At 62.1% G+C, this 226,650-nt stretch carries 212 protein-coding genes, 5 tRNA genes, 3 pseudogenes and 1 other annotated feature (1 of these 221 running past the window's edge); of the genes and pseudogenes, 115 read left to right on the plus strand and 105 right to left on the minus strand.

Annotated features, from left to right (window positions below; genetic code table 11):
- A protein-coding gene (locus AC07OD_RS13880; RefSeq protein WP_494597186.1) for a hypothetical protein crosses the window boundary here: on the minus strand, positions 1-220 show its beginning. It extends 782 nt beyond the left edge of the window; 220 of the gene's 1,002 nt are visible here — the first part of the coding sequence; the start codon lies at positions 218-220; the stop codon falls past the left edge of the window.
- A gap of 449 nt (positions 221-669) precedes the next feature.
- Here AC07OD_RS13880 and AC07OD_RS13885 point away from each other — a divergent pair, with 449 nt between their 5' ends.
- The 9 genes from AC07OD_RS13885 to AC07OD_RS13925 all read left to right on the plus strand — a co-directional run bounded on the left by AC07OD_RS13885 (position 670) and on the right by AC07OD_RS13925 (position 7,441).
- On the plus strand, positions 670-1,632 hold the full coding sequence (locus AC07OD_RS13885) for an IS5 family transposase (RefSeq protein ID WP_494597188.1): 963 nt from the start codon (positions 670-672) through the stop codon (positions 1,630-1,632).
- 659 nt (positions 1,633-2,291) lie between these two features.
- Entirely contained in the window at positions 2,292-2,573 is a 282-nt protein-coding gene (locus AC07OD_RS13890; protein WP_494597190.1) for a hypothetical protein, read from the plus strand.
- Position 2,574: 1 nt separating this feature from the next.
- Positions 2,575-2,895: a hypothetical protein gene (locus AC07OD_RS13895; RefSeq protein WP_494597191.1), complete on the plus strand. Its 321-nt coding sequence runs from the start codon at positions 2,575-2,577 to the stop codon at positions 2,893-2,895.
- Between the two features lie 409 nt (positions 2,896-3,304).
- Positions 3,305-4,006: a hypothetical protein gene (locus tag AC07OD_RS13900; protein ID WP_494597193.1), complete on the plus strand. Its 702-nt coding sequence runs from the start codon at positions 3,305-3,307 to the stop codon at positions 4,004-4,006.
- On the plus strand, positions 4,003-4,542 hold the full coding sequence (locus tag AC07OD_RS13905) for a hypothetical protein (RefSeq protein WP_494597195.1): 540 nt from the start codon (positions 4,003-4,005) through the stop codon (positions 4,540-4,542). The genes AC07OD_RS13900 and AC07OD_RS13905 overlap by 4 nt, the downstream gene beginning before the upstream one ends.
- Before the next feature lie 501 nt (positions 4,543-5,043).
- On the plus strand, positions 5,044-5,349 hold the full coding sequence (locus AC07OD_RS13910; RefSeq protein ID WP_494597196.1) for a DUF5983 family protein: 306 nt from the start codon (positions 5,044-5,046) through the stop codon (positions 5,347-5,349).
- Positions 5,346-5,675: a hypothetical protein gene (locus AC07OD_RS13915; protein ID WP_494597198.1), complete on the plus strand. Its 330-nt coding sequence runs from the start codon at positions 5,346-5,348 to the stop codon at positions 5,673-5,675. The genes AC07OD_RS13910 and AC07OD_RS13915 overlap by 4 nt, the downstream gene beginning before the upstream one ends.
- Before the next feature lie 542 nt (positions 5,676-6,217).
- Positions 6,218-6,583, plus strand: a complete 366-nt coding sequence (locus tag AC07OD_RS13920; protein WP_494597200.1) for a bleomycin resistance protein — start codon at positions 6,218-6,220, stop codon at positions 6,581-6,583.
- A 423-nt stretch (positions 6,584-7,006) separates the two neighbouring features.
- Positions 7,007-7,441: a hypothetical protein gene (locus AC07OD_RS13925; protein WP_494597201.1), complete on the plus strand. Its 435-nt coding sequence runs from the start codon at positions 7,007-7,009 to the stop codon at positions 7,439-7,441.
- A 47-nt stretch (positions 7,442-7,488) separates the two neighbouring features.
- Here the strand turns inward: AC07OD_RS13925 and AC07OD_RS13930 are convergent.
- The 3 genes and pseudogenes from AC07OD_RS13930 to AC07OD_RS13940 form a co-directional block, all read right to left on the minus strand.
- A pseudogene (locus tag AC07OD_RS13930) lies at positions 7,489-7,665 on the minus strand (transposase); the annotation flags it as partial.
- Between the two features lie 257 nt (positions 7,666-7,922).
- Positions 7,923-8,642, minus strand: coding sequence for a LuxR family transcriptional regulator (locus AC07OD_RS13935; protein ID WP_494597203.1), 720 nt, complete (start codon positions 8,640-8,642; stop codon positions 7,923-7,925).
- A gap of 385 nt (positions 8,643-9,027) precedes the next feature.
- Positions 9,028-9,300 carry a helix-turn-helix domain-containing protein gene (locus AC07OD_RS13940; RefSeq protein ID WP_494597205.1) on the minus strand — a complete coding sequence of 91 codons (273 nt, stop codon included), beginning with the start codon at positions 9,298-9,300 and terminating at the stop codon, positions 9,028-9,030.
- 138 nt (positions 9,301-9,438) lie between these two features.
- On the opposite strand from AC07OD_RS13940, the gene AC07OD_RS13945 reads away from it, so the two are divergent.
- Positions 9,439-9,786 carry a hypothetical protein gene (locus AC07OD_RS13945; RefSeq protein ID WP_494597207.1) on the plus strand — a complete coding sequence of 116 codons (348 nt, stop codon included), beginning with the start codon at positions 9,439-9,441 and terminating at the stop codon, positions 9,784-9,786.
- 17 nt (positions 9,787-9,803) lie between these two features.
- On the opposite strand, the gene AC07OD_RS13950 is transcribed toward AC07OD_RS13945, so the two are convergent.
- Positions 9,804-10,412: a hypothetical protein gene (locus AC07OD_RS13950; protein WP_494597209.1), complete on the minus strand. Its 609-nt coding sequence runs from the start codon at positions 10,410-10,412 to the stop codon at positions 9,804-9,806.
- A 141-nt stretch (positions 10,413-10,553) separates the two neighbouring features.
- On the opposite strand from AC07OD_RS13950, the pseudogene AC07OD_RS13955 reads away from it, so the two are divergent.
- The 5 genes and pseudogenes from AC07OD_RS13955 to AC07OD_RS13975 all read left to right on the plus strand — a co-directional run.
- A pseudogene (locus tag AC07OD_RS13955) lies at positions 10,554-10,999 on the plus strand (IS3 family transposase); the annotation flags it as partial.
- Positions 10,781-10,897 (plus strand) — a sequence feature (AL1L pseudoknot). It overlaps the preceding pseudogene by 117 nt.
- On the plus strand, positions 10,976-11,113 hold the full coding sequence (locus tag AC07OD_RS13960; RefSeq protein WP_494597377.1) for a hypothetical protein: 138 nt from the start codon (positions 10,976-10,978) through the stop codon (positions 11,111-11,113). The pseudogene AC07OD_RS13955 and the gene AC07OD_RS13960, both read left to right, overlap by 24 nt.
- A 164-nt stretch (positions 11,114-11,277) precedes the next feature.
- Entirely contained in the window at positions 11,278-11,613 is a 336-nt protein-coding gene (locus tag AC07OD_RS13965) for a hypothetical protein (RefSeq protein WP_494597211.1), read from the plus strand.
- 148 nt (positions 11,614-11,761) lie between these two features.
- Positions 11,762-11,944, plus strand: a pseudogene (locus AC07OD_RS13970) (hypothetical protein); the annotation flags it as partial.
- Between the two features lie 650 nt (positions 11,945-12,594).
- The gene (locus AC07OD_RS13975) at positions 12,595-12,795 is read left to right on the plus strand and encodes a hypothetical protein (RefSeq protein ID WP_494597213.1); all 201 of its coding nucleotides are present in this window, start codon (positions 12,595-12,597) and stop codon (positions 12,793-12,795) included.
- Here the strand turns inward: AC07OD_RS13975 and AC07OD_RS13980 are convergent.
- Positions 12,752-13,009 (minus strand): hypothetical protein, encoded by a 258-nt coding sequence (locus AC07OD_RS13980; RefSeq protein ID WP_494597215.1) that lies wholly within the window; start codon positions 13,007-13,009, stop codon positions 12,752-12,754. The genes AC07OD_RS13975 and AC07OD_RS13980 overlap by 44 nt on opposite strands.
- A 124-nt stretch (positions 13,010-13,133) precedes the next feature.
- Here AC07OD_RS13980 and AC07OD_RS13985 point away from each other — a divergent pair, with 124 nt between their 5' ends.
- From AC07OD_RS13985 to AC07OD_RS14015, 7 genes are all read left to right on the plus strand, one after another.
- Positions 13,134-13,646, plus strand: a complete 513-nt coding sequence (locus AC07OD_RS13985; protein ID WP_494597217.1) for a hypothetical protein — start codon at positions 13,134-13,136, stop codon at positions 13,644-13,646.
- 178 nt (positions 13,647-13,824) lie between these two features.
- A complete protein-coding gene (locus AC07OD_RS13990; RefSeq protein WP_494597219.1) occupies positions 13,825-14,415 on the plus strand; it encodes a hypothetical protein in 591 nt (196 codons plus the stop codon).
- A gap of 433 nt (positions 14,416-14,848) precedes the next feature.
- On the plus strand, positions 14,849-15,307 hold the full coding sequence (locus AC07OD_RS13995; protein WP_494597221.1) for a DUF6878 family protein: 459 nt from the start codon (positions 14,849-14,851) through the stop codon (positions 15,305-15,307).
- Between the two features lie 233 nt (positions 15,308-15,540).
- Positions 15,541-16,059, plus strand: coding sequence for a hypothetical protein (locus AC07OD_RS14000; protein ID WP_494597222.1), 519 nt, complete (start codon positions 15,541-15,543; stop codon positions 16,057-16,059).
- On the plus strand, positions 16,056-16,562 hold the full coding sequence (locus AC07OD_RS14005) for a hypothetical protein (protein ID WP_494597223.1): 507 nt from the start codon (positions 16,056-16,058) through the stop codon (positions 16,560-16,562). Before AC07OD_RS14000 ends, AC07OD_RS14005 begins: the two co-directional genes overlap by 4 nt.
- 194 nt (positions 16,563-16,756) lie before the next feature.
- Positions 16,757-18,094, plus strand: a complete 1,338-nt coding sequence (locus AC07OD_RS14010; RefSeq protein WP_494597224.1) for an esterase/lipase family protein — start codon at positions 16,757-16,759, stop codon at positions 18,092-18,094.
- Positions 18,095-18,757: 663 nt separating this feature from the next.
- Complete coding sequence (locus AC07OD_RS14015; RefSeq protein WP_494597225.1) at positions 18,758-19,483, plus strand: JAB domain-containing protein; 726 nt, start codon at positions 18,758-18,760, stop codon at positions 19,481-19,483.
- Between the two features lie 159 nt (positions 19,484-19,642).
- Here AC07OD_RS14015 and AC07OD_RS14020 read toward each other — a convergent pair whose 3' ends face one another.
- Genes AC07OD_RS14020 through tnpA form a run of 3 tightly spaced genes read right to left on the minus strand, consistent with a single transcriptional unit; the run spans position 19,643 to position 22,868 of the window.
- Positions 19,643-22,165, minus strand: a complete 2,523-nt coding sequence (locus AC07OD_RS14020) for a DNA repair protein (protein ID WP_494597226.1) — start codon at positions 22,163-22,165, stop codon at positions 19,643-19,645.
- Positions 22,147-22,509 carry an IS66 family insertion sequence element accessory protein TnpB gene (tnpB, locus tag AC07OD_RS14025; protein WP_494597370.1) on the minus strand — a complete coding sequence of 121 codons (363 nt, stop codon included), beginning with the start codon at positions 22,507-22,509 and terminating at the stop codon, positions 22,147-22,149. The genes AC07OD_RS14020 and tnpB overlap by 19 nt, the downstream gene beginning before the upstream one ends.
- Before the next feature lie 20 nt (positions 22,510-22,529).
- A complete protein-coding gene (tnpA, locus tag AC07OD_RS14030; RefSeq protein WP_494597227.1) occupies positions 22,530-22,868 on the minus strand; it encodes an IS66-like element accessory protein TnpA in 339 nt (112 codons plus the stop codon).
- 114 nt (positions 22,869-22,982) lie between these two features.
- Between tnpA and AC07OD_RS14035 the strand changes: the two genes are divergently transcribed.
- Positions 22,983-23,495 carry a hypothetical protein gene (locus tag AC07OD_RS14035; protein WP_494597228.1) on the plus strand — a complete coding sequence of 171 codons (513 nt, stop codon included), beginning with the start codon at positions 22,983-22,985 and terminating at the stop codon, positions 23,493-23,495.
- 107 nt (positions 23,496-23,602) lie between these two features.
- Here the strand turns inward: AC07OD_RS14035 and AC07OD_RS14040 are convergent, their stop codons facing one another.
- From AC07OD_RS14040 to AC07OD_RS14050, 3 genes are all read right to left on the minus strand, one after another.
- Positions 23,603-24,835, minus strand: coding sequence for a metallophosphoesterase family protein (locus AC07OD_RS14040; RefSeq protein ID WP_494597229.1), 1,233 nt, complete (start codon positions 24,833-24,835; stop codon positions 23,603-23,605).
- 3 nt (positions 24,836-24,838) lie between these two features.
- Positions 24,839-26,164, minus strand: coding sequence for a recombination directionality factor (locus AC07OD_RS14045; protein WP_494597230.1), 1,326 nt, complete (start codon positions 26,162-26,164; stop codon positions 24,839-24,841).
- A gap of 282 nt (positions 26,165-26,446) precedes the next feature.
- Entirely contained in the window at positions 26,447-26,719 is a 273-nt protein-coding gene (locus tag AC07OD_RS14050; protein WP_494597231.1) for a hypothetical protein, read from the minus strand.
- Here AC07OD_RS14050 and AC07OD_RS14055 point away from each other — a divergent pair.
- Complete coding sequence (locus AC07OD_RS14055) at positions 26,712-27,395, plus strand: hypothetical protein (protein WP_494597232.1); 684 nt, start codon at positions 26,712-26,714, stop codon at positions 27,393-27,395. The two genes, AC07OD_RS14050 and AC07OD_RS14055, sit on opposite strands and share 8 nt — an antisense overlap.
- 390 nt (positions 27,396-27,785) lie before the next feature.
- Here AC07OD_RS14055 and AC07OD_RS14060 read toward each other — a convergent pair whose 3' ends face one another.
- Positions 27,786-29,039, minus strand: a complete 1,254-nt coding sequence (locus AC07OD_RS14060) for a cation:proton antiporter (RefSeq protein WP_494597233.1) — start codon at positions 29,037-29,039, stop codon at positions 27,786-27,788.
- Between the two features lie 341 nt (positions 29,040-29,380).
- Between AC07OD_RS14060 and AC07OD_RS14065 the strand changes: the two genes are divergently transcribed.
- Positions 29,381-30,079, plus strand: coding sequence for a HEPN domain-containing protein (locus AC07OD_RS14065; protein ID WP_494597234.1), 699 nt, complete (start codon positions 29,381-29,383; stop codon positions 30,077-30,079).
- 251 nt (positions 30,080-30,330) lie between these two features.
- Complete coding sequence (locus AC07OD_RS14070; RefSeq protein WP_494597235.1) at positions 30,331-31,185, plus strand: hypothetical protein; 855 nt, start codon at positions 30,331-30,333, stop codon at positions 31,183-31,185.
- A 189-nt stretch (positions 31,186-31,374) separates the two neighbouring features.
- Here the strand turns inward: AC07OD_RS14070 and AC07OD_RS14075 are convergent, their stop codons facing one another.
- Positions 31,375-32,625: a DUF1173 family protein gene (locus AC07OD_RS14075; protein WP_494597236.1), complete on the minus strand. Its 1,251-nt coding sequence runs from the start codon at positions 32,623-32,625 to the stop codon at positions 31,375-31,377.
- Positions 32,626-32,667: 42 nt separating this feature from the next.
- Positions 32,668-33,129 (minus strand): hypothetical protein, encoded by a 462-nt coding sequence (locus AC07OD_RS14080; protein ID WP_494597237.1) that lies wholly within the window; start codon positions 33,127-33,129, stop codon positions 32,668-32,670.
- Between the two features lie 275 nt (positions 33,130-33,404).
- Here AC07OD_RS14080 and AC07OD_RS14085 point away from each other — a divergent pair, with 275 nt between their 5' ends.
- Positions 33,405-33,887: a hypothetical protein gene (locus AC07OD_RS14085; protein WP_494597238.1), complete on the plus strand. Its 483-nt coding sequence runs from the start codon at positions 33,405-33,407 to the stop codon at positions 33,885-33,887.
- Positions 33,888-34,705: 818 nt separating this feature from the next.
- Here the strand turns inward: AC07OD_RS14085 and AC07OD_RS14090 are convergent.
- Together AC07OD_RS14090 and AC07OD_RS14095 are read right to left on the minus strand one after the other, a co-directional pair.
- Positions 34,706-35,275 (minus strand): sigma-70 family RNA polymerase sigma factor, encoded by a 570-nt coding sequence (locus AC07OD_RS14090; protein WP_494597239.1) that lies wholly within the window; start codon positions 35,273-35,275, stop codon positions 34,706-34,708.
- 963 nt (positions 35,276-36,238) lie between these two features.
- On the minus strand, positions 36,239-37,240 hold the full coding sequence (locus tag AC07OD_RS14095; RefSeq protein ID WP_494597240.1) for a tyrosine-type recombinase/integrase: 1,002 nt from the start codon (positions 37,238-37,240) through the stop codon (positions 36,239-36,241).
- 1,026 nt (positions 37,241-38,266) lie between these two features.
- Between AC07OD_RS14095 and AC07OD_RS14100 the strand changes: the two genes are divergently transcribed.
- The gene (locus AC07OD_RS14100; RefSeq protein WP_494597241.1) at positions 38,267-42,769 is read left to right on the plus strand and encodes a helicase-like domain-containing protein; all 4,503 of its coding nucleotides are present in this window, start codon (positions 38,267-38,269) and stop codon (positions 42,767-42,769) included.
- 56 nt (positions 42,770-42,825) lie between these two features.
- Here AC07OD_RS14100 and AC07OD_RS14105 read toward each other — a convergent pair whose 3' ends face one another.
- Positions 42,826-43,722, minus strand: coding sequence for a LysR family transcriptional regulator (locus AC07OD_RS14105; protein ID WP_494597242.1), 897 nt, complete (start codon positions 43,720-43,722; stop codon positions 42,826-42,828).
- 91 nt (positions 43,723-43,813) lie between these two features.
- Here AC07OD_RS14105 and AC07OD_RS14110 point away from each other — a divergent pair, with 91 nt between their 5' ends.
- Positions 43,814-44,608: an NAD(P)H-dependent oxidoreductase gene (locus tag AC07OD_RS14110; RefSeq protein WP_494597243.1), complete on the plus strand. Its 795-nt coding sequence runs from the start codon at positions 43,814-43,816 to the stop codon at positions 44,606-44,608.
- A 65-nt stretch (positions 44,609-44,673) separates the two neighbouring features.
- On the opposite strand, the gene AC07OD_RS14115 is transcribed toward AC07OD_RS14110, so the two are convergent.
- The 4 genes from AC07OD_RS14115 to AC07OD_RS14130 form a co-directional block, all read right to left on the minus strand.
- A complete protein-coding gene (locus AC07OD_RS14115) occupies positions 44,674-45,372 on the minus strand; it encodes a substrate binding domain-containing protein (RefSeq protein WP_494597244.1) in 699 nt (232 codons plus the stop codon).
- Positions 45,369-46,129 (minus strand): IS5 family transposase gene (locus AC07OD_RS14120; protein ID WP_494597245.1). Its coding sequence is split into 2 segments (ribosomal slippage): positions 45,369-45,784 and positions 45,784-46,129, totalling 762 coding nucleotides; the frame shifts between segments, so codons are not numbered across the junction. The genes AC07OD_RS14115 and AC07OD_RS14120 overlap by 4 nt, the downstream gene beginning before the upstream one ends.
- A gap of 30 nt (positions 46,130-46,159) precedes the next feature.
- Entirely contained in the window at positions 46,160-46,630 is a 471-nt protein-coding gene (locus AC07OD_RS14125; protein ID WP_494597246.1) for a helix-turn-helix transcriptional regulator, read from the minus strand.
- 216 nt (positions 46,631-46,846) lie between these two features.
- Positions 46,847-47,677 (minus strand): DUF1845 domain-containing protein, encoded by an 831-nt coding sequence (locus AC07OD_RS14130; RefSeq protein WP_494597247.1) that lies wholly within the window; start codon positions 47,675-47,677, stop codon positions 46,847-46,849.
- A gap of 470 nt (positions 47,678-48,147) precedes the next feature.
- Here AC07OD_RS14130 and AC07OD_RS14135 point away from each other — a divergent pair, with 470 nt between their 5' ends.
- The 11 genes from AC07OD_RS14135 (at position 48,148) to AC07OD_RS14185 (ending at position 59,397) form a co-directional block, all read left to right on the plus strand.
- Positions 48,148-48,708, plus strand: a complete 561-nt coding sequence (locus tag AC07OD_RS14135) for a hypothetical protein (RefSeq protein ID WP_494597248.1) — start codon at positions 48,148-48,150, stop codon at positions 48,706-48,708.
- Positions 48,709-48,719: 11 nt separating this feature from the next.
- Positions 48,720-49,034 carry a hypothetical protein gene (locus tag AC07OD_RS14140; RefSeq protein WP_494597249.1) on the plus strand — a complete coding sequence of 105 codons (315 nt, stop codon included), beginning with the start codon at positions 48,720-48,722 and terminating at the stop codon, positions 49,032-49,034.
- A complete protein-coding gene (locus tag AC07OD_RS14145) occupies positions 49,025-49,351 on the plus strand; it encodes a hypothetical protein (RefSeq protein ID WP_494597250.1) in 327 nt (108 codons plus the stop codon). The genes AC07OD_RS14140 and AC07OD_RS14145 overlap by 10 nt, the downstream gene beginning before the upstream one ends.
- A gap of 78 nt (positions 49,352-49,429) precedes the next feature.
- Positions 49,430-51,037 (plus strand): ATP-binding protein, encoded by a 1,608-nt coding sequence (locus tag AC07OD_RS14150; RefSeq protein WP_494597251.1) that lies wholly within the window; start codon positions 49,430-49,432, stop codon positions 51,035-51,037.
- A gap of 185 nt (positions 51,038-51,222) precedes the next feature.
- A complete protein-coding gene (locus AC07OD_RS14155) occupies positions 51,223-52,236 on the plus strand; it encodes a DUF7146 domain-containing protein (protein ID WP_494597252.1) in 1,014 nt (337 codons plus the stop codon).
- Between the two features lie 294 nt (positions 52,237-52,530).
- Positions 52,531-53,589 (plus strand): DUF932 domain-containing protein, encoded by a 1,059-nt coding sequence (locus AC07OD_RS14160; protein WP_494597253.1) that lies wholly within the window; start codon positions 52,531-52,533, stop codon positions 53,587-53,589.
- A gap of 423 nt (positions 53,590-54,012) precedes the next feature.
- A complete protein-coding gene (locus tag AC07OD_RS14165; RefSeq protein ID WP_494597254.1) occupies positions 54,013-54,366 on the plus strand; it encodes a flagellar transcriptional regulator FlhD in 354 nt (117 codons plus the stop codon).
- Complete coding sequence (locus AC07OD_RS14170; RefSeq protein WP_494597255.1) at positions 54,363-55,010, plus strand: FlhC family transcriptional regulator; 648 nt, start codon at positions 54,363-54,365, stop codon at positions 55,008-55,010. The genes AC07OD_RS14165 and AC07OD_RS14170 overlap by 4 nt, the downstream gene beginning before the upstream one ends.
- Before the next feature lie 79 nt (positions 55,011-55,089).
- On the plus strand, positions 55,090-56,868 hold the full coding sequence (mobH, locus tag AC07OD_RS14175; protein ID WP_494597256.1) for a MobH family relaxase: 1,779 nt from the start codon (positions 55,090-55,092) through the stop codon (positions 56,866-56,868).
- A gap of 1 nt (position 56,869) precedes the next feature.
- Positions 56,870-58,777 carry a conjugative transfer system coupling protein TraD gene (gene traD, locus AC07OD_RS14180; protein WP_494597257.1) on the plus strand — a complete coding sequence of 636 codons (1,908 nt, stop codon included), beginning with the start codon at positions 56,870-56,872 and terminating at the stop codon, positions 58,775-58,777.
- Positions 58,774-59,397, plus strand: a complete 624-nt coding sequence (locus tag AC07OD_RS14185) for an IncC plasmid conjugative DNA transfer DtrJ family protein (protein ID WP_494597258.1) — start codon at positions 58,774-58,776, stop codon at positions 59,395-59,397. The genes traD and AC07OD_RS14185 overlap by 4 nt, the downstream gene beginning before the upstream one ends.
- 142 nt (positions 59,398-59,539) lie before the next feature.
- Here the strand turns inward: AC07OD_RS14185 and AC07OD_RS14190 are convergent, their stop codons facing one another.
- The 6 genes from AC07OD_RS14190 to AC07OD_RS14215 form a co-directional block, all read right to left on the minus strand.
- Positions 59,540-60,253, minus strand: a complete 714-nt coding sequence (locus tag AC07OD_RS14190) for an autoinducer binding domain-containing protein (protein WP_494597259.1) — start codon at positions 60,251-60,253, stop codon at positions 59,540-59,542.
- Between the two features lie 510 nt (positions 60,254-60,763).
- Positions 60,764-61,375: a hypothetical protein gene (locus AC07OD_RS14195; protein WP_494597260.1), complete on the minus strand. Its 612-nt coding sequence runs from the start codon at positions 61,373-61,375 to the stop codon at positions 60,764-60,766.
- 6 nt (positions 61,376-61,381) lie between these two features.
- Positions 61,382-61,864: a hypothetical protein gene (locus AC07OD_RS14200; RefSeq protein WP_494597261.1), complete on the minus strand. Its 483-nt coding sequence runs from the start codon at positions 61,862-61,864 to the stop codon at positions 61,382-61,384.
- Positions 61,851-63,470, minus strand: coding sequence for a hypothetical protein (locus AC07OD_RS14205; protein WP_494597262.1), 1,620 nt, complete (start codon positions 63,468-63,470; stop codon positions 61,851-61,853). The genes AC07OD_RS14200 and AC07OD_RS14205 overlap by 14 nt, the downstream gene beginning before the upstream one ends.
- Positions 63,471-63,514: 44 nt before the next feature.
- Entirely contained in the window at positions 63,515-64,564 is a 1,050-nt protein-coding gene (locus AC07OD_RS14210; RefSeq protein ID WP_494597263.1) for an ankyrin repeat domain-containing protein, read from the minus strand.
- On the minus strand, positions 64,549-64,911 hold the full coding sequence (locus AC07OD_RS14215; protein ID WP_494597264.1) for a BP74-related protein: 363 nt from the start codon (positions 64,909-64,911) through the stop codon (positions 64,549-64,551). The genes AC07OD_RS14210 and AC07OD_RS14215 overlap by 16 nt, the downstream gene beginning before the upstream one ends.
- Before the next feature lie 404 nt (positions 64,912-65,315).
- Here AC07OD_RS14215 and AC07OD_RS14220 point away from each other — a divergent pair, with 404 nt between their 5' ends.
- From AC07OD_RS14220 to AC07OD_RS14325, 22 genes are all read left to right on the plus strand, one after another.
- A complete protein-coding gene (locus AC07OD_RS14220) occupies positions 65,316-65,798 on the plus strand; it encodes a hypothetical protein (RefSeq protein ID WP_494597265.1) in 483 nt (160 codons plus the stop codon).
- 147 nt (positions 65,799-65,945) lie between these two features.
- Positions 65,946-66,482, plus strand: a complete 537-nt coding sequence (locus AC07OD_RS14225) for a lytic transglycosylase domain-containing protein (RefSeq protein WP_494597266.1) — start codon at positions 65,946-65,948, stop codon at positions 66,480-66,482.
- Positions 66,479-66,946 carry a hypothetical protein gene (locus AC07OD_RS14230; protein WP_494597267.1) on the plus strand — a complete coding sequence of 156 codons (468 nt, stop codon included), beginning with the start codon at positions 66,479-66,481 and terminating at the stop codon, positions 66,944-66,946. Before AC07OD_RS14225 ends, AC07OD_RS14230 begins: the two co-directional genes overlap by 4 nt.
- A 96-nt stretch (positions 66,947-67,042) precedes the next feature.
- Positions 67,043-67,408 carry a hypothetical protein gene (locus AC07OD_RS14235; RefSeq protein WP_494597268.1) on the plus strand — a complete coding sequence of 122 codons (366 nt, stop codon included), beginning with the start codon at positions 67,043-67,045 and terminating at the stop codon, positions 67,406-67,408.
- A 31-nt stretch (positions 67,409-67,439) separates the two neighbouring features.
- Positions 67,440-67,739: a type IV conjugative transfer system protein TraL gene (traL, locus tag AC07OD_RS14240; protein ID WP_494597269.1), complete on the plus strand. Its 300-nt coding sequence runs from the start codon at positions 67,440-67,442 to the stop codon at positions 67,737-67,739.
- A 14-nt stretch (positions 67,740-67,753) separates the two neighbouring features.
- Entirely contained in the window at positions 67,754-68,320 is a 567-nt protein-coding gene (gene traE / locus AC07OD_RS14245) for a type IV conjugative transfer system protein TraE (protein ID WP_494597270.1), read from the plus strand.
- Between the two features lie 91 nt (positions 68,321-68,411).
- A complete protein-coding gene (locus AC07OD_RS14250) occupies positions 68,412-69,314 on the plus strand; it encodes a type-F conjugative transfer system secretin TraK (RefSeq protein WP_494597271.1) in 903 nt (300 codons plus the stop codon).
- Positions 69,311-70,732 (plus strand): TraB/TrbI/VirB10 family type IV secretion system protein, encoded by a 1,422-nt coding sequence (locus AC07OD_RS14255; protein WP_494597272.1) that lies wholly within the window; start codon positions 69,311-69,313, stop codon positions 70,730-70,732. Before AC07OD_RS14250 ends, AC07OD_RS14255 begins: the two co-directional genes overlap by 4 nt.
- Positions 70,719-71,570 carry a DsbC family protein gene (locus AC07OD_RS14260; protein ID WP_494597273.1) on the plus strand — a complete coding sequence of 284 codons (852 nt, stop codon included), beginning with the start codon at positions 70,719-70,721 and terminating at the stop codon, positions 71,568-71,570. Before AC07OD_RS14255 ends, AC07OD_RS14260 begins: the two co-directional genes overlap by 14 nt.
- A complete protein-coding gene (locus AC07OD_RS14265; protein WP_494597274.1) occupies positions 71,567-72,208 on the plus strand; it encodes a TraV family lipoprotein in 642 nt (213 codons plus the stop codon). Before AC07OD_RS14260 ends, AC07OD_RS14265 begins: the two co-directional genes overlap by 4 nt.
- Positions 72,209-72,215: 7 nt before the next feature.
- Positions 72,216-74,798, plus strand: coding sequence for a type IV secretion system protein TraC (gene traC / locus AC07OD_RS14270; protein WP_494597275.1), 2,583 nt, complete (start codon positions 72,216-72,218; stop codon positions 74,796-74,798).
- Entirely contained in the window at positions 74,795-75,151 is a 357-nt protein-coding gene (locus AC07OD_RS14275; RefSeq protein ID WP_494597276.1) for a hypothetical protein, read from the plus strand. The genes traC and AC07OD_RS14275 overlap by 4 nt, the downstream gene beginning before the upstream one ends.
- Positions 75,148-75,729, plus strand: coding sequence for a conjugative transfer signal peptidase TraF (gene traF / locus AC07OD_RS14280; RefSeq protein ID WP_494597277.1), 582 nt, complete (start codon positions 75,148-75,150; stop codon positions 75,727-75,729). The genes AC07OD_RS14275 and traF (AC07OD_RS14280) overlap by 4 nt, the downstream gene beginning before the upstream one ends.
- An 11-nt stretch (positions 75,730-75,740) precedes the next feature.
- Positions 75,741-76,127 carry a hypothetical protein gene (locus AC07OD_RS14285; RefSeq protein WP_494597278.1) on the plus strand — a complete coding sequence of 129 codons (387 nt, stop codon included), beginning with the start codon at positions 75,741-75,743 and terminating at the stop codon, positions 76,125-76,127.
- Positions 76,124-76,750 carry a type-F conjugative transfer system protein TraW gene (traW, locus tag AC07OD_RS14290; protein WP_494597279.1) on the plus strand — a complete coding sequence of 209 codons (627 nt, stop codon included), beginning with the start codon at positions 76,124-76,126 and terminating at the stop codon, positions 76,748-76,750. The genes AC07OD_RS14285 and traW overlap by 4 nt, the downstream gene beginning before the upstream one ends.
- Positions 76,747-77,772: a TraU family protein gene (locus tag AC07OD_RS14295; RefSeq protein ID WP_494597280.1), complete on the plus strand. Its 1,026-nt coding sequence runs from the start codon at positions 76,747-76,749 to the stop codon at positions 77,770-77,772. Before traW ends, AC07OD_RS14295 begins: the two co-directional genes overlap by 4 nt.
- Positions 77,759-78,523, plus strand: coding sequence for a type-F conjugative transfer system pilin assembly protein TrbC (gene trbC / locus AC07OD_RS14300; RefSeq protein WP_494597281.1), 765 nt, complete (start codon positions 77,759-77,761; stop codon positions 78,521-78,523). Before AC07OD_RS14295 ends, trbC begins: the two co-directional genes overlap by 14 nt.
- A gap of 9 nt (positions 78,524-78,532) precedes the next feature.
- A complete protein-coding gene (gene traN, locus AC07OD_RS14305; RefSeq protein ID WP_494597282.1) occupies positions 78,533-80,950 on the plus strand; it encodes a type-F conjugative transfer system mating-pair stabilization protein TraN in 2,418 nt (805 codons plus the stop codon).
- Positions 80,951-81,027: 77 nt separating this feature from the next.
- Positions 81,028-81,336 (plus strand): hypothetical protein, encoded by a 309-nt coding sequence (locus tag AC07OD_RS14310; protein WP_494597283.1) that lies wholly within the window; start codon positions 81,028-81,030, stop codon positions 81,334-81,336.
- Between the two features lie 10 nt (positions 81,337-81,346).
- On the plus strand, positions 81,347-82,222 hold the full coding sequence (gene traF, locus AC07OD_RS14315; protein WP_494597284.1) for a conjugal transfer protein TraF: 876 nt from the start codon (positions 81,347-81,349) through the stop codon (positions 82,220-82,222).
- Between the two features lie 9 nt (positions 82,223-82,231).
- Positions 82,232-83,689 carry a conjugal transfer protein TraH gene (locus AC07OD_RS14320; protein WP_494597285.1) on the plus strand — a complete coding sequence of 486 codons (1,458 nt, stop codon included), beginning with the start codon at positions 82,232-82,234 and terminating at the stop codon, positions 83,687-83,689.
- A gap of 30 nt (positions 83,690-83,719) precedes the next feature.
- Entirely contained in the window at positions 83,720-86,491 is a 2,772-nt protein-coding gene (locus tag AC07OD_RS14325) for a conjugal transfer protein TraG N-terminal domain-containing protein (RefSeq protein ID WP_494597286.1), read from the plus strand.
- Between the two features lie 5 nt (positions 86,492-86,496).
- Here AC07OD_RS14325 and AC07OD_RS14330 read toward each other — a convergent pair whose 3' ends face one another.
- From AC07OD_RS14330 to AC07OD_RS14360, 7 genes are all read right to left on the minus strand, one after another.
- Positions 86,497-86,832 (minus strand): hypothetical protein, encoded by a 336-nt coding sequence (locus AC07OD_RS14330; protein ID WP_494597287.1) that lies wholly within the window; start codon positions 86,830-86,832, stop codon positions 86,497-86,499.
- A 79-nt stretch (positions 86,833-86,911) separates the two neighbouring features.
- On the minus strand, positions 86,912-88,153 hold the full coding sequence (locus AC07OD_RS14335) for a hypothetical protein (protein WP_494597288.1): 1,242 nt from the start codon (positions 88,151-88,153) through the stop codon (positions 86,912-86,914).
- Between the two features lie 87 nt (positions 88,154-88,240).
- Positions 88,241-89,506 (minus strand): type II toxin-antitoxin system HipA family toxin, encoded by a 1,266-nt coding sequence (locus AC07OD_RS14340; protein WP_494597289.1) that lies wholly within the window; start codon positions 89,504-89,506, stop codon positions 88,241-88,243.
- Positions 89,507-89,508: 2 nt separating this feature from the next.
- On the minus strand, positions 89,509-90,027 hold the full coding sequence (locus tag AC07OD_RS14345; RefSeq protein ID WP_494597290.1) for a helix-turn-helix domain-containing protein: 519 nt from the start codon (positions 90,025-90,027) through the stop codon (positions 89,509-89,511).
- A 759-nt stretch (positions 90,028-90,786) separates the two neighbouring features.
- Positions 90,787-91,080: a hypothetical protein gene (locus tag AC07OD_RS14350; RefSeq protein ID WP_494597291.1), complete on the minus strand. Its 294-nt coding sequence runs from the start codon at positions 91,078-91,080 to the stop codon at positions 90,787-90,789.
- A 9-nt stretch (positions 91,081-91,089) separates the two neighbouring features.
- Positions 91,090-93,897 carry an RHS repeat-associated core domain-containing protein gene (locus AC07OD_RS14355; protein ID WP_494597292.1) on the minus strand — a complete coding sequence of 936 codons (2,808 nt, stop codon included), beginning with the start codon at positions 93,895-93,897 and terminating at the stop codon, positions 91,090-91,092.
- Between the two features lie 15 nt (positions 93,898-93,912).
- On the minus strand, positions 93,913-95,544 hold the full coding sequence (locus AC07OD_RS14360) for a DUF6531 domain-containing protein (RefSeq protein ID WP_494597293.1): 1,632 nt from the start codon (positions 95,542-95,544) through the stop codon (positions 93,913-93,915).
- Between the two features lie 596 nt (positions 95,545-96,140).
- On the opposite strand from AC07OD_RS14360, the gene AC07OD_RS14365 reads away from it, so the two are divergent.
- From AC07OD_RS14365 to AC07OD_RS14375, 3 genes are all read left to right on the plus strand, one after another.
- Positions 96,141-99,311, plus strand: coding sequence for a 3-keto-5-aminohexanoate cleavage protein (locus tag AC07OD_RS14365; RefSeq protein WP_494597294.1), 3,171 nt, complete (start codon positions 96,141-96,143; stop codon positions 99,309-99,311).
- A gap of 25 nt (positions 99,312-99,336) precedes the next feature.
- The gene (locus AC07OD_RS14370) at positions 99,337-100,782 is read left to right on the plus strand and encodes an FAD/NAD(P)-binding protein (RefSeq protein WP_494597295.1); all 1,446 of its coding nucleotides are present in this window, start codon (positions 99,337-99,339) and stop codon (positions 100,780-100,782) included.
- Positions 100,783-101,059: 277 nt separating this feature from the next.
- Positions 101,060-101,806 (plus strand): sulfite exporter TauE/SafE family protein, encoded by a 747-nt coding sequence (locus tag AC07OD_RS14375; protein WP_494597296.1) that lies wholly within the window; start codon positions 101,060-101,062, stop codon positions 101,804-101,806.
- 144 nt (positions 101,807-101,950) lie between these two features.
- Here AC07OD_RS14375 and AC07OD_RS14380 read toward each other — a convergent pair whose 3' ends face one another.
- Complete coding sequence (locus AC07OD_RS14380; RefSeq protein WP_494597371.1) at positions 101,951-102,883, minus strand: LysR substrate-binding domain-containing protein; 933 nt, start codon at positions 102,881-102,883, stop codon at positions 101,951-101,953.
- 354 nt (positions 102,884-103,237) lie between these two features.
- Positions 103,238-104,089: a LysR family transcriptional regulator gene (locus AC07OD_RS14385; protein ID WP_494597297.1), complete on the minus strand. Its 852-nt coding sequence runs from the start codon at positions 104,087-104,089 to the stop codon at positions 103,238-103,240.
- A 157-nt stretch (positions 104,090-104,246) separates the two neighbouring features.
- Here AC07OD_RS14385 and AC07OD_RS14390 point away from each other — a divergent pair, with 157 nt between their 5' ends.
- Genes AC07OD_RS14390 through AC07OD_RS14400 form a run of 3 tightly spaced genes read left to right on the plus strand, consistent with a single transcriptional unit; the run spans position 104,247 to position 109,195 of the window.
- Positions 104,247-105,629: a KamA family radical SAM protein gene (locus AC07OD_RS14390; protein ID WP_494597298.1), complete on the plus strand. Its 1,383-nt coding sequence runs from the start codon at positions 104,247-104,249 to the stop codon at positions 105,627-105,629.
- 59 nt (positions 105,630-105,688) lie between these two features.
- Complete coding sequence (locus tag AC07OD_RS14395) at positions 105,689-107,626, plus strand: FAD/NAD(P)-binding protein (RefSeq protein ID WP_494597299.1); 1,938 nt, start codon at positions 105,689-105,691, stop codon at positions 107,624-107,626.
- Between the two features lie 42 nt (positions 107,627-107,668).
- Entirely contained in the window at positions 107,669-109,195 is a 1,527-nt protein-coding gene (locus AC07OD_RS14400; protein ID WP_494597300.1) for an MFS transporter, read from the plus strand.
- A gap of 65 nt (positions 109,196-109,260) precedes the next feature.
- Here AC07OD_RS14400 and AC07OD_RS14405 read toward each other — a convergent pair whose 3' ends face one another.
- The 14 genes from AC07OD_RS14405 to AC07OD_RS14470 form a co-directional block, all read right to left on the minus strand.
- On the minus strand, positions 109,261-110,607 hold the full coding sequence (locus tag AC07OD_RS14405; RefSeq protein WP_494597301.1) for a type II toxin-antitoxin system HipA family toxin: 1,347 nt from the start codon (positions 110,605-110,607) through the stop codon (positions 109,261-109,263).
- Complete coding sequence (locus tag AC07OD_RS14410; RefSeq protein ID WP_494597302.1) at positions 110,604-110,867, minus strand: helix-turn-helix domain-containing protein; 264 nt, start codon at positions 110,865-110,867, stop codon at positions 110,604-110,606. Before AC07OD_RS14410 ends, AC07OD_RS14405 begins: the two co-directional genes overlap by 4 nt.
- A 463-nt stretch (positions 110,868-111,330) precedes the next feature.
- The gene (locus AC07OD_RS14415; RefSeq protein WP_494597303.1) at positions 111,331-111,693 is read right to left on the minus strand and encodes a hypothetical protein; all 363 of its coding nucleotides are present in this window, start codon (positions 111,691-111,693) and stop codon (positions 111,331-111,333) included.
- 811 nt (positions 111,694-112,504) lie between these two features.
- A complete protein-coding gene (locus tag AC07OD_RS14420) occupies positions 112,505-114,454 on the minus strand; it encodes a hypothetical protein (protein WP_494597304.1) in 1,950 nt (649 codons plus the stop codon).
- An 85-nt stretch (positions 114,455-114,539) separates the two neighbouring features.
- Positions 114,540-115,211, minus strand: a complete 672-nt coding sequence (locus AC07OD_RS14425) for a carboxypeptidase-like regulatory domain-containing protein (protein ID WP_494597305.1) — start codon at positions 115,209-115,211, stop codon at positions 114,540-114,542.
- A gap of 671 nt (positions 115,212-115,882) precedes the next feature.
- Positions 115,883-116,593, minus strand: a complete 711-nt coding sequence (locus tag AC07OD_RS14430) for an alpha/beta hydrolase (RefSeq protein ID WP_494597306.1) — start codon at positions 116,591-116,593, stop codon at positions 115,883-115,885.
- Positions 116,594-116,610: 17 nt separating this feature from the next.
- Complete coding sequence (locus AC07OD_RS14435) at positions 116,611-117,600, minus strand: Bug family tripartite tricarboxylate transporter substrate binding protein (RefSeq protein WP_494597307.1); 990 nt, start codon at positions 117,598-117,600, stop codon at positions 116,611-116,613.
- A 75-nt stretch (positions 117,601-117,675) separates the two neighbouring features.
- Positions 117,676-118,716: an SMP-30/gluconolactonase/LRE family protein gene (locus tag AC07OD_RS14440; protein WP_494597308.1), complete on the minus strand. Its 1,041-nt coding sequence runs from the start codon at positions 118,714-118,716 to the stop codon at positions 117,676-117,678.
- A gap of 11 nt (positions 118,717-118,727) precedes the next feature.
- On the minus strand, positions 118,728-119,708 hold the full coding sequence (locus AC07OD_RS14445; RefSeq protein WP_494597309.1) for a Bug family tripartite tricarboxylate transporter substrate binding protein: 981 nt from the start codon (positions 119,706-119,708) through the stop codon (positions 118,728-118,730).
- 39 nt (positions 119,709-119,747) lie between these two features.
- The gene (locus AC07OD_RS14450; RefSeq protein WP_494597310.1) at positions 119,748-120,278 is read right to left on the minus strand and encodes a cupin domain-containing protein; all 531 of its coding nucleotides are present in this window, start codon (positions 120,276-120,278) and stop codon (positions 119,748-119,750) included.
- Positions 120,275-121,585 carry an aspartate aminotransferase type Ic gene (locus AC07OD_RS14455; RefSeq protein ID WP_494597311.1) on the minus strand — a complete coding sequence of 437 codons (1,311 nt, stop codon included), beginning with the start codon at positions 121,583-121,585 and terminating at the stop codon, positions 120,275-120,277. Before AC07OD_RS14455 ends, AC07OD_RS14450 begins: the two co-directional genes overlap by 4 nt.
- Complete coding sequence (locus AC07OD_RS14460; RefSeq protein ID WP_494597312.1) at positions 121,569-122,093, minus strand: RidA family protein; 525 nt, start codon at positions 122,091-122,093, stop codon at positions 121,569-121,571. The genes AC07OD_RS14455 and AC07OD_RS14460 overlap by 17 nt, the downstream gene beginning before the upstream one ends.
- The gene (locus AC07OD_RS14465; protein ID WP_494597313.1) at positions 122,090-123,115 is read right to left on the minus strand and encodes a threonine ammonia-lyase; all 1,026 of its coding nucleotides are present in this window, start codon (positions 123,113-123,115) and stop codon (positions 122,090-122,092) included. The genes AC07OD_RS14460 and AC07OD_RS14465 overlap by 4 nt, the downstream gene beginning before the upstream one ends.
- A complete protein-coding gene (locus AC07OD_RS14470) occupies positions 123,115-124,116 on the minus strand; it encodes a 3-hydroxyacyl-CoA dehydrogenase family protein (RefSeq protein WP_494597314.1) in 1,002 nt (333 codons plus the stop codon). Before AC07OD_RS14470 ends, AC07OD_RS14465 begins: the two co-directional genes overlap by 1 nt.
- A gap of 87 nt (positions 124,117-124,203) precedes the next feature.
- Between AC07OD_RS14470 and AC07OD_RS14475 the strand changes: the two genes are divergently transcribed.
- The gene (locus tag AC07OD_RS14475) at positions 124,204-125,640 is read left to right on the plus strand and encodes an aminotransferase-like domain-containing protein (protein WP_494597315.1); all 1,437 of its coding nucleotides are present in this window, start codon (positions 124,204-124,206) and stop codon (positions 125,638-125,640) included.
- A gap of 84 nt (positions 125,641-125,724) precedes the next feature.
- On the opposite strand, the gene AC07OD_RS14480 is transcribed toward AC07OD_RS14475, so the two are convergent.
- From AC07OD_RS14480 to AC07OD_RS14535, 12 genes are all read right to left on the minus strand, one after another.
- On the minus strand, positions 125,725-125,967 hold the full coding sequence (locus AC07OD_RS14480; protein ID WP_494597316.1) for a helix-turn-helix domain-containing protein: 243 nt from the start codon (positions 125,965-125,967) through the stop codon (positions 125,725-125,727).
- A gap of 182 nt (positions 125,968-126,149) precedes the next feature.
- A complete protein-coding gene (locus AC07OD_RS14485) occupies positions 126,150-127,082 on the minus strand; it encodes a tyrosine-type recombinase/integrase (RefSeq protein ID WP_494597317.1) in 933 nt (310 codons plus the stop codon).
- A 646-nt stretch (positions 127,083-127,728) separates the two neighbouring features.
- Positions 127,729-128,472, minus strand: coding sequence for an FMN-binding negative transcriptional regulator (locus AC07OD_RS14490; RefSeq protein WP_494597318.1), 744 nt, complete (start codon positions 128,470-128,472; stop codon positions 127,729-127,731).
- Between the two features lie 316 nt (positions 128,473-128,788).
- The gene (locus AC07OD_RS14495) at positions 128,789-130,162 is read right to left on the minus strand and encodes a cation:proton antiporter (RefSeq protein ID WP_494597372.1); all 1,374 of its coding nucleotides are present in this window, start codon (positions 130,160-130,162) and stop codon (positions 128,789-128,791) included.
- Positions 130,163-130,218: 56 nt separating this feature from the next.
- Complete coding sequence (locus AC07OD_RS14500; protein WP_494597319.1) at positions 130,219-131,925, minus strand: NAD(P)/FAD-dependent oxidoreductase; 1,707 nt, start codon at positions 131,923-131,925, stop codon at positions 130,219-130,221.
- A 45-nt stretch (positions 131,926-131,970) separates the two neighbouring features.
- On the minus strand, positions 131,971-133,161 hold the full coding sequence (locus tag AC07OD_RS14505; RefSeq protein WP_494597320.1) for an MFS transporter: 1,191 nt from the start codon (positions 133,159-133,161) through the stop codon (positions 131,971-131,973).
- On the minus strand, positions 133,161-133,550 hold the full coding sequence (speD, locus tag AC07OD_RS14510) for an adenosylmethionine decarboxylase (protein WP_494597321.1): 390 nt from the start codon (positions 133,548-133,550) through the stop codon (positions 133,161-133,163). Before speD ends, AC07OD_RS14505 begins: the two co-directional genes overlap by 1 nt.
- A 13-nt stretch (positions 133,551-133,563) precedes the next feature.
- Positions 133,564-134,640 carry a DUF3419 family protein gene (locus AC07OD_RS14515; RefSeq protein WP_494597322.1) on the minus strand — a complete coding sequence of 359 codons (1,077 nt, stop codon included), beginning with the start codon at positions 134,638-134,640 and terminating at the stop codon, positions 133,564-133,566.
- Positions 134,641-134,642: 2 nt separating this feature from the next.
- On the minus strand, positions 134,643-135,386 hold the full coding sequence (locus AC07OD_RS14520; RefSeq protein ID WP_494597323.1) for an iron-containing redox enzyme family protein: 744 nt from the start codon (positions 135,384-135,386) through the stop codon (positions 134,643-134,645).
- Positions 135,387-135,395: 9 nt separating this feature from the next.
- Complete coding sequence (locus AC07OD_RS14525) at positions 135,396-136,061, minus strand: hypothetical protein (RefSeq protein ID WP_494597324.1); 666 nt, start codon at positions 136,059-136,061, stop codon at positions 135,396-135,398.
- Positions 136,062-136,191: 130 nt separating this feature from the next.
- Entirely contained in the window at positions 136,192-137,367 is a 1,176-nt protein-coding gene (locus AC07OD_RS14530; RefSeq protein ID WP_494597325.1) for a serine hydrolase domain-containing protein, read from the minus strand.
- A gap of 19 nt (positions 137,368-137,386) precedes the next feature.
- A complete protein-coding gene (locus tag AC07OD_RS14535; RefSeq protein ID WP_494597373.1) occupies positions 137,387-138,337 on the minus strand; it encodes a fatty acid desaturase in 951 nt (316 codons plus the stop codon).
- Between the two features lie 459 nt (positions 138,338-138,796).
- Between AC07OD_RS14535 and AC07OD_RS14540 the strand changes: the two genes are divergently transcribed.
- The 4 genes from AC07OD_RS14540 (at position 138,797) to AC07OD_RS14555 (ending at position 146,297) form a co-directional block, all read left to right on the plus strand.
- Positions 138,797-139,507: an autoinducer binding domain-containing protein gene (locus AC07OD_RS14540; RefSeq protein ID WP_494597326.1), complete on the plus strand. Its 711-nt coding sequence runs from the start codon at positions 138,797-138,799 to the stop codon at positions 139,505-139,507.
- 1,580 nt (positions 139,508-141,087) lie between these two features.
- Positions 141,088-141,876, plus strand: a complete 789-nt coding sequence (gene imuA / locus AC07OD_RS14545; protein ID WP_494597327.1) for a translesion DNA synthesis-associated protein ImuA — start codon at positions 141,088-141,090, stop codon at positions 141,874-141,876.
- A complete protein-coding gene (locus AC07OD_RS14550) occupies positions 141,818-143,131 on the plus strand; it encodes a Y-family DNA polymerase (RefSeq protein WP_494597328.1) in 1,314 nt (437 codons plus the stop codon). Before imuA ends, AC07OD_RS14550 begins: the two co-directional genes overlap by 59 nt.
- Positions 143,132-143,138: 7 nt before the next feature.
- On the plus strand, positions 143,139-146,297 hold the full coding sequence (locus tag AC07OD_RS14555) for an error-prone DNA polymerase (RefSeq protein ID WP_494597329.1): 3,159 nt from the start codon (positions 143,139-143,141) through the stop codon (positions 146,295-146,297).
- Positions 146,298-146,316: 19 nt separating this feature from the next.
- On the opposite strand, the gene AC07OD_RS14560 is transcribed toward AC07OD_RS14555, so the two are convergent.
- From AC07OD_RS14560 to folC, 12 genes are all read right to left on the minus strand, one after another.
- Positions 146,317-146,664 carry a hypothetical protein gene (locus AC07OD_RS14560; RefSeq protein ID WP_494597330.1) on the minus strand — a complete coding sequence of 116 codons (348 nt, stop codon included), beginning with the start codon at positions 146,662-146,664 and terminating at the stop codon, positions 146,317-146,319.
- 289 nt (positions 146,665-146,953) lie between these two features.
- A complete protein-coding gene (locus tag AC07OD_RS14565) occupies positions 146,954-147,526 on the minus strand; it encodes an acyl-homoserine-lactone synthase (protein WP_494597331.1) in 573 nt (190 codons plus the stop codon).
- A gap of 68 nt (positions 147,527-147,594) precedes the next feature.
- A complete protein-coding gene (locus AC07OD_RS14570) occupies positions 147,595-147,975 on the minus strand; it encodes a DUF4902 domain-containing protein (protein ID WP_494597332.1) in 381 nt (126 codons plus the stop codon).
- Positions 147,976-148,411: 436 nt separating this feature from the next.
- Positions 148,412-149,128, minus strand: a complete 717-nt coding sequence (locus AC07OD_RS14575; RefSeq protein ID WP_494597333.1) for a LuxR family transcriptional regulator — start codon at positions 149,126-149,128, stop codon at positions 148,412-148,414.
- Between the two features lie 867 nt (positions 149,129-149,995).
- A tRNA-Asp gene (locus tag AC07OD_RS14580) sits at positions 149,996-150,072 on the minus strand.
- Between the two features lie 52 nt (positions 150,073-150,124).
- Positions 150,125-150,200: transfer RNA gene (locus AC07OD_RS14585), tRNA-Glu, on the minus strand.
- Between the two features lie 30 nt (positions 150,201-150,230).
- Positions 150,231-150,306 (minus strand) — tRNA-Ala (locus AC07OD_RS14590).
- A gap of 65 nt (positions 150,307-150,371) precedes the next feature.
- Positions 150,372-151,799: a glutamate--tRNA ligase gene (gltX, locus tag AC07OD_RS14595; RefSeq protein ID WP_494597334.1), complete on the minus strand. Its 1,428-nt coding sequence runs from the start codon at positions 151,797-151,799 to the stop codon at positions 150,372-150,374.
- 128 nt (positions 151,800-151,927) lie between these two features.
- On the minus strand, positions 151,928-153,433 hold the full coding sequence (gene purF / locus AC07OD_RS14600) for an amidophosphoribosyltransferase (RefSeq protein WP_218338764.1): 1,506 nt from the start codon (positions 153,431-153,433) through the stop codon (positions 151,928-151,930).
- Positions 153,434-153,511: 78 nt separating this feature from the next.
- Positions 153,512-154,000, minus strand: a complete 489-nt coding sequence (locus AC07OD_RS14605; RefSeq protein ID WP_494597335.1) for a CvpA family protein — start codon at positions 153,998-154,000, stop codon at positions 153,512-153,514.
- A 24-nt stretch (positions 154,001-154,024) separates the two neighbouring features.
- On the minus strand, positions 154,025-154,852 hold the full coding sequence (locus AC07OD_RS14610; protein ID WP_494597374.1) for an SPOR domain-containing protein: 828 nt from the start codon (positions 154,850-154,852) through the stop codon (positions 154,025-154,027).
- 22 nt (positions 154,853-154,874) lie between these two features.
- On the minus strand, positions 154,875-156,200 hold the full coding sequence (gene folC / locus AC07OD_RS14615) for a bifunctional tetrahydrofolate synthase/dihydrofolate synthase (RefSeq protein ID WP_494597336.1): 1,326 nt from the start codon (positions 156,198-156,200) through the stop codon (positions 154,875-154,877).
- Between the two features lie 48 nt (positions 156,201-156,248).
- Here folC and AC07OD_RS14620 point away from each other — a divergent pair, with 48 nt between their 5' ends.
- From AC07OD_RS14620 to argG, 4 genes are all read left to right on the plus strand, one after another.
- Positions 156,249-156,635, plus strand: a complete 387-nt coding sequence (locus AC07OD_RS14620) for an arsenate reductase (RefSeq protein ID WP_218338767.1) — start codon at positions 156,249-156,251, stop codon at positions 156,633-156,635.
- 134 nt (positions 156,636-156,769) lie between these two features.
- Positions 156,770-157,423 carry a glycine zipper 2TM domain-containing protein gene (locus AC07OD_RS14625; protein ID WP_218297514.1) on the plus strand — a complete coding sequence of 218 codons (654 nt, stop codon included), beginning with the start codon at positions 156,770-156,772 and terminating at the stop codon, positions 157,421-157,423.
- A 151-nt stretch (positions 157,424-157,574) separates the two neighbouring features.
- Positions 157,575-157,892, plus strand: coding sequence for a pyrimidine/purine nucleoside phosphorylase (ppnP, locus tag AC07OD_RS14630; RefSeq protein WP_218297515.1), 318 nt, complete (start codon positions 157,575-157,577; stop codon positions 157,890-157,892).
- A gap of 39 nt (positions 157,893-157,931) precedes the next feature.
- The gene (argG, locus tag AC07OD_RS14635; RefSeq protein ID WP_218297516.1) at positions 157,932-159,269 is read left to right on the plus strand and encodes an argininosuccinate synthase; all 1,338 of its coding nucleotides are present in this window, start codon (positions 157,932-157,934) and stop codon (positions 159,267-159,269) included.
- Between the two features lie 196 nt (positions 159,270-159,465).
- On the opposite strand, the gene murB is transcribed toward argG, so the two are convergent.
- Positions 159,466-160,539 carry a UDP-N-acetylmuramate dehydrogenase gene (gene murB / locus AC07OD_RS14640; protein WP_494597337.1) on the minus strand — a complete coding sequence of 358 codons (1,074 nt, stop codon included), beginning with the start codon at positions 160,537-160,539 and terminating at the stop codon, positions 159,466-159,468.
- Positions 160,540-160,612: 73 nt separating this feature from the next.
- On the opposite strand from murB, the gene AC07OD_RS14645 reads away from it, so the two are divergent.
- The 3 genes from AC07OD_RS14645 (at position 160,613) to AC07OD_RS14655 (ending at position 162,930) form a co-directional block, all read left to right on the plus strand.
- Positions 160,613-161,098 (plus strand): YajQ family cyclic di-GMP-binding protein, encoded by a 486-nt coding sequence (locus AC07OD_RS14645; protein WP_218297518.1) that lies wholly within the window; start codon positions 160,613-160,615, stop codon positions 161,096-161,098.
- Positions 161,099-161,240: 142 nt separating this feature from the next.
- Positions 161,241-161,888, plus strand: coding sequence for a retropepsin-like aspartic protease family protein (locus tag AC07OD_RS14650; protein WP_218297519.1), 648 nt, complete (start codon positions 161,241-161,243; stop codon positions 161,886-161,888).
- 19 nt (positions 161,889-161,907) lie between these two features.
- Complete coding sequence (locus tag AC07OD_RS14655; RefSeq protein WP_218338769.1) at positions 161,908-162,930, plus strand: HD-GYP domain-containing protein; 1,023 nt, start codon at positions 161,908-161,910, stop codon at positions 162,928-162,930.
- An 87-nt stretch (positions 162,931-163,017) separates the two neighbouring features.
- Here AC07OD_RS14655 and plsY read toward each other — a convergent pair whose 3' ends face one another.
- From plsY to AC07OD_RS14670, 3 genes are all read right to left on the minus strand, one after another.
- Positions 163,018-163,680: a glycerol-3-phosphate 1-O-acyltransferase PlsY gene (gene plsY / locus AC07OD_RS14660; protein ID WP_218297521.1), complete on the minus strand. Its 663-nt coding sequence runs from the start codon at positions 163,678-163,680 to the stop codon at positions 163,018-163,020.
- Between the two features lie 78 nt (positions 163,681-163,758).
- Positions 163,759-164,250, minus strand: a complete 492-nt coding sequence (locus AC07OD_RS14665) for an aminoacyl-tRNA deacylase (RefSeq protein ID WP_218338770.1) — start codon at positions 164,248-164,250, stop codon at positions 163,759-163,761.
- 54 nt (positions 164,251-164,304) lie between these two features.
- Positions 164,305-165,264, minus strand: coding sequence for a LysR family transcriptional regulator (locus AC07OD_RS14670; protein ID WP_218338771.1), 960 nt, complete (start codon positions 165,262-165,264; stop codon positions 164,305-164,307).
- A 178-nt stretch (positions 165,265-165,442) separates the two neighbouring features.
- Between AC07OD_RS14670 and AC07OD_RS14675 the strand changes: the two genes are divergently transcribed.
- Both AC07OD_RS14675 and AC07OD_RS14680 read left to right on the plus strand, forming a co-directional pair.
- Entirely contained in the window at positions 165,443-166,432 is a 990-nt protein-coding gene (locus tag AC07OD_RS14675) for a Bug family tripartite tricarboxylate transporter substrate binding protein (protein ID WP_218338772.1), read from the plus strand.
- Positions 166,433-166,453: 21 nt separating this feature from the next.
- Entirely contained in the window at positions 166,454-167,884 is a 1,431-nt protein-coding gene (locus tag AC07OD_RS14680; protein WP_492255219.1) for a M20 family metallopeptidase, read from the plus strand.
- Between the two features lie 141 nt (positions 167,885-168,025).
- Here AC07OD_RS14680 and AC07OD_RS14685 read toward each other — a convergent pair whose 3' ends face one another.
- Positions 168,026-169,087, minus strand: coding sequence for an aldo/keto reductase (locus AC07OD_RS14685; RefSeq protein WP_494597338.1), 1,062 nt, complete (start codon positions 169,085-169,087; stop codon positions 168,026-168,028).
- Between the two features lie 340 nt (positions 169,088-169,427).
- Here AC07OD_RS14685 and AC07OD_RS14690 point away from each other — a divergent pair, with 340 nt between their 5' ends.
- The 6 genes from AC07OD_RS14690 (at position 169,428) to AC07OD_RS14715 (ending at position 176,160) form a co-directional block, all read left to right on the plus strand.
- Positions 169,428-170,336 (plus strand): alpha/beta fold hydrolase, encoded by a 909-nt coding sequence (locus AC07OD_RS14690; protein ID WP_494597339.1) that lies wholly within the window; start codon positions 169,428-169,430, stop codon positions 170,334-170,336.
- 201 nt (positions 170,337-170,537) lie between these two features.
- Positions 170,538-171,642 (plus strand): peptide chain release factor 2 gene (prfB, locus tag AC07OD_RS14695; RefSeq protein WP_218297528.1). Its coding sequence is split into 2 segments (ribosomal slippage): positions 170,538-170,618 and positions 170,620-171,642, totalling 1,104 coding nucleotides; the frame shifts between segments, so codons are not numbered across the junction.
- A complete protein-coding gene (locus tag AC07OD_RS14700) occupies positions 171,642-172,316 on the plus strand; it encodes an HAD family hydrolase (RefSeq protein WP_218297529.1) in 675 nt (224 codons plus the stop codon). The genes prfB and AC07OD_RS14700 overlap by 1 nt, the downstream gene beginning before the upstream one ends.
- Entirely contained in the window at positions 172,300-175,041 is a 2,742-nt protein-coding gene (gene pepN, locus AC07OD_RS14705; RefSeq protein WP_494597340.1) for an aminopeptidase N, read from the plus strand. The genes AC07OD_RS14700 and pepN overlap by 17 nt, the downstream gene beginning before the upstream one ends.
- Positions 175,042-175,064: 23 nt before the next feature.
- Entirely contained in the window at positions 175,065-176,072 is a 1,008-nt protein-coding gene (locus AC07OD_RS14710; RefSeq protein ID WP_218297531.1) for a class 1 fructose-bisphosphatase, read from the plus strand.
- Positions 176,073-176,084: 12 nt separating this feature from the next.
- Positions 176,085-176,160 (plus strand) — tRNA-Thr (locus AC07OD_RS14715).
- Between the two features lie 101 nt (positions 176,161-176,261).
- On the opposite strand, the gene AC07OD_RS14720 is transcribed toward AC07OD_RS14715, so the two are convergent.
- The 5 genes from AC07OD_RS14720 to nirB form a co-directional block, all read right to left on the minus strand.
- Positions 176,262-178,016, minus strand: a complete 1,755-nt coding sequence (locus AC07OD_RS14720) for a bifunctional protein-serine/threonine kinase/phosphatase (protein ID WP_494597341.1) — start codon at positions 178,014-178,016, stop codon at positions 176,262-176,264.
- Positions 178,017-178,160: 144 nt separating this feature from the next.
- Positions 178,161-178,973 carry a formate/nitrite transporter family protein gene (locus tag AC07OD_RS14725; protein WP_218297533.1) on the minus strand — a complete coding sequence of 271 codons (813 nt, stop codon included), beginning with the start codon at positions 178,971-178,973 and terminating at the stop codon, positions 178,161-178,163.
- A gap of 390 nt (positions 178,974-179,363) precedes the next feature.
- Positions 179,364-180,674 carry a nitrate- and nitrite sensing domain-containing protein gene (locus tag AC07OD_RS14730; RefSeq protein ID WP_492255215.1) on the minus strand — a complete coding sequence of 437 codons (1,311 nt, stop codon included), beginning with the start codon at positions 180,672-180,674 and terminating at the stop codon, positions 179,364-179,366.
- A 165-nt stretch (positions 180,675-180,839) separates the two neighbouring features.
- Positions 180,840-181,196 carry a nitrite reductase small subunit NirD gene (gene nirD / locus AC07OD_RS14735; protein ID WP_255590835.1) on the minus strand — a complete coding sequence of 119 codons (357 nt, stop codon included), beginning with the start codon at positions 181,194-181,196 and terminating at the stop codon, positions 180,840-180,842.
- A 206-nt stretch (positions 181,197-181,402) separates the two neighbouring features.
- A complete protein-coding gene (nirB, locus tag AC07OD_RS14740; RefSeq protein WP_492255214.1) occupies positions 181,403-183,937 on the minus strand; it encodes a nitrite reductase large subunit NirB in 2,535 nt (844 codons plus the stop codon).
- 620 nt (positions 183,938-184,557) lie between these two features.
- Here nirB and AC07OD_RS14745 point away from each other — a divergent pair.
- Positions 184,558-184,761 (plus strand): hypothetical protein, encoded by a 204-nt coding sequence (locus AC07OD_RS14745; protein ID WP_494597342.1) that lies wholly within the window; start codon positions 184,558-184,560, stop codon positions 184,759-184,761.
- 180 nt (positions 184,762-184,941) lie between these two features.
- Here the strand turns inward: AC07OD_RS14745 and AC07OD_RS14750 are convergent, their stop codons facing one another.
- From AC07OD_RS14750 to thrS, 10 genes are all read right to left on the minus strand, one after another.
- A complete protein-coding gene (locus tag AC07OD_RS14750; RefSeq protein WP_218297538.1) occupies positions 184,942-185,241 on the minus strand; it encodes a single-stranded DNA-binding protein in 300 nt (99 codons plus the stop codon).
- A gap of 245 nt (positions 185,242-185,486) precedes the next feature.
- Positions 185,487-185,563 (minus strand) — tRNA-Pro (locus tag AC07OD_RS14755).
- 30 nt (positions 185,564-185,593) lie between these two features.
- Entirely contained in the window at positions 185,594-186,028 is a 435-nt protein-coding gene (locus tag AC07OD_RS14760) for a MerR family transcriptional regulator (protein WP_218297539.1), read from the minus strand.
- A 97-nt stretch (positions 186,029-186,125) separates the two neighbouring features.
- On the minus strand, positions 186,126-186,452 hold the full coding sequence (locus AC07OD_RS14765; RefSeq protein ID WP_218297540.1) for an integration host factor subunit alpha: 327 nt from the start codon (positions 186,450-186,452) through the stop codon (positions 186,126-186,128).
- A 23-nt stretch (positions 186,453-186,475) separates the two neighbouring features.
- Complete coding sequence (pheT, locus tag AC07OD_RS14770) at positions 186,476-188,923, minus strand: phenylalanine--tRNA ligase subunit beta (RefSeq protein WP_494597343.1); 2,448 nt, start codon at positions 188,921-188,923, stop codon at positions 186,476-186,478.
- A gap of 128 nt (positions 188,924-189,051) precedes the next feature.
- Positions 189,052-190,104: a phenylalanine--tRNA ligase subunit alpha gene (gene pheS, locus AC07OD_RS14775; RefSeq protein WP_494597344.1), complete on the minus strand. Its 1,053-nt coding sequence runs from the start codon at positions 190,102-190,104 to the stop codon at positions 189,052-189,054.
- Positions 190,105-190,205: 101 nt separating this feature from the next.
- Positions 190,206-190,565 (minus strand): 50S ribosomal protein L20, encoded by a 360-nt coding sequence (gene rplT / locus AC07OD_RS14780; protein ID WP_005795139.1) that lies wholly within the window; start codon positions 190,563-190,565, stop codon positions 190,206-190,208.
- Between the two features lie 24 nt (positions 190,566-190,589).
- Complete coding sequence (gene rpmI, locus AC07OD_RS14785) at positions 190,590-190,793, minus strand: 50S ribosomal protein L35 (protein ID WP_056645539.1); 204 nt, start codon at positions 190,791-190,793, stop codon at positions 190,590-190,592.
- A gap of 184 nt (positions 190,794-190,977) precedes the next feature.
- On the minus strand, positions 190,978-191,586 hold the full coding sequence (infC, locus tag AC07OD_RS14790) for a translation initiation factor IF-3 (protein ID WP_370627732.1): 609 nt from the start codon (positions 191,584-191,586) through the stop codon (positions 190,978-190,980).
- Positions 191,587-191,666: 80 nt separating this feature from the next.
- The gene (gene thrS, locus AC07OD_RS14795) at positions 191,667-193,586 is read right to left on the minus strand and encodes a threonine--tRNA ligase (RefSeq protein WP_494597345.1); all 1,920 of its coding nucleotides are present in this window, start codon (positions 193,584-193,586) and stop codon (positions 191,667-191,669) included.
- A 588-nt stretch (positions 193,587-194,174) separates the two neighbouring features.
- On the opposite strand from thrS, the gene AC07OD_RS14800 reads away from it, so the two are divergent.
- From AC07OD_RS14800 to AC07OD_RS14810, 3 genes are all read left to right on the plus strand, one after another.
- On the plus strand, positions 194,175-195,110 hold the full coding sequence (locus tag AC07OD_RS14800; protein WP_492807632.1) for a glycosyltransferase family 2 protein: 936 nt from the start codon (positions 194,175-194,177) through the stop codon (positions 195,108-195,110).
- Positions 195,111-195,277: 167 nt separating this feature from the next.
- Positions 195,278-195,670: a GtrA family protein gene (locus AC07OD_RS14805; RefSeq protein ID WP_218297545.1), complete on the plus strand. Its 393-nt coding sequence runs from the start codon at positions 195,278-195,280 to the stop codon at positions 195,668-195,670.
- A gap of 38 nt (positions 195,671-195,708) precedes the next feature.
- Positions 195,709-195,981 (plus strand): hypothetical protein, encoded by a 273-nt coding sequence (locus AC07OD_RS14810; protein WP_494597346.1) that lies wholly within the window; start codon positions 195,709-195,711, stop codon positions 195,979-195,981.
- Positions 195,982-196,316: 335 nt separating this feature from the next.
- Here the strand turns inward: AC07OD_RS14810 and aceA are convergent, their stop codons facing one another.
- The gene (gene aceA, locus AC07OD_RS14815; RefSeq protein WP_055402695.1) at positions 196,317-197,648 is read right to left on the minus strand and encodes an isocitrate lyase; all 1,332 of its coding nucleotides are present in this window, start codon (positions 197,646-197,648) and stop codon (positions 196,317-196,319) included.
- On the opposite strand from aceA, the gene AC07OD_RS14820 reads away from it, so the two are divergent.
- Complete coding sequence (locus AC07OD_RS14820) at positions 197,647-197,904, plus strand: hypothetical protein (protein ID WP_494597347.1); 258 nt, start codon at positions 197,647-197,649, stop codon at positions 197,902-197,904. The genes aceA and AC07OD_RS14820 overlap by 2 nt on opposite strands.
- Here the strand turns inward: AC07OD_RS14820 and AC07OD_RS14825 are convergent, their stop codons facing one another.
- On the minus strand, positions 197,905-198,327 hold the full coding sequence (locus tag AC07OD_RS14825; protein ID WP_492246488.1) for a gamma-glutamylcyclotransferase family protein: 423 nt from the start codon (positions 198,325-198,327) through the stop codon (positions 197,905-197,907). It lies immediately after the preceding gene.
- 88 nt (positions 198,328-198,415) lie between these two features.
- Between AC07OD_RS14825 and AC07OD_RS14830 the strand changes: the two genes are divergently transcribed.
- Positions 198,416-199,318, plus strand: a complete 903-nt coding sequence (locus AC07OD_RS14830; protein WP_494597375.1) for a DMT family transporter — start codon at positions 198,416-198,418, stop codon at positions 199,316-199,318.
- Positions 199,319-199,350: 32 nt separating this feature from the next.
- Here AC07OD_RS14830 and rraA read toward each other — a convergent pair whose 3' ends face one another.
- A complete protein-coding gene (gene rraA, locus AC07OD_RS14835) occupies positions 199,351-199,866 on the minus strand; it encodes a ribonuclease E activity regulator RraA (RefSeq protein WP_494597348.1) in 516 nt (171 codons plus the stop codon).
- A gap of 366 nt (positions 199,867-200,232) precedes the next feature.
- Between rraA and AC07OD_RS14840 the strand changes: the two genes are divergently transcribed.
- From AC07OD_RS14840 to AC07OD_RS14880, 9 genes are all read left to right on the plus strand, one after another.
- A complete protein-coding gene (locus tag AC07OD_RS14840; RefSeq protein WP_055402700.1) occupies positions 200,233-200,553 on the plus strand; it encodes an SWIB/MDM2 domain-containing protein in 321 nt (106 codons plus the stop codon).
- A gap of 322 nt (positions 200,554-200,875) precedes the next feature.
- Positions 200,876-203,026, plus strand: coding sequence for a TonB-dependent receptor (locus AC07OD_RS14845; protein ID WP_494597376.1), 2,151 nt, complete (start codon positions 200,876-200,878; stop codon positions 203,024-203,026).
- Between the two features lie 72 nt (positions 203,027-203,098).
- Complete coding sequence (locus AC07OD_RS14850; protein WP_494597349.1) at positions 203,099-203,791, plus strand: Fe2+-dependent dioxygenase; 693 nt, start codon at positions 203,099-203,101, stop codon at positions 203,789-203,791.
- Positions 203,792-203,866: 75 nt separating this feature from the next.
- A complete protein-coding gene (locus tag AC07OD_RS14855) occupies positions 203,867-204,994 on the plus strand; it encodes an alpha-hydroxy acid oxidase (protein WP_494597350.1) in 1,128 nt (375 codons plus the stop codon).
- 114 nt (positions 204,995-205,108) lie between these two features.
- On the plus strand, positions 205,109-205,381 hold the full coding sequence (locus AC07OD_RS14860) for a (2Fe-2S)-binding protein (protein WP_218297553.1): 273 nt from the start codon (positions 205,109-205,111) through the stop codon (positions 205,379-205,381).
- A gap of 98 nt (positions 205,382-205,479) precedes the next feature.
- Positions 205,480-206,169, plus strand: coding sequence for an energy transducer TonB (locus AC07OD_RS14865; RefSeq protein ID WP_218297554.1), 690 nt, complete (start codon positions 205,480-205,482; stop codon positions 206,167-206,169).
- 29 nt (positions 206,170-206,198) lie between these two features.
- Positions 206,199-206,918 carry a MotA/TolQ/ExbB proton channel family protein gene (locus tag AC07OD_RS14870; RefSeq protein ID WP_218297555.1) on the plus strand — a complete coding sequence of 240 codons (720 nt, stop codon included), beginning with the start codon at positions 206,199-206,201 and terminating at the stop codon, positions 206,916-206,918.
- Positions 206,919-206,921: 3 nt separating this feature from the next.
- Positions 206,922-207,332, plus strand: coding sequence for an ExbD/TolR family protein (locus AC07OD_RS14875; protein ID WP_218297556.1), 411 nt, complete (start codon positions 206,922-206,924; stop codon positions 207,330-207,332).
- Between the two features lie 547 nt (positions 207,333-207,879).
- Positions 207,880-208,107 carry a hemin uptake protein HemP gene (locus AC07OD_RS14880; protein WP_492255206.1) on the plus strand — a complete coding sequence of 76 codons (228 nt, stop codon included), beginning with the start codon at positions 207,880-207,882 and terminating at the stop codon, positions 208,105-208,107.
- A gap of 251 nt (positions 208,108-208,358) precedes the next feature.
- Here the strand turns inward: AC07OD_RS14880 and AC07OD_RS14885 are convergent, their stop codons facing one another.
- Complete coding sequence (locus tag AC07OD_RS14885; RefSeq protein WP_218297558.1) at positions 208,359-208,766, minus strand: GlcG/HbpS family heme-binding protein; 408 nt, start codon at positions 208,764-208,766, stop codon at positions 208,359-208,361.
- 223 nt (positions 208,767-208,989) lie between these two features.
- Between AC07OD_RS14885 and AC07OD_RS14890 the strand changes: the two genes are divergently transcribed.
- Together AC07OD_RS14890 and AC07OD_RS14895 are read left to right on the plus strand one after the other, a co-directional pair.
- Positions 208,990-209,685, plus strand: coding sequence for a Bax inhibitor-1/YccA family protein (locus AC07OD_RS14890; protein ID WP_010458089.1), 696 nt, complete (start codon positions 208,990-208,992; stop codon positions 209,683-209,685).
- 120 nt (positions 209,686-209,805) lie between these two features.
- The gene (locus tag AC07OD_RS14895; protein ID WP_218297559.1) at positions 209,806-210,183 is read left to right on the plus strand and encodes a hypothetical protein; all 378 of its coding nucleotides are present in this window, start codon (positions 209,806-209,808) and stop codon (positions 210,181-210,183) included.
- 71 nt (positions 210,184-210,254) lie between these two features.
- On the opposite strand, the gene rlmD is transcribed toward AC07OD_RS14895, so the two are convergent.
- The 3 genes from rlmD to AC07OD_RS14910 all read right to left on the minus strand — a co-directional run bounded on the left by rlmD (position 210,255) and on the right by AC07OD_RS14910 (position 212,697).
- Positions 210,255-211,718, minus strand: coding sequence for a 23S rRNA (uracil(1939)-C(5))-methyltransferase RlmD (gene rlmD, locus AC07OD_RS14900; protein WP_494597351.1), 1,464 nt, complete (start codon positions 211,716-211,718; stop codon positions 210,255-210,257).
- Between the two features lie 68 nt (positions 211,719-211,786).
- A complete protein-coding gene (locus AC07OD_RS14905; protein WP_218297561.1) occupies positions 211,787-212,107 on the minus strand; it encodes a hypothetical protein in 321 nt (106 codons plus the stop codon).
- Between the two features lie 116 nt (positions 212,108-212,223).
- The gene (locus AC07OD_RS14910) at positions 212,224-212,697 is read right to left on the minus strand and encodes an Lrp/AsnC ligand binding domain-containing protein (protein WP_492255203.1); all 474 of its coding nucleotides are present in this window, start codon (positions 212,695-212,697) and stop codon (positions 212,224-212,226) included.
- 143 nt (positions 212,698-212,840) lie between these two features.
- On the opposite strand from AC07OD_RS14910, the gene putA reads away from it, so the two are divergent.
- Entirely contained in the window at positions 212,841-216,605 is a 3,765-nt protein-coding gene (putA, locus tag AC07OD_RS14915) for a trifunctional transcriptional regulator/proline dehydrogenase/L-glutamate gamma-semialdehyde dehydrogenase (RefSeq protein ID WP_494597352.1), read from the plus strand.
- 74 nt (positions 216,606-216,679) lie between these two features.
- Here the strand turns inward: putA and AC07OD_RS14920 are convergent, their stop codons facing one another.
- The gene (locus AC07OD_RS14920; RefSeq protein ID WP_494597353.1) at positions 216,680-217,378 is read right to left on the minus strand and encodes a 2'-5' RNA ligase family protein; all 699 of its coding nucleotides are present in this window, start codon (positions 217,376-217,378) and stop codon (positions 216,680-216,682) included.
- Between the two features lie 235 nt (positions 217,379-217,613).
- Between AC07OD_RS14920 and AC07OD_RS14925 the strand changes: the two genes are divergently transcribed.
- The 7 genes from AC07OD_RS14925 to AC07OD_RS14955 all read left to right on the plus strand — a co-directional run bounded on the left by AC07OD_RS14925 (position 217,614) and on the right by AC07OD_RS14955 (position 222,569).
- Positions 217,614-218,501 carry a hypothetical protein gene (locus AC07OD_RS14925; protein WP_494597354.1) on the plus strand — a complete coding sequence of 296 codons (888 nt, stop codon included), beginning with the start codon at positions 217,614-217,616 and terminating at the stop codon, positions 218,499-218,501.
- Positions 218,502-219,002: 501 nt separating this feature from the next.
- Positions 219,003-219,281, plus strand: coding sequence for a hypothetical protein (locus AC07OD_RS14930; protein WP_218297565.1), 279 nt, complete (start codon positions 219,003-219,005; stop codon positions 219,279-219,281).
- A gap of 119 nt (positions 219,282-219,400) precedes the next feature.
- On the plus strand, positions 219,401-219,574 hold the full coding sequence (locus AC07OD_RS14935; protein WP_494597355.1) for a hypothetical protein: 174 nt from the start codon (positions 219,401-219,403) through the stop codon (positions 219,572-219,574).
- A 174-nt stretch (positions 219,575-219,748) separates the two neighbouring features.
- Entirely contained in the window at positions 219,749-219,925 is a 177-nt protein-coding gene (locus AC07OD_RS14940) for a hypothetical protein (RefSeq protein WP_218297566.1), read from the plus strand.
- A gap of 103 nt (positions 219,926-220,028) precedes the next feature.
- Positions 220,029-220,784: a metal ABC transporter ATP-binding protein gene (locus AC07OD_RS14945; RefSeq protein WP_494597356.1), complete on the plus strand. Its 756-nt coding sequence runs from the start codon at positions 220,029-220,031 to the stop codon at positions 220,782-220,784.
- The gene (locus AC07OD_RS14950) at positions 220,781-221,653 is read left to right on the plus strand and encodes a metal ABC transporter permease (RefSeq protein WP_218338812.1); all 873 of its coding nucleotides are present in this window, start codon (positions 220,781-220,783) and stop codon (positions 221,651-221,653) included. The genes AC07OD_RS14945 and AC07OD_RS14950 overlap by 4 nt, the downstream gene beginning before the upstream one ends.
- A gap of 1 nt (position 221,654) precedes the next feature.
- On the plus strand, positions 221,655-222,569 hold the full coding sequence (locus AC07OD_RS14955) for a metal ABC transporter solute-binding protein, Zn/Mn family (RefSeq protein WP_494597357.1): 915 nt from the start codon (positions 221,655-221,657) through the stop codon (positions 222,567-222,569).
- A gap of 174 nt (positions 222,570-222,743) precedes the next feature.
- Here the strand turns inward: AC07OD_RS14955 and AC07OD_RS14960 are convergent, their stop codons facing one another.
- The gene (locus tag AC07OD_RS14960; protein WP_492255196.1) at positions 222,744-223,646 is read right to left on the minus strand and encodes a LysR family transcriptional regulator; all 903 of its coding nucleotides are present in this window, start codon (positions 223,644-223,646) and stop codon (positions 222,744-222,746) included.
- Positions 223,647-223,776: 130 nt separating this feature from the next.
- Here AC07OD_RS14960 and AC07OD_RS14965 point away from each other — a divergent pair, with 130 nt between their 5' ends.
- Together AC07OD_RS14965 and AC07OD_RS14970 are read left to right on the plus strand one after the other, a co-directional pair.
- Positions 223,777-224,643 (plus strand): pirin family protein, encoded by an 867-nt coding sequence (locus AC07OD_RS14965; RefSeq protein WP_218338815.1) that lies wholly within the window; start codon positions 223,777-223,779, stop codon positions 224,641-224,643.
- Positions 224,644-224,782: 139 nt separating this feature from the next.
- Complete coding sequence (locus AC07OD_RS14970; RefSeq protein ID WP_494597358.1) at positions 224,783-225,472, plus strand: hydrolase; 690 nt, start codon at positions 224,783-224,785, stop codon at positions 225,470-225,472.
- A 116-nt stretch (positions 225,473-225,588) separates the two neighbouring features.
- Here the strand turns inward: AC07OD_RS14970 and AC07OD_RS14975 are convergent, their stop codons facing one another.
- Positions 225,589-226,353 (minus strand): SDR family oxidoreductase, encoded by a 765-nt coding sequence (locus tag AC07OD_RS14975; RefSeq protein ID WP_369643894.1) that lies wholly within the window; start codon positions 226,351-226,353, stop codon positions 225,589-225,591.
- Positions 226,354-226,650 lie beyond the last annotated feature (297 nt).

Raw genomic sequence — 226,650 nt, forward strand, 5'->3', positions numbered from 1 at the left:
GCAAAAATACATACGGCTCTTCAAATAGATCGGCTTCCCTCTTGAATTCACAAAACTCAACAAACGAAGACGGCACGAGATTGTTTCTCATCAACTCATCGATCCTCACCTCAAATTCCGCGTAATTTTTGTAGGGATTGACTTTAATATTGAGCAATTTATCGCGCAATGCGTCACGGTCGACCGAGGAAAACTGATAGTCGATGGGCAATTCAATCATTTTGGCGCCTGGTTGTGAAAAAAATTAGCTTGCCAATCTAAAGATCATTAATGAAGACAATTCATCCTTCATCGAATACGATTCAATCGCGCAGCTACTGGTTCTGAATCTATCAAAGCAGCTAGGTTTTGTGACCTACCCTAACTAGTAGTTCTTCACCAGTGAATATCTGCAATACCCCAAGCCTCAAGGGCGTGCGGCCAAGGCAAGTACGCGATGAATCAAATCGTGCCGGGCTGCTCCCACTTGCCCAAGAAGACCTGCAAGGAGATCCTCCTCGGAGAGGTGAACCAGGTCGTGTGGCCTGGGCTGCGCCAGTGGCCCTGATTAAGAGCAAAGAGGGCGAGCGTGCCCCCAAAATGCACTAGATCACGAAGGGCAACCAGGGGCACTTCCTAAGGCGACGCTGAACAAGTCCACCACTGGCGGCTCGATTGCGTTGTGAACCGATGAAGCAACAGAGCCTCGCTGCGGCAGCCGATCAGGGCGCTGGATTCGAGCAATACCGCCGCCCCACCCGGCGCGATGTGTTCCTGGCGACGATGGAAGAGATCGTGCCGTGGGAGCAACTGTGCGCGGTGATCGAGCCACACTACCCGAAGCCGGGCAACGGGCGCCCGCCGGTGGGGCTGCAGCGCATGTTGCGCATGTACTTCGTGCAGCACTGGTTCAACCTGGCCGACGAGGCCTGCGAGGAAGCGCTGCTGGACAGCACGGCGCTGCGGCGCTTCGTGGGCATCGACCTCGGGCGAGAGCGTGTGCCGGACGGCACGACACTTCTGAAGTTCCGGCGCCTGCTGGAGACGCACAAGCTGGGCGAGCAACTGTTCGCCGCGGTAGGCCAGGCACTGCAGGCCCGAGGTCTGAAGGTGGGCACGGGCACGATCGTGGACGCCACCATCATCGGCGCGCCGAGTTCGACCAAGAACGCGGACAAGGCGCGCGACCCCGAGATGCATCAGACCCGCAAGGGCCAGCAGTGGTACTTTGGCATGAAGATGCACATTGGTGTGGACAGCCGCACCGGGCTGGCGCACAGCGCCGTGGTCACCGCAGCCAACGTGCACGACAAGCATCCGCTGCCCGATCTGCTGCACGGCAACGAGCAGCGCGTGTATGGAGACAGCGCTTACGCCAGCCAGAAGGCGCTGATCCAGGCCAAGGCGCCGCGGGCGCGCGACTTCACGAACCAGCGCGTGCGCAAAGGCGGCGAGATCGACGAAACCGAGCGCTCGAAGAACCGCAACAAGTCCAGGGTGCGCGCCCGCGTGGAGCACGTCTTCGCGGTGGTCAAACGGCTATGGGGCTTCACCAAGGTACGCTACCGCGGGCTGACCAAGAACGCCACGCGCTCGTTCGTCGCCCTGAGCCTGGCCAACATCTACCTGGCGCGCCGGCGCCTCATGGCATGAGTGCGCCCGCAACAACCGCTATGCGCGGGCGTGGGCCAGAAATGGTCGCAATCGGGCTCGCCATCGAGCCGCTGCGGCCTTCCCATCTCGGAGTGCTCGATCAACCAGACAGCGCGTCGCTGAAATCGACCACTTGTTCAGCGTTGCCCTAATGAAGGTGCATATCGGCGTGGATGTCCGGTGCCTAGTCTGGGCATCGGGAGCGATGATGGCCTGATGCTTGAGCCTCGTTTCATGGCTCGGCTAGTGGGCTGCAAACGCTCGAGGAGCTGCTCGCAGTGTACGGCTGGTCGCGGCGCAAAGGGGGCCAGAGGAGGCTGATCGCGCACGGCTTGGGAGAGCTCGCGCGTCTGCTCAGAGTGCTGGCGACGACGTCGCAGAATGTTGATTGAAGAACGGAAGCACGCCATACCGCATCACCGCCACGCCAAACCGCCGCCTATTTGCAGAATTGCGCTTGGAGTCTTTGCGCTCCCTTCCACATGACAGTCGCGTGCACTGACACTTGAAACTCCCCCGCTTCCGTCCTGGAAGCATCCCGGCTAGAGCTGGGCGCCGCAGACGTCACCTGCCTCAACTCGAGCGCAATCCGCGCTTGCCTATCCCCAGGGAACACCGCGTCCTAGGGAGAAGGGTGTTCCCTTTTTCCGGAGAACACCATGTTAAAACCCAGCCGTGCCTGCGCAGATGAGGCGCTGGACCGAGCCCCTTCCGAGCTCGAGGAGATCCTCGGCGAAGATGCCGCACAGATCGTCATCGATGCCCTCTACCGCCTGCGCCACGACAAGGTCGAAGCGCTGTGCATCGTCCGGGCCGAAGGCCTCAGTCCGGGCGGCCGCCCTTTCGAACCAAGCGACTTTGGCATCCCACAAATCGACGACCTGTTGAAACGCCTTGGAGCCGACCCGGTCGAGGAGCCCCTACCGTCGGCGGAGTGCTGACATGGGACCGACACCCTACCAGTACCTGCCGCTGTGGGCGAAAGTCGCGATCGAGCGCCTAAACGCCGATGCCGAACTGCGCACTGAATCCATGCTCGACGAACTGCTGGACAGCTACGCGAAGACGTATGGCGAGGCGGTCGATGACCAGACCCGCGAATCGGCCCGGCACATCTGCCGCAGCCGCTTCCTGGGCACGTACAGCGAGCCGCCCCAGCGCGAACCCGTACCGCCGGGCACGCTGCGGCTGGTTCGGCTCGCCCGCGAGGGCGCGCTGAACACCGGCGACCTCGTTGCAACGCAACGTCTCGGCGATTGCTAGGTCGCCCGCATCCACACGCCCCACTCCATTGAGGTGCGTGCGCTGGCCACCGGCCGGCACTACCTGATCAGCGGTCTGGCCTTCGGGCCAGGCGCGCGCGTCGTGGACGCCGAGAAGTCCCGGGACACACCCGGCGTACCGCTGAAACCGACGGCACAGCAACGTGCACGTCGGCCGCGTGCTGGCGACTATCGCCCGCAAAGGCGGCACCGGGTTCAACGTCCCCGCAGGACACACCCGGTTCGATTGCGTGGCATCCGCAGGCACCGCCCGTGCCACCGAAGACTTCTGTGCCGAGCTGGTGGCGCTCCAGCGTCCCTGAGCCGGCCGGAACCCAAGCCACCACTGGTGGCCCGCATCCCGTGGACGCGCCGCCTCGCGGCGGGCGTCCCTTCTTTGGAGCATTTCCATGCCAACAGAAACGATATCGGCGGCTATCCAGCCGCTCAACGAGTTCGCCCGCGCGGTCGTCGCGCTGCCGAAGGACGCCACACTCTATAGCGACACCCACTTCATGGCCATCGCCTGGGACCAGCCCGACGATGCGAGTGCGCCCCGACCGACGATCCTTGGCGCGGGCCGCGGCGTACTGCCCTACCTTCCCGCCTACCGGCTCATCAATCTGTTGTGCGGCGACCGCGCGATGCGTACGGTGGACGGCACGCTCCGGGTGTGCCGGCGCACGGTCACACCCGAGGCCTATCTGGGCCTGTGGCGAGCCGCCTTGCAGGCGGCGCTCTCGCCGGAGGAACTGGCTGATCAGCTCGGACTGAAGATCCTGGTCACGCTCGGCGCTGCCCTGGCTTCCGCTCGGCAGGCCAGCAGTTGTTGGACCACGTCGCCCTTCAAGAGCTTCAGCGAGTTCGAGGAGGCATACAGCTCACGATTCACGCTGGGGCCAACAGCTCGCGGAGCTTCAGGATTCCGGATCACACTGGATCTGCGCGAAGCGACCGCCGCGCGCGATGCGTTCTACGGCCGTGACCTCGTGACCAACCGTGACGACGCCGAGGGCTGCGTCGAGGTGGCTCTCGTCCCCATGGATGCTGGGGAGCGCGTCTGGCCCTCCACTGAGGCCCAACCCAGCCTGTTCGGAGAGGTCACACCATGAGCTACCGCATCGAGTACCAATGGGCCGCGTTCCTGGTCACCGGCGCCTCGCTCGGTCTGGACGAGGACCGCTATATCGTGGCCATCGAGTGCGGCGACAACAATGTCTACGACACCATCACCAACAAGCGCTCGCGCAGTTGGGAGGCGTGCATGGTCGGCACGCGCACCCAGGTGCTGCGGCAGGCGGTTTACTTCGCGGGTGCCTGCGAAGGCGGTGGCCTCCAGCCGCGCGGGCGCTACTGCACGCCCGAGAGCTACATCCGGCGCATCCGCCGTCTGCTCGATGACGCTAGCGGACCTGAGGCACATGGGCACTGGCAACCCAGGCTGCGGGTCGGCCCAGACCATCCCGCCGTGGCAGAGCTGCAGCAGTGGGGCCTGGAGCCGCGCGAGGAGAAGCGCTACGGCGCAATCTACGCAGTAGTCGATGTTCCGCCCGAGCATCTGGGCGCGTACTTCGCATTGATCGGACGCCAAGGAGACCCCCTGTCCGTCTGGAGCTGGATAGCGGTCAGCGGAATGCCACGTTCCTGAGCACCTTGCCACGCGCAAATTCCCTGCCCCATGGGGCATTTGCGTAGGCAGTTGCCGAGGCGCACGCCAGCGACCTTCCGAAGCTTCCACAATCGCCTCGTCTCCCGCTTTCGCGTCCTTCGCGGAAGTATTCCCGGTCAACGACCGGCGTCGCAGGCGTTATCTGCATTACAGACCTCGGGCGCGCGTTGCGCACCCCTTTTTCCCCCGGGAACCACGCTTCCCGCCGGGAAGCTGCGTTCTCTTCATTCACTGAAAGGAGAACCCCATGAACCACCATGCCTGCAGCCGCGAACCGGCGGTATTTTCGTGATCGGAGGCGAGCATGTCGCATGCCACCGCCCCGACCTGCCCTGTCTGCCCGGGTGAAAGCCATCTCCTCGGAACACTAGGAGTCAGCATCTGCTTTCGTTGCCGCCAATGCGGCATGGACTTCCTGCGCGCCGCCCGCCGCGCGTATAAACGCCGCGCCCCGGCGCGCAAGACAATGGGAGACGCACCATGATCGGCGCGCTCACCCGATCCCTGCTGCGCTTGACGGAGCCCTTGGTGGCGATCTCGACCGCCCACCTGAGCGGCCCGACGAGCCAGCGGCTCGCCGAAGGCAGCCTCTCCGTAGCGGCCTACCCCAACGACTACGGCGGGTTCGTGTATATCGGCGCCGAAGATTCAGTGCCCGAGGAAGCCGACCTGGCCGCCATCTTCCGCATCGCGCGGCCATGCGGCATCGTCTGGATCAAGTTCGACGCCGACGCGCCTACCGTCGATGGCATGCCAACCTTCGGCGATGGGGAGACCGCACTGTGAGCCGCCACTTTATCCATCTGGAATACTGCCAGCGCAAGATCACCGTGGTTGCCGGCTACGACCGGCCCCTACGGCAGCTCTTCCTGCATGTCCTCTACGCCGACCTTGCGCCGTGGGAAGACGAGCAGTTCGTCTATGACAGCCTGCTCGAACCCAAGCTGGACTGGACGGATATCAACACTGTCGCTGACAAGCTCGCCACGCTCGGCATCGAGGTGCCCACCGGCATGATCGAACAGATCTACCTCGACCAGTGCGCCAACGCCGGCAACCGAGAGGTCGAACACCACACGGACCGGCCACCCACACCGGTTCACACCGGATGACAGCCCACCAACAAGTGGCGCCCTTTCCGCGCGAGGCAACGCCACATGGCCGCGCTTCGCTTTTACAAGAATCAATCCACGGGGTAGACACAGTTCCGCTACTTCACAGCGGGGCCGTGCCCATTTCCAGCACACTCCGAGGCCTGATGAGGCTGCCGGCGTAGCGATCAGGCAGCCGCACGCGGTTTCGCCCTTGAGGTATCCGTTGCCGCCGATGGCGATCCGCGACCTGCAATCGGCGCAAACCGCTATTGCTTCATGTCGCGATAGTTTCTGCCCTCTTCCGCCTCGTACCAATGGGCGGCAGACTGCACCGGTCACCCTGCCTGAGGCCGATTCCTGTCGAATGACAGAGAAAGTGAAAACACGGGCGTTGATTTCAAACGCCTTTTGCATTTTCTCTGTCACTGGCATGGGCGCTGCTGCCAGAACGCCCGAAGCCGAAGTTCAGAAAGCTCCAAAGCGGCTGTTCATCCTCGGAGCAGTAGATGCAAATGGCCCGCGACTGCAAAATGGCTTCCCCAAGCAAACCGGAATGAGCAATGAATCAAGCAGCATCCTTCGGCAAGGCAATCCCCGTCCTGGCTTCACTCGATATGACGCGCACTCTCGATTTCTACAGGAACGTGCTCGGCTTCCGAACGGAGCACTTTGAGGGCTTTTCCTATGGCATGGCGGTGCGTGGGGACACGGAACTGCACTTCTGGGCCTGCAACGAAAAGCACATCGCCGAAAACACCTCATGCTATATCCGCGTGGAGGACATCGGGGCCGTGCATCGAGAACTCAGTCCGAAGCTACCCTCGCTGAAGGCCGTGGTCCGCACGGCATGGGGCATGGATGAACTCTATGTCATCGACCCGGACGGCAACCTCATCAAGTTCGGGCAGGAGTCGTCGGCGCAGTAGTGTGTAGCACGGCCGAATCGCTCAAGTTGGGTGCCCGCCGAGAACGACTGGTCTTGGCAGTTCGGAGACATCCGGGCCGCGCTAACTGTAGCCCGGCCGTCGGAACTTTGGCTTGCGCACGCCCGCTGGGCGTGGCATCTGGTGCATTGCCCGAGCAAGTGCGCTGAACAACTCCCGGAGCGCCTTTTTTGCACTATCTGTGTCAGCAGTTTTGCACTTACTTGGCAGAGTTTGCACTTTCTCTGTCATCTGACAATTCCGTCCCTCCGGGCCTCCCGAGTCTCTCGGGCGTTGCGGTCGTTACCCGCCCAGCGCAGCCCCGCTGCTCCACCCTATGCCGCCGCCTGGCCGCATGTCTATCAACCCATTGGGGGAATCTTCTCCCTCGGGGGGATGGTTCCCCATTTTCTTTGGAGAACCACCATGGCTTTCATCGATCAGGCCAAGAAAGAGGTCATTGCCGCCGAACTCAAGAAGTGCATGCCCAAGGACTGGAAATACTCGCTGGCGATTCGCCACAATGTGGAAATTGTCATGACCATCATGGCAGCGCCCGCGGACATCATTGGCGAACTGAACACGGTAGCGAGAGCTACCGCCGAGCGACGAGGTCAGCCGTTCTATCCCATCCAGGATGGGCACGTGCAGCTTAGTCACGTAGCGAGCCACATCCAGGACCAGCTTCCTGCCAACAGCCATATCTTCCCCGTTCTCGAGAGCGCGCTGAAGGCGCTGAAGTCCGCCGACTGGTACGACAACAGCGACAGCCAGGTGGACTATTTCGACACGGCCTATCACTACCGCATCGACATCGGCCGTTGGAACAAGCCGTTTCTCAACACCACGGCCACATCGTAGGTCGGGCCTGAACCCCAGATAGCCGTGAGCCGGTTGTTCTAGGCTGCGAGGTCGCGCAGCCGTTTGGCGTCGCTGGCTTCCATGCCGCCGAACTTGGCTCGCCACTTGTAGAACATGGCCAAGCTGAAACCCTCTCGGCGGTACAGGTCCGCCACGCTCACGCCAGCGTCGGCCGGCTTGATGAATCCAATGATCTGCTCGTCCGTGTACCTGCTCTTGCGCATCGCGCTTCCTCTCGATTGCGCGGATTCTCTATTACCTTGGTACGGGTGGCGGGTGGCGGGTTGCAGGTCAAAGGTACGTGCGCGTCGCGCCTGACGTTCCCGCTAAAACCGCCATGAAGGAGGATCATGTGACCGCTGGCGGTTTGATGGTACCGCGGCAAGTGGAAGCGATTGCCCAGCACAAACCCGCCGCCCGGGACGAACCGCCCCTGCCACAGGCGCTCGCGCCTGGGAGGTATCCCGCTATTCAACTGGTGTCAAGAGGTATTCAGCAGGCCCATGGATAAAGCCCGGGCGACGGCAGCCATGCGATTGGATGTTCCCAGCTTGTTGACTACGTTCTCAACGTGAAACTTGACGGTGCGCGCCTTGATCGCAAGGATCACCGCGATGTCTTCATTCGTTTTGCCTTCGGCTACCCATCGGAGCACTTCGATCTCTCGCGGCGTCAACGCCACACGGACATTGGGAACATCGGCGTGCCCGATCACTCGCGTAAATGCTTCATGGGCCAGCAACACCAGCCAGTTCAACTGAAGGGACTTGGATGCTAGTTCAGGCTCCTGGAGGGGCCTTCGGGAGCGCACAAGACTGACCATGCTAGCCACTCCCGCTCCGTCAAAACGCGATTGCGCCCACCCGTACCGCAATCCGGCGGCCTGCGCTTCGCGCCACAACTCCGGGCTTTCGGCAAAAAGTGCATCGTTCCACACGAAAGCCAACTGCGAGCGCAGCCCATGCCGGACAGTCGGATCCGTTTCTAGATATCCGGCTTGCCTGTAGCGCTGCTGCCACTCGGTAGGATAGTCGCTCACAAGTACAAACGAGGGGCGCACCACGCTATTGGGAAAACGAAGGCCGTATGCACACCACTCAAAGCCAAGCCATCGTCCAGCCTTTTGCAGCACTACGAAAGCGCTTTGGACACTGTGCGCCTGATCCAGCTCGTCACGAAGATCTCGTGCCCATCGCTGCATTTCAGCCCCTTCGCTTCAACGAACCTGCTACCACAGAGCGCGTCAGGTGAACAACATAGGCGAATAGATGCCCTTGTCCTCCAAGGTTGTTTCCTTGACGTGCATGAGCACCTCCAGACGGACATCGGCATTTTGAGCCTAACAACCACCCGAAATCTTTCTCACCACTTGTCAAGCTGCGTCACCCCCAAGCTTTTACCCGGGGGCACCGGCGTGGTGTGACCAATCACGGCGGCTGGTAACGATTGTATTATTCACCAAGGCAAATCGCCGAATCAAGATCACCACAGACTGCGGTCATGCCGATGGCTCTTTGCGCCTGGCCCGAGATCTGGGCGAACATTGCTTCTGGCACGGGCACCAGACGAGTCCGATCGCCAAGTGATCAGGAGCGCTCGTCCTGATCAGGCTCGCACGACGTCGAAAACTCCATCAAGCGCGCCGGCGAGCACTTGAGTGCCTCGGCCAGTACACAGATGTTCACCAGCGAAAGATTGCGCACACCGCGCTCTACTCCACTGACATAGCTGCGCGCCAGGCCACTTTCCAGTGCCAAGCCCTCTTGCGAAAAGCCTTTGCTGCGCCTCACTTCGGCCAAATGCCGTCCGAAGCGTTTGAGGGGATCGTAGTTCAGTTCCGTTGCACTCATATCTTGCATGGAACACTACCGGAGCACGCATCATGAATCCACTCTCGATAAGTTCACGTCCTATGAGTTACATTTCAAACAACCTACTTGTCGACCTATACACTCTCGCCCCACATGCCCGGTTCCGACGGCCTCCATAACGTGCTCATGGCCTCCATCAGCGATTCTTCTTTGTCCGCCTTACCACCCAGTTCTACACGCGGGATCCTTGCGCGCGTGCGCAAGACACCGCTAGGTTCGCCCGACAACCAGTTGTGCATTGGAGATTTCGTCTTGGCACTTCATGACAATGTCCTGGTCATTGAAGGCGGTGGGATCACTTGTATGTCGGAGTTGCAGCCAAGCACCCTTCGCGTGCTTCTGGGCGCGCAGGATGTGCTGATCGACATGTGGCGGCACTCGACCTGCAGCGTATCGATTGCCGCATCGCCCAAGGAACTTGAACTAGCGCACACCTTTTTTTTGGATCATGGTATCGCCGTGCACCAGAAATAGATGCTCGATTCAAGTCTTCACATTGAGCAGTTGGTACTGGCAGCTTGAGAGTAAGTGACCTCTGGGTTCACAGCGCGCCTCGTTCGAGGGCCTCCCCCAAAAAGATCAATCTCCCCATCCTCCAGACGAACGGGTATTAGCAGATCTCGCAGTGTTCGTGCCGCTGCCCTTGCGTAAGGAGTAAGCGGATCACAGTCATTCCAGCGCCGTAAATCCTGCTCCCGTATCCAGAACTCGTGTTCCGCGCCCGAATATGCCGACACCTTGGCCTGAATGTAGCTCTCTGCGGCCCGCTGTACGGCGGAGGGAGCTACAAAAGTAAATACTTGCGAAGTCATTCCCAACAAGGTGGGCTCAACAATCAGGTACATATCCGGCCGCGGCGTGCTCAGAACATACCGAGCCAATCGATCAGCCCCCTGTTCGGCATTGGGATAGCCCAGGCGTCGCCATAAGTAGGCAAGCACTGATCCGTATTCAACCGCACGCCCGACAAGTGCATCACGCACCGGATCAACTTGCTGAACAATTCGTCCCTGTCCATTGTGGCGCAGAGACTGGAACTGTAGCTCTTCATATTGCGTCACGCTGGCGGGAAGCGACGTGAGTTTCAGATGAAAGGACATAGCCGGAACCTCCAAGACAATGATGGGCCCCATGCCAACGCCTTCAACCTGTGATCTGTCAGCCCCGCAGATTCATACGAAAAAATTTCCCGGTCGACCGGGACAGTGGAGTGACGACATGAGGCTGAGCGCGAGGTGAGGATGGTGCAGGGGCACCGTGGGGAGTACCCGTCGTTGTGGGCAGCCATCGAACCCATCGCGCCCAAGATTGGCTGCGTGTCGCAAACCTTGAACGAATGCGTCAAGCGTGCCCAGGTCGATGCTGGCGTGCGCGAAGGCATCACGACCAGCGAGGCCCCGCGGATGACGGAGCTCGAACGCGAGGTCAAGGAACTGCGGCGGGCCAACGAGATATTGAAGCTGGCCAGCGCGTTTTTCGCCCAGGTGGAGCTCGACCGTCGGCTCAAGTCCTGAAAGACTTCATCGACAAGCACCGCGATGCCTTCGGGGTCGAGCCGCTCTGCAAGGTCCTGCAGGTCGCCCCGTCGGCATATCGAAGACATGCGGCGCAACTGCGTGAGCCCCACAAGCGCTGCACCCGCGTTCATCGCGACGAGGTGCTGATGCCACAGATTGAACATGTCTGGAGCGAGGCCACGCGACTGCGCGAGATCAAGGGCGAGAATGCCAAGCTCAAGAAGCTGCTGGCCGAGGCCCATCTGCGCCTTGAAACGCTGAAGGTGGGCTTTAGAGCGTGTTAAGAACTTGCGCGCAAGTCATTGAGTTTATTAAAGAATTTCATAATTTCCACTTTCGCAAAAGCACCTGTAAGTGCTTGTCATATAAGGGAATTCCCCCAAGTTCATAGCACGCTATAGACTGCTGGTATGCGCGTGCATGTTACCGTTACCGAAGGGAGGAGCCTATGGCGGATTTGAAACTGACCTATTGGACGAAGCGCTGGGGTGCAAAGACAACCATCACGCTGGAACCCATAGATGAAGGCTGGCTCATCCGCGCCGCTGCACACTCGGGTAAAACGAACTTCGAAGGCCATCCACACTTATATGGCAACTTCAACCAGGACTATGTGTGCTACCCAATGGGCTTTGATACATTTCTTGCCTTTGTCCGGCAGGAGCTTTGTGATGAACACATAGATATGGTGCGCGCCCAGCAGATGCTGGATGAACTGGGCGACTGGGTTACGTCATGCGAGCAATCTCAGCCCAGATGGAAAGGCTGGAATGACGCTGGCTAAGCGTGGCTTATATGGAAGCCTCCCGGATTACAAGTAACCTTTGTGCGTGAAGAATCAGGAGACCAATGGTGGGGAACCGGGCACTCCGACTGTTCCAATGCCGCCCGCCGCCAATGGCTCAGACGTTACACAGGGGGGCGACTCATGAGTGCCTTCAGCCCCGATTTACGCACCAGGTACCGTTCGCGCCTGCCAGTGGCAAGGCAATGGGGGTGTACGCGGCTACCGCCCGCCTGCCGGCTGGACAGCTCGTGCCGACCTGGCCGAAATCCACCCAATTTCCGGCCGCATCATGCGACGTACCGTATGGTGGATCATTGAGATAAAGGACTGTCCAGCACTACCTCACCCTGGTCGAGTGGGTTCGGGGCAGGTGCATAACACCAGTCGCAAAAATAGGGGCAACCCGGGTTTGTGAATCGCATCGATTGAGCGCACATGACGAGCGCTTGCCGGCGTGGACCCGAGCGCCCATACTGACATCGCTTCTTGCGGACATCGTGTCTGCACAGCCTTCAATCTCGCTCATCGCGAGCGCCTTGAAGTCCAGCTTTGCTGGCGTCGCGATCGTTACTCGCCCTCTGGTGGTCAGTTTTTCTGGCCTGTCTGTCGCCTCGTCGATGGACCTTCGATCAGGCTTTGTGCCTGGCGTCCGGTTTGCCGGATGTGAGTCTTCGGCACGCTGCAAGGCGTCGCCACCGAGCCGCTTCGCCCCTCTACCGGACGAAGCACCCCGAACGGGAACACTGTTTCCCGTCCGGGAGTGGGTGTTCCCTTTTCCCGAAGGAGAACACCTTGTTCGCATCGATCGCAACCCGATCCGCCGCACGCACATGTGTTTGTGTGCTGCTGGGAGGCTCCGGCAAAAGCCGCCCTTCCACCGTGCCATCGCGACCTCTGGCCGCATTGTTGCGTCCCTTGCCGTCTCCTTCGGGAGCGTCATCGGACGCTGCCCCCCTGCCCTTGCTAGTGAGCTGACCCATGGCTGGCCACTACCGAAAGCGCATTGCTGCCATGGCGATTCAACTCGCTATGGATGACCCTCAACTGGTCAAGGAAGTCATCGCCCGCCTTCGAAAAGCCGGCGAAATAGAAGTCGACGATCTCATCTACCTGGAAAAGATCGCCGACCGCTGGATCAAGATTGCTCTGGACAACCAGGCGAAGTACCGACAACGGTAAGCCTCGGGGGTGGCAACACTCCTTTGGACTTCGCCATTTCCAGGACAATTTTTTCCAGCAGATCAGGCCTTTCATCACCGAGCACGCCAGCCCACTGGGCAAGCGCCGCCTCGATATCGGCCTGGGTTCGCACACCGTCGAAATCGAGTCCGAGCGATCGGAACTCCTCGATCTCGGCGGGTGTGAGCCGGAGTGTTTTACCTGCGCGCAGCATGTTGGTCTCTCTCCTATTGCCGGATTGAGAATCAGCATAGCCACGCCGTGCAGCCATGCAAGCCCCGGGAGATTCATTCGTCTCCCTGCCGGGGATGGTGCTCCCATTTTTCTCTGGAGTCACCGTGTCCCCTGAAAAACGTCCCCGCCCGAAGCGTACGGGTATCGAAACCGAGGAAGAACGCACCTGGGTGGAGTTCTACAGACGCGTTCGCGGCGACCCTGCCCTAGCCGCCGAAGTGCTCACCCAGCTCGAGCGCGACGCCGAGATGAAGCGCACGCACCTGGCGTTGTACCTGACCTGCAAGGAAACCTTGCGCCGCGAGAAATCGCGCCAGGCACGTCACAAGCGCATTGGCTTCTTCGTTCGCTGGCTGACCAACTCCTTGCTGGTCAGGCCGTGGTTGGTCCTGGGCAAGTTCGGTAGCGAAAGCCGCGACATCGCGGTCGAAATGCTACCCGAGGCCAGGCACCTCGGCTCGGCTGCACAGCGAGCCAATGAGCCGCCCGCATCGCTGCTGCCACCTTCCTCACCCGGCGCCGTCCCCACGGCTCCTCGCCGAAGCCGCAAGGCTCGGCCCGATGCCCCTGCTGCTGCAGAGGCTGGCGCGGAGCAAGCCGACAAGGCTTCCTCCTGAGCCGCGATGTGCCCACGTGACCTGGCGTCTTCGGACGCCGGTCCGTGCGGCCGCGCATCGCCGCCACGCCCCATCCCCCCCATTTCCGACGTCCCGGCCCTTGCCGTAGGCGCTTCTCTCTCGCCGCGCCTTGTCGTTGCGCCCTTCCTCACTTTTCACCCACTCGAAAGGAGTCCCCATGAGAACTGTTTCCGAGCTACTGCAGTCGATTGAACAACATGCCGAGCGCGCCATCGCGCAAGAGCTGCATCTGATGATCGACCAGATTCTGAAGATGCGCACCAGCCTGCTCCTCGAAGAAAGGAGCCACGCCGACGCCTTGCTTCTGAAGTTGGACCGGCTGCGCGATGACCAACTCGTGCGTCCCATCGATGCAACCGATACGCCGATAGAGCCGCCAGATCCTCCCCTGCCACCCCTCGACGAGCTGTTGCCGCTATCGGCTAGCCACTACGAGGTGCGCTTCTTCAGCCGTGACTACGGCGACCTGGAAGACGTGGCCGTGGTGGAGAACTTTCTGCTGGCTGTCCAACTCGCGGTGGACCGGCACCAGGCCAAGCCCGATGACGTGACTGCAATCCGCCAGAACAAGCGCTGCTGCACCCTCACCGTGACATCTCCGCACGGAACTCTCCTGCTGCAGATCGAACCGGTCGAGCTGCAGGTTCCCAACGTGCAGTTGCATGTCGCGCGCGCATGCATGGCGCTGGAGCAGGGAGAGCACGGCCCGGCGCTGCAACTGTTCACAGCCTTGCGGCAAGCCGCTTGACCAGCGATTGACCACGTGCCAAGGCTGATGGTCCTCTGATCCGTGGCCCCCTCCGGGGGCCACTCTTTCTTGTGAGGCCACACGGCTTCCTTCATTCACCCGGCGGGTAAGCCCTACCCCGTTCGGCAGTGGGCTTGCCTCGCCTCCTCGGAGAAGTGCATGTCCACTACCTCCTGAGCCACCGCACCCTCGCCAGCCTTGTCGGCCGATCTCTTTCCACGCATCCTCGGAAACCCGACGCGGGTGGCTGCGGGCGATCGGCATGCATTGGACGGCTTCACAGGAGCCCTCCAGCCGCCCTCTTGAAGGCGCCCGACAGAGGGCTTGAGCCCTGTCTTCCCCGCCTGCCTCAGCTGGCACATAGCAACCCAGAGGGGCACGCGGCCTCTCTGGCTCGCTGTGCCCCTCGTTTCTTCACTCAAAGAAGAAAGCGATGATTTCCATTTCAACTCCTCCGGACGCGGACCGACCTCAGAATGCGGCCGAATGCCTGGAGCGAAACAAGCCCATCCTGCTCGAAGCATTACGCCGCATTGGCGCAGTTCGAGCCTCCATCGCCTACCACGGTGGTGGAGATGAAGGATTCGAAGAGCAGGCGACAGCCGAAAGGTGCACAGGAACAGCTATCGACCTCCAGGGCGAGGTCCGCCTGTTCGAGCAGCAGAATATCTTCGACAACGGGCAGTGGCAATCCCGCGTCGAATTGCTTGAGCGGCCACTCGGCGCAGCACTTTCCGACTATGCGAGCCAAGTATTGAATCAGCACTATGGCTCCTGGGAGGATGGTGACGGCGGCTACGGCGAGGTCATATTCGACGTAGTGTCGGACGCCGTGCGCATCGAGCACCACGCGTACTTCACCGATTCCGACTATTCGGAAACCGTTCTATGAAAGCGCATGTCTCCCTCGCCGGCTGGCCCGGCCTGAGGCATGAGGATGCCGCAGGGTACCTTACAGCACCGCCAACGGAGCCGTGCTTTGGCCTCCTATCCAGCGAACACGTCCAGCTCGTACCCCAAAGCCGGGGACAGCTGGATGATCGGCTCGTAGATGCCTTACGCACAGCCCATCCGGGTACACGCTTTCGCTTGCACGCCAATGTGCACGTCCTGCCTCGGCATGTGATGGCTGATCTGTCGAGTTTCGACACGCACTCCGCGTGGTTCGAGCAGGCCGCCCGTCTCAGCCGACGCCTAAGCGCTCCCGCCTACACGGCACATGCGGGGCGACGAGATCAGGCCACATTGACACAGGTGCTGGACAACGTACGACGTTGCGCGGAGCTGTTTGGCTGCCCCGTCGGCGTCGAGGGGCACTACCCCACACGCGGTCAGACCTGGCTCATCGCCAACTGGGAGGAGTACCGGTTGCTCTTCGAGTCAGGTGCCCCCTACGCGCTTGATCTTTCGCATCTGCACATTGTTGCCACCCAGAGCGGACGGACCGAAGATACGCTGGTAGCCGAAATGCTGTCCTGCGAACGCTGCCTGGAAATCCATGTGAGCGCCAACGACGGCCTAGGTGACCGACATGACCTGTGCGCGGAGCCGCCCTGGTGGCATCCCCTTCTGGCACACGCGCATCCCGACGTCGTGCTGTTCTCGGAAGGAAACCACCTTCGCCACGAAAGGAGACTGGCATGAGCGCACTCCAACACGCTGCTCCGCCCGCGTATCAGGTCGATGAAAATGGCCGTATCCGGCCCAATGAAGCCGGCCAGGCGCTGCTTGTGCAGCATCGAGCCGTCAAGGCCCAGATCGAGGTGCTGAATCGAAGCTGGTGCAATGCCACCTTGGCCGTGCTGTTTATTCATCACCCCTGGGTGGAAGCACTGACCCTCCGTATTTCTTCCAGTTGGGAGTACGACGACTCGGGTGGGTGCTATCGCAGTGGCTCCTGCCGAGTTCAAGCCTTGGATATCGCCCCCGGCATGAAGTTGCCCGAGGAAATCCTGCAGGACGGCTATGTGGACCAGGCGCTCGCCGCCGAGATGCTCACCGACATGCTGAACGACGACTCCTGCGATTTGGCACTGCTTCTCCTGGAGGAAGACGAATCCGAAGATCGGACGCTCTCCTTCAAGCGGGCCGAGGTCCTGGAGAGCGTCGTCATCCAGGTGACGCCTCTTGGCATGCAGAGTTCCTAGAACCCATCCTTAGGGCCCCGAACCATCCTGACGGATGGTCGGGGCCATGTTTGTGCGCGGCCGGCTCCCACCTCCATATACGGGCATGTGGCGAAATGCGCATCGGCGTGCATTGCTGCTAGGGAATACCTGGATGGAGCTTTGCCGTACAAAAAATACGATTCATTACAACCATGTGTTGTGTGGAGGAACCTATGAACCCGCTGGTCATCATTCATGGCTGGAGCGATCAATCGCAATCGTTCGATCCTCTAGCAAGGCAACTGGCACAGAAATTAGGCGCAGCCCCAACAGAGATCCGGCTTGGAGACTGGATCTCCATGAACGACGAAGTAACGCTTCTGGACGTAGCAGCAGCACTTAGCATGGCCTGGCAGCACTACGGTCTGCCTTCCTCTCCGCGCAGCGTGGACGTGGTCGTACACAGCACAGGCTCGCTCGTTGTCCGGGAGTGGATGACCCGCTACTACACACCCAAGTCCATCCCCATTCACCGCCTGCTGATGCTGGCACCAGCGAATTTCGGCTCACCGCTCGCACACAAGGGACACAGCTTTATTGGACGGGCTATCAAAGGCTGGGGGGAGCCGGGGTTCCAGACCGGAGAGCAAATTCTGAAGGCGCTGGAATTGGGCTCACCCTATACCTATGAACTGGCGCACCGCGATCTGTTCGACATCGAGACGCCATGGTATGGCGCGGGCGGCATCCTGTGCACCGTCCTCGTCGGTGATGCCGGTTACAAAGGCATCGCATCAATCGCCAATGAAGCTGGCTCTGACGGCACTGTACGCATCAGTACCGCCAACCTCAATGCGGCCAAGATCACGCTAGAGCTGAACGAGAAACACGAGCCCATACGCTTTGACGTGCAGTCGTCATTGGGATCCATTGCGTTCGGCGTAGTGACTGGTCAAAACCACAGCACGATCGCACTCAAGGAAAAAGGGCCGAATAATGACCTGACGGCCGAGCTCATGGTCAGCGCATTGAAGGTGGTCGATGACGGATGGGACAAATGGATCTCATCCCTGGCCAAGAAGACCCAAGGTGGCGGTGAGAGCGACCGCTTTCAAAACACTGTCGTCCGGCTACGTGATCAGTTGGGGCATGACGTGACGGATTACTTCGTTGAGTTGTACCGCAGCGCTGGTTCGGACCAAGGGTTCGAAGAGCGGCTATACCAGAAATTCATCGAATCGGTACACGCCTATGCTGACGATCAAAGCTACCGGTCCCTGTACCTGAACATTGGGATACTGGACAAGCTACGGCCCAAGATCGAAGAGCGAGGCGGACTGTATTTCAGCTTCCTGGCTTCACCCACGTATATCCCGAGTGATAGTGATGGCAAGCCCAGCCTTCATCCGGCGGGTTATCTGCCTGTGCCAGAACACGATACTGGAGGCGTGCAAATCTTATCGAAGCAGCTTGACGAGGTATTCGCGGCACACCGCACCGTGCTCATCGATGCCCAGATATATCGGGTTGTCGACCCTGCCGTGTTTCGCATACGAAACCTAGGCGCCTGAGGCGGACATTCATCCGTGGGCACATCTACGCTATTGGGTCAGACCGTACCGCAAAACAAGGACGACCGCACGGACAGCAACCTCAGGAAGCCTGCTCTCGCCCAGGTTTTCCATCACATGCTCCAGGCAATATCTCATCGTCGAGAGCAAAATATTTAGGATTTCGCGGGTATCCCGCCCCACCATTCCATCTGCAGCCCGGCGCAGCACCTGGAATTCGCACTACGACAAGGCTCTCACAGATTGCTTGCCATCGAACCACGCGTGAGATGCGTCTCATGGACGCAACGCACACTGGGGATATCCCCTCTGGTAGCGGATGCGACGCAGGACGCAACTGATATCCAAACGACATTCAGTCGATACCGCGAAAGGTTTAGCAAACAGGAGAACCGGCTATGGCGAGGGGCAAGATCGCAATACCATCCGCAACTGTCTAGCCGTGTCAATCCATGCGGATGGCTTGACCGACAGGCGCGTCGCGCGCATGTGCCCGCCGACGAAAATGGATGCGCTTTCAGCTCCATCGCGGAGCCTTTCCGGCCAAGTCCGGCGCTGCAGTCGTTACCTGCCTTTTCTGATCCTGCTGCTGGTGCGGCAGGCCTTTCCCTTCGGGACATTGGTCCCACGCAGGGGTCGGTGTTCCGCGTGCTGGAGAACACCATGAGTTTTGACGTCATCGGCCTTTGGCCGTTCCTGGTTGCGGAGTCAATACGGCGATTCATCGACAGTATGGCCCGCATGATGACTCGCTGCAAATCGGCCTCCGTTGCCACTTTTTCAACGCCGCGTCACCCAGAGGTCAGGGTGGATGGCGATCCGCTCCAGCTCAGCCGCTCACAGTTGCTGTCCGAGCTACTCGCCCCAGCCGTCGAGCCCTTTGAGTTATTCCGAGTTTGCGACATCGGCGCGGCGCAACCTCTTCCACCGGAAATAGCGGCATCGGTTTCCCGACGGCTGCTCGTCGCAAGAGAGCTGATGCGTCGTGACATGCTGGCTGCATTGCAGGGCACACTCGTCTTGAACTCGCCCAAGAAACTTGCAGAGTGGCTCCACATGCACTGTGGAGGATTGGACTACGAGGTCTTCTTGGTTCTGTACCTGGACGCGCAACATCGCCTGATCACTGCAGAGCAGCTCTTTCGAGGAACGCTCACTCAAACCAGCGTTTATCCCCGAGAGGTCTTGAAACAGGCACTCAGGCACAAGGCAGCAGCCTTGGCGCTGGCACACAACCACCCCAGCGGCGGCGTAGAGCCCAGCTCAGCAGACAAAAGGCTGACAGCAGATCTAAAGAACGCCTTATCGCTCATTGACGTTCGAGTGCTTGACCACATTATTGTGGGAGGCGAGAACCACTATTCCTTCGCCGAGAATGGGTTGATATAAGCCGCCGATGCACTGCAAGTGGCACGAAAACCATTATTGAAGGCTGCTTGCATAAGAGTCTATGCAAGCAGTCCTCACCCCCGCTTCGTGCAAACGAGATCCGTGAGCAACAACGTTGCCTTGCTCTTTCTCCTATCCAGATCCTCGGCCATGAATGTCTCACGCATGGGCATGATCAGCGGCGCAGCAAAGTGATTGAGGTTCGCTGTTACCTTCTTCAACTTCCATCGGCACGTCCTGTCTCTGAAAAGCATCCAAATCGATAACCACATCAGCCATCGCCGTTAGCTCCGGCGTCTGTGAAACAAAAAACTCCCGTTTATATCCACCCAGCCTGAGTACCTCCCGCTTCATAGCCATAAACATGCGCTTGCGATCCGGGTCCAGGGCCCCGTCGGTCTCGTCCGAAAACAGAGACTCATAGCGACGCTCGCTGGAGTGCGCCAGATACAAGGCCACAGCCCGGACCAAGGATTCGTTGATCCACACCCGCTCTCCTCCGCTCATCTGTTCCACCCGCTTGCTTTGCCCTGTCTCGCCGTCGTGCACCTCAATGACGAAGCCTTCGCGCTGCTCACCCTTTCGGTTCTCGACCTGGGTCAGGATCGATACGGTGAAGCGGGGGCCATAGCAGGCCAGCAGCAGATCGTTGGCTAGCCCCGCCAATGTCGGCCCGGCATCGTCAATTTCCAAGGCAATCAATCCATCGTTGCCCAGGCATTTAACCAGCAGCCCCCAGTTGCCAATTTGCGCCTCCACCTTCGCCACATGAGCGGATAGCAGTCTATGCTCGTCGCTCCGCTCTTGGATTTGCCTCGCCAGAGCAGCCTGGAGTTCAACATCCCGCAGGGCCTGAATGTGCTCATGGTCAGCCTCCGCTACCGCCTTCTGAGCAGCAGTTGCCCCCTGCTGCGCAGCGTCCAAGGCCCGACCATCCCAAACCGGTTGCAACTCCGCCAAGTCGCTATCCAGGCGGTCGAGCATCTGGCGATAGTGCCTGGCCTGCTGCTCCCGCTGCGCAGCGAGCGACTCAAGCGCTTCCAAAGTCTCGCTCCGCTCCAGTTCTTCTTCCGGTGTGTCGCCGTCGCCAAATTGCGCCGCATCGGCCATCAGACCCGCCAATTCAGGCTCAAGGTCGCGCATGCGATTCTTGGCTTGCTGAGCCTCATCTCGCCTTTCCGCTAGCCTGCCATAGCTTGCAGCCCGCCGGCGCGAGGCAGCTTCGCGCCGCTCTGCCCTTTCCAACTGCTGCGCTGCGCCAGCCAGCATGCCGTGCTGCGTTTGTAAGGCCCTCAGTTGCTGTTGTACCGCCTGTTTTTCGCTGGATAGCCGCCGGATGGTGCCCTGAGCGCTTGGCATCAAAGCATGCGCTTCCCGTGCATCACCCAGGAGCTTGCAGTGCCCTTGCAACTCGGTTCCGACACAAGGGACCTCTACCGTCAACCCGAAACGACGAGCAAGGTCATCGGCCCTCAGCGCGGCCTGGCCAGCCTCCCGTTCGATAACCTGCAGGCGTTGCTTCGCCGATTCCACGCCGGCGCCGCATCGCTGCAATTCCTGTATCTGCCCGCGAGCGTGGCACACCAGTTGGGAACGTCCCACAACAACCGATTCTGCCAACGCCAACCGGCGCTCGGCACGCGAAATGCAGGCCTCCCGCAGCAGCACAGCCTCACATTGATGGCGCTCTCGCATCACCATCTGAAGTCGCGCTTGTTGATGTGCCCGGCGCGTGGCCACGCGCTGGTCAAGGCGCGCTAGCTGGGCTCGCAGGCTCTGCTGCTGGCTGACAATGCTTTCGATAGCACGCTTACCCGCCTGAATGAGTTCCTTGCGATCGTCATATAACCGGGTGCGTCGGCCTTCCACGTTCCCCGCCTGTGCAGCTGCTGTTTGCTGTTCAGCCAGCCGGGCTCGAGCGATGTGCTGGACACTCTGTGCCGCATCGCGTGCACCTGCGCAAACCTCCACTCGGGCATGGACGTCGCCCAGTTGCCGGCTCTCCACATGGAGGCGATCAACCGCATCTTCCAGCCCCGCCTGCTGCTGCCGCAGCGTGACCAGCCCAGCCTTGAGCAGATCGACCACTTGAGAGGCCTTCTTTCCCTGATTGCGGCACTCTTCCTGGCCCAGTAGGTCGGCCAGCAAGGTCTTGATTTCGCCATTCTGGTAGCTGCTGAGCTGCCGTTTTCCCTGGGCGCTGAATACTGAAGTGCAGAAAGTTTCCTGGCCGCCCAACAGATGCTCGACACAGCGGTTATAGGTTCCAGTCTTGCCATCGGAAACCGTGCCATCAGGCAAGCAGAACGGATGCCACCGCCCCTCGGCGTCGGTCTCGAACAAAAACGCCTCAGTCGAGCGCCTGCCGTTGGAGCGAATCACGATTTGTGAGCGAAAACGCCGACCATCGTGCTGCCATATCAAGTCCTTTTCGCTCTCAGGCAGCACCACATGATCGTAGTAGGAGAACCCGCCTGGGCCCGCCAAAGCAGCCCTGGAAGGAAGCGTCAGGAAGGGCTGCAGATTTTCTATTAGCGTAGTCTTGCCTCGGCCGTTGGAACCTGCCAGCGCCACCAGCGCAGCATCCCCGGCCAGGCGCTCCAGGTCTAGAGTCAATACGTCGAGACCAAGACCATCGCGGATGCCCCGAAAGCCTTTGAGAGTTAAAGAAAGAGGATACATGGCACAAGGCTCCAGAACAGAGCCTTCAGCATCCCACCGCAGTTGTTGGTTTCAAGGGGGACGTCCACACCGCCGCGGGGTAGGCCCAGCACCAGCGCATCGAATTGCACGCGCGTGAGCGACGGCAACACGCGGCCATCACGGGGCCGGAGGAAGCGGCCCTGGTTCAGCCGCCTCGTCGCGCACCACACGCCGAAGCCGTCGTGCACCACCAGCTTCATGCGCGTGCCGCGCGCGTTGGCAAACAGGTAGCCGTGGTGGGCCTGCGCACTGCCGAAGACTTGCACCACGCGCGCCAGCAGCCGATCAGCGCCGGCGCGCATGTCGGTGGGCTCAGCGGCCAGTTACATCGCGTCGATGCGGATCACCGCAGCAGCTCGCGCATCCAGCGCGTCATCTCGGCGGCGGCCGAGGGCGGCCAGGCAATCGTCATCGTCAGCGTGCCGCGCCGAAGCTCGACGTGGATGCGCTCGTCGGCGCCCGGCGCCGCTTCGATCGCCAGCGGCATGAAGGCCGGTGCTACGATTGGTGTGGCGCCTTGCTCGCGGGCCTGCTTGCGCCAGCCGTGCACGATGTTGGCGTTGATGCCGTGGGCCATCGCCACCTGTGCCACCGAGGCGCCAGGGGCCGCGCACTCCGCCAGGATCTGCGCCTTCAGCGCCGGGGTGTGGTTGCGGCGAATCCGCTTCTTGTCCGTAGTCATCGTGTCCAGCATCAGTTGATCGTGGACACGATCGTTGGCCAGTCAGCTCGCCGGTTCAAGATGGGACGGCTGGCCCCTTGCACGCAACCGTAAGTCAAACTTGATTTTTCAACTATGCGCGCCTTTCCCTCCAGTTTGCTTCATGGATCGCCAAACAAGGCGATTGCCCAACTCAGTGCGACCTATGGCGACGAGAGAGCACCTTTCGGCCCGGCGATATATCTGACGGAAGATCCTGATGTTGCAAATTGCTATGTCAAAGAAACAGGCGCCATCTATGCTGTACAACTAGCAGGCAATAGCCAGCTCACCATTCCAATGAATGCCTCTTGGAAGGACCTCTCCGTCGATGCACGGCTTGCCGTCACCAAGCTTTTCAAGGCCGCCAACCTTCCCTTCCCCATCAACACCAACAACGCAAGAGCAATCATCGACACCGCAGTCCCCACTCTAGGTCTACGCCGACGCAATGAATTCCTGGCGGCGGAAGGGATCTGGATGCTCTACGGACACGTCGACGCCATGGAGTTCAGTGGCTTGTGCGACCGGGGAATTCAGTACGCCGTGCTTTCCGAATCAGCCATTGCATTTCAGCACCTCTGGGAAGCTCCGCGGAACGCTGCCTAGATAAGCCCATGTCCCCTACGGAGTTAGCACTCTACAGTGCCACTGCATCCACAACATCCCGCACTTCGCCGTGCGCATTTCGAACGAGCCCTTGATCCGCTGCCTCGTCAATCGGGAGCGGACACAGACAGCAAACGAGCGGCAATCCCCGTAGGTGCGAGCTCGTCCAGGGTTCCAAGGCACTCCAATACACAGGCTGGCGCAACTCCCGTCAGTTCCGCCCAGCGGCCTACCTTTTCGGCCAAGGTAGGCAATTGGCTGATGCCTGCCGCGCGCACCCGAAATACGGGCACGATTCGTCCTTCTAGCTTGGTCTGCGCCGCTGTGGCAAGCAGCCGCGCGATAGCTGCACGATCCACTGTATGGCGGTCTTCGTCTGCCACCGTCCAGCGAACGCGCACGTGCGCTCCCTCCAGATCCTGATCGGCTACCGCCTTCCTCAATGCATCCAGGTCAGGACGCCCCTCGAACACGATATCGATAGTGCGCCGCGCTGGAGTGGGGAGCAAACGGCATATCGCCGCATCGGACTCAACCTCCCAGAGCAGAAATCCTTTCTCACCCTCCTCCCCAAAGTGAAATCGCCCGATTGAGCCCGCATAAGCAATGCACTGCCGACCTGCCACGCCAATCTGCTCCCAGGATTGATGCCGATGGATGTGCCCCAGCATCACAGCCTGAGCCTCGGCGCTGAACAGCGCTCCGGTAGTGAACTCGTGGTCGAACCCCGCCATGGGCACGTCATGCTCTGATAGGCTCCCATACACAGTTCCGTGTGACACACCAATGGTCGGAATGCCCTGCGCCCTGGCCAGGCGATTCAGGGGAGCAAAGCCCGCCAGTAGAAGCGCAAGATTCTCCCCGATAGCTTGGGCAGCTTCAGCCGCCCCCACGGCTGCCGCAACCACTGCCTTGTTGACCGTCGGCACACAAGAGACAAGCCCCACGGCACCTGCAGGCAAGGCCTGAAAACGCCAACCACTCGATGCGAGCCAACGGCCATCTGACATCAGCACAACCTGCTCGATTCGATCCGATACATGCACCGAATGACGGGCGCCCAGCAGGCGTAACGCCGAGAGCGTGCCCGGTGGCTCATGCGAGAAGGTACCTTGCAGTACCAGCACCGGACAATGCTCGGCCAGCCGGCGCACCTGAGCCAGCAGCCGCACAGTAGCGGGTTCGTGAAGATCCAGACCATGGTCCGTGGCATCACCGGAGAGGACTGCGGCCTCGACCTGCTCGGCAATCGCCCGGTCGATGGCGGCGCCAAAACATCGATCCGCCTCCTCCAGCGTGGCCGCGCCATAGTGCAAATCGGAAAAGTGTGCGATGCGCATGGCTCAACCCCTCCCTGCCAGCAAGCCTAGCGCACAGTCGATCTTGTCGGCATAGCCTTCAGGGTGGTTCGCATAGCGCTCCATTTCGTCCCACGCCCGCCCGCGCCCATGGGGATTGATCTTCCAGCCACGCCCCCACCGCTGGTCTGCATACTTCTGATACCGTTCGACATCAACTCCCATGGCCTGCGCCCGCCGCAGCAGTTGCACCATGGTGGGGTGCCCTGGGGCCATAGCCATCTCGGTTTCCACAGTCTCTGTCGGCTGGCGTTCCGAGACACCCTTCTCAACGCTTGCAATTGATTCACCTTCCAATACCCGCTCCGCCAAGGCAGCTTGCATGATGGCGGTGTCCTCGTTGTCTCCGTCTCGTAAAAGCGCGGTCACATCGATGGGAGCTTCCAGTTCGATGATCCACTGAGGCACCCGCACGGCTCGCCCGTTCTCGTCAATGTGCGGCACGTCACGCAGCACCTTGGTGAGAAAGAACGTCTCACGCGAGCGGCCCAAAAAACCGGAAATCCGCCCGCCTCGCATGTGGCCGATAGCCTGAAAGCGCTGGATGGCATTGCTCATGGCGTAAAAGCTCGTCGTGGGCAACTCGAGCGCACAGATGGTGCGGATCCCTGGAATGAAGAACAGAAATCGCCCCGTCAAGTTGCACTGGCGAGCTTGGTATTCGGCACAGGACTCCGGATTGCAGATACCTCCGTTGTCCTCGCGCAGCATGGTCTTGCGCCCGCCAAAGATGCGGACCGTACGCCGCCCGGTGTGATCCACAGGGATTGGAGCGTGGCACATGCACTGGCGCGTCTGGCCGTCGGCCGAGTACTGCGACCAGAAGCGCTTTTCGTGAGCCCCCCAGGCTGCAAGTTCATGAGGCATAACGCTCTGCCAATGGTCCGCAGGAAACACCACGGGGAATCGGTACAGGCGATGGCCCTGGCCACGGTCTTCGCCGTAGGTATCGAGAATCTGCTGCGCTACCTCGGGATTGGGAAAATCCTGCGCCCGAACGGTAAACCAGGGCAGATTGCGCGGCACCAGTGGCGACTTCAATTGCGGCAGCGCTTCCTTCAAGGTCCGCTCGATTTGCTCGAACGAGCGTCCTTCGGCCACGCCCTGCCGGTAGATATCCTTGGCTTGCGGCACCTCGGCGGCACGCTTGGTAAGTACCATGATGCCCGGGCGAATCTTGCCGCCGGTGGGAATCCGTGCAGGTGCCTGACCCAACAGGGTCGGCAACGCAACCGGGCCGCCCTGGACAGTGATGATTGCATTCGACACGCTTTGCTCCTTGATGATGGCCGGCCCAAGCCGGTAACTCATGCTCTCAAGGAGCGGGTCTCTTTCAAGGGCGGAGCAGTCGGTCTTTCACGTTCGCAACTGCGTGCTGCGTCATAACGCGCCCCCCAGCGAATCGAGCAGTGTCAAGGGGCGAATCACCGTCGCAAGGTGAGGTCTCCCTCCCAATACCTGACGATTCGAAGTGTGCAGCGTGCAACTACGTCAGCAGGGCCTACCGCCCCTGGGGCTCAGATCATGCTGACGCAAGAGTGGGTCAATCTTCGTTGGCGACTCAGCGACTGCTATCGGGATTGGGCCAGCAGCTCAACGGTTGTCGAGCACCGTGCCAGCAGCAGCTACCCTGCACAGGGCCACGCTTACATCCCGCGCGACCAGCACCACCACGCTGGCGGCCAGGCCCATACAAAGGCTGGACAGGTCGCACGACAACAGATCGATCACCTCTAGGCCAATCAGGCCCAACCGAGTCAGGTTGCCATCGCTCGTGTCATTGAAGCGGCGTGGATCGAGGAGCGCGAGGTCTACCAGCAACTCATCGCTCGCCAGGGCATCCCTCAAAATCACGCGCATGGACATGTACATCCTCAACCCGGCCGCTGTGCGGGACATCTCGGACATCTTGCTTGACGCCCACGGCGTGCTGCGCGTGGTGCCCGCCGCTGCGCTTGAGAAGACGACACCACAGGAGCGCTTGGCTTTCGGCGTACGGCGTGGCCTGTACAGCTTTCCAACCGAAGAGCTCTGTGCCTTCCTTCGCGGGCGCATCGGCGGCAGAACTGCCATCGAGATCGGTGCCGGGCCAGGCGTACTGGCAAAGGCACTCAACATCCCCGCCACGGACAATCGGCAACAAGAGGAACCGGCGATGCAGGCGTACTATCAATCGTTGCGCCAGTCCACTGTGCCCTACGGCGAGCACGTCGAGAAGCTGGACGCCGCGGCAGCTGTCAAGAAATATCGACCGCAGGTGGTGGTCGCGTGCTGGGTTACACACCGATTCGATCCTCAGCGCCCGCATGCCGGCGGCAGCACCAGCGGCGTGACCGAAGCATCGATCATTGCCTCCTGCGAGGAGTACATCTTCGTGGGCAACGAGCACCTTCATGCGCACAAGCCGATCTGGACGCTGCCGCATGCAAAATACACCCCGCCGTGGCTTTTCTCGCGAGCCATCAATAGAACCCGCGATTTCATTGCCATTTGGCGCAACGGCAATCGAGTGCAGGACGTCCTCGAGCACGGTACCAAGTGACAGCGACTGCGAATTGGAGCGCTCGAGCCGAAACCCCAGAATGTGAAGACGGTCGATTCTCTCCAGAATCCCGACGTTCCGAAGAAGTCCTGCGGCCGCTGGGGGACACCATTCTCGGCAGCCAAGCCACGTCGTTCAAGATGGGTTCCCGGACGCCTACGGCCTAAAGGCTATTTACATTGCCTTATTTAGATCTAGTGCGACTATGCGCCGTGCCTAGTTGACATCTGCAAAACAAAGAAGCCCAATTCGACAGAATCGGTACTGAAAGCAAAGGGAAGACGGCTGCTCCTCGAAAAATCGAAGCGACTGTTGCGCCCACGAGGAACATACAAGTGGTGATTGCGGCTTGATCGTCTTGAGCTTCGCTGCCCTCCCCCTCATTCCTTTTCAGCCGCGCGGCAACGCACATCGCCGCACCAACTGCCCTAGCGTTGTGGCCTGCACCAGCAGGCTGAAGACCACGACGAGGTAGGTCACGCCGATGAGCATGTCGCGCCCCTCGAACTCGGGCAGCGACAGCGCCAGCGCAATGGAGATGCCGCCGCGCAGGCCGCCCCAGGTCATGATCTTGACGGCATGCGGGCTCACCTGCCGAAAGCGCCGCAGCGCCGCCATGGGCAGGGCCACGCTCACGCCCCGCGCAACCAGCACCACCGCGATGGCCGCCAGGCCCACCCAGAGGATGGACAGATCGAACGACAGCGCGATCACCTCCAGCCCGATCAGCCCGAACAGCACCAGGTTGAGCAACTCGTCCAGCAGCCCCCAGAAGCTGAACAGGTGCTCTCGGGTCTTTTCCGACATGTGGTTGGTCGCGCCATGGTTGCCGACCACCAGGCCCATGACCACTACCGCCAGCGGGGCCGAGACGTGCAGGCCCTCGGCCAGGCTGTAGCCGCCGGTGGCCAGTGCCAGCGTGATGAGGATTTCCACCGGATAGCTGTCGATGTCGGAGAGCAGCCAGCAGGCCGCATAGCCCGCTGTGAGGCCGAACACCAGCGCGCCGGCGACTTCGCGCAGCAGCAGCGTGCCGACGTGGGAGAGCGAGAAATCGGATGCACCGCTTGCCAGGCCCACCAGGGTGAGGAAGGTGACCATGGCCGTGCCGTCGTTGAGCAGCGCCTCGCTGGCGATCTTGGATTCGAGCGACTGCGGCGCGCCCGCGCTCTTGAGCACGGCCAGCACGGCGATGGGGTCGGTGGGCGAGATCAGCGCGCCAAATACCAGGCACCACAGCAGCGGCACCGGATGGCCCAGCGCCGCCGTGACGTAGTACATACCTGCGCCGACCACGGCCGTGGAGATCAGCACCCCGAAGGTGGACAGCGAGATGATGGCCGCCTTGTGCTCGCGCAGGCGCGAGAAATCCACATGCAACGCGCTGGCGAACAGCAGAAAACTCAGCAAGCCATGGAAGACCACCTCGCTGAAATTGATCTGTGTGACCAGCGTTTTCGCGTACTCGGCCATCTCGGGGTGGGTCAGACCCATCAGCGAGACGATGATGCAGGCCATCAGCCCCGTCAGCGTGATGCCCAGGGTGTCAGGCAGGCCAAGCCGCTTGAGGTATTTGAGGTTGATGACGCCGAAGAAGGCCACGATGGCGAACAGGACGCCGGCTCCCTGAAAAATGCTGGGCATGTTTTGAATTTTTCGTGAGGGGGCCTGAAGAAATTGATACGCCTACAGCAGGTGTCAGTACAGGCCTGCATCCGCGATGCATCACAGAATACTGGAAACACTCCCCTGGTTGCAGATGCTGGTCTTCCTTGACCCGCATTCCGCGATGAGATCACCGGCCTGCTTGATCAGACCATCGGCAGTAAACGACCCTGAACGGACAGTCACCTCGGGCTAGCTGGGCTTGTAAACTTTGCCAGACATGTGGGAAAACGCAAAGGCGTGGGAGGAGGCTGAGACTTCTATTGCATAAGATGCCCCGAGACCCAATGAGTATTTGATAAGCAAAGAGAGGGACGAAGATGGTCAGAAAAATTATGCCTACCGATGTACGAGACGACTATCTTGCACAGCTTGCGGCTATTGATGCTTTTCATCAGAAAGGGCTAATTGCTTTTACAAGCGACGCCGATGAGTCAACTCTCACAGAGCACTCCCTGCTAGCAACAGCTGTTGCATGGGAAGGCTTTGTAAGCGATATGTTTATCGCTTACATAAACCGAGACTCAGCGCGGTTTTTGACTCATATGGAGCAGTCGTTTAGGCAACACCTGCAGGGAAGTGGGACACCTCTAAGAGTTTTTAATAATTTTGGCAAATTAGAAATGCCTAGCCATCTCAAGAAAAAAGAGGTAATGGGGCTGGCGAACAGCATCGGCAACAACATCACTTTTCCTAATTACAGTGAGCTTGAGAGCAAGGCAAAAACTTGGCTTACAGCTCCTCACTTCGCAGTATTTAAAGACCTTCTTGGTCCACAAAAGGCCGTTATTAACCTTCTAATTTCGTTGAGAAATCACATTGCTCACCGCAGCCAGAGGTCCTTTGATGCAATGAATGAAAGCATGCTGACGCAAGCGCTTTACCCAACCGGCTTGCAAAGGCAAGCCAATAAAATTCAAAATGTCGGCGCGTGGCTGAAGTCAAAGCCGGTAGGGAGGCAAGAAATCCGTCTTGCTATTATTTTGAGAGAGCTTAATGTTATCGGTGCTCGGTTTTAGACTAGCCCATTTTATCGCGCATAGCGAGATGGTGCATCAAACTATCACCCAAGAATGTTTCGCATATTGGAAGCGTCATTCACAGACAGCAGTCAACCGACGTCTCCCCATATTTGAGTAGCGGTGGTACTTGAAGTCAAATCCCGACGACTGCTTCTGGCAAACCTCGGAGGCAGGCCGCGACCCGTTGCAGTCGTTCGAGCTCGCCACTTTCACGCTGTACAATGAAAACATTTCCACCGAAAGTATCCATGACGAAAGAGGAGCGATTCGACGATATTTCTCGAGACTTAAAGGCCTATGAGAAAAACGGTGCGACCCATTGCGAGCCTATTTATTTGATGCGAAATCGTAAGGGCGATGTACACAGCGAAAATACTGATAGTGCTACAGTTACCTACGTCAAGTTCAAAACGCAATACTACGCTCTAACTTGTGCCCATGTGGCTAATGCACGCGAGGGCGGGGTTATAAATGGACCATTGCTGATACCAACCGTTTGGGGTCCTCGTGGAAAAGGGTTTGCTTTTCGAGCTGGTTCTGAAAATTTTTTGGCGGGTGAATTTCACTGTGTAAAGCGGCCTCTGCATCATGACCGAGAATTGGATATTGCAATTGCACCGCTAAATCCAGACTTCATTCGCCTTCACATGCATGAGAAAAAAAAGGAACCTATCGACTTGGATAAATGGAAAGAGCCAAATTGGGAATTGATTAGAACATGTGCAAATTTCGGATTTCCCAATCGAAAGAAAACGTCTTCCGGATTGACTGTCAGCGCAAAGCTGTTGACGGTCATTCTTGAGCTTCAGTCCAAATCGATGTCATTTGAGCGAGATGAGTTCTTGCTCGCTTCCCACATTCCTAGCGCAGAGGATGGTTCTTCTCTAAGCGGCCACAGTGGCTCTTTAGTCTATTGCCTTATTAAAGGGGGAGGTTTGATTCCAATCGGAGTCCTATACGAAGGCAGCCCTGGCGATCCTTCGTGCAAGAAAGCGGATGGCAGCTTCTACGGCCCATTTGATTTTCAAATCCATGCACTCGTGCTTAGTCCAGCTAAATTTGAATACTGGCTAGATAATCTCACTTCAACTCCTGCTGCATAAAATTCTCCGGCCTGTTTCAGATCAGTTCCCAACTCCCACTTACGCCAGTGAATCATGAGTGAAGCAGCCTGCTACGACAATACGCCTAGCGACTGGTTGTGGCCGAACACGGCCAGTCACCACCAGCGGACTGGTCAGTGATGGCCGGCACAAGGAGGCAGTTCAATCAGAATACGCTGCCGATCAGCACTACTGGCCTCGCGGTGCCCCAACCTTCCTGCATGAATCCCCCGCCCCCATCATCAAGAGACTCGGAAGTTTCGGCATGGGCTGCTCCGTCCACCAGGCCCATACCGGCTGCAATTCCTGTTCAATCTCCTTGAGCTTGGCCGCCTTCTCACTTTCATCCGCAAATGCACTCACCACATGCAATGGCACCGGATCGGCCCCTGCATCGGTCAACAGCACATTAGGAAAGACAGCCGCTCGATTTGCGTCATAGCGCAAGGGCTTGATGAAACGCCGCCCCTGCTCTACCAACGCATGGATCAATCCAATCTCGTGGGTGCCCTCAACCGGAATCCAGTGCTCAGTGGTCAGCATCATGCTGAGTGCATCCACCTCATATACATGCTCGTGCTTGGCCCGGATCAGAGCCGTCATCACCAATCGGGGCCGATAAGCTGCATCTGCCTCCTGCAACTCGAAGTACGGCGCATAGACTCGGCACACTCGCTCCCAAGTTTTGGTTGCAATCAGCAACGGCGCGTCAGGCATATGCTTTATCCACACCCGGCGCCCAGTGGCAGTGGCCTCGCAAGTTTTGAACTCGCCCAGCACGATTGCCAAGGGTGATCTGCCATCCGACGGACGCAGTATCGCGAGCTTATCCCGGCGGCGTTGCGCGTTAGCTGCCTTCGCGGCTTCGCTGAACGGTTCTGGGACATAGATACGGTGGGACAAGGGCTCGCCCTTGACTACCATTTCCGAAGCCGCCTCGAGCAGATACCTGCATAAAACGCCTTGGCCACGCTTGCCTGTCATGGCAGGCGTCCATCGATTGAATCCGCCTCTCTCAAAAAGGTAGTGCGTCAACGCATGCAAGCTCATCCGCCGGCGCGGCACGCACACCTCGCGGGGTTCCCTCGGTTCCCCTCTGACACCGGCCCGCCTCAGCACCCGCTCCCATGGAAAATCAACGCGGAGTTCTATGCTACCCAGATCTGTTTCAATGACCGCCTCTCCCATCAACTCACCCAGCCCTGACTGTTGAGCATCCAGTTCATAGGAGGGACATTGAGGGTGATGCTGTACTCCCGTGCCAGGCATGCGCTTCACGACGTATTGGCGGTGACGCGCCACATACATCTCGACACCATCAGGAACGCATAGGCAGCGTGGACGTTCAGAACTACCATGTGCGCGCGCGAGCGCCTCCTGCAGCCGGGGATCCAGTGCATCGAACGACGCACCGCACAGGGAGAAAGTTTGACTGTCCATGACGAGTTCCCAAAAGCCCATGATGGTCAGACGGCCCTGAGCTCACCACTCGAAAATGGCACAAAAATACCCTGAATTCGATGACGAGAATGATCCATCGTGCCTCGTCGCGAGGGAGCATACGATGCGCATCAACGGTTGACAGCATGGTCCATGATGGTTTGGGCTGGGTGACACCACGGAGTGCAGACAGCCGCCGCGCGCGCATTGTGCTGCGAAGCACCACAGCAAGCGAGCGAAACTTTGGTAGACGTGCGGCAGAGCACCGAAGCCCGCTTCGCAGACCTGCGCACAGATAGGACCTAGCTGGATCAGTTCGTGCGCCCAACGTTGCGTACCAAAACGTGCCTCCATCCTAACCAAGCAGTGCGCCCAATTAGCAAACTGCTCCAGAAATGCGCTGCCCTTGACCAGCTGGCCGAGAATCCCGCCCATCTCCAGGTCTATCGTGCACAATTGAAAAACACGCTTGGCCACATCCACACCGGATACGCTATGCTTCATGGGAGGTTCGCCGTTGACCCTGAGAATGTCTATGCTCTCTCTTTGGACACAAGAAGCCGTGGGAGCTTGAGGTGCCCCCTCACTGCGACGCCCTCACTTCATCCATGGCGACAGCCCTTCGCAGAGAGGCGACCATTCCACTTTCTTACACAGGCAATGAAAACTCAGCCCCTCGCTGTGTGATTTTTGTTGCCGAAAAGGTATACAGGTAGTTCGGAGGTTCTTGGATGGAAGCGGAAGCACCGCAATTGAGCCGGTCTCAAAGGCGAGCCCTCGTGAAAGAGGAGAAGAAGAAACAGCGGCCGGTGCGTAGGAAAGGCTCCTCGGTCATCAATGCCGTAAGACACGCTGTCTTCCGCAAGCATTTTGAGGGGCTTTTCGTCACTGCCGACGGGCTTTGCGCGGCCAGCAACGATGTCACTGACATAGCTGGAGTGGTAGGCCGATTGTTGTTTGTAACAGCCAAGGCCGTATCTCTTGATGAATTGGAGATCGAGGATCCGGAAGTTAATCGCGCCCTCGCGTGTGCGGAAGGCACCTTGACCCAGATTGTCAAAATTGGCGATATTGATTCGCAACAACGAGCAGAATTGCTGGTAGGACTGGACTATCTTGAAGCTCTGTCGCGAGTGGTCTCCATAGAAGCTTTAGACATGTCATCATGGCTACTAGACCAGTTGATCGCGAAAGGATCGGACTTTGGCGATGACGAAATACCGCTGCTACTGGAGCGGATCGCGAAAAAGCACGTGGCGTGAAGCTTGAATGCCTCCAGCACATCAGAATGATACAAAGCACATGGAGTGACCAGCTCGGTTGCGTCCAGAACCGGACTCTCGGGTTCTCACGACCGAGCGCTGACCGCCCACAATAGCTCTGCCATGGATATTCAAGCACTGCCTGACGATGAGTTGGTTGCCAAGGCTACGGCGTGGAGGCAACGAGCTCTGCGTGGGGAGATTGACGCACGTGGGTACGCTCACGAGCTGGAGCGCGAGGCGCGCCGACGCTTTGGCGTCCCCAGGAGCGACACATCCTTGACATTGCCTACGGTGAGCCCGCTGGGCGTGCTACCTGCCTCCACACAGCGGCGACGCCGCCTATGGTAGCTCACACCGGCAGCCGCGCAATCCTGGCAGATGGCTAGGGAACATTTGAATCTAACAACCTACCGCGGCGTGCTGCCTGATTCGTTGGCCCTCGCCCTCTCCTCCGAAGTCTGTTCCAAAGCTGGTATGAAACCGGTCAGCAGCCAGATTCTGGCCGCTTGGTCATATGCAGCCCGATTGGCTGGATCCGCCTGCAACCACGCGTTCAACTCGGCGTTAAACGCCTCGTCCTCAAAGCCGATTTCATGTTGTCGTTGAATCCAGCACCAAGCAGCATCCCTGCAAGGATCGCAACTGGGCAAAGGTTTGAATGTCATCGATGGCACGTTATTCCTCCGACCGCCATCTATCAACAGCAGCAGGTCTGAACTATATCCATATCGCTACGATATGAACCACCGCGTTGCCTCATTCTGATCATCGCTAAGCCTGACATGCTCACCGTAACCGCACGTACACCGTCGGGCTCAATTGTCCAGCGCATCTTTGCAAGCGGACAATGCCCTAGTCGCGTCCTTGAGCATGAAGTTCACAAGAGTGGCCGAAACGCCAAGCTGGCTGGCGATCTCCCGCTGGCTTCGCCCTTCCAGGCGATAGAGCTCAAAGGCTCGGCGAGTACGGGGCGGCAACCTCTCAAGCACGTTCGCAATCTGCGCAATCAGCCTGCGGTGATCAATTCTAGACTCTATCGCAGCATCGCTCCTGACCTCCGGGAGCTGGCCATTGGGACTACTAACGATGTGAGTGGACTCCACCACCCTGCGCCTGCAATAGTCGAATGCCAGATGCCTCACAACCTGACAGCAGTAGGCAAAGGGATCCCTGATCTCCCCGGCCCACACCCCTTCAGCCAGCTTCAGATAAGCATCCTGCACGACATCGTCAACCAGACCGTAGCGCCCGACAATCTTGGCAGCCACGACCTTAAGCTCACTGCGTCGTGTCATAAAGACCTCAAGCAATGCTTGCTTGGGCGTATCAGCGGGTACCACGAAACGTTCTCCCCATCGAACCGGCATATGGATGCGGGTCGTCAATCGTTGTTCTGCAACGGCATCTCACACCTACAAGCCAAGTAATAGAACCGAGCGGTGACCAACTGCAATACCAAGCAACAGTCCTAAAGACCTGCTTTTTACTGCTTTTGCTCGATGAAGGGCAATGCATAGCGGTAACCCCGCACAACACCTGGAACTTCCGTCTTGAGCACTTCCTGTCGACACGTCCACCTCGACGTAGAAAATATTGGTCACATAAATCCACCAACCTAGACCGTCTCAAGATCTAGCGCTGCAAAATTCGATAGTCTCCCGATCATCCAGACATAAAGAATCGCAACCTTGTCCATCAGCCGACAGTGATACCTCCGTGTTGAGATATGGCTACTGGCTGGCAATACGAAGGCTGTATCGATTCACAGCCCCTTCATTCAGCCGTTCGCACTACACATAAGCAAACTGATCTGCTGTCATGCCATCGCGGAGCGAAAAAGCCAGTTCAGCACTTCGATAATGCGGCCGCAGGAGGTGTCTGCAGCCTCCAGCAATTCCACCGTTCGCCCAAGTCAACCATCTATATGCACCGATTTGCATGGATTCAGTGTTTAGTGAAATTTATTGACATTTCACTAGGGCTTTCGCTAAAGCAACACTGGACTTTTGGACAGGTTGCAAACTCTGGATTTCGTGCTTAAGGACAAGAAGATGAGAGCTTAGATCACCCTACCACGCCTTCCAATGTGGACATCTGGAGTAGCCATTACTTAGGGATGCTCTGCACGAATCATTGCGCCGTGGGCATCTGCGTCCTCGAGCGGTCTGCCGCATTGCCAATAGCCACGGCCACATAGCGACTGGAGGCAAGGCGGATCCAATCGCACGCACTTAACAACCTGATGACAGACTCTCCAGGTATCCAGATGGCATACGAAGCAGAAATTTGCAGACCTTCGCTGTCTCTTTTAAAAACTCCATGATGCAAATAATCGATACCAAGGCGTTTCAAGTTGCCAACTCGCGCCCATCCAGGCCCTGAATTATGAGCCCACCTAAAAATCCGTCATTAGTACCTACCAGATCCTCGTGAGAATATAGATCGGTCATCAATTGAAGCATCTCCGGACGCTTCGGAAGCATAGACCTCACCTTATGCCTTTCCGCGATTCCCAGAATTAATCCAATCTGCTCCTCAGTCGCGCCACGCGCATGGAGACGAACCGCGACGTTATGACGTAACACTCTGGCCGATAAGCCATGAATATCGACACGATCGAAAATCTTGCGATAGGTATCCAATATCTGACGGCACAAATTACGCCTGCGCCCCATCTGTCGATCAGCGTCAATCCAATAAGGCTCCCCGTCCTCGTTGAGAAACAGGCGATCATTCGGGTCGAAGCCTCGATACGGCGCGTCAACACCACCGCCCTGGCCCTTCGATGCCCGCCGTGTTCCCAAGTACGCATCAATAGCTTTGACTGCAGCTGAATTCTGAAAGAAAAGTGGCCTCTCCCGCCTATTGACAGAAGCCGCTGCACGCATCTCCGATTGAGAGCGAACCATCCCATCAGGGTAAAGATAGTCGGCAATCTCCAGCCGAGCGACTTCGAGCGGACGCGCAGCGGTTGCCAGCACGATGTGAATCAAGGCCCTATCGCGCAGCGGCGTGGGGCTGTGCAAACCCGCGCGATGAATCATGACGCTCACTTCTTTATCCGTCAGGATTTTCGGCGGATCATCGGGTTTGACATCCCCGGCTTCAAACCGTGCGAGTGCCGCCTCAACACCCTCTACTGCTTCACGCAGCTTGGTCACATAGCCAGTGGCTTCGAGCTTAAGCCCTTCGATACCGACTTTGCGCTGTAGTGTCTTGGCCATGGATTTGACGCGATGTTCTACCGCCGTACGGGTTAGGCCATGGGCGGCAGCCACCGCGTCGTAGGTTCCTCCGGCCAACACCTCTCTCAGCATGGCAATGGACAAACGGGTTGATTCACTGTGCATGGTCAAACGTAGTGCAGATGAATTAATCGTTGTCTGATGCTCTCCCTGCTCGGCCCTCCAAGACAGCAAAAGAACCGCCTGAAAAAGCCCGAAATCGACATACAACTCAGCACGACAGCATCGACATGGAAACTCCTAGCCAACCGGGACATCGGTGGCATTGGCACTCCAAAGACTCGGCAATGCTGCAGGTTTGAACGTGGCGCCTTCGAATACGCCCACCCCATTTCGATCAACTGCGGGGACACTGCAACGGCTTGCAGGTCATCGTGACCTAACGCTCGTCCTGACGGACGTACCGACCTTGATCGGCGTAGCGGTCGTTACCCGCACTGCCCCACAGTGAGCACCGCTCACTACACGAACGTCACAGAGATCGCGTCCTTTCATCCGATGGATGGCCGTGATCTCCATTCGTGGGCCGGCACATAGCCGGCCTGCACTTTCAACCTCATCGAGGAGTTCCACTCCTCATGACGGTTGTGGGTACTCCTTTGTTTAACAGGAGTACTCCAGATGGCCAGAAAAGCCAGCATTGATCAATGCTCCCAATGGCTTCCAGGCTTCGAGCCCGATTCGGGGCACACCCCACCTGTGCGGAGCGCCACAGACCTTGTGTCAAGGCAGCTCCAGGCCGTAGAGTGGGCCTCGGCGCAGATTGCTGCAAAGGTAGTCACACGAGCCACGGAAGCCCCAACTCCAACGCGACGCTTATCCATAGTCGCAGCAATTCCGGCTGCACCACGCCTACGGTCTCCACGGCTTCGCCGCGCAGACCTCGAAGGCCTTGGCGGAGCGGTCACCAAATTCGAGGCGAATGTCAAAGCGATTGAATGCCTCGACCGCATCGAGACCGAGCATCGACACGCAACCGCCGCCGAGCGACTGGTGCTGGCTCGATACACAGGCTGGGGAAGCTTGCCAGGCGCGTTCAACTTAGATGGCACTGATCCCGCCTGGGTTGACCGAGCCCGCCACCTTCAGGGGTTGCTGCGGGAAGGCGATTACACGTCGGCCCGCGCCTCCGTGAACAACAGCCATTACACACCGTTGCATGTAATCGAAGCCCTATGGAGCGCAGTGCAACGACTGGGCTTCACTGGAGGCCGGGTACTGGAGCCAGCTGCCGGCATTGGCCACTTCATCGGAGCCATGCCTGAGGAGCTCGCTGCACACAGCCAAGTTACGGCAGTTGAGATCGATCAACTGTCTGGCCGCATGCTGCAATCTTTGTACGCTCCTGGCGGAGCAAACGTGCACATCGCTCCTTTTGAAAAGAGCGAGTTTCCAAGTGACTGGTTCGACCTCGTGATCGGCAACGTTCCGTTCGGTGCATACAAGGTACCGGACACGACAAATCGACCTTACGCGGCCTTCAGCATTCACAACTACTTCATCGCGCGATCTCTGGACCTCCTGCGTCCCGGCGGCCTCATCGCCCTGATCACCAGCAGCCACACGCTGGAAGCTGCCAAGCCAGCTGCACGCCGCTACATCGCTTCGCAGGCTCACCTGCTCGGCGCCATCCGCCTGCCGCAAGGCGCTTTCGCTGAAATGGCAGACACGGGAGTCCAGACCGACATCCTGATCCTGCGCAAACGCGAGGGCTCGGAAAGCATCAACGGTGAATGGGCCGAGCGGCTTCAGGCCCCCGAAGAGCTGATCGATGCCAGCAATCGAAGGCCCTACATGCAGATCAATGCCTGGTACGCCAAACACCCCGAGTGGATGATCGGCCGCTTGCGCATGGAGAGCAATGGCTACGAGGAGGTTCCCACCGCGGTTTTCGATGGAGACCTGGAAGAGACCTTGCGCGAAAAGATCTCTTTGCTACCGGAAAGCATCTACCGTGCTGCTGAACGAGTCTCTCTCAGGGTGCATCCATTGCTCCCTGCCGAGCAAGGTGCGCGGCCAGGAGCATTTCGGATGCGCCAAGGTCGGCTGCATCGGGTCGAAGGTAAGTCGATGGTGGACATTGATGACCAGCTCAACACCACCCAACGAGCACGGATCATAGGCATGTGCGCAATCCGGGACCATGCGCGCGCACTGCTCGACGCGCAACTGGCAGAGGAAACCGACGACAAGCTGCCGCCTTTGCGCAGCATGCTCAACGTCGCCTACGACCGCTATGTCGCGAAATACGGCTACCTGTCCACACGCGCGAATGCACTGGCGTTTCGGCGTGACCCGGACTACCCGCTGCTACTTTCGCTGGAGCACTACGACGAAGAAACGGATTCCGCATGCAAGGCAGCGCTATTTACCCAGCGCACGCTCAGGCGGGTATCAGCGCCAACCTCAGCGGAGGAGCCGGCTGCAGCCCTCGCGGCCTCCATGCAATGGCGGGGCGTTGTGGATCTACCTTATATTGCGCAACTGCTGTCCGCGCCGGAAGATTCCACCACGACAGTGCTCGCAGACGCTGGTCATATCTTCCTCGACCCAGTGGAGGGTAGCTGGAAAACCGCCGACGAATATCTGTCCGGCAACGTGCGGGTGAAGTTGCGCCAGGCTCGCCTGGCAGGCCCTGACTATCAGCGCAATGTGGACGCGCTGGAGAAAGTACAGCCAGAGGATCTGCCTCCAGCATCAATCGAAGTTCGGTTGGGCGCAGTCTGGATTCCTGCAGCCGACGTCGAGGCTTTCGTGCGCGAGGTGCTTGAGATCAAGGACTGCGAAGTCTCCTACTCACCCGCAGCTGGAGCTTGGTCGGCTCGTTACGATAACTGGTCGGCCAAGCAAAGCGTCACCACTACCCAGGTGTTTGGCACCAAGCGCATGCACGCGCTCGAGCTTGTGTTGTGCGCGCTCAATGTGCAGACGCCCACCGTGCGCGACAAGGCAGTGAAGGGAGACTCCTACACGGTCAACCCCGAAGAAACGTTGTCAGCCCGGGAAAAGTTGGGGCTGCTGAAGGATCGGTTTGCTACGTGGGCCTTCGAGGACATGGCTCGCCGTGAGCGCCTGTGCACGTTGTACAACGCACTGTTCAACGCCACGCGCCCGCGTACCTTTGACGGCTCACATCTGATGCTGCCGGGATTTTCCCAGTGCTTCAAGCTGCACCCCCACCAGCCAAATGCCGTGTGGCGCATCGTACAGTCCGGAAACACGGGACTGTTCCACACGGTGGGCGCAGGCAAGACAGCCGTCTGCGTCATCGCCAGTATGGAGTTGCGGCGGTTGGGCTTCGCGTCCAAGCCCTGTCACGTGGTCCCCAATCACGTTCTCCAACAATACACGGCGGAGTTCGTCCGGCTCTATCCGCAGGCGTCAGTGCTGATGGCCAGCAAGGAAGACTTGGAGGGTGACCGGCGCAGGGAACTCATTTCGCGGATCGCTACAGGCGACTGGGATGCGGTGGTTATCACCCACGCGAGCTTCGAGCGCATCAAGATGTCCCCTCAGTACACCAAGGGGTCCGTCAAGGAGGTCATTGATGACATAGAACTGGCCATACGTGCCGCGCAATCGGAAGACCGCTCCAATCGCATCATCAAGCAGTTGGAGAAGATCAAGAAGAACTGGGCAGCCAGGCTGGAAAAATTGTCAACCAAGGCAACAGCAGATGATCTGCTGAACTGGGAACAGTTAGGCGTCGACTGGATCTTCTGTGACGAGAGTCACTTACACAAAAATCTGTTCAGATTCTCCAAGATGCGAGTGGCCGGCCTGCCCATGGCCAGTTCGGAGCGCGCCTTCGATCTATACATCAAGACGCGATACACGATGCAACTGCACGGCAATCGCCAACGCGGCGTGGTGCTCTCTACCGCAACTCCCGTCGCCAACACGATGGCGGAGATCCACACGATGCAACGCTATCTGCAGCCCAAGCGGCTTGAGGAACTGGGCCTACAGCAATTCGACGCGTGGGCAGCCACCTTCGGAGAGGCCGTCACGGCCCTGGAGATCGCCCCCGACGGGAGCGGCTACCGCATGCACACGCGCTTTGCACGCTTCATCAATGTGCCTGAGCTGATGTCGATCTTCGGCGAAGTGGCAGACATCCAGACCGCCGAGATGCTGAAGTTGCCCGTGCCCAAGTTGCGCGGCGGAAAACCCCGCATAGTGGCCTGTCCACCAAGCGAGCAGATGAAAGCGTTTGTACAGACCCTGGTGGAGCGAGCCAAGCAGATCCGAAGCGGCCGTGTAAAGCCGGACGAGGACAACATGCTGGCAGTGACCAACGATGGCCGAAAGGCGGCATTGGACTTTAGGCTGATCGCGCCCACGTCACGTTTCGACGCGAATGGAAAGGTCGCAGCATGTGCACGGGAGGTCTATGCCATCTGGCAGCAGACGGCGGAGTTTCGAGGAACCCAACTGGTGTTCTGCGACCTCTCATCCCCGAAGGGCGGCAGGAGCTTCAGTGTCTATGACGATCTGCGCGCCAGACTGATCGACGCCGGCATTCCGGGGCACGAGATCGCATTCATCCATGATGCCGACACCGACGCCAAAAAAGCGAAGCTGTTCAAGAGCGTGCGGGAAGGCAAGGTCCGAGTCCAACTCGGCTCTACCCAGAAGATGGGCATTGGAACCAACGTGCAGGACAGGCTGGTGGCTCAGCATGACCTGGATGCGCCATGGCGCCCCTGCGACGTGGAGCAACGCGATGGCCGAATCTTGCGGCAGGGCAATCTGAACGACGAGGTTGACATTTTCCGCTACGTCACAGAAGGAAGCTTCGACAGCTACCTATGGCAAACGCTGGAGACCAAGGCACGCTTCATCGCGCAGGTCATGCGAGGGGACCGGGCACTGCGGTCAGTCGAGGATGTGGCCCTGGCCACCCTGTCCTACTCCGAGGTGAAAGCCCTCGCCTCAGGCAACCCGCTCGTGATCGAGAAGGCTGGCGTAGACGCGGAGCTTGTCAAGCTCTCCTCACTGCACTGGGTCTGGCGCAGCCAGCGCTACGCCAACGAACAGGAGGTCGCAAGCCTGCCCGCCACGATTGAGGCAGTCGAGAAGACCGCTGCGGCTCATGAGGCCGACCTGGCGCGGCTCCAACCACAGGAGCGTGGAGCCGTTACCGTACATATAGGTGGGCGACGCATTACAGGTAGCGAAGCAGTTGGTGAAGTCCTGCGTGCCGAGGTGCTGGCCGCCAGGACCGAAGTGAGTGCTCTACGAGGGCACCAAATAAGACGCATGATCGGTCAACTCGGAGGATTCGACCTTGGCATATTCGGCTCCTCCGTGGACTCGGTTCCAACGCTCTATTTGCAAGGACAAGCTCTATACCAGTGCTCGCCCTACCAGATGGCGCCCATGCTGATCGGAGAGCTGCTTGCAACTTTGGCATCTGTGACAGAGCTGTGTGCAAAAAGCAAAACGCGGCTGCAGGCTCACCGTAAACGCCTAGTAGACCTCCAGGCCGAACTCGCCAGGCCATTCGAGCACGAACTACGGCTGAACGCATTGCGTGCGCGCCAAAGTGAGTTGCTGGCGCTCCTCGACCTCACGAAGGACGAGGCAGGTAGTCAGCAGGCGGAATCCACTGAAGAGCTGGTCACCTCTTGATGTTGTAGCCCTCGGTCGCAAGACTGAGGGCTTTTTTATGTGCGCCCAGCAACCGCTCATACTGACTTGGCAATGTGCTCCCGCAGCCATTGATGTGCTGAGTCGCGGTGTAGGCGCTCATGCCAGAGCATGAGCATCTCGAAGCCCGGCACTTCAATGGGTGGATCAACTACCTGCAAAGTCGGATTGCTGCGCACCAGCCGCGACGGCGCCATCGCCACAAGATCGGTACTGGCCAATACCGCTCCGAGAAACAAGAAGTGCGGCACGGACAACGCAACATTGCGCGCCATGCCCAGTTCGGCCAATACCACGTCCGTCGCTCCGTGAAAGCCGCCGCCGACCGACGACACCATCGCATGTTCGAGCTTGCAGAACTGTGCCAATGTCGGACGGCGTTTCAATCGGGGATGCCCAGCACGGCCCGCCAGCACATAGCGCTCTGTGAACATCGACCTGCGGCGCAGACCCGGAGGCGCTTCCTCGCTGATGTGAAAAGCCAGGTCAATGTCGCCTTGCTCTGTTTGGCGCGCCAGCGTCGGCGGGGAAAGCCCAAGGATTGCCAGTCGTGTGCCTGGCGCTGCCGATCGCAACCCGGCCAGTGCCGGCAACAGGATTGTTGATTCGGCGTAGTCCGCAGCTGCAACGCGCCAAGTCTGGCTGGCCTGTGTGGGATCGAAGGGGCTGGATGGCGCGACGGCCTGCTCCAGCGAGGCGAGCGCCTGCCGCAGTGGCTCGCGCAACTCGTCGGCGCGCGTCGTGGGTCTCATGCCGCGTGGGCCAGGCAGCAGCAACGGATCGCCGAAAACCTCCCGCAGCCGGGCGAGCTGCACGCTCACCGTGGGCTGCGACAAATGCAGACGCTCTGCCGCGCGAGTGACATTGTGCTCGACCAGCAGGGCATCGAGCGTGACCAGTAGATTGAGGTCGATACGTCTCAACGAATTATTCATCCATATACCAGGAATTCTAGAAATTCATTTCCAATATACCTCTGAAAAACATATCGTGCCTCCATTGATTTTTTGATGGAGTTTCCCCAGCATGAAAGTGCTTCTTGTCCACGCTCACCCGGAGCGCACATCCGTGACACGGCATCTCGCCAAGAGCGCTTGCGAGGTGCTGAAGGCCCAAGGCCATGAGGTCATGGAATCCGACCTCTATGGCATGGGCTGGAAGGCCGTGTTCGACGGCGCGGATTTTCCCGTGCGAGCCAATCAGGATCGACTGTCTTTCATCGAGGAGTCGGGCCATGCGTTCGCCAACGACTGCCAGACGCCCGACGTCGAGGAAGAACAAAGAAAGCTGCTGGCGGCGGATGCGGTGATCCTGGTGTTCCCGCTCTGGTGGTTCAGCATGCCCGCGATCATGAAAGGTTGGGTCGATCGGGTGTGGGCCTTCGGCCTGGCCTACGGCTACCAAGGGGCTGGCAACACCTATCGCTACGGCGAAGGTGGCTTTGCGGGCAAGCGCGCATTGCTGGCAGTCTCCGTCGGCGGCCCGGAAAAAGATTACTCGCCGCGTGGCATCAACGGGCCGCTGGAGCAATTGCTCTTTCCCATCACACACGGCACTTTGTTCTTTCCGGGCATGCAAGTGCTGCCGACCTTCGCGGCGTATGGGACGGCCCGTATCGACGCCAACGGCATGGCCCAAATCACTGCCGCTTGGCGCGACCGCGTGGTACGGCTATTTGAAGACGACCCGATTGCCTTCCGCCCGCAGAACGGTGGCGACTACCCGGATCGCCACGTGCTGGCTGAGCACGTTGCCCCGAATCTGACCGGCTTGATGGCCCACATCGGGGACGACACTGGATCCGTTGTGTCCAGAATCTGACAACAAGGCGCGTACATGAAACAGCAGATAGCCACCCTGCTGGTCGGGGATGGTCGCTTTCAGACTCAGTTGCTCGCTGTCTTGCCGACACGCTCCCACGGCGGATCGCCAGCAAACTTTTCCGCCAGGAACGTCGACAGCGCACGCACTTTCTGCGGGGTGAACGGGGCATTGGGATACACGAGAGAAATGGTGGTTTCAGGCGGATGCCATTCGGGAAGGATGGGGATCAGCCGGCCCGCTGCGAGGTCGGCCCCCGCGACGAACGTCGCCAGAATCGCGACGCCTTGGCCAGCCAAGGCCGTCAGCCGAAGCGCCTCCACGTTGTCCGCAGCGAGAACGGGGTCGATGGGAACCTCGATCTCATGACGGCCTCGCTGAAGGCGCCATGTATTGCCTTCAAGAAGGGGCGAAAAATGCAAGATGCGATGATCGGCGAGATCGGCAGGCTCCCGCGGTTCGGCGTGACGCTGGAGATAGCCGGGCGAGGCGCAGATCAGCCGGCGATTCGGCGCGAGCTTGCGCACTCGCATGTCCCCGACCGCATCCAGCGTGCCGATGCGGACGGCTGCATCCATCTGCAAATCCACCAGATCCACCAAGCGATCGCTGAACGACAGTTCGATGCGAAGCTCCGGGTGTCGCGCCATGAACTCCGGGATCAATGGGGCGATGTGGTGCTGCCCGAACAGGTTGGGAAGCCCCAGGCGCAAGGTACCCGTCGGGCCGCTGGCGTAGCGCGACACCTCGGCCTCTGCATTCATTCCGTCACCCAAGTCAGAGAAGCCGCCAAGCAGAGAAAGGCCATGAAGTTGGCGTCCTTGCGGTCATAGCGCGTGGCGATGCGCCGGTACTGCTTGAGCCGTCCAAAGCATCGCTCGATGGCGTTGCGTGCGCGGTAGAGCGTGGCATCGAAGGGGCGTGCTTGTTGGCAACTGCGCGGCGGAATGACGGCCTGTGCGCCACAGGCTTCGATCTGAGCCACCAAGGCACGGCTGTCGTAGCCCTTGTCTGCGAGGACATGCGTGGGTCCAAAGCCTCGCAGCAGCTCGGGGGCCTGGGTGATGTCGTTGACCTGTCCTGGCGTGAGGATCAGCTTCAAGGGACGGCCCTGCCCGTCGCTGGCCAAGTGGATCTTCGTGCTCAAACCACCTCGGGAACGCCCCAGAGCCGCAGTCTTGGCCCCCCTTTGCCCGTGGCGGCTTGTTGATGCGCTCGAATGATGGTGCTGTCGATCAGCAGGTATGCGTTGCCCCGGTCCTTGACCAGTATGGCAAACACTTGCTCCCAGACTCCGGCTGCGGCCCAACGGGTGAAGCGCTTGTGCACCGTCTTGTACTTGCCATAGCGCTCGGGCAGGTCGCTCCAGCGGGCTCCCGAACGCAGCACCCACAGCACGCCGTTGACGAAGTTGCGGTTATCCACGCCACTTCTGCCCGGATCACCCGCTTTGCCTGGCAGGAGTTCCTCCAGGCGTTGCCATTGGGCGTCGGTCAATTCGTAGCGGCTCGGGCGTGTCATACGGGCTTGATTCCTCCTGCCCGTATCCTCTCATCTTTGATCTCTTGAATGTCGATTCACCCTAGGGCATGTCGCTCGTCCCTGTTCCGCGATCCATGCGCGTATATCCTCCACCTTCCAGGCGGTAATACGCTGGGAGATTTTGATGGGTGCCGGAAACGTTCCAGCACCTACGCGTCTCCACAACGTGGCATGCGAAAATGGCAAAAATGCAAGCAATCGGGTCTCACGTACAAAACCCGTTCCGGGTAAGGTAGGTGGAGCGTCCGAAGCAGGTACTGACGATACAAATTCAAGAGCGTGGGTTACAGTGGACATGTTCGGGTCCCCTTGCAGGCCGAATTCCATGACCCCTCGGTCACGATCGTCGTAGGTCCTATTCAAACGATCGCTAGGGAAGCGCACACAGCATCTACCATCGGCTTCCCAGGCAATGGTAAACAGGCAAAGACTCTCAGCTAGTTTTTGGTGCCACCATCTGCGAATAGAGGGTGAAGCCATCAGCCGCAATCCAAGCGGCTTGCTATGACAGGCATGGGCGGGTCACGTCCGCAACGCCCAGTGAAGGCACTAGGACGCATTGCCCCCTCCGCGCATGAAGCATGAATGAGGAGCAATGCATGTGGTTCACGGTATCGCACGCTGTGAACCGTATCAAGACCATGGCCATCGACTCAGTGGAACTCCAACCGCAAAACTCGCATAACGCGATCTGGATTATTGGCCTTGCGGAACAGATGCGGCAGCCTCCTCGACACCGGATTCGGCAGCAGCTCCGGGTTCAGGAAAAACAGATACCTGCTCGTCCCCGGTTGGACTCCCGACTACCGCAGCATCAACTACGACTTCAACAGTTGTCGGAGCATCAGAAGCAGCGAGCCCACCTTCGCCTCCCAGGCCAATGTCAGCTTCGTCGCTATCCGACACCACAGAACCCGATGCCGCAGCCATCGCATTCATCCGCCGGCGTAACCCCGACGCCAGGCTACGGGCTGAATTGGCGACATCTCGAACCTGGCGCTTGAGCATGGCCCGCTGCTGATCCAACACTTGTGTATCGATGACCTCATAGATTTCCAGTGTCTGGAGCAATGGCATCAACTGGTCGAGCTTGGAAATCAGTTCAAGGTAGCGTCGCCCACTCGAAGAGATGATGCCCACCTCGATCTCCAGTGGCTGCGTGTCATAAGTCGCGGCGCTTGCAATGCCATTCGCTTTGAAAAGAGCTTCGGCCCCATCGATCGCTTGATTCAGCTGCGCAGCTACGCCATCGATCCGCGTCTTGATCGCCTCCTCGACCTTGGCTACATCTGATGATTCCAGCCGAGTACGTGCGATCACGGAAATGAAGTGCGCATTGAGCTGCAGGGTACTAAAAAACCGCACGAACAGACGCTTTCCCTCCGCGCTCGTCAAACGCGCGATGACCTTGATGCTCGCAGCCTCCACCCGCCTGAAGTCCACCTTGGACTCGCGGGCCAAAAGACGCGCATTCACCGCACCTTCGTCAAGCTTGACGATCTTCATATCAGCTGTGTGGGATGCCATTGCAGATCTCCTGAGTGGAACTTAGGTCGATGTTCACCGGCTGGAGACTGCAATTCCACCCGAATATCCTGCCAAAACCGCCCGAATTCACCGTCATATGCGAAGTCGGTGACCCACGTAATTGACCACCCAAGCCGCGGCAACTATCGTTGCACCATGCAGTAGCTGGCCCTGCGTATCCACAGGCAAGCCCTCGAGTCGAGTTGTGCCGCACCTGCGGCCCCATCCGCTGCCATTCCCCTCGGCAGCTGCGTGCCGCTTCGAGTCATGCTTTCGAGGCGGGAGCTTGCTGCTCTCGTGCCGAAAGCACTCTTCCCAGCGGCCACTGGCATGCCGTTTGGCGGATCGTCCGCCTCAAGCCAGCCCTTTCATCTCCAGCCAACGCTTCGCAGCCATGGCTTTCTTCCACCCCGCGGGGCGTACGCCCCGCCCGGTCGCGTCACGCCTCACCGTCCCACTCGGAGGCAACGATGCTTTACCCCCACCTTCAGCCTGTTTCGGCTCGGGCTTGCCACGCGATCCGCCCGTCAAGGCAATTTCCCTGGATTGCAGACATCGCGCCCAACCCTCAATCGCTGCAGCAGCAGCTTGAGGAGTGTGATGAAGCTGTCCCCGTCGAATGGACTGAAGAAGACATCGTACGGCTGCATTGCTTGCTGCTGGACGAACTGACGGCTCTCGCTGACCCGGCAACGCCGCTCGAAGAAAAGTTCGACACCCTTCGCTGGGTTTTCACGGACCCGGACAAGGACGGCGAACCGTTCTCCTTCGCTAATTGCGTGCGCGTCGCCGGATGCAGTCCTCTATCGACCTTCCCCTATTTCGGTCGCCTGGATGTGCAGGACGTCCGTGGGCTTCTCATGGGCTATGTCCTGCGCTGGTTGCGCGAGACGCTCGACCGCTATCCCTCCTGGGTGCGAGAGGCAATCGTACGCAACCCCCAGTGGGCGTCCGAGCGGCTGAGCAAGAACCCGCAGTGGATCAACGAGCAGATTAAACGCCAGGCAACGCTGGGTGATCTCTTCTCTTGACGCAACCACACATGCATCCATTTTTCAGCGAGGTCATGCGCCTCGCGCTTGTCATCTATGGAGGCCTCATGACAACGCTCAAGAACATCCTGATACCGCTCGCCATCCTGGCGCTGTACGGGATCGCCGGCCACATGGACTACGAAGACGCCGTTCGACTCGACGAGTCCATGCGCACAGGACAAACGGGGACACCGGCGTTCGCGCCTGCAACCCCGGCGGAATACCAGGGCCCTGTACCAGCGGCCACCGAAACACCGTTGGCGCCATCGCATCCATGTGCGGCGGAATCACCTCATCCCTCCTGGAGAAACTCATGCAGATGACAAATTCATCCCAAGTCTCGAAGTCCATATTGACGGACATGACTCGCGTCAGCGGACTCGCCGAAATCGAGTATCTCGTCAAGGAAAGCGAAGTGCTTACCGGCCAGGCCGGGCGAATCTTCGTGATCGTTGGCGCGGAAAAGCTGACCTATCGGGTGCATTGGCACCCTGTGATCATCGACATCGAACGCCTGAGCGCCACTGGCGAGGTAGTCGATACGCAGCACCAACCGCCCCATGTCTTCGCATCGCATAGCGTTGTTGAAGCCCTAATGGCGGGGCTGCTCTATACGCCACCCGTGCAGATCGTGCACTGACCCTCTCATCCTATCAATCCCTATCGCGGGCCAGCGCCTGCTCAGGGTTTGGGCCTGCCTGATGCAAAGGAGCCTGTCATGGACACCGTTCAAGTCCGAATAAATGAAGAAGGTACGCTGCGCAATCAGCGCTTTGCCTTCAGCAATCGATTCACCTTGGTGACCGAGTTGCTGCAGAACGCACGCCGCGCCGGCGCTACGTTGATCGAAATAAGCCACGACCCTGCATCTTGCTCTCTACGCATACTCGACAACGGACACGGTATCAAAGACTTTGGCAAGTTGCTGGCCATCAATGAGTCTGGCTGGGGAGAAACACTGCAAGCCGAGGAACATCCCTTCGGCGCAGGATTCTCGAGATGCCTCTATGCAGCAACCCACTGCACCGTCATCTCGCGAGGCAAGAAGATTGCATTCGACACAGCTGGGGCGCTGGCTCGAGACGAGATTCCGGTGAAGCCGACTGATCTGGGCCCCACCGCCGGAACGCTGATCGAGTTGGATGGCGTCGATCTTTCGGATCTGGAAACCAACATCGAAGGATTGTGCTGGGGGTTTCCCGTCGCCGTGGAGTTCAACGGAAAGCCAATGCTCCGTAGCGCGGCGCTTGACCGGGTGAACTCCACTGCAACTCCGATTGGAGAAATGCATCTGGTCGGAACGCTCAATGGGCGTTTTTCCGTCTCTGTGTCGGTGTATCTGCAAGGCTTTCGCGTGATGTTCCTGCCGAACTATCTATCGTGGAGTGAGGAGCCCAATGTGCTTCATCTTGACTCCAAGATGTTCTTCGCACGCCTGCCCGATCGCGATGTGCTGATTGACGCCGACGTTCAAGAGCAGAAGATCCGAGACCAGGTCCGCGCTTGCTGGAGCGATGTACTGAAGAGCCGCAAGTTGGCATTGCCCACCGCACAGTTTCTGGAGCAGTTCTTCGCCGTGATGCGTCACCACCAGCACCTGTCCCTGCTCAATGACATCGACCTGTTGCCTCGGCAGCTGTGTGACCGGGTGACTGGATACCCCCAATGTACCCAACTTCCCCACACGGAATACCTAGAGCTGCCGCAGCATCCGCTGCTCCGCCAGAACATCGAAAGCGGCCGTGTGCACGTGGTTCAGCTTCAGCGGCTCCACGGGGACAATGCCGCCAAGTGGATGCTGGTCCGCGCCGCAGGATATGTCGTCCTGGACACGGACGGACTGGATCCTGGGCATTGGGTTCTCCCCTATGTTCACGACTGGAGCGAGGACCAGGTGCAAGCCGTTGTCGAGGCCGAGAACGTGCGCCAATGCTCATTTCTGCAGGGTAATGGGGTATCCGCCCAAGTCGTCCTCTGCGATGAAATCTCCGTGCAAATGGGCGAAGTACGAGCCAGGCTCACCGACGAAGGGCTCTTCCATGACGGGACTCTATATATTCCGGCTGGGGAGCACAGTGGGCGTGCCGTGCGCCAAGTAGATTCCTACATGGACGAGCACGGTCGGTTTCACGACAACGATCTGAAGGCAGACATGGCGGCCCTGGAGCAACTGATCCGGCGCCTGCGCATGTCGAATCCCGAGGAGGCCATGCGCTCGCTGCTTACCGACGCCAGGTCCGACTGCTACCCGCTGCTGCGCGGGCTGCGCTTTCAGGTGCAAATCGCTGATGAGCACGGCGGCCATTCCGTCAACCTGATCAGCTGAAGTCCTGCTCCATCGCAATGCCCTACGGCCGAGCGATGGGGTGCAAACGGATGGAAGCCGGTATCAACATCGGCTCCGTCCGTATCCCCCCTTGCGCCCGGCGGGCGCCAGCACGTCCCCTCCACGCAGTCGAACCTATCGCTCGAGCGATGGGTCTTGCGCCAGGGGCTCCCATGGAGGTCACCATGACCAAGGAAGAATATCAATCTCGCATTGATGATCTGAAAACCCGCGCCCACGGGCGTTGGCCAAATTTTTTGCTACACCTAGGACTGGAGCACCGCATGATCAAAGAGAGGGCATGCATGCCCTGCCCGTTCTGCGGTGGCGATGATCGATTCCAATTCACGGACAAATTCGGAGAAGGAAATTACCATTGCCGCGGCTGCGGCCCAGGCGGAGGCTTCCAGCTAGCCCAGCAACTGACCGGTATGGATTTCCATCGGGTACTGGAGGCGGCGGAAAAGTATTTCGGCACATGCCCATTCCCAGCGCACGCTAGGAGAGGCGATGTCTCGCCGGATCGCATGAAAAAGCTTGCCCAGCGCATCTGGAGCGAAGCACATCCCGTGATCCACGGCGACGAGGTGGACCGCTACCTAGTCTCTCGTGGCATCGAGCTCGGCCAGTACCCTTCAGTATTGCGAACTCATCCCGCCCTTGGCTACTACCAAAAGGACGACACAGGCAAGTCACGCAAGGTTGCTGAGTACCCCGCCATGCTCGCAAGCATCCAAGGATCCGACAACAGCATGGTGTCCCTGCACCGGACATATCTGCCGGAGGGCAGGAAGCTTGCCGCCAATGATGCAAAGAAGGTTCTCACTTCCGGCATCACAGGGGCAGCCGTCCGGCTTTTCGAAGCCACGGATGAACTGGCACTGACCGAAGGTATCGAGAAAAGCTTTGCCGTGCATCTGCGCACGGGCAAGCCCACATGGGCGGCGCTCAACGCAGGCAACCTCGAGAAGCTCTGGATCCCGGACTCGGTGACCCAGGTCTCGATTTATGCCGACAACGACGCAGACGGCGATTTCGCAGGGCAGGCCTATGCATTCGCTTTGGCACGCCGCCTAAAGCGCGAGGAAAAGGCAGGAGTCCGTCGTCAGGTCCAGGTCTTCGTGCCCAAGTGGCCCGGCGTGGACTGGTCGGATATATGGTTCCGGCGCTGGCAATCCCAAATGCGCCGCGCCGCATAGGACATCTGACCTGTCGATAAGGCGCGCAGCGTGGGCTGCGCGGCCTTTTCAGTGCCATTGCAGATGCGATTCCGCTGAAAAGGTTTTCTCCCGGGAGCTTCGCTCCCTTGGTAGCTGCCGCACCAGCCAAGGAACTGTTCGTGCTTGGCAAAGGCAGCCTTGACTCTCATGCGCGTATTCGCCGCGCCGTATCCGGTGGGCCTTTCGGCCAACCTTCATCAACCCGTGCGGGGACACACATCCCTGCCAGGGGTTGTGCGTCTCCATTTTTTTAGTTTCCTCAAGGAGATTCACATGAAAAACGGACGCTCTCTTCAAGCCCTTGCTATGGAGCTGGATCGCCAGCGTGTAAGCAAGAGGGATCTGGTTTTGCCATCTGCCCTCATCCATCACACAACACATGACAACGGTGCTACCGAGTTGCTGGTACAGGAGCCACAGGAGCCCCGCCGCTATGAGGTCACGCCACTGGCACGCAAGCAGCTGGCGGACAAGCTCAAGATTCCGCTGGCTTATTTCGAGCGCATGCGGACCGAGCAACCCCAGTTGCTCGATCGCAATGTCAACACTTGGCTGGAACGCGAAGGCGATCGCCACATGCTGCGCACACTCGATGGGCGGGTGCGCGCGGTACTGTCCGACCGCTATCGTCGCCTCGACAACTATGACTTAGCTGAGCAGGTATTCCCTATCCTCGGCAAGCTGGATGGGCGTATCGAGTCGGCCGAGCTGACCGAGACCAAGATGTATATCAAGTACATCTTGCCTCGCTTGCAGTACGAGATGCGGGTGGGCGATGTGGTCCAGGCCGGAATCGTCATCTCCAACTCAGAAGTGGGCCAGGGTACCTTGTCGGTCCAACCGTTGCTATTTCGACTGGTTTGCAGCAATGGCATGATCGCCGCCGATCAATCTCTGCGCAAAACCCACCTGGGACGCGCCATCGGCAGCGATGAGCTGGTAACCGTCTTTCAGGACGACACTCTGCGGGCGGATGATCAGGCCTTCTTTCTAAAGGTCCGCGATGTAGTTCAGTCAGCGCTCTCCGAAGCGACGTTCATGCAGGTCGCGACGAAGATGCAAAAGACGATGGGGATCGAGCTCGCGGGCAGCCCGGTAAAGACTGTGGAGGTGCTGCGCCAACGCTATACCTTGAGTGAGGCGGAAGGCGATGGTGTTCTGCGCCATCTGATCACCGGCGGCGATCTCACCGGATACGGCCTGGTCAACGCCGTGACGCATTACAGCAAGGAAGTGGCCGACTACGACAGAGCAACCGAGTTCGAGGCCTTGGGTGGCAAGCTGATTGAGTTGTCCAGCCGTGAATGGAAGGGCTTGGCAGAAACAGCCTAACCTTCAAAGAATTGGTGCATCGGGAGGAAACTTCCGATGCACAGCCCCTACCTCATGCAACCAAACTATTCGACATTTCAGATCCACAGGGAAACCCTATCCGTTTCAGATTTCCACTATCTGCATCCATTTGTATTTATCGACTTACAAATACCTACCCACTCTGGTCAGATCCCGCAAGTAGCAGGCCACCCCAAATTGAGCGCGAAAACGGCTGAAATAAATCACCTCGTCTCCCAATATCCGCGAAACGTCAACTTTTGTGTCTGGCGCACGCCATTTCCTCTCCCCGTGTTGTTGACGCTGCGAGCACTGCACTAATAGCCTTGAATCAAGCAGTGCAACCCGATCGCGGCTCCTACCTCATGAGGAATTTGAGTCCCTTGAATGTTGCATCTTTTCAATGCCCATAGGGAGGAAAACATGAGTGAACTGGAGTTCTCGCAGGTTCAGACTGCAAACCTTAGCATGCTCATCATGGTAGCCGAGCACGTCAAGCAGGACCGTACCATCGCCTGCAGCCGATTCGGGCTCGATCCTGCCCAAGCGGAATTCATCACCTCTCTGACTTTCTCCAACATAGTTGCACTGGTAATGCATTTGGGCGACGAGTGCCTCTTTCCCCCCCGCGCGGACTTGATCCAGGTGCTTACATGGCCGTCCCAGATTTCCAATACGCTGCTGCTCGTGCATCCACACCAGCCTGATCGCCACCTTGGAGCCGGCGGGAGCACTACCGTTGAATCAACAGGCCAGCCTAAAGGGGCAACATCATGAAGCCCCAGCACGCACTCGTCCATGCACAACGGCACATCCGTATCCTGGATCTTGCTACTCAGTGCGCAAAGCTCGGCGCTCGGACAAGAACCATCAGGCTGTTGACCGGCTTGTCAGATACCCAGCTAGGCCATCTCTTCCTTCAACCTCCTGAGGGAAAACGCCGTGGCCGTCACCCCTATTCCCTCGATTGGTACCACACTGCCAAGCTTCAGAGCAGAGCGGAAGCGTCCGCGATCGTTTCGCTATATCGCAAACTGCACCAGCGCGGCATTGCCCCGCCACTTGCGCTTGTTGGCGCCTATAAGCATTACCTACAATCCTGCAAATCATCTCCGCTCGTCTGCTTTGATCGAGCCTTTGACTTAGTGGCCAATGCCACCGGCCAATGGCTTGCAAGTGGCAAAGGGTTCTCAGTTTTCACTTGCGCCGCCTGTAAAAGTGAATATTTGACTTGCTTGAGTTCGCCCCCCCTCAGCAACAATGACTGCCCTTTTTGCAAATTACTCAGACGTTACAAAAAGCATTCCCATATCCCGCGCATCCCTCTCTCCCCAAAGATCCTGGTAGATATACAAGCGTTTTGGATCCTTTCGGACTGGAAAAAAACGTGCATCCCAGCCATCCTGCCGAAATCGGCCTGAAACAGGCCCATTTCGCGGTGGTCATATCCAGGTAGGCCATCCACGATAAGCGTCATCGACCTCAAACAGGTGCAGAACGATGTCCGCTATCGTCACCGGATCACCCGCTGGAGCACGACTTTTGCCTGGAGAGTTCCGGTACCCGCCGGTTGACCCAGGTCTGCCCGCCCTCGAAGTTAGCGAACTGCTGGACGCGCATCAACAACTCATCGACAGGATCAAGCTGTGTTTCGGCATGGATCGCCAGACATTCGATGACAGCGTGCGTCCGCTGCTGCAACGCTATGCCTCCTATGTGCACCTGCTTCCGTGCACAGCAGACAACTATTTCAACGAGCCCGGCGGCCTGCTGCGCCTCGGTCTGGAAACAGCCTTCTTCGCGCTGCAGGGCTCGGATGCTCATATTTTCTCCGGGCGCGCAACCATCACAGAACGTCGGCACCTCGAACCGCGGTGGCGGCAAGCCACTTTTATTGGGGGCTTGTGCTGCGAATTGCACCGGCCGTTAAGCCAGATCATCGTGACCGACGAGGCAGGTAACGAATGGTCGCCATTCCTCCACCCTTTGTCCGTATGGCTCCAGAATCAGCAGATTCATCACTACTTCTTCAAATGGCGCCCTAATGCGCCGGAAACCCGAGCGCTAGGCCTATTCACACTACCGCATGTGGTTTCGGCCGAGACGCTGCAAGACCTTGCCAATGGGAACACCCAGATCGTTCCCCATCTGCTAGCCACGATAGCAGGTCAGCCGCTATATCGCGACCACAACGTGTTGGAGACCTTGGTCCGGCGTTCTTCGGCCGTGGTCATTGACCGCTTTCTCCTCGCAAACGCGGAACGCTATGGCAAGCCTCAGTTGGGATCCCATCTCGAGCGCTACCTCATCGATGCGCTCCGGCGGCTGGCAGCTACCAACCCAAGCTGGGTTCCCAACGCCGAGAAATCCCGCGTCTGGCATGGCTCCGATGGCATGTTCCTGGTCTGGCCTGCCAGTGCGGAAGACATACGCAAACTGCTTGAAGCCGATCAGCTTCCGGGCATCCCCAAAGCACCCGAGACCATTCTTGAAGTGCTGCTCACCGCCGGTGTCCTGGCCCCAAACCAAAACGGAAGCGCCAGTTGGCGCATCAATCCTCCCGGCAGCAAAGCCGCACAGGAGGCCGTCAAGCTCAGCGCCCCCGCCCTTCTGTATGCGGAATCGGACAAACTGCCAGCCACACTGCCAGTGCCCTTGGTTGCGCCCCCTACGGTCGTTGCTTCGGCCACAGGTACTGAGGGACGAAAAGCTACAGCTGCCGAAAAGCCTCCACCACCCTCAGACTCATCCGCGGATGAGCAGTCGAAGGCAAGTCTCAAAGCACACCTGGAGCCAAGAACAACCCCATCCTTCGAGACACCGTCAGCTCCGCAACCTACACACCAATCAGAACAGCTTTCGCTGCTGGATGAGGGGGCTATCAACTCGACAGAAGCCCGGTATTCCGCGCCACCTGTTTCCCCCGCCAAACCATCTCCTCCAGAAGCTCGGCCTGTCCCTCAATTGCAGGCGCCTCTTCGGCTATCCGTCCTCGTCAAGGAGGCGTTAGCGGCGATCATCACCACCCTCTCACAAGAACCGCACCAATGGGCGGCCAACCCAATGGCTGATGGGTTGTTCGTGCCATTGGCTGAACTGGCGGCACGCAAGGCGAACCCACCAGTTGCCATAGGTGCCCTCAACGATGCAGGCATGCTGGTTCAGCCATCGGCACTCACTCGTCAGTTCCAGGGCGAGGACGCTGTGGGCATCCTGATCGACTGCAAGTACGTGACGGATCTACTTCTCCCGTGCCCGTCAAAGACACCGGGGCACTGACATGCTGGTTCGCGTCTACGAGATGCCCTGGCGAAGAGCCTACGAGGCCTACGCAAGCGTCATGTGGTTGATCGCAGTCGGTGCAACGAGCGTGATGGCGATCCGCAATCAAGTGCCAATGGAAATTGCCATGCCGCTAGCGTGTATCTGCCTGCTCATGGCGGTGTGCCGCGCGGCGCAGGCTGCTCACGTCCTGCTACTGCGCTCTGCGCTGACTGGCCGCGCCATGCAGGTTATCAGTTCCGCAGAGCAGGAGCGGCTGACCACGCAATCCGATCAGGTGTTTCTAGGTTTCGGCTTCGACTGGCTGCCGGTGCACTCGCAACGGCTGTACGAACTGTCCAAGATCGATTGGCGCCGTTACACCGCTTCGCCAGCCCTGCTCAAACTGTTGGGCCATGAGGTTACCCCGCAGCCGGATTCAGAGATCGGGCTGCCGTACATCCACGGAGTGGAGCCGCGAGAGCGAGCACTGTACCGCCCCCTGCAGAACTTCGAGGGCGGGACAGTACTGGTCGGGACCACACAAGCGGGCAAAGGGGTTGCTCTATCCAACCTGGTCACCCAGGCCATCCGGCGTGGTGACGTCGTCATTGTCATCGACCCCAAGAACAGCCACCGATTGAAGCGTGCCGCGATCCGAGCCTGCGACCGTTACCGCGAGCCTGACACATTCCTGGAGTTCCATCCGGCGTTCCCCGAGACTGGCGTGAGGCTTGACTTCGCATTTAATTGGCAAAAGCCGACCGAGCTGGCTTCGCGGATCCAGTCCATCCTGCCGCCGGACACGGCCGGTGCCTTCGGTGCGTTCAGCTGGGATGCCGTGAATGTGGTCGTGCAGGGATTGGTGGATCTCGAGGTGCGCCCGAGTCTTGCAAAGCTCACTCGGTACATTGAAGGTGGGATCGAGCCGGTGCTTGAGCAGTCCTTGCGACGCTTTTACGAGGCCGAGTTCCAGGAAGGTTGGCGTGAGCACCCCGAAATGAAGAGGCTGCTTCATGAGGCACAACGCGGAAACCTGAAACGCCCTTCTGAAGCAGCCAGCGCCGAACTCATGGCCTTCGTCGCCTTCTATGAACACCAGATCCCCCAGAACCAGCGCAACAAAGTCATCGACTCTCAGATACGCGTGTTCCGCCACAACCGAGAGCATTATCAAAAGATCACCGCGAACTTGCTGCCGATTCTCTCCATGCTGACTTCGGGAGATTTAGGTCGCAGCCTCAGTCCCGACCCGTTTGATCCGGCAGACAAGCGGCCCATCATGAACTTCGAAAAACTTGAGCGGGCCGGCCATGTGCTGTACATGTGCCTGGACTCCCTTCCCGATCCGTCGGTCGCGTCAGCCATCGGTGCCCTGGCCCTGGCCGATCTGGCCGCGCGCGCAGGCATGCGCTACAACCTGGGCGGCTACCGGCGCATCTCCCTATTCGTCGACGAGGTGAGCAACGTCATCAACCAACCGCTGATCGAGATCCTAAACAAGGGCGCCGAGGGTGGCATCTTCACGACGTGCGCCATGCAGACGCTCGCCGACCTTGCCAAGCGCCTCGGCAGCGAAGACGCTGCCCGCATGGCACTCGGCAACCTCAACAACCTCATTGCGCTACGGTCCAAAGACCGTCCCACCCAGGACTTTGTCGTGGAGACCTTCGGCAAGACCGCCATCCACACAGTTCAAGTGGCGCTGAGCCACGGCGCCGATGCCCATCTAGGAGACTTCTCAAGCAGTCACTCCACACAATTGGCCGAGAGTTTCGAAGAAATGATCCCAGCCGATGTGCTGGGCAAGCTGCCCAATCTGCAATATTTCGCTTCCGTATCTGGTGGGCGCATCATCAAAGGACGGTTTCCGATCCTGGATACCGAGACCCCATTTCCGAATGATCTTCCACGGAGAGCAGCATGATCCGCGTAATCGCTATCACCTCGCTCACCTTGCTACTGGTTTTCGTACTGTACTTGCCAGCGGCGCGTCCCCCAGAGCGGTTTCTGGCGCAAATCCGCATCGAACATGATCTCCACGCGGCGCTATGGGGCGATGCCAAAGCTGAACGCATCATGGAGAACGCACTCGCAATGAACAACGTTTTGAGTTCTGCCAGCCCCGTTCCGACTGCTGCGCAAGCACCACGAGCAAACGGCATGGCGCGGGCTGTGTCCGGAGAGATGGAGCGGGTGAACCAACGCTTCTTCGGAAACAGCTATTTCCGAGCCATCGACGCCTTGCTACTTCTTGCCACCTACCGACTGGCAGCCCTGGTCGAGTGGGTACCGATACAGCTCTTCGTGATACTTGCCATCCTCGCAGATGGAATTTTGGTGCGCATCCTTCGCTCCAAGGAATTCAAGTCGCACGACCCCGAATGGTTCGCACTGCACGCAAGTGCCTTCATATTCCTTGGCTGCGCAAGCATCGTGGCGTTCACCGTTCCGCTGACCATCAGCCCAATGGTACTGGCGACTATGCCAGTTCTTGGGGCATTTTTTTCCGGCCGCGTAGTCGCGAACTTTCATCGCCGCGGCTAGGTGTTCGGTTGTGAAGGAACTGGCACGCGTGTATTCTTTGGGATCTACCCTGCGCTCCGCGCGTCCGCCATGTCGCTGCTTGAGGCGTTGCGTTCTGAATAGGGCCATGGTGCCGGTCGACCTGATCAGCTCGCCCGCCAGTTCAGCGAAGCAGGCCAAGCGCGTAGGCGCGAACCACTGCCGCGACCTTGTTGGCGGATCCGAGCTTGTTGATCGCGTTCTTGGTGTGGAACTTCACAGTGTCAACGCTAATACACAGGATAGCTGCCGTGGCTTCAGCGGTCTTGCCTTCCGCAGCCCACCGTAACACATCGAGCTCTCGCCCCGTTAGTCCGGCGCGAAGCCGCGGCATGAGGTCCGGAGACATCTCCCGGATGAACGCCTGGTGCGCGACGGTCGAGAGCCAGCTCAATGCAACGCGCAGCCCGGCCAGCTCACCCGGTTGCAAGGGCTCAGCATGACGCGCAAGGGTCAACAAGCTTACCAATCCATGGGAGTCGAAGCATGACTGCGCCAGTCCAACACGGAGACCGTGGTCTTGGGCTTCCGACCAGAGCTTAGAGGCGCCCGCAAACACTGCGTCGCTCCAAATGATGGCACTCTGATCGCGCACAGCGCGCTCAATCGTCGGATCCGATTCAATGTAGCGTGCCTCTTCGTACCGCCGTTGCCAAGCCAGGGGGTAGTTGTTGAACATCGCGATGTACGGCTTCGCCACCACAACAGGCAACCGGATACCGAACGCACACCACTCAAAGCCCAGTCGCGCGGCAGCCACCTCCAACCGGGCGAAGACCTCGTTCGCGCCTCGGGCACGCCCGACGGAGTCGTGCAAATCTCCAAGCCACTGCAGCAATTCGCTCCTCCCAATCTGGACGGTAGCCATCCACGGCGCACGAAACCGCAGAGGACGTTTGCGATGGCTACTTACCGAACTGCCGTGGTACGTCAGTCGTTGCCATGCTGTTTACGAAATTATCCACTAGCAGATGCACTTCAATACCGTATTGAAGCACTCGGAAACACTATAGAAACATAGCTCGGGGCATTAATTGCGAAGGTGCAAGATGCCAGCGTCGGCAACAAGCGCCTGACGGGTGGTACATCACAGATCATCAGGCCAGCATGCGATGGCAGTACAGCACTCCTGCCCTACTTGCCGCAGTCGCGTCTATGCGCGTGACACTGCAGTTGCGACGTATGTGCTCCGAGCTCAGTATGCGCATGAGGGATCACATGACCCTCAACAGCCTGAGAAATGGCGTCCCCCCACCCATCATCTAGAGTGCCTTGATCAATCACTGACAACGGGGTCGCCCACGAGATTGGAAAGGCCGAAGCCTAGCGCCAAGTTGCTCTGACACGATCAACCACTACGTCGGCAGGTTTCGGTATGAACGTCGCCCGGCTTGAGCGCGATCTTGAACTGGCAAATGGCTTTGCCGGTTACGGAAATCACGACCGTCAACGGGGAGGCCGCCACGCGGAACACGGTGACCCCACCCCTGTATTCAGAGCCATTGATAACGACCACGAAGTCCGTTGGCTCGGGTGGCACGACCGCCAGCTTGAGCGTCGGAAAATCCGTGGGTCCAGGCAACAGCACCCCGGCGTTCGTGGCCAACTGCTCAATCAAGTCGGACACCGCCGGTGCCGTCCCGCCGGCCTGGGATCGCTCCAGGTGGGAAACCACCGCCCGCGGCGCGACCTCCTCCAGGCGCGCCTTAGATGTATGGGTGTTATTTTGCGAGATGTCAGCGATGGCTACCTCTGCCTGCCGCACCAATACCTTCTCGGCGCCGTCGGTAACGACCACGCCGCTGCCCTCCGACCATGTTTTAACGCTGCGGGCGACGCGCCCGGCAAGTTCGTTGTCGGCCCTGCAGGGCAAGTGCAGCGCGGCAAATGCCAATACGGCAACAATGCCAATGCCGCAGCCAGCGGTAGTTCGAGGTGCAGTGGATCGGAATGTCATCATGGCGGATCAACGGGACGAAGGTGGAAATGCCTGCAGGATGGCCATCACAGCAAGCACGCCGAGCCCGCCTGCGAGGAAATAGGTGTGATAGTCAAAGGAAAGCTTGACGTAATCCATCGCGATCAGCTTCGGGCACTCGAGAAACCAGCTCTGCGCAACGAGGGCCCGCCAACGCAGTCCAAAGTAGACGGATAGACACATGCTGACTACGAGACCAACCAGCATCAACCGTCCACTCTGGCTGTAATTGGGCCCAGCCTTGATTGCCAGCAACTGTGAGCCGAACAGACTTGCCAGGGCCACCGCAATACCGATGCCCCAATTCACGATATCGGTGTAGATGGCGATCGCCTCCTTGAAGTGCTCCTCCACCTTTTCGACCGGCGGACAGGCCTCGAACTGCTGACGCGCGACGATTACCAGGGCTGCGAGGCCACATACCAGGACAATGGTCAGCAGACCCCAAGCAAGTTTCTCAACGCGGCTCATAGCGCAGGGCTCCTTTTCCACTTTGTCGCAGCGGCCATGAGCGGTCTACCGCAGAATCCACCATATTCAGTGCTGCGCGGGAGATGCAGACCTTGTCGGTACCGCCAGAGTCGACCATGACTTCGTCGCGCTTATCCTGCCCTATATCGGACTCCACATGTGGCAATCCGAACCAATGGCCGACCTCATGCAATATCACAGGGTGCAACGGAATGTCGCCCTGCTGTTGAGCGACCGTGACATGGCCAAGTGTCACCGCCGGTGGCCGGCTGCGGTCTTCGCCCATGAGAGCAAAGCGGAAGCGCGGCGTATTCAGAGTCACCGACTGATCTGGGAAACCGCAGGCCAGTGCGTTTGCGCAATCCGGCCCGCCGGAGAGCCGCATCGGGACTTCCTTGCAGCCATCGGCCGGGGTACAACTGGCGCTTGGTACGCCACGGCAGATGCGCCCACGCGCCCTGGTAGAGAGTACGGGAAATCCTTTCGTCGCCACCGACATCGAAGGATTGCTGCAAAGTTCCAGATCCGTTTCAACGCCATCAGTGCGCTGAAACCCCATGCGCGCACTAACGCCCGCACCCTGCGGGAGCGCCATGTTGGCCTGATCCGAGGCCATCAGCCCGCCCAAGGTGGCTCCTTGCTGCTGGAGGTACGGCAACTGCAGCGCCGACTCCAGGTACCGTACCGCCACATACCTCGCAGCGCCAATCTCGACGACCGACAACGTGGAATCCGTGCAGCGCGTGCAGCCTGCACGCCACTGCGACAGCGCTTGCAGCACAGACATCGCCACCCACCCCTGGCACTCGGGACCGCATTGCGCTTCGTCCGCCTGAAACTTGATCCGCAATATCTCGGCGCTGTGGAAATCGGAGGCGTCAGCGATGCCCGGCGCGCCACGCCCGGTGGCGAGTCGGTACTTGGGCTCTGTTGGGTCGACCGCCTTGTCAAGACAGAAGCGCGAGAGTTCCGGCTCAGCGCGCCAGGGCACCCCGTGGGTGCGGCCGGCGGCCGCTTCAACCCGCCACCGCTGGACGACGGCACCGGCTGCATCGCGACGCGCCAGTAGGGTTGCCACCTGCGCGCGCCCCGACGACACGTCCGTTGCCACGAAGCTGTGCACGCCCTGATCCACGAGCATGCGTGCGACCCCGGCGGGAAGACTCCGCGCGCCGCTCCAACTGGTATACGACAGGGCAGCCAGCCCTTCTGGCAGTGGGAGCGCGAGATAGCGATTCGCAGCCAGTCCGGTCGGCCAACCCAACGGGGATTTCTCGAAGCCGACGCGGGCCAGCAATCGATCGCTCGGCAACAGGACACCGATCGGGTTCGCGAGCATGGCATCCAAGTATTCGTTCACGACACCAGCGAGTTCTCGTGGATCCTTGGCGTGCTCACACTGCTGCGAATTGCCTGTGCAAGCGGCGGCGACAGCGATGTACAGCCCGCCCGTGAGATCTTCAACAACCCCTGGGCTAAGGTAGACCCGCTGCCGAGCCGACCATGCGTCAGCAGCGCGACCGACTATCGGCTGCAAGGCATCTGATGACAATGGCACCTGCGGTTGCCCGAAAACAGCCGAAGCAGTGATGGCGAGCACCGCCATGAGGCCATACCGCCAGTCAGAAGATCGGCATTCAGGTGCCATCGTCATCGTCCGCTGCCGCCCGTGGGTGCACCTATGGCGGCGGATGTGATTGCCGAGCAGGCTGGCGTCCGGGTATGTCTGCGCGCTTGCTGCCAAGCGCCCCAGGCATCCGGAGTATCGACATTGACGCAATCGGTCCGAGGTGATCCGCCCGGCTTCGCGCCGACCTGCAGGAGGTACTCGGCGACGCCTGTATGCCCTGCCGCACGTGCTGCATCAAGCGCGGTTCGACCTTGGGCATCGGTATCCGGCAGGCGTGCGCCACCATCGAGGAGCCGCCTGACTGCCACCGCATTGCCGCGCGACGCGGCCGCATGCAGCGGTGTCTGACAGGATCGGGCATTGGGCCAAACCGGGGAAGCTCCAGCCTTGAGCAACGCATCAACCGTGGCAACATCGCCAGTGGCACTGGCCTGAATGAGCAGGGTGTCGCCAGCAAAGGTTTCATAGCGGCTCGGGTTGGCGCCGAGCGCGAGTGCGGCGTTAACCGCCTCGGCAGAGCCCACGGCGGCGGCGGCATAGAGTGCAGTCCGTCCCCAGCAATCCATGTTGTCGATCGGCGCTCCAGCGCGCACCAATTCCCGCATCAGCGCCGCTCGGGCCCTGGGGGGACGCTGCCCGAGTTGATACACCGCCTCGCACAGCGGCCCACAGGTGCGGCCTACCGGACTGTCTGCGCGAGCACCTGCCTGAATCAGCAGTCGAAGGTAGTCGAGATCGCCTCGCGCGGCAACTGCCGCCACAGCACTGTGGCCCCACTCATTCCGCTGGTCGGGTACAGCACCCTCGCCAAGCAGGGCTTCGCCCATGGCTCGACTGCGCGCCCACATCAGTGCAGTGGCTCCGCTACCATCCAAAGCGCCGTTCACATTGCAACCGGCCCGCACGGCCGATACAGCCTCATCCACACGATCATCATTCAGCGCACGCACCAGGCGATCACAAACGACACCATCGGCCCGCGCGAGCGAGGACAGGCCGACCAGCACCGAAATAGCAGCCCAGCGCGCGAGCCCTGCCCATCGGCGCGGAAGCGTCATGGCGCAGGCCATGCCACTTCCTTAGACAAGCGGGAACTCCAGGGACACCAGAAGCTTTTAGGCAGGAACGATCCACCCACTTCGTCGAGATGCGTCTCCACATAGGTGACATTTGCATCGCAAACCTCGATCTGCATCTCGAAGAAACCGATCGTGTTCGGAGCAAGGTGGAACGACCAGCCTGGGTTGTAGTCAACCGATTGCGCAACGACAGTACCTTGCACATGGACCTTGAGCTGCTCGCCGGTCGCGAGAATGCTCCGCGCCTGCGCGATCCTGGCGGGATCGTCAAGGCGGAACACGAACTGCTCGAGTTGGCCCTTGGGGCTCATTTGCTCGAAAGCGAAATAGGCACTCATTAGAACCTCCGATCGGAACCATGAACACGTACGCGTTAACCACGCTACGCCAACGTTTGCTGGTGCTACGACGGCAGGACGGCTGCTGCCCCCGCCACAAGTGTAACAACCTGTCTAAAGAGCGTCTGTACGGGGTTTCCACTCCCAGAGGTGCTGCAGGACCGCACTCCTGGTCCTTCGCATTCGATGGCAGCGCGTATCGGTACGTAGGTATTCTTCAACTCTCATCGGGGCTGAGTCATGTACCGAGGAAATCAACAGCTTATGCCGAAGGCATGGCCATGTCCATTCCGCTACATGATGGCCATGCAGTGAATTCGCCCAGAAACCGGCTGAATTCGACAGCGACTTCAGGCAGTTCGACCGATACGCTATCTCCCATACCGCATCGAAAGGCCACTGCCATGCAATCCACCACGAGCATTCAGTCCTGCATACTTCGAGATAGCACTGCATCGCCTCACTCGGCTGACGTTGCCGAGACACGCCTGTGGATTGAAGAGCACACTTGGCTCTACAGCATTCTCAAGAGCTCTTCGAACCAAGCGCCAACCTTTCGCCTGCCAGATTTGATCAGCGCATGTGTTTCCGCTGTGCTCGTTCCGCCCGACGGGTACCGTGCCTTGTTCGTCTATCTCGGCACCCAACTCGTCCTGCGCGACCCCAATACTGCCCGGCGGCGTGAAACGATGTGGCGATCTCAGTACGAGCAGTTGCAGGCGCTGCAACGCGCGCCCATCAATCAGCATCCCAACCCAAAGTTCCAGTTGGATCAACTCACCACAGCCGCTGTGGCACTGTGCCGTGACGCGGACGCTACCGGAGCGCTGGTGCTGAAGTTTGCACGTCTCAATATGGCCCAGCGCGCCACTTACCTGCCGAACTGACAACCTGCACGCCTTAAGGGCGACCCGCAAATCACCCCGCCTGCCGCGCGCAGGCTCACCCGCTGCCACTCCGGCCGCGCTCACCGGCCCTACCCCAAACCTTCCGCTGCTGCGGAAGGCCATCTGGCCGCTTGGAGGTGATTTGCCATGTCCCGAACTTTGCTTGCCGCATTGCTCTTGCTTTGCGGCACCTCTCTGGGAGCCCGCGCTTGCTGGCATGAAGTCGCCCAACGCCATGGCGTACCGGCCGATCTGCTCTATGCCGTCGCCAAAGTCGAATCGAATCTCAACCCCAGGGCGGTCAATCGCTCACACTTTCAGCGCACAGGCTCGGTCGATATCGGGCTCATGCAGATCAATAGCCGCCATCTGCCGACGCTTGCCAGGCGCGGTATCACGCAAGAGAGCCTCTACGAACCGTGCGTCAATCTGGACGTGGGAGCCTGGCTGCTGGCCGATCTGTTTTCGCGCCGAGGACTGAGCTGGGACAGCGTGGGCGCCTACAACGCGGCGTGTACCCAACTCAAGGGCGAGTCCTGCACCCGAGCCAGGGCCACCTATGCATGGAAGGTGTATCGCCACTTGCCATCGGTGGGTAGCACTCAGTCCGCTCCACGAGACCGCTCGGCCACCGTAGCCAATGCTACCCAGCTGTACCGCCTGCATGTGAAGGTCGCGCCATGAAGCAAGTCGTCTTCATTGGGATTGTGTGTGCCGCCTTTGCTGCCTGCACGACAACGCCCCCCGCATCCGTCGGAACCGCCAGGCCGCCAGAGCCGCGCGCACTGATGCAATTGGCACAGCTCGGCTACCGGGAGCAGGCCAGGTTCGAGCGATGCCGCAGCCATGACTGCCCCCAGCCCTCACCCAAGACGCTGGGTCCGGCCCCGCAGGCCACCATCCAGCAGGCATCGCCAGCAACGAATCTCGCGCGCCCCACGCCCGTCGAGGAGTTCCTTGGGGGAGAAGAACGCATCGGGGCAATTGTCGAGGTCTTCCCGATCAGATCCGTGGGCCCTTTCCCTACGACCCAGTTGCGGGACCTCTTTCCGGCGGGTTCCGCGGCCCAGGCGGTCGAAGCGTCACCAGCAGACCCGCTACCCGTCACCGAACCACCTGCAACAGAAGGGGCCAACGCCTCGCCTTGATCCGCTAAGCCCCTTCTCCATCCGCCACCACCTGCCACCACCTGCTCAGCACCAGCCTCCCCACCGGACCACAGTCCCTTTTGTTGGAGACACTCCATGAGCATCGCCCTTTCGCAAGTATCCGTCCCGACCTCTCGCCGCCGCCCCCTCGCGCGCAAGATCGCCGGTTCCCTGTTCCTCGTGGTCCTCGCGCTATTCGGCCTGTCGCTGGCATTCCCGAGCCATGCGCTGGACCTGGTGGCCTTCACCGGCATCAGCGGGCCGCTGACCTCGGCGCTGACCCAGATCGCAGAGCTGGGCCCGGGCATCAAGGCTCTGGTGGGCTTTGTCGGCTTCGTGGTCGCCCTGATTTCGCTGTCGGCACTGCGCAATTTCGGGCCCGTGCTGTTCTATGTGGGCCTGGCCATCTTCGCCGCCGTGGGTCTCGTGATCGCCGGCGCGATCATGGGCGCGGTCGTCTGAGCTCCGGCGCATCGCCATCCCGGAGGCACTCATGCAAGCGGACACCTATATCCCTCGGCGCCTGGACGACCAGTGGAAGATCGGCTTCTGGGATGTCGATGTCGCCGCGCCCATCGTCCTGGCCTTCTTCATCGGCTACCTGTCAGCCAGCAAGGCCGCATTCACGGTCTGCATGGCCGCCGGCATTGCCGTCTCGCGCTGGGTCGCGCGGCTGAAGGCGGACAAGCATCCAGCCTTCGCGCTGCACTGGCTGTACTGGCACCTGCCGGTCAACCCCGCCACCGCCATGCGCGCCACGCCGCCATCGCACATCCGCCGCATGGTCGGCTGAACCGGAGAAGCACCATGGACTTCGATCGGCTCAGAGGCGACCTCAAGGACATGCGCCGGCGCAACCGGGGCCTGGGCCTCGCCGTCGGTGCGCTGGCCTCCGGCCTGGTCCTAGCGCTCGCCATCATCCTCAACCTGCTGGGAACGGTGCGCACCGTCGTCGTGCCGCCCTCTCTCAGCAAGACCTTCTGGGTCTCCAGCGACCGTGCCTCCAGCGAATACCTGGAGCAGATGGGCAGCTTCGTCGCCTGGCTGATCCTGGACGTCACCCCGTCCACGATCGACTGGAAGAAGGACATCCTGCTCGGCTACGTCGATCCGGCCCAGTACGGGCCGCTCAAGACACGCCAGGAGGTCGAGGCCGAGCGCCTCAAGCGCATCAATGCCACGACCGCCTTCGCGCCGCAGCAGCTGGTCGCCAGCGAGGACTCCCAGTCCCTCGTGGTGCGCGGCCGGCTGCGCACTCTGGTCAATGGCTATGAGACCTCCAACGACCTGAAGGCCTATCGCATCGGGTTCGGGCATTCCGGCGCTCGCATGCACGTCATCGAATTCAAAGAGGTGCCTTATGCGGTCAAGTAATAGCGCGCTCACGCGGCCATGGCCCGCGTACTTCCCTGCCACACTCTCGCACACTTTGGCACAGCGGCGGCCGTCCGGGAGTCGCACGGCATTGTCGCCCCCCGTCCGCGGCAATACATCACTGCAACGCTGGAGCCGCTTGCCGCCGGCCGCGCGCAAGGTGCTCGCGGTCACCGCTCTGTCCCTTGGCCTGCAGGCCCATGCGCTGCAGGTGGTGGAAGCCAGCGACGGGGTGGCGGTTGAGGCCATCGTTTCCCTCAAGGAGCCCACCCGCATCCGGATCGAGGGTGCTCCGATCACCGACGTTTTCGGCAACGTCCACTCCAGCCACTGCGGCGGCGCCGCGCCGGCCATCTCCGCTGCTCCCGCTACGCCGCCAGGGACGCCCGGGCTCGCCACTCCAGCCGCGATCGCATCCTCCTCGGTCAATCCGGCCGGCGACATCATCATCGAATGCGACCGCGACAAAGGGGAGATCTACATCCGGCCCGTCGGCGATACGCTTCGACCGATCAATCTCTTCGTGTCGTCGGCCACTGCCACCTACACGCTGCTGCTGCGCCGCTCGGACACGCCGGCCGACACCATCGTCATCCGTGACAAGACGCCGATGGCACTGCGCTCCGGCGGCCCAGAGACCGCCCCCTCCGGTCCTGCACCCAGCCATGTCCGCGCGATGAAGGGGCTGCTGATGGCCATGTCCTCAGACCGCGTTCCCGCCGATGTCCGGGTCGAAGAGACTTCGCGCCCCACCCAGCTCTGGGCTGAAGCGCGCTTTACGCTATTGCGCCGCTACGAGGGGCGCAGCTTCGTTGGCGAGAAGTACGCCCTGCAGAACATGAGCCAGGCCCCCATGGTGCTGGCCGAGCAGGAGTTCGACCGTCCGGACAGCCGTGCCGGCGGAGAGATCTCCGGTATCGCCATCGAGCACCACAACCTGCGGCCGGGCGAGACCACCAGCGTCTACGTGATCCGCCGGGGAGATGCACGATGAGCACGCCATCCATGCCTTCCGGAGCGTCCGGATCCGGCCGTCCTCCCGGCTACGCCGTGCGCGGTCTGCTTGAGCGCCTGTCGCCCCGCCAGCGCCAGTACGCGCTGCTCGCCTCCATCCTCGTCGGTGGGGTGGGCCTGCTGTGGCTGGTTTTCAGCTTCGCGGGCGGGAGCCCCAAGCCCCTCAGCGGACGCGCAGCCCAGACCCAGCCGGGCGACGTCACCAATATCGGCGTCATGCCCCCCGGTGGCCAGGTCAATCCGGTGGACCAGTGGGTCGGCACCGCAGGCCGCAAGCTCGCGCAGTACGAGACCGAGCGGGAGGAACAGGGCCGGGTCAACAAGGACCGGCAGGCCTTCGAGAGCCGGACCATGTCCCGCTTCGCTGAGCTGGAAAAGCGCCTGACCAGCAGCCAGCAGGCCGCGGCGCCCGCACCCACACCGGCTCCTGCCACACCGCCACCTCCTCCACCGACACCGGCAAGCCCGACCACCATGCCCCCGGCGGCCAGCCTGCCGCCGGCGGGCACCGGCGCCATGCCCATGGGCGCGCCCACGTTCCAGCCGCCGACGCCCCTGGCGCCGCCCACGCCCGTGATCTCCCGGGTGACGCTGGCGGACCGGCTTCGCACGGCCACAGCACCTGCTGGCGACGGACCCCATCGCCCCGAAGCTACGGGCGGCGCAGCAGCGGCGCAAACGCCTAAGACGGTCTCGACTTTCCTGCCGGTGAGTTTCACGCGCGGCATCCTTCTCGGCGGCCTGGACGCGCCGACCGGCGGCCAGTCCCAGGCCAATCCCCATCCGGTGCTGATCCGCCTTTCAGACAACAGCGTGCTGCCCAACCAGTTCCGCGGCGAATACCGGGAGTGTTTCGTGATCGCAGCGGGCTACGGCGACATCAGCTCCGAGCGCGCCTACCTGCGCACCGAGAACCTGTCCTGCGTACGGGCCGATGGCGCCACGCTGGAGGTCCGCATCCAGGGCAGTGTTTATGGCGAAGACGGCAAGGTCGGCATGCGCGGGCGGCTGGTCACCAAGCAGGGGCAGATGCTGGCCAATGCGCTGCTGGCCGGCGTGGTCAGTGGCATCGGCCAGGGCCTGTCCACCGCCAACACCACCTACAGCAGCTCGCCGCTCGGGACCATGGCCTCCACCGACAGCAATGCCGATGCCTACCGCGCGGGCCTGGGGCACGGCGTCGGCAAGGCCCTGGACCGGCTCGCCCAGTACTACATCAAGTTGGCCGAAAACACCTTCCCTGTCATTGAGGTTGACGCCGGCCGCCAGATCGACGTCGTGATCACCAAGGGCGTGCGCATTGATGTACCGATGACCGCAGTCGCCGAGCGCGGCCAGCGCCGCACCGCTTCCCCCGAAACCCGCTACCTGGAGGCCTCCGATGATGCCAACTACTGAATCCGTGGGCAAACGCGCCCGGGGCGGCGCTGCCGCCGCCATCCTGGCCTGCGCTGGCGCACTGCTGGCCGCCGCCCACGCGGCCTCGCCCGATGAGACCCGGCTGCTGACCGCGCTGCGCAAGGCTCACCCCGGTACCCAGTTCACCGAAGTGGCACGCACCGAGATCTCGGGCGTGTACGAGGTCTGGATGAATGGCAACGTGGCCTATGTCTCCGCAGCGAATCCGCGCTACTTTGTCTTCGGCCACATGTTCGACACCCAGACGATGCGCGACATCACCGGGCCGAAGATCGCCCAGCGCGGCGGGCAAGATGGCCAGGCCCAGACGGAGACCGCACCGGCAGCCTCCGTGGCATTCGACCAATTGCCCCTGGCCGACGCCATCAAGACCGTGCGCGGCAACGGTCGGCGCAAGTTCGCCGTGTTCAGCGACCCGAACTGCGGCTTCTGCAAGCAACTGGAGCCGGAACTCGCGGGCCTCGACAACGTCACGGTCTACACCTTCCTGGTGCCATTTCAGGGCGAAGCTCGGCCCATCGCCATCTGGTGCGCTGCCGACCGCGAACGTGCCTGGCATCAGTGGATGCTGCAGGGCGACGCCAGCCTGCTGCAGGCGGGCGCCCGCTGCGACCATCCCGTAGGGCGCAACCTGGAGTTGGCCCGCCGGCTCGGTGTTCAGGGCACCCCCACACTGGTCTGGGCCGACGGCACGCGCACCAGCGGCTATGTCGGGCGCTCGGTGCTGGAGGCCAGGCTCGTCGAGGCTGCCAAGGTTGCCAGGGCAGATATCGCCAAGCCGACCGCCAGGCCCGGCACTTCGGAGCAGCAGCCATGAGGGCCGCCCTGCTGTGCGCTTCGGCGCTGTTACCCCTGACCGGCTGCGTCAACATGTCCGGCCTCGGCGGCAGCTCCAAGTATTCCTGCGCGGCACCGGAAGGGGTCGCCTGCGACTCCATGTCCGGCACTTACGCCAACGCCGTGCACAACAACCTGCCCAGCCAGCGGGGCGTTGCAACAGGCACGCCGACCGAGTCCGCTAGTTCCAGCTCGACGCATCCCGCTGACTTCCGTCGGCCGCTCTCCGGCACCTTGCCCAGCGTTGCAAACGCCAGCTCGGGCGGTGACACCGCGATAGCCCTGCGCTCGCCGGCGCGGGTGCTCCGGCTATGGACCAAGCCCTGGGAGGACGCTGACGGAGATCTCTGGGACCAGGGCTACGTCTATGTGCAGATCGATGCGGGCCGCTGGCAGATCGACCATGTGCGCCAGCGCATCCGCGACCAGTACGCCCCGCTGCGCCCGCCACCCACCCCAACAGCGGCACCCAGCGCGCCGGCCGGCAACGGCCCACCGTCAACGTCCGAGCCCTGGGCTGCGGCGTCCCCCGACGGCACCGCACAGCGCCCTTCGCCTTTCGACAGCTTCCCGTCGCTCGCCCGTCCGCCCGTGGACTCGGGCACACGCCCGCAGTGAGGCCGCCATGCAGTTTTCATCCACCGAAGCACACACCGGCTCCCACCACGCCGCGCCCTTGTTTCCGTTTGGTACGGCGCCGGACACGCCCGCCGAGCAGTTTGCCAACTGGCTGCCGTATTCGGCCTACCTCGCCGACGAGAAGATCTTCGTCAACCGCGACGGCATGGGCTTCATGCTCGAAGTCATGCCCCAGTCGGGCGCCGACGAGCGCATGGCCGAGGTGCTGGTCTCGCTGTATGCCAACTGCCCGCCAGGCACCGGCCTGCAGTTCCACCTGTTCGCCTCGCCCCATATCCGCCACCAACTGCGCCAGTACACCAACCTCCGCGTCGAGGACGAGGATCAAGCCGAGAAGGCCCGCGAGTGGGGCCGTCCCGTTCCCAATGAGAACCTGTTCCGCAAGCTGGCCCGTCAGCGGGTCAATCACCTGCTGCACGGCACCCAGGACTCGCTCACGGCGGGCTTCCACTACACGCTGCGGGATTTCCGGCTGATGCTGAGCGTGACCTTCCCCGGCAATGCCGAGGACCTGAACCGGCGCGAGGCGCTGCTGGCCCTGCGCGACTCGATGGCCGCCACGCTGCGCTCGGCCATGCTGCCCAACCGGGTCTGCGATGCGGCGGACCTGATCAATTGGTGCGCCCTGTTTACCAACCCGGACCGTATCGCGCATTCGGATGCCGAGGACCTGAACTACGACGATGACCACTGGCTGCGCTACGACGACGGCCGCGAGATCCGCGACCAGATCGTGGACTTCGACACCATTCAGGACCCGCACCCGTCGGGAATCACGCTCTGGAAGGAAACCAGCGCCGAGGTGCTGGAGGCGCGTTTCTATTCGATCAAGAGCTTTCCCGAGCGCTTTGCCCTGTGGCAGATGGGCTCGCTGATAGGCGATCTGATGCAGCCGGCACTGCAGTACAGCGCCCCTTTCCTGATCACGCTGGGCGTGCATGTGCTGGACCCGAACGCCACCAAGTCCATCATCACGGCTAACCATGTGCGCGCCACGCAGAACGCCAAGTCCAAGATGGCCGACGTGATGCCGGATGTGCGCAAGAAGCTCGACGACTGGTCGGCCGCCGCCAATGCGATCGACACCGGCGGCAGCCTGGTGAGCCTCTACCACCAGTTGGCGATCTTCACGTCACCAGAGAAGGCGGCCTCGGCGCACGAGGCCGCGAACGCCATCTGGCGGGCTCGGGGCTTCCAGCTCAATGCCGACGCCTACATGCACCGCCAGGCGCTACTGGCCAGCCTGCCAATGACGCTGACCCCGAGGTTCCACAGGGATCTCGCCAAGATGCGCCGCGTCACGCGCAAGACCATGGCCAACGCCATCCACATGGCTCCGCTGATCGCCGAGTGGCGTGGCACGCGCACCCCCGCCCTGGTATTCGGCGGGCGACGCGGCCAGGTCATGACGCTGGACCTGTTCGACAACGACCTCGGAAACTACAACTTCGCGATCATCGGCGCGCCTGGCTCGGGCAAGTCCGTGCTGATGAACGAGCTGGCCTGGTCGTACCGGGCGATCGGCGCCAAGGTCTGGATGCTGGACCTGGGCCGCAGCTTCGAGAAGCTGTGCCGCAAGGCCCGGGGCACCTACATCGAATTCCGGCCCGACGTGGACATCTGCGTGAACCCGTTCACCATCGTGCACGACATCAACGAAGACATCGACATGCTGGTGCCGGGCATCAGCAAGATGTGCTCGATGCAGCACACGCTGGACGAGGTTCAGTACAAAGCCATCTCGGCCATGATCCTCAAGCGCTGGCGGGAGTACGGCCAGGACCTCACGATCACCGGGCTGCGCGATGCCTTCAAGACCGGCACGCTGGAGGAACTGGGCGCCGTCAACGATCAGCGCATCAAGGATCTGGCCATCATGCTCAACCCCTACGCCAGGGGTGGGCAGTACGAGCGCTTCTTCGAAGGCAGGGCCAACGTCGATTTCTCGAACGACTTCATCGTCATTGAGAACGAGGAACTCAAGCGCCGGCCCGACCTGCATGCGGTGGTCAATATCCTGCTGCTGCACCAGATCACCGGCGAGATGTACCTGACACGCAACCGGCGCAAGGTGCTGTTCATCGACGAGCTCAAGCAGCAGCTCGGTGACATCGGCGCCGACGATCCGGTCAAGGCTGCCGTGGTCGAGGAAGCCGCGCGGCGCGCGCGCAAGTACGGCGGCGCCCTGGGCACCGCGACCCAGAGCGCGGACGACTACTACGGCAGCGCCCAAATGGAAGCGGCTTTCAACTGCTCGGACTGGGTGTTCCTGCTGCGCCAGAAACCCGAATCCATCGAGATGCTGGATCGTAAGGGGCGCCTGGCGATGGATGAGCCGAAGAAGCGGCTGCTCAATTCGCTGCGCACCGAGGCGGGAGCGTTTTCGGAGCTGTATATCTCCTCGCCCGTGGGCGAAGGCGTGGCGCGCAACATTCTCGACCCGGCCACGCATCTGCTGTTCTCGAACAAGCTGGAGGACAACGCGCCCATCGACGCGCTGCGCGCCCAGGGCCTGTCCATCGACGAGGCCATCGCCGAGCTGCTGCGGCAGCGGGGGCTCGCGCTATGAACAAGCCCCTGCTGCTCAACGCCATCGTCTCAGCGCTACTGGTCGCCTTCGGCATCACGGCCTATGACCGCTGGGTGCTGCGCCCGGCCCTGGTGGTCGGTGTGGTCGACCTGTCTGAGGTCTATCGCACCAAGGAAGCCGAGTTCACCCGCCTGCTGACCCAGCCCGGCAGCGACGCGGACCGCGAGCGTGCGCTCGCGCTGGCGCGCAACTTCTCGCAGCGCCTGCCCACGGCGCTGGACGAACTGCCCCGGGAATGCGGGTGCCTGGTCGTCCTCAAGAGCGCGATCGCCGGAACGCCCCACGGGCTCGACCTGACCGCGGCCCTGCGCCGCAAGGTGGATCTGCCATGACCGCACACCGGGACTCCTTCGATGCCCTGGACACCCAACCTCAAAGCTGGGCCGCTGGCTTCCGCGAATTCCTGCGCCACATACGTCGGCGCTGGTATCTCTACCTGCCGGTGTTCGCGATCTGGGGCTTTGCCTATGTGCGGCTCTTCATCGACCCGACCCCGCGCTTGCCCCTGCTGGTCAACTGGACGCCCAGCCTGCCCTACCGCCTGGCGCTCATGCAGTACCGACACCCGGCGGTGCAGCGTGGCGACCTGATCGTCTTCGCGTTCGCTGGGGAGGCCCAGGCCCACTACCCCGGCCTGCGCGGCCAGCCCTTTTTCAAGCAGGTGCGGGGAGTGCCTGGCGACGTCGTCACCGTCTCGGAGCGCACGGTCTTCGTCAACGGCGAAGCCGTGGGCCTGGCCAAGCCCCGGGCCTTCGACGGCCATCCCCTCGCTCCGATCGCACCGACGGTGATTCCACTCGGGCATTTTTACGTTCAAGGTGTCGGCCCCCACAGCTTCGACTCTCGCTATGCCGAAAGCGGCCTGGTGCGTGCCGAGCAGGTGCTGGGCGTCGTAGTGCCGATCTTCTGAGAAGAAGAACCATGCACACCGCGCTTCTTCTCATGCTGGGCAGCGCCCTGATGGTTGGCACGGCTTGCGCCCAGACCAGCCCAGCCTTCGGCCCCCCAGTGGCAGGCTCCGCCGCAACGCCAGGCCCGGAAGCCACCGGCGATATGCCCATGGCCGACTACCTGGGTCTGCTCAAGCAGATTGCCCCCTCGGCGGAGAGTGGCGCGCGCACCTACCTCGCAGCCGTGCGCCTGCGCTGCGGCCGCACACTGAGCACGGACGAATTGCGCCAGGCGGTGTCCGACGGCGAAGGCAACCCGGCCCTGATGGGCCTGATCCGCGCCGCCCACCAGAACGACGCCGCTGCCCGCGCCCGCCTGGTGGCCCAGCTTCCCTGCCCCGCGGGAGGCTCGCGATGAAAGCCGCCCTCCTCGTCCTTGCCGCCCTGACCTGCGCCAGCACCGCCGCAGGGGCCACCGACCTTGGCACGCTGGGCCCCACCTACGAGATCACCGAGCCGCATCTGCTCCAGATGATCGAGCGGCGCCTGCGCGAGATGGAGCGCAGCGGCGAACTGGCCCGCATTGAGCAGGACGCCCGCACCCGCGGCGCCGAGGCCGTCCGCCAGCCGGTGCCCGTGGCGAATCTGCGCACCACGGCCGCACCACGGACCTTCTATGTCGACCCGACCTATACCCTGGACCGCAACCTGCTCGGCGCCAAGGGGGAGCTGCTGTTTGCCGCCGGCACCAAGGCCAATCCGCTGGATGCCGTCAGCCTCTCGCGCCGCCTGCTGTTCTTCGATGCCCGCGACAGCCGCCAGGTGCGCCAGGCGCGCGATCTGCTGGCGCGCTACCAGGGCCAGCTCAAGCCCATCCTTACCGGCGGCTCCTACCTGGATCTGATGAAGTCCTGGCGCATCCCCGTCTACTATGACCAGCAGGGCCTGCTGACGCGGCGCCTCGGCATCGCCCAGGTACCAGCCCTGGTCTCGCAGGAGGGCAAGCGGCTGCGCATCGACGAGATGGAGGTGCCGCGATGATCAGCATCTTCCGCGCTCTGGCGACTGCGTTGCTCGCCGCGCTGCTCCTGGCTACGGGAGGTCCTGCAGGTGCCGCCAACGCGGCCACCTGCACAGGCAAGTTTCCGAACCCCATCACCGACATCTGCTGGAGCTGCATCCTGCCACTGAGCATCGGCGGAGCCCGGATTGGCAACTTTGGCGACCAGGAGGATATCGACAACCCCTCGAGCCCGCTGTGCACCTGCGGCGTCAACCCGGTGATCGGGCTGTCGGTGGGGTTCTGGGAGCCGGCGCGCCATGTCGAGGCCGTGCGCAAGCCCTTCTGCCTGGCGTCATTGGGTGGCATCGACCTCGACCCCGGCATCCCGGCGCCCGAGGCGGCGCGCTTTACCCGCCCCGAGGGGGACGGCGACGGTGGCAGCTTCTACCAGGCCCACTACTACGTGAACCCCGTGCTGTACTACCTGGAGGTGGTCACCGACTTCCCCTGTCTCGAAAAGGGATCGTTCGACCTGGCCTACCTGACCGAGGTCGACCCGCTGTGGGCCGACGACGAGCTCACCCTCATCCTGAACCCGGATGCGACGCTGTTCGCCAACCCGGTGGCGGTGGCCGCCTGCGCCGCCGACTGCGTGGCCGCCTCGATGGGATTCGGCATCCGCGAGCTGTTCTGGTGCGCGGGCTGCCAGGGCGGCATCTATCCGCTCAATGGCCATGTCCCGTACCACATGGGCGGCGTGCGCACCGCGTCGCTGATGGCCCAGCGGCTGACGGCCAAACTGCACCGCGAGCTGATCGCCTGGGGCTGGCACGGCTCGGCGGGGCTGTGCGGACCGTATTTCGCGCCGGTCATGGACAAGGCGGCCTACAAGACCCAGCTCACCTACCCCATCCCCAACACGGCCAAGGAAGCCGGCAAGTGCTGCCAGCCCTTCGGGCGCACCACCGTGCTCTGGGGCGCGGGCAAGGAGTACCCCGTGCGCGGCGAGGACTTCGCCTTCCTGCTTTTCAGAAAAAGGAACTGCTGTGTTGGCTACTGACCGCTCTACCCCCACCTTTCCGGCGCGGCACGCGGCACTCCTGCTGCCCGCGCTGGCAGCCATCCCCATGGCATGGGCTGCCGGCCCGGTCATCACCAATGCTGACATCGAGCGCGCGCGCCGCGCCCAGCCCACGATCTCCGACCAGGACATCGAACAGGCGCGGCGCAAGCATCTGCCGGTCACCGCAGCGCCGCCTCAGATCCTGCCTGCACCTGTAGGACCGTCCGTCGACGCACTGCCGCAGCCGGTGACGCAAATGCCGATCGACCTGGAGGCGCTGGCGCGCGGCTATGCCGCTCAGATGGATACCTCAGAGGCTGCCCAAGGCTTGGCTCGCGGCCCCGGCCTGTTCATCTTCATCAGCCTCTCGATGCCCAAGCCCACGCTGCAGCGCCTGATGGCCCAGGCAGAGCGCGCCCGCGCCTCGGTCATCCTGCGCGGCCTCACCGAGGGCTCCCTGCGCGCGACGGTGACCCAGGTCCAGGGGCTGATAGGCCAGCGCCAGGTCGCGGTGCAGATAGACCCGCAGGCCTTCGACCGCTTCGCCATCACCCGGGTGCCCAGCTTTGTGCTCGTGCGCGACGGTACCCGTCCAGCCTCTTGTGCTGCCGGCAGTTGCGCGCCACCGGAGGCCTTCCTCCGCACCGGCGGCGATGTGAGCCTGGACTATGTGCTGGAGAACATGCAGCGGGCGGCTCCGGCCTTCCGCGCCGACGCGGCTCCCTTCCTGGCTCGTCTGCGTCCCTAGGAGAGCTGTATGCCTACATCTCTGTTTCTCCTGCTGCGCCGGACCGTGGTCTGGTTCACACTGGCCAGCTTCCTCGCCACGCAGACGGCCGCGCTGGCGGGACCGCACGAGGAAGGGCTCGCGGCGGGCCAGGCGGCCAACCCGGCGATCCGGGGCTCGGTCAATGCACCTGAGGCCTCCACCGTCGTGCCGGGCTACACCTCGGCGCCGCCCGAACGGGCCTACTACGGCCAGCCCAACCTCTCGGGACAGACCAGCGCCCACCTGGCCGCCTGTGCGCTCACGCCCGCCGATCCCGTCTGCCAGGCGCTGCTGGGCGCCCAGGCCTCCGCCAACACGCCACGCGAACCCGTCTCGCCCTATGACCCCGCTGTGCAGGGCGCTCGGCGCATTGCAGGCAATCCCGCGGGCACGCTGGAGGACATCGCCACCTACTACAGCGGCTGCCAGGTCGACACCGTGGCCACTCCGGCCACGGAGACCCGGGTCTGTCGGCAGTACAGCGGCACTACGGCGCAGTCCTGCGCACGCACCCTGTCGGTATCCGTCGCGCGCAGCAGCAGTTGCTCGCCTGGTGACTGGTTCGCACAGTCCTCGTCAGGGAGCACGGCGCTGGCTGTTCAGTGCAAGCCCGACCTGCCCGCATCGGCCCAGCACTTTAGGGTCACGAATGGCGGCACGCCGCTGGCGTTCTTCGACGTGAACATGACCACAGCCCTGGTGTTCCCCCAGATGGTGGCGCAACTGCCGAGCACTGGATGGGTGAGCGGCGGCCGCAATGGCGTCTGGGTGGCCAACAACCAATGCACCGGCGACAGCTGCCGCCTGCAAGGCTTCATCGCCCAGGAATACCGATCCATCTGCACGGGCGGCGGCGGAGACTCCGGGGACGCTAGCTGCACGATCGAGCGGCCGTTTCTGGAAGTCTATGCGGCTTGCCCGGCGGGCACGCAAAGCGGCGACCACATCGCTTACACGAAGGGCACCGGGGGAGACAGCACCGACACCCAGACCACTTATCTGGACAAAGGCACCTGCTACGCGCCCACGCAACGGCCGTCCGACTATGGGGGGGTCGACGACACCGGCGGGATCTCTGGTACCTACTGGACAGTGCATTCCAGCCGCCAGGTCATTGGCTTCACGCTCAATCCCGCCTATGGGCCGATCCCGCAGATGGCCCTGTCCTACGAGCGACCGCACACCACGGTCACGGAGTCCGACCAATGGGATGACCAGTGCCCGGCCCTCGAGGGCCAGGGCCGCTGCACCGTATCCGGCGCGGCGCGCTGCGTCGACGGGCCGGCGACCAAGCAGATCGACGGCGCGCCGGTCACCCGTGCCTGCTGGCGCTACGAAACAGCCCTGTCCTGCCAGCAAGGCGCCCCCACCGACGAGTGCGCGCCGCTGGCCGCAGCCGACTGCACTCCCGCCGGCACGAGCTGCCGGCAGGCCAACCCGGCGACCGGCACCTGCGAGATCACCGAGAACCGCTACAGCTGCCCAGTCACACCGGGCATGACGATCACCGCGAGTAACTGCCCCGCCAATGTCTTCTGCATCGCGGGCAACTGCTTCAGCACCGCGTACACGAACGATGCGGATTTTGCGCGCTCCATGTCGTTCCTGGAGGCCGGGCGCGAGGCAGGGGTCTACCTCGACACGGACAACATGCAGGTGTTCAAGGGCGAGGTCAACAACTGCCGCGACCGGCTGCTGAAGAACTGCTGCATGTCGGATGCCGCAGGCCGCGGCATGACCAACCAGAGCGTGTTCGGCGTCGGCACCCGGTTGGTCTACGACGTGCTCATGAACGAGGGCAACCGCCAGTTCTTATACCAAGGCATGCAGGCCCTACTCCTGGGTGGCGGTTTCAGCGGCAGCTTCACCACCTATGGTGTCACGGTCGCGATCAACGGAACGGCTCTACCCGCAGGATCTGCAGTCCTCTATGCGGGCGACAGCTTGGTGATTGCCTTTGATCCGTGGAGTCTTGCGATTGCGGTAGTCATCTACATCGTGATGTCGATGATGTCCTGCAACGAAGAGGAAGGAAGGCTGGCCATGAAGGAAGGCGCGAATCTGTGCCATACGGTCGGCACTTACTGCTCTTCCTGTATCCGCATCTTGGGCAAGTGTGTCTCCTGCATAGAACACACGACCGGCAAGTGTTGCTTCAACTCGGTCCTGGCCCGGATCATCAACGAGCAAGGTCGCCTTCAGGTCATGAAGTGGTGGGGCACGGCGGAGAGGCCCGACTGCTCGGGCTTCACGATCGCTCAGTTGCAGGCGCTGGACTTCTCGCGCATGGACCTGACCGAGTTCTACGCCTCCCTCGTGCCCAAGCTGCCCAACGTCGGCGCGATCCAGGGCGGCAATGCTCGCCGCGCGAGCAACTGCTACTACGGGGAAGGGAGATGCCAATGAATATCTGCGCAAGCCTCGTCTGCGCCGCGGCGTCGACGTCCATGCTCCTCCTTTGCGCAGCGGCACACGCCGAGCCAATGCGCACTCCGGTTCCTGACGCTCGCCCGGTCCTGCTCGCCGCCTTGCAGTCCGCCGACGGCACGGCCCATGGTGTGTTGACCGGAGAAATCGCGGACGCCATCACCAAGCGTTTCGAGGCCACTTCTCCGATCTACATCGACGTCTCCACCGAGCGGCGCTACCGGGAGCCGGGCTGCAGCCGGCTGAAGGTGCTCTTCTGGCAGGAAGGCGTTCGCCTGTCCGAGGCCAAGGCGCCACGCAAGCAGATGATCGAGTTTGGCATCAACTACTGCGCCACGGGCCTTCCGCCCAAGTCGCTGCTCTGAGGAGATGACCATGCGCGCGCGTCCCCCTTTGATCCTGGCCGCTGCCGTGGTCTCCGCGGCTGCCATGGTGGTTGGCGTGGCCTCCGCGCAGGACGTTGCTCCGCTGGCGCCCGAGGGCGATTCGCTGCGTCCCTACTGGACCGACGGCTGGCGCGGCTGGCACTTCTATGAGGATCCTCCGCCAGAAGCGTCGCCCCCTGCCCCGGCCAAGGCCCCAACCGCCCTTGCCCGCCCGGTAGCTCCACCTCGCCCACCCGAGCTGGTGGAGTTCGAGCGCCTCCAGAAGACCCTGGAGAACCTGCGCAACATCGCCATCATGCGGCCCAGCGAGACCAATGTGCGGCGCTATATGGAGCTGGAGATGCAGGTCGTGAACCGCGCCTCCTACTTCGCGGACATGGCGCAGCGCGTGGCCTGGGCTACGCCCGAGCTCGATCCGACGCTGCAGGGCCGGCCGGTCAATGCCCAGGCGCTGGAGGTCTTCGACCAGCGCCAGCGCTCCGACCGCTCCGAGTCCGTCGCCGCGCTGGGCCGGGACCACGTGCTGTTTTTCTTCTACCGCTCGGACTGCCCCTACTGCCATGCCTTCGCGCCAACCCTGCAGGCCTTCGAGGCACGCCACGGCATCCAGGTGGTGGCAGTGAGCGTCGACGGCGGCCCCATGCCCGGCTTCCCCCGGGCCCGCCCCGACAACGGCATCGCCACCGCGCTGCAGGTGACGCAAGTGCCGGCCGTCTTCCTGGCCCAGCCCTACACCGGAAAGATCAGCCCGGTCGGCTTTGGCGTGCTGTCCGAGTCGCAGCTGCTGGAACGGATCGCCACGGTCGCCTCGCCCGCGGGCGAAGCCATGCTGCCCGGCGCCACCCGGCGCCTTGCCCTTCCATAGGAGGTATCCATGCCTGCTCGACACCTCTCACCGTTCGCGGCCCCTGGCCGGCAGGCCGTCGCCGCAGCCGTGGCCCTCTCGCTACTGGCCGTCCCGGCGCCCGGCCGCGCTGACCTCAACAGCGAAGTGAATGACATGTTCAACAACCTTGGCGCCATCGGCAACTACACGGCGCCGGGAGCGTTCCGGGGCCAGACCTACAACACCTACACCGGCGGCTCCTTGATGATGCGCTCACCCAATAAGGTGTACCAGTTGGCAGCCATCCAGTTTCCGAGCGCCAAGGCCGGTTGCGGCGGGATCGACGTGTTCGGCGGCAGTTTCAGCCACATCTCGGCGCAAGAGTTCAAGAACATGTTGCGGAACATCACCGCCGCCCTGCCCGGGATCGCGTTCCAGTTAGCGTTGGAGGCGGTCTCGCCGCTGCTGGGTGGCCTCACCAAATGGGCCAAGGGCCTGGAGACCTGGATCAACAACGCCCGCATCAACTCCTGCGAAACGGCGAAAGCCATCGTCAGTACGGCGGCCGAGGCCGTGGGCTACAGCTCGCAAGAGACCTGCGCCGACCTCGCCATGGAGATGGGCATGGAGAGCGACCGGGATTCGGCGCGCAAGCGCTGCGGCACCGACCGGCCCAGCATCCTGTCCTCGGCGCGCTCGTCGGGCGACGCCAATGTGCGCAACAAGGCACCGTTCGTGGGCAACCTGACCTGGAAGGCGCTGCAGTTCGCGGGCTCGTACCTGGACGATGCCGAGCGCGAGCTGATCATGAGCATGGTCGGCACCATCATTTATTACCCGGAGGAATCCAGGCGCGATCCGGAGCCGATCGCCCCCACCCTGACCTCGATCAGCCAGTTGCTCTACGGCCAGGCCGCTGGCTCGGGCACGAATGTCGTCCAGCACCTGCTGCGCTGCAACGACTACACGAACTGCGACGTGGTGTCGCTCAATACCAACTACAGCCACGTCCCGTTCACGGCGAAGGTGGAGACCATGATGCGCTCGATCGCCGACAAGATCGCCACGCGCACGCCGATTCCGAACAACTCGGCCGAGGTCGGCTTCGTGAACATGACCGCCGAGCCGGTCTACAAGATGCTGTCGGTGGGCACCAGCATCCCGGGCTCGGGCCTGGCCGACAGCCTGATCAGCCAATACCGCGACGTGATCGCGGCCGACTATGCCTATGTGTTCCTGGCCCGCAACATGCGGCTGGGCATGGCCGCGCTGACCAAGGACTACACGCTGCAGCAGACCCAGCGCGAGCAGGCGCAGGATATCCGCCGGCGCGCCCAGGCCATGCTGCTGCTGATCTCCCAGGAAAAGAACCTGCTGTACCAGAAGGTCGGCTCGTTCCGCGCCGTGGCCAGCCATCTGGAGGAGCTCGAGCGGCAGTTGCGCACCAGCATGCCCCAGCACGTCATGGACATGCTGGGCCAGCAGGCGGCCTACCTGTCGCGCTGAGCGCGTCAACACCGATGGAGCAGCTCAGCCATGTGGGAAATCTACGCATACCAGAACGCCGACAGCCTGTTCGGCGTATTCAACGCAGCTGCAGCCATCCATGCATCGAACGACTATGCCTCGGCTGTGGCCGCAGTTGCATTTTGCGGCTTCGTCGCCGCCCTGATCGCGTACGCCTTCGCCCCGGAAAAGCTGCAGGGCTGGAAGTGGCTGGGCTCGGTGGTGCTGATCTTCAGCGTCCTGATCGTGCCCAAGGTGACCGTGGGCGTGGTCGACAAGACCGGCGGCTCCGCGGTCAAGGTGGTGGACAACGTGCCGTTCGGCGTGGCGCTGTTGGGCAGCCTGACCAGCACCATCGGCCATACGCTGACCGGCCTGTTCGAGACGGCCTTCCAGGTGATCCCCGGCGCAGGCGCGCTGCCGGCCGAGCTGTCCTACCAGCAGAACGGCCTGATGTTTGGCAACCGGCTTATCCGAGAGACTGGCAATGTCGTGTTCCAGGATCCGGGGTTCAGGACTGACCTGGTCAACTTCATCCACAACTGCACGACCTACGACCTGGTCGACGGCACGCTGGATCCGGCGGCGTTTTCTGCGTCGGACGATGTCTGGCCGCTGATGGGCTCGCCCAATCCGGCCCGGTTCAGCACGCTCACGGGAGCTGGCGGCACAGTCGGCGTGGATACCTGCCCCAACGTGTACTTAAGCTTGAACGGTCGGCTGCCGGCGCAATTGCAGCGCATCCAGGGGCGGTTGGCGTTTCAGCTGAACCCGACACTGCCGGGCGCGGCTGCCGCGGCGGCCATCGCGGGCCAGATCCAGCAGGCCTATCTGAAGAACGGTATTGCCAATGCCTCGGCGACCACCGCGGACATCATCCGCCAGAACGCCATACTCAATGCGCTGGAGGATACGGGCAAGATCGTGGGCCAGAAGGTCAATGACCCGGCCGCCATGGTGCTGGCCGTGGGGCGGGCCCAGGCCGTGGCCCAGATGAACGCTTCATGGCTGAACTACGGCAAGGTGGCCGAGCAGGCGCTGCCGGTGTTCCGCAACGTGATCGAGGCGGTGACGTATGCCCTCTTCCCGCTGTTCGTGCTCTTGCTGCTGCTGACCAGCGGCCGCGAGACCATGCTGGCCTTCAAGGGCTATGCCGCCATCCTGATCTGGATCCAGCTGTGGCCACCGCTCTACGCGATCCTGAACTACATGGCCTCGATCTATGCCGCGTACGACCTGGCGGCCGCCGCTGATCTCGGCACCGGCGGCAAGGCCTTGGCCCTGCAGACCGCGTCGGTGATCTACTCCCGCGCGCTGTCGGGCGAGGCCATCGTGGGCTATCTGGCCATCAGCATCCCGTTCATCGCCTGGGCCGCGCTCAAGCGCATGGAGAACTTCGGCACGGCCCTGGTCGGCGGGTTGTCTGGGCTGCAGGCCATGCTCTCGGGATCGACGGCAGCGTCCACCGTGGGCAATACCTCGCTGGGCAATGTTTCGATGGACCAAATGCAGCTCGCGCCGAACCGGACCTCGGCCTTTATGGGGAGTTGGCAAAACGACCTGAGCGGCAACACCTTCACCGGCAATGCGTTGACGGGACGTACCGCCGTGAGCCTGCTGCGCAACCAGGGCTTTGCGTCGCGGGTGGTGTCGATGAGGGTGTCCGAGCAGGACGTGCAGGACGCCAGTCGTCAGGTCGATGCGGCGCGCGGGGAAGCCGTTGCGGCCAGCAGCGAGCGCTCGGCGGTGCTGGCGGAGGCGTTCACCAAGGGCATCGCCAAACTGCGCTCCTCGCGCAACAGCACCGGCACCACATCCAGCGGCTTCGAGCAGTTCGGCGAGACGGTCAACCGGCTGGATCAGATCAGCAAGAGCGTGGCGGATACAACGGGGCTCACGCAATCTCAGGTAGCACGCATTGCCATGGGTGCCTCCGGTCACGTGGGAATCAATACACCCCTTGCGGGACTGGGCGCAAACGCGTCTGGCGACAAGAGCTATTTGTCAGGGCTCTCTGCCGCTGAGCAAAAGGTGCTGACCTCCATGAACAGCGAGCAACTGGCCGAATTCAAGCAGTTCGGTGATCGGGTCTCTCGGGACAGAAATTTCGTCAGTCTGGTGGCCAGCGACAGCCGCGAGGCACAAGACCTTTCCGCCCGACTGGCATCGACCACCGCCCGAACCGAGCGGGCCGACGCCAGCCTGAACGAGCGCAGCGCCTTCGCGGAGCGCGTCTCGACGGCCTATGAGCGCGGCGAGACCATCTCGATCGATATCGCCCAGGATCCGCACAATCTCGCGATGTTCACCCGCTATGCCGAGCAGTATGGCGGCAGCAGCGCGTCCGCTCGCGTGCTGCTGGAAGCGGAGCTGGCCAGGCAGTCGCTGCAGCCCAACCGCGTGTTCTCGGACGGCACTGCGGTGCCGACTGCCTTTGGCGACCTGTCCGCCCAGCACGTACAGAATTCCGGCAGTCCTGCTCTTGCGCCGGATCTTGGAAGGCAGCACCGGGCCAACCAAGGCAGCGTGCGCGGCTCCGGCGGCGGACCCAGAACCGCGTCTCCGGGCGAGTCCCCATCGTCCACGCGCAGTGAGGTCCAGGCAGAAGGTCAGCGTATCCGTGCTAGCTCTTCCGCGGATCAGGCCACCTTCGAGCGCAAGGCGCAGATCACCAAGACGCCGGATGGGACCCTGGCCTCCGAACGATCCTTGATGCTACAAACTGGCAAACAGGTCAAAGAGGATGCCACCCCCATCGTCGAGGACGCAAAGCAGGCCGTGAAGGATGCTCTGAAGAAATAGAAGAGCTAGATGTTCTTGTCGGCGTCGAGCATCCGATTGCCATGCTCGGGCCGTGGCGGCTTCATGAATGGAGGATGGCCCTCGTCACGCCAGTAGTTCGCCGCCAAGTCTCGACTGGAAGTACCGATCCCTGGAATCGGATTTAGCTCCTCCTCTGTCGGAGCCCGACGAAGCAAACGCTGCCGCTTCCCGATCTGCGACAGCCCTCCACCGATTGCTCCACCGAACAGCGCGCCCACGGCCATCATGACAACACGCACACCCCAGTCTTCGTGGCGCGCAGGCAGGTAGCCGAGGCCTATGCCCAGCAGAAGGAAGAAGAGGAAGATGGCTTTTCGCACGCGACCTCCTTGAGATATCAACAACACTACCAATTTATCGGTGCGAGTCAATGGGGTGTGCGTAACCGCCTACCTGCAATTACCGGTCGTTCGCCAAGAGGCGTACCTCTTCAAGCGTAAATGAACGCTGATTGAATGCCTCTGCCAATTGGTTAAAAGCATGGGCAACGAACGACAGCTGGGCCGCATCGTCCCAATTTACGTCTTCCCGAACACATCGGACCAGGGAGTCCACATGCGAAGACAGTTGCCCCACGTTATTGGACCAATATACGCCTTCTAGCCCAACGACACCGACCTCGACCCGCAAGGGACCATTGATTCCAATATGCTTCAAAATACCCAGCACATCCTTAAGTTGAGTACGCCATCCCTTGACAATGGTTGACCACGCAAGCAAGCGATTTTGACCGTCAGGAGGGTTGAAAGTCGCGCCACCGTGGAACGCCCAAATCTCACTTGTTTTCTTGAACCACTGGCTTGCTGCAAGTACCTTACCTTCGTACAAGCCGACAGCTACAACGCCGTCCGAATTGACACCGCCATCTCCTCCAGACCAAGGGCGCGGCGCATACATGTGGAATTCACCTAAAAGATCCTGAATATCTCGAGGACGCTTACTGCCGTCATATTTCGCTGGAATGACGCGGACGTAAAAACGGGGAGTCTCTATGACCTCCCAACTCCTTCGTCCTGCCCCGTGGTAGTAGTCAAGATGTTGGATAGGGGCGCCTTTGGCCAGCCAGATCGAAGGATCATCAGCACGCGCATCGGCGCACGGGTATTGCGCAATTTCGGCCACCTTTTTAAGCGCACTCCCCAGGCATCCGGCCAAGGCGTCGGCCAGCTTACCTACCAAGTTTGCTCGAACACGTTCTCGCTCTTTTCCAGAGGAAGAAGGAGGGAGATTGTAAGTAATTGGTGCGCGTCGATGGCGCAGGTCAAAGGGCAGATCTTCCGGGCGTCCTCCATAGGCCTCGTTGGCAACCAGAATGATGTGCTCTGGTCCAACAGCCTTCAGCGCGTACCCTAGCTCAATCATCACATTCGGATTCGGAATCTTTTTTTCGCGCTCCGTGTTTCCTACATAGGTCAAGTCCGCGACGAAGACCGCAGCCTTATCGATTTTCCCGAAAATGGTGTCGACAATGGAAACTAGTCCGGGCTCATCCTTGGTATCGTGGTCAATCTCCGGTCGATTGGCCTCAGCCAGATCTAGATCTGCAGCCACACGCGCTAACGCTGCGGTAAGAGCGTCTCGGACGAAATAGTGGTTGTTGTTTCCAGGCGTATCGCTCTGCCACGACCAAAAGACCTTCACGCTATCTCCTTCTTGTCTGAATCAACCGCAGGTCTTCGTCAGAATTGCCAACGAAGTTGCACCCATGAGTGTCAAGGACGCTTGCGCTTAGCCGCTGGCGAGCCTGAAAGCATTCGCCATTCGATTCTGTTCATTCGCGGATAGGCCTACACCCTCGGCCACCACTCGCCACTGTCCAACAATGGCTTGGAAGTCCGCGATGATCTCATCAGCCGTCTCGAGATTTACTCGGAAATATCCAGCTACTTCCCGGGCCAATTCAAGGTCAAGCGCATTGTCCGCATCAGTGATGTTGAGCTTCAGCCCGTCAGCATGAGGAACGGGGTTCATGTCATAGGCCTTGGAGAGCTTCCAGCCTTTGCCGGGAACCAGGATGAAGCCGTGATTGCGAAGGTGATCATCCGTGTTGGAGACCAGGATGTTGAAGACGATCCGCGACCAGAGTTCTCGCAGGTCTTCATTGGGCTGCGAGCCCTGACTCATGATGACTTCCGCCAGTTCAAGATAGCTCACGCCTGTCGAAGCATCATCGCCGTCGATGTGCCCGGTCAAGGTCATCGCCGACGCGAAATGCAGCCGGCGCCCCGCCTCCGTACGGTCAAAGCGGTTCACCATGAAGCAGTGATAGTCGCTGGCAAACTTCCGAGCCTGTGCCGGAGCCACCTGCAGGCCGCAGGCGTCCGCCAGGGCATTGACCACCATTTCCCAGCCGCCGACGTCATAGGTATCTCGCGTGCTGGGAAACTTGGCAATGTACAGCCGCCCCGCATCGTCCACGACGCTGGCTTTCGGCCTGGCACCACCGAGCGAGCCGCCAGGCGCGATCAGCATGCGCAGCCAATCCTGTCCCTGCGCTGCGAGGTTGTCGGGATCCTGCTCCAGCGCACGGCTTGCCTGCTCGAGAGCACGGATTTCCGTGAAAGGTGGCGCCGCGATGTGGATCCGGTTATCGAGGAAGTCGCCCTCATCCTCCAGCCGATACCTGAGTGCACCCACGCGATACTGGTCATGCACACCCAATAGGTAGTCCGACTCGTACAGACGTGCATCCACAGGCAAGAGACCCGCCCGCTTGTCGCGTTCGAACCGTCGATCCATCAGCAGGCGACCCCAGCGATCCGGGCTTGAGTCATCGAAGACACCGAACTTGGTTCGGGGCGGAACAGGATACTGCCGTCCACCGAAGGCTTGAATGCTCGGGTCCAGATGCACCCCGTTAAGGCGAGGATCGGCGAGCGCCTCCACAGCGTATTCGAATTCAAATACTTCGGATGCGCGGGTTCTGCGGCTATGCAGAAATCCAAGTCTCAGGGGCTCGGGTATTCCGTCCCAGTCACCGTAGACAGCAATCATGCTCATGACTTAGCAGTTCCCTTGCGTGGCGGCCGCTTGAGTAAGGAACTTAGGGCCTCTGTGCTCTTCATGTCACCAGCGACCTTCCCCGCTCCGGTAGCCATCGCCGACCGAGTGCTTGCAGACAGCTTTTCTTGCGTCAAAGGCTTCAATGCCTTGCCTGGCAGCGCTTGCGCCGCCAAGCCACCTGAGCGCGCCACTTCTCGCGCCGCTGCGGAGTGCACGGCCTCGTTCCTGCTCAGCCGCGCATCCTGGAGCCTGCGACCGAGCTCGTCATCAGCGGCGAGCATCTCGAGATCGCCGGCAAGCCCAAGGACCTGCATTACGGACAGGTAGGCACCCATCGTCACACCTGCCCCGCCAGCCTCCAACGAACGCAGGGTCATGGGGGACATGCCTGCCCGCTCGGCAACCTGTTTGGCCGTCAACTTTCTGCGCAGTCGCGCAAGCTTGAGCCGCTCGCCGAATTCGGCGAGGAGCTTGCTGGTAGATGGCAAAAGCGGGGCTGTCGTCTTGGCCATGACACTAATATTTCATCACTTTTCGTTGAGAACAGCAAAAATATTAGCACCCATGACACCAGCATGCCAACCGCCACAGAGGAAAATTTGTTCTCCCAGAGTAGTTGGACGCTAATATTCTATACTTTTCAATAAAATAGTGCCAAAATAATTACATTAAAATCACTAGAACGCCCTGATCGCGCAGGTACATCGGCTGCCAACTACAACCTCGCTGCCGTCGTCTGTTCACCACCGACGCACGGAACGCTGATCGCAGGGCACGCACTATTGCCCTTCTGGAGCTATCCACATGGCACGTCAGCATGGCGGCCTTGGCTGGAGGAAGAGCGGGTGACCCAAGGACATCGCCCACCTCGACGAGTCCTGCCGGTGCTGGGCGCTGCGGAAGAGGCTGCACGCCTATGCCAGCTGCCGCAGCAGAAATCGTGGTCGCCACCTCGCACCCCTTGAACGCGTCGATAGAGCGGGGTTGTCTACCTGCCCAGGGGCAGTCCATAGCGACTGGATGGTGTCCGGAACTACGGGGGCAAGATCATCACCACTACTCGGGCACCTCGCAGGTGTAACTGGTGGACGCCGGAATTCCCACTGAGTATCCACAAGCCCCATCTCGGCCATCACTAATATTCTGGCCTCCATAGACTTACCGCACAAATATTAAATGATGCTCCATATGGACAACGTGACGGCGTGTGAAAATCACAAGCACCGCCACCATTTTTAACCCCACATCCTTCGCGATGCAGCAGCCATTTCTCAATCGATCTTATACTGAAATTGCTCCATCAACTGATCTAATTGATGCAACAAATTTCGAATGGAAATCATATCATCCTCCTCTGGCTTCATATTCAAACCAATTAAGTTGGAATTTATCTGCTCAAGATCAATGATAATTGGAAAGACTGCTCTCTCCCACTCTTGATTTTGCAAAACGCTGGTTACTGCCTCGATGCGTTGAACCAATCTATTCAAGCCAATTTTTTCAGCCCGATAGTTGGAAACATCCGTCCGTAAAATCAAAAGCTGCCGCTCAAAAAATTCATCCATTTAAGCTACTCATCGTGGGATAACTGTAATTACTTGACCATTTCCGCCTGTCACGACAGTCACGCCATTGGCACCTGTATGCACAGTAGTTCCAGGAGTGTTACCTGGCGTCTTGGCCCCGCCCTGAATCGCCTCCTCTACTGCAGAGGGAGGAACCCCTCTACCCTGCATGCGATCAAGTGCGTGGCCGGTATAGTCCCTTCCGCCAATTGTCGTCGGCTCATTGGTACCCGGCTCAACCTCAAGAGGACTGCCTCGTTGTCCCGTCGGCGTACTTGGATGCTTTTCGCCTCCGTCGGAGAAAACCCAATTCCATCCCGCCTTGCAGAGTTCCCATAAAGAGAGCCCTGCGCCAGCCCCCGCTGCACCAGAGACAACAGGGCCTACCCCTCCACCTCCGCCACCTTCAAGAGGCTGAATCGCATAGGGATTCAAGGCTCGCAACCCTGCGGGGTCAGTGTAATTGAGCGGTTTGCCGCCTACATAGGCATAAGTATTGACTCCCCCTTTCAATCCAATCGGATCACTCTGTACATAACGCCCCGTCCAGGGATCGTAGTCGCGGTAGTAGTTGTAGTACAGCCCACTGTCCGCATCTGCAATTTGCCCCGGGAAGCGCAGCGCTATCTCGGTAGCTATGCCATCCAGGTCCGGATCCTGCTCCGACTCCACCGCGCCAAAGGCCTCGGATTGCGGCAACCTCCACACCACGGTCTGGCTTGCATTGGTGGCCAGCCTGGGCGTTTCGAGGTGGTCCGCGTGCAGGTACAGCACATTGGTTGCGGTGATAGTGCCCGAGCTGCCATAGTTCACCTGCACAGCCGCCACCGGCTCGCTGCCCAGCCACACGTAGTATTGCGCGCGCACCGGTGCGCCACTGGAAGCGAACTCGGTGAATCCCAGCAATTGGCCGCCCTGTGCGTACAGGTAGGAGGTGGTGCCCGACGGAGTGCGCTTATGCGTTCGCTGGCCCAGGGCGTTGTAGGTGTAGTTGGCCACCTCGACGCCGCCTATGTTTACGCTTTGCAGCCGTCCCTGTGCGTCATGCAAATACTCCCGCGCCGCCCGATCCTGCACAAGGTTGCCCGCGCTATCGCTGGTGACGGACTGTGCCCCGATGGCGGTCAGGCGATTGCTGGCGGAGCCGTAGCTGAAAAGGGTATCCACCGCCGGGCTGGGGGTGCCGCCCACAATGTCGATGGTCGACAGCGCCGTGCGGTTGCCCACTGCATCGTAGGCATAGCCCCGGCTCTGGCTGGCATGCGCGCTGCCGGTGAGCCGATCCAGCGCATCGTAACTGTAGCCCAGCGTGCCCGAGGTACTGCCGCCGATCTGCGTGATGTTGCCGTTGGCATCGAAGGTGTAGGTACTGCTCCATACCGTTCCCACAGACTGGGCTGTGAGGCGGTAATCCTGGTCATGGGTGCGGGCGAGCACGAGGCCGTTGCCCCAGGTCAGACCCTTGAGCGGCCCGAAGGGCTGGTAGCTGGCCCCGCTGATGACAGGCACAGGCGTGCCGCCGCCACTCTGCATGTCCACGCCCGTGACCTGGCCTCCCACATTGCGGGTGTACAGAATGCGGAAGTCCGCCGGATAGTCGATGTGGGCGATACGGTTTGCATCGTCATAGGCATAGCCCACGGTTTCGATGCGCGACAGTCCTTGTACGGAGATCGTGCGGGTCTGCGACGTGAGGTTGCCGCGAGCGTCGTAGGTGTAGGCCTGGGTGCCACTGGCATCCTGCATCGACGTGAGCCGGCCGATGCCATGGTTGCCGCTGGCCGTGGCGTCGTAGCCATACTGCACGTTGAGCGCCGGCGCGGCAGGATAGCTGCGGGTCAGTGGCCGATTCAGCGCGTCATAGGTAGTCTGGGTCACAACGCCGCGCGCATCCGTGGCCTGCGTGACGTTACCTGCTGCATCGTGTGTATAGCTGGCGGTGCCCGTGTCAGGGCTTTGGAGCTGAGTCAGGTTGCCCAGCCCGTCGTAGCTGTACTTGGTCGTCACGCCACGCGGGTCAACCACTTTCGTGAGATTGTTCTGCGCATCGTAGGTGCGAGTGCTCGTGCCCGAGAGCGGGTCCGCCTCGCTGACCAGCCGGTCGAGTGCATCGAATGCTTGGGTGTAGCTCTGTGACTTGGGGGTGACTTTCCCCGTTCGATTGCCATTCAGGTCGTAGCTGTATTGCGTGGTCTGCCCGCCTGCACCGATGTGGCGCAGCAGGCGCCCCAACTCGTCAAACACCCGCTGCTGCTGGCGGCGCAGCGTGCTGGATGCGTCGCGCACTTTCTCCGCGGTACGGTTGCCCTGGGCATCCAGCGTGTATTCGGTGCGCTCGCCGAGGTTGTTCTCCACGGCGATGAGGCGGCGCGCATTGTCCCAGGTGTACTCAAGCCAACTGCCATCTCCCAGGGTGACGGCGACGAGTTGTCCGACGGCATCGTATTCGTAGCTGGTAGTGCTGCCGGAGGTGGTGCTGGATTCAAGCCAACCCTGCGGCGTATAGGCCAACGTGGTAGTTACGCCATTGGGATCACTGACGGTTTGTGGTCGGCCATAGCTGTCGAAGTTCGACAGGGTGGTGACCTGCCCCAGTGCATTTTGTACCTGGGTGCGCCGGCCATTGGCATCGTAAGAAAAGCTCGCGACGTCGGTCACGTCGGTGCGTGGACCGTCAGTGCTGGCCAACAGTCCGTTGGAGCCGTAGGTATAAGTCCAGGTTCGTGTTGCCGCGCTGGCGGTCTGCATGCCGCTGGCGACCAGCAATGCGCAAATGCTGGCAGCGAGCACGCCCCTGCGTTGCTTGGGATAGTGCATGGTTGTGTCCTCTCCTCAGTCCGAAATCGTTTTTGTGAGTACGCGGCCCTGCGTGTCGCGGGTGTAAGTCACCGAGCGGTCTGGCTCGGTGATCTGCATGGCAAGCGGCAGCGTCGGGTGCCAGGTGGCGGTGGTCACCCGTTGCTGTGCCGTGCCAGCAGCCTGCGTGCGCGAGGTACGCAATCCCCGGGCGTTGTAGGCGTACTGGGTAACATTGCCCTTGTTGTCGGTCTGGCTGGTGAGCATCCCCCGCGTGTCATATGCAAAGGTTGAATTGCTGGCCGGGCAATTGGGCGACGGCGAGCCCACGATCTGGGAGATGCGCTTGACGCCATTGATGACCGTGAAGTGATAGGTGGCCTGCTTGCCCAAGGGGTTGGTCACCGTGACCGTACCGTTCGTGTTGTAGGCCACCTGGGTCAGGTCGGCGCCCGCCGCATGGGTGCTGCTGATGGCACGCCCCTGGCTGTCGTAGGCAAAGGTGGCAAAGCGCACGTTTCGCTCATCGGTGATGCCGGTAAGAAAGCGTGGATAGGTGGTGTTCTCGTAGTGGTAGGTACGGGTTCCCACTTCGGAGCCCGTCGTCTTGACCACGGTCAACAGCCGTGCCGGGCCATCGTAGTTATAGGCGACGCCTACCCCCGGTGCTGTGAGCGTGCGAGGCTGGAAATGGACGTCTTCGGCGAACGACAGACTGTTGCCAAAGCTGTCGGTGACCGTGATGAGGCCGCCGCTCCCATAGACCAGAGTGTGGTACAGCCCATAGGGTTCGGATTGCTTCGTCAGGCGGCCGGTGGCGTTGAATTCATAGCGGGTGTTGTCGCCAGCCACATAAAGCCAGCCGCTGCCGGTCTGCGTCAAGCTGCCTAGTTCATCGGGCGGCGGTGTGATCGCGGAGCCGCTGCGCGCAAAAGGCATTCCACGTCCATCGGGAAAGAGCAGCGTAACGCGCGTGGTCTCGATCTTCAGGCGCGTCGCATAGTTGTGACGCCAATAGCCGTCTGCGCTGTTGAAGAGGCGCACCAGACGCAGCGGATAGCCTTCGGTGGCGCTACGGTAATCCTCCTCCTCCTGCACCTTGTTGCCCATTGCGAAGTTGATGGGGTTGCCTGCGCAACTGGGCGGTCCGTCCGGAGGACTTCCGCCGGGCCCTTCGCCGCCTCCCCCACCCTGACCTCCGCTGCCCTCACCGCCACCGGAGCCCTCTCCTCCGCCTCCCCCGCCTCCGCCACCTCCTCCACTGCCGCCACCGCCGTTTTTCAGCGGATCGACATCGGTCGGGTCGTAATACACAGTCATGGCGTCCGAGGCGCTGCACCCACCTACGCTGCCAGAGACGAAGAAATAGTTGGCACCAGGGCGTAGCACGACCGGGACCCCGCGCGACTCAAGAAACGAGACCATGGCCGTGAAGGAGCCCGATTGCGAAAAAAAGGTGGCGCCATTGAGCGTTGCGGTCACCGTGCCAAAGTCACCCGTGGTGGCATCTCCGCCGCCCGATCCATAGACATTGATATTTGCCGTTGTGACCTTGGCTTTGTGACCTGGCGATGTAAAAGCCAGTGAACATGCATGGGCTGTCCCCGTCAGCCCAACCATCGCAAGGGCCACCAAGCCCAATGCTGGACATCTGCGCTTCTGTCTCATGGCGCCTCTCCTTCAAAAATTTAAAAAATATAAATACAGAAAAAAATAAATAGATTCGCAATATTCTTTAAGGCAAAGCACTCCCCCACGCATATTTCAGCGTATTAAAAAATGCATCGATTTATGGCACAAACTCGTGCCACATCATTCACAGGAAAAAGAGAGTCTAAAAATTAACACCATGCGCTTGGTGATATGTATTTTTTAGCGCGAGCCTGCATAGGCGGGTGATGTAGCCATCACTCTCTTTTGTATATACATTATGCAAGAGATTTTCGGAATTTTTACCTACTCGAAATGGTAGGTTTTTTGCAAGGCCATGGAATGAAGTACCCCACATACGCGCTCAAAACCCCTTCACTGAACACATAGCCCTCCAGATCCTCTAGCGCTACTGCTCAAATTAGCAGCAACTCAACCACCGCTGCTACGGCCGAACGAAAGTTCATAACACTCTGTAGTCCAGGACACTAGCCCAAAGGATAGTTTCTCCAACAGTGAGCTTTCGTTGTAATCGACCTAGAACTCCAAGAGTTCAATAGAACACACCACATCGTCGTGTGCGTTTTAGGGCTTGGTACGCAAGGGAGGCATCAATGTCAAAGCAAATGTTTATCACTGCGGCACCGGTCGGTGCCGTTCCCCGGCACGTCTCTGCGTTGGAACCTAAATACATTCCTAATAGCCTTTCACTGACGCGCACCGGCGGCTCCGGCACGGACGATTCGACTTGCTCAGATCTCTTATGCCGTGCTGGTTGGGAGTCAGTAGAAGGTGGTGGTCTCCTCCTGGAACTGGGTGTTTATCCAACCATCGTCCCGTCGTCTTTGCTGCGCGAAATTCCCACGACTGCGGATCAACAGGAGATCGTGCTCGCGATAACAGCAAGTGGATGGCAAGTGGACCAGGACGGGAATCTCGTGCAGACCGACCCGCGCCAGAGGCCCTTCCTCCACCCGCGGATCGTCAACAAAATCCGCCTTGCATGTCCTCAAGTCCTGGAGGGGTTGTCCCATCATGGCTGGCGAACTGTCGGCCCCGGTCTGTGGAATCCGATGCGCGCCGCATCTCCCGAAGTACCGATCACGCCTCAGGCCATAGCAGAGGCAAGCATCCAGGCTGCGGTACAGGGAGCATCAGTGATTCACCTGCACACCCGGGATACAGGTGACACCATCGAACTGTCGATACAGGAAAGCGGGGAGACCGTAACCCTGACAGCGCAGCGCAATCACATCGACGTTGACCAATTTGACCGCATCGTGTGCGAATTGCACCGGCAAATCCCAGCAGCGATCATCAATCTCTCGACGAGCGTGCGTGGAGGCGCCAATTTCGAGAGCCCTTTGCGACGAGCCCATCTTCGCGGATATGGCTTGCAAGCGCGCGCGCCTGACGTTGGATCCTTCAGTCCGGGTCCCGTTATCTTCCAGGCAGGCGGCGGCTATGAGAATCCGCCAGCCTTTCTCGATCATCAGTTTACCCACTACAAGCTATACGGAGTTCGGCCAGAGATCGAAGTCTTCAATCACAACATCCTCGACCAGGCCCTGGGGCCGTACTGGCAGGCCCTTCAAGACACGGGTAAGCCAGTTCTCTTCATGCTGGTGGCGGGTGTTGACCAGCATCGTCGTACCGCAGATGGTGGCTTGGAAGACGACTCCCTCATTCCAACAGACAAGCGCAAGGAGATCCTTCGCCTTCTGCTAGATGGCAACGGCACCTCATTGCAACAGGCTGTAGAGCACACGGTGGCATGCCTGAGACCTATCGTCAGACGCATCCGCGAGCACGCCCCCGATGCGGTGATCTCGTCCCTCCTGCCAGGGCCAATGCTGCAGATCCTGCCGGACGTGGCAGCGGAATTGGAGCTCGATGGCGTACGCGTAGGTCTCGAGGATGCGCTGAACGTTCCCGACAACCGCGTACCGGGAGGCATTCGAAAGAGCTCCACGGCAGACCAGGTTCGGTATATGCGGCAAGCACTCCAAGCACGTGGGATTCGTGTCCTGACTGCGGAGGAAACCCGGGATCGACTACAGATGCCGACCCCGGAATGCCTGATGTTCAGGGCCGCTGCCAGCGCTCTTCGGCCATTGCTCTCGGAGCGAGTGACTTGTGGGCATCGAGGGATCGCCGGTGACATGCTTGCCGCTCTGCGAGACCTACAGCCAGCCTACGCACGACAGGAAACGCGCTTTGTCGAGCACCTACAGCAGTCGGACCTGAATAGGGCCATTCAGCCTGACGGTACCCACGATGCGCAGCAGATCGACGACCTCACCATGCATGCGATCTCGGAATGTGGCCTGTATGTACGCAACTTCATCGAGGAGCGAGATCGCTACTCCAGACCATTGAAGAACTTCGGGCCTCGTATCTATGCCCTACAAGCGCTCAATTTCGCACGGGAGCTCCTCGCCGAACGAGGACATGAACCTACTACCTGGGACAACGCATTGCGAACCCTTGCCACCGCAGATGGCCTGGATGCCGAGACCTACGTCATCTCTGCAACTCAGTTCAAAGGGCCAGACCTTCGTTTCCTCGAATACCTAGCTTCGATTCCTTGCCGTTTCAATCGTTCGCGCACATTAGCGTTCAACACTGCCCTTCGATTCGACAAGCACTATAGCGATACGATGGCCATCCTGTTCGCGGGAATTTACGAGCTCAGCAGCAGACTGCGTGAGCGTTCCAACGCCGAAGCCAAGCAGCCGGGTACGCGTGCATTCCACGTGGATGGCAAGGCCTGTGCAGAACTCGACCACGAGAACGCGCTTCACCGCCTGAAAGCATATCCATGGGCCGTAATTCCAAGTACGCCGACCACCAACTACCCGGAAGGTGTCGTGCTGGGAACTGGCCTTATTTCGACCTTTGCGCGCTTTCTCTCCGGCATTGCGCCGCAGTTCACAGGGTTGGTCGGTTTCGTCCACTCCGGCTTGGATGAGCATGGGGAGCCGGTCACAGAACCGTACATGTTGAACAACCGCTTCTCGCTGAACACGAGCCGACACCAACACGTCATTAGTCATTCTGCACGGCTACTCTATGAACAGATCATGCTCCCACGCGTGGTGGCCTGGCCGGATCAGCTCAAGCGCCGTACAGACGGGCTGGTGGAGCGAGATGGCGCAGGCGTACCGCTGGACCTCAATGGGCGTCCCGCAGCAAGACTCTCATTCCAGGGCATCGAAGACATACCGCGCCTTCACCTACTGGCACACAGCTCGGGAGCTGCCACGCTGCAACAGATGGACAATGCGCTGCGCCATGATATGGAGGTGTTGGGATACTCGGCTCTGGAGCAGGATGAGATCTTCAATCGCGCGGTGGCAATTTCGTTCGGATCGGCTAGCGACGTGAACACGACCTTGCCGGGTACTCCTATCGTCGACATCACGGCCTACAACGACATTCGCAGCCTCGCTGGTACGACAACGACGGACTATCTGCCTTCCACTGACCAGGAGTTCGAGGCAACCATCTTGCTGCTGCAGCAGGGGCTTCCCGCGTCCCACAGCTACGAGAAGGCCTGCTGGGCGTTCCGCAAAAGCGGCGACGCACGACGACTACTGCGGATGAAGGGTGTCGTGCTGCAGGAGGATCCAGCGCGCGTGCACGACGGCCATTCCATCCGACGCTATCTCGAAGGTGCATCTTCGTCCCTCAGGGAACTTCTGACGATGTTCCATGACGCGCCAACCGGCCTGCGTGCTGACATGCTCATGCGTGAATTCCACGGCCGGCAGCAATCTGCCTAATCCAACGCACATGCAGGGAGAACGCATGACAAGAAGAGTGGCAGTGATTGGCGCAGGATGCTCAGGTGTGCTGGTATGCAATGAACTGAGCAAGCACGGCAAAGGCGCCGGCATATCCGAGGTTGTGCTGTATGAAGGCAGTGGCCAGTTCGGGCCGGGCCTCCCTTATGGGGAGGACAGCACCGATGATACGTTCATCCTCAACATGGCGGCGTCGCTTCTGGGAATTAGTGCTGACAACCCCGGTGGGTTCCTTCAGTGGCTCAGAGCACAATCCGATTCGGCGCTTGCACACGCGAATGACTATGTGGCCAGACGCAAGATGGGCGAGTACCTCAGCGCTCAACTCAAGCTGGCAGCACAAAGCATGGAAGCGCAGGGCATGAGCCTGCGCATGCTTGCGCGAGAGGTGGTCGATCTGGAGCGGGCGCCCGGCGGGTATCTGCTGCAGACGTCCGAAGGCTCCGAGTTCTTCGACTACGTGGTCCTGGCCATCGGGCATCTGCGCAAGCGCACTCCCTTCCCGCCGTCTGACCGCTACTTCGCGAACCCATACCATGACCTCAGCCGTATTCGAACGCGCATCGGACCGGGTTCCAGGGTCGGTGTCATGGGAACCAAACTAACCGCCGTTGATATGGCCATTCTGCTCGATGGCCTCAATGTCGGTGAAATTCACATCTATTCGAACTCGGGCCGTCTGCCACTGGTGCGAGGAGTGATTCCTGAAGATCTACCCGCCATTGAGCACGGTGAACCCCAGGCGAGCAGTATTGCTGGTTTCATGCGCTGGTTCAGGAAACTCCATACGTATGAAAACGAATACGACGGCTTCCTCAGCCGCATCGACCCGGCCTCTCGCCTTCGTCGCGAGATCCAGGCTGCAGGGCGCATTCGCGACTGGCAACTCTGGCTTGATGCCACCAAGACCCGGATCGATCAGTGCTGGCAGGAACTGGACAGCACACAAAAGCGCCGCTTCTACCGGAAGTACCAAGGCATCTGGATGAGCTACCGGCACCCCATGCCGGTTGAAAACGCGCGCAAGATAGAAGCGCTTCTTCGAAGCGACCGCCTGGAAATCCATTGTGGCTATAAGGCGACCCGTCTTGGCCAAGACGGCACCATCCTCGTTGATGTGAAAGGTCGCACACTCACGCTGGACTATGTGATCGACGCTACAGGTTTTTCGGGAAACCTGGCACGTCTCGATTCGTCACTCATCGAGCGGCTACTGGACCAAGCCCTTATCAAGCAATGTCCGTATGGCGGTATCTCGGTCGATCCGGCGACCCTCCTGGTGGAAGGTGAACATGGACTCTACGCAATGGGTCCTCTCACGCAAGGCTCACTGTTCTATGTCTCCGCTATTGAACGCCTTGCCCTGCACGCAAATGCCATCGCATCGCACCTTGTCCTGTCTCCAAAAGCGGGGGTTCCCAGCACCTCCACCGAGCAGCCGGTTGCATGATCCGCCGTGACGAAACAGCCGTTCGGAATGCGCTCGCCTCGAGCGCTAGCCTGGTGCTCATTCCACGCCCTCGATTCGATCCGGCGTGTTGTTTCCGAGTGGCCGGGGGTGATTGGCCTGTTTCAGAGCCAACGACCAACATCGTCGTCGACGGGCAATAGGTATAAGTTTTTTAGTATCGAACAATACTTATTCAGAATTTTCACCTAATGACTCTTATGCACAATGAGCGAGCAGTATTCGCGTGGACGCATGACTGAAGAAGAAGGAGGAGAACATGGATCCGGTGTATGTTGTGGTCGCAGTGGGCGCCATTGTTGCGGGGTTTGTCCAGGGCCTTTCCGGTTTCGCATTCGGTATGGTGGCCATGTCGTTCTGGGCATGGGTGCTGGATCCCAGGCTTGCAGCGACGCTGGCGGTCTTTGGTGCGCTGACGGGACAGTTGGTCGCCGTCTTCTCTGTGCGCCGTGGATTTGATATCAAACGTCTCCTGCCCTTCGTGCTTGGCGGACTTGCTGGAATCCCACTCGGCGTATTGCTGCTGCCCAAGCTGGACATGAACTTGTTCAAGGCCTTCCTTGGTACCCTGCTCGTGCTGTGGTGCCCCGTGATGCTGATGTCAAAGCGCCTCCCCCATATCTCCTTTGGAGGACGGCTTGCGGATGGTGTGGTTGGAATGGCAGGCGGTGTCATGGGGGGCATCGGGGGTTTCACCGGTACCCTGCCCACATTGTGGTGCACGTTGCGCGGCTACGAACGCGACGTGCAGCGATCCATTATTCAGAACTTCAACCTTTCGATGCTCATGGTAACCATGGTCACCTACTTCGCGTCTGGCATCGTCACCCACGACATGCTGCCGATGTTCGCGATCGTGGGGCCTGCCATGCTGGTGCCGACGCTGCTGGGCACACGCGTATATATCGGGATCAGCGACGTTCGCTTTCGCCAGGTTGTGCTGAGCTTGCTGACCGCTTCCGGTATCGCCCTCCTTGCTTCTTCGCTGCCAAAACTGCTCGGGTGAACCCGACAGCGCAGCGTCATCCTCTGGGCAGATGCGCGATCAACTCCCATGGTCCTCTCTGCAGGGATTGGTTACCCTGACGAGCCTGCAAGGCTGAGATCACTGATATGCTCCGTCACCCTCTTGCCCGCCGAGGAGGGACTCTCATCGGTCGGCACTCGATATTTCAAAGGCAATCTGCTTGAGTGAGCGTGCAAGTAACTCCTGCTCCTCGTACTGTGCCCCCCCGATACGTTGAAACAGCGTAATAGGGGGAAGCGTCCAACCAAAGCGATGCCGCACCACGCCGATACCGGATATGCGTACCAACTCATCTGCGACATCGGCAGGGACGATTGACACTGCTCTCTCATTGGCAGCAACGAGTTCTCCTATCACCTTCGATGACAGGCTCTCAACAAACGGAGGAGGTGGCGCAACTCCTGCCCGAAGGAAGAAATCCGTGATCTGCTCTCGCATTGGCGTATGACGAGCGCCGAGCACCCAATCCAGTTCGGTAAGTTCCGACCACTGCAGAGGCCTTCGGCCAAGCCGCACTGCCAGGCGCTTGTGAGCGATCAATCTCGGCTCCTGCTGGTAGAGCACCTCATGACGTAAGCCGCTCATATCGAGGATCGCCGACGTTCTTCCCACGACACAATCGAGTTCATGGATACGAAGACGTTCCAGCAGATGATCGCTGGTGTCTTCGTGGAGGGATACCGTAATGCGCCGCCCCTCTGGGCGCGCTCGGCTAATCGCTTCCGCCAGTAGCCGGCCTGGTAGAAAAGGGATCACGCCGACATGCAGATGGGCTGCGCGCCCTTGCGAGCGCGCCTCGAGATCTTGGGCCCAATGATTGACATCCGAAAGCATGGTGCGCGCACGCGATAGGACTAGCTGCCCTAGAGGTGTGGGCTCCATGCCGCGGGTTGAGCGCAGAAATAGCGGGCCGCCGAAAAGACTTTCCAGTTCCGCCAAGAGTTGTGTCACCGCTGGTTGGCTGGTCGCAAGATGATGCGCAACCCGGGTCAATGAGCGATGATCCTGGATGGCGAGGAGTATCAGCAGATGCCGGAACTTCAACCTGTTGAGCATCCGCTGCACAAGCGTTGATTCCGCCACGGACTTGGTACACAACGCAACCATAGATTTGCACCATCAAGAAACTGAGAAGAACAAGACCGAATGAAGAATAATTTTCTTATGCGATATCTTCTCACGCCACTATTGCAGAAATTGCGGGAGGTCAACGTGTCGCGGAACCTCCTGGCGTTGTAAAACCCTCAATCCGTATGAAAGCAGCTATTCAGGCCTGAGCCCTCGCACCGAGCCAGTGGCACTTGATGAATCCGGTCGCCAAGTTAGCGATAAACCTCTCGGCCATCACGTTGGCGTAATGCACGGCACACCGTCCGCTTCTGGAGGCGAGCGCCCACCCGACGACTGTATTCACTGCCGCAACACCGAGGCACGGAACGCCGATCGCAAGGTGCGCACCGTTGCCCTTCTGGAACTGTCTACATGGCGCGTCAGCATGGCGACCTTAGCTGGAGGAAGAGCGGGCAACCCCAAAACATCACCCACCTCGACGAGTCCTGCGGGGGCGAGGCGCCGCGGAAGCGGCAGCACACCAATACCCGCCGCCGCAGCGGAAATCGCAGTCGCCACTCCGCCCCCCTTGAACGCATCGACCCAGTTCACATTCGAGCGCACCAATAACTGGATGGCCAGGGCACGCACACCGCAAGTTTCCACCACGGTAATCAGCGGCAGGGGTTTCCCAGCGAACTGGGTCTTCGGACTTGCGAACCATCCGTAGGGGTCTTCGAAGAGCAGATCCCCATCGCGCCGGGCACCCTGGCGGATCACCACCACGTCAAGGTCACCCTGCTCAAAGGCCTTGCGCACCCTGCTCGAGAAGTCGACCCGCACCTTCAGCAGCAGGCTAGGGTCGTGCGCGTTGACGCGGGCGATGATCTCGGGCAATTCCGGTCCTGCAACGTGATCGCTGATCGCGATGTTGAGCTCACGGCCCGGCATCCTGACCATCTCCAACGCACGCTGCTGCGCCGCCAGCAGTTCCTGCGCATGCGGCAGGAAGGCCTCACCCTCCGTGGACAGGCGAACGTGCCGGGGCGTGCGATCAAGCAGTCGCTTGCCCATCATGGCCTCCAGCCGGCGAACTTTCAGGCTCACTCCAGTTTGCGTCATGCCCAGCGCATCGGAGGCGAGCGTAAAGCTGTGCAGTTCGGCCACCAGTACGAAGGCCTCCACGGCGGCGAGATCGAGGTGTTGGCGCATGCCAGGCAACGAACGCATATCTCTGTAATAGCAGCCGCTGGCTTTATCCCGCAGGCGCGCGTCGATAGATTGACCCCATGGCAATGCGATGGATAGGTGACGCCAAATTCCCATACGCAGTGCCGTCAATCCGTACGCACTCACCCAGGGAGCCTCCATGCAACAAGCCAGCACCACGGCCAAGTTCAAGCCCTATACCCGCCAGACGATCCGGCAAGCGCCGCAGTGGGAAGCCCTGTCGGGCGAACAGCGTCTGGCCATCGACATCGTGGCCCGGGTACTTCCGTTTCGGGTCAATGCCTATGTCCTTGATCAGTTGATCGATTGGGGCAATGTCCCGGACGACCCCATGTACCGGCTGACGTTTCCCCACCGGGATATGTTGTTCGAGAACGAGTTCTCCGAATTGCATCGCATGGTCTCCAACAGTGAGCCCGAGGCCGCGATCGACCGAATAGTCCGATCGATCCGGATGCGGATGAATCCGCACCCGGCCGGGCAGATGACGCACAACATCCCCACGATGGACGGCGTCGCGCTGCACGGCCTGCAGCACAAATACCGAGAAACCGTCCTGTTCTTTCCGAGCGCGGGGCAGACGTGTCATGCGTACTGCACGTTCTGCTTCCGCTGGCCCCAGTTCGTGGGCATGGAGGAACTCAAGTTTGATGCCAAGGAATCGCAGGAGTTGATCAGCTACCTCAAGCGCCACCCCGAAGTGACCGATGTTTTGATCACTGGCGGCGATCCGCTCATCATGAATACGCGTTCGCTGGCCGAATACCTCGAACCGCTGCTGGCACCCGAGCTGTCGCACATTCAGAACATCCGCATCGGCACCAAGTCCGTGGCCTACTGGCCCCAGCGCTTTGTCAGCGATAAGGATGCGGATGATCTGCTGCGTCTTTTCGAGAAGGTCGTGGCCTCCGGCCGCAACTTGGCCGTGATGGGGCACTACAGCCATCCACGGGAACTGCAGCAGCCGATCGCGCAGCAAGCTGCCCGCCGGATCATCGGCACGGGCGCGACGCTCAGGATGCAGTCGCCGGTCATCCGCCATGTCAACGAGGATCCGGCCTGCTGGTCCGATCTCTGGACCACCGGCGTTCGGCTCGGCGCGACGCCGTACTACATGTTCGTCGAACGGGACACGGGCCCCAGCGACTACTTCAAGCTCCCCCTCGCTCGGGCCTATGAGATCTTTCAGCAGGCCTATCGCTCGGTCTCGGGGCTGGCACGCACGGTGCGTGGGCCCTCGATGAGCGCCTTTCCAGGCAAGGTACTGATCGACGGCGTGGTCGAACTGGCGGGCGAGAAGGTGTTCGCGCTGCAGTTCCTGCAGGCCCGCAACCCGCTTTGGGTCAGGCGGCCGTTCTACGCGCAATACGACAGCCAGGCGAGCTGGCTCAACGAACTGCGCCCCGCCTTCGGAAAGTCTCGGTTCTTCTTCGAGGACGAAGGCGGGAGCCTGGGCGATGGAAACAGCGCGCCCCCCATGCGGGATGTAACGCACATCCCAATCCGTCCCGAAGTGCATTGAACTCACCCCGTGCAGCTGACACCGGGTGGCAAGCGGCACTACAAGCGGAGATATAGACCATGCAACAAATGCGTATGGCCATCATCGGCATGGGCCCGCGCGGCCTCACCGTGCTCGAGCGGGTTCTGGAGCATGCACAGAGCTTGCCGGCATCAGTGCACCTGCGGATCGACATCTACGACGACGGTGCCTGCGGGGAAGGCAGCCACCGTTCGACCCAGCCCGATCACCTGCTCATCAACACCGTGGCCTCACAGGTCACCATCTTCCCTCCCACCAGCCGAGCCGGCGGCGCTGGCGGTATCTCGCTGGTCGAGTGGGCGCACAGCGCCGGATACCGCCGGCACGGTGACCGTTTCCAGTGCGAAGCACCAGATGCGGGCGAGCCGATCACCCAGGCCGACCACCTGCCGCGAAGCCTGCTCGGCGAATACCTCCATTGGGCATGCCAGCGCATAGCTGGCATGATGCCTGCGCAGATATCGCTGATCCACCACCGCCATCGGGTGACGGACCTAATCCCATGGGCCGACGCCTATCGGGTGCTCTGCGCTAACGGGCAGGACCTGGCGACCGACTATGTCTTCCTCACGACAGGGCACGGACACCGACAGCCTACCCCTGAGGACCGCTCCTTCTCCGCGTTCGTCGCGCGCTGTGAATCTCGCAACGAGTGCCTGTCCTACTTCCCCACCCCGTATCCCATCGAGGCGCTGGACCAGATCCCACCGGCCGCGACCGTGGCCATCCAGGGCCTGGGCCTGACCGCGCACGATGTCATCTCTGCGCTGACGCTGGGGCGCGGTGGCCGGTATGTGCGAACGCCCGAGCAAACGCGCTATGAACCCTCCGGCCTCGAGCCGCGCATGCTGCTGTTCTCGCGCAACAGCCTGCCCTTCGCCTCCCGGGGCATCAACCAGAAGGGTCTGACAGGCCGCCACCAGGCCCGCTTCTTCACTGCAGATGCAGTGAACCGCCTGCGGCAGACCATACTCGCCACCACGGGAGATCCGCGTCTGGACTTCCGAGCCGACATCCTGCCGCTCGTGCTGAAGGAGATGGCCTATGCGTACCGCTGCGCAGTACAGCGCAGCGAAAGTCACACTGAATGCCCTGCCGATGGGTTCGAGCCGACACCACAGGAACTGCAGGCCCTGGAATCCATTCTTTGGCCATTGCGGCGGCGTTCCTTCGCCTCATTCGCTCAGTTCCACGGCTTCGTGCATGCCTTGATCGAACAGGATCTCCTCGAAGCAGCCAAGGGCAACCAATCGAGTCCGGTAAAAGCGGCCACCGACGTGCTGCGCGACACGCGCGAGGCCCTGCGCGCTGCCGTGGAACATGGAGGACTCACGCCCGATTCGCACCGCTTCTTCATGCAGGACTTCAACGCGGCCACGAACCGCGTGGCCTTCGGCCCGCCGCGCCAGCGCAATGTCGAATACCTGGCATTGTGGCGGGCCGGTCTGATCGATATCACCGGCGGTCCCGGAGCACAGGTCGTCGCAGATGAAGGCCTGGCGCGCTTCCGGATCGAGGCCCCCTACCCCGAAGGCCCGCAATGCAGCGAAGCGGATGTCCTCGTGGTGGCCCGCCTGGACGCCTACTCGCCGCTGACGGATGCCTCACCGCTGACCGCCCAGTTGCTCAAGCGCGGCCTGATCCGACCTTTCCGCAATGGCGACTACCATCCCTGCGGCATCGACCTCACCCCCGCGATGCACCCGTGCGGCATCGACGGAGCGGCACAGGACAACATCTGGGTGCTCGGCTACCCTGCCGAGGGAGCACACTTCTACACGCATGCACTGCCACGGCCACTCATAGCATCGCGGCAGACCGAGGATGCGCAGCGCTGCGTCCTGGAAATGTTCGCGGCCATCGCACGGCGGTCAACGCATGGCAATAGTCCAGCCCAACCTGTGGCGGAAGGAACCGCGCCACGAGTTTCCCCCTCCCCATTCGTTCGAGCGTGCAGGCCCGCAGCGGGAGGATGATTCATGCCCCCGCTGCCATCCTGGCTCACTAGGGAATCCCGCGTGACGCTGCACGCAACTCAGCCAGTAACTGGCCCCTCTGCGCGGCAGGTGCATGCGGTCTTCTGGGCGCTGGTGCCAGTCATGCTGCTGGGAGCGGCGGATCAGGCAGTCGTTGCTCCAGCGCTGGGAAGCATGGCCGCGACCTTCGACGCACCTGGCGACATCGTTTGGGTCGTGACCGCCTATCTGCTGAGCGCCACGGCCAGCGCGCCGCTGGCCGGGCGGCTCAGCGACATTTACGGGCGCAGAAGCGTTGTGCTTGGCGCACTGGCACTGTTCCTGGCCGGCACTTTGCTATGCGGCTGGGCGCCGGCACTGGGATCGCTCCTCCTGGGCCGAGCCGTCCAGGGATTGGGCGGGGGAGCGCTCATCGCGCAGCCCAATGCCATCGTCGCCGACATGCTGTCGCCGCGCGAACGCGGGCGCTACCAAGCCTACATCTCCGGCACCAACGCAATGGCCGGCCTTTGCGGCCCGTTGGTTGGCTCTTTCCTATCGAACCAAGCCAACTGGCGCTGGATCTTCTGGTTGCAGATGCCGCTGGTCTTGGTCGCAGCGGCCGCTTGCTGGCGTACCCTCGGCAAGCGCCCCGCACGCACGAGGCAGGACGGGCTCGATCCGATCGGCGTGGCCCTGATGTTTGCCGCGACCGCCTGCCTGCTCCTGGCGCTGTCCTGGGCCGGCCCCCGTCTGGGCTGGACTCAGACGCTCACCCTGGTCCTGTTCGGGGCCACGGTGGCATTCGCAACCGCTTTTGGGGTGTGGCAGCGAAAGGCGCGCCACCCCTTGCTGCCCCCAACCGTGCGGTGCAACCAGGTGGTTGCAGTGACGTCGTTCGTCGGCCTGCTTGTAGCCATGGTTCACGGGGCGCTGTACATCCATGGACCGCTCTATCTGCAGCACGTCCATGGCATGAGCAGCGCTGGCGCCGGAAGCGCGCTTGCCGTGCCCCTGGGGGGCATCGTCCTCGGTGCACTTCTTTCAGGACAGTACATGCGCTTCAGTGGACGCTATAAACCTGTGGCTCTCGCAGGACTCGCGCTCTCAACTCTGTCTGCGTGCGCCCTCGCCTGGGGTGCCGGGCGGGTTCCTGTCACAGCCTCGGTTGCCTGGATGCTGCTGCTGGGATTGGGCATTGGGGCGAGCCAGCCACCCATGACGCTGGCCTCCCAGAATGCCGTTCCCGCGGGCGAGATCGGCATCGCCACTGCCTTGCAGATGTTCGCCCGAGCGGTAGGGGCGGCCGTCGGCGTAGCTGCCGCGAGTGCTCTCGTGTTGCAGAGCCTCGGGCCAGACAATGGGTGGCAGGCCGGCGCGGCAGCCCAGGCGATCGGGCCTGCGGTTATCGGACGGGCAGCGCGGACATTCAGTGTGCTGGCGGGAGGATTCGCCACGATCCTGGGCTTTGCGTGGTTGGCCCTGATCCGCCTGCCCGTATTGCCATTTCGCCAGCATCCCGCCAACGACAAATGGACGGACAGAGATGCCCCCTCTATGAATGAGACTACCGTTTCCTCAGATGACTGACTGACACGAGCTGCACCACGAGCAAGCAGCACGGCATCCGAGAGGCCGTCGTGCCGAAAGGTCTATCAGCGCTTGCGGCGCGGAGCCAGCAGTTCGGAGCGTCCTATTGCCACGCGATCCGTCTCCGGCGGCTGCGGATCAGAAAACCCCGCTTCCGCAATCGCCGCATCCAGCCCTCGGAAGGCCACGGCCCGCTTAGGATCACGCAGCGACGCCATGCCGTCGTTCCAGGCATGCACCATCTGCTTGGCCATCGGGCGCCAGCGCGGTTCACTCTTGGCCGCTGCGATGATTTCCTCGCCGACCTCGACGGCTGACTCACACAGTTGCTCAACCATGTCGGCATACCGGCGAGGTGGGATGCCAAGACGGGCATTGAAGAATTGCTCCAGGGCCTTGCCTGGCGCCCAGGTCTGGCGGCCGCCAACGGGCAAGCCCGGTGGATTGTTGGCAAAGCGCGGATAGGCCTGCGTCGTCACGATGTCATAGACCGGCGTGTAGCCCACATCGCCCAGCGAGGTGTAGTACAGCGCGATGTTCTTGGCATGGCAGTCGGCATTGCGCACCACGTAGTTGGTCAGCAGGTGCCAGCCGAACTGCTCCAGTTGCGCCCGCACCTGCGCTGTGGGCAAGTAGGCCCGGGTGGCGTTCAGAACCTTTTCCGTGGTGGTGGCATATTTCTCATGCGGAGGCAGGCCCAACAAGCTGCACGCATCTTCCAGCCCATGCGTGGGTGCTCCGGTGGGGTCCACGTCGAAGCGCTCGACCACCAGCACTCGGCCATCGTCGGACATCTGCGTCCTGGCCACTGGCACCACGTCCAGTTGTCCCAATACCCGCATGCTGAAGTGCTCATTGAAGCCCAAATATGGCGTGCTGTCGTCCGAACCCTTGATGATGTGGCGGCTGGTGCGCAGCGTGGGCTTGCCCACAGGCTCGCCTGTGCCTGATGACACCTCTTCGGTTGCAAGGAACTTGGGCACCATGCCGGAGATCGAGGCGCGGGCGTAGCGGCGCACCAGCGCAGCAAAGTGCTCGGTGGTGTTGTCGGCCTTGAGTAACTCCCCCACCTGCAAAGGTTCCAGATTCCAGCCGGGTTTGACGCCTTCGGGGGTGACGGTGACACGCCCGATGCCCATGCCGCCCACTACCGAGAGCAGGGACAGATCCGTGCCGTCCAGCAGCGGGCCGAATTCCTCACGGATGATGCTAAGCAGGTACCCCTCCGGCAGGTTTTGACGAAAAAACGGATGCAGGTCGCGCGGCCAGCGCCAAGGCTCCTCGCGCACTGGCATGGTCAGGCTGACAAAATCACCTGGCGCTACCCCAGGCAGATATTTGAGAACATACTCATCGCGCTCACGATAGAGTTGGGCAACCGAGTTGCCGCGCACTTGGACATCGAGCTTCATGCGTCATTTCCCCGGCGCTGTTCGGCAAGGATGTCTTCAAGAGTGCGCGCATGGCCGTGCTTGACAGGCTTGAGGTCATAGCCGGCCGACTCGAGCAGGCGCACCAGAGCCGACACGCTCATGTCCCCCTTGGCCAGGGTTTCCATCCGCGCCACCGTGGTACGCGCCACTCCGGCTCGCCGCGCCAGTTCCTCTTGGCTCAGGCCTGCCTCGCGGCGAGCGCTCTTGAGCATCTCGGCCACATCAGAAAGGGTTGTCATAGTAGCCCCCAGGCATCAAAAAACCAAAAATCCATTTAAATTGTAGCCCATGAGACACACAACTCATTCATGCAGCCGCACGCCCCCGAATCCGTTCAAGCCCTTGTTCGCATCCATTGCACCCCTTGCTGTCACGCGCTGGAGGTGATTTCGGCGGTGTTAAAAGCCAACAGGTTCAACACACGCACTGCAGAGGAACCTCCCGGCACCCGTCCGACCGAAGAGCGGCTCCCCTTGAGCTACTCCATGAAGTCAACAAGGACGAACAACACGGCATCGTCGCGGATATCGACATGATCCCCTCGGATCAGATCAAGGAAGCCTATGAACGCGTGCTCAAGGGCGACGTGAAAGACCGCTTCGTGATCGACAACGCCAGCTTGGCCACTGAGCTGTGGAGTTGACAGGCCTACCTTCAGCCTCTATGACAACCATCCCTTCCCAGTCAATGAATGGCGAAGGATCACGCTGGGTCCGCGTGAGGCACAACTGCCATCGACAGCCACTTCAAGACTTCGCCGCAGGAGTCGCTGCACACCCTGCACAAATCTTGGATCAACGCCGAATCCAGCGAATGGCGCGGCTCTGGTGCGTCGATTCCGGCTTCTCCATGCAGCAATCGCAGCAACAGAACACCGATACCGTGGATGTGCATGAATTCATGCCCCAAATCCAGGTCATCCTTTTGGTGGAGAGCTTGATAGCCACAGCGCGTGCAAGAGGTTGCGCATATCGCGAAGCTGACACAACCATAGGCCATTTCAGCATCCGACACCGAAAGATTGACTTGCGTTAGCCCGTCAAGGACTGACTTGGCATCCGCCATGCGCCGCTGCCAGCAGGCGTAGGGTTCAGGTAATACGAGTGCCGATTCACAGACTTCAGTCGCAGCGCGCCTCCCATGCTCAGCTGAGCTGATCAAACGCCTTGGCGGCCTTGGCGCTGGGCATGGTGCGGATGAAGCGCCTCGGGTGCACGTACAAGCCCCTTCCGGAGCGATAATTGGAATAGCCATGGTGCACCTTCCATTGCGTGATGTGCGTTGTGGTCAGAACGGCTGCAGGGGTGCCCGCCCCTGCGGCCGTTCGCTTGTCTCGGATCAAAGCCGAAGTGGAAATCCCGCTTCTCGCCCCGAGGCGCGGCGTTTCATGTGCCGTGGGCCCGCACCATCCCATACGAAAACCGTGCTGCAAGCGCACAGCACAACCTTTTCTGTATGTATGAGACCGCCCATGCTTCATGGCTACGTCCTGCGATGTAAGTCGCGCTGCAGTCCTCTCCCATCGCGATCAGATGTTCATCGCACTCCTCATGTTCAGAGCGTGCACGCTCAAAGCGTGACTGCAAGAGGCGCTTCAACTCTCTTTGAGCACTCACCTCGGGATGTACATATCCGATAGAGCCAACTGTTTGTGCTGGTTATAGCTGGTCAGCTCTCAGGTTGTGACCGACTGCGTTTGGCCATGAACCGACATTCGCTCAAGTCCGCTTCACGGGCGATCAGGCGTTTTGATTTCGGCGCCGCGGCAGGCCGGCGAGCACACCAGGCGCCGCGCAGGGGCAATTGAGGCGGACAGTGACGTCTGCTGCGCGATCGTCGGGGATGCGCTCGTAGCCCATCCATCGCATTCTTCCAATCACCGGCTGACATTCGCACTGCCCGGGTTTGATGGGCGTGGCGCAATGACTTGGTTTACGGAACGCGCGGCGCCCAATGCTCTGTTGGGCTGCCTGTTCGGCTCCGGCCGGGACGGCGCAATGGGCACGCCCTGGTGGTCGACCGGTCGCGCAACGCCCAGGGCCCGGTTGGGTTTGCGTCCGACCGGCAGTGTGAGGGGAGTCTCCTCGACGGTCTCGCGCTCGATGTCCACTCGCTTGAGGGAGGGCTTGATCTTGCCCAGGCGAATGTAACGGGGCCAGGTAGTGCGGCACGCTGCCGCTGCGGCTTCGACCGAATGCGCGGCATCGATGGCGCGCTCGCACGCCACCCAGTGCGCGGAATCGCGTAGCGTGAATTTGCCGCCGCAGGTATCGGAAAGCGGATTGCCCCTTGCGGGCACCTGGAGTCGAAGGTTCTGCGCGCACTCGACCTTGAAGTGCTCTATCTCCTTGGCGATAAACAACTTTGACGCCGTTCCCTGGCAGACCTCCTTTCCGGCGTGGGAGATTGAGTAGGTGATCGAGCCGGCGAACGTGCGCGCATACGCAGCAGCGGCTTGGTCCAGTCCCGTTGCAACTTGGTGAACGTGTTTCGTGAACATCTCGCGCTGTGGGTTGCAGGCATCGTTAACGCGATTCTGAAAGTAGCAAGTGCGGTAGTGCTGGCGGCACGTATCGTTGATGGTTTGCGTCACCGCCTCGAAACGGTGAGGATCGGTCATCAGGAATTTGGCGGCTGGGTGATAGCACCGCGCGTAGGTTGTCGCGTAGAAGAATGCAGGCGAATCGCAGTCATCATCCAATCCAGAGGCGCGTTCGCGAATGCGCTGAGTTGAGTCCCATAGAGTTGACGGGATGTCGAGCGGCCGCTCGATAAGTTGAACGGCCAGTTGGGCAACGTCACCACCTGCACTCGCAAGACCTTTAATAATCTTTCCGGCGGTGCCGCACAAGGCCTCGCGCATCGCGTCGGGCATGGGCAGTGCGCACGCCACTTCGATGTGCATGACCAGGTAGAACTCGGTCACGACCTCGGTGGCGCCCTCCATGTCGGCGTGCTTCACCGCCTTGACCACCCGAGCAAAGAGGTCGACGCGATGCTGGATGATGGCGTCGGCGATGGGGCCGATCAGCGGCTGGAAGGCCGGCGTGAGGATTGCATTCAAAACGATCTTCGCCGCGACCTTGTAGACCTCGGCTCCACCGTAATAGCTGACCTTGATCCAGTCGTCTTCCCGAATGCCGTCCGCCACTTGAATAATGTTGCCAATGGAGACCGTCGGGTTCTGGCCGAGGTCAGTTCGGTTGTCCGCCTTGAGCCTGTCGATCACCTCGAGTGCTCGACGGTACGGCGCATTCGAGGGCGCACGCTTGGCACATTTGCCGAAGTCCGGACGCTGCGCCAGGCAGGTCGCAATGGCCTGCGCGTCCGACGGCAGCCCCTGAAGCGCGGCCTCGCCAGCGCAGACCTGGAACGGGCGGCGGGCGCCGACGATGCATTGCTCAATCGAGCGAGTCTGTTCGGGTAGTCGCCTCAGGACGTCTTCGGTGCCGCATTCGGTCAACCGCTTCCCCTCGGCCAGGCACTGAGTGATCCCGCGCGTCTCCACCGGGAGCCGATCGAGCATGCTCTGCACGGCGCATGCGTCGATCGTTCTGCCCCTGAGCATGCAATCCACCAGCGGCTGAGCCTCGGTCGGCAAACGCTTGACAACTTCCGCGCGCGCACACGAACCCAAGTCGACTCTTCTTCCGTTCACGCTTCTGCCCGCGCATCGCACGATGGCTTTGACGATGATCTTCTCGGTTTCGTTGATCGAAACACCGACGCTGCTTCCAGCGATCGCAAATGCGTCCACGGCGGTGTCGACTTCATCGGCGTGCGCAGCGCGCGCTCCACACAGGCAGGTCGCCAATGCAATGCCCATGAGCGAGAAGGCGCTTCTGGCGTGCCCATCAAGATGTCGCATGGCAACACCCCCGAGTGATTTGAGTGGCTGACGAGGCCAGCGCTTAGCGCGCGGCGGGCCGCGCGGCAACGATCGCACCCGCGTCACCCATCAGGCCATACATCTCGACGGACATCGCTTGTGAGAGGGATCTGAGATAGGCTTTGAGCGCGGGATTGTTCTTTGCGGCCTCATCAACCTTCTTGTTGAATTCCTCTCCAAGAGGCCCGCTGGCGCGAGGGGTGATGCCCTTGAGGATGGCTGCAAGATTAGGGGCAAGCAGCAGCGGGACCTCCTTAACAGTCTTCGCGTAGTTGTTCCTGGCGTCATACACGAAGACATGGAGCTTGGCTTTCGGCACTGCCCCGCCGAGGACGCACCCGAGCTGCTCCGGCTCCCACTCGAACGCGATCAGGAACACGCCATTGCTGGTGGTCGTCACGCTCTTGGGCACGCCCCGATTGGGGCCATAGATGCGTAGCACGCATTCGGAGACGTCCGCCGACACGTGCTCGAGATTGACGATGGCATTTGCTATGGGTCGACCATTGGCATCAACCACAACGCCCGCGAGCAGGCCGCCGTTCAACAGCCTGTCTTCGGCATTGAAGACTTGTGCATGGGTCGATCCGCTGTCGAGGCCGATCGTGAGCACCAACAATAGAGTCAGTGCATTGAGCGTTCGATTCACCCAGAGGTGGCCACAGCCACCCGAAAGCGCAGAAACGCGAATCATGGCGTCCTCCCGTGGGGTCCGACAACGCGATGGGGGCGCAGCCAAGTACACCAAAATGCCGCCTGCGGCGGTCGTCTCACACCACCACCATCTTTTTGAGAACTGGAAATGCTACCCCCCTTAATCGGGAATGTCATCCCTAGTTATCCCTAGTTGTTCATTAAGTGGCTCATCAACGCCGCAGAAGGGTTGGTGCGCGTCGAGATCGAACATGCCAGGGTGAGGCCCTGACGCGCTATCTGAGCGATCTCAACGCGGATGAGGTCAGCCGGTGGCAGTTCGTCCAGATGCGTGCGGCCGCGGGCGGCGGCAGAAGCACCACTGTGGACAGAGGAGCAACGTGGCCGAGTTCGGCGAAGGCGCAAGGAGCGTGAACGCCACTTCTAGCGTCCGACACGCCGGCCGTGAGGGCGGGGTTTGGTGTCTGCTTCGCGGATGTGCAGTGAGGCTTGCGAGAGGCAGCTTCGGGTCGATTGCCGCCGAGGGTCTGATCAAGCAAGGCAGTCAACTCGGAGCGGATTGAAAGTCCAGGAAAACCGGCACCTGCAGCATACTGGTCCTCATGAGGAAAGGTGTCGCTTGGCTACGGAAAGCTTGGCCCACGGGATGCGCTCGCTGATGCCCGGCTTTTCTCAGAGTATGCGACAGAAAGGGTATGGAGGCCCCCCAGATCAAGTCATCATAGAGACGATCCGAGCCACCAGATCCCGGCATGCAAATTCTCGATCTGCGAACCAGTCGTGCAACCGATGTCCAGCGCCCGCCAGGCGCAGGACCTGCAGACTCCTGGCGTGGGTGGCACCGTATGTGTAGCCATCCTGTACCTCTGCGGGAATAACCTTGTCCTGCGATCCATAGACGACCAGCACCTTCCCCTCGTATCGACTTAGGGCCTCGAAGGCCGGTGAATCACCGAAAGTTTGCGTTGCGCGGATCACGGCGCGGAACGCTTCTCCGAAACGAGCACTCTCTGCACGCATCTCATAGGCTGCAGGACACAGCAGCACGAGCGCATCGGGACGAACGGCGTCAAGGATGCGGCAGGCCGTGTGCCCGGCCATGCTGGTCGCGACGATTAAGCGCGGGTGCGCCGGCCGCAGGCTATCGACGACCCGGCACACCTCCTCCTGACGCTGGCGCAGCGTCGCGTCCTCCAGGCGCCCACTGCTACGCCCATGCCCCGAGAAATCGAAGGCAGCGCTGGCCACGCCCTCGCTCGCCAGCTCAGCCCGCAGGTATCGCGTGTTCTCGGAACTGGTGCTGAGGCCGCCCCCATGCAGGAACAGCACGTATGCCGGATGCCAGGATCCGCACGGATCCCAGGTTGCCGTGGCATGCAGTTCCACGCCTTCGAAAGCGACGCGGAAATCGACTTCATTCATCGGGGGCCCCATGGGCTTCATTCGGGCCGGATGCCGCGCGCGCGGATCAGGCCACCCCAGCGGGAGCGCTCCCCTTCCAGGAATCGCGTGAAGTCCCGCGCCGGGCCTGGATGCAGTTCAGCCCCCATCTCGGCGAACTTGGCGATCACCTGCGGTTCGCTAAAGATCCGGTTGGTCTCGGAGTTCAGACGCTCAACGATAGCTGGCGACGTGCCGGACGGCACATACAGGCCGAAGAAGTTGTAGACCTCCATGCCGGGCATCCCCAGTTCCAGAAAAGTCGGCACTTGCGGCAACTGTGCAAGCCGCTTGCTGCCGGTGTAGGCGATCGCGCGGACCTTACCCGCCTGCACCTGCGGCAGCGCGGTGACGGTGTTGTCAAACATCAGCGGAACCTGGCCGCCGATGACGTCGGGCATGGCCGGCGCCGTGCCGCGGTAAGGAACGTGAAGCACATCCACCTTCTGGCTCGACCTGAGCGCCTCCAGCGCCATGTGGCTGATGCTTCCCGAGCCGAAGGATGCAATGGCGATGGAACCTGGACGCTCGCGCGACCACGCCAACACATCCGGTACCTTCGCTTCTCGGAATCGCTCCTGAGCATTCGTTGCGATCAGCAGCAGCCCGTTGCGCTCGATCATCGACACGGGCGTCAGGTCCTTGCGCGGGTCGAAACGCAGCTTGGGGTACAGGGAGTCCGCCAGCGCGACGATGCCACCGCCGACCAACAGCGTGTTGCCATCCGGCTTGGCAAGCGCAACGTACTCCGTGCCGACCAGGCCGAACGCACCGGACTTGTTCTCGACGATAACCGGCACTTTCAGCGTCTTGGACAGCTCCTGGGCCAGCGTGCGCCCGATCACGTCGGTCAGCCCACCCGGCGCGAAAGGAACAACAACCCGGATGGTGTCGCGGGGCCAGGCCTGTTCGGCCTGGCTGGCAGCCACAGGCGTCAGCGCGCCAAGGGCCGTGAGGAACGGAAACAGGAATTTCAGAAGACGTGACATCGGAAGTCTCCAAGAATCAGAAAATGACGGACCTGCTCGATGTGGGCCAAGGCGAAGCCCCCCCGGCCCCACCGATCAGCGGGTTTGCAAGAGTTCGGCAGCGGAGGCGAAGCGCCGGCCCCAATGCAGCGGCGCCATTCCCGGCACGGGGCTGTCGAAGCACAGAACACGTTCGCCCAGCAGAGATCCGAGGTACACGGTCCTGCGCTCCGGCCCCGCAAAGCACAGGCTGGACACGTTCCCGAGCACGCTTGCGCCACAGGTCCAGATGCTGTCGCGCTGCAGGCGCCGCGCCTGCAGGTCGTCCACGTACCGCCGCACATGCGCTTCGTCCGTGTCGGCCAGTACCAGCTGGCATTCGCCATCGGGCCGCACCACGTAGACCTTGTTGCTGACGATGCAAGTCACCCAGGCGCCGCCGAAGGCATCGAAGCACACGCCATCGGGCTGATCGCCGGGTGCAAAGCTGCACACCGTCTCGCGATCGGTGAGCACCGGCCCGGGCCGCAGCCGAAACCGCGTCAGGCGCCGCGCGTGGGTCTCGTTGACGTACACGAACTGGCCATCTGGCGAGAACGCCAACTCGTTCGTGTAACCCAGCCCGTCGGCCACGATGCGAGTACCCCGGGCATCGTGCACCGCTATGTAGCCGTCCGCGACATCCGGGTACCAGCCCTGCATGCGAGGTATCCGGCGGGTGCTGACCGTGAACCACACGGTACCGGAGGCATCCTCCAGCACGAAGTTGGTCGGCGGCAACGGCCGCCCCTCCAGTTCAGTGACGACGGGCACGGCAGGCCCATGGGCACCCAACTCGTAGACGCCACCGTCCGTGTCCCCGAGATGCGCGACCAGCACCCGGCCATTACCACGCAACGCAATGCCGTTGGCATGCAGCGCGCGCCCCTCCAGGGTGGCGCCTCGGATCAACCGGGTCTGGCCATCCGGCGTGATGGCGGTAAAGCCTCCGCGCCGGTCCGACATCAGGAACATGCCCTCCTGGTTCGCCAGAATGCATTCCGGGCTCTTGAGGCCGGCGAACGCCGGCCGCAGATCTGCCGCCTGGATTCGGAAGTCATGCGGCAGCGGGTAAGGATGCGTGTGATACGCCTGCATCTCATTGCTCCTTACGGCTCAAGCTTGAGCTGCTGCTCTTTGACGATCTTTCGACGTACCGCGAGTTCGCGCTGAATAAGTTCCGCGAACGCGGCCGAGGTGCCGCCCTCCGGCTGTATGCCCGCCTTCTCGAAGCGCTGTCGCACGGCGGTGTCCTCCAGCGCGCGCGCCGCAGCGGCATGGAGCTTGTCGAGGATCGGCCGCGGCAGCTTCGGTGGCGCCACCAGCCCCATCCATGCCGTGTTGTCCATCGCCGGAATGCCGGCCTCGGTGAACGTGGGCACCTGCGGCAGGCTGGGGCTGCGACGAGGGCTCATGACGGCGATGGCACGTAAGGCGCCCGACTGGATGTGCGGCAGCATGGACGGCAGGTTGTCGAACATCATGTCGACCTGGCCAGCGAGCAGGTCCGAGATCGCGGGTCCGGCCCCCTTGTAAGGGACATGGACCAGATCGGTGTGCGTGAGCGCCTTGAACAACTCCCCGTCCAGGTGGCCCACGCCCCCTGCACCCGCCGATGCGAAGGTGCAGGGAACCGAGCAGCGCTTGAGCTGTGCCACCAACGCGTCCAGGCTGTTCACCGGAAGCCGGGCAGCATTGACCGCCAGCACCACTGGCACCGTGGCCAGAGTGATGACCGGCGTAAACCCGGTGACCGGGTCATAGGGATTCTTGGGGTTGATCGCCGGGTTGGTCGCCATGGTGGAGACGGTAGCCAGGCCCAACACGGAGGCGTCCGGTGAGGCCTTGGAGACGAAGTTCGCGCCGACCGCACCACCCGCACCGGGCCGGTTCTCGACGATGACCGGCTGACCCAGTTCCCGGGCGAGCACGTCTGAAACGGCGCGGGCCACGATGTCGGTGGCGCCGCCCGCAGCGAACGGGACGACCAGGCGGACCGGCCGATCGCTTGCCACCTGGGCGGTCGTTGAAAATGATGCGAGCAGGCTAAGGCTGGCTGCGGCTGCGCGCAGCAATCTGGAGAACTGCATAGGGATTCCTGAAAGATGTGGGAAGGTGGGGCGGTCCGCTCAGCCTTTGGAGGGATCGGCGGCGATGTCGGCCGCCAGGTCCGACGCGATGTGCAGGTATCCGCCACCGGGCTCCTGGCGCATGAGCGAGCCGCTGAAGGCCTGTTCGGGCAGGTTCTGTGCGGAATAAACGATGGCGTCATCCTGGTCGCTGAGGTTCTGCAGGTCGTGCGCCACCCAGGCCGGCACGTAGAAGCTGTCGCCTTCCGACCAGGTAATGCGCTCGTCGCCAATCACCGAAGCCCCCTCCCCTTTGAGCACAAAGTACAGATGCCAGAACGAGTGGCTGTGCATCCGCCCACGCTCGCCCGGCCCCAGGGCCTGGACGATCAGCGAGATGCTGCCGTTCAAGGCAAAGGCGCTGGGCTCGTCGCTACGCGTGAGTGCCATGGCCCGCGTGAGCCGCTGCTGGCTGGTGGGCTGGGCCGCCAGCGCAGCGTCCACCTCGGGCTTGCGCCAGATCGCAGGTTGCCCGACAGGCTGGGCGGTTCGCTCCAGGTAGTGGGCGAAATCAATGAGATGACCCTTCATGGCTGTGCCTCCTCGGTGGTGGCCAGCAGGACGCTCAGGCAGATGCCCTCCATCGCCAGCTCGAGCTCCTGCAGCGTGGGATAACTCGGTGCCAGGCGCAGGTGGCTGTCGTGCGGGTCGTGCCCGAGGGGAAAGGCCTTCCCGGCCGGCACCAGCGCGATGCCCAGCTCGCTTGCCAGATCCACGACACGGCGCGCACAGCCGTCGCGCACCTGCAGGCTCACGAAGTAGCCGCCGCACGGCGTGGTCCAGCTCGCCAGGCTGCGGCCGGACAGTTCGCGCTGCAAAGACGCCTCGACGAGTGCGAACTTGGGTGCGAGGATGGCCCGATGGCGAGCCATGTGCGCGCGCAGTCCCGCCGGATCGCGCAGCAGCCGCACGTGGCGCAGTTGGTTGAGCTTGTCCGGCCCGATTGAGCGGATACCGGCGTGGCGGGCGTACCAGGCCATGTTGGCTGCGGAGGCCGCCAGCAGGCCCAGGCCTCCACCCGCGAAGGTGATCTTGGAGGTCGAGCCGAAGACCAGCGGCCGATCGGGATGGCCGGCCTGCGCGGCAAGCGCGAGGATGCTGGGAACACCCTCTTCCACATCGGTCAGGTGGTGCAAGGCGTATGCATTGTCCCAGAAGATCCGGAAATCGGGCGCTCCCGTCGCCATGCGCGCCAGGCGCTCAACGATCTCGGGCGCATAGGTCTCGCCCGTGGGATTGCTATAAACAGGCACGCACCACATGCCCTTGACCAGCGGATCGCGCACCTGGGCTTCGACCGCGTCCATGTCGGGTCCGCGGCCCGTCATCGGCACCGGCACCATCTCGATGCCGTAGGCCTCGCAGATGGCGAAGTGGCGGTCATAGCCCGGCACAGGACACAGGAATTTCGGCCTCTGCGTCTGCCAGGGCGCCGCGCCGCCGGGCACACCGTGCAGCAGCGCGTACACGATCGCGTCATGCATCAGCGCGAGGCTGGAGTTGTTGGCCACCGCAACCTGCTCGGGCGGCGCGCCCAGCATTGGCGCAAACAGAGTCCGCGCCTCCAGCAACCCCAGGGGGCTGCCGTAGTAGTTGCGGGCATCGCCGCCCTCCTGGGTACGGTAGCCGCCAAGGCCAGGCCATTCGAGCATGGCATCCGACAGCGCGACCTGCTCGGTGGAGGGCTTGCCGCGCGTCATGTCGATGCGCAAGCCCCTGGCTTTAAAGGCATCGAAATGCCGGTGCCAACGCTGGCGGTCGCTGGGAGTCCAAGGAGTAGGCACCGGTGCGCGCGCGGAAGCGGATGGAGCCGCAAGGGCTTCAGTGGTGGTTGGCATGGGGAAACTCCAGAGAAGACATCGCTGCCGCCGGGGCCGCAACGATCAGATCGAGTTCAACGCTCGCGCGTTGAGGCAATTGGCGAACGCCGACGGCGGTCCGCGCGGCCCGGCCGTTGGAGCCGAACAGTTCTACGAGCAGGTCGGAGGCCGCATCGGCCACATTGCTGTGCTGAGCAAAATCCGCATCGCAATGCACGAAGACCTGCAGCTTGAGGATTCGCTCGACGCGATCCAGGGTGCCCAGAGCCTGGCGCAGCACGGCCAGCGCACGCAGCGTGCACAGGCGTGCGCCCTCGCGCGCCTGCTCCAGCGAGACCTCCGTGCCGACACAGCCCGTCACGGCGACCTTGTCGCCCACGCGCGGGAGTTGCCCGCTCAGGTACAGCAAGCCACCGTGCGAGGTCAGCAGTTCGTAGTGCGCCGCTGGCGAGACCTTGGCCGGGATCTCCAGGCCGAGCTCGCGTGCACGCCGCTCGGCGGAATGGGATATGGCGGTCGCATTCATGGCCGTCCTCCCAGTCCATCGGCGTCGTCGCGGGACAGGCAACGCGCGAACACCGCCGGATCGACGTTGCCGCCGGAGCAGACCACCAGCGTGTTTCGCCCCTGCAGATCCACCTTGCGCGCCAGTACTGCGGCCAGCGCCGCCGCTCCGCCCGGCTCCAGCACGAGCTTGAGCGAGGCGAAAGCGAAATACATCGCGTCCAACACCTCCGAATCCGAGACAGTGACGCCGCACGCCCCATGAGCTTGCAATACCGGCAGGGTCAGTTGACCCGGCGTTGGGGCCAGCAGCGCGTCCTGGATGGAACCGGATCTGCGCGTATTGGTCAGTGCAGTACCCGCCTGCAGTGATCTTCCCGCGTCATCGAAGCCTTCGGGCTCGACCACCACGATGCTGGCTTGCGGACAGGCCGCGCGCAATGCCAGCGTCCAGCCCGCCGCCAATCCACCACCGCTGCAATTCACCAGGGCCGTGTCCACGGGCTGGCCCTGCATTTGGGCCAGCGCTTCCAATGCGCCAGTGCCCGCTCCGGCCATGATGAGTGGGTCGTCGAAAGGCGGCACCAATGTCAAGCCGTGCTGCGTGACGAGCCGCTGGCCGATGGCCTCGCGGTCATCACGGTCCCGGTCGTACAGGATCACCGTCGCACCCCGCATTCGGCACCCATCGATCTTGATAGCCGGCGCATCGGAGGGCATGATGACTGTGGCGGGCACGCCCAGCATCCGGCCGGCCTGCGCGACCGCGAGGGCATGGTTCCCCGAGGAATAGGCCACGACGCCGCGTGATCGTTCCGCACTCGACAGCGCCAGGATGCGGTTGCAGGCTCCGCGGAACTTGAACGAACCGCTGCGCTGCAGATTCTCTGCCTTGAGGTAGACACGCCCGCCTGTGAGCTCATCCAACTCTGCGGAGCGCAGCAAGGGCGTAGTGATGGCCCAGTCGTGCAGTCGCTCGGCGGCCCGCTCCACATCCGGCACGTTGGCCGCGAGCGCAGCAGTAGCAGTGGGGATCGGCGTCATCACGGCGCCTCCACAGAACGGTACGCCATCGGCGCGGGGGCATCCGTCCCTGCCCCGCCCTGACCGACCTCCGCAGTGCCCGGCACCAAGGTGGGCGCGAGCAACCGCTGCGCCTGCTGCAGCACCTGCTCGTAGCGCGCCCGCTCACACGCGATCTGCTCATCCGTCCAGCGCCAGAAGCCGTGCCGGCTCTTGGTACCGTAGCGGCCCTGGTCCACCTTATTGCGCAGCGTCCGGCTGGGCACGCTGTCATTACACAGGGTCGGATAGATCGACGAAGCCGCCGCGAACTGCGTATCGAGCCCAGCGAACTCCTTCTGCAAGATGGGACCAGCGGCTACGTAGCGAAAGCCGAAACCAAAACGCACAGCGGCATCCACGTCCTCGGGCGTCGCCAGGCCCTCGTCGATGACCGAGAACGCCTCGCGCATCAACGCGTGCTGAATGCGGTTGGCCAAAAAGCCCGGCACATCGCGGTTGACGCGCACGGGGATGCGACCGACGTCAGAGAAGATCCGCATCAGACGGTCCATCGCGTCGTCCTGCGTGAACTCACCCTTGGCAATCTCCACCAAGGGCACGAGATGGGCGGGCAGGAAGAAGTGCGCGTTGGCCATCCGGGCGCGGCTCTTGCAGTCTCGGGCAATGTCCGTGATACGCATGCCGCTGCTGTTCGAGCCAACGGGTACGTGCTCTGGTACCAGCGCATCGAGTTGCGCAAAAACCGTCCGCTTGACCTCCAGCCGTTCAGTCACCGACTCGATGACGATCTCGACGTCCGACCAGTCCACGTCCTCCAGCGTCGGCCGCAGGCACAGCAGATCTGCGCACAACTTTCCGCCCATCTGCGTCACGGACTGGGCCACATGGCTTCGCACTGCCTCCCACTCGCCAGTCTCCGGGGCTACGACCTGAGTCCGCCACCCAGATTTCAGAAAGATCGCGGCGATATCCCGTCCCATGATCCCGCTACCAACCACAACAGCTTGCTTATCACTCATACTCGACTCCTTGGTTCACTGCCATCCAACAAACCGAACTGTATGCACAAAACTCCATACAGTTCACTCATATCGTGCAAGAAGTGTATGTTATCTGTACGCAGATCGCAAGCAGGCGATGAAGAAAAATCCGCGCGCTGGAAAGCCGCTATCGAAACCATGGGAGGTCCGCTGTATCTGCGCATCGTGGAACTGCTGACGCAAGAGGTTCGTGAGGGGCGACTCATGCCTGGAGCACCGTTGCCGTCGCAGCGCGAGTTGGGCAGACAGCTTGGGGTGAACTTCACGACCGTGACGCGCGCCTACGACGAGGCCAAGCGAATCGGGCTGGTGCAGTCGCACCATGGCCAGGGCACCTTCGTGTCCGGGGACAAGGACCTGACTCGCTCGGGCGTCGAGGTGCAATCCGAAGAAGCAGTTCGTGAGCCCATCGATCTCACGTCCACTTGGCCGCCGAACCTGGAGATCGCCTCAACGCTGGCCGCCGCCGTGCAGCAGCTGACAGGCGAGCGCAGCTTTGACTTTCTGGCACGACGCGCCGGCGCCGTGCCGGCGCTGGACCTCGCGGCCGGACGCGATTGGTTGCAGCCCCGCTTCGACGCGGCGCTCGATGGGCGCATCGCTATGGCCTCGGGGACGCGCAATGCCTTGATCGCCCTACTGTCCAGCTTGGTCGGAACCGGCGGGAAGCTGCTGGTGGAGTCGATGTGCTGGCCTACGGTGCGCACCCTGGCCACGGTGCTGGGCATTCAATTGGTACCGGTCGCGTTGGATGGCGAGGGCATCCTTCCGGACGCCCTGGACGCGGCGGCCCAAGCCTCACAGGCTACCGTGCTGTACTGCGTGCCGACGCTGCAAAATCCCAGTGGCGCGGTAATGAGCCTGGGCAGACGACGTGCGCTCATCGAGGTCGCACGCCGGCGTGGTCTCACGATCATTGAGGACGATGCATACGGAAGCCTGCACAGTGCTCCGCCGCCACTGATCGGCGCTCTGGCACCGGACATCACCTATTCGATCTTCGGTCTGGCCAAATTGATCTCGCCCAGCCTGCGCGTGTCCTACGTGGTCGCGCCCGAAGCAGCAAAGGCCGAACGACTCGTGGACATCCTGCGGGCCACCATGCAGTCAGCTCCAGCCCTCGAAGCAGCATTGGTCACCCACCTTATCAAACACGGCCAACTCACCACCTTGATCGATCAGGTCCGCACAGAAGCCAGGGCCCGCCACGCCATGGCTACGCAGTTGCTGGGCAATCATGCCGCCGCAATGCCGGAGGAAGCCCTTTTCTTCTGGTTACCGATGCCGGTTCCCTGGGATGCGTCGGATTTTGCAATGCGGCTGCGCCGCGAGGGTGTGGTCGTGGCGCCAGCCAAGGTGTTTTCTCTGGATCCAGCGACGGCGCCCAACGCCGTGCGCATTGCCTCCGGTGCGGTCTCGTCGCGCGACGAACTGTCGCTCGCCTTGGAACGTGTTGTCGGCCTTTTAACGCAGAACCCCTCGCTGCTGAGCGCGATCGACTAACAACTCACCGTTGGGGCTGGGACGCAGGTATGGAAATCAGCGGTGAGGCAACAGAGGAGCATTTAGGGCGCCCCCTTTGTCCTCTCAGGATGTGTCTTGCGCCAACCGTTCGAACTCAAGTAGAGCGGAAGGCGGCAAACTCAATGCCTGCGCCAACAAGCAGATATTGCGCAACGCAATGTTGCGAAGTCCACGTTCAACTTCGCAGAGATAGCTTCTTGACAGCCCACTGCTTTGAGCCAGTGCTTCCTGCGACACCCCTGCCCTACGGCGCGTGGCAGCAAGGTGGCGACCGAAGCTGACGAGGGGATCATATTCAAGTTCCATAGCATTCCTTTGGCTAGAACGCTATCGGCTCGCTTGCTATCAGGCCACGCTGAATAAGTGCACTCGCTATCAGAACACTCTCTATGAGTAACGCTGACGGACCAGTTCAGATGCACGACAAGGCGCCCCTCGCCTGATGCGATCACGGAGCGATGCGGGGATGTCTAGGCGCGCTACTGCACCTAGACAAGTTCATCCATGAGTTCATCCAAGCTGGGCCGCGGGCGTGTCGCCACGCGCAATTCACGCAGCCCCAGTAGCTTTCCTATCTCGCGCTTGCTTGCGCCACGGCGCAACAGTCGATCCGTCACCGTGTGGCGCACCTTCTGCGCCGAAAGTCCGGGAATGCCGATCCGGTGAAAAATCTTTCGGTACGCATAGTGGATTTCCGCGCACAGTGAGCGCATCCCCGAGACGGAGGGAATGCACTCGATCAAGAAGGCACGCTCCTCCTTTGAAAGGAACAACGGGGCGCATGGGTCAAGCCCACGATAGGACAACTTTGCCAGCCGGGACGCCGATTTGTCCCGTTCGTCCTGGCCAGTACGTGTTGCGAGGTAGGTGTCGATTGCGTCGCAAGCGGCCGAACTGGAGAAATACAGCGGCCGAAGCACGTTGTTCTCAGCGACGCATGCGCGTACCTGCGACTTGATTCTGATCGTGCCATCCTCGTTCAGATAGTCGGCGACCTCCAAGCGTGCCACCTCAATCGGTCTCAGACCAGTGGCTAGCAGGATCCACACCATTGCCACGTCACGCTCCGGTGTCACCGTGCGCAAGCGCACGCGACATATAGCCTTCCGAATGTCCTCGTCCGACAGCACTACTTGCGCAGCCACTTCGATACACTTCTCGGCTGGGCTGTAGCACGCCAGCGCCCCCTCAATAGCTTCGTGATGCCCGCGAAGCTGCCTCACGAATTTGGCCCGGCTTTCGTTAAGGCCGTCGACACCTACCTCATGGATCAATCGCAACACGAGAGCCTTCACACGACGCTCTACGGCAGTGCGTGTGAGGCCATGGTCGCGGCCAGCGGCCCCATAGGTCATTCCGCTGATGACCGCCAGCAACAAGGTCGTGGAGAGCGTCAACCATTCCGCATCCATTTCGAGCATCCGTCAAGCATTCGTTGACTCTTGATGCTGCAGAACGTAGAGATTGATTGCCAGCGCGAAATCACCCCAAATTCAGGCGATTTCGGCAGACTTCCCGGCAGGGCTGCAGCCGCCATTTGCTCCCATGGACAAAGTCACATTGCGCTCTCCGTGATAGGCTGCCTGTGCACTGGCCTGGTGCGGTGTGAAGTGCGGGCATAAGTCGCCAATCGCCGCAGCCCAACCGAGTTCTGCCGGACAAATGCAGCCTGCCCCCATCGTTCGAAGACGTACTCGATATTCATCCGCGAAATATAACGAATGTGGCGCTCAGCCTAGATGTTCAGGGAGCGCGTTGCCGCCATCCAGGGAAAACATCCTGTTTTGGATAGGCCTCAAGTCTGCTGCTGGTGAATCGGCTTACAGAGCCTTCTTCACCGCTTCACGGAGAGATCCGAAAAAAACGGCTCTGAAGTACAGGGCAGAACTGCCGTCGAGGGAAGCGAATTCGCGAACACGGCTAAGATTGTGAAAACCATTGATAGAACGTCGGAGACGGAAAGCACTTGGGTTCTGAGATCGACGAAACAGCCTGACTATGGCACGGCGTCGCCGGCATGACGCGAAACCACATCGGCGCAGCCAAAGACTTGCCTCCGGCTCGAAGCTAGTCGCCTCGCTCGATAGCAAGCTTCACCAGCGATGCCATCTTGATTGCACCATCGCTCCCCTCGGCCAACAGCCCGTCAACGGTACCTAGCCTATCCTGCATAGGCTCATCCTGGCTAACCTTCAATTTGCCGACGAGACGCTCAATCGGAATTTCAATGCCAACCACAGCACGAATCATCTTCTCGACGTAGTCCGCCGGTGCATCTGCGACTTTCCACGGCGATGCCCGCGTGGCTTCGTTGACTGTAGTTAGCCGGACTAGCAGCTCATATAACCAAACCGGATCGTCAACTGCACGGGCCACTCCATGTACGTGGGCAACCGTATAGTTCCACGTCGGCACCACCTTGCCATCCTCTTTCTTGGAGGGATACCACCCTGGCGTGATGTACGACTGCGGTCCCTGAAACATGACAACGGATTGCACCGAGTCCAAGAGCTGTTCCCACACTCGATTAGCCCGAGACACGTGGCCAAGTAGCGTCCCGAACGGCCCGCGAGACCTGTCAAGCACAAAGGGAATATGATTGGCAACTAGCCCCTCGTCGGTAACGGTAACCCAGGCCCCCAAGGGGTAGGCCTCGATCACAGCCCGCGCGCCCTCAAGGTCAGGCATTGCATGGTAATTTGGTACGTACATAAAACTCTCATGATATAGGTTGATCAACGGCGCAACACTATCAGGGCTCGGCCTGGAAAACCATGCATTACACGGCAGGCCTCTATCGGCAATCTTCATCGCGATGAGCGTTCAGATACAAGGTCTGCCACTATGAGCAATCGACCGTTGGACACCATGCTCACAGGGACAGGGTGCCAACGCGACACGCACGGTACAGAATTTTATCGACGAACAGCTGCGTAGCGCCCTCCAAGCGCTCCCTATATGCTAAGGCAAGTCAAGCGTAGCCCCCGTCTTGGCCGCCGGCGATGCATCGAGCTGCAAGCTCGCATCCAAGCCCACGAACGCTTGAGTAGCAAATGCATCATCATCGACGGCAATAAATTGCTCGCGCCATTCGCAGTACGACATCGGACAGCGCCTTATCTCAGAATTACCTCAGCAAAGCTCCGCTTCTATTAGAATGAAATATCGACAAGAGCGGCCCAGTCATCAGTGTAGTCACCAAAGCCATAATTACCATAATTGAAAACAACCGTGACGTAATAATTCCCAGGTCAAGTCCAATATTTAGGACAACCAACTCCATTAGTCCACGCGTATTCATTAGTGCACCCAGAGATAGTGATTGCCGCCAAGTATGACCCATTGCCCGCGCGGCAATTGCTCCCCCCCCGAGCTTACCAAGTGTCGCCAAACCAATTACCACAGCGCACACAAACCAATCATACATATTATCGATAAGCGCAAGATCTGTTCGCAACCCGGCGTAGCAAAAAAATAGAGGCAGCAGGACCACCGTGGCAAAAGGCTCAATTCGTTGCTCTACAAAGTGACGAATGGCAGAGTTACCTGAGGCCGCAAATCCGGCCATAAATGCACCAAAAAGTGCATGAATACCGATGAATTCCGTCAACAAGGATGAACCAAACACCAATATGACAATCTGGAACATCGTCTTCCCTGGATTGATATTAGGATCCACTTTCAATTTATCAAAATAAGGCTTGATAAACCACAACATAGCCCCGCAGTACACGAGAGATGTGATCAATGTCATTGCTGTGCTAAGCATGCCCTCCGCTCGAGCAAAGGCAATAATCCCCGCCAATCCGAGCCATGCAGTTACATCATCAATCGCAGCGCATGCTAGTGCCAGCCCGCCGAGTGGTGAACCAAGCAATCCGCGCTCACGACATATGCTCGCCAGCACTGGAAACGCCGTAATGCTCATAGCAATGCCGATGAATAGCAAAAAGGCTCTGACATCTACCGAGCTTGGGGCGTAATTCCTGTAAAGCCAGACAGCCATTACCGCGCCAAGTAGAAACGGTAAAAATATGCTGAAGTGACTAATCGCGAGTGCAGAAGAGGTGTTTCGCCTAATCGAACGTCCGTCAAGCTCTAAGCCTACGCAAAAAATAAAGAACACCACCCCAATTTGACTTAGCGCCTTCAGTGCATCAAGTGATCCAGGCGAAAAGACAAACTGATGGAGATTCGGAGCAATCCATCCAAAAAATGATGGACCGAGCAGAATGCCCGCAATCATTTCACCAACTACTCGAGGCTGCCCAAGTACGCTCATGAACACGCCTGCAATTTTGGCAGCAGCAACTACCAATAGCACTTGAAGCAGGAAGATGCCCAAGGACCCGCGCAAGTTCGCTAGGAAAGGGAGATGCACCTCCCCCTCAGATTTAGATGGCGCGATACCATCAGTGACCCCAAGCAAAGTCGGAGCAAATCGGAGCAGTAAGGCTATAGCCAAGCCAAAAATGACTGTTAACCCAAGGTACACGATCACTTGTTTCAACGCAGGCCGCCCCATAGCGGCCTGTCCATGATTGCTCAAATGAGCTGTCACAGATTTTCCTCCAATTGCTGCAGATCACCCGACACCCATATTTTCTCCAGTCCAGGCACTGAGGGATCAGCGGACTTATCCGCACATCCAGCAGGCAATGCAATTAACTCTGCATATGTCAGATCAGAAGGGTTAATTTCCGCCAGATCCAGAGGCATTCCACCGTCATGAATCTGTTTATAGGCCTGCAGAATCATCCATTTAGCTATGCTCTCACATATGGTGATGTTCTCCAAAACCCGGTGTTCTAGGGCAGGGTCAGTGTGCCGCACCACCATTCCCTTATGGAAATCATGCAAAAAATCGATGTCAAACTGATCAACGTAGAAATTCTCATCCTTGGTGTTGACGGCCTGATCCCAATCCCGGAAGAATCTTTGCATATTTGCGGCAAGTGCCTGCAATTTACCAACCGCAGTTGACGAATTTGACAGAAAATCAATATCCGTGAATTTCTCATTGAAATATAACAGCGCAAAGACACCCCAATAGTAAGCATAGTCCCAAGTCAGCTTACATGTCATCACCTGTGGATTACCCCAAATGCGATACTGGTGATCGTAAATATTCAACGCGCCCCTAAAGAAGTCAAGTAAGGTTGCGTTATAAAATTCAATAACATTTTCTACGCTCTCACCATCCCTATCCCGCCGAATAATATCTGTAATAAAGGTATTTCCCAACGCAATAAAGTCAGATCCAGGAGAATAAAATGGATCAAGAAAAGGACCAGCCACACCGGTGATAAGGTAGCGATCACTCGAATAGACACGTTCACAGTCGTTTGAGAAATTAGCCATGATCTTGAAGTCCAACACCTTATCAAGATTTAGCTCGACAGCCCTCGCACATTGCGGCTCATATTTTCTGAGCCACTCAATCGCCAAATCCAAAGTCCGAATATCCCTGATCGGATGATAATCCGGATCCACCACGATACCCACGCTCGTAGCACCGGATGATAGAGGTATGAGCCATACCCAATAACCCTCTCCCATCAGATGATTTGTAGCGTACCGTCGTAGCTGGGGCTCCACCCGCCCACGCCATCCTTCATCTGTTGACCATTCATCAATGTCAATCTCGTCCTGAATGCGAAACCAAACGGAACCGCAATGGTGAGGAGACTCCTTCTTTAGTCGAAGCTTACGTCTCAGAATTGCCGTCTGCCCACTGGAATCAACAACCCATTTTGCACTTACCGAATCTTCCTTCCCCTGACTCTCATAAGTGATCACATGATTACTATCCGTTCGCAGATCAACATCAGTAACGACAGTGTTATCAAGAAAATGAACACCCTTTTCTAACGCCCTTTGTGCAAGAGCGTTCTCAAAAACGCCACGATCCAGCTGATACGCCGCGACTGTTGGCCAATGGCTATGCCCGAATTCTCCTCGACGTGCAATATCACTATTATCACCAGCCGTGAAATAGAAGCGCAGGCCTGGTTTAAGAATCTGTGACTCCTCCATGTGATCTCTCATACCGATTACAGTATGGAAATAGTGCCCTCCAGCCTCCACTGTAGCCTCACCAACCTTGTGCGCAGCCAAAGGAACCGGGTGGCTAGTTTTTTCTAGAACAACAACATTAAGTGTGGGCTCCTTCAGCTTCAGCTGGATTGAGAGACTTAGTCCAGCCAGCCCGCCACCCATAATTGCCACATCATAATTCTTCAGCTTCAACAATTCCGTTTTCATATTTTCCCCTATTAAAAACCTACAGACTCAGCCTAATTCAGTATGTCAAATACATTGCTTACTTCTGCTAAGGGTTGATTTGGAAGAAAGACCCAAAGACAGCAACAATGCAATTCCAAACATTAACTGCAAGAGATATATAGCATTACCCCACTCATTTTCGCCATTATTTACCAGTGGCATCAAAACGATAACAATGGCTGCCCCAGCATTACCTGACAGCATCAGCAAACTTACTGCAGCACCGGCCTGGGCTTTATTTGCGACCTCTTGGCACATTGCAAGAACTATCGGATAGCCTGGCAGGAAAAGAAAGCCAAAAAGGAAACCCAGCATAAGCAACCAAATAGCGCAATCTGTCCTAAAAAAAGGCTGAGCAATAATTAGCGCAGATAAGCAACAAAGAACAGCAATAGTTTTTCGGAGGCGCCATCGATCTGCAAGCACCGGAATAATAAGGCAGCCAGCAATTCCTCCAGCGATGATGCAAGCACCCGTTAGACCCGCATCTATTGCATCAATACCCTGCCGCTTTAAAATCGGTTCAAGCCAAGTGGTTAGCCCGTTGAAGGCCCCATATGCGACAAACCAAAGTAAATACAGCTTAACTAACGCACGGTTCCAGCGTATTTCATTCAGCACCGCTCCAGTCTTTTGTGTCCCAAGCGACACAGCCTGGTTTACCACCCTCATAGTGGCAAAATAGAAAATGGCTGTGATGAACAAGGTGGTCAGTGCAAAAATCAGCATGGTGGCACTGAATCCAGCTCGCGCATACAGGACAGGCGTCAGTCCAAGCCCTATGGCCATACCGACAAGCATCCCAGCTGTACCAATGCCAGTGGCCGTGGCTCGACTGCCCTCATCGAATTGGTCGGCGACCAATACAGAGATGCTGTTGACGATATATGGCTGACCAAAAGCAATGCCAACCTGTCCAAAAAAAAGGCAAGCAAAGTTGCCATCAACAATGCGCAGCAGGGAAAATACAGCCGTTATAGCGCTACCGAAAAGTACTGCGTACCTGTACCCTTTCCGATCAATAAGTGCTCCCGCGTTCCAAGAGAGTAGTAGATACAGCAACGGGAAAACAAGCAGAAGAAGACTGACCGCCATATCTCCGATCTGATATTTCTCCTGAATTATTGAAGTAAGCGGTGCAATATTGAGCCAAAGCATATGACTCGCAGCTACAACTCCGAAATACGCCGCCAAGACAAGCCATCGCCTATACATTAGGCTACCTCAACAGCCTGGTTGGCAGATGCAATGCAGGCACGGAGGGCGTGACTTCCTCGCCGGATGAAATGCATCGAATAGGAAACTGCATCTAATTTCTTCGCAATATACGCTGCCACATTTCCAGGATCGCGACCGCAGGTGAATACATCGACAGCAATGTAATTATTCTCAGGATATGTATGGTACGAGCAATGCGACTCAGACAGAAGAAAAAATCCAGTCACACCGCCGCCGCCTCCTTCAAATTTATAATGGTCATAGCCGATGACAGTGAAGTTACTCAGAGCTTCTCCAAAGATGGCCTTTAAAGCCTGAGGATCTTTCAGGACGCCATTGCCGCGAACCTTGTAGTCGATGATGTAGTGATACCCGGTATCATCCATAATATAGCTCCAGTTATATTTTCCGATAAAGATGAAACGACCATAGCCGAGTAAGCTCGCTCGAAGCCATTAACGGATGCGCCTCAGTAATATCAATAAAGCCATCCAATATTGGAGCTGGGCGCCTCAGATGCGCACGCACAACAACTAATGCTTGCTCCAATAATCCGGGTCGAATTTTTTGAAGGAAATTCTCCTCTTCACTTGGCTGCAAAAAGGAGGGAACATCTGATAAAGATAGGAAGCCGATACCTCGGTTGCCGATGGCAGCCGCCTCAAATACATCTCCTTCAACATAGTTGATTTCACAGGCCTGCACAGCAGCTTTAGCCTTGGAAAACACCTCGGCATTACATTCGATTGGATAACCTTCGCGGTAGAGGATTCGACCAAAGAAAACCATCTGCAGAAAAAAGCTATTCACAGCAGGCTGCTCGGTTAGCAATTTCTCAAATATTTCTTGATAGATAGCGAAATGGCTCTGCGCACGATTCTTTTTTGGAAAATCACCCTTGTAAAGAAGCGAGTTAAGCGCCGTCGAATTTCCTAGCAAAAGCAGCACCAATTTCCAGCGCCAATGAGGAAATTTATTGCGGTAGTAGGACTGCTGTTCCTCGAGCGTATTAGCCTTGAAAATGCCTGCGCCGGCCTCACCCGTCAGGACACATGTCACCTTGGCAATCTTCTGCAACATACGCTCAAATTGTCCTAGGTAGAGAATAGAGCCCCACTCGATGCCATTGAACATTGCCTCCAGTTGGGTTCTCGCGTGCTGTGAGAGCGGTAAAGCTTGGAAAATTTCTCTGCGATCGCTTGCCGATATTGAGTCGTCGTACCCCAGAAAGCCTTTAAAGCATGCCAAATCACATGCCTTAAGCAATGCAATTCGAAGTTCACAAACAGCGAGCTGTGGCGCACTGATGTCGACGCACGTCAAGCGCTGTGGAAAGCGGGCCAACAAAGGAATGACCCGACTCCCGCAGTCTGCAACGGCCATGACATGGGTACATTGCTCCGGCAACAGCAACATCTCAGGAGTCGCATCCTCATCCCCCAACGTATAGTTGAGACTTGTGAAATATTGCGCCATCTTCAGATAGTCACCAATGCATTGAGGAAATCGTAACGCTTCGATCTGCCCGACACCTGATCTGCATACGCTTTATGGCAAGCATTGAGTACCTCTCCCGTCAGTACTAATGTGTTCTCCATAACCACTTCAATGGCCTCGAGATCTTGTTGCGACTTACACGTGCGCACAATGATGTTTTTGATGTCCTCAAAGTGCTTTGCATCAATATCCGAGTGCGCAATGAAAAATGTCATCTGTGATGTTTCAAGACCAAGATGCTTCTGCAGCTTTCTCAGCAGTGGGTTGATATACTTGTAGCAGCTCTCAGCCCAATATGAGTACCCCAATCGCTGCAACGGATTGCCAGTCTGGGAAATGCGATATATATAGGAAATAAGTACTTCTGTTTCGAGCAATGGGGCGGGAATGGCAGCATTGCTCGTCATCAAGCCGAGTGACATTACGTCATGCAGTGCCATTTTTTCATGACCAACTTCCTCAGAGGCGTGTTCGAGGCAGAATTTCATATACGGAGAAGAACACTCAGGGCGCATACCAACTAGGGCCTGGTTACGTGCGTTGTGCTGCGTATAATGAAATGTTTCAATCATGTAGATTGAGTACAGCTCTTTTGTAATAGTGTTCTCATCAATAGCACGCAGCAATGGCGAGGTGTTTATGAGATTAGTCCACAATACATCCAGCCGTTGATCCAGGTTAGCAAAGTAAGCATCAAAATTGATGGCATTTTTCTCTTGATTCATATATCACTCCTATATTGCAAGTAAAGATTCCTTTTCAGAAAATATTTTCTGCTGACGAATTTGTGCCGCTATACGCTCAATCGGCGCTGCCATAGATTGCCAGGAGCTGGCGAGCAGCCAATATTTGCCATTATTCCTGTGCGGCAATATCAAGGGGGCATCCATAATACGCACCAAGCCATAGCGCTCAAAGAGACGCGTCTGAGCAGGTCGACACATTGCGATAACACCAGCTTTGCCAAGATCCAGTGCTCTAAGACATCCCAATGCCATTAATTTCTCCGCCGCCGTGCGAAATCCAGCATCCGCAGTCATCACTAGCCGCCCAAATTCCATGTGCCCTGCATAAATATCAGCCATCGGCGGCACGCCCATTTCCGTCAACAGTTCGAATGGCATTTCAGTTAATCGAATAGCACCGATTAATTGCGAACTGCGCCACACGCTCAAATGCAAACTTCGTTGATCTAGCTCATGGTTTTTCGCAATACTTTCATCATCTGTGGAACACAGATATGTCGCACCACGATTTTGGTACTCATTGAGGCGTAGTCGACGAATTTCCGTCATGCCGTTTGAAGAGGGATGCACGCTCCTCACCACCAATCTTGATTGTTCAGATCTCGATATCGTCCAAAGATCGGCCTTGAAGGCAGACAATTCCTTTAAATTCATTTATTAGTCACCCAATGGTCCGATGAATTTCTCCACCGGCACCGATTTAAATCTCTATATCGCAATTACGGCCAGGAATTTGATATTTGCGATCTCAATATTTATTCAAATGTATATTTCAGATCTCTAGCTATGGTGACTTCGCCTTGTCTAGTTGACGTGCGATACGCTGAAAAGTGGCCAATGTTAAGAGGACGTCTTGCTCTGCCTCGTGCTCACTTAGCTTCACAATCACGGTCCTATGCCTGGGGTTCACGTAGATGAATTGCCCATGAATCCCAATGGCTGAATAATCACCATCGCTGTTATCGGGTGGTATCCACCAATTATTGCTATATCCGAGGGATCGCTTCACATCCAGCTCAATAGGAGATGACAGGCTTTCAACCCAGGATCTATCGAGCAACTGCTGCCCATCCCACTCGCCCTGATGCAAATAAAGACTTCCAATCTTGGCAAAGTCCCTTGCGGTGGCATTAAAGCAGCAGAAGGTTTTCTCCACGTTGTGGGCTGAGCTATCGACGTTCCATTTAGCGGAGAACTCAGCACCAAGTGGCGCCCAAAGCTCGCGCGCCATATACGACGATATCGACATACCCGTGGCTTGACTCAGGGCCCTTCCAAGCACCTGTGAGTCAACACTTCGATACTCAAATTGGGAACCTGGCGAAAATCTTAGGCCATTAATTTGACTAATAAATTTATCAAGATCTGTTGTCAGATACATCTTGACAATTGGCGCCCATAAGGTCGTGTAGTCATCTACTAAATCGATGCCGGAACGCATATTTAGCAAATCGTCCACATGAATATTTCGATAGCGTTCATCCAAGCTGAAATTCGAGGTGTACATTCCCAGTTCATCGTGTACTGATATTTTCTTTTGTTTGACAGCAACTCCAACCAATGCCGAGACTAGAGACTTCGAAACTGAATAGGATGGGAAAAGCGTATTTTTTTTGGCATTACCGTAGTAGTTTTCCACGACCAACTGATCATCGTGTACGACTAGAAATGCCTTAGTTTTCGTAAGTGCGAGAAATTGCTCCAAGCTCACCGTTAATCCGTCTCTCCATTCCGTTGACACCGCCAAAGGAATTGGGGCCTCTTTATACGGACGCGTCGCATTTGCAGCCGGAATTTCTTCAAAATCAAATAATTGATAGCTCTTTGATGGAGGCACCAAATTAGTGGCCAGTGCCAATATGACTGCAGGACTAGGCAGGTCGTATATATGACAGACAGAGATAACTAATAGAGCACATGCCGCCATGGCGGACAGCGGCCATAAAATCAATCTTTTCACGCTCACATGCATTGTTCTTTTAGGCATATTTATTACGACCCTGTTTATTTTGATGTGAACTCACTTCATCATTCTGCCTAATAACAGTCACCCGTCCTATAGCCATAGCCCCAAGTATTGCCGCATACTCCTTGAAATTTATATAAACTGCGTCCTCAGGCATTTCATATTTACCTACAAATGGACGACTGAAGAACTTCGGTTTTGTATGATGCAAGGTATGCTCTCGACTATCCTGATGTGCCATAAACAAGAACATACGATGAGCTATATTTTCAGCAGAAAAATTTCTAGTCTTACTTGCTCTATATTTGATATCCCCTTCAACAATGAGATTTCCGTGCTCAATCAGCTCATGATGATGGTGGAATACAGAAACTGCCCAGATGGAACATGCATAACTAATTACTACATTCGTCAATGGGGCCGAGAAAAATATCATCGAGCCATATGCGACTGCTCCCCACAAGAGGAACGAACCTGTATAGGTTGCAAGAAATCTAATTGCTGATTGTGCTTTCGAAATACCGGCCTCTTGCCGGCCACCCAACATCACCAAAAACAGTGATCCAAAGACAATAGCAAGGCAATTGCACAAGCTGCGCAGCAATCTATTTTTTATCTCGCCAATGGGATAAAGCTCAAGATCACCATATGTGTTCACGCGGGAGTGGTGCGAGCGATGTCCAATATCGTAAAGATGTGGTTGGACAAATAATATGGTACAGAGGATTATAAAAAGTGCTCTGTTATACTTCGTATCGAAATATCTATGCCAGCATTCATGCTGGAAATATATCAATAGATTAGAAACATATATACCTGGGAAAATCAGAAATAAAATACCCAATCCCAGGTGCAAGCCCCACACATATGGCAGCACAAAAAAATAGCACCCCCAGGAAACTATGCATAGAGGCACGAAAAAACCACGCTTATAAACCCTCTCCCAAACGGACGAGATTTCCATTGTTACCCCTATAGATTCATAACCGATGTCAGATTGGACCAACTTATTCAATCAATGTGCATTTCTGCTGTCACATGCATTCATCTTAAAAATCTCATCGAGAGACCGTGAGTCACATTTGAATATAGACCCAATGGCTAATTCAAATTCGCTCACCTATGCTTTCGGATAGGACCTCGGTAAGTCAGTCTGACTTTTCATTTTTTTCAAGACAGGCCTATCCTTTTGTATAGGCGGCTTTCCCCTGCGAGAATATTTCTGCTGAAATATACGTGCAAGCGGTCTTATCTTCTTTGTCTATACGGGCATGTGGCAGATATCACTGACGACCGCTCTTATGTGTCAGTAGTATTTGTTTCCTCTTGAGCAACTTATATTGCATTTACTCTATAGCTCGCCTGCAAATCGCCTATTGCATCAATAGGAAATCTAGTTCTACGGGCAGTAAAAGGAGATACCATGCAAGCCTTCAGCGAAAATTTGCTGAGCTCACTCGCGTCAACACAAAGTGAAGATGAAGTATTTAATATGCTCTTGTCAGCAGCCAAGTCACTCGGCTTTGACTATTGCGCATATGGTTTTAAATTTCAGTTACCCGCGACAAACCCCAAGATTCTGATTCGCAGCAACTATCCAGATAACTGGCAGGCCCGCTACCGTGAAGCCGGCTATTTGGCGATAGATCCAACCGTTCATCACTGTCTGCGGACGACTTCGCCAATTATTTGGAGTGATAGTGTTTTCTCATCCGCGAAGCGACTATGGTTCGAGGCACGAGAATGCGGCCTCCGTGTTGGCTGGGCACAAGCTGTAGCCGATGCAGCGGGGCGTGGTATGTTTTCGCTGTCTCGTTCAAGCGAACCCCTAACGGTAAAGGAGTTGCTGGACATAGGCGAAAAAATGCACTGGTTAGTGCAAGCAAGCCACGTCACACTTTCTCTGCGCATGAAATCTCAAACCTCTCACTCCGCGGTCGATTTGCTAACCCTTCGTGAAATAGAAGTACTCAAATGGAGTGCAGATGGGAAGACCGCATCTGAAATTTCTGAGATTCTTTCGATATCGCTACCGACCGTTAAATTTCATCTAAAGAATTCAATCGTTAAACTAAATACAGCCAACAAGACTGCAGCAGTTGTTAAAGCACTTTTCTTGGGCTTACTCAATTAGAATGACGAGCAAATCTACTACTTACGAAGCTCCGTATCCCATGCTGTCTGCGAGATCATGCGCAGTGGTGGCAGGCACATTCAGTACCTAAGTCTGGAGCGAGAGCACGAACTATTCGCGCCGTTCACCGAACGCTCCGCGGCCGATGAAACACTCAAGGTCCAGGACATCCAGCATGCTCACGCAGCCCGCACAGGCCGGAACGTGGCCGCTTCAACGATGTCTGGCTGCTCGGCCGTTATGCGCCACGACGCAAGCGCATCCCAAGGCGGATCGACCCTGCAGTTCAGAAGAGCTTCAGAGATATGCACCACGGCACTTGAGCTTGGCCACTAAGTAGAGTTGATCTTTCTGGAAGACGGCCGCTTCGGGTTATGAACAGCCCCAGATCCACGCCGTCTATTTGGGGCGGAGTGCCACGGGACACCTCAGGATCGCGACAGCGCTAACGGCGCAATCGGTCAATCACAATTGCGTGTAGCGGCTGGCGCGAAAAAAGGGGCTGCGTGCCAAGCTTGATCGCAATGATCCGAAGTGCGGCTTCGCTCCGACTGCGCGAAACCGGGCGTGTCCCAGGTCTGCCAGATGGTGGATTTGGGCATCGCGCAGCCCTTCGCCATGAAATACTCGCTACGAAGTGGGTCAGTACTCCGGTAAGTTTCCCGGTAGTGCCCCTCCAGTGGTGTTCCCTTACGGGGTGCTTCGTGGTTCTCCGGCCTCGCAACCTTGATGTGACAAAACGCCCAGCATGGCAGGCGCCATCGTGCCGATATCGTGAAGGAGACTGCCATTCACAATCGTTTTGACAGATGCTCGTCGCTCAGTCGTTAACTCCGGGCCTGCGCGCCGCGCTTGCTCTAGCAGTCGCATCAGAAAACGGCGCTCACGGCTCGCACCGCGAGCGTCGAGAAGGCCCGCCACACAGGATGGGAGTCGGTGGAGTGTGGAGTCGGGCTGGATGATTTTCGGCCAACCACCGTCATGCGCCCTATCGGGCGGTTGACTGTGCGCTTGTGAGCTCGGTCTGCTCCAGCCACTCATACAACTCGTCGATATCCGATCCAGTTGGCTCAGGGCCGTGTCGGCCATCAGGTGCCAAGTGGCGCATTCGTCCGACTGGCGGGCACGTTCTAGTAGAGCCGCGAGTTGGGCCTGCCAACTCAACAGACGCTTTTTCTCGCGCTCAGCCTGCTTCCTGTCGGTGGTCCAGGCCATCGAGGGCAAGAAGATGCCTGGTGGCGGCTTGCGGGATGCCACAGTCGGTGTGAGTGCTGCCGTTTGCACCGGTACGTCCATAGGGAGACTTGACAATAGAGCTGTGGTGCCAATTTTTTCCAGTTGAAATGGGCACTTTTTGAGAGGGGTTTCGAGATCGGCCTTGGACCGCATCGGCTAGCACAGGGATGGCGCGCGTTGCAACACTCGCGCCAAGCTAGGCTCACCTGGCTGGGACGATACATCAGGTCACCGCCGCCATTCTCGTTTGGCCTTTCCAAGGAGGCGTCCCCTCCTTGGGCAGTCAACAATGCGCTCTGGAGTCGGACTTGCATTTGATGCTGTATAAAATTACAGTACTCATCATGACAGCCCTACTTCGTCCTGTTCCAAGCCCTCGCGCCGGGCCCTCCGCCGCTCGGGGCATAGACCTACCCGGCCTCTGGCTGGGCAGCGAGTTGGGCAACCAAGCCACAGTGGTCCAGCCGACCGGGTGGGAACAGCTCGACGGCGCCCTGCCCGGCGGCGGCTGGCCCAGCCGTTCCCTGATCGAGGTGCTGGTGGCGCAGCCCGCCATCCTGGAATGGCGCTTGCTGGGCCCGGCGCTGAAGCTCATGGCTGCGCAGGAGCGCCAGATCGTGGCCGTCGCGCCACCCCGGCATCCCTACCTGCCCGGCCTGCAGCAGGCAGGTCTCGATGAGCGGCGCTTCGTCTGGATCCAGGCAGACAGACCTGCCGAACGGCTTTGGGTCACCGAGCAGCTGATCAAGTCGAATGCCTGCGGCGCCGTCATCGCCTGGTTGCCTCAAGTCCGCCACGAGCAGTTGCGCCGGCTGCAGGTCTGCGCCCAGTCCTGCGACGGGCTGGTGTTCCTGTGCCGCCCCGAGTCCGCCCGGCACGAATCGTCGGCCGCGCCGCTGCGGCTGCTGGCCCGCGCCGGCCTGGATTGGGAACTGCAGGTGCAGGTCCTCAAGCGCCGTGGCCCTACGCTGGAGGATCCCATCATGCTGCCCTCCCTGCCCGGTGCGCTGGGCTCTGTCATCACGCCGCGGCTGCGCATGCCCAGCCAACTTTTCAGCCAGGAGGTACCTGCTCATGCAGTGGGTCGCCCTGTCGCTATCAACGCCTTCCAGCCCAACGCCGCCATCCAGTGATGTGCTCGCCGGTCTTGCCACCTGGGCCTTGCAATTCACGCCCCGTGTCGCATACGCCGATGAAGCCATCGTACTGGAGCTGGAGGCCAGCTTGCGCCTGTTTGGAGGCCGCCGGGCGCTGCACGAGCGGCTGCGCGAGGAGGCGCCCGAGCTGGGCTGCACGGCCATCGCCTGGGCGCCGAACAGCCTGGCCGCGCTGGCCTGCGCGCGTACCGGCATCGTCAACGGCCTGCGTCTGCCCCTGACCCAACTGCTGGATGCCCTGCCGCTGGACACGCTGACGGCCATCGAGCCCCACCGCGTCACGCTGGCTCAGCTCGGCTGCCGGACGTTGGGCGATGTGCGGCGCCTGCCGCGCGGCGGGCTGAGCCGGCGTTTCGGCAAGGAACTGCTGGGCGCGCTCGATATGGCCTACGGGCTGCGGCCCGAAGCGCATGAGTGGGTCGAGATTCCCGAGACTTTCCGCTCACGGCTGGAACTGATGAGCCGGGTCGACATGGCGCCTGCGCTTTTGTTCGGCGCACGCCGGCTGTTGATGCAGCTGTGCGGCTGGCTGGCGGCGCGCAATGCCGGCATCACCGCCTTCACGCTGTCCTGGGCCCATGACGCCATGCGCGCCCGGGACGCTGGTGACGGCGGCGAGCTGACGGTGCGCACGGCCCAGCCCATGCGCAACCTGGAGCACCTGTGCCGCCTGCTGGCCGAGCACCTGGCCCATGTGGAGCTGAAGGCGCCGGTCGGCGACCTGGTGCTGGCCGCCGACGAGGTGGTTCCGCTGGTCGAGGTCAGCGCTTCGCTGCTGCCGGATGCCAGGAACGACGGTGAGTCGCTGGCGCTGGTGCTGGAACGCATCGCCGCCCGGCTGGGGCCGGAGCATGTGCTGCGCCCCGTCATGGACGAGGACCACCGGGTCGAATGGGCCCAGCATTGGCAGCCGGCGCCGCAGCCCCTGCCCCGTCAGCGGGTCCTGCCGCCCGAGGTACCGCAGCCGACCTTCATCCTGCCCGAGCCGCTGCGCCTGCTGGTGCGCGACCACCGGCCGCTGTACCAGGGCCCGTTGATGCTGCTGACCGGGCCGCACCGTATCGAGGGCGGCTGGTGGCATCCGGTCGATGAGGCGCAGTCGCTCGACACCCACCATGTCGTGCGCGACTACTGGGTGGCGCTGAGCGAATGCGCCGGCTTGCTGTGGGTCTTCCAGCAGCGGTTGGCAGGCGATGACATCGCCTGGTACCTGCATGGAAGCTTTGCCTGAGCACGCCATGGCCACATCACCTTCGCCCCTCGCCTCTTCCATCCCCGAGTACGCCGAGCTTCGGTGTCTCAGCAATTTCTCGTTCCTGCGGGGCGCCAGTCACCCCGAGGAGCTGGTGGAGCGGGCCAGGCACCAGGACTATGCCGCCCTGGCGATCACCGACGAGTGCTCGATGGCCGGCGTGGTGCGCGCGCACGTGGCTGCGAAGGAACATGGGTTGAAGCTGCTGATCGGCAGCCAGTTCCAGGTGGAGACGCCCGAGGACGGCGAGTTGTGCCCCTTCACGCTGGTGGTGCTGGCCTGCAATGCCAATGGCTACGGCAACCTGTGCGAGTTCATCACGAGGCTGCGCCGCGCCACTGAGAAGAAAGGAACCTACCGGCTGCGGCTGCGCGACATCGACCCTCGGGCCCTGGCCGACTGTCTGGTGCTGGTCTCGCCGGATCGGCGCGGCAACTCGGCGCAGTTGCTGGCGGTCGCGCGCTGGATGCTGAGCAGTTTCATGGGACGGTGCTGGATCGCGGTGGAGCTGCTGCGCCAGCTCGACGACGAGATGTGGCTGTACCGGCTGCGCGAGCTCAGCGAGCTCACGGCCATCCCGCTGGTGGCGGCGGGCGACGTCCACATGCATGTGCGCTCGCGCAAGCCGCTGCAGGATGTGCTGACGGCCACGCGCATCGGCAAGCCCCTGGCCGAGTGCGGCCGGGCGCTGCAGCCCAATGCCGAGCGGCATCTGCGCTCGCGCCTGCGGCTGTCCCAGACCTATCCGGCCGAGCTGCTGGCCGAGACGCTGCGGGTGGCGGCGCGGTGTGATTTCAGCCTGGATGAGCTGAGTTATCAGTATCCGGATGAGGTGGTGCCTGCGGGCGAGACGCCTGCGGGATATCTGCGCCGCATCACCTACGAGGGCGCGGGTCGGCGCTGGCCGGATGGCATCCCGGCCAAGGTACAGGACCAGATCGAGCATGAACTGGCGCTGATCGCCGAGCTGCGCTACGAGCACTACTTCCTGACGGTGGCCGATATCGTGGCCTTTGCGCGCTCAAAGAACATCCTGTGCCAGGGGCGCGGCAGCGCCGCCAATTCGGTGGTGTGCTACTGCACGGGTGTGACCGAGGTGGATCCGGCCCGCATGGCGGTGCTGTTCGAGCGCTTCATCAGCAAGGAGCGCAACGAGCCGCCGGACATCGATATCGACTTCGAGCATGAGCGGCGCGAGGAAGTCATCCAGTACCTGTACGAGAAGTACGGGCGCGAGCGGGCCGCGCTGACGGCCGCCGTCATCAGCTACCGGCCACGCAGCGCCATCCGCGACGTGGGCAAGGCGCTGGGCCTCACGGATGAGGTCCTCGACGCCCTGGCCCAGGGCCGCCAGTGGTGGGATGGAAAGGGCATCGCGCCCGCGCGGCTGGCCGAAGCCGGCCTGCAGCCGGGCTGTCTCAAGGCCCAGCAGATGATCCTGCTCACCGGTCAGCTGATCGGGTTTCCGCGGCATCTGAGCCAGCATGTGGGCGGCTTTGTGCTCACACGCGGGCCGCTGTCGCGCATGGTGCCGATCGAGAACGCCGCGATGGACGACCGCACGGTGATCGAATGGGACAAGGATGACCTCGACGCCATGGGCCTGCTCAAGGTGGATGTGCTGGCCCTGGGGATGCTGACCGCGCTGCGCAAGGCGCTGGTTTTGATTGGCGACCGCCAGGGCCAGGTGTTCGAGATGCAGGACATCCCGCCGGAAGATCCCGCGACCTACGAGATGATCTCCCACGCCGACACCATCGGCGTATTCCAGATCGAGAGCCGCGCGCAGATGAGCATGCTGCCGCGCCTGCGGCCCCAGTGCTTCTATGACCTGGTGATCGAGGTGGCGATCATCCGGCCCGGCCCGATCCAGGGCGGCATGATCCACCCCTACCTGAACCGGCGCCAGGGCAAGGAGCCGGTGAGTTTTCCCAGCGCGGCCCTGGAAGAAGCCCTGGGCCGCACGCTGGGCGTGCCAATCTTTCAGGAACAGGTGATGCAGGTGGCGGTGCTGGCCGCGGGCTTCACGCCCGGCGAGGCCGACCAGCTGCGCCGCTCCATGGCGGCGTGGAAGCGCAAGGGCGGGCTGGAGAAGTACTACGCCAAGCTTGTCGACGGCATGACGGCGCGGGGCTACGAGGCGTCGTTTGCCGAATCCATCTTCGAGCAGATCAAGGGCTTCAGTGAATACGGGTTCCCGGAGAGCCATGCGGCCAGCTTTGCACTGCTGGTCTATGCGAGCTGCTGGATCAAGCACCACCACCCCTCTGAGTTCCTGGCGGCCATGCTCAACAGCCAGCCGCTGGGCTTCTATTCGCCCAGCCAGTTGGTGCAGGATGCGAAGCGCCATGGCGTCGAGGTCCTGCCCGCCGATGTGCTGGCCAGCGACTGGGATTGCACGCTCGAAGCATCCCCCTCTTCCTCGGATCTACCCGCGGTGCGGCTGGGCCTGCGCATGGTGTCGGGCCTGCGGCGTACCTCGGTCGAACGGCTCATGGAGGTGCGGGCACGGGAGCTCTTCGACGATGCGGAGGATCTGGCCCGCCGCGCGGAGATGGACGAATCCGAGATGCGCCGGCTGGCGGGCGCGGATGCGCTGGCCAGCCTGGCCGGCCACCGAAGACAGCAGGTCTGGGAAGCGTCCGCACTGAAGGCCACGCCCGAGCTGCTGCGCGATGCGCCAGTCGGCGAAGCGTTCCTGGAGCTGCCGCCGGCACCCGAAGGCGAGGAAGTGGTCTTCGACTACGCCAGCACGGGCCTGACGCTGCGCCGGCATCCGCTGGCGCTGATCCGGCCGTTGTTGAGAAAGCGCCGGTTGCAAACGGCACAGGAGCTGCGCAGCCTACCCGATGGCCGCTGGGCCCGCTGCTGCGGCATCGTCACGGTGCGCCAGCGGCCGGGCACGGCCAAGGGGGTGATCTTTGTGTCACTCGAAGATGAGACAGGGTCCGTGCAGGTTGTGGTCTGGACCAGGGTCAGCGAGCGCCAGCGCAATGAGCTGCTGCACTCCAAGCTGCTGGCGGTGCATGGCCGCTGGCAGCGCGAGGGCGAGGTCTGCAATCTGGTGGCGAGTCGGCTGGAGGATCTGACGCCGCTACTGGGAAGACTGGCAGACGTGGCGGGCGGGAGCCGAGATTTCCATTGAGATGACGAAATATGGACAACTATGGCGGCGCCAGCACCTTGCGCCGCTTGACGATCACCTTCGGTCCCGCGACAGACATATCGATGGCTGCGAAATCCGGTACCGGAATACCAGCCTGTTGCAACGCCAACTCGATCTGAGCGGAATTGAGCCGCTGCTGCACATCGCCGTTGACCTGCAGGTAGCGCCCGTCCGCGCAGCACACCAGTGCCCCGATCTCCAGACCACGCTGGACAACTCCAAGTATCTGCATGCCGGGATCCACTCGGCGGATAAATTGCCGTGTTCCCAATGCAAGCACGCGGATTTCTTCGTCCAATGGCACGGGCTGCTTGCTTGCCTCGCTCAAGCGCAACGTTCTCGTCATGGAGAGGGATTTTCCAACAAGTCGGTCCGCGCCCGGACCTGTCTCGACAATGGATTCGGGCTTATCGCATGCTCAATCTGACACCGTAGCACACCCCGGAACATAATGACCCGCGCTGGCAGCTCCTGCGCGACCGCATCGTGGTGGCGTATGTTTCCGAAATCCGCAAGGCAGGGACCGATCTGGCATTCATGTGTAGAGACACAGCGGAGCCACGGGGCTTTCAGTGAACGCTGAACCCATCATCGCGCATCAAGGGCCTCTGATCTGTCCCCAGAGCCTGTACAGGTCAACACATGCTTGACACACTTGGTAGTTCGATCCAACACGCAAGAATGGGCCGCCCCGCCACAAGGACTGGAGGCCCCGCTCGGTGAGCCATGAAGCCTGTGTTTCTCAACAACCGCTCAATGCCCAATGGCGACACAGTTATGAGACGCTGCGCGCCGTTGGCCACAGCAACCGCTGCAGAGGCGCGCAAGAGTTCAAGCGTCAGGTCTGAAGAAAACTGCCCGAGTGGACCAGGCGAACCACCATTGAAATCAACCGCTGCAAAGCGAGACAGTTCCCAGATATCCGGACTGCTTGGGATCGGCGCACCGCCCATGAGTTGCGGAAATACTTCTCCAAGAAGGTAGGGGCGGTTAGTCGGTAACAAGCGTGCAGTACCGATCACCTCTCCCGACTTATCCTCTCCAACCACGTAGATCGTGTCCTGCCGGTCAAACTGATCGAACTCCTGTCCGTCGGAGCAGTCAAGTTGCCACCCCAGCTTCTCCACAAAGACTCGATACCGATAGGATGCCATTTTCGAGACAACGCGTTGGCTCAATGCATCTTGGTTGCCGGTAATGAACTGCATGCTGATTCCCCATGGTGTTTTGTTCACCACCATTTCATCGAATCAGCCCGGGTCACATAACTACTCGTCTAGGCGGGTGACAGAAGTGGAATGCTGTGCCAGACAAGCTCGCGCCAGGGTAACGCGTCTACTACTGTTCCCAAGACCTCAAGGCTCTCCAGCCATCCATAGTCCTGGCCATGCCCATCGACTAACATGACATTGCTCCTTAGAGGCCCAACCCTCTCCAAAGCCAACTCATTGCGTTCGTCAACGAAAACACTCCAATCCCAACCGATCGATATAGGCCTTAGATCCTGGCTATGCCATTCAGAGAATCCAGAGACCCAATCAATGCGTGGAGTGCCTGTACACCCCTGCGCGTATGGGCTTAGCTCGGACATTAAATGGACGAACTTGGAGCCCAGCACTGAATCTAGAGCTAACCGCAAAAAGCCGTCGTACATCATTCATTCGCCCTCACGACTATCCTCCTGCCATTGGCGGACAAGTCCGACCGTCCCCCAACCCCAACGGGGCTTGGGCCTAGCGAGAAGAAAAGAAACTGTACCTCCATGCGCTCATCTGCCAAGCCCGTGGAAGAACGTGTGCACTCTGGCAGGTCATGCCAGAGCGAACGACATCCCACCCACCTGCGAAATGGCATACAAGAAGTACAGCCGAAGCGCGCCCCCAAAGCTTGAAAGCAGCTATCGAAGTTCCAATCGGAAATGCTGTCGTCCGCTCACGCCACGCGGACGATGCTCTCTGTTGAGAGCCAACTATCGATTGCGTTCTCTGTACTGGGCCCAGGACACAGCACTGCTTCAGGTTCATAGTAGTGAAATCAGCCATGGAGGCCGATTCACCGTGAAGACCATGATCAACATTGTGGACATCTAAGCTTCAATCCAGAAGGTTGAGGTAGGCAGCCCGTGCAACCGCTGCTGTTCGATTCGAGACATTGAGCTTTTCCAGCACGTTCCGGGTATGAAACCTAACAGTGTCGGCAGAAATAAGCAAGATGTCAGAAATATCCGAAATCGTTTTTCCGACTGCAGACCATCTCAGCACCTCCTTCTCCCGGCTCGTGAGCTCGACAATTTGCGGGCAGGCCATAGCCCGCGTATCGACGAGACGCTGAAAGCCCATGTGTGAGATGCTAGACAACCAGCGCATTTGCAGACAACTAGCCTCAAGCTCCGCCTCAGTCAACGGATCCGCCGAACGAGCCAAAGTTAGCATCCCTGCGACGCCGTTCCGAGTTGGGGTCGCATGCGCCCATCCTACCCTCAGCCCCATACTCTTGGCCTCTTCCCAGAATTCGGGCACTGAAGCAAACACCTCATCGCTCCACACCAGCGGCTCGTGCGACTTGGTCCCGTGGACGACCGTAGGATCTTGGTCTACATAGCCTCGAAGGGCATAGCGGGCGCGCCAGTCGGACGGATAGTTGTTCACCATCAAATACGTTGGCCGGGAAACCGGGAGAGCCAACCGCATACCGTAAGCGCAGTAGTCGAAACCGATTTCGCGAGCAGCACGCAAGATCTCATCGAAGAGCTCTTGTTCGGATTTTGCACTTGAAGAAGCGCGCAACACCCCCTCAGCCCAGGTAAGCATTCCCAATCTCCTGAATCGCCCTATCGGGTCTTTCTGTACGTTGCTCTGTGTGAATTTTTGCAAACCATTTCCGAAACTGTACCTACCTGAACTGGTAGGTGGAATTGGTGCCCGCCCCGTCTTTTCAACCGTCCATGCCATCAGATGGCGTTGAGAGCTGGATTCCGAAAGCACCCATACGAAGGTCCTTGGTGTGTTCGCGTTCGCGCATCGCCAGCAATGGCCTACGGCCGCACGCCCCTCTCTCGAATGCCCAGAGACTAAGCCAACGCCAAAGTGGGTTGGATCATGCAATCCTGGCGCAGATACCTGACAGACCGTCTGGCCTCAAGGGCATGCGCCTTGAGCTTGGCACGTGGACATAAGCGCCCATATCCAGCATCGCAGATTGGAGAGCTACATGTCAGCCAGATTCCCGCAACCGACCTTGAGAGCTTACTCACCCTCTACCAGCATCTTCATGAGGTCGACGAGCCGTTACCCGTTCCAAAGGTTGTCAAAGCGTCCTGGCGAGCCTGGCTGTCCTATCCTCTTAGTAGTAGGGCCTACGAGCAAGGACAACTCGTTTCCAGTTGCGCGCTCACCATCATCTCCAACCTTGCGCGGAGTGCCGCCACCTCATTACGGATGCAGGACATCCTTGACCGACACCCGCAATCAGCCCGTCACCGGAACTACCCGGAAGTTGGGTTCGGACTGCAAGCTCGAATTGGGCGGAGAAACTTAGCCTAATCCCCTCGCGACCGTCTCACCCCGTATCAGCGAATCACACTTCTAACTGGGGATCGGGACGGGGATCAAAAAGCAGAAAGCCACCCTAAGGTGGCTTTCATTTCCTTCTAAATCAAAGACTTAGAAATTCGTACATGGCGGAGTGGACGGGACTCGAACCCGCGACCCCCGGCGTGACAGGCCGGTATTCTAACCAACTGAACTACCACTCCTGGCAGGCAGCTTTTCGCTTGCATCTCTCAATACAAGCCAAGCGCTACAACTTGGCGACCCTACGGGGATTCGAACCCCGGTACTCACCGTGAAAGGGTGATGTCCTAGGCCTCTAGACGATAGGGTCAAAACCTTGGAACTAACCGACAACAAACTTTGGTGGAGGTAAACGGGATCGAACCGATGACCTCTTGCATGCCATGCAAGCGCTCTCCCAGCTGAGCTATACCCCCACTGAATGACTCGAAACACACTGTGTTTGTTGTCATCATCTGAGCCTTGAATTATAGACAGATTTTTAGCGGTTTCGCAAACGCGCTACAACTTTTTCACGTCCGACCAATTCCAGCACGGCATCGACCGACGGGGTGTGGGCCGTGCCCACGGTCAGAACCCGCGCAGGCATGGCCAGTTGCGGCATTTTCAGCCCCTGGCTGGCAAGCACCTGCTTGAATGCAGCGCTGATGGAAGCCTTGTCCCATTCGCAGGCGGCCAGCGCATCGGCCAGCGCATCGAGCGCCGGGGCAATGGCTTCGGTGACGTGCTGTGCGCGCTCGGCATCCACCGGGGTCACGTCACCGTAAAACACCTGGGCCCAGTTGGCGAGCGCCACCGTCGTGTCGCACCGGTCCTTGAACAGCGCGCAGATCTGCGCGAGCCGGCCGTCGGCCAGTGCCTGGGCCGCAATACCGCGCTGCTGCAACTGCGGCGCCACCAGGGCGGCCAGCGCATCGTCGGCCATGGCCTTCAGGTGCTGGGCGTTCACCCAGCGCAGCTTGGCCTCGTCGAACTGGGCTGCGCTGCGGCCCAGGTGGTCCAGGTTGAACCATTCCAGGAACTGCGCGCGGCTGAATATCTCGTCGTCGCCGTGGCTCCAGCCCAGGCGCGCCAGGTAGTTGACCATGGCGTCGGGCAGGTAGCCCTCATCGCGGTACTGCGTGACGGGCTTGGCGCCATTGCGCTTGCTCATCTTCTCGCCCTGCTCGTTCAGCACGGTGGGCAGGTGGGCATACACCGGCGGTTCCTTGCCCAGGGCGCGGAAGATGTTGATCTGGCGCGGCGTGTTGTTCACATGGTCGTCGCCACGGATCACGTGCGTGATCTCCATGTCGATATCGTCCACCACGACGCAGAAGTTATAGGTAGGCGTGCCGTCGGGGCGCGCAATCACCAGGTCGTCGAGCTCGTCGTTGCTGATCTCGATGCGGCCCTTGACCTTGTCGTCCCATGCCACCACGCCGCCTTGCGGGTTCTTGAAGCGCAGCACGGGCTGGACGCCTTGCGGCACGGGCGGCAGGGCCTTGCCGGCCTCGGGGCGCCAGGTGCCGTCATACCGGGGTTTTTCCTTGGCGGCCATCTGCTTCTCGCGCAAGGCATCCAGCTCGGCCACGCTCATGTAGCAGGAGTACACATGGCCCGCCGCCTGCAGGTCGGCCAGCACCGCCTTGTAGCGGTCCATGCGCTGCATCTGATAGAACGGCCCCTCGTCGTGGTCCAGGCCCAGCCAGCGCATGCCCTCGATGATCACATCCACGGCGGCCTGGCTGGAACGCTCGAGGTCGGTGTCTTCAATGCGCAGGATGAAATCCCCGCCCGTCGCCCGCGCGAAGGCCCAGGGATAAAGGGCCGAACGGATGTTGCCCAGGTGGATGAAGCCCGTCGGTGACGGGGCGAAGCGGGTGCGCACGCGGCCCGTGCTGGAAGCAATGGTGGATGTTTCAGTCATGTCAATAAGTTCTGGCCCCTCTCGGGGCCAGTTTCAAGATTCAGTCCGTCCGAAGGCAGGGGCGCCAGGCCGCGCCCCTGCCCCGGTACCCGGCAATTCAGGGTAGGGCACAAGGCGCCCTCCCCCCGTCACGCCTCCTGCGCGTTCGGAAGCGCCAGGCGGGAAGTATCCTCCTCGCCCTCTTCCATGCCCACGCGCCCCTCGTTCAGGCGGGCGATGTCGGCGGCGGTGATATCCCCCGTGACGTACACGCCGTCAAAGCACGATGCATCAAACCCCACGATGGACGCATTGAGCGAGCCCACGGCCTTCTTCATGCCATCCACATCCTGGTAGATCAGCGCATCGCAGCCGATGGCCTGGCGGATCTCTTCGACCGTGCGGCCGTGTGCCACGAGCTCGCTGCTGGTGGGCATGTCGATGCCATACACGTTCGGGTAGCGCACCGGCGGGGCGGCGCTGGCCAGGTACACCTTGCGGGCGCCAGCGTCGCGCGCCATCTGCACGATTTCGCGGCTGGTGGTGCCGCGCACGATGGAATCATCCACCAGCAGCACATTGCGGCCCTTGAACTCGCTGGCGATCACATTGAGCTTCTGGCGCACGGACTTCTTGCGCACGCCCTGCCCCGGCATGATGAAGGTGCGGCCGACGTAGCGGTTCTTGACGAAACCTTCACGGTACGGAATACCCAAAAGGTGCGCCAGCTGTGTGGCGCTCGGACGGCTCGACTCGGGGATCGGGATGATCACGTCGATCTCATTGGGCGGCACGGTGGACACCACGCGCTTGGCCAGCGCTTCGCCGAGGTTCAGGCGGGCCTGGTAGACCGAAATTCCGTCGAGCACCGAGTCGGGACGCGCGAGGTACACGAACTCGAAGATGCACGGATTGAGCTGCGGGTTTTCCGCGCACTGGCTGGCATGCACCTTGCCATCGAGCGTGATGAAGATCGCCTCGCCAGGATCGATGTTGCGCTCGAACACATGCGAGGTGCCCTCCAGCGCCACCGACTCGCTGCCCACCATCACGGTGCCATCCTGGCTGCGCCCCATGGCCAGCGGGCGGATGCCATGCGGGTCACGAAAGGCCAGCAGGCCATGGCCGGCGATCAGCGCGATCACGGCGTAGGAGCCCTTGATGCGCTTGTGCACGGCTCGCACCGCCGTGAAGACGTCCTCGGGCTGCAGCGGCACGCCGCGGGTCGACCGCTCCAGCTCATGCGCGAACACGTTCAGCAGGACCTCGGAGTCGCTTTCGGTGTTCGTGTGCCGGTGGTCGGTCAGGAACAGTTCCGTGCGCAGCTCGCGGGCATTGGTCAGGTTGCCGTTGTGCACCAGCACGATGCCAAAGGGGGCGTTGACGTAGAACGGCTGGGCTTCTTCCTCGCTGTAGGCGTTGCCTGCGGTCGGATAGCGCACCTGGCCCAGGCCCACATTGCCCGGCAGCGCCCGCATGTTGCGGGTGCGAAACACATCGCGCACCATGCCCTTGGCCTTGTGCATGAAGAATTTGCGGCCCTGCTGGGTCACGATGCCCGCTGCGTCCTGGCCGCGGTGCTGCAGGAGCAGCAATGCGTCATAGATCAGCTGATTGACGGGCGCTGGACTGACGACGCCGACGATTCCACACATAGTTGTATTCCATCCGTTTGCGGGAACAGCCCCGCGGCAACCTCGCAGCAGCAGCTTCTGGCCACTGCCGCATCGATATCAAGAAGGCAGATGCCTTCCAAATTCTTCCGGCAACGCCGGTTTCAAGCCCTTGAGCACTTCGGCCAGCAACGGTGCCCCCTGCGACTCCTGCCACCACGGCGCTTCTCGCAGGGGCGTGAGTCCGGCCACCACGGCCACCGCCAGCAGCAGCATCGCCCCCCGCAGCACCCCGAAAACGGCCCCCAGCGTGCGGTCCGCCGGACGCAGGCCGATGGAGTCCACCAGCTTCTTGATCAGCCAGGTCACGAACCCGCAGGCAAATACCGACGCGACAAACACCACCACGAAACCCGCCGCATAGCGCAGGGAGCCCGCCGATTCGCCCACGGGCAGCACCGCCGCCATGTCCTCGGCAAACCACTGCGCCACGAAGAACGACACCACCCACCCCAGCAGGGACAGCACCTCGAACACCAGACCGCGCCAGGCGCCGATCAGCATCGATGCCAGCAGCACCGCCACGAAAATCCAGTCCAGGGCAGCCACGGATACGCTCAGCCTGCGCGCGCCTTACAGCGACAGCACGGACGCGGACAGGTCCAAGGCCTTGATCCGGGCTGCCGCCTTGTCGGCTTCGGCACGGTCGGCGAACGGCCCCACGCGAACCCGCGTGCGTTTTCCGTCCTTGGTATCCACCACCTGGGTATAGGTTTTCATGCCGGCGCGCTCCACCTTGGTGCGCGCTTCGCGGGCCTTGTCCGCGTCCGCGAAGGCACCAACCTGCACGATGAACCGGTTTTCATCGGCCTTAGCGGCAGCACCCGCGGATTCCGCCGGGCGGCCTTCCAGCAAGGCACGGGCGCGCGCAGCGTCGTCCGGACGCGGTGCTGCGGGCTTGTGTTCAGGCACGGGTTTGGGCTCAGGCCTGGGTTCGGGCTTTGCTTCCGGCTTGGCAGGCGTGACCGCCGCGGCCGGCCTGGATGCCGCCGGGCGCGACCCCTGCACCAGTTCCTCGCCCTCCGTCAGGCCATTGCCGGCCACGTTGCCACGTGCGGGGGGGGCCGGACGCTGGGCAGGCGCCTCCGCAGCCGTGGGTGTCGCAGGCCTGGGCGCTGGCGCTTCGGCCACGGGCCCGGGCACCACCAGGGGAGCGACCTTGTTGCGGTCCGGAATTTCGATGGGAATGTCCACCGGAATCGGGCGGGGCTGCGTGTCGAACAGCATCGGAAATCCGATCACCCCGATCAGCACCAGGACGGCCGCGCCGATCAGCCGGTGGCGGGCACGCCGGCGCATCACTTCGATGCTCTCGGCCTGCGGGGTGCGCGGACGCTTGGACGGCTTTTCGGCCTGAGGTTGCTCACTGTGACCGGGCCACCGAAACTTGAAAAATGCCATGGAGTAACGACTCGTGCGGACCTTATGCGCCCAGATGTTTGGCGTGCAGGCGAGGTGTTCCATTGATCAGCACACCGCCCACCGTGTAAAACGAGCCAAAGACCACGATTCTATCAGCGGGGTCCGCCGCGGCGACTGCCGCCTGCAGGGCATCCATGGGGTCCGGGTGCAAGGTCGAGGTGACGTCGCGGCGCCCGCCCGCCACCATCTGTACGGCATTCCATTTCTGCTGCAGCACGGCGGCCGTCTCGGCCCGGGGCGTGGGCAGATTGGTGAAGTACCAGCGGTCGATCAGCGGCCCTACCTTGGCCAGCATGGGGGCCAGGTCCTTGTCGGCCATGGCCCCGAAGACCGCGTGGGTCGTGGGAAAGAAGCCCATGGCGTCCAGATTGGCCGTGAGCGCGGCCGCGGAGTGCGGGTTGTGCGCCACGTCCAGCACCAGCGTGGGCTGGCCAGGCACGATCTGGAACCGTCCCGGCAACTCCACCATGGCCAGGCCATTGCGCACCGCCTGGGCCGTCACCGGCAGGCGTTCGCGCAGGGCTTCCAGCGCGGCCAGCACGCCCGATGCATTGATCAGCTGGTTCGCGCCACGCAGCGATGGATAGGCCAGCCCCGCGTAGCGGCGGCCCCGGCCGGCCCAGCTCCACTGCAGCTTGTCGCCCGAGAAATTGAAATCCTTGCCGAACCGCCACAGATCAGCCCCGATTTCGAGGGCGTGGTCGGCGATGCTCTGCGGCGCCATCGGGTCGCTCACGATCACCGGGCGCCCCGTGCGCATGATGCCGGCCTTTTCCCGGCCGATGCTCTCGCGGTCCGGCCCGAGGAACTCGGTGTGGTCGATGTCGATGCTGGTGATGACGGCGCAATCGGCATCAATGATGTTGGTGGCATCCAGCCGCCCTCCGAGGCCCACTTCGAGGATGGCCACATCCAGCCGGGAATGACTCATCAGGCGCAGGATGGCCAGCGTGGTGAATTCGAAGTAAGTAAGGGAGACTTCATCGCCATTTTGGGTCCTGGCGCTTTCCACAGCTTCGAAATGCGCTATCAGGTCCGAAGCAGGAATGATCTCGCCATGCACACGGCACCGTTCCTCGAAATGCACGAGGTGGGGCGATGTGTACACCCCCGTGCGGTAGCCCGCCTGCAGGGCCACGGCTTCCAGCATGGCGCAGGTGGAGCCTTTTCCATTGGTGCCCGCCACGGTGACCACGGGGCAGTCGAACCGCAAGGCCATCCGGCGCGCCACTTCACGGACGCGGTCCAGGCCCATCTCGATATTGCGGGGGTGAAGCTGTTCGCAGTGGCGAAGCCAGCCTTCCAGGGTGTGGATTTTGGTATGCATACAGGGCGGGATTGTCGCCCAGGCCGCAATTGGCGGATGATGCGCGGCATGACAACCTCACACATCACCGTCTACGGCATTCCCAACTGCGACACCGTCAAGAAATCCCGCGCCTGGTTCACGGAACAGGGGCTGGACTACGCGTTCCATGATTTCAAGAAACAGGGCGTTCCCGCCGCCCGCCTCCCCGGCTGGATGTTGGCCGTCGGCTGGGAGAAGCTGGTCAATCGCCAGGGAACCACCTGGCGCAAGCTGGACTCGAACGTCCAGGCAGCCGTGCAAGGCGAAGACAGCGCCAGTGCCCTGATGCAGGCCCAGCCCAGCGTGATCAAGCGCCCGGTGGTCGAGTGGCAGCAGGGCGGCAAGACCCACATCTCGGTGGGTTTTGCCCCCGATCTGTGGCAAACCTGGATGGAACGGCCTGCGGCCGCGTGAATCAAGCGCACAGACCGGGGAAATTGCACAAATCTTTACGCAGATTTACGGCGACCAGGCCCTGGATTGACCTTGCCGGCCTAAACTTTTCCACAGTCTGGTGCGTTATGTACCGACCCGAAAGGAGTTTCTCCATGAAAAAGATCGTCATTTTTTCCGCCATGGCGGCCATCGCCACCATGGCCAGCGCGCAGGAGCAGGGCCGCGTGCTCTCCGCCACCCCCGTCGTGCAGCAGGTCGCCACGCCGCAGCAGGTGTGCGGCAATGAAACGGTGTACAGCGGCAACCGCACCAGCGGCGCTGGCGCCGTGATGGGCGCCATTGCCGGTGGCGCCGCCGGCAATGCCATCGGCAAAGGCAGCGGCCGTGCCGCCGCCACCGCCATCGGCGTGCTGGGCGGTGCCGTGCTGGGCAACCAGATCGAAGGCGGACAGCCCCAGTACCAGAACGTGCAGCGTTGCACCACCGAGACGTACTACGAAAATCGCACGGTCGGCTACGACGTGGTCTATGAGTACGCCGGGCGCCAGTACACCACCCGCACCCAGACGGATCCGGGCCGCTGGATTCCCTTGAGCGTGCAGCCCGCGGGCCAGACCTACTCCACGCAGCCCGACCCGTACGCTTCGCAAGGCGTGTACAGCCAGCCTGGCGTGGTGACCTCCACCTATCCCGCGCAACCGGTGTACCAGCAGCCCACCTATGTGACGCCGCCCGTCACCGTGATCGAATACGGCTACGACAGCCGCCCGTACTACCCGCACCACCGCAATCCCTACTGGCGCTGAGCCCCTGGCGCCAGCCATCGCAAAGAGCCCTTCGGGGCTCTTTTGCTTGGGCGATCTGCGGGCGGGGGGTTTTTAGTGGGGCCCCGCCGGCCAGGCCGCCGCCCCCCTGCCCTAAAATCGCGGGTTTCCTCCAACCTTATCCAGCGCACCCATGACCACCGAAAAAATCGACGGCGTGTCCGTCACCACCCAGGCCAATGTGTACTTTGACGGCAAGTGCGTGAGCCACGGCATCACCTTCCCCGATGGCACGAAGAAGTCGGTGGGCGTGGTGCTGCCAGCGACACTCACTTTCAACACCGGCGCGCCGGAAATCATGGAATGCGTGGCGGGCTCGTGCGAGTACAAGCTGGCGGGCACCGACAACTGGGTGAAGTCCTCCGCTGGCGAGAAGTTCAGCGTGCCAGGCAACTCCAAGTTCGACATCCGCGTGACCGAGGCCTACCACTACATCTGCCATTTCGGCTGAACCGGCATTTCCATCGACAAGAACAACGGACGACCGCACATGGCCACCATTCTCCAAAACCTGCCCCTGGGGCAAAAAGTCGGCATCGCCTTCTCGGGCGGCCTGGACACCAGCGCAGCCCTGCACTGGATGAAGCTCAAGGGCGCCGTGCCCTACGCCTACACCGCCAATCTGGGCCAGCCCGACGAACCCGACTACGACGCCATCCCCCGCAAGGCGATGGAGTACGGCGCCGAGAAGGCCCGCCTGGTCGACTGCCGCACGCAGCTGGCCCACGAAGGCATCGCCGCGCTGCAGGCCGGCGCCTTCCACATCTCCACCGGTGGCCTGACCTACTTCAACACCACGCCGCTGGGCCGTGCCGTGACCGGCACCATGCTCGTGGCGGCGATGAAGGAAGACGACGTCAACATCTGGGGCGACGGCTCGACCTTCAAGGGCAACGACATCGAGCGCTTCTACCGCTACGGCCTGCTCACCAACCCCTCGCTCAAGATCTACAAGCCCTGGCTGGACCAGCTGTTCATCGACGAGCTGGGCGGCCGCGCCGAGATGTCGGCGTTCATGACCCAGGCCGGATTCGGCTACAAGATGAGCGCCGAGAAGGCCTACAGCACCGACAGCAACATGCTGGGCGCCACGCACGAGGCCAAGGACCTGGAGTTCCTGTCCAGCGGCATCCGCATCGTGAACCCCATCATGGGTGTGGCGTTCTGGAAGGACGAAGTGACCGTCAAAGCCGAGGAAGTCTCGGTGCGCTTTGAAGAAGGCCAGCCCGTGGCCCTCAACGGCGTGGAGTTCAACGACCCGGTGGAACTGATCCTCGAAGCCAACCGCATCGGCGGGCGCCACGGCCTGGGCATGAGCGACCAGATCGAGAACCGCATCATCGAAGCCAAGAGCCGCGGCATCTACGAGGCCCCGGGCCTGGCGCTGCTGCACATCGCCTACGAGCGCCTGGTGACCGGCATCCACAACGAAGACACCATCGAGCAGTACCGCATGAACGGCCTGAAGCTGGGCCGCCTGCTGTACCAGGGCCGCTGGTTCGACCCGCAGGCCATCATGCTGCGCGAGACCGCCCAGCGCTGGGTGGCGCGCGCCGTGACCGGCACCGTGACGCTGGAGCTGCGCCGTGGCAACGACTACTCGCTGCTCAACACCGAATCGCCCAACCTGACCTACGCACCCGAGCGCCTGTCGATGGAAAAGGTGGAAGACGCGCCGTTCAGCCCGCTGGACCGCATCGGCCAGCTGACCATGCGCAACCTGGACATCTCGGACACCCGCGACAAGCTGGGCGTGTACTCGCGCGCCGGCCTGCTGTCGCTGGGTGGCAATGCGGCACTGGCGCAGCTGGAAAACGACCGCAAGTGATGCTGGCAAGGGCGCGGGCGGCCGGGAGCACGCCCGCCTCCGCGCCCTGCCAAACAGGCACAAAAACATGCCCTGCCGCTGGACAGGAAAGCGCGAGATGCTATAAAATAAATAGCAAAGCCACCGATCAGGTGGCTTTTTTTATGCGGCTCCGGCTGCCGGTGTTCTGGCGGGCTCCGGGTGCCTGTGCAGAAGGCTATACCACCACGGGCTCGGGCTCCAGCCGGATGCCGAAGCGCTCGTACACGCTGGTCTGGATGGCCTTGGCCAGGGTCATCACCTCGCCGCCGGTCACGCTGTCGGCACCCCGTCCCCGATTGACCAGCACGAGGGCCTGCTTTTCATACACGCCGGCCTTGCCGATGGACTTGCCCTTCCAGCCGCAGGCATCGATCAGCCAGCCCGCGGCCAGCTTGATGCTGCCGTCGGGCATGGGGTAGTGCACGATGCGCGGCTCGCGCGCGATGATGTCGGCGCACTGGTCCGGCGACACCGTGGGGTTCTTGAAGAAACTGCCCGCATTGCCCACCACGGCCGGATCGGGCAGCTTGGCGCGGCGGATGTCGCAGACCCAGCCGAAGATCTGCCGCGCCGTGGGATGCTCCACGCCCTCTTCCATGCGGCGGCGCTCCAGGTCGAGGTAGCCCAGCACCGGTTTCCAGGGCTTGGGCAGGCGAAAGCGCACATGGGTGATCACCGCCCGGCCTTCCAGTCCCATGCCGCGCGGCAACCCGCCCGCATCCAGTGCCTCCGACGGCGCATGCTTGAACACCGAATCCCGGTAGCCAAAGCCGCACTGGGCGGCATCCAGCGTGAACGTCCGGCCCGTGGCCAGGTCCATCGCGTCCAGCGACTCGAAGCGGTCCTGCAGTTCCACGCCATACGCGCCGATGTTCTGCACGGGCGCAGCCCCCACGGTGCCCGGGATCAGCGCCAGATTCTCCAGGCCCGCGTAGCCCTGCTCCAGCGTCCAGGCCACGCAGTCGTGCCAGACCTCGCCCGCGCCCGCCTCCACGATCCAGGCCTTGGGCGTGTCCTCCACCAGGCGCAGGCCCTTGATCTCCATCTTGAGCACGACGGGTTTCACATCGCCCGTCAGGATGATGTTGCTGCCACCGCCCAGGACGAATTTGGGCGCCGCGGCCAAAGCGGAATCGTTCAGCACGGCCAGCACATCGGCCGCCGAGCGCACGCGCACCAGGGTTTGGGCGCGCGCAGCGATGCCAAAGGTGTTCCAGGGCTGCAAAGGGGCGTTTTTCTCGACTACCATTGGCCCGATTGTCGCACCGGGCCCTTCCGGCCCCCTGCGAATTGCACCGTTTCCCCTGAGATTGAGAGCCACCATGCCATCTTTTGACACCGTCTGCGAAGCCAACCTCGTCGAAGTGAAAAACGCGGTCGAGAACACCGCCAAGGAAATCGCCACCCGCTTCGACTTCAAGGGCACTTCGGCCAGCATCGAGATCAAGGACAAGGACATCACGCTGATCGGCGACGCCGACTTCCAGCTCACCCAGATCGAGGACGTGCTGCGCAACAAGCTCACCAAGCGCAACGTCGATGTGCGCTTTCTCGACCTGGGCGATGTCCAGAAAATGGGTGGCGACAAGGTCAAGCAGGTCATCAAGGTGCGCAACGGCATCGAGAGCGAGCTGGCCAAGAAGATCCAGAAGCTGCTCAAGGAGAGCAAGCTCAAGGTGCAGGGCGCCATCCAGGAAGACAAGGTGCGCGTGACCGGCGCCAAGCGCGACGACCTGCAGGCGGCCATGGCGCTCATCCGCAAGGACGTGACCGACGTGCCCCTGTCCTTCGACAACTTCCGCGACTGAGATGGAGCACCCCCTGAGTCGCTTCGCGCCTTCCCCCTCCAGGGGGACGACGCCCTCGCTGCGGGGCGGCCCTGGCTTGGCGTCCCTCACCTGGGCCGCGCCAGTTCCGAGGTACGGGGGAGGCGCACAGCGCCATCGACGAATGACGATCCACTCCTTTGCCCTGGCCGCGCTGGTTGCTCTGTGCTTGGCCCCGTCCTGGGCCCATGCGCAGGCGGTGGCGCTGGCGGGCATGCTGGGCAGCAAGGCCTTGCTGGTGGTGGATGCCAACCCACCCAAGGCGGTGGGTGCTGGGGATGAGTACCAGGGCGTCAAGGTCATTACCGTCACCAAAGAAGAAGCCACCATCGAAGTCAATGGCACGCGCCGCACCCTGCGGCTGGGCGAGGCCCCCGTGAGCGTGGGCAGCCGGGGAGGCAGCGGCAAGCGCATTGTGCTGATGGCCGACAGCCGCGGGCATTTCGTCAACAGCGGCACGATCAACGGCCGCGTGATGCAGTACATGGTCGACACGGGCGCCTCCACCGTGGCCATCGGGCGGCCCGACGCGGAACGGATGGGCTTGAACTACCAGAGCGGCCAGCCCGTGCGCATGAGCACCGCGAACGGAGTGGCGCAAGGGTGGCGCATGAAGCTCGACTCGGTGCGCATCGGCGACGTCGAGGTGTTCGGGGTCGAAGCCGTCATCACCTCGCAGGCCATGCCCTACGTGCTGCTGGGCAACAGCTTCCTGACCGAGTTCCAGATGACCCGCATCAACGACCAGATGGTGCTGGAAAAGCGCAACTGAGCCCCCGACGCGCACCGCCATGTCCGTCCACCATCACGCCGGCCACCACCACCACGCCGAAGGCGAATACGAGGACCTGCTGAGCCTGTGGGCGGACCTGGAGTCCGCGCTGTCGGTGCTGCTGTCCCGCCCGCTGCAGGTGCAGGACTTCGCCGCCAAGGTGCGCCAGTTCGATGGCTGGCTGCAAGACCTGGTGGCGCACGATATCGACGCCGCCCTGTACCTGATGTTCCAGCTGGCCTCCACGTCCACCGTGGGCTACAGCGCCTCCCACGCCCTGGTGTGCGGCACGCTATGCCACATCATGGCGCATGAACTGGAGCTGCCCGCGCGCGAGCGCGACAGCCTGGTGCGCGCGGCCTTGACCATGAACATCGGCATGACCGCCCTGCAGGACGAACTGGCCGAGCAGCGCGAGCGCCCCACCACGGCCCAGCAGGAGGCCATCAAGAGCCACCCGCTGGAAAGCCAGGCGCTGCTGGAGCGCCTGTTCATCAATGACGCGCTCTGGCTGGACGTGGTCGGGCAGCACCACGCCAGCATTGCCGACCGTGTGCCGCTGGCCCAGCAAGAGCCCGAAGACCGCCTCACCCGCGTCCTGAGCACCATTGACCGCTACGCGGCCATGATCAGCCCGCGCAAGTCGCGCGCAGGCCGCAGCGCGACCGATTCGGTGCGCGCCCTCGTGGGCCAGGAAGTGGACCAGCGCGATGAAGTGAGCTACACCCTGGTGCGCTCCATCGGGCTGTGCCCGCCAGGCACCTTCGTGAAGCTCGACAACGGCGAGACGGCCATCGTGCTGCGCCGCAGCGAAAAGGCCAACCACCCTTTGGTGGCAAGCCTGCTGGACCGCAGCGGCCACCACCACGCCCAGCCCAGCCTGTACCAGACAGCCAGCGGAAAACCCCGCATCCAGTCCGCGCTGGCCCGCTCCGCCGTGGGGCTGGAGCTCAACCACCGCACCATGGTGCGCCTGGGACTGTATGCGGCACAGCATAGCGCGGGGCTGCGGGGACTCATCACCGGGCCAGGGTCCCTCTGACTCCGATGAAAAACCGGGTGGGGCCATGCAAAAAAAAGGCGGCTCCCGGCCGCCTTGGTGCCCGGCAGCGGCCAGCGCCGCCCGGCCTCAGCGCTTGCCGGGTGCCGCCTCGGCTCCCGGCTTGGCCTTCTTGCTGCCCAGGCGCGACTCCTTGCCTTCGATGAGCCGCTGGATGTTCTCCTTGTGGCGCCATGCCAGCAGCACGCCCATCACGACGATGGACGCGGCAATCGTGCCTTCGGCGTACCACACCACGCCATCCACCAGCAGGTAGTACACCGGAGCGAATGCCGCGGCCACCAGCGAGGCAAGCGACGAATACCGGAAGAAGAAGGCGATGATGAGCCAGGTGACGGCCGTGGCCAGCCCCAGCCAGACGCTGATGCCCAGCAGCACGCCCAGCGCCGTGGCCACGCCCTTGCCGCCCTGGAAGCGGAAGAAAACCGGCCACAGGTGGCCCAGGAAGGCGGCCAGACCCACCATGGCCACGGTGCCGTCCTCCAGCCCGTAGGGGCGGCCGAACCACATCACCAGCGCCACGGGCAGCCAGCCCTTCAGGGCGTCGAGCAGCAGCGTCACGATGGCCGCGGCCTTGCTGCCCGACCGCAGCACATTGGTCGCCCCCGGATTCTTGCTGCCATAGGTGCGCGGGTCGCTCAGTCCCATCACGCGCGTCACGATGACGGCGAAAGAGAGCGAGCCCAGCAGGTAGGCGGCCACGGCGGCGAGAACGGGATAGACGGCGGTCAAAGCAACTCCTCGGTAATCGGATGGTTCAGCCCTTGGAGGCTGTTCAATGGCTATTCATGGGCTGTTTTTCCCGGCGGCCTATTCTGCCAGCGCGCAATGCACGGGCTTCGCCCCCAGCAGTTGCACACACACCTGCGGGTCCAGCTGCACCAGAAAGCCCCTGCGCCCGCCGTTGATGGCGATGCGGGGCAAGGCGAGGATGGTCTCCTCGATGTACACCGGCATGGCGCGCCGTGTGCCGAACGGCGAAGTGCCACCCACCAGATAGCCACTGTGGCGGTTGGCCACCTCGGGGGCACAGGGCTCCACCGACTTGGCGCCGATCTGGCGTGCGAGGTTCTTGGTGGAGACCTTGCGGTTGCCGTGCATCAGCACCAGCAGCGGCTTGGCATCCTGGTCCTGCATGACCAGCGTCTTGACCACGGTGAAGGGGTCGAGCCCCAGCACCTCGGCGCTGTGCAATGCGCCTCCGTGCTCCAGATAGTCATAGGGGTGCTCGGTGAAAGCCACCTTGTTGGCCTTGAGCAACTGGGTGGCTTGGGTCTCGGAAACGTGTTCTTTCTTGGCCATGGTGCGGTGTGCGTAGGAAGCGAATGGTATCCAGTTGTGAACGCCCCTCGGCGGTCAGGGTGCGGCGGGCCGCATGGCCACCGCGGTCCTGCGCCGCCCCACCTTGCGCTTGCCGTACTGCTCGATGGCCGCCACCAGCGCCTGCGTGAACTGCTGCACCAGGGCCGACGGGACCCGCCCCTCGGCCGCCAGCACCTGCAGGCGCCGCTGCTGCAGCTGTGTTTCATCGAACGGCCTGGCCGCCAGCAGCCCGGCCTCCACCCAGCGCGCGGCCGTCAGATAGCTGGCCAGGGCCACGTCCTGGCCGCCGAGCAGCGGCAGCAGCGCCGAGGAAAAATTGCTCTCCACGGCAGGCACGTAGCGCAGGCCCTGCACCGCGCAGCTCAGGTCAAACAGCTGCCGCCCGGTGATGCTGCTGGCCCCCAGCAGCAGCGGGTAGCGCACCACATCGGCCACCGACACGCTGCGCTGGCGCGCGAGCGGGTGCTGCGCCGGCATGATGGCGTAGATCGGTGCAATGGCCGAGTGCAGCAGCTGCAGCCCCTTCTCGGGAGCGACGCTGTATTTCAGCGCCAGGTCGACCTCGCCGCGCAGCGCCAGGGCCGACACCTCGTGCGGCACGGCCACCTGCAACTGCAGCTGCACCTGCGGGTGCGCCTGCCGGAAGGCCGACATCACCAGGGGCATGAAGGTGGCGGCGAAGCCCTCGGTGCAGGCCACGCGCACGCGCACCGCGCCTTGGGCCGACAGCCCCCGCAACTGCGCCATGAGCTCCACGGACTGCACGTCATGGGCGTTGGCATGCGCCAGCAGGCGGGTGCCCGCCTCGGTCAAGGCCATGCCGCGCGCCTGGCGCTCGAACAGCACCACCCCCAGGCTGTCCTCCAGCTTGCCGAGCTGGCGGCTCACGGCGGACGCGGCCACATGCAGACGCTGCGCCGCCTGGTTGACGGAGCCGGTGCGCGCCACTTCCAGAAAGTAGCGCAGGGGCAGGCTGAGCAGTGAAACGGGCATGGTGGGGAAATGAACAAAAAGAGAATGGTCAATTGCCAAATCTCTATCCATGGCAATGGTAAACCGGCGCCCATCTTGCATGGTTTAAGGCTCCAATTCACCCATGGCCGTGTGCCACAGCGGTGCCGCCTTCAAGGTGGCACCGCCTGCGCCACGGGCCCCACCTTCCGGAGTCCGCATGAAACGCCTTGTTCAAGCCTCTTTGCTGTCCGCCGCCCTGTCCTGCGCCGCCAGCCTCTCCCATGCCCAGGCGGCGGCGCCCGCCGATGCGTGGCCCCAGCGCCCGGTGCGCATGGTCGTGCCCTTTCCGCCCGGCGGCGGCACGGATGCCGTGGCCCGCGCACTGGGCCAGAAGCTGTCGGTGCGCCTGGGCAAGCCCGTGGTCATCGACAACAAGCCAGGGGCCTCCACCATCATCGGGACCGAGGCCGTGGTGCGGGCAGACCCCGACGGCTACACGCTGCTGGTGTCTGGCTCCACCAGCTACACGGTGAACCCGGCCCTGCGCAGCAAGCTGCCCTACGACCCCGCCAGGGACCTAGTGCCCGTGGCCACCGTGGCCCGCGCGCCCCTGGTGCTGGTGGTCAGCGCCACCGCGCCCTACAAGGACCTGAACGCGCTGATCGCCGCAGCCAAGGCCGCGCCCAAGGGCATTCACTACGCCACGTTCGGTTCCGGCTCGGGCCCGCACCTGGCGGGGGCGCTGCTGGAGCAGGCCGCGGGCATCAAGCTGCAGGACGTGCCCTACCGGGGCAGCAGCCAGTCGCTGATGGCCCTCATCGGCGGGGAAATCCAGCTCGGCATCGACACCGTGGCCGCCGCCGCGCCGCAGGTGAAGGCCGGCAAGCTGCGCGCGCTGGCGATTGCGGGCAAATCGCGCTCGAGCATGCTGCCCGGCGTGCCCACGGTGGAAGAACTGAAGCTGCCCGATGCGGTGTTCGACGCCTGGTATGCCATTGCCGCACCCGCCAGGACACCGGCGGCCATCATCAGGAAGCTGGTGGCTGACGTGGAGGCCGTGACCCGCGACAGCGGCATGCAGGAGCAGATGCGCGCCCAGGGCATGGAACCCGTGCACCTGGGGCCCGCGGCCACGCGCGCCGTGATCGACGACGAGATCGGCCGCTACCGTGCGCTGGCCCACCGCGCGCAGATCGTGGTGGAGTGAAGCTGACACAAGGAGAACACGATGAACCGAGAGCAACTGATCCAGAACGTCCAGCGCTACTTCGACGACGGCCGCTTTGCCGGCGACCTGCGCCGCCGCGTGGCCTGGCGCACCGAGAGCGACACCGGCAAGGTGCCGCCTGAACTGCGCACCTACCTCACCGACGAAATGGTGCCGTGGCTTGCGCCCCTGGGCTTCGAATGCCAGGTGCTGGACAATCCCTCGCCCCTGGGCGGGCCCTTCCTCATCGCCCGGCGCGTGGAAGACCCGGCCCTGCCGACCGTGCTGACCTACGGGCACGGCGACGTGGTCAATGGCCAGGAGAGCAACTGGCGCGAAGGCCTCTCGCCCTGGGAACTGACCATCGAGGGCGAGCGCTGGTATGGCCGTGGCACCGCCGACAACAAGGGCCAGCACACGGTGAGCCTGGCGGCCCTGGCCCACGCCATCGAGGCGCGCGGCGGCCGGCTGGGCTACAACGTGACCTTGATCATGGAGATGGGCGAAGAGGCCGGCTCGCCCGGCCTGGGCGCGTTCTGCGAGCAGCACAGCGACGCGCTGAAGGCCGACCTGTTCGTCGCCAGCGACGGCCCGCGCGTGAACGCGGGCCACCCCACCCTCTTCCTGGGCTCGCGCGGCGCGATCAACTTCTCGCTCACCGTGCGCAGCCGCGACAAGGCCTATCACTCGGGCAACTGGGGTGGCGTGCTGGCCAATCCGGCCACCGTGCTCACGCACGCGCTGGCCACGCTCGTCGATGCCAAAGGCCGCATCCTCGTCAAGGGCCTGCTGCCGCCCGCGGTTCCCGGCAAGCTGCGCACCGCCCTCAAGGATGTGGTGATCGGCGCAGGCGCCGACGACCCCGCGCTCACGCCCGGCTGGGGCGAGCCGGGCCTCACGCCGGCCGAGCAGTTGGTGGGCTGGAACACGCTCGAAGTGCTGGCCCTGGGCGCGGGCTCTCCCCAGCGCCCGGTCAATGCCATTCCGTCCGGTGCGGTGGCGCACTGCCAGCTGCGCTTCGTGGTGGGCACCGACTGGCACAACGTCGAGCGCACGCTGCGCGAACACCTGGACGCCCGTGGCTTCACCGACGTGGCCATCGGCATGGGCATGGTGTGCGGCGCCACGCGGCTGGACCTGCACAACCCCTGGGTGGACTGGACGCTGGCATCGCTGCAGGCCAGCGCGGGCCAGCGCGCCACGCTGCTGCCCAACCTGGCGGGCTCGCTGCCCAACGACATCTTCGCCGACCAGCTGGGCCTGCCCACGCTGTGGGTGCCGCATTCGTACCCGGCCTGTGCCCAGCACGCGCCCAACGAGCATCTGCTGGCCTCCGTGGCGCGCGAAGGGCTGGCGGTGATGGCGGGCTTGTTCTGGGACCTGGGCGAGGCGCAAGGCGTGCCGTGGAAAGCCGGCGCGCTGAGCACACCAGAAGCCCCGGCGGCGGCGTGAGCTACTGGCCGCGACCCATTGCGCGTGGCCTGAAAAACTGGCGCGGCCCCAGGCGAGAGACACCAGGCAAGGGCCGCCCCGCAGCGAGTGTGTCGTCCCCCTTCAAGGGGGAAGGCGCCGCAGGCGACTCAGGGGGGGCCCTTACAGTGCCGGGTCGCGCACTTCCCAGCGGATCGCGTCGATCGCCTGCAGCACCTCGGGCGGCAGCTGGGTGCCCCAGGCGTTCAGGTCTTCGTCAAGCTGCGCCACCGACGTGACGCCGATGATCGTGCTGGCCACCTGCCACTTGGTGTAGCAGAACGCCAGCGCCATCTGGGTGGGCGTGAGGCCGTTGTCGCGGGCCAGCTGGTTGTATCGGCGCGCGGCGGCCAGCGCCTCGGGGCGGCCCCAGCGCTGCTTGCGCACGGATTCATACGTGGCGATGCGCGCACCCTGCGGGGCACCCGGGCCGGTGAGGCCGCTGCCGTCGTACTTGCCCGTCAGCAGGCCAAAGCCCAGGGGCGAATACGCCAGCAGCCCGACATTCAAGCGATGGCAGGTTTCATCCAGGCCGTTTTCCCAGGTCCGGTTGATCAGGCAATACGGGTTCTGCACCGTGGCCACGCGCGGCAGGCCGTGCTGCTCGGCCAGGCGCACGAACTCGTGCACGCCATAGGGTGTTTCGTTCGACAGGCCGATGTGGCGCACCTTGCCGGCCTTGACCAGGCCCGCCAGCGCGTCGAGCTGCTCGCGGATGGGGTTCTGCGACGTTTCCCTGGCCGGGTCGTAGTACAGGTTGCCAAAGGCAGGCACGTGGCGCTCGGGCCAGTGGATCTGATAGAGATCGATCACGTCGGTCTGCAGGCGGCGCAGGCTGCCCTCGCACGATGCCACGATGTCGGCGGCGGCCATGCCCTTGCCTTCGCGCACCCAGGGCATCCCGCGCGAAGGACCCGCCACCTTGGTTGCAACCACCAGCTTCTGGCGCGCGCCGGGGTTCCGGGCAAACCAGTTGCCGATGATGGTTTCGGTGGCGCCAAAGGTCTCGGCCCTGGCCGGCACCGAGTACATCTCGGCCGTGTCGATGAAGTTCACGCCACGGTCGAGCGAGCGCGCCAGGATGGCGTGCGAATCGGCTTCACCCACCTGCTCGCCAAAGGTCATGGTGCCCAGACAGATGGGAGTGACCTGCAGATCGCTGGTGCCGAGTTGGATTTTTTGCATGGGAAGAAGGAGTACGGGCAAACGAAGGACTGCGCAGAATAATGGATTTCGCCGTGCTCTGCAGGCCGCCTCGCCATGCCCGAAGGCCCCTGCCCCGCCATCCCGCGCGAACTGGCTGCCGCCCTTGCCGGCGGGGCGATCGGGGGCTCCGACCACAACACGTCCATCGGCAAGGACCGTCCGGGTCCACCCGCAAGTCCACCGCATCGCCGCTGAGCCACCAGCCGCGCAGGCGACACCGAGGGCGGCAGGCATCCGGCCGTCCCATTACCATCCGGGGGCACCCGCAGGCCCTGGGCTTTGCGGGACTTTCCTGCCGCCCCACTTCGCGCCGCCGCCCATGTACACCCCGCTCAAGCCCTCCCGCAGCAGCACGCTGCCCCTGCGCCACCTGAACTACCACGTCCGCCACTGGGGCCCCGAGGACAGCGCGCTGCCCACCCTCGTCCTGCTGCACGGCTGGATGGACGTGAGCGCGTCCTACCAGTTCACGGTGGACGCGCTGCGGCAGGAGCGCCGCATCATCGCGCCCGACTGGCGCGGCTTCGGCCTGACCTCCGCCGCCCAGGCCGACCACTACTTCTTTGCCGACTACCTGGCCGACCTGGACCTGCTGCTGGACCACTGTGCACCCGGCGAAGCCATCGACCTCGTGGGCCACAGCATGGGCGGCAACATCGCCATGATGTACGCGGGCGTGCGGCCCGAGCGCATCCGCCGCCTCGTCAACCTGGAGGGCTTCGGCATGCCCGCCTCGCGGCCCGAGCAGGCGCCCAGGCGCTATGCGCAGTGGATCGACGAGATCAAGCAGCTGCGCAGCGGCGAGCTGGCCCTCAAGACCTACGACAGCCAGGACGGTGTGGCCCGCCGCCTCATGAAGACCAACCCGCGCCTGTCCGAAGACAAGGCCCGGTGGCTGGCCGGCCACTGGGCCCGGCCCAACGCGCAGGGCCAGTGGGAAATCCTGGGCGACCCGGCCCACAAGATCACCAGCGCGCAGCTCTACCGGCTGGACGAGGCGCTCGCGCTGTACGGCCGCATCTCCGCGCCCGTGCTGGCCGTGGAGGCCAGCGACGACAGCCTGGGCCAGTGGTGGAAAGGCAAGTACAGCCTGGAGGAATACCACCAGCGCCTGACCCATGTGCGCGACGTGCGCACCGCCGTCGTGCAGGACGCCGGGCACATGCTGCACCACGACCAGCCCGGGCAGGTGGCACAGCTCATCGAGCAGTTTCTCGCCCCCTCCTGAGCAGCCTTCAAGCAAAAATGGCCTCCAGCGCTTATCCATCAAGCGCTGGCAGCTATCATTTTTGAAAGACCCGGCATCCGATGGCGCCACCACGGGCCAAGGCGGCCCGGGCGGGCGGCCCGCCTGGGGGCTTTGCCGGGGCGCGGTGCCGTCCCATGAGAAAATCGCTGGTTATTCCACAGAACACACAGGACAAGAATCATGGACGCAGAACGCATCAACCTCATCGGCACCACCCTCGGCGACCTGGCCCTGCGCACGCAAGAGTTACGGAGGTATCTTTGACTTCGATGCCAAATTCGAACGCCTGCGCACGGTAAACGCGTCGCTGGAAGACCCTTCGGTCTGGAATGATCCCAAAAAGGCCCAGGAGCTGGGCAAGGAACAGAAGTCGCTGAACTCCGTCGTGCTCACGCTCGACAAGCTCACGCGCGAGCTGGCAGACAACACCGAGCTCTATGAAATGAGCAAGGAAGAAGGCGACGAACCCGGCCTCCTGACCATCGAGGCCGAGACGGCCAAGCTGCGCCCGCTCATCGAAGAGCTGGAGTTCCGCCGCATGTTCAGCAACGAGGCCGACCCGCTCAACTGCTTTGTGGACATCCAGGCCGGCGCCGGCGGCACCGAGGCCTGCGACTGGGCCAGCATGCTGCTGCGCCAGTACCTCAAGTACGCCGAGCGCAAGGGCTTCAAGACCACCGTCGAGGAAGAAACCCCGGGCGACGTGGCGGGCATCAAGAGCGCCACGATCAAGGTCGAGGGCGAATACGCCTACGGCCTGCTGCGCACCGAAACCGGCGTGCACCGACTGGTGCGCAAGAGCCCGTTCGACTCGTCGGGCGGCCGCCACACCAGCTTCGCCAGCCTGTTCGTCTACCCCGAGATCGATGACTCGATCCAGATCGACATCAATCCGGCCGACGTGCGCACCGACACCTACCGCGCCTCCGGCGCGGGTGGGCAGCACATCAACAAGACCGACTCGGCCGTGCGCCTCACGCACATCCCCACCGGGATCGTGGTGCAGTGCCAGGACGGCCGCAGCCAGCACGGCAACCGCGACATCGCGTGGCAGCGACTGCGCTCGCGCCTGTACGACCACGAGATGCGCAAGCGCCAGGAAGAACAGCAAAAGCTCGAGGACACCAAGACCGACGTGGGCTGGGGCCACCAGATCCGCAGCTACGTGCTGGACAACAGCCGCATCAAGGACCTGCGCACCAACGTCGAGATCTCGGCCACGCAGAAGGTGCTGGACGGCGATCTGGACGCGTTCATCGAAGCCAGCCTGAAGCAGGGCGTGTGATGCACGCCGAGGCCATCATCTTCGACATGGACGGCACCATGATCGACTCCATGCCCTGGCACGCCAAGGCCTGGGTCGAATTCACCCGGCGCCGCGGCATGGACATCGACGTGCCCGATCTCATGGCGCGCACCACGGGCCGCAACGGCACCGAGTGCATCCGCGAGTTGCTGGGCCGCGATGTGCCGCAGGATGAGGCCGACGCGCTCACCCGCGAGAAGGAAGACATCTACCGCGAGCTGTTCGGGCCCCGCTTCACCGAAGTGGCGGGCTTTCGCCGCTTTGCCGCGCAGCTCGGCGAACGCGGCCTGAAAGTGGCCGTGGGCACCGCCGGCGATATCCACAACGTGCAGTTCGCGATGACACGCCTGGGCCTGGAGCCCGCGCCCCTGGCCATCGTGCGCGGCGACGAAGGCCTGCCCGGCAAACCCCAGCCCGCGATCTTCCTGGAGGCGGCGCGCCGCATCGGCGCCAGCCCCGCACACTGCATCGTCTTCGAGGATGCGCCTTTCGGCATCGAAGCCGCGCGCCGCGCGGGCATGCGCGCCGTGGCGATCTGCAGCACGCACAGCGCGCAGGAACTGGCCGGACCCCACGTGCTGGCCGCCGTGCGCGACTACACCGAACTCATGAACACCGACTTTCTGGAGAGCCTCCATGTTGCAACTGCATAAAGCCGACGGAAGCGGAGAAGGCGCCGGCCCGGCCGTCGCCATCCGCCGCGAGGACTACACCGCGCCTGCCTACTGGATCGACAGCGTCGAGCTCACGTTCGACCTGGACCCCGCCAAGACCCGCGTGCTCAACCGCATGCTGCTGCGCCGCAACCCCGAGGTGGCCGAGCAGCCGCTCAAGCTCGACGGCGAGGACCTGAACCTGGCGCGCGTGCTGGTCAACGGCCAGGGCACCTCGTTCAAGATGGAGGGCTCGCGCCTGGTGCTGGAGAACCTGCCCACGGGCACGGACGCCTTCGCGCTCGAGATCTTCACCACCTGCTGCCCCGCCAAGAACACGCACCTGATGGGCCTGTACGTGAGCCAGGGCACGTTCTTCACGCAGTGCGAGGCCGAGGGCTTTCGCCGCATCACCTACTTCCTGGACCGCCCGGACGTGATGGCCAGCTACACCGTCACCCTGCGCGCCGACAAGGCCCAGTACCCGGTGCTGCTGTCCAACGGCAACCTGGTGGACAGCGGCGACCTGGAGGACGGCCGCCACTTCGCCAAGTGGGTGGACCCGCACAAGAAGCCCTGCTACCTGTTCGCCCTGGTGGCGGGCAAGCTGGTGGCCCGCGAGCAGAAGATCAAGAGCCGTTCGGGCACCGAGCACCTGCTGCAGGTGTACGTGCGCCCCGGCGACCTGGGCAAGACCGAACACGCCATGAATTCGCTGATGTACAGCGTGGCCTGGGACGAAGCCCGCTTCGGCCTGCCGCTGGACCTGGAGCGCTTCATGATCGTCGCCACCAGCGACTTCAACATGGGCGCCATGGAGAACAAGGGCCTGAACATCTTCAACACGAAGTACGTTCTGGCCAGCGAGGCCACGGCCACCGACACCGACTTCGCCAACATCGAAAGCGTGGTGGGCCACGAATACTTCCACAACTGGACCGGCAACCGCGTGACCTGCCGCGACTGGTTCCAGCTGAGCCTGAAGGAAGGCCTGACCGTCTTTCGCGACCAGGAATTCAGCCAGGACCTGGCGGGCAGCCCCTCGGCCCGCGCCGTCAAGCGCATCGAGGACGTGCGCGTGCTGCGCACCGCCCAGTTCCCCGAGGACGCGGGCCCCATGGCCCACCCGGTGCGCCCCGACAGCTACGTCGAGATCAACAACTTCTACACCGTCACCATCTACGAAAAGGGTGCCGAGGTGGTGCGCATGATGCACACCTTGGTGGGCCGCGACGGCTTCGCCAGGGGCATGAAGCTGTACTTCGAGCGCCACGACGGCCAGGCCGTGACCTGCGACGACTTCGCCCAGGCCATCGCCGATGCCAACCCCGCGAGCGACCTGGCACGCCTGCTGCCCCAGTTCAAGCGCTGGTACAGCCAGGCAGGCACGCCGCGCGTGCGGGCCACGGGCCGCTACGACGCCGCCACGCGCTGCTATGCGCTCACGCTGTCGCAAAGCTGCGCCCCCACGCCCGGCCAGCCCGCCAAGGAACCCTTCGTCATCCCCGTGGAGCTGGGCCTGCTCAGCGACAGCGGCGCCCCCCTGCCCCTTCACCTGGCGGGCGAAGGCGCCGCGCAGGCAGCCTCGCGCGTGGTGGTGCTGACCGAAGCCTCGCAGACGCTGACCTTCACGGACCTGGACAGCGAACCCGTGCCCTCGCTGCTGCGCAACTTCAGCGCGCCCGTGGTGCTGGACATCGACTACACCGATGCCCAGCTGCTCACCTTGCTGGCGCACGATGCCGACGCCTTCAACCGCTGGGAAGCGGGCCAGCGTCTGGCACTGCGCATTGCTATCAATGCAATAGCTGACAGCGCACAACAGACAAGCGCTGGGGGCCATTTTGATCACCAGATCCTGCCGGCCGCGTTTGTGGAAGCGATGCGCGCGGTGCTGCGCAACCCCCTGCTGGATGCAGCCTTCAAGGAACTCGTGCTCACCCTGCCGTCCGAGACCTACATCGCCGAGCAGCTCGATGTGGTGGACCCGCAGCGCATCCACGCCGTGCGCGAAGCCATGCGCGAACAGCTGGCCCTGTCGCTGCAGGCGGACTGGGAGTCGGCCTGGGAGCAGAACCAGGACACCGGCGGCTACAGCCCCGATCCTGTCTCTTCGGGCCGCCGCGCGCTCAGCGGGCTGGCGCTGCACATGCTGTGCATCGCCGCCCAGAAGACGGGCGATGTGGTCTGGCCCGGCAAGGCCTACCAGCGCTTCAAGGTGGCCAGCAACATGACGGACCGCTTCAACGCACTGACCGCCCTGGTGGCCAGCGGCAGTGAACTGGCGGCCCCTGCCCTGGCACGCTTCCATGCGCTGTTCAAGGACGAACCCCTGGTCATCGACAAGTGGTTCGCGCTGCAGGCCGGCGCGCCGGACCGTGGCGGCAACGTGCTGCCCGCCGTGCGCCAGCTCATGCAGCACCCTGACTTCAGCCTGAAGAACCCGAACCGCGCGCGCAGCGTGATCTTCAGCTACTGCAGCGCCAACCCCGGCGCCTTCCACCGCGCAGACGCGGCGGGCTACGTGTTCTGGAGCGACCGCGTGATCGAGCTGGACGCCATCAATCCCCAGGTGGCCGCACGCCTGGCCCGGGCCCTGGACCGCTGGAAGAAACTCGCAGACCCCTGGCGCACCTCCGCGCGCGAAGCCATCGCCCGTGTTGCCGCCAGGCCCGCGCTCTCCAACGACGTGCGCGAGGTCGTGACCCGTGCACTCGCCGAATAAACCACGACCAAGAAAGGACTGACATGGCAAAAAGCATCAGCCTGACCCGCTACCTCGTTGAACAGCAACGTGTGGACGGCCTCATCCCCTCGCAACTGCGCCTGCTGCTGGAAGTGGTGGCCCGCGCCTGCAAGAGCATCAGCCACGCCGTGAACAAGGGCGCGCTGGGCGGCGTGCTGGGCACGGCCAGCAGCGAAAACGTGCAGGGCGAGATCCAGAAGAAGCTCGACATCATCGCCAACGAGGTGCTGATCGAGGCCAACGAATGGGGCGGCCACCTCGCGGCCATGGCCTCGGAGGAAATGGACGGCATCTACCTGGTGCCCAACCGCTATCCGCAAGGCGAATACCTGCTGCTGTTCGACCCCCTGGACGGCTCCAGCAACATCGACGTGAACGTGAGCATCGGGACCATCTTCAGCGTGCTGAAAAAGCCCGATGGCGACCGTGGCGTGGAGGAAGGCGACTTCCTGCAGCCCGGCACCCAGCAAGTGGCTGCGGGGTATTGCATCTATGGCCCGCAGACCACGCTCGTGCTCACCGTGGGCGACGGCGTCGCCATGTTCACGCTCGACCGCGAACAGGGCTCGTTCGTGCTCACCGAGGAGAACGTGCGCATTCCCGAGGACACCAAGGAATTCGCCATCAACATGAGCAACATGCGGCACTGGGACACGCCCGTGAAGCGCTACATCGACGAGTGCCTGCAGGGCAAGGACGGCCCGCGCGGCAAGGACTTCAACATGCGCTGGATCGCCAGCATGGTGGCGGATGTGCACCGCATCCTCACCCGCGGGGGCGTCTTCATGTACCCCTGGGACAAGCGCGAACCCAACAAACCCGGCAAGCTGCGCCTGATGTACGAGGCCAACCCCATGGGCTGGCTGGTGGAGCAGGCCGGCGGCGCCGCCACCAACGGCAAGCAGCGCATCCTGGACATCCAGCCCACCCAGCTGCACGAGCGCGTCAGCGTGATCCTGGGATCAAAAAATGAGGTGGAGCGCGTGACAGCCTACCATTCCACGCTATAATCTGAGGCTTACGCCGGTGTAGCTCAGTCGGTAGAGCAGCTCATTCGTAATGAGAAGGTCGGGTGTTCGATTCATCTCTCCGGCACCAAGTCAGCAAAGAAAGCCCCGCTATTGGATAAATGGCGGGGCTTTCTTTTTTGCGCATGCCGGAAGGGCCTGCTGCCCGGCAGCATCGCCCTTTCTGGCCGCTCAGCGCGCAAAAACACGCAACCCGGCCAGCAAGATCACGGCCAGCGCCAGCACCAGCGTGGCGGTCTGCCAGAAAACGACCGGATTGCGCTCCACCAGCGGTGCCGCCCTGCGGCGCTGGAACCGCAGCCCTGGGGACTGCAGGTCGTGGATGAACTCCGACACCGCCTCCTGGCGCCTGGCCGGATCGGGGTGCAAGGCCTTCTGCAGCACGGCATCCAGCCAATCCGGCAGGTCGGCCCGCAAATAGCGGACCGGCACGTACCGCAGCCGTTTCACGTCACCCGCCGAGCGGATGCGCACCACCTGCAGGCCATACGGCAGCTGCCCGGACAGCATCTGGTAGGTGAGCACCGCCAGCGAGAACAGGTCGGAACGCGCGCTGCCCCCCATGCCCGCAAAATACTCCGGCGCGGTGTACTGCAAGGTGCCGGCAATGGATGAGCCCATGTCCAGGCCGTGCGCTTCCTCGGCCAGGCCAGCGACCAGCGTGGAGCCGAAGTCGATGATCCGGGCGGTTCCCGTGCGGTCAATCATCACGTTCTCCGGCCGCAGGTCCTGGTGCAGCATTTCCTTGCCATGGAAGGCCTGCAGTCCCTTCGCCACTTGCGCCACCAGGCTGCGCACCGCGTCGAGATCCGGGCGGGGATGGTCGATCATCCACTGCGCCAGGGTCTGGCCCTCCACGAATTCCATGGCCACGTAGACATGCTGGCGCGGCCGGTCGCTGGTGTGTGGCCGGAGCACATGGGGGCTATGAATACGCCGCGCCACCCACTCTTCCAGCAGGAAGCTGTTGAGATAGCCGGCGTCATCGCGCAACGCCGTCGATGGAGTCTTCAGCACCACCTGCTGCCCCGTCGCGTCGTCCACCGCGAGGTGCACGTGGCTGCGCGCGCTCGCGTGCAGTTCGCGCACCACGGTGTAGCCTTCGAAACGCATCCTGGGCGACAGCGGCGGCGCGAACGCGAGGCCTTCGCGCAGCGCATGCAGGCGGTGGGCTTCAGGATCGGGCAGCGCATCGATGCGCAGGATCTGCACGGTCATGTCGTCGTCGGCGCCGCGGGCCTGCGCACCCTCCACGATATCTTGCGCGGCCTGATCGAAGTCCCCGGGAAACCGTGCCAGAGCCGCATGCACTGCGGCTGCATCGAAATGCGTGTACGCACCGTCGGTGGCCAGCACGTAGAGGGCCCCCACATCGGCCGGCAGGCAGCAATAGTCGATCTCGACATGGGCACTCGTGCCAAGCGCGCGGCCCAGGAACGATTCGGCCGACGACAGGTGGACACGGTGGTCCTGCGTCAGCTGCTCGAGCGACTGCCCGTGAAGGCGATAGATGCGCGCATCCCCCACATGCAGCACATGGACATCGCGGCCTTTCAGGATCAGCGCGCTGAAGGTGGTCACATAGCCGCGGTCCTTGTCGAAACGCGCGTGGCTGCGCATGGTCTGCGCATGCAGCCACGCATTGGTGGCACTCAGAACGCGCTGGGCCGAGCGGCGCACCGACCAGGCGTCGGAGGTGGCGTAGTAGTCGTCCAGGAAACTGCGCACCGAGGCCGCGCTGGCCTCCTGACTGACCGTGCTGGACCCTATGCCATCGGCCAGGGCGACGACGATCCCCTTGGAGCCGCGCAGCGGCTCGCCGGGCAACATGGCACCATGGAAGTCCTGGTTGACGCCCTTGCGCCCCGCCCGCGAGTGCTGGCCCAGCGTGACGCGCAGCCCGCCCGGATCCGTGCCGTGGCCCATCAGCGGTCCATGGCGCTGCACGCCACCGCCAGCCCATGCAACCGGCGCGGCCCACCCGTCAGCCGCCGCGCGGGGGTCGCCCCGCCGCGCTGGCGGCGTCCCCATGCCCGCAGCGCGCAGCGGCGAGGTCGCTCAGGGAGAAGCTCAGACATGGTGGCGCTTGGGCGCGGTCTTGTAGTGCGTGGAATACAGCGTGGCACCGACGAAGGTCAGGCCTCCGACCAGATTGCCGAGCACCGTGGGAAGCTCGTTCCAGATCAGATAGTCCATCAGCGTGAACTTGCCGCCCAGCATCAGGCCGGTGGGAAACAGGAACATGTTGACGATGGAATGCTCGAAACCCATGTAGAAGAAGATCATGACCGGCATCCACATGCCGATGGCCTTGCCCGAGACCGTGGTGGACATCATCGCGGCGACCACGCCGGTGGAGACCATCCAGTTGCACATCACGGCACGCACGAACAGCGTGAGCATGCCGGCAGCGCCATGGGCGGCATAGCCCACCGTGCGGCCCTCGCCGATGTGGCCGAGCTTCTCGCCGACGGCATTGGGCGCCTCGCTGAAGCCGAAGGTGAAGATGATGGCCATGAACACCGCCACCGTCAGTGCGCCCGCGAAGTTGCCCACGAACACCAGGCCCCAGTTGCGCAGCACGCCTGCCCAGGTGGCACCTGGGCGCTTGTCGAACACCGCCAGCGGTGCGAGCGTGAACACGCCCGTCAGCAGGTCGAAACCCATCAGGTACAGCATGATGAAGCCCACGGGGAACAGCATGGCGCCGACCAGCGGGTTGCCGGTGTTGACCGTGACGGTCACGGCAAACGCGGCCGCCAGCGCCAGGATGGCGCCGGCCATGTAGGAGCGGATCAGCGTGTCGCGGGTGGACATCAGGAGCTTGGATTCACCGGAGTCGACCATCTTGGTCACGAACTCGGCAGGGGCAAGGTAGGCCATTGAATTTCCTTTGGGACGGGAGACTATTGACAGCGTCCCGGACGGCGGGCCGGCGGAACGCGCAAGGAGGAAAAAAGAAAACGGCGTCCGCTGCGCCGTCCTCCAGTCATCTGGAGGAGACGCAAGGGACGCCGTTATCCTTGGATGCGCGATTCCTTTGCCCGCGGAAGACCACGGACGGTGGGTTGGCAAGCCGCCTTTAGCCGACAACCACTTCTCTCCATGCAAGTTCCATACCCCTGATGGAATGGTGCATCGGAGCGTGGCCCGTCCCTCTCTGGCGCATGCGCGGCGACCACTGCAAGAAATGAGCCTCCACTCGGTGCGGCACCGGCACCACAGTGGGTCACCAGTGCCTGCCCGCCCCGTTGCGGGGCACCGCGACGCTATCTATGAGGACTTGGCGCCTGACAGCGCAGACTGCGCAAAGGCGAGATCGGGCAGGGACAGCGTGGCCTCCGCCACCTCGAGCAGCCGGCGGTTCTGGTCCATCGAGGTTTTCTGCAACACGCGGAAGGCGACTTCCTCGTTCATGCCCAGGCGGGCCATCAGCACCCCCTTGGCGCGCTCGATCACCTTGCGTTCGTTCAGCGTGCGGCGCGCCGCCTCCAGCTCGGCCTCCATGCTGGCCATGCGCGCCGACTGGGCCTGCAGCAGTTCCAGCAGCGAAGCCGATTCGGCCCCATGTGTGCCGGCCGCCGCCTCCGGCACGGACGTGGGTGCAACCGCGATGTCGAAGAACCGGTCCACCGCGTGCGTGCGCTGCGGCGGGTTGTCGCGCAGGCCGCGCAGCAGGCCCCTGGAGTCCTGCAGGTCCTGCTGCGCTTCGAGGATGCGAGCCTCGCAGTCCTCGCGCAGACGCTGGACCAGTTCGACCTGCAGTTGCCACAGCGCGTTGATGCGCTCCGTGCACACGTCGAACCAGGCGTCGCTCAGGTTGCTGTCCAGGGCGGCGCCGGGGCGCACCACGCACAGCGTGCGCCGCAGCCGCTCCAGCTGGGCCATGCCGGGGGCAAGCTGCTGCTGCTCCCAGCGTCCACGCAGGGCCGGATCGGCAAACTCGGAAAACACGCGCAGGCTGCGCTCCTGCGCGTCGATGAGGTGCAGCACCCGCTGCTGGTGCGCGTCGCTGCCCTGGCCGGAGGCATAGAGCAGCGCGCCCATGGCGCGCTCCTGGCCCGCCTCTTCCTGCGCCTGCACCAGGTGCAGCAAAGCCACCAGCTGGCGCGATACGCTGGGCAGCCCCGCGGCATCGGCCACATGGAAGACCAGCTCGATCAGACCCGCGATCAGGTGGCTGAACGCAGCGATCGAGTCGTGTGCGGTCATCGCCTGCTTGTAAATCTGGCTGCGCAGCGCGGGCAGAGAATCAAGCCCCAGGAGGGCCCACGCCATGAGCGACAAGGCCTTGGCCGTCGCGCCCTGTTCGGGTTCCACATGCTGGGCAAATTCCTGGCGCAGTCGCGCCTCCAGTGGCAGCACCTCCTGGATGATCCGGCTGCGCATGTCGGCAAAACGCTGGGCATTGGACGCCAGGTAGGCGCCCGATGCGCCGCGCTCGCGCTGCAGACCTTCTATCAGCTGGCCGATCGTGTCCACCAGAACGGCCCGGCTGGCGAGGTGGCGCACCGCGTCGATCTCCAGCTGGCGCGAGCGCAGCACAAGGGTCGAAACGGTCAGGGACGCGGCCTGGTCGGGCATGCGGGAACTCCAGAAAATCGATACGAGGGAATGCTAACCCCAGAACCTGCCGCGCGCCCGCCAAGCCTCCAGGGGCCTGCGCGGAACGCGATGCAATGCACTTCCGCACAACCCGGCCCGAAGAGTTGCCGGGACACGGCCTCAAGAGACCTCAAGGGCAGGCCCTCAGGCCATTGCAATGCTGACGCGCCCACCCTCGGCGCGCACGCCGTGCGCCCGCACCGAATGCTCGGGCGCCTCCAGGCATTCGCCCGTGCGCAGGTCGAAATGGTTCTTGTACAGCGGCGAGGCGACGACGACGCGCTCGCCCAGGTTGCCGATCAGCCCGCGCGAGAGCACGCTGGCGCCCGACTTCGGGTCCACGTTGTCGATGGCGAAGAACTGGTCGCTGCCGGTGCGGAACACCGCCACATGGCGGTTGGCCACCAGGGCGCAGACGCCGGTGCTGGGCAGGATGTCGTCGACCGCGCAGATGTCGGTCCAGGCAAGGGGGTCGGTACTGTTCATGGGAAGTGCGCTCATGGGAGTTCTCCGTTATTGATTCATTGCGCTACAGGTTGCCCGCAGCGCGCGCAACTGGCGCAGCCGACACCAGTGCCCCACGCAAGGGCCGCCCCGCCGCGAAGGGGGCGTATCCAGCGCATGCGCTGGGGGCGTCCCCCTCCCGGACTCGCACAGCGCATCGAGAGAAGGGTGAAGGCGCGAAGCGACTCAGGGGGTGCTTCATGTCAGGCGGCCTGGCGGATGGGGATGACCTTGGCGCCGCGCTCCTCCGCGCGGGCCGGGCGGATCTGGCCGCGCTCCTCGACGAAGAGCACGTTCTCGTCGGCCTTGTCGCTGTTCACGAACGAGCGGAAGCGCTTGCGCGTCTCGGGGTCGGTCACGGCGGTCTTCCATTCGCACTGGTAGGTATCGACCACGTTCTGCATCTGCGATTCGAGCTCGGCGCACAGGCCCAGGCTGTCCTTTTGCAAGACATCCTTGAGGTAGTCGAGGCCACCTTCGAGGTTCTCGCGCCAGGTGCTGGTGCGCTGCAGCCGGTCGGCCGTGCGCACGTAGAACATCAGCACCCGGTCGATCATGCGCACCAGGTCTTCCTTGGACAGGTCGGACGCGAACAGCTCGGCATGGCGCGGTTTCATGCCGCCGTTGCCGCAGATGTAGAGGTTCCAGCCCTTTTCGGTGGCGATGATGCCGATGTCCTTGCCCTGCGCCTCGGCGCATTCGCGCGTGCAGCCCGAGACGCCGAACTTGATCTTGTGCGGAGCACGCAGGCCCTTGTAGCGGTTCTCCAGCTCCACGGCCAGGCCCACGCTGTCGCCCACGCCATAGCGGCACCAGGTCGAGCCCACGCAGCTTTTGACCGTGCGCAGGGACTTGCCGTAGGCATGGCCGGACTCGAACCCGGCGGTGATCAGCTCCTCCCAGATCAGGGGCAGCTGTTCCAGGCGCGCACCGAACATATCCACCCGCGCACCGCCGGTGACCTTGGTGTACAGGCCGTACTTCTTGGCCACCTGGCCCACGGCGATCAGGCCGTCGGGCGTGACCTCGCCACCGGGCATGCGCGGCACCACCGAGTAGGTGCCGTCCTTCTGGATGTTGCCCAGGTAGTAGTCATTGCTGTCCTGCAGGCCGGCCAGCTCCTTCTTGAGCACGAACTCGTTCCAGCACGAGGCGAATACGCTGGCCGCCACGGGCTTGCAGATGTCGCAGCCCATGCCCTTGCCGTGCTGGGCCAGCAGTTCGCCGAAGCTCCTGATGTTGCCCACGCGCACCAGGTGGTAGATCTCCTGGCGCGAGTACGCGAAGTGCTCGCAGATGTGGTTGTTCACGGCCATGCCGCGGCGCGCCATCTCGGCTTTCATGACCTGGGTGACCAGGGGCACGCAGCCGCCGCAGGTGGCACCGGCCTTGGTGCAGGCCTTCATCTCTGCGATGGTGCAGGCGCCATTGCCCACGGCTTCGCAGATGCCGGCCTTGGTGACGTTGTTGCACGAGCAGATCTGCGCCGTGTCGGGCAGGGCATCCACGCCCAGGCCGGGTTTGGCCTTGCCATCGCTGGACGGGAAGATCAGGAACTCGGGGTCCTCGGGCAGCGTGATGCCGTTCAGGGCCATCTGCAGCAGCGTGCCGTATTCGGTGGCGTCGCCAATCAGCACGGCGCCCAGCAGTTGCTTGCCGTCTTCGCTGATGACGATCTTCTTGTAGACCTGGCGGCGCTCGTCCACATACTGGCAGGTGCGGCTGTGGGGCGTTTTCGCATGGGCGTCGCCGATGCTGGCCACGTCCACGCCCATGAGCTTGAGCTTGGTGCTCATGTCGGCGCCGACGAAGGCGGCGTCGGTCTCGCCTGCGATGTGGCGGGCGGCCACACGGGCCATGTCGTAGCCGGGGGCTACCAGGCCGAAGGTCTGCTCGTTCCACGACGCGCATTCGCCGATGGCGTAGACGTCGTGGTCGCTGGTACGGCAGGCGCTGTCGATGGCCACGCCACCGCGCGGGCCGATGGCCAGCAGGCTCCGGCGCGCCAGTTCGTCGCGCGGGCGGATGCCGGCGGAGAAGACGATCATGTCGGTCTCCAGCCAGGTGCCGTCGGCAAACACCATGCGGTGGCGCGCACGGGCACCATCGGTGATCTCCTGGGTGTTGCGGCCGGTGTGCACCTGCACGCCCAGCTCCTCGATCTTGGCGCGCAGCACGCGGCCGCCGCCCTCGTCCACCTGCACGGCCATGAGGCGCGGGGCGAACTCGACCACATGGGTTTCGAGGCCCATGTCGCGCAGCGCCTTGGCGCATTCCAGACCCAGCAGGCCGCCGCCCACGACCACGCCGGTCTTGGATTTGGCGCCCGAGGCCTGCATGGCCTCCAGGTCTTCGATGGTGCGGTAGACGAAGCAGTGGTCGCGGTCGCGCCCCGGCACCTGGGGCACGAAGGGGTTGGAGCCAGTGGCCAGCACCAGCTTGTCATAGTGCAGCACCTCGCCGTCGACCGTGGTCACGGTGCGAATGCGGCGGTCCACCGAAGCGGCCCGCGCCGCCAGGCGCAGGGTGAAGCCGGTGCGCTCGAAGAAGCCGGGCTCGACCAGGGAGAGTTGCTCGGCCGTGGTGCCGCTGAAGAAGGCGGAGAGGTGCACCCGGTCGTAGGCGGGGCGTGGCTCCTCGCACAGCACGGTGACCTCGACGCCGGTCATGCCGGTCTCGGCCAGGCTTTCGAGGAACTTGTGGCCGACCATGCCGTGGCCAATGAGAACGATTTTCATGCTAGTGATCCTGCAATGGACCGGGCCGCCCGGAGGGCAAGTGCAGGGATGCTGTGCATCGGCAGCCCCGAGGGAGGCAACCAGTGCACCTCACCCTCCGCAACGGCACGGGTGTGGATTGGAACGACCCCACGAGAGGCTCATAGCCTCGCTCGTCCGGGGGTTCCGCCATCATTAGCGGAGGGTGTTGGTCGGTCCGACGGCAGCTTCACCGGCAGACATGCAACGGTAGATCGCAATATCCATGCCGCCCTTTCAGCCCCTGCGGCCACATAGCGCTCGCCAGGAGCGGGCAAGCGGGTTGGCATCAGCGACCCGGCCGGCACGGAGTCGCATCAATGCGGTGCAAACCATCACCAAATCAGGGCATCGCCTCAGGTTGGGACAAATTGCCGCAGGCAGACCTCGTCGGAATGCCCCAGGGACAGCCAGGAGTTCTGGTACCTGGAACGCGTGCCGTGTGCTGGTTTGTTGCCATTCTTTCTTTTTCAAACGTGCCCGCCTCATGCAGACTGAGACGATGCAGTCCGGCCGGTCAGGACACCTGTTCAGTGCTCCTGAAAGGATGGCCAGCCAGGGCAGGAATCCCAGAGCTTTTTTCCTATATGAGGACTACCAACATGAGCGTGGAACGCAGAGGCAGCGCGGACAGGCGCAGCGGAAAGGACCGCCGGCAAGTGGAAAAAGGGCCGCCCACCAACTATGAACGCAGGCGCACGGTCGAAGCGCGGCAACCCGAGCTGACGGAACTGCACCTGAGCGAAGAAGAACTCAAGGCACTGGGATTCGCGCAGGACCAGCCAGCACTCCAAAAACCAACCTGATCGCTGCGACCTGGCAGCAGCCACGTTTTCAATGCTGTTTCGTGCGCGGCAGGGTATCCGTCGCAAGCACCGCCCAGGCAGGCGGCCGGACTCGCCCGCCCTCTCTTCTTGCACCGCGCGTTGGCACGTCACGCCGTGGCGAGCGCGAGCCGCAGAATCAGTTTTGCATCGCCTTGTTTTTTATTCGCCGTGCAGCGTGAGCAGGCGGTGCGCGACCATGTCCAGCGCGGGCCGCGTGTTTCCCTGCTTGTCCGTCCAGACTCTTGGCGTGATGCTTCCCGCCAGCGCCACAGAGTCTCCATCGCGCAGGGCGTGCATGGAGGCGCAGACCCCTGCCTCAAATGCAATCACGTTGACGAACAGCGTCTCGCCATCCGCCGTGCTTGCTCGCACCTTGGAGACGGTAAAAGGCTTCCCGGCCTTGTCAGTACGCCGCTCGGCCTCGCCATACAGCCTGCCGGCCACCAGTCCATCGATCATGAGAGTCCTTTGCGGGGCGAGCCGCTACTTTGGTTTTGGCGGGGGCAACCGCAACACGGGCTGACCACATGTCAGCACTACCTCGACAGGGAGCCTGCTGATCAGCGGGGGCTCGGTATCGCCACCATGCCTGCACAGCACGCAGCAGCAAGCCGCCTTTCATTTCACCCCAGGCCGTGTTGCATGTTTTTCCGCGACCAAGCAAAAAAGCCCAGAACCTTTCGGTTCTGGGCTTTTGCTAACAATGGTCGGCGTGGCGGGATTCGAACTCGCGACCCCTTGCACCCCATGCAAGTGCGCTACCAGGCTGCGCTACACGCCGACAAGACTTAGATTATATGCAGAAAAAAGGTCAACCCAGAGAAAGTAGCGCCCGAATTTCAAATAATTCTTTGCGCACCGCATTGGAGTCCAGCGTGATGCCCATCGCATCGATGGAAAGATCGCGTGCACTGTCCACCAGCATGCTGGGCATCTCGGAATCAAACCCGTTCATCGCGCCGTCGGCCCCTGCCTCATCACGGGCGGGATGCGCAAGCTCCTGCAGGCGATTGCGCGCGCCACTGATGGTGAACCCCTGGTCATACAGCAGGTCCCGGATGCGGCGGATCATGAGCACTTCATGATGCTGGTAGTAGCGCCGGTTGCCACGCCGCTTCATGGGGCGCAGTTGAGTGAACTCCTGCTCCCAGTAACGCAATACATGGGGCTTGACGCCACAAAGCTCCGCGACCTCACCAATCGTGAAGTAGCGCTTGGCGGGGATCGAAGGAAGGGGGGTGCCCATGGGTGGTGGATTCAAACCGGTCAGCCAGCTAGCGTACTGCAGACGCGCACAGACCGCCAGTCATCGGCAACATTCTGGTCACAAAAACGGCACAAATTCACGATCCGGCAGCCGTCTGGATCTGTTCCTTGAGTTTGCTGCTGGCGTGAAACGTCACCACGCGGCGTGCCTTGATCGGAATGGCCTCGCCCGTGCGCGGGTTGCGCCCGGGCCGCGGTGCCTTGGTGCGAATCTGGAAGTTGCCGAAACCCGACAACTTCACATCCTTGCCCTCCACCAGGCTCTGCGAGATCAGGTCGAAGAATGCGTCGATCATGTCCTTGGACTCGCGCTTGTTCAAGCCAATCTGGTCAAACAGCAGATCGGCCAGTTGTGCCTTGGTCAGCGCTGGCGTTTCCAGGCTTTCGACGGCGAATTCGATCATGGCGTCAGCTCCCTTGAACATCATCAGACACGCAGCCGTGCGCCCATGCGCTGGGCCAATTGCCCCACCACCGCTTGAACAGCGGCATCGATCTCGGCCTCGGTGAGCGTCGCCTCGTCGCTGCCCAGAGTCAGGCGCACCGCCAGGCTCTTCTCCCCGGGAGCCAGGCCACCGGCGGGTGCCTCTTCGCCCGCACGCAGCGCCTTGGGCCGGTACACATCGAACAGCACAGCCGAACGCAGCATTGCGCCAGGCACCGCTTGCTGGACCGCCGCCATGACCTCGGCATGGGTGACCCGCTCAGCGACCACCACCGCCAGATCACGTTCGACGGACTGGTGCTTGGCCACGGACTTGAATTGGGGCACTGCACGCTGCAATACGGCATCCAGTTCGAGTTCAAACATCACCGGCGCTTGCGGGAGCTCCCACGATTGGCGCCACTGCGGGTGCAGCTCGCCCACGAAACCCACGGCCTGCCCATTGAGGAGCACCCGCGCGCAACGGCCGGGGTGCATCGCAGGATGGACGGCCGGCTCGAACGTGGCTTGCAGCGGCGCCAGCAAGGCCTCGAGATCGCCCTTCACATCGAAGAAGTCGATCGACTGCTCCTTGCGGCCCCACTGGAGCGCATCGTTGGGTCCATAAGCCAGACCGGCCACGCGCATGGGCTGGTGAAAGCCTTCCACCGTGGTGTCGGTGTTGGCCACGCTGGCATCCCGCAGGAACACACGGCCCAGCTCGAACACGCGCACGCGCTCGGCGCGGCGATCCAGGTTGAACTTGAGCACCTGCAGCAGAGAGCCCAGCAGGCTCGAGCGCATCACGCTCATCTGGCTGGCGATGGGGTTGAGCAGCTTGATGGGCTGCGCGTTGGCCGCCAGCTCCCGCTCCCAGCGCTCTTCCACGAAGCTGAAATTGATGGTTTCCTGGTAACCCAGGCCCGCCAGCGTACGGCGCACGGCAAACGGGCTGCGCGTGGCCTCGGCCGGCAGCTTGGGGGTGATGGGGGCCAGCGGCGGCGTCGTGGGCAGGTTGTTGTAACCCACCATGCGCGCAACCTCTTCGATCAAGTCTTCTTCGATGGTGATGTCGAAGCGGTAGGCCGGTGGCGCCACGGTGAGGGTGCCATCGCCTTCCGTGAACGGCAGGCCCAGGCGCCTGAACACGTCCGCGCACTGCACCTGCGTGAGCGGCATGCCGATGACCTTGGCCGCGCGCGCCACGCGCAGCGTGACGGGCTGGGGCACAGGCAGGTTCACGCGCTGGTCGTCCATCGGGCCGCAGGCCGTCTCGGGCGTGCCGCAGATGTCGATCACCAGCTGGGTGATGCGCTCGATGTGCTCCACCGTCAGCGCAGGGTCCACGCCGCGCTCGAAGCGGTGGCCCGCATCGGTCGAGAAGTTGTAGCGGCGCGAACGCCCGGCCACTGCCTTGGGCCACCAGAAGGCAGCCTCGATGTAGATGTGCTTGGTGTCGTCCGAGACGGCGGTGGCGTCGCCGCCCATGATGCCGGCGAGCGACTCGACCTGCTGGCTGTCGGCGATCACGCCGACCTTTTCGTCGACGGTGATGGTGTTGCCGTTGAGCAGCTTGAGCGACTCGCCCGCCTTGCCCCAGCGCACATCCAGCCCGCCATGGATCTTGTCCAGGTCGAAGATGTGCGAGGGACGGCCCAGCTCGAACATCACGTAGTTGGAGATGTCCACCAGCGGCGACACTCCACGCTGGCCGCAGCGCGCCAGGCGGTCCAGCATCCACTGCGGCGTGGTGGCGCGCGTGTTCACGTTGCGCACCACGCGGCCGCTGAAACGGCCGCACAGGTCAGGGGCACTGATCTTCACGGCCAGGGTGTCCGGGACTTTGGAGGCCACTGCCGGGAAGGCCGGCTGCGAGAGGGGCACGCCGGTCAGCGCGGAGACTTCGCGGGCGATGCCGTACACGCTCAGGCAGTGCGCCAGGTTGGGCGTGAGCTTGAGCGTGAACAGCGTGTCGTCCAGGTTCAGGTGCTCGCGGATGTCCTGGCCCACGGGCGCGGAGGCATCAAGTTCGAGCAGGCCGCCGTGGTCTTCCGACAGCTTGAGCTCGCGCGCCGAGCACAGCATGCCCTGGCTTTCCACACCGCGCAGCTTGCCGACCTTGATCAGGAAGGGCTTGCCGTCGTCGCCCGGCGGCAGCTCGGCGCCCACCAGGGCGCAGGGCACCTTGATGCCCACGCGCGCATTGGGTGCGCCGCACACGATGTTGAGCAGGGCGCCCTGCCCCACGTCCACCTGGCACACGCGCAGGCGGTCGGCATCGGGATGCTGCACGGCTTCCTTGATCTCGCCCACGACGATCTTCGCGAACGGCGGCGCCACGGGGCGCAGCTCCTCCACCTCCAGGCCGGCCATGGTCAGCGTCTCGGCCAGCTCGGCGGTCGAAAGGGGTGGGTTGCAGAACTCACGCAACCAGGATTCAGGGAATTGCATAGTCGAACTCTTGTACGGGGTCGTATACGGAAATTACCCTGCGCGGTCTCTCGGGACACATGCGCCAGGGTGAAAACGGCTGGGCGGACCGCCGGGCTGCCCGAATGGCAGCCGTCCGGCCCTGCTGGTTACTGGAACTGCGACAGAAAACGGATGTCGCCGTCAAAAAACAGGCGCAGGTCGTTCACGCCATAGCGCAGCATGGTCAGGCGGTCGGGGCCCATGCCGAAGGCAAAGCCGATGTATTTTTCGGGGTCCAGACCCATGTTGCGCACCACGTTCGGGTGCACCTGGCCGGAGCCGGCCACTTCGAGCCAGCGGCCGGCGAGCGGGCCGGTCTGGAACTGGATGTCGATCTCGGCGCTGGGCTCGGTGAAGGGGAAGAAGCTCGGGCGAAAGCGCAGCACCAGGTCGTCGCTTTCAAAGAAGGTGCGGCAGAACGCGGTGAAGATGACCTTCAAGTCCTTGAAGCTCACGTTCTCACCAATCCACAGGCCTTCGCACTGGTGGAACATGGGCGAGTGCGTGGCGTCGCTGTCCACACGGTAAGTGCGGCCCGGCGCGATGACGCGGATCTCGGGCATGGGCTGGCCGGCGTCGAGCAGCGCGCGGTGCTTCTTCACATGCTGCACCGCGTGGCGGATCTGCATGGGGCTGGTGTGGGTGCGCAGCAGGTTGGGCGCCTCGGGGGTGCCGCCTTCCACGTAGAAGGTGTCGTGCATGGAACGCGCGGGGTGGTCTTCCGGCGTGTTCAGTGCGGTGAAGTTGAACCAGTCGGTCTCGATCTCGGGGCCCTGGGCCACGTCGAAACCCATGGAGCCGAAGATGCCCTCGATGCGCTCGAGCGTGAGCGACACGGGGTGCAGGCCGCCCTGCCCGCGCTGGCGCCCTGGCAGGCTTACGTCCAGGGCCTCTGCCTTGAGCTGGACCTGCAGTTCCGCATCGGCCAATGCCTGGCGGCGCGCGGTGAGCGCGGCCTCGATGGCCTGCTTGGCGACGTTGATGGCGCCGCCGCGGGACTTCTTCTCATCCACCGACAGCTGCGCCATGCCCTTCATGAGCTCGGTCACGCGACCCGACTTGCCCAGGAACTGCGCCTTGGCATTTTCCAGATCAGCAGGGGTGGCGCTTTGGGCAAACAGTTGCGTCGCGCTCTCGACCAGGGAATCCAACTCGTTCATATCGACTCTTGAAAATGAACAAGGGCTAGCGCCTTTTCAAGCCCTAGCCCTTGCTGTTATTGCGCAAGCAGCTATCAAAAAGATAGCAGCTCATCGTGAACTCAAGCAGCCAGCTTGGCCTTGACTTGCTCCACGATGCTGCCAAAGGCAGCCTTGTCGTGCACTGCGAGGTCGGCCAGCATCTTGCGGTCGATCTCGATGGATGCCTTCTTCAGGCCGTTGGCGAACTGGCTGTAGGTCAGGCCCAGTTCACGGGCAGCGGCGTTGATACGGGCGATCCACAGCTGGCGGAACACGCGCTTCTTGGTGCGGCGGTCACGGTAGGCATATTGCCCAGCCTTCATTACCGCCTGTTTGGCGATGCGGAAGACGTTACCGCGGCGACCACGGAAGCCCTTGGCGAGGGCGAGAACTTTCTTGTGACGGGCACGGGCCGTTACACCACGTTTGACGCGAGGCATGTGAGTACTCCTTGTTCGTCGTTATTAAAGGCCAGCACCGGGCAGCATTTGTGCGATAGAGCCCATGTTGGTCTCATGCACAGCAACTGCACCACGCAGGTGGCGCTTGTTCTTGGTGGTCTTCTTGGTCAAGATGTGACGCTTGAAGGCTTGACCGCGCTTGACGGTGCCACCGGGACGAACGCGGAAACGTTTTTTCGCGCTGCTCTTGGTCTTCATTTTGGGCATGTGAATGCTCCTTTTCGTTGTGCTCGTGAGGCGTTTGCAAACCGATCTGCAAACTTGTTGGCCCCGAGCCACTTTTTCAGCCGGTATTCACCGGCTGTGCGGCAGTGCCTTCGCACTGCCTATCGCCGGAAGTGTCCCTTGCGGGCCACCTCTGGCAAATCTCTGTCTCTTCTGCGCGGGCCGCTCAGGCCGCACTGCCCGAAGGCGTGCTTTCAGCGGCTGCCGGCTTGGCTGCAGCAGGCTTCTTCTTGCCCGGCGCGATCATCATGATCATCTGGCGGCCTTCCAGTTTGGGAAACTGCTCGATGATGATGGAATCGGCCAGCTCATCGCGAATGCGGTTGAGCAGCGCCAGACCCAGTTCCTGGTGGGTGATTTCACGGCCGCGGAAACGCAGCGTGATCTTGCACTTGTCACCATCGGCCAGGAAGCGGCGGATGTTGCGCATCTTGATGTTGTAGTCGCCATCGTCCGTGCCCGGACGGAATTTGACTTCCTTGATCTCGATCACCGTCTGCTTGGCTTTCGCCTCCGCAGCGCGCTTTTGCTCCTGGTACTTGAACTTGCCGTAGTCCATCAGGCGGCACACCGGTGGGTTCGCTGTGGCAGCGATTTCCACCAGATCCACATCCAGCTCGCCTGCCATGCGCAGGGCTTCCATGAGGCTGACCACGCCCAAAGGCTCATTCTCTGGCCCGGACAGACGGACTTCCGGGGCCATGATTTCACGGTTCAGGCGGTGCTTGCGCTCTTCACGGTGGCGACGATCACGAAATTCAGTAGCGATGGCTATCTTCCTTCAATCAAAATACTACAAAAAATGTAGCTACAACCGCACAGCTGGCATGCGACAAAGCACGTTTTGAATCAAACTCAGGCTTTGGTGGCGATGTCCTGGGCGATCAGCTCAGCGAACGCTTCGATGGACATCACTCCGAGGTCACGATTGCCCCGGCCGCGTACTGCAACGGCGCCTGCGGCCTTTTCCTTGTCGCCCGCGACGAGGATGTATGGCAGCTTTTGCAACGAATGCTCACGTATTTTATACGTAATCTTCTCATTGCGCAGATCGACCGCCACCCTAAGGTCTTGATTCGGCAGCGCTTTTTGCAGCTTTGCAGCAATTTCGCGACAGTAATCGGCCTGCGCATCGGTGATGTTGAGCACCGAAACCTGCACGGGCGCAAGCCACACCGGGAATGCGCCCGCATAGTGCTCGATCAGCATTCCGATGAAGCGCTCCATGCTGCCCACCGTGGCGCGGTGCAGCATCAACGGGCGCTTGCGGCTGCCGTCTTCGGCCACGTATTCCGCATCCAGGCGCTCGGGCAGGTTGGGGTCGATCTGCATCGTGCCGCACTGCCATTGCCGGCCCAGCGCGTCCTTGAGCGTGTACTCGATCTTGGGCCCATAGAACGCGCCCTCGCCTTCGGCGATCTCGAACTCGCAGCCCGAATGGCGCAGGCCATCCATCAGTGCCTTCTCGGCGCGGTCCCACGATTCATCGGTACCGATGCGCGCCTCGGGCCGTGTGGCCACCTTGTAGATGATGTCGGTGAAGCCGAAGTCCTTGTAGACCTTCTGCACCAGCGCCGTGTAGTTGGCGCACTCTTCCAGCACCTGTTCTTCGGTGCAGAAGATGTGGCCGTCGTCCTGCGTGAAGCCGCGCACGCGCATGATGCCGTGCAGGCCGCCCGTGGGCTCGTTGCGGTGGCAGGCACCGAACTCACCGTAGCGCAGCGGCAGGTCGCGGTAGCTCTTGATGCCCTGCTTGTAGATCAGGATGTGGCCGGGGCAGTTCATCGGCTTGAGCGCGTACTCGCGCTTTTCCGATTCGGTGGTGAACATGTTGTCGCGGTACTTGTCCCAGTGGCCCGTTTTCTCCCACAAGCTCTTGTCCAGGATCTGCGGCCCCTTGACCTCCTGGTAGCCGTTGTTGCGGTACACGCGGCGCATGTACTGCTCCACCTCCTGCCACAGCGCCCAGCCCTTGGGGTGCCAGAACACCGTGCCCGGCGAATGCTCGTCCATGTGGAACAGGTCCAGTTCGCGGCCAAGCTTGCGGTGGTCGCGCTTCTCGGCCTCTTCCAGCATCGTGAGGTATTGCTGCAACTCCTCCTTGGAGGTCCAGGCCGTGCCATAGATGCGCTGCAGCATCTCGTTGCGGTGGTCGCCGCGCCAGTAGGCGCCCGCCACCTTCATGAGCTTGAAGAACTTGAGCTTGCCCGTGCTGGGCACGTGGGGGCCACGGCACAGGTCTTCGAAATTGCCTTCGCGGTACAGGCTCACATCTTCATTGCTGGGGATGCTGGCAATAATCTCGGCCTTGTAGTGCTCCCCCAGGCCCTTGAAATAGGCCACGGCTTCGTCGCGCGGCAGCACGCGCCGCACCACGGGCTCGTCCTTGGCGGCCAACTCGGCCATGCGCTTTTCGATGGCCACCAAGTCTTCAGGCGTGAAAGGACGCTTGTGCGCGAAGTCGTAGAAGAAGCCGTTTTCGATCACCGGGCCGATGGTCACCTGCGCCTCGGGGAACAATTCCTTGACGGCATAGGCCAGCAAGTGGGCCGTGGAGTGGCGGATGACTTCCAGCCCATCGGCATCCTTGGCCGTCACGATCGCCAGCGGGCTGTCGGCCGTGATCTGGTAGCTGGTGTCCACCACCTTGTCGCCAATCTTGCCGGCCAGGGCGGCTTTGGCCAGGCCCGAACCAATGGATGCGGCCACTTCGGCCACCGTGACCGGACCCGGGAATTCGCGCTGCGAGCCGTCGGGAAGCGTGATGTGAATCATGGGATAACTCTTTCTTTTCGATCAGTGCAATGGGTGCGGGCACGCGCCAGGCCCAAAAACAAAAAAGCGCGGAACGGGTCCGCGCTTTCTGGAGGAGGTGTGCAATCTCGTGCAGGCGCGAACAGCCAGCCTCAACGGCCGGTCAACATCTCCGATGTAGTTCGCGGTGTCATAACCAGATTGCCTTTCTCGCTCTTGTGCAGTGAATTTGCCTTCATTTTACCCCTGCCGCCCGGGATCCTCCATTTGTGCCGGCGTTTACCCGGGGTTCAATGGTTTTTGCGCCACACAGTTGCGTTGCAAATACACGCCACCGCCCTCGCGAACACCGCGTGATGCCTGGCGGCTCGCCAAAATGTGAGACAGTAATGCAGTAATGCGCGCGAGCGCAGGCAGCACTCGAAACGACAGCGATACCACGCCCAGATGCCTGGCGAAGATGCCCCTGTGCGTATTGGCGCGTGACTTGACTTGCCTGCAAGGGCCGCCAGTGCTCTTGCCAGGACACGACCGCGCGCTCAAGCCCGTGCAACGCACGTCCGCCCTGCAGACCAGCCGCCACGGGCCCATTGGCTTATGAGAACGTTTATGCACCCAGAGATTTCCGTCGTCATCCCGGTCTACTGCGAAGAAAAGGGAATCCACGTCACGCTGCACGAAGTGGATAGATTCCTCAGCGCGACAGCATCTTCCTGGGAAATCGTGGTGGTGGATGACGGGTCTCGCGATGACACCTGGGGCCAGCTCAGCGCCATCTCCCAGAAAATTCCGCAGTTGAGGGCCCTGAAGCTGAGCCGCAACTTTGGAAAGGAGGCCGCGGTCTCCGCGGGAATGGAAGCCGCCAGGGGCAAGGCGGTTGTCATCATGGATGGAGACATGCAGCACCCCCCTTCCCTGCTGCCCCAGATGATCGAAACATGGCGCAGCGGCACGGTCGACATCGTGGAGGCCGTCAAGTCGAACAGGGGCGACGAAACCCGCCTGTCTGCGGCACGCGCCAAGCTCTTCTACTTCATATTGAGGGTGTTCTCCGGCCACGACCTCAAGGGTGCCTCAGACTACAAACTGCTGGACCGGCGGGTTGTCGACGCCTATCTCACCATGAAGGAGCGCAACGTTTTCTTCAGGGGCATGGTGAGCTGGATGGGTTTCCGCTCGATCCAGATTCCTTTCGAAGTGGAACCGCGGGTCGCTGGAGACTCCGGCTGGTCCGTCTTCGGATTGATCCGCCTTGCGGCCGTGGCAGTCACCAGTTTCAGCTCCTTCCCCCTGCACCTGATCACGATTTTCGGCGCGGTATTTCTGTGTTTCTCTGTGCTCCTGGGCATGCACACCATTTACATGAAACTGAGTGGAATGGCGGTTGACGGATTCACCACGGTCATACTGCTGCTGCTGATCATCGGCAGTTTTCTGATGATGGGCCTGGGAATCATTGGCGAATACCTGGCACGCATCTATGACGAAGTGAAGTACCGCCCGCGATACATCGTTTCCACGGAACTGCCCAAGGACGGGCCTTGACCCGATACGCACCGGTGCCGCCAGGGCAGCGCCACTGTGCCTGGCACGGGAACACCATCCATGGCATGCCAGCAGACGGCCGGTGAAAGCAAACCTTTGTGGCAACAGCCCTTCCGCCACCGCCTGCCGCAAGCCCACACTCACAATTACGGATACCCGCCACTGCCATGCCAAAGCTATCAAAGCTCCTTCGCTACGGCGTCGTGGGCGTTATCGGGGCGGTGTCGCACATGTCCACGCTCTTCCTCCTGGTGGAATTCGATTTCGCGGGCCCTGTCGTCGCCACCACCGCCGGGTTTCTGGTGGCGCTGCTGATCTCCTACGCAATGAACAGGATATGGACGTTCGGCTTCACCGGAAGCTATTGGGCATCGCTCGTCAAGTACTGCATCGTCTCGGTGATCGGACTGGGCCTGAACATCCTCATCATCAAGCTGTTCACGGACTATCTGGGCCTGTGGTACGGATGGGGAGCCTTCTTCGCCGTGGGCGCCGTCGCACTCAACAATTTTGTTCTGAACAACGCCTGGACCTTCACCCAGAAAGCCCCGTCCCGTTGATGCCACACGGCAGATAGCTGTCTGCCAAGAACATCCACATGGAAACAGAAGACATGCCGACAGCACCCCCTCCATCTGCCGACAGATCGCCGAGTCATTGGATTGCATTGCTCTTCATTGCGCTGCTGGGCGCGATCCAGATCTATTTTTACGACATCACGTTCCACAGCCCGGATCAGATCAGGGACATGGAAATTGCACGGAAGCTGATCCACAACGGCGAATGGCCCTTGCGCGGCCCTCCACGTTTTGGAGAACGCCTGAGCCTGCCCCCCCCGGGTTTTACTATCTGCTCGCGGCCCCCCTGCTGATCCGGGACAGCGAAGTTTCCGTATTCATCGCCTTCGGCATCCTCTTCGCGTTGTCGGTGTGGTACCTGTGGAGGAACATCAGCGCCTGTTTCGGCCCGCGGTGTGCGCTTGCCTACGCCGTGCTGGCATTCCCGGTCTGTTCATCGCTGTAGCTGCGCCGTGACAGCGGTAGTGCCCACCTTCACCCCGCAGAGCGGGCACCTCGCTGCGGGGCCCGCCAGCTTGCCATTCGAGGAGCGGTGGAAGCTGCGGCGAAACCCCATGAAAAAAGCCACCCCGCAGGGTGGCTTTCTTGTCTTGCTGTCTCCCCATCCCCCTGTGCGGGGGACGCCGGATCAGTGGAACTGCTCTTCTTCGGTCGAACCCGTCAGGGCCTTCACGGAGGACGAGCCACCCTGGATCACCGTGGTCACGTCGTCGAAGTAGCCTGCGCCCACTTCCTGCTGGTGCGACACGAAGGTGTAGCCCTTTTCGCGTGCTGCGAATTCTGGCTCTTGCACCATTTCGGTGTAGTGCTTCATGCCTTCGCCCTGGGCGTATGCATGGGCGAACTGGAAGGTGTTGAACCAGTTGATATGGATGCCGGCCAGCGTGATGAACTGGTACTTGTAGCCCAGTGCCGACAGGTCTTCCTGGAACGAAGCGATCTGCTTGTCGTTGAGGTTCTTCTTCCAGTTGAACGATGGCGAGCAGTTGTACGACAGCAGCTTGCCGGGGCAGGCGGCGTGCACGGCCTGGGCGAATTCACGGGCGAAGCCGATGTCCGGCACGCCGGTTTCGCACCACACCAGGTCGGCGTAGGGGGCGTAGGCCACGCCACGGCTGATGGCTTGCTCCAGGCCGTTCTTGACGCGGTAGAAGCCTTCTTGCGTGCGCTCACCAGTCAGGAAAGGCTTGTCGTTGGCGTCGTGGTCGGACGTGATCAGGTTGGCGGCTTCTGCGTCGGTGCGGGCCAGCACGATGGTGGACACGCCCATCACGTCGGCCGCGAAACGTGCGGAAATCAGCTTCTCGCAGGCTTCCTGCGTGGGCACCAGCACCTTGCCACCCATGTGGCCGCACTTCTTCACGGCCGCCAGCTGGTCTTCGAAGTGAACGCCTGCGGCGCCCGACTGGATCATGTTCTTCATGAGTTCGAAGGCATTCAGCACGCCGCCGAAACCGGCTTCCGCATCGGCCACGATGGGCAGGAAGTAGTCGATGAACTCCTTGTCGCCGGGGTTGATGCCACGGCCCCACTGGATTTCGTCGGCACGCTTGAAGGTGTTGTTGATGCGGCGGACCATGGTCGGCACCGAGTCATACGCGTACAGCGACTGGTCGGGGTACATGGTTTCGCTGGTGTTGCCGTCGGCGGCCACTTGCCAGCCCGACAGGTACACGGCTTCGAGGCCTGCCTTGGCCTGCTGCATGGCCTGGCCGGCGGAGATGGCGCCAAACGCGTTCACGTAGCCCTTCTTGGCCCCGCCGTTGATCTTGTCCCACAGCTTTTCGGCACCGCGCTTGGCCAGCGTGTGCTCGATGGGCAGCGAGCCGCGCAGGCGCACCACGTCAGCGGCGGAGTAGCCGCGCTTCACACCCTTCCAGCGGGGGTTGGTCGCCCAGTCTTTTTCCAGGGCGGCAATTTGCTGTTCGCGGCTCAGTTGTTCGTTGAGGGATTGGGGCATGAGATCACTCCAGGGGTTGGTTGAAAACGCCGGGCTGCTGCGTGCTGCCCTTGGGAACAACTTTAAGTCTTCTATAAGACTTGCGCAAGCTCTTATGTCTTATAGAAGAGATAAATTTTCTTCTTTCAAAACAACAGCTTACACACAACATTTCTCAATACAGAAATTGATTTCTCATATCGAGAAAAATTGCGGCAATGCAACATCTATCGTATTCCAAATCATGAAATCCAATTTCCGCATTGCAAAAGATTGATCAGGAATCGGCTGGCGGCTGCAGAGCCTGCAGCCAATCCCCCCCGGCGATGCGCTGGGCGGACTCCACGTACCTCGGGTTGACCTCATAGACCAGGCAGGGAACGCTGCGTCCCTCGACCTCGACCACGATGTCGCGCTTGGCATATTCGTCGCTCGGATTGGCGCCCAGGTCCTCGATCTCGTCCAGAACGGATTCCAGCGCCGGCGCGATGGCATAGACCTCCCCGGTCACCGACCGCCCTCCACCCAGCGTCATGCCGGGATACCCCCCGAGGTGATAGAGGCTGCCCGCCACCCGGGCCATCCCGATGAACCTTGGCGCCGGCCGCAGGCGGTTGATGTCGTTGGTGCCGCCGCGCCGCAGCGTTCCATAGACAAAGACATGGCGTGCGGGGGGGGCGGGCACGGATTCGTCGGGCATGATGCGCACTCTTTTTCGTTGAACGATCACCAGTCTAGTGAACACCACGCCCAGCCGCCCCTTCGCCTACGTGTGCCTGGCCCTCAGCATGGCGCTGGTCGGCAGCTATGTGGCACTGTCCAAGCCCCTGGCGACGGCACTGCCCGTGTTCCTGCTCGCATGGCTGCGCTTTGGCATTGGCGGCTTGGCGATGCTGCACTGGCTCAGAAAGCCTGTGGAGGAACCCCCGCTCACACGGCAAACCCGGCGGCTGCTGTTTCTGCAATCGTTTCTGGGCAACTTCCTGTTCACCGTCTGCATGCTGTACGGCGTGAGCCTGACCAACGCCGTCTCGGCCGGCGTCACCCTGGCCGCGATACCCGCTGCGGTAGCCGTGATGGGCTGGGTCTTCCTGCGCGAGAAGGTCGCGCCGCGCACCTGGGCGGCCGTGGCCTGCGCAGTGGCCGGCATTGTCTTGTTTTCGCTATCAACACAAGAGCATTCAGCGCACATTGCACAAGCGCCAGATGCCCAAAACATGCAAGATCTGGCATGGCTGGGCCCCTTGCTTCTGGTGGGTGCCGTGGTGTGCGAGGCCGCCTATACGGTGATCGGAAAGAAGCTCACGGGCAGCCTCGGGCCCAAACGCATCACCTCGCTCATCAACCTGTGGGGCTTCGTGCTGTCCACCCCCTTCGGCCTGTATGCGGCCTGGCAATTCGACTTTGCCGCCGTGGGCTGGGGCACGTGGACGCTGCTGGTGTTCTACGCGCTGGCCGCCTGCGTGTGGACGGTCTGGCTGTGGATGACCGGCCTCAAGGCCGTCCCGGCGGCGCAGGGGGGCGTTTTTTCGGTGATGCTGCCTGTCAGCGCGGCCCTCGTGGGCGTGCTGGTGCTCGGCGAATCGCTCACAGGCCTGCAATGGGCGGCATTTGCCATTGCCCTGGCCAGCGTGCTGATGGCCACCCTGCCCTCACGCGCTGCCTTGCGCGTGGGCCGGCGTGCCAGCTGAGGCGCGGCCCACGGCCTGCGGCCTCCCCCCGTTCATGCAGCCAGGGGCCCCGCGCTGACCACGATGCCGTCTGCGTCGGCATACAGCCAGTCGCCCGGCCGCACCCAGACGCCCTGGATCTGCACCGCGACATCGCGCTGCCCTTCGCCCCGCCGCTCGGTGGGCAGCGGCATCAGCGCCAATGCGCGGATGCCCACGGCGGCCGCATTGAGCTCGGCCAGATCGCGCACGCAGCCATCGACCACCAGGCCCGCCCAGCCATTGCGTGCCGCGGCGGCGGCCAGGTTGCCGCCCACCAGCGCCCGGCGCAGCGACGCCCCGCCGTCCACCACCAGCACGCGGCCCACTCCAGGCGACTCCACCGCGGCCTTCACGTGGGTGTTGTCCTCGTGGCACTTGACGGTGCTGACCGCGCCCGCGAACGCAGCCACACCGCCAAAGCTCTGGAAGACCGGGGGCAGCACACGAAAGGCCCCGCCCATGTCCCCCTTGTGCACATCGCAGAAATCGCAGGTGCTGAATGCGTTGACAGGAAGTGCAGCGGTCATTTTCAAAGGCCTTTCAAACAGGAAAAGAAGGAAAGAGACGGGACGGGACCTGCCGCCAGCGGTCCGTTTCCAGCTTCGGGCGGGCCACCGGCGCCGTGGTGCGTCCGGCATTGTCATACAGACCTCCCGGACGCCATCCAGGCATGCGCTGCCATAGGGAAAACGCGTGCACACGCACCGCTTTGTCAAGGAAGGAGCGCCGCGCACGCGACTTATTGGCCCGCACGCGGCGCCACGGCTACAAATCGAGGCAAAAAAAGCCGTTTCTCCCTTGGAAACGCGTTTTTTTCCCAGTAGCATCAGCCTGCCAGTGGGACAGCCTAGTTTTCGCTGGTGAAAATTTACTTCCAACAAGGAAAACCCAACATGGCAACTGCAAAAAAAGCTCCGGCAAAAACAGCCCCCGCAGCCAAGACGGCTGCTGCCCCCGCCAAGAAGCGCACCCCCAACGCTGCCTTCATGAAGGCGCTCACGCCCAGCCCCGCGCTGGCCGCCGTGGTGGGCTCGGCACCGCTGCCGCGCACGGAGATCATCAGCAAGCTGTGGGTCTACATCAAGGCCAACAACCTGCAGGACGCCACCAACAAGCGCAACATCAATGCCGACGCCAAGCTCAAGGAATTGTTCGGCAAGCCCCAGGTGTCGATGTTTGAACTCGCCGGCCTCATTGGCAAGCACGTCAAGTAAGCGCTTCGCGCCCCCCCGAAAAAGCCGGCTCTGCCGGCTTTTTTTCGTCCGTACCCAGGCAAAGTGTGGCGTGTAAACATCAATGCAAATGAGAATGACCCTCATTCGATGTAACATAAAGATGCACGAAGAAGCATGACTTTGTGACGTATTTCTCACAAGCGTCATTGCATCCGGCTCGTTTGCGGCGCACATCGGGCGCCGACCTGCACATCCCCCATCGACGGAGTCCATCTTGGCAAAATCACGCGCTCAGCGCCGCAGCACCGCGCTGCGTCAAACCGCATCCCCTGTTTCCACCGCCACCGGCGCATCGTCCGACATGGCCCTGCTGCCCCTGGGCGCCCTGATGCTGGCCGCCTCCATGGGCGCCATGGCCCAGTCCGGCACACCGGAAGCCACCATGTCCACCGTGACGGTGCAGGAAGCGGCCGAAGTGCAAGGCAAGGACACCCTGCTGCTCAAGAAGACCACCGTCGGCAAGGGCAACCAGGGCATCAAGGACATCCCCCAGTCCGTGACGGTGTTCACCGAAAAGCTCATGAACGACCGCAATCAGGACGACTTCCGCGAGGTGCTACGCACCACGGCGGGCGTGACCTTCCAGTCGGGCGAAACGGGTGAAGAAGACGTGCGCATGCGCGGCTTCTCGCTGGGCCTGGCCGGTGACATCTATGTGGACGGCATGAAGGACGCTCCACTGATCGAGCGCGACACGTTTAACAACGACCGCATCGAAGTCCTCAAGGGCTCGGCCTCCATGCTGTTCGGCAAGGGCTCGACCGGCGGCATCGTCAACCAGGTCAACAAGTACCCGCTGCTGATCGACCAGCACGAAGCCAGCTACACCTTCGGCACCGGCCAGTTCCACCGCGCCACGGGCGACTTCAACTGGAAGACCGGCGAAAACGCGGCCTTCCGTCTGAACGCCATGGTGCAGGAGTACGACAACTACGGCGCCAAGCAGGACAAGCGCGGCATTGCGCCCACCTTCGCCTGGGGCATCGGCACGCGCGATGAATTCTCCATCGGCCTGTACTACCTCGAATCCAAGGGCCGTCCGCTGTACAACCACCCCTGGCGCGTGGTCGACGGCAAGATCAACACGCCGCTGGATGCCCGCAACTACTACGGCCTGGCCAGCGACCACAACGACACCTCGTCGCAGTACGTCACGCTGGGCCACATCCACCGCTTCGACGACAACGGCGAGCTGACCACGCGCCTGCGCTACGGCAAATACGAGCGCGACCTGCTGGCCAGCACCATCGGCTTTCAGAACGGCAACATCACGCTGGGCCAGATCAATGGCAGCACCGTGCTGACCCGTGGCTCCAAGGGCCGCCTGGGCGAGAGCGAAGTGCTGCAGGTGCAAAGCGACTACAACAACACCTTCAACTGGGGCGGCCGCAAGCACGCGGTGCTGGCCGGCGTCGACTACTACGACGACGATGCCAAGCGCAACCAGAACTACGCCAACACCACGCCGCGCCCCAACACCACCGTGGGCTCGCCCAACGATGGCGCCTGGGTGGCCGACGGCCGCGCACCGGTGCAGTGGAACACCTTCACCTCGCGCAACCTGGGCCTGTACTTCCAGGACACGGTCGCGATCAACGACACCCTGAAGCTGGTGGGCGGCCTGCGCTACGACAACTTCAGGGCTTCCTACAAGAACGCCACCGGCGCGCTGAGCAACTCCCGCTCCGACAGCCTGGTCAGCCCCCGCGTGGGCCTGCTGTTCCAGCCTACCGAGCTGACCTCGTACTACGTGTCGTACGGCACCTCGTACAACACCTCGGGCGACACGTACCAGTTCGGCAACCCCGGCGCCGGCACGGCGCGCACGGCCAACACCGACCCCGAAAAGAGCCGCAACTTCGAGATCGGCAGCAAGTTCGAGCTGTTCGAGCGCCGTGCCCTGCTGGGTGTGGCCGCGTTCTACAGCCAGAAGTACAACGAGCGCAACACCGACCCCGACACCGCAGCCCAGCAAGAGCTGCTGTCCGGCAAGCGCCACGCCACCGGCATGGAATTCAACCTCGCCGGCCGCCTGACGCCCCAGTGGGAACTGTTCGCCAACCACACCTGGATCCCCTCGGCCAAGATCGACCACAGCAATGTGGTGGTGCCCGCCAATGGCGGTGGTGCCCAGGCGCAGGGCGACCGCCCAGGCCTCACGCCCAAGCACAGCGGCAGCGTGTGGACGACCTACGCCGTCACCTCCAAGGTGCGCGTGGGCGCTGGCGTGACCTACCGCGGCAAGCAAAACCCCGAAGGCTCGCGTGCCGTGTACGCCAGCGGCTTCGCGGTGATGGACGCCATGGTCGAATACGCGTTCGACGACAAGACCACGCTGAAGCTCAACGTCAACAACCTGTTCGACCGCACCTATGCGGACGGCCTGTACCGCGGCTTCTACACGCCGGGCACGGCGCGTTCCGTGCAGCTGTCGCTCAAGACGCGCTTCTGATGCACTGAAAGTGCCGATGTTCTGACGAAACGACTCCGCCCCTTCACTGGGGCGGAGTCACAATCGGACCCCATGTTCCTGCACATCAAAGACGTACTGACGGCCGAAGAGGCCGCCCTGTTCCGGCAAAAGCTCTGGGCGGCCGACACCCCCTGGGTGGATGGCGCCCGCAGCGCGGGCAGCCAGGCCGTGCACCAGAAGAACAACCTGCAACTCGCGCAGGGCAGCGAGCTGTCGGCCCAGCTGCAAGGCATCGTCAAGGCCGCGCTGGCCCGCAATGCGCTGTTCTTCTCGGCCGCCCTGCCCCGGCGCATCTACAACCCGCTGTTCAACAACTACGGCGACGGCGCCAACTTCTATGGCCGCCATGTGGACAGCGCCGTCATGCACTCCAAGGCAGACAGCTGCTGGGTGCGCAGCGACCTGTCGTGCACGCTGTTCCTGACCCCGCCGGACGAATACGACGGCGGCGAACTGGTCGCCACCGAAGCCTGGGGCGAAAAACGCATCAAGCTGCCGGCCGGCGACATGATCCTGTACCCCAGCAGCACCGTGCACCAGGTGTCGCCCGTCACCCGCGGCCACCGCATCAGCAGCTTCTTCTGGGTGGAAAGCATGGTGCGCGGGCTGGAGCAGCGCCAGCTCTTGTTCGACATGGACATGGCCCTGCTGCGGCTGCGCCAGAGCGTGGGTGAAACGGATCCTTCGGTCATCGCCCTGTCGGGCACGTACCACAACCTGCTGCGCATGTGGGCCGACGTGTGAGCGCCACCCCTTTCGCTCCTTTATTGATAGCACCTTGCGCGCTCTGAACAAACGCCAGGTGCTTTTTTCATTGCCATGACCCACGTCCCCGCACGCCAACCGCTTCCTCCGGGCATCGTCAGCCTGGCCGACCACGAGCAGCAGGCCCGGCGGCACCTGGACGACAACGCCTGGGCCTACTTCAGTGGCGGCGCGGCCGATGAGATCAGCCTGCGCAGCAACCGCAGCGCATGGGACGCCCTGCCCCTGTGGCCCCGCGTGCTGCGTCCGCTGACGGGCGGGCACACCCGCGTCCAGCTGCTGGGCCGCACGCTGGCACACCCCATCCTGCTGGCACCCGTCGCCTTTCAGCGCCTGGCCCACGCCGACGGCGAGTTGGCGATGGCCTACGCGGCTGCGGCCCTGGGCGCGGGGGTGGTGCTGAGCACCCAGGCGAGCGTGTCGCTGGAGAGCATTGCCCAGGCCGTACTGCCCGACCCCGGCCGCGGTCCGCTGTGGTTTCAGCTGTACCTGCAGCCAGACCGTGGCTTGACCCGCGCACTGGCACAGCGCGCCGAGGCCGCAGGGTTCGAAGCCCTGGTGCTGACCGTGGACGCGCCCGCCAGCGGCGCACGCGACCGCGAGCGCCGCACAGGCTTTCGCCTGCCGCCCGGCATCGGCCCCGTCAATCTGGCCGGCATGCAGGCGCCGCCCACCCCACCCCTCGGCGCGGACCAGAGCGCGCTGTTCGACGGGCTGCTGCACCACGCCCCCACGTGGGACGACGTGGCGTGGCTGCAGTCCGTGACCCGGCTGCCCGTGCTGCTCAAAGGCGTGCTGCACCCGGCGGATGCGCGCCAGGCCGTGGCGGCCGGCGTTGCGGGCGTCATCGTGTCCAACCACGGCGGGCGCACGCTGGACACCGCCCCGGCCACGGCCACCGCCCTGCCGCGCGTGGTGCAGGCCGTGGGCGGCGCACTGCCGGTGCTGGTGGATGGCGGCATCCGGCGCGGCACCGACGTGCTCAAAGCGATGGCGCTGGGGGCATCCGCCGTGCTGGTGGGGCGCCCGGCCGTCTGGGGGCTGGCCAATGCGGGGGCCACCGGCGTCGCCCACGTGCTGCGCCTGCTGCGCGACGAGCTCGAGATCGCCATGGCGCTCACCGGCTGCGCCACGCTGGCAGACGCCACGCCAGCCTTGCTCACCGCAGACAGCCCCGGCTGAGGCGGCGCCTTTGCGCCGGTTTCTCCCTCATGGCAGAAATGGCTTATTGCAAATGCGATAGATTCTTATTTATAATGGCGACACCTTCAACAGCCAGCCACACTGCCTGCCGCCATGATCGTCTGTGTTTGCCGCCGGATTTCCGACCGTGAGATTGCCCGCCACGCACGTGCGGGCATGAGCTTTGACGAAATCCAGTTCGAGCTGGGCGTGGCCACCCAATGCGGATGCTGCGAAAGCTGTGCCCGCGACGTGGTGGCACAGTGCAGCGCATCGAATCCGGTGGCGGCCCTGCACAATGAGGCAGCGCCGCAAACGATCCAGCTTGCCAGCTCCATCCTGGAAAGCAAGTCATGGAACTCCTCTCAACGCTCGCTGGCAGCCTGATCCTCGTCGCAGGCTCGGCCTGGTGGATCTTTCGCAAATAATCAAGGTCTTTTAGGGCGCTAGCGCTTGATCCACAAGCGCTAGCTGCTATCATTTTTATGTCTCACCCAGATCGTTTTGCCACCCCCGGGGGGTTCAGCCGCAACACCGTGATCGTGGGCTCCGTCGTCGCACTGCATGTTGCGGGCCTCTGGGCCCTGCAGTCGGGCCTGCTGCGCCGCGCGGCCGAAGTCATCGTGCCGGCGGAATTGCTGACGGAATTCATCGCACCACCCGCGCCCCCCAAGGTCACGCCACCGCCTCCCGCGCCGCCACCCCCTCCCAAGCCGGCCCCGAAGGCCGCCCCGCGCCCCGCACCCATGCCGGTGGCCATCGCGGACCCCACGCCCGCCCCCAATGCCCCCACGGGCATCACCACCCCGCAGCCGCCGGCACCGCCCATCGAGGCGCCCATGGCCCCGCCCGCACCGGCGCCAGCCCCTCCAGCGCCCCCCGCGCCGCCCAAGATCGAACTGCCGTCCAGCGACGCCGCCTACCTGAACAACCCCAAACCCAGCTATCCGGCCATCAGCAAGCGCATGGGCGAGCAGGGAAAGGTGGTGCTGCGGGTGCTGATCGGCACCGACGGCCTGCCCCAGAAGGTCGAAATCAACAAGTCCAGCGGCTTCGACCGGCTGGACCGACAGGCCCAGGAAGCCGTCATGCGCTGGCGCTTCGTGCCCGGCAAACGCAACGGCGTGCCCGAGACCATGTGGAACCTGGTCCCTGTCAACTTCGTTCTCGAATAACCAAATCACCGCTTTAGGGAGTTTTTCTCATGGAATCGCAATTCGGCATCGCCAACGTCTGGATCCAGGGTGACTTCGTCACCCGCGCCGTCGCCATCCTGCTGCTGGCCATGTCGCTGGCCTCGTGGATCGTCATCCTCATCAAGGCGCTGGACATCATCAAGTTCAAGAAGCACGCCCGCACCGCGCAGGACTTCTGGCACAGCGAGGACTTCGCCGCCGGCCTGACCAAGCTGGGCACGGACCCGACCAACCCCTTCCGCCACCTGGCGCTGGAAGGCCGTGAAGCCACCGCCCACCACCGCAACACCAAGGCCCACCTGCACGACACGCTGGACGTGAGCGACTGGGTCACCCGCTGCCTGCGCAATTGCATCGACGAGTTCACCTCGCGCCTGCAGTCGGGCCTGGCCATCCTGGCCTCGGTCGGCTCCACCGCCCCCTTCATCGGCCTGTTCGGCACCGTCTGGGGCATCTACCACGCGCTGCTGGCCATCGGCACCTCGGGCCAGTCCACCATCGACAAGGTGGCCGGCCCCATCGGCGAAGCGCTGATCATGACCGCCCTGGGCCTGGCCGTGGCCATCCCCGCCGTGCTGGGCTACAACGCCCTCGTGCGCGGCAACAAGTCCATCCTGGGCGGCCTCAACAGCTTCGCCCACGACCTGCACGCCTACTTCGTCACCGGCGCCCGCGTGAGCGCGGCGGGCGAACAGGGCAAGGTGCTGCCCATGAAGAAAGGCGGCTGAGCCATGGCTTTCGGAACGCAAGACGATGCCGATGACGTGATGAACGAGATCAACATGACGCCGCTGGTGGACGTCATGCTGGTGCTGCTCATCATCTTCATCATCACCGTGCCCGTCATGAAGCACTCGGTGAACGTGGACCTGCCACGCGCCACGAACCAGCCCGAGAACATCAAGCCCGAGACGGTGCGCCTGTCGGTATCGGCCGACGGCAAGTACTACTGGAACGAGTCGCAGGTCACGGAGGAAGAACTCTTCCCGCGCCTGCAGGTCGAGGCGGCCAAGGAGCCGCAGCCCGATCTGCACATCCGCGGCGACAAGGAAGTGCGCTACGAGCGCGTGGCCCAGGCCATGGCCGCCGCGCAACGCGCTGGCGTGCGCAAGATCGGTTTCGTGACCGACCCCGCGCCCTGAAGACAGTCAATCAGTCAGACAATCCGCCAGCGTCCTGCGCGCCAAAAACCCGCCCGGCCCGGCCGCTGCACCATTGGCTGCAGAGGACGCGCCGGGTTTGTTCGTCTTTGGGTCGTTTTTCCTGCCCAGCCCGATGTCGGCGGGGGGATGTGAACCCGCTCGGGCGCCGAGAACGCCCTGGCTTCCTTCATCCTCTGAAGCGGCTCACCCGGCGGTGGAGAGGCGGGTCCCTGCAGAGACCCCACAGTGGTCTCTGCCAAGACTGACCCACAGCGGCGCCGCATCCGGGGTCAGTTCACACCTGGGCGGTTCCCGTCGGAGCGGGGTGACACCCGCCGCCCGAGACGTGACCGTTTCCGTTTCCCCCCGGCTGCTTGACCTACTTTCCCGCTTGAGGCTGCGTAAATCGGCGCCAAAACCAGCGGCGCACCATTCGAAATCAAATGTCTCACCCAGAAGAACAAAAAGAAACACTCCTGTTGCTTGACTTGTAATTGCGAATCGTTATCATTAGCAAAACGCACTGCAACGCACCAGGAACAACCTCATGCAAGCCACATTGACCGCCGCTTCGATCCTGCGCCCCGCCTCCGCCAGCAAGGGGGTTTCGCACGCCGACGGACTGGCCAGCCAACGCACCGAGCCCAACACCCCTACCGCCGCCGTGGACAGCAGCTCCCTGCTGCAAGGCCAGAAGGCCGTGGCCATCAGCCACAACGGATCGGTGTACCGCCTGCAGGCAACCAAGCTGGGCAAGCTGATCCTGACCAAGTAGTCCCTGGCAGCGGCTCCAAGTTTCATCGTGGGGCGACTCCCGGGCTTGCTACAAGCTCGAAAGGGTCGTTTTTGCCAGCCAACGGGTTCGCCCGCGTAGCCAGGCTTTTTTTACGGTCCCATCCCCGCCCCAGATTTCTCCATCACGCCATGAAAAAACCGGCCTCGCGGGCCGGTTTTTTCATTGGGGGGCACAGGACCTGAAAGCTCTTCAGTCCCCTGCCCCCTGCGGGCCCACGCCCTGGAATCCCTTCAAAGCCCCAGAGCGGCGATGCCGGCGCGCGCCACCTGCGCGTCCTCGGTGGACTTCACACCGCTCACCCCCACGGCGCCAAGGCACTGGCCGTCCTTGAGGATCGGCACGCCGCCTTCCAGCAGGCCGTCGATGGCGGGCGCGCTCAGGAAGGCCGTGCGGCCGCCGTTGACGATGTCCTCGTACACCTTGCTCTCGCGGCGCCCCAGGGCGGCCGTGCGGGCCTTGGACGGGGCGATGTGGGACGACACCGCGGCGGCGCCATCCAGGCGCTGCAGCCACAGCAGGTGGCCGCCATCGTCCACGATGGCGATGGTCACGGCCCACTGGTTCTTGAGCGCCTCGGCTTCGGCGGCAGCGGCAATGGCCTTCACGTCGGCCAGTTCGAGTTCATGCTTGGTTTTCATTGGTATACCCGCAAAGGAGAAGAATGCCGGGCCGCGAGAGTCCGCGCCGGCGGGGGAAAGACGGCAAGCATAGCGGCATACGCCCACCCCCTCACCCCCATGCAGGGTGAAAGAACCCTTACCAAAAGTAGGTGACCGGACGCGGATATTGGAAGGCCTCCAGCCGCCACCACCTAGAATTTGCACTGTCTGCGTCGTGCAGGCCAACAAGGAGAGACACAAGATGAATGACCAAGTCACCACCCTGGGGCACTCTGCGGGCTATGGCATCTCGCAGGAGGAGCGCCACAAGGTGCTTCGCAATACCTACTGGCTGCTCGCGCTGAGCATGATCCCCACGGTGCTGGGCGCATGGGTCGGCGTCGCCACCGGCATCACCCAGTCGCTGCGCGGCGGCGTGGGCCTGATCGTGTTCCTGGGCGGCGCGTTCGCCTTCATGTTCGCGATCGAAAAGACCAAGCGTTCGGCAGCCGGCGTGCCCGTGCTGCTGGCCTTCACGTTCTTCATGGGCCTCATGCTCTCGCGCCTCATCGGCATGGTGCTGGGCTTCAAGAACGGCACCGACCTCATCATGACGGCCTTCGCCGGCACCGCGGGAGTGTTCTTCGTGATGGCCAGCCTGGCCAGCGTGATCAAGCGCGACCTCTCGGGCATGGGCAAGTGGCTGATGGTGGGCGCGCTGGTGCTCATGGTGGGCGCCGTCATCAACGTGTTTGTCGGCTCCTCGGTCGGCATGATGGCGATCTCGGTCGCTGCCATCGGCATCTTCAGCGCCTACATGCTGTATGACTTGAAGCAGATCCTGGACGGCGGCGAAACCAACTACATCAGCGCCACGCTGGCCCTGTACCTGGACATCTTCAACGTGTTCCAGAGCCTGCTCGCGCTGCTGGGCATCATGGGCGGCGAGCGCGACTGACCCCGTGGCGCGCTCCCGGGCGCCACCTCAAGGCAAAAAGGCTCCTTCGGGAGCCTTTTTCTTGCGCTTCGCACCGCCAAGCCCTCAATAGCGCGGCCGGCGTGCCGATAATGCAAGCACATGTATCGCAAAACCCGCTCCACCGCACTGCGCATGCTGGCCCTGTGCAGCATCCTGCTGCTGGCCGCCTGCAACAAGATCCCTGGCCTGGGCCCGGATCCCAGGATCGTCCAGCGCGAGGAAGAAGCCAAGGCCATCGGCGGCGCCTGCCGCCACGCGCTGCGCGGGCTGGAAGACTGCTACACCCTGAACCCCAAGGCCGCCAAGGCCTCGGTGTTCGCCGGGTGGAAGGACATGGACGCCTACATGCGTGAAAACAAGCTGGAAGGCACGCCTTCGGTGCTCGGCAAGGTGGTCGAGAAACCCGAGCGCGCCGAACGGTCCGGCGATATCGAGACCGAGCCCCGCGACGCGGCTTCGAACCGCAACCGCAGCTAGGGCTAGCGGGCCGCTCTCCCCCCGTGCGCGGCCAGGCCGGCGCACACCGGCTGCGGCGGCCCTTTCTCCCCTCAGGCGCGGTCGAACACCGCCATGCTTTCCACGTGCGCCGTGTGCGGGAACATGTTCACCATGCCGGCCGCCGTGCAACGGTAGCCCGCCAGATGCACCAGCAACCCGGCATCGCGGGCGAGCGTGGCGGGATTGCAGCTGACGTAGACGATGCGTTTGGGCGGGGTCCAGCCTTCGGCCCCGGCGGGCAGCGGGCCCGCACCCTCGGCGCCGATGCGCGCCTGCTCGATGTCGGCGAGCGCCTTGGCCAGCGCGAACGCGCCTTCGCGGGGCGGATCGACCAGCCACTTGTCGGCCGCGCCGTCGGCCACCAGCATCTCCGGGGTCATCTCGAACAGGTTGCGCGCTACAAAATCAGTAGCTGCCAGCGCTTTATGGTCCTGCGCTGCAGCCTGATTCAATGCATAGTTCTCGCGCGAGCGGGCCACCAGGGCCTCGCTGCCCTCGATGCCCAGCACCTCGCGCGCCTGCGTGGCCAGCGGCAGCGTGAAGTTGCCCAGGCCGCAGAACCAGTCGATCACACGCTCGTGGGGCTGCACGTCCAGCAGGCGCAGCGCGCGGGAGACGAGTACGCGGTTGATGTGCGGGTTCACCTGCGTGAAGTCGGTCGGCTTGAACGGCATGGTGATGCCGAAATCCGGCAGCGCATAGGAAAGCTGCTCGCCGCCCTCCTCGAGCAGCTTCACCGTGTCCGGGCCCTTGGGCTGCAGCCACCATTGCACGCCGTGATCGGCGGCGAAGGCGCGCAGCCGGGCGATGTCGCCGGCGCTCAGCGGCTCCAGGTGGCGCAGCACCAGGGCCGTCACGCTGTCGCCGCAGGCCAGCTCGATCTGCGGGCAGGTGTCGCGCGCATCCATGTCGGCGATCAGGGCCCGCAGGGGCATCAGCATGGCGTCTACATGGGGCGGCAACACGGGGCACTGCTGCATGTCCGCCACGTAGCGGCTCTTGCGTTCATGAAAGCCGATCAGCACCTGGCCCTTCTTGATCACATGGCGCACCGACAGCCGCGCACGGTAGCGGTAACCCCAGGCGGGGCCTTCGATGGGGCGCAGCACGGTGCCGGCCTTGACCTTGCCCAGGTGCCACAGGTTGTCTTCAAGCACCCGCTGCTTGACGGCCACCTGGGCGCCCACGTGCAGGTGCTGCATCTTGCAGCCGCCGCAGGCTCCGGCATGCAGGCCAAAGTGCGGGCAGCCGGGGCGCACGCGCTGCGACGATTCGCGGTGGATCGCCGTCAGGCTGGCCTGCTCCCAGTTGTTCTTCTTGCGGTGGGTGTTGGCGGTGACCAGCTCGAACGGCAGGGCACCGTCGATGAAGATGACCTTGCCGTCGGGCTTGCGGGCGACGCCCTGGGCATCCAGGTCCATGGACTGGACCTGCAGCCAGCCCTCGGGCAGATCGCCGTGGAAATCCTGCGCGGTGGGTTCAAACGAGGGGGATAGTTCTTTCGGTTCGCTCATCCCCCGATTGTCTCAGGCCCGGGCCGGTGCCTGCCCGGGGATCGCCGCAGCCTGCCGGCTCGGTCAGGTCAGCCGCGGTCCGCGCGCGCGGGGCGGCCGCCGACGGATCCCATGGATCCCGTGGCGCCCTGCGCGGACGCCAGGGGCAGCTTGTTGACGGTGAGGTCGCAGTTGTAATTGTCCGGCGTGAACACCAGCGTGGCGCCCGGCGCCACCAGCGGCAGGGTCTGGTGGATCTGGTAGGACATGTCCACCGGCGGTTCGGGCGCACGGTACACGATGTCCTTGTCGGGGCCGTAGACCACGTAGCACGAAGCCGCGGCCGACTGGCTGAAAAGGGCGCCCAGCAGCGCGGCGGCGGCGGCAGTGGCGTATGGGAAGCGGGTCATGGTTCTTCTCCTCGATCTGGCATGTCTGCCTGGGATTATGGAGGCTTTGGCCTGCCGAGCCAATGCAGCCGTGGCTCCATGGCAGCGGCGCGCACCGCCGGGCCCCGCGCGCCCCTTCAACGCAGGTGCAGGTGGTTAGTGTGCTTGACCTCTTCCATCACCGCATAGGTGCGTGTCTCGCGCACGCCGGGCAGTTGCCACAGCACCGCGCCCGCGAACACGCGGTAGGCGTTCATGTCGGCCGAGCGCGTCTTGAGCAGGTAGTCGAACCCCCCTGCCACCATGTGGCATTCCATGATCTCGGGATGCACCTGCACCGCCGCCTTGAACTGGTCGAACACATTCGGCGTGGTGCGGTCGAGCAGCACCTCCACGAACACCAGCATGCCCGCCCCCAGCTTCAGCGGGTTGAGCCGCGCCTCGTAGCCCAGGATGAAGCCGTCGCGCGTGAGGCGCTGTACGCGCGCCAGCACCGCGGTGGGCGACAGCGCGACGGCGTCCGCCAGCTTGAGATTGGCAATGCGCCCATCTTCCTGCAGGATTGACAAAATCTTGCGGTCAATACGGTCCAGATCGGTTTCTATCGTCATTTTGGATAGTGATTTATTCTGACAGACCGCCTATTTTCGACCATTTATTCATCCACAGACCAAGGATCATCGCATCCAGCCGCCCCCGGCAGGCCCTGGGGGCCCAACCACCAATACCCTTGATACCCACCGAAAGACACGCCATGACGCAGCCCATCGGCGCCCTGCCCTCTTCCACCAGCCCCGCCGGCTTTGCCCCGCGCTCGCCCCTGGTCAGCCCGTTGCGCGCCGCCATCACCGCGGCCTACCGGCGCCCCGAGCCCGAGGCCCTGGCCCCGCTGCTGGCGCAGGCCCGTTTGCCGCAGGCGATGGCGCAAGCGGCCGGGCAGCTGGCGCTGCGCATTGCGGGCGCCCTGCGCAGCCGCAAGAGCGCCGGGGGCCGCGCGGGCATCGTGCAGGGATTGCTGCAGGAGTTCGCGCTGTCGTCGCAAGAAGGCGTGGCGCTGATGTGCCTGGCCGAGGCGCTCCTGCGCATCCCCGACAAGGCCACGCGCGATGCATTGATCCGCGACAAGATCAGCAACGGCCAGTGGGAACCCCACCTGGGCAAGAGCCCTTCGCTGTTTGTGAATGCGGCCACCTGGGGCCTGCTCATCACGGGCAAGCTGGTGGCCACGCACAGCGAAGGCAGCCTGGGCGCATCGCTCGGCCGCCTGATCGGCAAGGGCGGGGAGCCGCTCATCCGCAAGGGCGTGGACATGGCCATGCGCATGATGGGCGAGCAGTTCGTGACCGGCGAGACCATTGGCGAAGCCCTGGCCAACGCCCGCCAGATGGAAGGCGAGGGCTTCCGCTATTCCTACGACATGCTGGGCGAGGCCGCGCTGACCAGCGAGGACGCCCAGCGCTACTACGCGTCGTACGAGCAGGCCATCCACGCCATCGGCAAGGCATCCGCCGGGCGCGGCATCTATGAAGGCCCCGGCATCTCGATCAAGCTGTCGGCCCTGCACCCGCGCTACAGCCGCGCGCAGTTCGCCCGTGTGATGGACGAGCTGTACCCGCTGGTGCTGCGCCTGACCGAGCTCGCGCGCAGCTATGACATCGGCATCAACATCGATGCCGAGGAGGCCGACCGGCTGGAGCTGTCGCTGGACCTGCTCGAACGCCTGTGCCACGAGCCTTCGCTGGCTGGCTGGAACGGCATCGGCTTCGTGATCCAGGCCTACCAGAAGCGCTGCCCCTTCGTCATCGACTACGTGGTGGACCTGGCGCGCCGCACGCAGCGCCGACTGATGGTGCGCCTGGTCAAGGGTGCCTACTGGGACAGCGAGATCAAGCGCGCCCAGGTCGATGGGCTGGACGACTACCCCGTGTACACCCGCAAGGTGCACACCGACATCTCGTACATCGCCTGCGCAAGGAAATTGCTGGCCGCGCCCGAGGCCATCTACCCGCAGTTCGCCACGCACAACGCGGAAACACTCGCCACCATCTACCACCTGGCGGGCCACAACTACTATGCCGGCCAGTACGAATTCCAGTGCCTGCACGGCATGGGCGAGCCCCTGTACGAGCAGGTGGTGGGCGCCGTCACCGCCGGCAAGCTGGGTCGGCCCTGCCGCATCTACGCCCCCGTCGGCACGCACGAGACCCTGCTGGCGTACCTGGTGCGCCGCCTGCTGGAAAACGGCGCCAACACCTCGTTCGTGAACCGCATCGCCGACGAGACCATCGCGCTGGAGGACCTGGTGAAGAGCCCCGTCGAGGTGGTGGACCAGCAGGCCGCCGCAGAAGGCGGCGCAGGCCTGCCCCATCCGCGCATCGCCACGCCACGGGGCCTGTACGGCCCGCACCGCGCCAACTCGCGCGGGCTCGACCTGTCGAACGAGAACACCCTCGCGCAACTGGACGCGATCCTGCAGGCCACCGCCAGCCAGGGCTGGACCGCCGGCCCCTTGCTCGGCGCCGACGCCGCGCCGGGCGCGCCGATGCCCGTGCGCAACCCCGCGGACCACCGCGACGTGGTGGGCCAGGTGCAGGAGGCCACGGCCGCCGACGTGGATGCGGCCCTGCAACACGCCCTGCGGGCGGCCCCCTTGTGGGCCGCGACGCCCCCGGCCGAGCGCGCCGCCACGCTCGACCGTGCCGCGGGCCTGCTGGAGGACCGCATGCAGCCCCTGCTGGGTCTGCTGATGCGCGAAGCAGGCAAGAGCTGCAGCAACGCGGTCGCCGAGGTGCGCGAGGCGGTGGACTTCCTGCGCTACTACGCCGCGCAGGTCGAATCCACCTTCGACAACACCACCCACCTTCCGCTGGGCCCCGTGGCCTGCATCAGCCCCTGGAACTTCCCGCTCGCCATCTTCATGGGCCAGGTGGCCGCAGCCCTGGCCGCCGGCAACCCCGTGCTGGCCAAGCCGGCCGAACAGACCCCGCTGATCGCCGCCGAGGCCGTGCGCATCCTGTGGCAGGCGGGTGTGCCGCGCGGCGTGGTGCAGCTGCTGCCCGGCCAGGGCGAGACCGTGGGCGCCCGGCTGATCGGCGACCCGCGTGTGATGGGCGTCATGTTCACCGGTTCGACCGACGTGGCGCGCATCCTGCAACGCGCCATCGCAGGCCGCCTGGATGCCGCCGGCCGCCCCATCCCCCTGATCGCAGAGACGGGCGGGCAGAACGCGATGATCGTGGACTCGTCGGCGCTGGTGGAGCAGGTGGTGGCCGACGCGGTCTCCTCCGCGTTCGACAGCGCCGGCCAGCGCTGCTCGGCCCTGCGCGTGCTGTGCGTGCAGGAGGACGCCGCCGACCGCGTGGTGGAAATGCTCAAGGGCGCCATGGGTGAACTGCGCATGGGCAACCCGGGCGCGCTGCAGGTCGACGTGGGCCCGGTCATCGACGCCGAGGCCCAGGCAGGCATCACCGCGCACATCGATGCGCTCAAGGCCAGGGGCCATCGCGTGTTCCAGCAGTGCCGCTGCAGCGCCGATGAAACGACCCAGGGCACCTTCGTGCCGCCCACGCTGATTGAACTCCACGGCATCCAGGAACTGCAGCGCGAGGTCTTTGGGCCCGTGCTGCACCTGGTGCGCTATGCCCGCAACGACCTGGACCAGCTGCTCGACCAGATCAACGCCACCGGCTACGGCCTCACGCAGGGCGTGCACACCCGCATCGACGAAACCATCGCCCGCGTGGTGAACCGCGCCCATGCGGGCAACGTCTACGTGAACCGCAACATGGTGGGCGCCGTGGTGGGCGTGCAGCCGTTTGGTGGCGAGGGCCTGTCGGGCACGGGCCCGAAGGCGGGCGGGCCGCTGTACCTGCTGCGCCTGCTGTCGCGGCGCCCGGCCGATGCGCTGGCACGCACCTTCGCCGCGGCGGACCGCACGGCGCCACCCGACGTGGCAGCGTGCGAACCCTGGCTGGCGCCCCTGCACGCACTGGAGCAGTGGGCACACACGCAGGGCCGCCCCGCGCTGGCGGACACCTGCCGTGCGTTCGCCTCCGCCACCCAGAGCGGCACGGCGCGCACCCTGCCCGGCCCCACGGGTGAGCGCAACGTCTACACCCTGGCCCCCCGGCCCCGCGTGCTGTGCCTGGCCCAGGCCGAAGGCGACCTGCTCACGCAGACCGCGGCCGTGCTGGCCTCGGGCGGCAAGGCCCTGTGGCCTTCCACCCAGGCGGGCTTGCTTGCACAGCTTGCCCCGGCCGTCCAGGCCAGCATCGCGGTGGCGGATCGGGTGCTGGACGACGGCCGCATCGAACTGTCCGCCGTGCTGCACCATGGCGATGCGGCTTCGCTGCACGCGGTGTGCGAGGCGCTGGCCCGCCGTCCCGGCCCCATCGTGGGCGTGACCGCATTGCCCCCGGGCGCCACCGACGTGCCGCTGGAGCGCCTGCTGATCGAGCGCGCACTGAGCGTGAACACCGCCGCCGCGGGCGGCAACGCGAGCCTGATGACGATTGGCTGAGGTGGCCGTGCCCGCAGGATCTGAATAAAAACTGCCTCCACGGCTTATCCTTCAAGCGCTGTCAGCTACTTTTTTTATAGCATTTGATCTGAACCACCCCGCGGCGGCGGATCTTCGCCGGCCGGCGCGGGTTGCCGGCCCTGCTCCGCCTGAAAAAAGGCCGGCTGGCCCAGGCCCCATCGACCCAGCACCTGGTAGGGCCCGGGCGAGCCGCGGCGGTTGTAGAGCAGCTGGAAGGCATCCACCCTCCATTCAAGAGGCTCCACGCCGTGTTCCTCCACGGCAGAAGGGCCGTAGAGCAGCGTCATGTGCGGCGTGAACGATGGCTCGGCACGCGCTGGCGCAGGGCCTGGCACGCACGCCCGCAGGGCTTGGTGCATCGCCACCATGCCCGCCACGCCGGTTTCGCTGCCGCACAGGACCAGGGGCCGCCTGGACTGGCGCCCCTGAAAGCTCAGGCAGCGGTCCAGCCGCAGCGAAAACGCCGGTGCGCGAACTTGCGCGGCGGCCGCACACGCCCACCAGACCTTGCGCGGGCTGAACTCGGCATCCCACCCGAACGAGGCCAGCGTCACATGCAACCGCTCGGTGCGCACCCTGTGGCCCTCCCCCACCTGGCGGGCGGCCGTCTCCTGGTCGCACAGCCGGACAGCGCGGGCGGCCACGGCGCCATCCGCCAGCACGGCGAAAAAGAGGTGGTGGTCATGGCGCCGCGCGGCTGGAGACAAGGGCAGGTTCTCCATCCCCGGCAGCCACCGCAGGCCGTCAGACATCCCGTTGGCTCCTGAAAAAAGGTGGCGTCCCCACGGCACGCCGATCCTTGCGGACAAGGGTGGCACCGGTACGGACTCGCCCACCGCAGCCCACTGGCCAAAAAGTACAGTTTTTACGCCTCTTACCGGAGGATTGCCAAGGACGAACTGGGAGACCATCGGAGCAAGGCCCAAAGAACCCTCGCCGGCCCCGTGCCACGCCATGGATCGCCCGCCCCACCGAAGGAGTCGCAAGATGTTCGATATTTCACAAGCCACCAACATGCTGACGTCCCTGGGCGTCTCCAGCACCCTGGCGGCCAAGGCGGCCGAACGCACAGCCCAAAAGCATGCGGACGCCGATCCCCTCACCTTCCTGAAAGAGTTGAAGACCACGCTGGAAGAACTGTCCGCGGAAGGCTCCCAGGGCAAGACGGCGGGTACGGCGGCGACACCCACCACCGTGTCGGAGACCCAGGCCTATCAATCAACCGCCGCCCTGTACAACAAGGACTCCGGGGCCACCACACAGGCCTCGGCCAAGGCCCCCTTCAGCAACCTGGAGGAATTCCGCGAGTGGGAAGACGGCCTGGGCGACACCTTCGCAGCAGACTATGAGCCACCAGACTATGTCAAGGTTCTTTCTCTATCACTTTCTGCGGGAGATGAGCGCACCGTCAGCCGCTACATGTTCTTCAAGAACCATCCCGAGTTTGCCGCTGACTACGAAGCCATCCGCAGCGGCAAGTTGTCCAAGTTCCCCACGGACGGTTTCACACTGGTGAAAAGCGACCTGTCGACGATGACCAAGGAGACGGCCACTTTCTACAAGAAGAACCCCGCCCAACTGCTTGCGGCAGAGGGCTTCAATATGGATCCAACGCTCGTCAAGATGCGCATGGACGGAAAGATTGACGCTCCAGAGGGCGTCCAAGTATCCGAATGGCTCATGGACAACAAATGGACCAAGGACGGGGTTGTTTCCCAGAACAATCGCGTGGTTCTTGCCCGATCCGACTACATCGGCCTGGATGGCAAGGGCGCCGGCACCTATCGTCTGGGCAAGTACGATACGGTGACGGGGAACATTATCGATACCGACGGGCGGGCCTACGATCCGCTCACCGGTGAAGTCCAGGCATAGAAACCCACGGACACCTTCCACCAACATTGAGCCACGCGGCGACATTTCCCGCATGCGGGCACCACGGACGCTTCTTTCAGCGCTGCATTGACAGCATGCCTCGATGTCCCGCGCATCCTGCAGGGCGACGCCCAATTCCGGCAAGGCGCTGGCGGGCCTGATCTTCTGCGTGGGCATGCGCCATCGGGCGAGATTCTTCGGCGTGTTGGGCAGCGTCCTTGCGATCGGGCTACAGCCCGCAATGCCCTTGAGCGGCGGCCCCGCGAAAACCGCAGGCCTCGTCGCGGGCCTGCCCTGATGGCCGCAACACGCGTTCAGTTTCTCTGGCGGGGTGGGTGAAGGAGCGTGACGCAGGCGCGGTCCGCATGCGGTTCTGACCCGCGGCTTGGCGCCTTCGCTACGCCTTTCTCCTACATCGCACCGGGAACCCATGGCAACACCCGGGCCCGCATGGGAAGATAGCCTGAGCACCACCGGACAGAAATAGGAAACCGAGTCGCCATGAGTATCGTCGTCTACTGGCAAGAACAGCCCGGGGTGCCTGGGATGGAGATTTTTGACTCCGGAAAACTCCAGGCCGCGCTGGCTCTGTGCGAGATCAAACGCAAGGAAGGAAAGCGCCATGTGTGCATCTCGAGCGAGCTGGCGGAGAGCGTGGGGCATGCCGGTGTGAATACGGTGGCAGATCGGCGGCTGCCAGATGGCTCGCCCTACGATTGGACGAAGTCCCACCGTGGCGCGGGCCCCCAAAATCCTGGAGGCAAGACCGGCGGGCAGTGAAATCCCGCTGCGAGGAAGCTTCTGCCCTGGCCACCCGGTGTGCAGCCGCTTTGCCGCACTGCCGCGCGCCAGCCCAAGCGACCCACTGGATGATTTTTCAACGTACCCAAGGGGCTGCCATGATCAATCCCATCCCCGCAAAACCCCAGACGCACGAGCCCGAAACTCCGGAGAGGCCGAATCCTGTGCCGAGCGAGTCCGAGCCGGAAAGCCGCCCCGTCCCCGCCTCGGTGCCGGAGAAGCCCGGCGAGGTGAAACCCGCGTATCCCGAGCCGGACATTCCCGGGGAGTAGCGCGGGCTGGACGCCCGCGCGGGCGCCTCCATCGGCAGCACGCAACACAACGCCTGCGTGGCCTGGATCGGCCCGTGATTCCAGTACGCCCCGCCCGCCAAGGCGAGCACCCCGTATCCAGCGTTCCAGACCCTCTTATTGCAATTGATAATTCATTTGCAATAATATGAACCCATGGAACACCGCCACCATCCCTACTTTCATCGCAAGGCCTGGGAGCGCACGCACCCGATTCGCGCCTGCCGGATCTCCATGGGCGGCATGGTGACGCAAGGCCTGGCGGCGCAGCGCCACGGTATGGTTTTGCAGGGGCGCTGCGCCGACTGCGCGGCCGAAGCGGCGGGCGCATGAGGGGTGTCGCAAGCCTGCTGATGGCCGGCGCCTGGAAACGGGTCGTGGGTGCGCTGGCGCTGATCGCGCTGCTGTGGCTCGCCGTGGCCTGGGCGATCTCCTGATGACAGCCCTCCCCCAACACGCGGCGATCCGCCTGCGCAACCTGACCGTGGCTTACCGCGGCCACCCGGCCGTGCACCACGTGTCGGGTGACTTCGCACCGGGTTCGCTCACCGCCATCGTCGGGCCGAACGGCGCGGGCAAGACCACCTTGCTGGCGGCCATCATGGGGCGTGTGCGGCCGGTCGGCGGCGAAGTGCAGTTCGGTGCGGGCGCCGCCGGCCGCATCGCCTGGCTGCCGCAGCAGGCCGAGATCGACCGCAGCTTTCCGATCCGCGTGTTCGATCTGGTGGCGCTGGGCCACTGGTCGCGCGTCGGAAGCCTGCGCGGACTCGACGCGCCGCAGCGCGAGGCCGTGCACCACGCGCTCGATGCGGTTGGCTTGGCCGGCTTCGAACGCCGCGGGATCGCCGAGCTGTCCGCGGGCCAATTCCAGCGCGTGCTGTTCGCGCGCGTGCTGCTGCAGGATGCGCCAGTGATCCTGCTCGATGAGCCCTTCAACGCCATCGATGCGCGCACCACCGCCGACCTGCTCGCCGTGGTGGCCCGCTGGCACGCCGAGTCGCGCACCGTCATCGCGGTGCTGCACGATCTGGAACAGGTGCGCCGGCATTTCGACCGCACGCTGTTGATGGCGCGGCGCTGCGTGGCCTGGGGACCGACCGCGCAGGTGCTGCACGCCGAGCACCTGTTCCGCGCCCGGCAGATGGCCGAGGCCTGGGACGACGGTGCCGCACTGTGCGAGGAAGCCGCATGACGCTGGCATCGCTGCTCCTCCAGCCGTTCTCCGAGTACGGCTTCATGCGCCGCGCGCTGGTCGCGACGCTGGCCCTGAGCCTCGGCAGCGCGCCGATGGGCACGCTGCTGGTGCTGCGACGCATGAGCCTGGTGGGCGATGCCATGGGCCACGCGCTGCTGCCGGGGGCCGCGCTGGGGTTTCTGATCGCCGGCTTCTCGCTGCCGGCCATGAGCCTGGGCGGTTTCTTCGCGGCGCTCGCGGTCGCGCTCGCAGCCGGCTTCGTGACGCGGACCACGTCGCAGCGCGAGGACGCGAGTTTCGCGGCCTTCTACCTCATCGCGCTCGCGCTGGGCGTGCTGATGGTCTCGACGCACGGCAGCAGCGTTGACCTGATGCACCTGCTGTTCGGCACCATCCTGGCCGTGGACGATGCGGCGCTGCTGCTCATCGCCAGCGTCGCCAGCGTGACGCTGGCCGTCCTGGCCGTGATCTATCGGCCGCTGGTGGTGGAGTGCCTGGACCCCGGATTTCTTCGCAATGTCGGCGGCCGCGGCACGCTGGTGCACGCCGTCTTCCTGGTGCTGACCGTGGCGAACCTCGTGGCGGGCTTCCAGGCCCTGGGCACCCTGATGGCCGTCGGCCTGATGATGCTGCCCGCCACGGCGGCGCGCTTCTGGGCGGCGGAAGTCTGGAGCCTGGCGCTGGTGGCTGCCGTCATCGCGGCGCTCTCGGGCTTCATCGGCCTGCTGCTGTCGTACCACGCACAGTGGCCGTCGGGCCCGGCCATCGTGCTGGTCGCGGGCATCGCCTATCTGCTCTCCGTCGCCGCGGGCCCCCGCGACGGCCTTCTCTGGCGCCACCGGCGCCGTCCACACCGCAAGGCCTGACATGACCCTCTCCCGTCGATCTTCCGTCGCGGCGCTGCTGCTGGCACTGGCTGCCTCTCCCGCGTTGGCTCAGTCCGAACGGCCGCTGCGGGTCGTGGCCAGCTTTTCCATCCTGGCGGACATCGTTCGCGAGGTGGGCGGCGATGCCGTCGACGTCGTCGCCCTGGTCGGCCCCGATGCCGATGCGCACGTGTTCCAGCCCAGCCCGGCGGACGCCCGCCACCTGGCCCGCGCCGACCTGGTCGTGGTCAACGGCCTGGGGTTCGAAGGCTGGATCGACCGCCTGGTGCGGGCCTCGGGCTATCGCGGCAAAGTGGTGATAGCGAGCCAGGGCGTGAAGCTGCGCAAGGACGGGCACGGCCATGGGGGCCAGCCGGGCCACGGCAGCGACCCGCACGCCTGGCAGGACCTCGCGAATGCTGAGCGCTACGCCGCGAACGTGCGCGACGCGCTCAGCAGCGCGCGGCCTGCGCAAGCAGGCGTCTTCATCCAGCGCGCGGCGCGCTACACCGAGCAGATCCGGGCGCTCGACCGCGAGGTGCGTGCGCAGCTCGCGGCCGTGCCGCGCCCCAAGCGCCGGGTGATCACCTCGCACGATGCCTTCGGCTACTTCGGTGCGGCCTATGGCGTCGACTTCCTGTCGCCGCAAGGCGTGAGCACCGACGGCGAGGCTTCGGCCGCCGATGTGGCGAAGCTGATCGACCAGATCCGCCGGCAGGACGTGCGCGCGGTGTTTGTCGAGAACATCACCGATCCGCGCCTGGTGGAGCGCATCGCCAAGGAAGGCGGCGCGGTGCTGGGCGGCAGGCTGTACTCGGACGCGCTCTCGGTGCCCGGCACCGAGGCCGACACCTACCTCAAGCTCTTCGCGCACAACGCCAAGGCGCTGGCTTCCGGTCTGGCGGGGACGCGGTGACCGACGGATTGGCAGCCCACCCCGCGGCCTCGGGGCGCGCACCAGACTCCGTCTGTTCCGGCGTTGCCCATGGGCGTACCGCTAACGCGCGGTGCATGAGTTCTTCTTCCCGTTAACGGTGACCGGCTGCGCGGCAATGCAGCAGCTTGCCCTTCCAGCACTGCCCCTGGCAGCTCAGTCCTCGTCCAGCGCCTGAAACCGGTCCGCCAGGAAATCCACCAGCGCCCGCACCGCCGGCAGCAGCCCGCGCCGCGAGGCGAACACCGCGTGGATGATCTCGCGGCGCGGCGCCCAGCCGGGGATCACGTGGACCAGCTGGCCGTGCTCGATCTGCTCGCGCACCATCATGGAGGGCAGCTGCACCACGCCCACGCCTGCGATGGCGGCGGCCCGCAGCGCCAGCATCCCGCGTGTGATCAGGCGCGGCCGGTGGCGAATGGCCGCCCGGGCATCCTCGGGGCCGACAAGGTTCCACACATGCTCATGCTGCGGCAGGCCCAGGTCCATGCTCGGCAGGCCCGCCAGGTCGGCGGGTGTTTTTGGTATGCCATTGGACAGCAGGCGCGGACATGCCACCAGGCATTGCCCGCGCTCCGCAAGCACGCGCATCACCAGGTCGCTGTCCTCGATCGGCGGCGGACGCACGCGGATGGCCACGTCGATTCCCTCGCCCACCACGTCCACGCGCCGATTGGTTTCCTCCAGATGGATCTCCACGCGCGGATGCGCCACCATGAAAGCCGCCACCATGTCGGCGATGCGCGCATCGAGCAGCGCCACCGGGCAGGTCATGCGCACGATGCCCCGTGGTTCGGCATGCGCCAGCGCAATGGCTTCGTCGGCGGCCTCGGCCTCCACCAGCATCGCCTTGCAATGGCCATAGTAGGTCTGGCCGGTCTCGGTGACGGCAAAACGCCGGGTGGACCGCTGGATCAGGCGCGTCCCCAGGCGCTCCTCCAGCAGCGCGATGCGCCGGCTCAGCTTGGACTTGGGCATGCCCAGCGCGCGACCGGCCGGCGCGAAGCCGCCGTGGTCCACCACCTGCACGTAGTAGTAAAGATCGTTCAGGTCTTTCATCAGGGACAGGCCTTATCGTTCCTTAAATAGAACTCTGATGGCAAATATTGCCAACTACCAGGATCATCGTTCAAACCATATTCTCTATCCATCGGCCAAGACCTTTGTCTGGCGACGCAAGGAGATGCAAATGAAGAAAGTTCTCGGTGTCTACAGCGCTCCCCGTCCACACTGGGTGGGCGATGGTTTCCCTGTCCGCTCGCTGTTTGGCTATGACGGCCTGGGCCAGCACCTGAGCCCGTTCCTGCTGCTCGATCACGCGGCGCCGACGCCCTTCGGGCCGGCCGTGCGCCCTCGCGGCGTCGGCCAGCATCCGCACCGAGGCTTCGAGACCGTGACCATCGTCTACCAGGGTGAACTGGAGCACAAGGACTCCACCGGTGCGGGCGGCCTGATCGGCCCTGGTGACGTGCAGTGGATGACCGCCGGCGGCGGCATCCTGCACGAGGAATTCCACTCGCGCGCCTTCACCGAACGCGGGGGCACCATCGAGATGGTGCAGCTCTGGGTCAACCTGCCCGCGAAGGACAAGATGGCCGCGCCGGGCTACCAGACCCTGGTGGATGCGCAGATTCCAACCGTGGACCTGCCCGAGGGCGCGGGCCGGGTGCGGGTGATTGCCGGCGAGTTCGACGGGCATCGCGGCCCGGCGCGCACCTTCACGGCGATGGACGTGTGGGACATCCGCATCGGCCAGGGCAGCGTGGGCCGCTTCGACGCGAAGGACGGCCATACGCTGGCGCTGGTCGTGCTGCACGGCACGGTGCTGGTCAACGGCAGTGCGGTCGCACGCGAAGGCCAGTTGGTGCACCTCGAGCGCGCCGGCAGCGGCGTGGAGATCGAGGCCCACAGCGATGCGACCGTGCTGTGGCTGTCGGGCGAACCGATCGACGAGCCTGTGGTGGGCTATGGCCCCTTCGTGATGAACAGCGAGGCCGAGATCCGCCAGGCCATGGCCGACTTCAGCAGCGGCCGCTTCGGCCTGATGACGGCCTGAGCACACGAGGCTTTCCAGAAGGAAGGCCTCCCCTCCTTCCCTTCGGCGCAGTGTTGGCTTTCCGGACTTGCTGGCCGGAGGGGCACGGCTGCGTCCCATCCGCCCGTCCCGGGCAATTTGCAAACTCCAGGAGATGACCATGAACACCCCCAACACCATCGCCAACTTCAGCGGCGCACGACCGATCATCGACCCTGACAACGCGACGATGCTCCTGATCGACCACCAGAGCGGCCTGTTCCAGACCATCAAGGACATGCCCTTCACCGAGGTACGCAGCAACGCGACGACGCTGGCCAAGGTGGCAACGCTGGCCAAGATGCCGGTCATCACCACAGCCTCGGTGCCACAGGGTCCGAACGGCCCGCTGATCCCCGAGATCCACAAATACGCACCGCACGCGCAGTATGTGGCGCGCAAGGGCGAGATCAACGCCTGGGACAACCCCGAGTTCGTCGCCGCCGTGAAGGCCACGGGGCGCAGGCAGCTCATCATCGCCGGCACCATCACCAGCGTGTGCATGGCCTTTCCGAGCATCGCGGCGGTGCATGAGGGCTACCAGGTGTTCGCCGTCATCGATGCCTCGGGCACCTACTCGAAGATGGCCCAGGAGATCACGCTGGCGCGCATCGTGCAGGCCGGGGTGGTGCCGATGGACACGGCCGCCGTGTGTTCTGAGGTGCAAAAGACCTGGAACCGCGAGGATGCGCTGCAATGGGCCGAGGCCTACAGCGCCGTGTTCCCGCCCTACCAGCTGCTAATTGAAAGCCATGCCATGGCGCAGGAAGTGGCAAAGAGCCACGAGCCACTGGATTCGCAGCGTTCCTGAATCAGGGGCGGAACACGCCGTGGGGGTGAGCGCTCCACTTCAGCAGCAGGTGTAGCAACGGTTGCCCCCGCCAGAGCCGTGCATTGCACGTCCGCAGGCATCGCCCTGAATGGATCTCACCCTCGCCCGACAAACGGCATCCTGGTGGCCATGACCGTGTGAAACAGCACGTTCGCCTCCAGAGGCAGGCTGGCCATGTACAGCACCGACTGCGCCACGATGTCGGCATCCATCAAGGGTTCGATGGCGATTTCCCCATTGGCCTGCGGCACCCCCTTGGCCATGCGCGACGCCAAGTCCGTCATGGCATTGCCAATGTCGATCTGGCCTACCGCGACGTTGTATGCGCGCCCGTCAAGTGCCGCAGTTTTCGTCAAACCCATCACGGCATGTTTTGTCGCGGTGTAGGCGGCCGAGTTGGGCCGGGGCGCGTGTGCAGAAATCGAGCCATTGTTGATGATGCGCCCGCCCTGCGGGGTCTGATCGCGCATGGTCCGAAAGGCCTGTTGCAGGCAATAAAACATGCCGTTCAGGTTCACATCCACCACGTCGCGCCACTGCTGCGGTGTCCAGTCCAAGAAGGAGCCGGGTGGATTGCCTCGTCCCGCATTGTTGAACAGCAAGTCCACGCGCCCGAAGCGGGCGACGGCCTGTGCAAAGAGGCTTTCCACAGCGGCGGGGTCGCACACATCGGTGGGCACACACAGCATGCGGGCTCCCGCGCCAAAGCTTGCCTGGGCCTGCGCAGCCACTTCTTCCAGGAGTGCGGCGCGGCGCCCTGCCAGCACGACGCAATAGCCGTTGCCCGCCAGGGCGAGTGCAACAGCCTTGCCAATACCGGAACCGGCGCCCGTGACCACGGCAACTTTTTCAGCGTTCATTCTTGGTGTCCATTCAATTTCGGGAAGACTGGCGGGCAAGCGCGCCATGCAGAAAGTCTAGCGGCACCGCGCCGAGGATGTCGGGTCGAAACGGGATCTCCTTGCGCTGGCTTGGCTGGCGGCTCTTCTCACGCAGTTGCGGCACCGCCCTCGGGATTTTTTTGCCGTGTGTGCTCCCGCAGGGTTGCCTTCAACGCCTTCTTCGCCACGTCAACGTGGGCGACAGGGGGCACCTTCCACAAGTTCAACAGATCGTCGTCGAGGGTCCGCTCTGGTTGCACAACGTTTGGGTGGGAT

Source organism: Acidovorax sp. GW821-FHT10E03, from assembly GCF_059415205.1.

What these genes read in the sequence shown, in the direction of transcription:
- thrS (WP_494597345.1), bottom strand. Translation starts at nt 193,586, where the DNA reads ATGATTCACATCACGCTTCCCGACGGCTCGCAGCGCGAATTCCCGGGT.
- AC07OD_RS14355 (WP_494597292.1), bottom strand. Translation starts at nt 93,897, where the DNA reads ATGCACTATCCCAAGCAACGCAGGGGCGTGCTCGCTGCCAGCATTTGC.
- AC07OD_RS14200 (WP_494597261.1), bottom strand. Translation starts at nt 61,864, where the DNA reads ATGAGCCGCGTTGAGAAACTTGCTTGGGGTCTGCTGACCATTGTCCTG.
- AC07OD_RS14890 (WP_010458089.1), top strand. Translation starts at nt 208,990, where the DNA reads ATGAATGACCAAGTCACCACCCTGGGGCACTCTGCGGGCTATGGCATC.
- AC07OD_RS14155 (WP_494597252.1), top strand. Translation starts at nt 51,223, where the DNA reads ATGACCAAGGAAGAATATCAATCTCGCATTGATGATCTGAAAACCCGC.
- AC07OD_RS14230 (WP_494597267.1), top strand. Translation starts at nt 66,479, where the DNA reads ATGAAGCAAGTCGTCTTCATTGGGATTGTGTGTGCCGCCTTTGCTGCC.
- AC07OD_RS14385 (WP_494597297.1), bottom strand. Translation starts at nt 104,089, where the DNA reads ATGCGCCAACACCTCGATCTCGCCGCCGTGGAGGCCTTCGTACTGGTG.
- AC07OD_RS14095 (WP_494597240.1), bottom strand. Translation starts at nt 37,240, where the DNA reads ATGCACAGTGAATCAACCCGTTTGTCCATTGCCATGCTGAGAGAGGTG.
- AC07OD_RS14365 (WP_494597294.1), top strand. Translation starts at nt 96,141, where the DNA reads ATGTCAAAGCAAATGTTTATCACTGCGGCACCGGTCGGTGCCGTTCCC.
- AC07OD_RS14485 (WP_494597317.1), bottom strand. Translation starts at nt 127,082, where the DNA reads ATGCTCGAAATGGATGCGGAATGGTTGACGCTCTCCACGACCTTGTTG.
- AC07OD_RS14560 (WP_494597330.1), bottom strand. Translation starts at nt 146,664, where the DNA reads ATGACGAGAACGTTGCGCTTGAGCGAGGCAAGCAAGCAGCCCGTGCCA.
- AC07OD_RS14905 (WP_218297561.1), bottom strand. Translation starts at nt 212,107, where the DNA reads ATGACCCGCTTCCCATACGCCACTGCCGCCGCCGCCGCGCTGCTGGGC.
- AC07OD_RS14805 (WP_218297545.1), top strand. Translation starts at nt 195,278, where the DNA reads ATGCCAAAGCTATCAAAGCTCCTTCGCTACGGCGTCGTGGGCGTTATC.
- AC07OD_RS14410 (WP_494597302.1), bottom strand. Translation starts at nt 110,867, where the DNA reads ATGACAACCCTTTCTGATGTGGCCGAGATGCTCAAGAGCGCTCGCCGC.
- AC07OD_RS14005 (WP_494597223.1), top strand. Translation starts at nt 16,056, where the DNA reads ATGAGCGCACTCCAACACGCTGCTCCGCCCGCGTATCAGGTCGATGAA.
- AC07OD_RS14370 (WP_494597295.1), top strand. Translation starts at nt 99,337, where the DNA reads ATGACAAGAAGAGTGGCAGTGATTGGCGCAGGATGCTCAGGTGTGCTG.
- AC07OD_RS14535 (WP_494597373.1), bottom strand. Translation starts at nt 138,337, where the DNA reads ATGGAAATCTCGTCCGTTTGGGAGAGGGTTTATAAGCGTGGTTTTTTC.
- traF (WP_494597277.1), top strand. Translation starts at nt 75,148, where the DNA reads ATGACCGCACACCGGGACTCCTTCGATGCCCTGGACACCCAACCTCAA.
- AC07OD_RS14860 (WP_218297553.1), top strand. Translation starts at nt 205,109, where the DNA reads ATGATCGTCTGTGTTTGCCGCCGGATTTCCGACCGTGAGATTGCCCGC.
- AC07OD_RS13890 (WP_494597190.1), top strand. Translation starts at nt 2,292, where the DNA reads ATGTTAAAACCCAGCCGTGCCTGCGCAGATGAGGCGCTGGACCGAGCC.
- AC07OD_RS14525 (WP_494597324.1), bottom strand. Translation starts at nt 136,061, where the DNA reads ATGAATTTAAAGGAATTGTCTGCCTTCAAGGCCGATCTTTGGACGATA.
- AC07OD_RS13925 (WP_494597201.1), top strand. Translation starts at nt 7,007, where the DNA reads ATGGCTTTCATCGATCAGGCCAAGAAAGAGGTCATTGCCGCCGAACTC.
- AC07OD_RS14160 (WP_494597253.1), top strand. Translation starts at nt 52,531, where the DNA reads ATGAAAAACGGACGCTCTCTTCAAGCCCTTGCTATGGAGCTGGATCGC.
- AC07OD_RS14720 (WP_494597341.1), bottom strand. Translation starts at nt 178,016, where the DNA reads ATGGGCCACGGCACGGATCCGGGCGGGCTGCGCGTCACGCTGGGCCAG.
- AC07OD_RS14125 (WP_494597246.1), bottom strand. Translation starts at nt 46,630, where the DNA reads ATGGCTTCACCCTCTATTCGCAGATGGTGGCACCAAAAACTAGCTGAG.
- AC07OD_RS14415 (WP_494597303.1), bottom strand. Translation starts at nt 111,693, where the DNA reads ATGGCGGATGCCAAGTCAGTCCTTGACGGGCTAACGCAAGTCAATCTT.
- AC07OD_RS14070 (WP_494597235.1), top strand. Translation starts at nt 30,331, where the DNA reads ATGACGAAAGAGGAGCGATTCGACGATATTTCTCGAGACTTAAAGGCC.
- AC07OD_RS13905 (WP_494597195.1), top strand. Translation starts at nt 4,003, where the DNA reads ATGAGCTACCGCATCGAGTACCAATGGGCCGCGTTCCTGGTCACCGGC.
- AC07OD_RS14350 (WP_494597291.1), bottom strand. Translation starts at nt 91,080, where the DNA reads ATGGATGAATTTTTTGAGCGGCAGCTTTTGATTTTACGGACGGATGTT.
- AC07OD_RS14015 (WP_494597225.1), top strand. Translation starts at nt 18,758, where the DNA reads ATGAGTTTTGACGTCATCGGCCTTTGGCCGTTCCTGGTTGCGGAGTCA.
- AC07OD_RS13900 (WP_494597193.1), top strand. Translation starts at nt 3,305, where the DNA reads ATGCCAACAGAAACGATATCGGCGGCTATCCAGCCGCTCAACGAGTTC.
- rpmI (WP_056645539.1), bottom strand. Translation starts at nt 190,793, where the DNA reads ATGCCCAAAATGAAGACCAAGAGCAGCGCGAAAAAACGTTTCCGCGTT.
- AC07OD_RS14345 (WP_494597290.1), bottom strand. Translation starts at nt 90,027, where the DNA reads ATGGCCAAGACGACAGCCCCGCTTTTGCCATCTACCAGCAAGCTCCTC.
- AC07OD_RS14945 (WP_494597356.1), top strand. Translation starts at nt 220,029, where the DNA reads ATGACAGCCCTCCCCCAACACGCGGCGATCCGCCTGCGCAACCTGACC.
- AC07OD_RS13950 (WP_494597209.1), bottom strand. Translation starts at nt 10,412, where the DNA reads ATGTCCTTTCATCTGAAACTCACGTCGCTTCCCGCCAGCGTGACGCAA.
- AC07OD_RS14450 (WP_494597310.1), bottom strand. Translation starts at nt 120,278, where the DNA reads ATGAAGGGTCATCTCATTGATTTCGCCCACTACCTGGAGCGAACCGCC.
- AC07OD_RS14225 (WP_494597266.1), top strand. Translation starts at nt 65,946, where the DNA reads ATGTCCCGAACTTTGCTTGCCGCATTGCTCTTGCTTTGCGGCACCTCT.
- AC07OD_RS14955 (WP_494597357.1), top strand. Translation starts at nt 221,655, where the DNA reads ATGACCCTCTCCCGTCGATCTTCCGTCGCGGCGCTGCTGCTGGCACTG.
- AC07OD_RS14010 (WP_494597224.1), top strand. Translation starts at nt 16,757, where the DNA reads ATGAACCCGCTGGTCATCATTCATGGCTGGAGCGATCAATCGCAATCG.
- AC07OD_RS14540 (WP_494597326.1), top strand. Translation starts at nt 138,797, where the DNA reads ATGCAAGCCTTCAGCGAAAATTTGCTGAGCTCACTCGCGTCAACACAA.
- AC07OD_RS14570 (WP_494597332.1), bottom strand. Translation starts at nt 147,975, where the DNA reads ATGATGTACGACGGCTTTTTGCGGTTAGCTCTAGATTCAGTGCTGGGC.
- AC07OD_RS13935 (WP_494597203.1), bottom strand. Translation starts at nt 8,642, where the DNA reads ATGCAGCGATGGGCACGAGATCTTCGTGACGAGCTGGATCAGGCGCAC.
- AC07OD_RS14490 (WP_494597318.1), bottom strand. Translation starts at nt 128,472, where the DNA reads ATGAAGATTGCCGATAGAGGCCTGCCGTGTAATGCATGGTTTTCCAGG.
- AC07OD_RS13945 (WP_494597207.1), top strand. Translation starts at nt 9,439, where the DNA reads ATGGCCTCCATCAGCGATTCTTCTTTGTCCGCCTTACCACCCAGTTCT.
- ppnP (WP_218297515.1), top strand. Translation starts at nt 157,575, where the DNA reads ATGACCACCGAAAAAATCGACGGCGTGTCCGTCACCACCCAGGCCAAT.
- AC07OD_RS14455 (WP_494597311.1), bottom strand. Translation starts at nt 121,585, where the DNA reads ATGCCAACCACCACTGAAGCCCTTGCGGCTCCATCCGCTTCCGCGCGC.
- AC07OD_RS14145 (WP_494597250.1), top strand. Translation starts at nt 49,025, where the DNA reads ATGCAGATGACAAATTCATCCCAAGTCTCGAAGTCCATATTGACGGAC.
- AC07OD_RS14610 (WP_494597374.1), bottom strand. Translation starts at nt 154,852, where the DNA reads ATGGCATTTTTCAAGTTTCGGTGGCCCGGTCACAGTGAGCAACCTCAG.
- AC07OD_RS14850 (WP_494597349.1), top strand. Translation starts at nt 203,099, where the DNA reads ATGTTCCTGCACATCAAAGACGTACTGACGGCCGAAGAGGCCGCCCTG.
- pepN (WP_494597340.1), top strand. Translation starts at nt 172,300, where the DNA reads ATGTTGCAACTGCATAAAGCCGACGGAAGCGGAGAAGGCGCCGGCCCG.
- mobH (WP_494597256.1), top strand. Translation starts at nt 55,090, where the DNA reads ATGTCCGCTATCGTCACCGGATCACCCGCTGGAGCACGACTTTTGCCT.
- AC07OD_RS14285 (WP_494597278.1), top strand. Translation starts at nt 75,741, where the DNA reads ATGCACACCGCGCTTCTTCTCATGCTGGGCAGCGCCCTGATGGTTGGC.
- AC07OD_RS14390 (WP_494597298.1), top strand. Translation starts at nt 104,247, where the DNA reads ATGCAACAAGCCAGCACCACGGCCAAGTTCAAGCCCTATACCCGCCAG.
- traW (WP_494597279.1), top strand. Translation starts at nt 76,124, where the DNA reads ATGAAAGCCGCCCTCCTCGTCCTTGCCGCCCTGACCTGCGCCAGCACC.
- AC07OD_RS14360 (WP_494597293.1), bottom strand. Translation starts at nt 95,544, where the DNA reads ATGAGACAGAAGCGCAGATGTCCAGCATTGGGCTTGGTGGCCCTTGCG.
- AC07OD_RS14825 (WP_492246488.1), bottom strand. Translation starts at nt 198,327, where the DNA reads ATGCCCGACGAATCCGTGCCCGCCCCCCCCGCACGCCATGTCTTTGTC.
- AC07OD_RS14870 (WP_218297555.1), top strand. Translation starts at nt 206,199, where the DNA reads ATGGAATCGCAATTCGGCATCGCCAACGTCTGGATCCAGGGTGACTTC.
- AC07OD_RS14260 (WP_494597273.1), top strand. Translation starts at nt 70,719, where the DNA reads ATGCCAACTACTGAATCCGTGGGCAAACGCGCCCGGGGCGGCGCTGCC.
- nirB (WP_492255214.1), bottom strand. Translation starts at nt 183,937, where the DNA reads ATGAAAATCGTTCTCATTGGCCACGGCATGGTCGGCCACAAGTTCCTC.
- AC07OD_RS14185 (WP_494597258.1), top strand. Translation starts at nt 58,774, where the DNA reads ATGATCCGCGTAATCGCTATCACCTCGCTCACCTTGCTACTGGTTTTC.
- AC07OD_RS14725 (WP_218297533.1), bottom strand. Translation starts at nt 178,973, where the DNA reads ATGGCCTACCTTGCCCCTGCCGAGTTCGTGACCAAGATGGTCGACTCC.
- AC07OD_RS14265 (WP_494597274.1), top strand. Translation starts at nt 71,567, where the DNA reads ATGAGGGCCGCCCTGCTGTGCGCTTCGGCGCTGTTACCCCTGACCGGC.
- AC07OD_RS14445 (WP_494597309.1), bottom strand. Translation starts at nt 119,708, where the DNA reads ATGCAGTTCTCCAGATTGCTGCGCGCAGCCGCAGCCAGCCTTAGCCTG.
- AC07OD_RS14080 (WP_494597237.1), bottom strand. Translation starts at nt 33,129, where the DNA reads ATGAAGCATAGCGTATCCGGTGTGGATGTGGCCAAGCGTGTTTTTCAA.
- AC07OD_RS14840 (WP_055402700.1), top strand. Translation starts at nt 200,233, where the DNA reads ATGGCAACTGCAAAAAAAGCTCCGGCAAAAACAGCCCCCGCAGCCAAG.
- folC (WP_494597336.1), bottom strand. Translation starts at nt 156,200, where the DNA reads ATGCATACCAAAATCCACACCCTGGAAGGCTGGCTTCGCCACTGCGAA.
- AC07OD_RS14235 (WP_494597268.1), top strand. Translation starts at nt 67,043, where the DNA reads ATGAGCATCGCCCTTTCGCAAGTATCCGTCCCGACCTCTCGCCGCCGC.
- AC07OD_RS14730 (WP_492255215.1), bottom strand. Translation starts at nt 180,674, where the DNA reads ATGCCCGACCAGGCCGCGTCCCTGACCGTTTCGACCCTTGTGCTGCGC.
- AC07OD_RS14865 (WP_218297554.1), top strand. Translation starts at nt 205,480, where the DNA reads ATGTCTCACCCAGATCGTTTTGCCACCCCCGGGGGGTTCAGCCGCAAC.
- AC07OD_RS14205 (WP_494597262.1), bottom strand. Translation starts at nt 63,470, where the DNA reads ATGGCGGTGCTCGCCATCACTGCTTCGGCTGTTTTCGGGCAACCGCAG.
- AC07OD_RS14855 (WP_494597350.1), top strand. Translation starts at nt 203,867, where the DNA reads ATGACCCACGTCCCCGCACGCCAACCGCTTCCTCCGGGCATCGTCAGC.
- AC07OD_RS14555 (WP_494597329.1), top strand. Translation starts at nt 143,139, where the DNA reads ATGGCCACATCACCTTCGCCCCTCGCCTCTTCCATCCCCGAGTACGCC.
- AC07OD_RS14215 (WP_494597264.1), bottom strand. Translation starts at nt 64,911, where the DNA reads ATGAGTGCCTATTTCGCTTTCGAGCAAATGAGCCCCAAGGGCCAACTC.
- AC07OD_RS14665 (WP_218338770.1), bottom strand. Translation starts at nt 164,250, where the DNA reads ATGGCCAAGAAAGAACACGTTTCCGAGACCCAAGCCACCCAGTTGCTC.
- tnpA (WP_494597227.1), bottom strand. Translation starts at nt 22,868, where the DNA reads ATGACTACGGACAAGAAGCGGATTCGCCGCAACCACACCCCGGCGCTG.
- AC07OD_RS14475 (WP_494597315.1), top strand. Translation starts at nt 124,204, where the DNA reads ATGTTATCTGTACGCAGATCGCAAGCAGGCGATGAAGAAAAATCCGCG.
- AC07OD_RS14845 (WP_494597376.1), top strand. Translation starts at nt 200,876, where the DNA reads ATGGCCCTGCTGCCCCTGGGCGCCCTGATGCTGGCCGCCTCCATGGGC.
- AC07OD_RS13910 (WP_494597196.1), top strand. Translation starts at nt 5,044, where the DNA reads ATGATCGGCGCGCTCACCCGATCCCTGCTGCGCTTGACGGAGCCCTTG.
- AC07OD_RS13980 (WP_494597215.1), bottom strand. Translation starts at nt 13,009, where the DNA reads ATGCTGCGCGCAGGTAAAACACTCCGGCTCACACCCGCCGAGATCGAG.
- AC07OD_RS14425 (WP_494597305.1), bottom strand. Translation starts at nt 115,211, where the DNA reads ATGATTCGCGTTTCTGCGCTTTCGGGTGGCTGTGGCCACCTCTGGGTG.
- AC07OD_RS14880 (WP_492255206.1), top strand. Translation starts at nt 207,880, where the DNA reads ATGCAAGCCACATTGACCGCCGCTTCGATCCTGCGCCCCGCCTCCGCC.
- AC07OD_RS14275 (WP_494597276.1), top strand. Translation starts at nt 74,795, where the DNA reads ATGAACAAGCCCCTGCTGCTCAACGCCATCGTCTCAGCGCTACTGGTC.
- AC07OD_RS14395 (WP_494597299.1), top strand. Translation starts at nt 105,689, where the DNA reads ATGCAACAAATGCGTATGGCCATCATCGGCATGGGCCCGCGCGGCCTC.
- AC07OD_RS14685 (WP_494597338.1), bottom strand. Translation starts at nt 169,087, where the DNA reads ATGCAAAAAATCCAACTCGGCACCAGCGATCTGCAGGTCACTCCCATC.
- AC07OD_RS14625 (WP_218297514.1), top strand. Translation starts at nt 156,770, where the DNA reads ATGAAAAAGATCGTCATTTTTTCCGCCATGGCGGCCATCGCCACCATG.
- AC07OD_RS14505 (WP_494597320.1), bottom strand. Translation starts at nt 133,161, where the DNA reads ATGTATAGGCGATGGCTTGTCTTGGCGGCGTATTTCGGAGTTGTAGCT.
- traE (WP_494597270.1), top strand. Translation starts at nt 67,754, where the DNA reads ATGGACTTCGATCGGCTCAGAGGCGACCTCAAGGACATGCGCCGGCGC.
- AC07OD_RS14575 (WP_494597333.1), bottom strand. Translation starts at nt 149,128, where the DNA reads ATGCTTACCTGGGCTGAGGGGGTGTTGCGCGCTTCTTCAAGTGCAAAA.
- AC07OD_RS14325 (WP_494597286.1), top strand. Translation starts at nt 83,720, where the DNA reads ATGTGGGAAATCTACGCATACCAGAACGCCGACAGCCTGTTCGGCGTA.
- imuA (WP_494597327.1), top strand. Translation starts at nt 141,088, where the DNA reads ATGACAGCCCTACTTCGTCCTGTTCCAAGCCCTCGCGCCGGGCCCTCC.
- AC07OD_RS13920 (WP_494597200.1), top strand. Translation starts at nt 6,218, where the DNA reads ATGAATCAAGCAGCATCCTTCGGCAAGGCAATCCCCGTCCTGGCTTCA.
- AC07OD_RS14620 (WP_218338767.1), top strand. Translation starts at nt 156,249, where the DNA reads ATGACAACCTCACACATCACCGTCTACGGCATTCCCAACTGCGACACC.
- AC07OD_RS13990 (WP_494597219.1), top strand. Translation starts at nt 13,825, where the DNA reads ATGAGAACTGTTTCCGAGCTACTGCAGTCGATTGAACAACATGCCGAG.
- AC07OD_RS14925 (WP_494597354.1), top strand. Translation starts at nt 217,614, where the DNA reads ATGTTCGATATTTCACAAGCCACCAACATGCTGACGTCCCTGGGCGTC.
- AC07OD_RS14650 (WP_218297519.1), top strand. Translation starts at nt 161,241, where the DNA reads ATGACGATCCACTCCTTTGCCCTGGCCGCGCTGGTTGCTCTGTGCTTG.
- speD (WP_494597321.1), bottom strand. Translation starts at nt 133,550, where the DNA reads ATGGATGATACCGGGTATCACTACATCATCGACTACAAGGTTCGCGGC.
- AC07OD_RS13885 (WP_494597188.1), top strand. Translation starts at nt 670, where the DNA reads ATGAAGCAACAGAGCCTCGCTGCGGCAGCCGATCAGGGCGCTGGATTC.
- traN (WP_494597282.1), top strand. Translation starts at nt 78,533, where the DNA reads ATGCCTACATCTCTGTTTCTCCTGCTGCGCCGGACCGTGGTCTGGTTC.
- AC07OD_RS14130 (WP_494597247.1), bottom strand. Translation starts at nt 47,677, where the DNA reads ATGGCATCCCACACAGCTGATATGAAGATCGTCAAGCTTGACGAAGGT.
- gltX (WP_494597334.1), bottom strand. Translation starts at nt 151,799, where the DNA reads ATGACTGAAACATCCACCATTGCTTCCAGCACGGGCCGCGTGCGCACC.
- AC07OD_RS14050 (WP_494597231.1), bottom strand. Translation starts at nt 26,719, where the DNA reads ATGTCCATGCGCGTGATTTTGAGGGATGCCCTGGCGAGCGATGAGTTG.
- AC07OD_RS14875 (WP_218297556.1), top strand. Translation starts at nt 206,922, where the DNA reads ATGGCTTTCGGAACGCAAGACGATGCCGATGACGTGATGAACGAGATC.
- aceA (WP_055402695.1), bottom strand. Translation starts at nt 197,648, where the DNA reads ATGCCCCAATCCCTCAACGAACAACTGAGCCGCGAACAGCAAATTGCC.
- AC07OD_RS14645 (WP_218297518.1), top strand. Translation starts at nt 160,613, where the DNA reads ATGCCATCTTTTGACACCGTCTGCGAAGCCAACCTCGTCGAAGTGAAA.
- AC07OD_RS14255 (WP_494597272.1), top strand. Translation starts at nt 69,311, where the DNA reads ATGAGCACGCCATCCATGCCTTCCGGAGCGTCCGGATCCGGCCGTCCT.
- AC07OD_RS14440 (WP_494597308.1), bottom strand. Translation starts at nt 118,716, where the DNA reads ATGCAGGCGTATCACACGCATCCTTACCCGCTGCCGCATGACTTCCGA.
- AC07OD_RS14970 (WP_494597358.1), top strand. Translation starts at nt 224,783, where the DNA reads ATGAACACCCCCAACACCATCGCCAACTTCAGCGGCGCACGACCGATC.
- AC07OD_RS14910 (WP_492255203.1), bottom strand. Translation starts at nt 212,697, where the DNA reads ATGACGATAGAAACCGATCTGGACCGTATTGACCGCAAGATTTTGTCA.
- AC07OD_RS14960 (WP_492255196.1), bottom strand. Translation starts at nt 223,646, where the DNA reads ATGAAAGACCTGAACGATCTTTACTACTACGTGCAGGTGGTGGACCAC.
- AC07OD_RS14055 (WP_494597232.1), top strand. Translation starts at nt 26,712, where the DNA reads ATGGACATGTACATCCTCAACCCGGCCGCTGTGCGGGACATCTCGGAC.
- traL (WP_494597269.1), top strand. Translation starts at nt 67,440, where the DNA reads ATGCAAGCGGACACCTATATCCCTCGGCGCCTGGACGACCAGTGGAAG.
- AC07OD_RS14105 (WP_494597242.1), bottom strand. Translation starts at nt 43,722, where the DNA reads ATGAATAATTCGTTGAGACGTATCGACCTCAATCTACTGGTCACGCTC.
- AC07OD_RS14165 (WP_494597254.1), top strand. Translation starts at nt 54,013, where the DNA reads ATGAGTGAACTGGAGTTCTCGCAGGTTCAGACTGCAAACCTTAGCATG.
- AC07OD_RS14975 (WP_369643894.1), bottom strand. Translation starts at nt 226,353, where the DNA reads ATGAACGCTGAAAAAGTTGCCGTGGTCACGGGCGCCGGTTCCGGTATT.
- AC07OD_RS14045 (WP_494597230.1), bottom strand. Translation starts at nt 26,164, where the DNA reads ATGAGTTACCGGCTTGGGCCGGCCATCATCAAGGAGCAAAGCGTGTCG.
- AC07OD_RS14435 (WP_494597307.1), bottom strand. Translation starts at nt 117,600, where the DNA reads ATGTCACGTCTTCTGAAATTCCTGTTTCCGTTCCTCACGGCCCTTGGC.
- AC07OD_RS14760 (WP_218297539.1), bottom strand. Translation starts at nt 186,028, where the DNA reads ATGGGCACCCCCCTTCCTTCGATCCCCGCCAAGCGCTACTTCACGATT.
- AC07OD_RS13895 (WP_494597191.1), top strand. Translation starts at nt 2,575, where the DNA reads ATGGGACCGACACCCTACCAGTACCTGCCGCTGTGGGCGAAAGTCGCG.
- rlmD (WP_494597351.1), bottom strand. Translation starts at nt 211,718, where the DNA reads ATGAGCGAACCGAAAGAACTATCCCCCTCGTTTGAACCCACCGCGCAG.
- AC07OD_RS14405 (WP_494597301.1), bottom strand. Translation starts at nt 110,607, where the DNA reads ATGAAGCTCGATGTCCAAGTGCGCGGCAACTCGGTTGCCCAACTCTAT.
- AC07OD_RS14020 (WP_494597226.1), bottom strand. Translation starts at nt 22,165, where the DNA reads ATGTATCCTCTTTCTTTAACTCTCAAAGGCTTTCGGGGCATCCGCGAT.
- AC07OD_RS14745 (WP_494597342.1), top strand. Translation starts at nt 184,558, where the DNA reads ATGAGCGTGGAACGCAGAGGCAGCGCGGACAGGCGCAGCGGAAAGGAC.
- AC07OD_RS14670 (WP_218338771.1), bottom strand. Translation starts at nt 165,264, where the DNA reads ATGCCCGTTTCACTGCTCAGCCTGCCCCTGCGCTACTTTCTGGAAGTG.
- AC07OD_RS14470 (WP_494597314.1), bottom strand. Translation starts at nt 124,116, where the DNA reads ATGAGTGATAAGCAAGCTGTTGTGGTTGGTAGCGGGATCATGGGACGG.
- AC07OD_RS14375 (WP_494597296.1), top strand. Translation starts at nt 101,060, where the DNA reads ATGGATCCGGTGTATGTTGTGGTCGCAGTGGGCGCCATTGTTGCGGGG.
- AC07OD_RS14515 (WP_494597322.1), bottom strand. Translation starts at nt 134,640, where the DNA reads ATGGCGCAATATTTCACAAGTCTCAACTATACGTTGGGGGATGAGGAT.
- AC07OD_RS14800 (WP_492807632.1), top strand. Translation starts at nt 194,175, where the DNA reads ATGCACCCAGAGATTTCCGTCGTCATCCCGGTCTACTGCGAAGAAAAG.
- AC07OD_RS13940 (WP_494597205.1), bottom strand. Translation starts at nt 9,300, where the DNA reads ATGCAAGATATGAGTGCAACGGAACTGAACTACGATCCCCTCAAACGC.
- AC07OD_RS14310 (WP_494597283.1), top strand. Translation starts at nt 81,028, where the DNA reads ATGCGCACTCCGGTTCCTGACGCTCGCCCGGTCCTGCTCGCCGCCTTG.
- nirD (WP_255590835.1), bottom strand. Translation starts at nt 181,196, where the DNA reads ATGAGCGCACTTCCCATGAACAGTACCGACCCCCTTGCCTGGACCGAC.
- AC07OD_RS14810 (WP_494597346.1), top strand. Translation starts at nt 195,709, where the DNA reads ATGGAAACAGAAGACATGCCGACAGCACCCCCTCCATCTGCCGACAGA.
- AC07OD_RS14115 (WP_494597244.1), bottom strand. Translation starts at nt 45,372, where the DNA reads ATGAATGCAGAGGCCGAGGTGTCGCGCTACGCCAGCGGCCCGACGGGT.
- AC07OD_RS14340 (WP_494597289.1), bottom strand. Translation starts at nt 89,506, where the DNA reads ATGATTGCTGTCTACGGTGACTGGGACGGAATACCCGAGCCCCTGAGA.
- argG (WP_218297516.1), top strand. Translation starts at nt 157,932, where the DNA reads ATGGCCACCATTCTCCAAAACCTGCCCCTGGGGCAAAAAGTCGGCATC.
- AC07OD_RS14680 (WP_492255219.1), top strand. Translation starts at nt 166,454, where the DNA reads ATGAACCGAGAGCAACTGATCCAGAACGTCCAGCGCTACTTCGACGAC.
- AC07OD_RS14035 (WP_494597228.1), top strand. Translation starts at nt 22,983, where the DNA reads ATGCGCGCCTTTCCCTCCAGTTTGCTTCATGGATCGCCAAACAAGGCG.
- traD (WP_494597257.1), top strand. Translation starts at nt 56,870, where the DNA reads ATGCTGGTTCGCGTCTACGAGATGCCCTGGCGAAGAGCCTACGAGGCC.
- AC07OD_RS14140 (WP_494597249.1), top strand. Translation starts at nt 48,720, where the DNA reads ATGCATCCATTTTTCAGCGAGGTCATGCGCCTCGCGCTTGTCATCTAT.
- murB (WP_494597337.1), bottom strand. Translation starts at nt 160,539, where the DNA reads ATGGTAGTCGAGAAAAACGCCCCTTTGCAGCCCTGGAACACCTTTGGC.
- traF (WP_494597284.1), top strand. Translation starts at nt 81,347, where the DNA reads ATGCGCGCGCGTCCCCCTTTGATCCTGGCCGCTGCCGTGGTCTCCGCG.
- AC07OD_RS14135 (WP_494597248.1), top strand. Translation starts at nt 48,148, where the DNA reads ATGCTTTACCCCCACCTTCAGCCTGTTTCGGCTCGGGCTTGCCACGCG.
- AC07OD_RS14565 (WP_494597331.1), bottom strand. Translation starts at nt 147,526, where the DNA reads ATGCAGTTCATTACCGGCAACCAAGATGCATTGAGCCAACGCGTTGTC.
- AC07OD_RS14950 (WP_218338812.1), top strand. Translation starts at nt 220,781, where the DNA reads ATGACGCTGGCATCGCTGCTCCTCCAGCCGTTCTCCGAGTACGGCTTC.
- AC07OD_RS14430 (WP_494597306.1), bottom strand. Translation starts at nt 116,593, where the DNA reads ATGAATGAAGTCGATTTCCGCGTCGCTTTCGAAGGCGTGGAACTGCAT.
- AC07OD_RS14065 (WP_494597234.1), top strand. Translation starts at nt 29,381, where the DNA reads ATGGTCAGAAAAATTATGCCTACCGATGTACGAGACGACTATCTTGCA.
- AC07OD_RS14765 (WP_218297540.1), bottom strand. Translation starts at nt 186,452, where the DNA reads ATGATCGAATTCGCCGTCGAAAGCCTGGAAACGCCAGCGCTGACCAAG.
- AC07OD_RS14465 (WP_494597313.1), bottom strand. Translation starts at nt 123,115, where the DNA reads ATGACGCCGATCCCCACTGCTACTGCTGCGCTCGCGGCCAACGTGCCG.
- AC07OD_RS14460 (WP_494597312.1), bottom strand. Translation starts at nt 122,093, where the DNA reads ATGAATGCGACCGCCATATCCCATTCCGCCGAGCGGCGTGCACGCGAG.
- AC07OD_RS14210 (WP_494597263.1), bottom strand. Translation starts at nt 64,564, where the DNA reads ATGGCCTGCGCCATGACGCTTCCGCGCCGATGGGCAGGGCTCGCGCGC.
- AC07OD_RS13965 (WP_494597211.1), top strand. Translation starts at nt 11,278, where the DNA reads ATGGCGGATTTGAAACTGACCTATTGGACGAAGCGCTGGGGTGCAAAG.
- AC07OD_RS14040 (WP_494597229.1), bottom strand. Translation starts at nt 24,835, where the DNA reads ATGCGCATCGCACACTTTTCCGATTTGCACTATGGCGCGGCCACGCTG.
- AC07OD_RS14295 (WP_494597280.1), top strand. Translation starts at nt 76,747, where the DNA reads ATGATCAGCATCTTCCGCGCTCTGGCGACTGCGTTGCTCGCCGCGCTG.
- AC07OD_RS14220 (WP_494597265.1), top strand. Translation starts at nt 65,316, where the DNA reads ATGCAATCCACCACGAGCATTCAGTCCTGCATACTTCGAGATAGCACT.
- putA (WP_494597352.1), top strand. Translation starts at nt 212,841, where the DNA reads ATGACGCAGCCCATCGGCGCCCTGCCCTCTTCCACCAGCCCCGCCGGC.
- rplT (WP_005795139.1), bottom strand. Translation starts at nt 190,565, where the DNA reads ATGCCTCGCGTCAAACGTGGTGTAACGGCCCGTGCCCGTCACAAGAAA.
- AC07OD_RS13975 (WP_494597213.1), top strand. Translation starts at nt 12,595, where the DNA reads ATGGCTGGCCACTACCGAAAGCGCATTGCTGCCATGGCGATTCAACTC.
- AC07OD_RS14940 (WP_218297566.1), top strand. Translation starts at nt 219,749, where the DNA reads ATGGAACACCGCCACCATCCCTACTTTCATCGCAAGGCCTGGGAGCGC.
- AC07OD_RS14895 (WP_218297559.1), top strand. Translation starts at nt 209,806, where the DNA reads ATGTATCGCAAAACCCGCTCCACCGCACTGCGCATGCTGGCCCTGTGC.
- AC07OD_RS14830 (WP_494597375.1), top strand. Translation starts at nt 198,416, where the DNA reads ATGGCGCTGGTCGGCAGCTATGTGGCACTGTCCAAGCCCCTGGCGACG.
- AC07OD_RS14935 (WP_494597355.1), top strand. Translation starts at nt 219,401, where the DNA reads ATGATCAATCCCATCCCCGCAAAACCCCAGACGCACGAGCCCGAAACT.
- rraA (WP_494597348.1), bottom strand. Translation starts at nt 199,866, where the DNA reads ATGACCGCTGCACTTCCTGTCAACGCATTCAGCACCTGCGATTTCTGC.
- traC (WP_494597275.1), top strand. Translation starts at nt 72,216, where the DNA reads ATGCAGTTTTCATCCACCGAAGCACACACCGGCTCCCACCACGCCGCG.
- AC07OD_RS14480 (WP_494597316.1), bottom strand. Translation starts at nt 125,967, where the DNA reads ATGGAACTTGAATATGATCCCCTCGTCAGCTTCGGTCGCCACCTTGCT.
- AC07OD_RS14700 (WP_218297529.1), top strand. Translation starts at nt 171,642, where the DNA reads ATGCACGCCGAGGCCATCATCTTCGACATGGACGGCACCATGATCGAC.
- AC07OD_RS14170 (WP_494597255.1), top strand. Translation starts at nt 54,363, where the DNA reads ATGAAGCCCCAGCACGCACTCGTCCATGCACAACGGCACATCCGTATC.
- AC07OD_RS14520 (WP_494597323.1), bottom strand. Translation starts at nt 135,386, where the DNA reads ATGAATCAAGAGAAAAATGCCATCAATTTTGATGCTTACTTTGCTAAC.
- AC07OD_RS14655 (WP_218338769.1), top strand. Translation starts at nt 161,908, where the DNA reads ATGTCCGTCCACCATCACGCCGGCCACCACCACCACGCCGAAGGCGAA.
- AC07OD_RS14380 (WP_494597371.1), bottom strand. Translation starts at nt 102,883, where the DNA reads ATGCTCAACAGGTTGAAGTTCCGGCATCTGCTGATACTCCTCGCCATC.
- AC07OD_RS14710 (WP_218297531.1), top strand. Translation starts at nt 175,065, where the DNA reads ATGGCAAAAAGCATCAGCCTGACCCGCTACCTCGTTGAACAGCAACGT.
- AC07OD_RS14930 (WP_218297565.1), top strand. Translation starts at nt 219,003, where the DNA reads ATGAGTATCGTCGTCTACTGGCAAGAACAGCCCGGGGTGCCTGGGATG.
- pheT (WP_494597343.1), bottom strand. Translation starts at nt 188,923, where the DNA reads ATGCAATTCCCTGAATCCTGGTTGCGTGAGTTCTGCAACCCACCCCTT.
- AC07OD_RS14420 (WP_494597304.1), bottom strand. Translation starts at nt 114,454, where the DNA reads ATGGGCATTGCATTGGCGACCTGCCTGTGTGGAGCGCGCGCTGCGCAC.
- AC07OD_RS14075 (WP_494597236.1), bottom strand. Translation starts at nt 32,625, where the DNA reads ATGGACAGTCAAACTTTCTCCCTGTGCGGTGCGTCGTTCGATGCACTG.
- AC07OD_RS14060 (WP_494597233.1), bottom strand. Translation starts at nt 29,039, where the DNA reads ATGCCCAGCATTTTTCAGGGAGCCGGCGTCCTGTTCGCCATCGTGGCC.
- AC07OD_RS14675 (WP_218338772.1), top strand. Translation starts at nt 165,443, where the DNA reads ATGAAACGCCTTGTTCAAGCCTCTTTGCTGTCCGCCGCCCTGTCCTGC.
- AC07OD_RS14195 (WP_494597260.1), bottom strand. Translation starts at nt 61,375, where the DNA reads ATGATGACATTCCGATCCACTGCACCTCGAACTACCGCTGGCTGCGGC.
- AC07OD_RS14550 (WP_494597328.1), top strand. Translation starts at nt 141,818, where the DNA reads ATGCAGTGGGTCGCCCTGTCGCTATCAACGCCTTCCAGCCCAACGCCG.
- AC07OD_RS14110 (WP_494597243.1), top strand. Translation starts at nt 43,814, where the DNA reads ATGAAAGTGCTTCTTGTCCACGCTCACCCGGAGCGCACATCCGTGACA.
- AC07OD_RS14150 (WP_494597251.1), top strand. Translation starts at nt 49,430, where the DNA reads ATGGACACCGTTCAAGTCCGAATAAATGAAGAAGGTACGCTGCGCAAT.
- AC07OD_RS13995 (WP_494597221.1), top strand. Translation starts at nt 14,849, where the DNA reads ATGATTTCCATTTCAACTCCTCCGGACGCGGACCGACCTCAGAATGCG.
- AC07OD_RS14000 (WP_494597222.1), top strand. Translation starts at nt 15,541, where the DNA reads ATGGCTGATCTGTCGAGTTTCGACACGCACTCCGCGTGGTTCGAGCAG.
- AC07OD_RS13960 (WP_494597377.1), top strand. Translation starts at nt 10,976, where the DNA reads ATGCCACAGATTGAACATGTCTGGAGCGAGGCCACGCGACTGCGCGAG.
- AC07OD_RS14820 (WP_494597347.1), top strand. Translation starts at nt 197,647, where the DNA reads ATGAGATCACTCCAGGGGTTGGTTGAAAACGCCGGGCTGCTGCGTGCT.
- purF (WP_218338764.1), bottom strand. Translation starts at nt 153,433, where the DNA reads ATGTGTGGAATCGTCGGCGTCGTCAGTCCAGCGCCCGTCAATCAGCTG.
- AC07OD_RS14690 (WP_494597339.1), top strand. Translation starts at nt 169,428, where the DNA reads ATGTACACCCCGCTCAAGCCCTCCCGCAGCAGCACGCTGCCCCTGCGC.
- AC07OD_RS14320 (WP_494597285.1), top strand. Translation starts at nt 82,232, where the DNA reads ATGCCTGCTCGACACCTCTCACCGTTCGCGGCCCCTGGCCGGCAGGCC.
- AC07OD_RS14885 (WP_218297558.1), bottom strand. Translation starts at nt 208,766, where the DNA reads ATGAAAACCAAGCATGAACTCGAACTGGCCGACGTGAAGGCCATTGCC.
- pheS (WP_494597344.1), bottom strand. Translation starts at nt 190,104, where the DNA reads ATGAACGAGTTGGATTCCCTGGTCGAGAGCGCGACGCAACTGTTTGCC.
- AC07OD_RS14965 (WP_218338815.1), top strand. Translation starts at nt 223,777, where the DNA reads ATGAAGAAAGTTCTCGGTGTCTACAGCGCTCCCCGTCCACACTGGGTG.
- AC07OD_RS14500 (WP_494597319.1), bottom strand. Translation starts at nt 131,925, where the DNA reads ATGAAAACGGAATTGTTGAAGCTGAAGAATTATGATGTGGCAATTATG.
- AC07OD_RS14920 (WP_494597353.1), bottom strand. Translation starts at nt 217,378, where the DNA reads ATGTCTGACGGCCTGCGGTGGCTGCCGGGGATGGAGAACCTGCCCTTG.
- AC07OD_RS14750 (WP_218297538.1), bottom strand. Translation starts at nt 185,241, where the DNA reads ATGATCGATGGACTGGTGGCCGGCAGGCTGTATGGCGAGGCCGAGCGG.